We start from the raw sequence: 230,686 nt of genomic DNA, 5'->3' as shown, positions 1-230,686 counted from the left end.
CCCTCACCCTCCCACCGCTGCGCGGCGGGCCCCGCCCTCTCCCTCTGGGAGAGGGTGTCGAGCGGTTTGTGTTCGGGAGACGGTCCGCCGACCCGTCCTCGCAAGTTGAGGCTTGCGAGTTTTGATTTGTACGACATATTGTTTCTATATAGCAATATAGCTTCCCACTATGTGGGAATCTATAGCTAGGGCAGACCGGAAAATCCGGCGCCTCGGGTTGGAAACATAGGGCGGCGCGGCCGCCCGTCAGGAGGGTCTCATGTCGTCATCCAAGCATGGCTTGCGTTCGGGTTGCTCGATCGCGGCGCTGACCCTCGCCAGCGCCTTGTGCGCCACCGCCGCCGGCGCCCAGACCTCAGGCCAGACCACGGCCCAGGCCGCCGCGCCCGACAACACCGTCGAGGAGGTGATCGTCACCGGCTTCCGCGAAAGCCTGCGCAGCGCGCTGAACGTCAAGCGCCAGTCCTCGGGCGTGGTCGACGCCATCAAGGCGGAAGACATCGCCGACTTCCCCGACGCCAACCTGGCCGAGTCGATCCAGCGGGTGCCCGGCGTGTCGATCACCCGCGTGGCCGGCGAAGGGCGCACGATCACCGTGCGCGGCCTGCCGCCCACCTTCACCCGCGTGCGCATCAACGGCATGGAGGCCCAGTCGACCAGCGGCGCCACCACCAGCGACCGCGGCGCGAACCTGGGCCGGGGCTTCGACTTCAACACCTTCGCCTCGGAGCTGTTCAGCGGCATCACGGTGCGCAAGACCGCCCAGGCCGAGGTCATCGAGGGCTCGCTGGGCGCGACCGTCGACCTGGAGACCGCCAAGCCCTTGGACCACAAGGGCCTGACCTTGGTGCTGGGCGCCTCGGCCGGCTACAACGACCTGTCCAAGAACGTCGATCCCAAGTTCACCGCCGTGGTCGGCAACAGCTGGGACACCGCCTGGGGCGAGTTCGGGGCCCAGGCCTCGCTGGCCTACAGCAAGCGCAAGTTCATCGAGGACCAGTGGGGCTCGGGCGGCTGGAACCCGGCCACGGTGGACGGCGGCTTCTGCACCCCCGTCGGCGTCGCCCCGCAGAACCCGGCCACCACCCCCGCCAACGGCACCGACGCCGCCAACTGCGCCACCGGCGTGCCCCGTCCGGCGGCCGGCGACCCCGTCTACGCCCAGGCCAACCGCTCGACCGTGTTCTTCCCGCGCCTGCCGCGCTACGGCCGCTTCCACCACGACCAGGAGCGCACCGGCGCCACCTTGGCCCTGCAATGGAGGCCCAGCGAGCGCACCTCGTTCAGCTTCGACGCCCTGTATTCGGACTACGACGTAAAGCGCGAGGAGAACTGGCTGGAGGGCTTCTCGTTCGCCCGCGCCATCAGCCAGAACGGCAAGCCGCAGACCGCCGTGCGCGAGCTGGTCCTGCGCAACGCCGGGACCAGCCACACCGCCGGCGTCAACATGGGCCAGACGGTCTACGACGTCGACTACGCCCGCTTCGACGGCGTCGACATCCGCTCCGACACCCAGCACGACGAGTTCGAGAACGTCTTCCAGCAGTACACCCTGGCGGGCACGCACGAGCTGACCGACCGCCTGAAGGTCACGGGGCTGCTGGGCTATTCCAAGTCCGACTACGACCAGCCGATGACCACCACGATCATGTACCAGCGCCCGAACGCCGGCATGACCATCGACTTCCGCCAGAACCGCGACCAGCCGATCATCAAGCACGACTTCGACGTCACCGACTCGTCGCTCTACAGCTTCGCCGCGCCGAACGCCGAGGTCCGGCTGAGCCAGATCTACACCACCAACATCTACAAGACCGCCGAGCTGAACCTGGCCTGGGCCTATGACGACGCCCTGACGATCAAGGTCGGCGGCCACTACGACGAGTTCTCGTTCGACACCTCGGCCAAGCAGCGGGCGAACAACTTCCTGGTCCCGACCCTGAGCGCCGCCGAGCTGAAGGCGGTCACCAAGGTGGCGTCCGGCTTCGGCGGCCACGGCATCGACGACGGCGTCTTCCCGACCGCCTGGTCGACCATCGACTACGACAAGTTCGTCGCCAGCCAGAACCTCTACAGCGAGACCGGGATGTACGCCCTGGTGCCCAACTACGGCGGCATCCGGCGCGTCGACGAGAAGGTGGCCTCGGCCTATCTGCAGGCCGACCTGAAGACCGTGATCGGCGGCCTGCCGGTGCGCGGCGACATCGGCTTCCGCATCGCCCAGACCGAGCTGGACTCGCGCGGCTACCAGATCGGCGCGACGCCGGCCCAGGTGACCGCCTCCAACAAGTACCACGACGTCCTGCCGTCGTTTAACGTCGCGGTCGACGCCACGGAAAACCTGATCCTGCGCTTCTCGGCGGCCAAGGTCGTCTCGCGGCCGGACCTCGGCTTCCTGACCCCCGGCGGCAGCCTGAACCTGACCGGCACGCCGTCGATCACCTCGGGCAATCCGGACCTTGAGCCCATCCGGGCGACGACGGTCGACCTGGGCGCGGAGTGGTATTTCGCCCCGGGCGCGCTGCTGGGCGTCGGCGTCTTCTACAAGGACATCGAGACCTACGTTCAGAACCAGTCCCAGCAGATGAGCTTCCGCCAGACGGGCCTGCCGCTGTCGCTGCTGGGTTCGTCGGGCGTGGATCCGGACAACACGCCGATCACCGTGACCCGGCCGCTGAACACCCCGGGCGGCCCGCTCAAGGGCTTCGAGATCAACTACCAGCAGAACTTCACGTTCCTGCCCGGCCTGCTGCGCCACACCGGCGCGCTGATCAACTACACCTATGTCGATTCCCAGATCGACTACTTCCTGGCGGCGGGCGGGGTCACCACCAACGACCTCGTGGGCCTGTCCAAGAACGCCTACAACGCCACGCTCTTCTACGAAGACGACAAGTTCAGCGCCCGGGTCTCGGCCTCGTACCGCGACAAGTCGATCGTCGCCCTGCCGGCCAACAACCCGCTGCAGGACCTGGAAGGCTATGACGAGAACCTGACCTTCGACCTGGCGGCCTCCTACCAGATCAACGAGAAGTTCAAGCTGTCGCTGGAGGGGCTGAACATCCTGGATCGCTTCAATCGGCAGTTCATCGACTCCGACCGCGACAGCACGTTCGTCTACACCCACACCGGGCGGCAGTGGAATCTGGGCCTGCAGTACAAGTTCTAGGCTGGGAGACCCGGAGCGCACGACCGCGCTCCGGGTCCGTCCACGTTCGGCCGCGCGCGCTGCTGCCGGAAACTGGGCCGGACGCCGCTACGTTGATCCCGGAACAATCGTCCCGGAGCCGTCCCCATGCAACTTCATCGCGGTCGCTTGGTCGACCACATCCACCTGCGCACCCAAGACCTTCCGGCCATGAAGCGGTTCTACAAGGCCGTGCTCGAGGCGGTCGGCGTGCCCGTCGTCGAGGGCAGCCACCCCGCCGGCGGCGACTACTTCTTCGCCGACGAGCTGTGGGTCGATGTCGGCGAGCCGGCCACCCACGTGCACCTGGCCTTCCAGGCCTGGGACCAGCAGACCGTCGATCGCTTCCATGCGGCGGCCCTGTCCAACGGTGGGCGCGACAACGGCGCGCCGGGCTTTCGCGAGTACCACCCCGGCTACTATGCCGCCTTCGCCTACGACCCGGACGGCAACAACATCGAGGCGGTGTTCCACGGCCCGGCCGACAAGTCGGCCGACAGCGTGGTGATCACCTGGGACGACGAGGGCTGAACCGCCTCAGTCGTCTTCGGCGGCGGGCTCGACCAGCACCAGGGCGTAGTCCGCCATGCCGCTGTCGCCCGGCTGGTCGACGATCTGCACGGTCACGTCCTGGCCCGGCCGACCGGGATCCACCTTGACCGTGTTGGTCACCAGGCCGTCGACGATGGCGTAGAAGGCGTAGGTGTTGGCCGTGCCCACCTCCAGCCGGTCCCGGGGCTGGACGACCAGCTCCGAGGACAGGATCACCTCGCCGGGCTCGTCGGCCGCATGGGCGTTGATCGTGAACAGCGCCGGGGCGTCGACGGTGTTCAGCAGGGTCATCAGTTCGGGCGCCTCGCCGGGCTCGCTGACCAGCTGGAAGTCGAAGACGTCGCCGATGTGCTCCAGCCGGACGATCAGCCGCCAGCCGGCGTCCGGCAGGCGCAGCGTGCTGGTGGTGTAGGTCTCGCCGCCGAGCACGGCAGAGGCGTTGACCGTATAGGCCTTGATCGGCGGGACGATCACCACCGCGTCGGCGGCGACGGGGATCCGTCCCGAAAGCGCCTGGGTCTTTTCGCCTCCGCCCCGGCTGATCGACAGCTGGGCGGACTGGTCGGTGGAGTTGACGGCGGTGATCTGGGTCATGGCGGTCCCCGAGGTTTCACACCGTCGGATACCACAACCCCGGCAGGCAAATCACGACTTTCGGGACGCCTCGCCCCTAGCGTCCCGCCGCCTCGAACGCCTCGAACTCGCGCTCCAGCCGCCACTGGGCCGTGGCCTTGCGGCTGGCCGCCAGGAACCTGTCGCAGGCCGGGCCGGCCTTGGCGCAGGCGGCCACCGGCGTGCGCGGCGAGGCCCACAGGCTGGGACCGGGCAGGAAGGCGTATTCCAGGCTGGCGCGGGCGGCGGCCTTGAGGTCGGCATAGCCCAGCCCCTGCTCGGTGACGGCGCGCAGGTACTCGTTGGTCAGGTCGATGCGCGAGACGCCCTCGTCGTCGGTGGACAGCACGAACGGCACCCCGGCCTTGCGGTAGAGGGCCAGCGGATGGTCGGCGCCCTTCACGCCCAGGATGACGTCGTTGCTGGTCAGGTTGATCTCGACCGCGATCCGCTCGCGGGCCATGCGGGCCAGCAGCGCCTGGGCGCCGTCCTCGTAGGCGATGTCGACGCCGTGGCCGATGCGGCTGGCCCCGGCGACCTCGACCGCCTCGCGGACGTGGAAGCGCAGGTCGCGCGGCGTGACCAGGCCCAGGGTCAGCTCGCCAGCGTGCAGCGACAGCTTCACGTCCGGATACCTGGCCTTCAGAAACTGGAACATCCGCATGTGCAGGGCGTAGTCGGCCAGCGAGGTCGGGTCGTCCTCGGGCGCGACGATGTTGACGCCCACGAAGCGCGGGTCGGCCTTGGCCAGGGCGAAGGCGGCCACCAGCTGGGCGAACACCACCGACGGCGACTGGATGCGCGTGCCGAACGCCTGGTAGCCCAGCACCACGGCGCAGGGGCCGGTGCGCGGCTTCTGATGCAGGCAGCCCTGGCGGCGGTCGGCCTCGGCTTCGGCGGCGTCGAACTCCTGGCCGGCCTTGGCGGTCATGGCCGGGATGGCGGGCTCCAGAACGGCATAGGCCTTGGCCATGTCGCCGTCCCACGGCGTGTTCCGCGCCAGGTTGACCAGGTCGTACATCGCCGACGGGTTCACCGAGGTCTCGACATAGCTGACGTTGTCGCCGGCCGCGTAGTCGCGGGCCACCGCCAGCAGGGCCGGCAGGTTGCCGTCGGTCGCCGTTCCGAACCGGCCGAAGGTCGAGAAGAACTGGTCGTGGCCGGACGGCAGGGCTCCGTCGGCGCCGGGATTGTAGTTCCGCATCGACAGCGAGTTGATCGCCCGGCCGTAGAGCGCCGGATTGGTCTTGCCCAGGCCCTGGGCCGGGACCTTGCCCGGGGCGTCGCAGGGGCCGGGGGCGATGGCCGGCAGCGGGCCGGTGGTGACGCACAGCCCGCCCTCGCCCGCCCAGGCCAGGAAGTCCTCGGCATAGGCCGCGCCGGACAGGTGGTTGTGCAGGTCGCCGCCCTTGGGCATGCCCCGCAGGAACAGCCGCAGCTGGGCGCGGTCCTTGACGATGGCGTCGAAGCGGGCGGCCGTGCGCGCCTCGGCGGACGGCGCGGCCTTCTGGGCCGGTTGGGCGGACGCCGCGCCCGCGGTCATAAGCAGAGCGGCCACGGCCGCGCCCGCCAGTCGTTTCACGCCGATCATCGTCTCGCCCCGCCCATGTATTCCACTACCCCAGGGTGATCGGCATCGCCCTGCAAATCCAGCCCTCAAGATGTTCATGGCGCGGATTGTCCGCCGGGCTCATCGCCCGCGCTTCAGCGCCCGCCCGATCCTGGCCGACGACGGCCGGCCCGCGACGCCCTTCTTCGGGTTCAGGACGATCACCAGGATCTCGCCGTCGACCTTGACGTCCGCCTTGTCGCCCAGCGCCAGGTTCACGCGCTTCCAGCGAGCCAGCAGGTCGCGCCGGCCCGATCGGTCCATGTCCTCGAACGCCTCGGCCACGACGGCGGCCGCGTCGGCGATCGGCCCGGCCGTCTCTGCGGTGGCGGTGTCGACCAGGGTCACGTTCATCGGATGCTGGGCGGCCCGGGTGGCGCGGTGGCCCGACACGACCAGCGCCCGGAACAGCGCTACGAACGACAGGGTGCGCCGGCCCGAAAGCGGCTCGCCCGGTCCAGCCAGCATCACGGCCTGGCCGTCCGGCGCCTGGCGGGTGAACAGGGTGAGGCCGCCCAGCTTGCTGGCCCTCAGCACGGTGTCGCCAACGTCGTTCTTGAACACCGTGTCGCCGCGCGGCGCGGGATGGCCTTCCAGCAGCCAGACCTCGTCACGGTTCTGGAACCTGAGCAGGGCCTTGGGACCCGTGCGGTCCAGGACAAAGCTGTCGCCGCCCTCGGTCCGGAAGCGTCCGCTGGGCGCGAACATCGGCTTGGCGCGCAGGCCCACCTGGGCCTCCAGCCGCTCCTTGAGGGTCTCGGCCGCGCTCGGCGACGCCGACCCCGACGCCAGCAGCAGCATCGACGCCGCGATCCACCAAGCCTGGTGGCGGCCTGAGCGCCGAGACGTCATCGTGAACGCTGTCCCACGAACCGCGCCCCGGAAAACCCGAGGCGTCATGAGATTGCCCGTCAACCTCGAAGGGCCAAGCTTGGCGCTTCCTCGCGGCGAAAGAATGTCACGCTTCGATCGGGTGTGGCCGGAGCTCCGCTCAGGCCACGGACGACACCGCCGCGCCGGTCTCGGGGGCCACCGACCAGTCGTGCAGCGGCAGGTTCAGCCAGGGCAGCTGGGTGGCGCCGACCGGCTTCTCCAGCAGGTCGGTGACCGCCTGGCCGGTGACGAACGGCGCGTGCTGCTCGATGCAGTGGTTCAGCTCGCGGCGGGTGCGCACGTCGGTGATCCCCTGCCAGACCTGCTTGCGGCGATAGATCGGCGCGTCGCGCATGAAGCGGTTCACCGCCGCCAGCCGGGTCGGCTCGTCCCCCTGGGGCAAGACCAGGGTGACGCTGCTGGCCAGGTCGCCGGGCAGTTCCTCGACCTGGAAGGCCGGATCGGTGACGCGCAGGTCCAGTCGGGAGAAGAACGGATCGAGCGCCCGCTTGACCTGGGACAGGGCCGAGAAGGACGGAGCGCGCGGCGTGTCGTAGATGGCGGCGGCCAGGCGGGCGCGCGAGCCTCGGGGCAGGGCCTCCAGATGCGGCAGCAGCGCGGCCCGAGCCCCGGGCTTGACGATGGTCGAGAAGCTGATCGGGAAGAACATCACCCCGACGGGCACGGCGGCCAGGGCCTCGGCGGCGGCGCCCAGGACCAGGATGTCGTCCTCGGGCCGGTCGACCTCGACGCCAGCCGCCGACAGGCCGAACGCGGAGGAAACCTGGGCCTGTCGCCAGACCGCCATGCTGCCGATGAACACCTGTCGGGGGCCGTGATAGACGCCGCGATAGCCGACCCGGGCCGGCGGACCGGCGCTGGCCTCCAGCGGCGCCAGGGCCGCCAGTTCCTCCATGGTCGGCGCGCCGTGGATCGGTCCGCCCTGGGGCACGACCGAACTGATCTCCGTCGGCGTGATGCGGCAGACGCGCCCGGCGATCGAGCCGTCGTCCTCGCCCGCCAGCAGGGCCTTGAGCTCGGCCGCGTGAAGGCCGGCGAAACGCATGACGTCGGTCTGGTCGCCTTCGAACATCAGCAGGGCGATGTCGCCCTCGCCCTTCTCGCCGAACAGCTTGAACTGCAGGTCGCGGGCCAGGGCCTGCAGCTCGCGGGCGTCCAGCTTGGTGGCGCGCGGGTCGGCCAGGACGAACGAGAACGGGGCCACCAGCCCATAGCGGCGCGGCCACAGCCAGGTGGTCTCCAGATAGGCGCCAGCCACCTTGCCGACCAAACCGGCCATGGTGTCGTTGTCGGCGAACCGCAGTTCGTCGCCCACGAAGACCTTCAAGCACGCGATCGCTGTCATGCGGGCAGGATGCACGGGGAAGGTTAGCGGAATCCGGATGCGCGCGAGGAATTGTCCGCGACCCACTGTCGCGGAGGACGCCGGGCCGAGGTCGCTAGGCGACCTTCAGCGGCAGGCCCTGGGCCGGGGCGGCGCCGATCGGGCTGGCCATCAGGTCGCTGATCGCCGGACCCGAGACGAAGCGCAGGCCGGCGGCGCGGCAGGCTTCCAGTTCGCGGGCGTCGCGCAGGCCGGTCACCCCTTGTCGAACCCCCTTCGCGCGATAGGCGCTCTGGGCCGAGGCGAACTTGGCGATCGCCTCGACGCGGATGCGCAGGTCGTCGTCCGGCAGCGTCAGGGTGATGCTGGTGGCCAGGTCGCCCGGCAGGGTGCCGACCGGGAAGTTCGGCTCGGTGATGTTCAGGTCGATGAAGGCGAAGTGCGGCTGCAGGAACGTGCGGATCTGGTTCAGCAGGCCCAGCGAAGGCTCGCGCGGGGTGTCGTAGATCGTCGCCCCCAGGCGCGCCTGCATGGCCATCGGATAGCGCGACAGCCGGCGCTTGTAGGCCTCTTGCGAGGCTGGGCTGGTCAGGTTCCAGAAGCTGAACGGCACGAACAGCATGCCCGCGTCGCCGGCCTTGGCGAAGGCGGCCTGGGCGTCGTTCAGGCAGTTGAGATCGCGGGACAGTAGGGCGGCGTCCTCGGTGGGACGCGGGCCCAGCAGGTCGGACCGCAGGCCGATCACCGCGCCGACGAACGATTCCGACGGCGGATGATACAGGCCCCACCAGCCGGTGGCGGGCGGGGGCGGCGGCTTGGGCTTGTCGGGCGCCGACGAGGGCTTGGGCTTCGTCGCGGCGGCGGCCGGCGGAGCGGCCGAGGGCKCGGCCAAGGGCGCGGCCGAGGGAGCGGACTGAGCGGCGGCCGGAGCGGGTTCGGCGGCCGGAGTCGCGGCGGGCGCGGCTTCGGCGGCGGGCGCGCTCTGGGCCAGCTCCGTCTGGGCCAAGGCGGCGTGCAGGGCCTCGTCGACCACGGCCTCGCTCGGCGCGCTGGGCACGGCGCGGATCTCTTCGGCGGTGATCACCTGGACGTGGCCGGCCGGACCGGCATAGCCGCGGCCGGCGATCAGGCTGGCCAGCGAGGCCTGGGACAGGCTGGCGAATTGCAGGACGGCGGACTCGTCGCCCTCGAAGGTCAACAGGCAGACCTGGCCGGCTTCGCGGCCGGGGAACAGGCCCGCTTCCAGCTCGACGGCCAGGGTCTGCATCTCGACCGGATCCAGGCTTTCGGCCTTGGTGTCGGCCAGCACGAAGGCCAGGGGCGCGACGGCGCCGTAGCGGCGCGGGGCCTTCCAGCGATGCTTGAGATACAGGTCCGCGGCGGCTTCCACCTGGGACACCGGGATGTTCCGACCCGCCTCGGCGGTCCCGGCGACCAGAATTCTCAAGCACGCAATAGCCGTCATGGAGCCGGAAACTACGCGCGAAAGCTTGGCGAAATCTTTACGAGAACATAGCTAACGCCATCTTTACCTCAAAGATCAGCGTTCTTCGCAAAACCGTGACAATTGGGCGCGGTTTCGCGGTGAAAACATCCCCTTCACCCGCCACGCTCGAACAAGGGCTGGGACTATGAGCCCAGCCCCTAGGCGAACGTCTCCTGCAGGCGGAAGTCCAGGCGCTGCTTGACCCCCGGCCAGTCGGCGTCGGTGATCGAGAACACGGCGGTGTCGCGCACGTGGCCGGTCCAGGTGATCTTGTGGTTGCGCAGCACGCCTTCGCGGTCGGCGCCCAGCTTCTCGATCGCCGCCTGGCTGCGGCTGTTGCGCTCGTCGATCATGAACTCCACCCGGATCGCGCCGGCGTCGAAGGCATGGCCCAGCATCAGGCGCTTGGACTCCGGATTGACCGGGCCCGAACGGGCGTCGGGGTGCAGGAAGGTCGAGCCGACCTCCAGACCCTTATGCAGCTTGCGGATGTTCAGGTAGCTGGAGGTGCCGACCACCTTGTTGTCGCTCAGCCGGCGGATGGCGAAGCCGATCCGCTCGCCGCGCTGGGTCTCGCCCTTCAGCGCGCCCCACCAGTCGGCGAACCCCTCGCCGCAGCCGTTGGTCGACATGATCTCCCAGCTGGCGGGATCGCAGTCGATCGCGCCCTTCAGCTCGGCGCGCAGGTCGCCGGCCATTTCGAGGGTGATCGGTTCCAGCCGGACGTAGCGGCCTTCGAGGGGGTGAATCTGGATGTTCATGGGCGGGACAATGGCCTCGACCGGCGGCGCCGCGCAAGGCGGGTCCGAACGGATTGGCGCCCCTTCTTTCGGCCGTGGTGGTTCTTTGCGCTCGGGAAGACGGCGTCGAGAGTGAAGAGCGGCGCGCGCTGCTGACACATCCCGACACCCCGAATGCGCAAGTTCCGGGCGGCGGCGACGCGCGCGACCGCTTAACGACGACCTGTGGCCGCCCAAGGCCGCGACGCCGAGGGGAGAAGGCCATGATTTCGAACATCCGACGGACCCGCCTGGGGACCGCATCGCTGCTGGCCGGACTGGCCCTGACCGCCCCCGCTCTCGCCGACAACCTCGGCTCGCCGCGCCAGTCGCTGGACGATGCCTGGTGGACTGGACCGATCCTGGCCTCGGGCGCCTCGACCCTGCCCAAGGGCCGGGCCCTGATCGAGCCCTATCTGTACGACGCCAAGCCCTACGGCGTGCTCGACGGCGAGGGCAAGCGCCACGACGTGGCCGATTCCGACACCTTCGGCTCGCTGACCTATCTGCTGTACGGCGTCACCGACACCTTCACCGCCGGCATGATCCCCCGCTTCGGCTACGCCAAGGCCGGCGGCCGCTCAAGTTCGGGCGTCCAGTTGGGCGACCTGACCGTCCAGGGCCAGTACCGCCTGACCCAGTGGAAGGAGGGCGGCCGCACTCCGACCATCTCGCTGATGCTGCAGGAGACCCTGCCCACGGGCCGCTACGACAAGCTGGACGACCGCCCCAACGACGGCTTCGGCAGCGGCGCCTACGCCACCACCCTGGGGGTGAATTCCCAGACCTATTTCTGGACGCCGAACGGCCGGATCCTGCGCACCCGCCTGAACTTCGCCTACACCCGCTCGGGCCATGCCGACGTCGAGGGGGCCAGCGTCTACGGCACGCCAGCCGGCTTCGACGGCCGCGCCAGGCCGGGCGACTCGTTCATTGTCGACCTGGCGTTCGAGTACAGCATCACCCGCCAGTGGGTGGCGGCCATGGACATCGCCTACCAGCGCGACGCCTCGACCACGGTGTCCGGCGTCGACGGGGCGGGCGCGGCCTACGAGCGGCGCTCGCCGGTCAGCCAGGCCCTGATCCTGGCCCCGGCCGTCGAGTACAATTTCAGCCCCGTCCTGGGCGTCATCGCCGGGGCCCGCATCGTCCCGGCCGGCCGCAACACCACCGCCTCGGTGACCCCGGTGATCGCGGTGAACTACGTGCTGTAGCGTCGCCGCATCGGCGGATCAGGGCCAGGCCGCCGTGATCGCGATCCGCTTGCCGACGGGGTCCTCGCCGGTCGCCGTCCGCGCCGACGCCACGAACCGCGGCGTCAGATCCAACAGCGCCTTGCCGAGGGCCTCGCTGGCCTCCCGGGTCTTGTCCCGGTTCTTCGTGCCCTCGACCATGTTGAGCAGCGTGGTTCCGCTCATGCGGACGGGACCCAGGCTGCAGTCGGACAGGGTGTAGGCGCCCGTGATCGAGCACAGGATCGTGGCCTCGGCGGGCGCGTCGGAGGCGTAGGCCCTGGCGATGTCCTCTCGGGTGGGCGCCCTGCGCCACAGCATGTCGCGCGGCGGGATCGCGGCCGGGCGCATCGCGGAACCGTCGGTCGACCAGTCGATCGCCGACTCGACCCAGCGGCCGGCCGTGTCCTCGCCGGTGGCCGCCTTCTTCTCGGGCAGATAGAATTGCATCAGCGCCAGGTGCGCCTCCTCCAGGCCCCGGCCGGCGGGAGAGACGATGCCGGTCTTGCAGGCGGTCAGGCGATAGTCGGCCGTGACCACGCAGTGGATGATCGAGACGCCTTTCTCCCCGGGCTTGAGGGCTCCGGCCGGCAGGGCCGCGCGGATGCGCCGGCGATCGGGCTCATTGGCCCAGCGCATGAAGCCCGCGTGGATCGTCGGCTTGGCGCGAAGCGCCCGAAACGCCGGGTCCTCGCCGGGCGCGTCGACATAGGCCAGAAGCTGGGCCATGGACGCCAGACTCTTGAGCGGCGCCTGTCCCTGACAGACCGCGCCCGCCAGCGCCTTGCTCGCCCCTTCGCCTTCCACCTTTCGGCCCGGCCCCGTCGGCAAAGCCCGAGGCTCCCGCTCCGAGCCGGCATGGGGCCAGCGCGCCGTGGTGACGAGCGCCAGGCTCCCGCCCCGGCAGTCGGCCTGGAAATCGCGATAGGCGAACACCCGTCGGGTCTTGTCGTCGCCCAGGCCCACGACCCACACCGACCGGCCGGTGACCAGGTCGCCGGCGCGCTTGACGGTGGACGGCATGACGAACACCGCGCGCGCGCCCTGCGTCCAGACCAGGTTCTGGAGCAGATAGCGTCCGCTCGCCTCCACGGGCGTATCGGTCATGAACGGGGCTTGCCCGATCGTCAGCATCGCCGGGCGCGCGAACGCTTCGGCCGCGCTCTTGTAGCCAAGCCGCTGGACGGCGTCCTGCAGGACGGCCGCGGGCGAGGCCGATCGGAACGCGCCTGAGGAAATGGTCTCGCCGTCGCACAGGCCGCGCGCGATCAGGTCGACGGCGGGATCCTCGTCGAACGACCAGGCCGACCACGCGGCGGGCGCGCCGCTCGTCGGCTTCAGCGCTATGTCCTCGGGCCTGGACCAGCCCTGCGAAGGCTGGGCGCGACGAAGGCGCCATTCGCAGTCGAGCGCGACCTTGCTCGTGGAGGCGTAGGCGTCGTCGCCGTACTTGTTGCGGGCGACCCGCGCGATCTCGATCTCCAGGGCGCCGTCGACCCGCGTGACGGCGTCCGCTCGCCAATAGCTGACGGCGCGGGCCATCTCGCCGGGCCGGGTCTCGACCAGGCTCCACTCGGCGGCGGCCACGCATGGAACGCCGCATAGGGCGGCGACGATCACCATGGCGATGGTCTTGCGCATTCGTGGATCCCCCTCGTCTCCGCGCCGCTTACGGCCCGTTCAGCCCAAGGTCAACACCGCCCCATTCACGCGTCGGGCGCGAGCCCGACCCGGCGCGCCGGACCTCGGCCAACCCGCTTGCCGTCCGCGTCACTTCGGTGCTAGAAGAGTTTCAAACAAGCGTTTGACAGCACAAGAACGGGACCGGGAAACGCCATGGATTTCGAAATCTCCGCCACCCAGCGCAGCTTCCTCGACCGCGTCACGGCGTTCATGGAAGAGCACATCCGGCCCGCCGTCCCGGTCTACGAGGCCGAGATGAACGTGCTCGGGGCCGAGCGCTGGAAGGTCGTCCAGGTCGTCGAGGAACTCAAGGCCAAGGCCAAGGCCGCCGGCCTGTGGAACTTCTTCATGCCGCCCCACAGCGGCCAGGTCCATGTCGACGACACCTTCCAGTTCGAGGGCGTCCAGCTGACCAATCTCGAATACAGCCTGATCGCCGAACAGCTGGGCAAGATCGGCTTCGCGTCCGAGGTCTTCAACTGCTCGGCGCCCGACACCGGCAACATGGAAGTGTTGATGCGCTACGGCACGCTGGAGCAGAAGGAGCGCTGGCTGCGCCCGCTGATGAACGGCGAGATCCGCAGCGCCTTCCTGATGACCGAGCCGGCGGTGGCCAGCTCCGACGCCACCAACATCGAGACCCGCATCGAGCGCGACGGCGACTTCTACGTGATCAACGGCCGCAAGTGGTGGTCGTCGGGCGTGGGCGATCCGCGCTGCAAGGTCGCCATCGTGATGGGCAAGACCGACCCCGACAACGCCAGCCGCCACCAGCAGCAGAGCCAGATCCTGGTGCCGATGGACGCCCCCGGCATCGAGATCGTCCGCATGCTGCCGGTGTTCGGCTATGACGACGCCCCGCACGGCCACGCCGAGGTCATCCTCAAGGACGTGCGCGTGCCCGTTGAGGAAGGCCTGCTGCTGGGCGAGGGCCGCGGCTTCGAGATCGCCCAGGGGCGCCTGGGCCCCGGCCGCATCCACCACTGCATGCGCACCATCGGCACTGCCGAGGTGGCGCTGGAGAAGATGGTCAAGCGCCTGATGAGCCGGAAGGCCTTCGGCAAGTACATCTCCGACCACTCGGTCTGGGAAGAGCGCGTCGCCGAGGCCCGCATCAACATCGAGATGTGCCGCCTGCTGTGCCTGAAGGCCGCCGACATGATGGACAAGGCCGGCAACAAGTCGGCCCGCCTGGAGATCGCGATGATCAAGGTCGCGGCCCCGCGCCTGGCCCTGAAGATCATCGACGACGCCATCCAGGCCCACGGCGGCGGCGGCGTGACCACCGACTTCGGCCTGGCCAAGGCCTATGCCGGCATCCGCACCCTGCGCCTGGCCGACGGCCCGGACGAGGTGCACGAGCGCACGATCGCCCGCATGGAATACGGCAAGTACGGCGACCTGGCCTACCAGCAGAAGGCCGAGCGCGAGCGGGCCCGGGAAGTGGCCGGGATCCGCTAGGGTCCGCTCTCCGCGCTGAAATGACGAAGGCCTCCCGGATCGCTCCGGGAGGCCTTTTCCTTCCGCGGCTGGACGCCCGTTACTTCGGATAGGCGGACGAAGGTCCCCAGGCCCCGGCCTCGGTCGGATCTGACGCATCGATCGCCGCCACCGTCTGGCCGCCCACCGGGATCATGAAGCCCGGCGCCCGACGCGGAACCGGACTGGCCGCCGGGGCGGCCGGGGTGCGCGGCGCGCCGACCGCCTCGCTGACGCATTGGGCGGTGTCGGTCAGGGCGTGCTGGCCCAGGCAGTAGACGTCCTCGTAGTGCGGACCCGCCACGGCCAGGCACTGGTAGAGGTTCAGCTTGGCCATCTTCATGCAGCCCGCGCTCTTCTCCTCGCTCATGATGTTGTCGAGGTCGCCGACACTGTCGTCGTCGGCCGCGCCCAACAGCGCCAGGGCCGCCAGGGCCGCGGCCCGCACGGTCACCGGCGTGAACACCGCCCCGCCCTCGCCGCCGCCGCCGAAGCCGCCGCCCTCGCGCGGGGCGGTCGCCGCCTGGATCAGCCGGCCGGTGTCGTCCTCTCCGGGATTGAAGAAGGCGGCCGACATCGCCTTGATCCTGGCCAGACGGCCGGCGGTGTCGGAGATCGGGCCCTTGGACCAGTCCTGGCGCTGGACGTCGTAGGCGGCCTTCTTGACCGCGCGGCCGGTGATCCCCAGCGGCGCGGCGCGTTGCAGCAGGGCCGCCTGGGCCCGACCGGCGGCCGCGCCTACGCCCTCGATCTCGATGACGCTTTCGGGATCGTCCCGCAGGCGGGCGACCAGCACCTCGCGCGGGACGTCGCGCGTGGCCCGGCGGACGCCGTCGATGAACGCTTGCTCCTGCAGGGCCGCGATGGCCCCGTAGGCGATCATGCCGGCGTCCAGTTGCTCGGGCTGGTAGGCCCCGCCCTTGGTCAGGGCCTCGGCGACGCCGCCGCCGTTCTCGAACGTCGCCGAAATGGCCACGGCGCCGCGGGTGTAGGTTTCGAAGGCGCTGGCCGCGGCGACGACGTCACGGGCCAGGCTGACGCCGGGCTCACCCCGCTCCTGGCGAGCGACCGCTCCTCCAGCGGCCAGGGTGGCGGACACGGCGACGGCGGCGATGAGCGCGCTCGTCGCCCAAAGGACTGACTGTTTCATCTTGATAGCCCCAGGCTGAACCTCAGCCCCTACTAGACGTCCCTCGCGATTGAACATTCCCGAATATTCTTACCAAATCGAGCTTTATGGTTCATGTATTGGACCATTTTACTGCGCGCTTTTGTCGCGGTAAGGTATTCCACCGGTGATGAATAGGGATTCTACTGAGGAAATGTCGACTACTCGACATTTCTACTCTGGTTAATACAGGCGCAGGGCGCGGCCGGCGTCGCCATCCTCGCGCCCTGACGCGAGGATGACGGGCACGGACGAAGGCGGACTAGTTCCCCGCCGGGACCGGCGAACTCATCGCCGCCACGGCCTGGCCGGCCGTCGGGATCATGAAGCCCGGGACCGGACGCGGCGCCGGCGTCGCCGCCGGAACCGCCGCTCCGCCCGCCGCGCCGGTGACGCACTGGGCGGTGTCGATCAGGGCGTGCTGGCCCAGGCAGAAGACGTCCTCGTAGTGCGGACCGGCCACGGCCAGGCACTGGTAGAGGTTCAGCTTGGCCATCTTCATGCAGAAGCCGCTCTTCGGCTCGTGCATGACCTTGTCCAGCCTGGCGACGTCCTCGTCGCCGGCCGCGCCCAGCACCGCCAGGGCCGCCAGGGCCGAGGCCCGCACGGTCACCGGGGTGAAGGCCGCGCCGCCCTCGCCGCCCCCGCCGAAGCCGCCGCCCTCGCGCGGAGCGGTCGCCGCCTGGATCAGTCGGCCCGCATCCTCGTCGCCGGGGGCGAAGAAGGTCGCCGACATCGCCTTGACCTTGGCCAGGCGGCCGGCGCTGTCGGCGATCGTGGCCTTGGACCAGCCCTGGCGCTGGACGTCGTAGGCCGCCTGCTTGACCGCCTTGCCGGTGACGCCGAGCGGCGCGCCGCGCTTGAGCAGGGCCGCCTGGGCCCGGCCGGCGGCGGCGCCGACGCCGTCGATCTCCAGGACGCTGTCGGGATTGGTTTCCAGGCGCTGGACCAGCACCTCGGCGGGCGTCTCGCGCGCCGCCTGGCGGACGCCGTCGATGAAGGCCTGCTCCTGCAGCGCCGCGATGGCGCCGTAGGCGATCATGCCGGCTTCCAGCTGTTCGGGCTGGTAGGCCGCGCCCTTGGCCAGGGCGTCGGCGACGCCGCCGCCGCTCTCGAACGCCGCCGAGATGGTCCCCGCGCCGCGGGTGTAGGTTTCGAAGGCGCTGGCCGCGGCGACCACGTCGCGGGCCAGGCTGACGCCCGGCGCGCCGCGCTCCTGGCGGGCGACGGCCCCTCCCCCGACAAGAGAGGCGGAGATGGCGACGGCGGCGACCAGCGCGCTCGTCGCCCAGATGACAGGATATTTCATGGTGATGGCCCCAGACCGAACTTGAGGCCTATTGGGCGATCATCGCGGTTGATCACCTTCTAATGTTCATGCCGAATGGCACGTTAAGGTTCGTGTATTGGACCGTTTTGATCGCGCATTTTGTCGCACCTAAGCTTACACACCAGCGGCAATGTCGACTTCACATCACTATTCGTGGAAATGTCGATGAATCGACACTTTCAACGCCAACACTACTTGTCGCGCGAAGATTGCACGCGGGTGGCGACACCCGCGCCCGCCGGCACTCAGACGTTGCTGATGACGACGTCCGAAAACCGCGAGACGTCGCCCCGCCCGGGGTTATGATCGAACGCATGGATCTCGACCCCGACGTTTGCTACCGCGCCATCCAGACCCGCGACGCCCGCTTCGACGGCCGGCTGTTCGTGGCCGTGAAGACGACGGGCATCTACTGCCGGCCGGTGTGTCCGGCGCGCACGCCGCTGCGCCAGAACGTCACCTTCCACGCCAGCGCCGCCTCGGCCCAGGAGGCCGGCTACCGCGCCTGCCTGCGCTGCCGGCCCGAGACCTCGCCGCAGCTGGGGGCCTGGAACGGAGCGTCCAACACGGTGAGCCGCGCCCTGGCCCTGATCGAGGCGGGCGCGCTCGACTCTTCTTGCGAGACTGGGGGCGACGTCGAGACCCTGGCCGAGCGGGTGGGCGTCGGCGGGCGGCAGTTGCGGCGGCTGTTCCTGCAGCATCTGGGGGCGACGCCTGTAGGGGTGGCCCAGACCCGGCGGGTGCTGCTGGCCAAGCAGCTGATCCACGAGACCGACCTGCCGATGGGCGAGGTGGCCCTGGCCGCCGGCTTCGGCAGCGTGCGGCGCTTCAACGAGACCTTCCAGCAGCTCTACGACCGACCGCCCGCCGCCCTGCGCCGGAGGAAGGCGCTCCCCGCGCCGGCCGGAGAAGCCATCTCCCTGACCCTGCGCTACCGCCCGCCCTACGACTGGGACGGCATGCTGGCCTTCCTGGCCATGCGCGCGATCCCCGGCGTCGAGCATGTCGACGGCAACGTCTATCGCCGGGTGATCGCCCTGGACGGCGCGGCCGGGACCATCGCCGTGACGCCGATCGGCGGCGACCGGCTGAACGTGGCGGTGCGCTTCCCCAAGCCCTCGGCCCTGCCGCGCATCCTGGCCCGGGTGCGCGGGGTGTTCGACCTGTCGGCCGACCCGGTCGGTATCGGCGAGGTGCTGTCGCGCGACCCGGACCTGGCGCGGATGGTGGCCCTGCGGCCCGGCCTGCGGGTGCCCGGCGCCTGGGACGGCTTCGAGCTGGCGGTGCGGGCGATCCTGGGCCAGCAGATCACCGTCGTGCAGGCCCGCAAGCTGGCCGGCGACCTGGTCGCCGCGCACGGCGAGCCGCTGGCCGAGACTTCTCCCGGATTGGGGGCGGAGCCGGGCCTGACCCACGCCTTCCCTTCGGCCGAGCGAATGGCCGCCGCCGACCTGTCCGGCATGAAGATGCCCGGCGCCCGCATCCGCTGCCTGTCGGCCATGGCGGCGGCGATCGCGGCCGATCCGAACCTGCTGGCCCCGAACGCCAGCCTGACCGAGATGGTCGCCCGCCTGCGCGCCCTGCCCGGCATCGGCGAATGGACGGCCCAGTACATCGCCATGCGCCAGCTGCGCGAGCCCGACGCCTTCCCGGCCGCCGACGTCGCCCTGATGCGCGCCCTGGCCGACGCCGACGGCGTTCGCCCGACTGCGGAAAAGCTGCTGGCGAGGGCCGAGGCCTGGCGGCCCTGGCGGGCCTACGCCGCCCTGCACCTCTGGGCATCGCTGGCGGACGAGGGCGCGCCGCCGGTCCGGAAGGTCAAGCGTGCGGCCTGAGGTCCTGGCGCTGGACGTCCTGGCCACCCCGATCGGCGAGATCGACGTGGTCACCGACGCGCAAGGACGGCTGCGGGTGCTGGAGTTCCACGACCAGCCCCAGCGCCTGGCCCGGGCCCTGCGCCTGCACCACCGCGGTCAGGCGGTGGAGACCGGCGCGGCGGCCACGGCGGTGCGCGACGGCCTGGCGGCCTATTTCGCCGGCGAGCTGGCGGCGCTCAGGACCGTGCCCTGGACGATTGGCGGCACGGCCTTCCAGCGGCAGGTGTGGAACGCCCTGGTCGAGATCCCGCTGGGCGAGGCGACCAGCTACGCCCGCCTGGCCGAGCGGATCGGCCGCCCCAGCGCCGTGCGCGCCGTCGGCATGGCCAACGGCGCCAACCCGATCGCCGTCGTCGTGCCCTGCCACCGGGTGATCGGAACCGGCGGCGCCCTGACCGGCTACGGCGGCGGGATCGAACGCAAGCGCTGGCTGCTGGCGCACGAGGGCGTCCAGCCCTGATCGGCGCCGTTCGTCGCTTTCCACCGACATTTCGAAGACGCCCTGTCGAAATCGCGCCTCCCGCCGCGTCCTAGGGAGATGACCCCTCAGGAGCGCGCCATGACCATTCCCGTCCTCGAAGCCCGGACCCTGCTGAACGGCCTGGTGATGGGCGAGTCGCCGCGCTGGTGGAACGGGCGGCTGTGGATCTGCGACTGGGGCGCGCGGGAGCTGGTGACGGTCGACATGGCCGGCTGTCGCGAGACGATCGTGCCGGTCGACGCCCTGCCGTTCTGCATCGACCCCCTGCCCGACGGCCGGCTGCTGGTCAGCGCGGCGGGCCAGGTGTCGTACATGGCCCCGCATCGCCAGTTGAAGCCCTATGCCGACCTGTCGAACCTGTCCGACAAGCCCTGGAACGAGATCGTGGTCCACAATCGGGGCCACGCCTACGTCAACAACATCGGTTTCGACTTCCCGCACGGCGAGGTGACCACCGGGATCATCGCCCTGGTCACGCCGAACGGGGCGGCGCGCCAGGTCGCCGACGGGCTCGAGTTTCCCAACGGCATGGCGATCACGCCCGACGGCAAGACCCTGATCGTGGCGGAGTCCTACGGCCAGCGCCTGACCGCCTTCGACATCGCTCCCGACGGCGGCCTGTCGAACCGGCGGGTCTGGGCGGAGGTCGACGGCCATCCGGACGGCGTCTGCCTCGATGCCGAGGGGGCGGTCTGGTACGCCGACGTGCCGGGCCGCTGCTGCGTGCGGGTGGCCCAGGGCGGACGGGTGCTGGCCCGGGTCGAGGCCGATCGCGGCTGCTTCTCCTGCGCCCTGGGCGGGCCGGACGGCACGACCCTGTTCATCGTCGCCGCCGACTGGCGCGGACCGCAGGGCATGGGCGACCCGGCGCGGACCGGCGTGGTGCTGACCGCCCGGGCTCCGGTCGGCGCGGCCGCCCGCGCCTAGCACCGCAAAGCCCCGCGTTGCCTCGCCCCGCGCAGCCCGTAAGATGGGCCGTCCCGCGGAACCCTTGGCGTCATGCAGCTTTCCCTTCCGACCACCACCTCCGTGCGCTGGCTGAGCTGGCTGCGGCGGCGGATCCGGTCCAGCGAGCTGTGGCTGATCGCGGTGGCCATCCTGATCGGCGCCGGGGCCGGAGCCCTGGCGGTGCTGCAGGCCAAGCTGGCCCACGGCCTGCAGGTGCTGCTGTTCGCCATCGAAATGGACGCGCGGCTGAGCGCCCAGAGCGTGATCGCCCCATGGCGGCTGCTGGCCATCCCGATCGGCGGCCTGGTGCTGGGCGTGGCCACCTGGGCCTGGCTGAAATATCGCCCCAAGCCCGCCGTCGACCCGGTCGAGGCCAACGCCCTGCACGGCGGCCACCTGTCGATCCGCGACAGCACCTTCATCTGTGGCCAGACCCTGCTGTCGAACGGGGTCGGCGCCTCGGTCGGACTGGAGGCCGCCTACGCCCAGGCCGGGGCGGCCATCGCCTCGTTCGCCGGCCAGCGGCTGAACCTGCGCCGGGCCGACATGCGCACCCTGGTCGGGGCCGGGGCCGGGGCCGCCATCGCCGCCGCGTTCGGCGCGCCCCTGACCGGGGCCTTCTACGCGTTCGAGATCGTCATCGGGGCCTACACCGTCGCCAACCTGGCGCCCGTGGCCGCCGCCGCGCTGGCCGCGGTGCTGGTGGCCGGACGGATGGGCGGCCTGCCCTATCTGCTGAAGACCTCGACCCCGGCCGTGCAGTCCTGGTTCGACTACGGCCTCTACGCCCTGCTGGGCGTGGTCTGCGCCTTCGCCGGCATCGCCCTGATGCGGCTGGTCGCCTCGGCCGAGGGACTGGTCGGCAAGTCGAAACTGCCCAAGACCTTCCGGCCGATGATCGGCGGCGTGGCCCTGGCGGCCATGGCCCTGATCACCCCCCAGACCCTGTCGGCCGGCCACGGCGCGGTGCACGTCAACCTGACCGCCGACCTTGGCCTGCGGATGCTGCTGATCCTGCTGGCCATGAAGGCCCTGGCCAGCGTGGTGTCGCTGAGCTTCGGCTTCCGGGGCGGCCTGTTCTTCGCCTCGCTGTTCCTGGGGGTGCTGGTGGGCCAGATCTTCGCGGCCCTGACGGTGTTCGTGCCCTGGCTGCCGTCGCTGGACCCGACGGTGGCGGCCCTGGTCGGACTGGGCGCGTTCGGGGTCGCCGTGGTCGGCGGGCCCTTCACCATGTCGTTCCTGGTGCTGGAGGCGACCGGCGACTTCACGGTGGCCGCCGCCGCCCTGGTCGCCTCGCTGATCGCCAGCGCCATCGTGCGCGAGACCTTCGGCTATTCGTTCTCGACCTGGCGGCTGCACCTGCGCGGCGAGACCATCCGCAGCGCCCACGACGTCAGCTGGATGCGCCCCCTGACCGCCGGGCGGATGATGCGCAAGGACGCCAAGACCATCCCCGCCGAGGCCACCCTGGCCGAGTTCCGCCGCCGCTATCCGCTGGGCTCGACCAAGCGGGTGGTGGCCCTGGACGCCACGGGCCGCTACGCCGGCATCGTCCGCACCGCCCTGGCCTACGCCCACCCCGACGACAGCGAGCTGCCCGTGGCCACGCTGGTGCTCTACGCCGACACCGCCCTGTCGCCCGACGAGTCGATCAAGGACGTCATGCGCGCCTTCGACCACACTCAGGCCGACGAACTGGCCGTGGTCGACGCCAACCGCGAGGTGATCGGGATCCTGTCGGAGGCCTACGCCACGCGGCGCTACGCCGAGGAGCTGGACAAGGCGCGGCGCGAGCTGACGGGGGAAGCGGGCTAGCGTCGCGAACCTTCTCCCTTTGGGAGAGGGGTTAAGTAGATCGGGTTGCCGATCAGCAGCAGCCGTCCCTGGGCGTCGCGCAGGTTCAGCCGCACCCAGGTGGCCTTGTCGCCCATCTTCACCGTGAGGGCGCCGGTCGGGCCCACGGTCACCGCAAGCTTGGCGCCGTCGCGGATCACCTCGAGGCCCGACATCTCGCCGCCGGTCAGGGACGCCGTGAAGGCCACCGCCTCGCCCGGCTTGGCGGTCAGGACGCCACCCATCACCGCCTGGCCGGACCTGGCACGGGCGGTCAGGTCCAGCGTGCGGTCCTTGGTCCCGTCCAGGTCGATGAACACCCGCCCGGCGCGGATCCCGGCCAGGATCCCGGCCGTCGACAGCTCTTCGGCATGGACCACCGTGGTCGGGCGACCGACGGCGCCGGGGGTTTCGGGGGGCAGGCCGGCGTCGTGGTTGTCGCTGCCGCCGACGGCGGTGATGCGGTGGCCGGCGTTCAGCTGGGCCTCCCAGAACGGCACGCCGAACAGCGGCCCCTCGGCCCCGCCGCCCTGGGCGCGCTGCGAGCCGCCGTTGGCGACCTCGATCGACTGCACCTGGTCATAGTCCGTGTCCGGAACGGTCCAGCCGCAGCCCATGCACATCTCGCCCGACGGCGAGCTGGGGTGGTTGATCGAGAACACCCCGCCGGCCGCCGCGACGGCGCTCTGCAGCGCCTTGATGGTCGGCACGCTGGGATCGCCCAGGCGGAAGTCGATGAAGGCCGTCGGGCCGAAGACGTTGGCGTGGCCCTGGAAGGTGGTGACCTCGCGGCCGGGGATCAGCAGCAGCTGGTCGAAGGCCGGCTGCAGTTCGGCCATCGCCTCGTAGTGGCTGGTGGTGTTGTGGTCGGTGATGGCGATGAAATCCAGGCCGCGGGCCTTGGCCGCCTCGACGGTGCGATAGACCGGACACGGCGCGCGGACGCCGGACTGCGCCAGGCACGAGCCGTCGCTGTGGGCGGTGTGCATGTGCAGGTCGCCGCGATACCAGCCGGGCGCGGCCTTCAGCGGCGCGGCCGCGAAGCTGGTGGTTGCGGGGCCGCGCTCGAAGGTGATCCTGGCCTCGTAGGCGGCGCTGGAGCCGGGCCGCGCGTTGGGCACGCCCAGCAGCAGGGTCCATCGCCCGGCCGGCAGCGGGCCGGGCAGGTAGCTGGGGGTGGCGTCCTCGGTCGAGAGCGTGAAGCGCTTCTTGTTGCCGCCGCTCCAGCCACGGAACCGCACCGGGTCCAGCAGGCCCAGGTCGACGACGGTCTTCTGGTCGCGGGCGTAGTCGACCTCGACGGTCAGGCGGGTGACGCCGTCGGGCACGTCGAAGGTCACGGGCTTATAGGTCTGGTGGTCGGCGCCCAGCACCTGTCCGGTCAGGACCAGGTCGGGCTTGGCGGTTTGCGCCCAGGCCGGGGCCGCCAGGAAGAGGAAGATCAGCGCCAGCCAACGGACCATTGTTCGGCTCCCTAAAAAGGCGGGCGACCGGTGTAAACCGGCCGCCCTAGTCGAGGGGAATTCAGGGGAAGAAGACTAGAAGCGGTACATCAGCGCCGCGCGGAACGAGCGGCCGAACTCCGGCCGGCCGATGCCGTACAGGGCCCCGGCCTCGCCGCTGATGATCTGGCCGGCGCGCGGGTTGCCCTCGGTCAGGCCCAGCTCGTCGAACAGGTTGTTGCCGTAGGCGTAGACCGTCAGCGCGTCGGTGATGTTGTAGCGGACCGTCGCGTTGACCAGGGTGTAGGCCGGCAGCTTGGAGCTGTTGGCCGCGTCCGAATAACGGTCGTCGTAGCGCTCGACGCTGGCTTCCAGCCGCAGCTTGCTGTCGATCAGGTTCAGGCCCGGGGTCAGGCGGAACGAGGTCTTGGGCACGCGGATCAGCTGGTTGCCCGTGAAGTCGCGGGTGCGGCTGGCCGTGGCCGCCGGCGGCTTGACCTGGCAGGTCGGGTCGGACGCGGCGACCGTGCAGGCCTCCTCGAACTTGTAGTCGCCGAACTCGGGGTTCTGCAGCGTGGCGTTGAAGCGCAGGTCGAACCACGAGACCGGACGCACCACGCCTTCCAGTTCCAGGCCCAGGGTCTTGGTGTCGGTGACGCTGGTCTGGCTGACATAGGCGCCGGTGGTCGGGTTGAACACCAGGCTGCCGAAGCCGAGGTTGTCGTAGGTGGTCTGGAAGGCCGTGGCGTAGAGCTCGATCTTCGGGGTCACCCATTTGAAGCCCAGCTCCGACAAATCCATGGTCTGGACCGTGCCCGTCGAGTTGGTGGCGTTGGTGATGTAGTCGCCCAGCGACGGCAGGCGGAAGGCCGAGGTGAAGCGGCCGAACATGCCCATCTCGTTGTTGAACTTGTAGTCGACGCCGATGGTCCAGCCGGCGTGGTCGAACTTGCGGTCCAGGCGGTCGTAGGCGCCCGTGCCGGCCAGCACGGTGTCGTCGGCCGGGGTCGGCGACTGGCCGAGGTTCTTGGTCGCGGACCGCTCGCTGCGGCCTTCGAACTCGATCTTCTCCCAGCGCACGCCGGCGTCGATGCGCAGCTTGGGCGTGATGCTCCACTCGTCGGTCAGGTAGAGGGCGACGGTGTTGGACTTGCCGTCGCCGTTGGCGAACTCGGCGCCGTAGCGGCTGATGCCGTTCTCGGTGAAGCTGTAGAGCGCCTTCCCGGCGGCGTCGACGGCCACCAGGTCCAGGCGGCGGGCGTTGCTGCGCACGTCCAGCAAGGCGTTGGCCGAATAGCGGTTGAAGGCCTCTTCCACGTGGGCGGTGTAGACGCCGAAGGCCACGTCGTGGCTCTGGTCGCCGAACTGGAACTTGTGGGTGACGCGGGCGTCGTTGATCAGCTCGTCCAGCGGCACCGAGACGTAGCGCAGCGAGCCGTCGATCACGAGACCGTTGCCGTTCTGGCCGGCGCCGGTGGTCTGGAAGACCTGGTCCGGCGTGGTGCTGTAGCGCAGCTGCAGACCGACGGCGCCGGGAATGACCTGGCCCAGGTTGGCGGCGTTGTTGTTGGCCTTCAGGAAGTCGGCCTGCACCTGGGCCATGCGCGCCGTTCCCAGCACCGGGGTGTTGGGGAACAGGCCGATACGCTTGGACTCCGAGGTGCGGTAGCGCAGCGTGTCCGAGAAATGCCAGCCGTCGAAGGGCTCGTACTTGAAGATCGCCGTGGCCTGGGTCAGCTCGACCTCGGTGCCGCGCGTCAGGTCCCAGTCGAACGGACCGGTCGGGCCGCGCAGGGTCAGGTGGGCGGTTTCCGGGCCGGCCAGGGTGCCGGTCAGCGGGTCGAAGCCGGGAGCGGCGCTAGGGTCGCCGGCGGCGTTGAACTTCAGCGGCACGCCCGCGAACAGGATGACGTTGTCGTCCAGGTGCTTCAGGTTGAACTCGATGCTGCCGCGCTCGAACTCGCGACCGGCCTCGACGCGCCACTGATAGCCCTTGTTGGCCGTGAAGCCCGGGTCGCGGATGCCGTCTTCCTCGCGCCAGAAGCCGCCGACCGAGGCGTGCCAGCCGGCCGCCAGCGGGCCGCCGTAGAACAGGTCGACGCGCTTGGTGCCGTAGTCGCTGATCTGGACCTTGGCCAGGCCTTCCGGCGTGTCGCCGCCCTTGCGGGTGATGAAGTTGACCGTGCCGCCGGGGGCGTAGGAGGCGAAGATCGACGAGGGGCCGCCGCGCACCACTTCGATGCGGTCGATGGTCTCGTCCAGGCGGAACGACTGGTCTGCGTTCAGATAGCCCAAGCCGCCGTCATGCTGGATCGGCGCGCCGTCTTCCTGCAGGGCGATGGCCGAATAGCCTTCCTGCGGGATGCCGCGGGCCCGGATGTTGGCGCTGGCCTCGCCGCCCGAGGCCTCGACCCAGAAACCGGGCACGGCCTTCAGCGCGTCGGCCACGCCCATCGGCGAGCGCAGGCGCAGCGACTCGGCGCTCATGGTGGTGACCGCGTAGCTGGTCTCCAGCCGGGTGCGGGCGTCCGAGCCGGCGCGCGAGGTGACGATGATCTCGCCGACCATGTCAGCCGGCGCGTCGGCCAAAGGGGCCGAGCCCTTCTGGCGCAGGGTGATGACCTGGGCGTTGGCCGAGGCGATCTCCAGTTCGCTGCCGTCGATCAGCCGGCGCAGGGCCTCCTCGCGGCCGTAGGCGCCCTTCAGCCCCGCGGTGCGGTGGCGGGCGGCGACGTCGTAGGGGAACATCAGCTGGACGCCGGCCTGGCGCGAGAAGGCGTTCAGGGCGGCGGCGGTGTCGCCGGCCGGAATGTCGAAGGTCACGCGCGCGGCGGCTTGAGCCTGGGCGGCGGCCGGGACGATGGAAACCAGGGCCGTGGTGGCCAGCAATGCGCATGCGCCGATGCGCAGGCCCAAGGTCTTGATCATAGGAGAGCCCCCTTGTCGTTGGATCGCCGTGATCGGCGTCTCGAACGGCAAGACGGGGGAGCGGGGCAAAACCCCTATCGAGATTTAAGAAGAATTCGCGACGGCCCGTCCTCGACGATCCGTACACCGAAGGTCGTGCGCAGGGCGTCCAGGAAGCTGTCGGGGTCGCCGGTCAGGAAGCGGCCGCCCAGGCGCAGGGTCCCGGCCTTGTCGTCGCCGATCACCAGCTTGCGGGTCAGGTAGCGATTGTATTCCTCGACCGCGACCGACAGGGCCTGGCCCTCGAAGACGATCTCGCCGCGCCGCCAGGCCTGGACCGTCTGGACCTCGGCCTCGGGGGTGGCGACCACGTCGATGTGGTTGGCGGTGATCTCCAGCGCCTGGCGGGCGTCGGCCGGTCCGGTGACCTGGGCCTGGGCCGCGCCCGAGGCGGTCCGCACCGCCGCCTGGCCGGCCAGCACGATCAGGTCCAGCCCCGCGGGGCGCAGGCGGGCGTTGAATTGGCCGGCGGCCAATCGGGCCAAACCTTGGGACGTGAACAGCTCGAACGGCCGCAGGCTGTCGTGGACGACCATCAGCGCCGCCTCGCCGCGCGACAGCCACAGCCGCCGCCGCTTGCGGTCGAACCGCCAGAAGACCTCGGTGTCGGTGTTCAGCTCGACCGAGCTGCCGTCGGGCAGGGCCAGGGTCCGGCGCTCGCCCACCCCGGTGACCACGCGGTCGCGCAGCAGCACGTCGCGGCCCAGCCAGGCGCCGCCGACCAGGCTCGCCGCCAGGGCCGCGCCGCCGCCGGCCAGCCAGGTGCGGCGGCTGGGCCTGGGAGTCGTCTGGTCGTCGGCGTCACGCAGGGCGTCGAGGCGCGTCCAGGCGCTGGCCACCTCCGCGAAGGCCGCCGCGCGGCGAGGATCGGCCTCGCGCCAGGCGTCCAGGTCCTGTTCGGAAGCACGACCGGCGTCGAGACGCGCCAGCCACAGCGAGGCCTCGGCGATCAGCGCGTCTCTGTCTTGATCGCCCGGTTGCGCCATGAACTCGATCGTTTCTCGATACTGCGGCCATCGCCCGTGGCCAGGGCCTTGGTCAAGAGCTTGAGGCCCTTCGCAAGGTGTTTCTCGACTGTAGAGACGGACAAGTTCAACCTAACCGCTATCTGTCCAGGCGACAGGCCGTGCATTTTTCGCAAGGTCAGCACTTTTCGGCACTGGACGGGCAGGCGTTCCAGCGCCGCCAGCACCATGTCCAGCTCCTGGCGGGCGCTGGTCACCGCATAGGCGTCCGGCGCCGGGTCGGGCAGAGCGTCCATCTCCAGCACCCCGATCTGACGGATGCCCACCACCTTGGCGCGGCGGAAACGTTCGAAGGCCAGGTTGCGGATGATGGTCATCACGAACCGCTCGGGAGCCTCCAGCCGCCGCCACTCGGCCACGCCCAGCACCTTGGCGTAGGCTTCCTGCACCAGGTCCTCGGCATCGCCCTCGTCGCCGACCAGCTTGCGGGCGTAGGCGCGGTAGTTGCTGGCGTAGGGCAGCACGCTGGCGGCGAACCAGCGGTCGATGTCACGAAGCCAAGCCATGGAAGACGTCCCGCCCCCTCATCGCGCGCCAGGGTCATGAAGCGCTGCACTAACCGCATCGTGTGTCGATTTGCTGACAGGCCGCTTGCGGCCGGCGGGGAGCCCGTCGCGTCGCGAGGCGTTTGAGCACCATCGCAGTTTCGAGGTGGCGTCATGACCAGCAGCTTCAACTTCCGCCGGGACCTGATCACCCGTCCGATCCTGCAATGGGCGCGCGGGGTGATGCCCGCCCTCTCGCAGACCGAGCGCGAGGCGATCGACGCCGGCGACACCTGGTGGGACGCGGCGCTGTTCACCGGCGATCCGGACTGGAACGAACTGCTGGCCTTCCCGGCCGCCAAGCTGCGTCCCGACGAGCAGGCCTTCATCGACGGACCGGTCAACACCCTGTGCGCCATGGTCAACGACTGGCAGATGACCTGGGAGACCCGCGACCTGTCGCCGGAGGCCTGGGCCTATCTGAAGAGCCAGAAGTTCTTCGGCATGATCATCCCCAAGGAATACGGCGGCCTGGGCTTCAGCGCCTACGGCCACGCCGAGATCGTCCGCAAGATCGCCACCCGCTCGGCCTCGGCGGCGGTGACGGCGATGGTCCCCAACTCGCTGGGCCCGGGCGAGCTGATCATGAAGTTCGGCACCCAGGCTCAGCGCGACGAATGGCTGCCGCGCCTGGCCGACGGCCGCGAGGTGCCGGCCTTCGGCCTGACCAGCCCCGAGGCGGGCTCCGACGCCGGCGCCATGGTCGACGAGGGCGTGGTCTGTCGCGGGACCTGGAAGGGCCAGGACGTGCTGGGCATCCGCCTGAACTGGCACAAGCGCTACATCACGCTCGGTCCGGTCTGCACGGTGCTGGGCCTGGCCTTCAAGCTGAAGGATCCGGACCACCTGCTGGGCGGCGTCGAGGACATCGGCATCACCTGCGCCCTGGTGCCCACCGACACGGCCGGGGTCGAGATCGGCCGCCGCCACCTGCCCGCCTTCCAGACGTTCCAGAACGGTCCCAACTGGGGCAAGGACGTCTTCATCCCGATGGACCTGGTGATCGGCGGCGCCGAGCGCGTGGGCCAAGGCTGGATGATGCTGATGACCGCCCTGGCGGCCGGGCGCGGCATTTCGCTGCCGGCCATGTCGGGCGCGGCGGCGGCGTTCAGCGCCATGACCACCGGGGCCTACGCCCGGGTCCGCAGCCAGTTCCACGTGCCGATCGGCAAGTTCGAGGGCGTGCAGGAGCGCCTGGCCCGCATCGCCGGCAACGCCTACCTGCTGGACGGCGCGCGCCGCCTGACCTGCACGGGCCTGGACCTGGGCCACCATCCGTCGGTGATCTCGGCCCTGCTGAAGTCGGGGGCCACCGAGCGGATGCGCGTGGTGATCAACGACGCCATGGACGTGCACGGCGGCAAGGCGGTGATCGAGGGGCCGCGCAACTACATGGGCTCGCAATACCGGGCCATTCCCGTCGGCATCACGGTCGAGGGCGCCAACATCCTGACCCGCAGCCTGATGGTGTTCGGCCAGGGCGCGATCCGGGCCCATCCGTTCATGCTGCAGGAGATCCTGGCCATCGGCGAAGAGGACCGAACCAAGGGCCTGGCCGACTTCGACGCGGTGTTCTGGAAACACGTGGCCCACGCGGTCCGCACGGGCCTGCGGGCCTGGGGCCGCAGTTGGACGAACGGCGCCTTCGCTCCCGCGCCGGACGCCGGCCGCGCCTCCAAGTTCTATCGCCAGATGGGCCGCTACAGCGCCGCCTTCGCCCTGACCTCCGACATCGCCCTGCTGACCCTGGGCGGCGCGCTGAAGCGCAAGGAGATGCTGTCGGGCCGTCTCGGCGACATCCTGGCCGAGCTCTATTTCCTGTCCGGAGCCCTGAAGCGCTGGGAGGACGAGGGCCGCCAGGACGCCGACTTCCCGCTGCTGCAATGGTGCATGGAAACGGGCTTCGCCACCATCGAGCAGCGCTTCGACGAGGTGTTCGCCAACCTGCCCAACGTGCTGGCCGGCTGGCTGCTGCGCGCGGCGATCCTGCCGCTGGGACCGCGCCGCCGAGGGCCGTCGGACAAGGTCACCACCGCCTGCGCCGAGCTGCTGCTGGCGCCGTCCGAGACCCGCGACCGGCTGATCGAGAACGTCTATGTCGGCGGCAAGGACGAGGCGGTCGGCCAGCTGATCGACGCCTTCGAACGCGTGGTCGCCACCCAGCCGATCCACGACCGCCTGCGCGCCCAGAAGATCCGCCAATGGAAGGACGGGGTCGAGGGCGGCTGGGTCACGGCCGACGAGATCGCCGCCCTAGAGGCCGCCGACAAGGCGGTGGCGGCGGTGATCGAGGTCGACGACTTCGCGCATGACGGGTTGGCGATGCGGGCGGCGTCGGAGGCGCGGTTGGCGAAGCGTCCGATCTGGACCGACGGCGTGACGCAACGGCCTGAGCTCGATGTCGAGGAGCAACGGACGTTCGGCGGCGTGACGCTGTAATCTTGAACCCTCTCCCCATGGAGAGGGTTTCCAAATGCAGGCTTGATTTATAATATAATTGCAGCGACCTTCCCGCCGCCTCCTCGACGAGGCGCGTAACGTCGGAAGGAAACGTCATGCGGGGCAAACGCCGCTTCACCCTGGTCGCCATGGCCAGCCTGATCAGCCTCGCCACGGCCCAGGCCGAGTCGACGAAGCCCCCGATCTACCTCGGCGTCGACATCTCCTACGCCAACGAGATGGACGACTGCGGCGCGGTCTACAAATCCGGCGGTACGAGCGTCGACCAGTTCAAGTTCTTCAAGTCGGCCGGCGCCAACGTGGCGCGGATCCGTATCTGGAACGATCCGGACTGGACCAAGTATTCCAACCTGGCCGACGTCAAGCGCAGCATCCGCCGCGCCAAGCAGGCCGGCATGCAGGTGCTGCTCGACTTCCACTATTCCGACGACTGGGCCGACGGCGACAAGCAGATCGCCCCCAAGGCCTGGGCCAAGCTCTCCACGCCTGACCAGGCCAAGGCGCTGTACGCCTTCACCCACGACACGCTGACCGAACTGAACCGCGAGGGCCTCATGCCTGAGCTGGTCCAGGTGGGCAACGAGACCAACGGCGAGATCGTCTCCAGCCTGGCCAGGGCCAAGGAGCCGATCAACTGGGACCGCAACGCCCTGCTGTTCAACGCCGGCATCAAGGCCGTGCGCGACGTCAGCCGCGAGACCGGGACCAAGCCCCGGCTGATGCTGCACATCGCCCAGCCCGAGAACGCCGAGCCCTGGTTCGCCGCCGCGACCAAGGCGGGCGTGACCGACTACGACATCATCGGCCTCAGCTACTACAGCAAGTGGTCCAAGCGCTCGATGGCGCAGCTGGGCCAGACTATCAACCGCCTGCGCAACACCTATGCGGCCGACGTGCTGGTGGTCGAGACGGCCTATCCGTTCACGACGGAGAACGCCGACAGCTCGCCCAACCTGCTGGGCGAGGACTCGCTGATCGCCGGCTATCCGGCCACCCCGGCCGGCCAGGAGAAGTACCTGGTCGACCTGACCCAGCTGGTGCTGAACAACGGCGGCACGGGCGTCTTCTACTGGGAGCCGGCCTGGGTCTCGACCAAGACCTGCGGCACCCGCTGGGGCAAGGGCTCCAACTGGGAGAACGCCGCGGTGTTCGACTACAAGGGCAACGCCCTGGACAGCGCCGAGGGCTGGCTGAAGCACGCCTACATGCTGCCGGTCGAGGTGACGTTCAAGTCCAAGGTCTCGGGCGACACCGCCTTCATCGACGGCGACTTCCTGGGCGGCGTCGGGCCCCGGCCGATGGTCCGGGAGGGCGACGCGTTCGTCTACCGCACGCGCCTGGCGCCCGGAACCTCGGTGACCGTGGCGACGGCAGCTACAGCGACGGCTGTAGCGGATGCTCCGGCCGTGACGGCGACCGTGGGGCAGCGGGCCAGTGTGGTGAAGGTGGGAGAGTAAGCGCCGATCTCGGCCACAACTTCAGATTACGTCAAAGAAGATGGCTTAGTCTGTGAGTTCGAGCGCATGAGGGGCGGCATGAACGAGTTTGTAGGCTTTACTATCCAATGGGCTCCATTGATTGTCACGGCAATGTCCATCGGCTCCTCGTTTGGGTTCTATTTCATATTTGTCCACTTGAATCCGAGATCAGTAAGGTTTTGGCTAACGGTAGATACGCTCTGGGTAGCCTCCAGCGTCATCGCTTTTTTTCTTGTATCCTTATCATTTTCCATGGCGCCGCACACAGACAGGGTCACGGAAATATATAAGGATCTTAACTCGCAGTTTGACGCGGTAATTGACGCCAGATCTGGGTTTCACTTCAATCATTGTTCGCCGCACATGGGCGACAATGTTGATACGTGGGAATTAGATAGAACTCAGGAAAATAGAGACATTTGTAACAAATTTTCAATCAATTCATTGCAGCACGCAAAGGTCAACGACGCTCTATTTGGTCTTACTATCGACCGCCCCGCGATCCCATACACGGGATCCACTACCGTATTTCAGGAATCTGCGAGCTCCATCGCCAGAGATTGGAACAAAATAGAGCTCGCGGTAATGAGATTTGATGGAACCGTAGAGACGTTCAACCGAGCGAGAAAGCCTGCTATTGCCGCACGTAGAGTGGAGTACTTTAGAACGATTTGGTTCTATATCTTTCCGCTAATCGCCGGACTCAGAATTAATCGATCGTTCGCTGAAGCTCGACGGCGCGCCGAGCGCGACAAGCGATCCGAGGATACGACCGAGCTCATTCCTGTGGCTTGACGCCGACTGGCGGCACACTCTTCACCTATACTCCAAGCTCGGATACCAATCCCCGCCGCGCCCCTCCGGCGTCATGTCCAGGAAGTTCCACAGCGGCACCAGGTCCGGAGCGCCGCGCGGATCCTGGCCGGGGTCGGCGCTCTCGCCGGTCATCTCGCCGGACCAGAAGTGGCGGATCGTCCCGCCCTGGCGGGTGAAGACGTTGTAGGCCGGGATCTCGTCGCCGTTCGGCAGCAGGCCGAAATAGTCGCGGGAGTACTTGCCGTTCAGATCGGTGTAGAGCCGCAGGTTCCGCCAGCCGCGCTCCTTCTTGAAGGCGACCAGGCGCTCGATCGGCGAGCGGGCCACCACCGCCAGCGACATCTTCTGGTCGAGGTCGGCGGCGTTGGCGTCCAGCGGTCCCAGCAGCGCCGTGCACATCGGGCAGGGCCGCTCGCGCTGCGGGCCGAACATGAAGCTGTAGACGCCGAGGGTCTGCTTGTCGCGGAACAGGCCGGCGAAGTCGACGGGCCCTTCCTCGCCCTCGAACCGGTAGTCGCCCCGGACCTCGCCGCCCGGCGGCAGGGCGCGGCGCTGCTCGGCCACGCGCTCGAGGTGGCGACGCAGCTCCAGCTCCTCGGCCAGCAGGGCCGTGCGGGCGGCGCGGTATTCGGGGCTCTCGCCCGGAAACCGCACCGGGCTTCGGGCGGCCAGCTCGGCGGCGGGGGTGAGGGTCGTACGGGCGTCCATGGTCGGGTCTCCGTGTCCGGCCACAGCATAACCCGCGAGCGGCCCAAGTGGTCCCCGCGCCACACCAAGACCGTGAATTGACACCGCTATCCATGGCCAGGCTTGTCATGTGTGATTGATATGATAAATAGCGCTTCCTAGCTGGCGCTCGACGTCGGCGGGGAGCGTTCGTCAGAAGCGCATCGGCGCGGCCACCGCGCCCACCTGTATCGGCGGTCTTTCAGCGCCGGCCACACCAGTCCGCATCACAACATGAGCAGCGGTGTCTTAAGAACGCCGCGCCGTCGTCCTTTGGGGGAACCATGATGTCTCACTACAAGCTTCTTTCCGCCGTCAGCGGCCTGGCCCTGATGGCCGCCGCCGGCGCCCACGCGCAAACCGCGCCCGCCCCGGCTTCCGACTCCGCTCAGGTCGACGAAGTCGTCGTCACCGGCGTGCGCAAGAGCCTGCGCGAGGCCCTGGACGTGAAGCGCGGTTCCGACAAGGTCGTCGAAGCCATCTCGGCCAAGGACATCGGCGTCCTGCCCGACGTCACCATCGCCGAATCGATCGCCCGCCTGCCCGGTGTCAACGCCACCCGCGACCGCGGCAACGACAGCCAGGCCGTCGTGCGCGGCCTGGGCGCCCGCCTGGTGCTGGGCCTGGTCAACGGCCGCGAAGTCGCCTCGTCCGAGCCCGACCGCAACGTCCGCTGGGAAATCTACCCCTCGGAAGTCGTCTCGGGCGTCCAGGTCTACAAGTCGCAGTCGGCCGACCTGATCGCCGGCGGCGTGGCCGCGACCATCAACATCGATACGATCGCCCCGCTCGACTACAAGGGCCCGCAATTCGTGCTCCGCGCCGGCCCGGTCTTCTATGACGGCGGCAAGGACATTCCGAACTACGACACCACCGGCTACCGCGCCTCGGGCTCGTGGGTCCACAAGATCAACGACGACCTGGCCTTCGTGCTGGGCCTGACCAGCCAGCGCCAGAAGAACGGCTACGGCTCGTTCACCGGCTGGGGCTACAACGACTCCGCCGCCCGCCCGCCGGCCGGCGCCAGCGACTACAGCAGCGACCTGAACGGCGACGGCAAGCTGGACGCCACCCCGTGGGGCGCCCAGATGTCGGCCAGCCGCATCGACCAGAAGCGCACCGGCGTCTCGGGCGGCCTGCAGTACAAGCCCAGCGACAACTTCGAACTGAAGGCCGACGCCCTCTATTCGAAGATCGAGATCACCGAGGTCCAGGACCAGACGGTCTGGGGCGCCAACAACTGGGGCAACTGGAACCGCGGCGACGGCACCAACCTCGGCTGGAACGACGCCGACTATCACGCGGCCGGCGCCTCGTTCACCCTGGTCAACAACACCGTGGTGGCCGCCACCCTGCCCTTCAGCTCGGTCCAGACCGTGCTGGCCAAGTACTCCGAGGACAAGGACCTGTTCGCCGGCGGCCTGAACGGCAAGTGGACCGGCGACCAGTGGACCGTCGTCGCCGACGCCTCCTACTCCAAGGCCGAGCGGACCAACACCTGGAAGGCCGTGCGTTTCGAGGCCTGGCCGACCTGGACCAGCTTCGACTGGCGCGCCGGCAAGACCCCGACCATCACCACCAGCCAGGACAGCCTCAGCCTCAGCCAGACCGCCGACCTGGCCGGTTCGCATGACGGTCCCGAGCACCTGAACGACGAGCTGAAGGCCGGGACCCTGGACTTCACGCGCGACCTGACGGGCGTGCCGTTCAAGAGCTTCCAGTTCGGCGTCCGGGCTTCGGACCGCACCAAGGACCACACCAGCTTCAGCTTCGCCCCCGCGGCGACCGGCGCGACCATTCCGGCCAACCTGCTGACGGCCTACACGCTGAGCGACGGCGCCAACGTCCCGGCCCTGCTGACCGGCGACATCGACAAGATCGCGGCGGTCGCCTACGCGCCCAACGCCTTCGCCCTGTCGAACGCGACCGAGGAGCTGGGCGAGCGCTGGAGCGTCAACGAGAAGGTCTTCGAAGGCTACGGCAAGCTGAACTTCGCGGCCGACAGCTTCGCCGGCTCGTGGGCCAGCGGCAACGTCGGCGTCCGCGTGGTCCACACCGAGACCAGCAGCGACGGCCAGCAGCAGGACACCGCCGGCGCGTTCAACGCCGTGACGGTGGACAACGACTACACCGACATCCTGCCCTCGGCGAACGCCAAGTTCGACTTTGGCGACGGCAAGGTGTTCCGCCTGGGCCTGGCCAAGGTGATTGCCCGTCCGCCGCTGGACGAGCTGCGCGCCAGCCGCACCCTGGCCAACTGGTCGCCCTGGACGGGCAGCGCCGGCAACCCCACGCTGAAGCCCTTCGAGGCCTGGCAGTTGGACGCCTCGGCCGAATGGTACTTCCGTCCGGAAGCCCTGGTCGCCGCGTCGTACTACTACAAGGACGTCGACTCCTACATCGGCTGGAAGCAGAGCCCGGTCACCTACGGCGGCCAGACCTACACCGTGGCCAGCCCGGCCAACGGCGGCAAGGGCTACATCCAGGGCCTGGAACTGACCTTCCAGACGCCGTTCTTCTTCCTGCCGGGTCCGCTCAGCAAGTTCGGGATCTACTCGAACTACGCCTATGTCGACTCCGACCTGAAGGAGTTCTCGCCGGCCACCAACCCGCTCTCCATGACGGGCCTGGCCGACCACACCGCCACGGTCGACCTGTGGTACGCCAACGGCCCGATCGAAGCGCGCCTGGGCTGGAAGTACCACAGCCCGATGACCGTGATTTACGGCTGGAACGGCTCGGACCTGCAGACCCTGGAGAGCGAGAAGACCCTCGACTTCAGCACGTCCTACACCTTCAACGACCACGTCGCCGTGCGCTTCCAGGTCAACAACCTGACCAACGAAGAGCTGCGGATGTACCGCGACAACGATCCCAACCGGATCGGCCGCTACGACAGCTACGGTCGTCGTTTCCTCGCGGACGTGACCCTGAAGTTCTAACCCTTTCCGCCACCTCCTCGTCCTGCGGGGGTGGCGGCGGCGGTCCCCATCTTTGATTTGGAACCTTTGCTTTCGCAAAGGCTCCGGGCCCGCCAAGCTGGGATTCATCACCCTCCCCGATGATCCTGCGACTGGGGAGGAAGCGCACCGCTTCCTCCCCATTTTTTTGCCTTTCCGCGTGAGGACTCCATGGTCGACTTCAGCCGCCGCCAAGCCCTGGCCGCCACCGCCGCCGCCGCCGCTCTGGCGGCCGCTTCCGCCGCCAGCGCTGCTCCCAAGGGCAAGACGCCCGCCTCGCCCGCGCTCTCGCCCCTGCCCTCCGTCGACCTGGCCCCGCGCGAGCGCCTGTCGCTGGACTTCGACTGGCGCTTCAAGCTGGGCCACGCCCAGGACCCGGCCCGCGACTTCGGCTTCGGGGCCAACCAGCGCACCTTCGCCAAGGCCGGCGCGACCGCCGCCAATTGGCAGGTCAGCCAGCTGTCCGACCCGAAGTTCGACGCCGGCGCCTGGGCGCCCGTCACCCTGCCCCACGACTGGGCGGTCGAGCTGCCCTTCGTCGACAACCCCGCCTACGTCCCGTCCGGCAAGCCCGACGACGAGGACCTGCGCGCCGCCCACGGCTACAAGCCCCTGGGCCGCGAGTTCCCCGACACCAGCGTCGGCTGGTACCGCAAGACCTTCGCCCTGCCCGCCGCCGACGCCGGCAAGCGGCTGTCGATCGAGTTCGACGGCGCCTTCCGCGACGCCCTGGTCATCGTCAACGGCTACATCCTCGAGCGCGAGGACAGCGGCTACAGCCCGTTCCGCGTCGACATCACCGACATCGCCAACATCGGCGAGGAAAACACCCTGGTCGTGCGCGTCGACGCCAGCCTGGGCGAAGGCTGGTTCTACGAGGGCGCGGGCCTCTATCGCCACGTCTGGCTGGTCAAGACCGCCCCGGTCCACGTGCCGCGGTGGGGCGTGTTCGTGCGCGCCAAGCTCGACGGGACCGTCTCCATCGACACCGACCTGGTCAACGAGGGCGACGCCCGGGCCGAGTTCGAACTGTTGCACACCGTGCTGGACGCCGCCGGCAAGCCGGTGCTGACCCCGGCCGCCGCGTCCGGCCGCCTGCCGGCCTGGGAGCGCCAGTCGCTGTCGCTGACCGTGACCCTGCCCAGCCCCCTCCCGTGGACGTTGGAGAACCCGCACCTCTACAGCCTGGTCACCGAGGTGAAGGTCGGCGGGGCGGTCGTGGATCGCCATGTCGCCCGGTTCGGCGTGCGCTCGATCGCCTTCGACGCCGCGAAGGGCTTCCTGCTGAACGGCCAGCCCGTGAAGCTGAAGGGCAGCTGCAACCACCAGGACCACGCCGGGGTCGGCGCGGCCATTCCCGACGCCCTGCAGGTCTGGCGACTGGAGCAGCTGAAGTCGATGGGCAACAACGCCTATCGCGCCGCGCATAACCCGCCCACGCCCGAGCTGCTGGACGCCTGCGACCGCATGGGGATCCTCGTCATCGACGAGACCCGCCGGATGTCCAGCGACCCCACCGCGATGGACGAGCTGGAGCGGCTGGTCCGCCGCGACCGCAACCATCCGTCGGTGATTCTCTGGTCGATCGGCAACGAGGAGCCGCAGCAGGGCACCGCTCGCGGCGCCAAGGTGGCCGCCACCATGAAGCGGCTGGTCAATCGCCTGGACCCGACCCGCCCGGTCATCGCGGCCATGGACTCCGGCTTCGGCGAGGGCATCAGCGCCGTCATCGACGTCCAGGGCTTCAACTATCGCCACGAGAAGATGGACGACTTCCACGCCCGCTTCCCGAACGTGCCGGTGATCGGCACCGAGAGCGCCAGCGTGGTCACCACGCGCGGCGAGTACGTGCGCGACGAGGCCAAGAGCTACGTCCCGGCCTACGACACCGACCACCCCTGGTGGGCGACCACGGCCGAGAAGTGGTGGAGCCACGCGGCCGACCGTCCGTGGGTGGCCGGCGGCTTCATCTGGACCGGCTTCGACTATCGCGGCGAGCCCACGCCCTTCAACCGCTGGCCCAGCATCAGCTCGCACTTCGGCGCGTTCGACACCTGCGGCTTCCCGAAGGACAACTATTACTACTACCGCGCCTGGTGGCGTCCCGAGCCGCTGCTGCACCTGCTGCCGCACTGGAACTGGGAAGGCCGCGAGGGCCAGCCGATCACGGTCTGGGCGCACAGCAACTGCGACAAGGTCGAGCTGTTCCTGAACGGCAAGAGCCAGGGCGTGCGGGATGTCGTGCCCAACCACCACGTCGAGTGGTCGATCCCTTACGCCCCCGGCATGATCGAGGCCCACGGCTACAAGGCCGGCAAGGTCATCCTGCGCGAACGCCGCGAGACGGCTGGACCGCCCGCTGCCCTGCGCCTGACCGCCGACCGCTCGCGCGTGGCCGCCGACGGCCAGGACGTCGCCATCCTCAAGGTGGAAGTGCTGGACGCTAAGGGGCAGCCCGTGCCCCGCGCCGACGATCTCGTGACCTTCGCGGTGACCGGTCCCGGCCAGGTGATCGGCGTCGGCAACGGCAACCCGACCAGTCACGAGAGCGATGTCGCCAGCCAGCGCCAGGCCTTCAATGGCCTGGCCCAGGCGATCGTCCGTACACGACGTGGTCAGGCGGGCGAGCTGCGCATCACGGCGTCCGCGCCGGGGCTGAAGGCGAGCACGGTGAGCGTGACGGCGGGCTAGGACGCCTCGGCGCTCGCGACCCGGTCGAGATTGGCGATCAGACGCGTCAGGAGGTCGACCAGCAGGCCGGCCTCCTCGTCCGTGAAGCCGCGCAGCGCCTCCTGATTGCCCCGCAGCAGCACGGCGACGGCGTCCGGCATGCGCGCTTCGGCGAGCTTCGTCAGGGTGATGCGGCTGCTGCGCCCGTCGGCCGGGTCGGGCGTGCGCTGGATCAGCCCATCGCGCTGCATGCGGGCCAGCATCTGGGCCATCGGCGGCTGCTCGACCTTGGCGAAGCGGGCGAGGTCCCGTTGGGTGCTGGCCTTGCCGTCCCGAAGCGCGACCAGCACCGGCAGGTGCCCGACGCCGAATCCGAGCGGCTTGAGCCGCGCCTCGCTGAGGCGGGCGAACCCGCGCGCCGCCAGGCTGATCAGGTGTCCGGGCGTGGAGAGCACATCCAGGTTCGTCGTCATCTCAGCCCTTGCGTCCGCGACAACTCAGATACATATGCACATATGTATCTGAGTTGTCCTTCAGCGCAACACCCGCGCCCCGCAAGGAGAGACCCGATGGACGACGACGTCAAAATCGTTGAACGCCTCTACGATCGCTTCAACGCGCGGGACATCGACGGCGTGCTGACCGCGCTTACCGACGACGTCGCCTGGGCCAACGGGATGGACGGCGGCCATGTCCATGGCCGCGAGGCCGTGCGCGAATACTGGACGCGCCAGTGGGCCATGGTCAGTCCGCACGTCGAGCCCGTGGGCTTTCACCGCACCGCGGACGGCGCGATCGTCGCGGAGGTCCTGCAGACCGTCCGCGACCTCGAAGGCCGGCCGCTCCAGAGGCAGACGCACGGGCTCAAGGACAAGACGGTCGGACACGTCTTCCGCCTTCGCGACGGCAAGGTGGCGCGCTTCGACATCCAGGACGCCGCCTAGGGCGCAGGCGATCAGTCCAGCGCCTTGAACCGCACCGCCGTCCCGCCGCCGGGGGCCATGTCGAACTCGAGCGAATCCTTGCTGGTCACCACCTTCTTCGACACCGCCAACGCCGTGGTGTTGGTGATGTAGTCCGCGCCCGGACCGTCGGCGTAGATCTGGGCCTCGTAGCGTTTGCCGGGGGCCAGGAAGTCCAGCTTCTGGGTCAGCTTGCGGGCGGTCTCGTCGGTCAGGGCGCCCAGGAACCAGTCCTTGCCGCCGCGCGGCTGACGGGCCACCACGATGTAGTCGCCGATCTCGCCCTGCAGGGTCTTGGAGACCTCCCAGTCGGTGGGCACGTCGCGGATGAACTGGAAGGCGTCGGGGCGGGCCTCGTAGTTCTCCGGCAGGTCGGCCGCCATCTGGATGGGGCTGTACAGCACCACGTACAGGGCCAGCTGCACCGCCAGGGTCGACTGGCCGCGGCGGGTCAGATCGGCCTTGCCGTGCACCACGTCGAAGACCCCCGGCGTGTAGTCCATCGGCCCGGCCAGCATCCGCGTGAACGGCAGGATCACCGTATGCTCGGGCGGGTTGGTCGGATTGCCCCAGGCGTTGAACTCCTGGCCCCGCGCGCCTTCACGGCTCAGCATGTTGGGCCAGGTGCGGCGCAGGCCGGTGTCCTTGACCGGCTCGTGGGCGTCGATCGAGATGTGGTGCTGGGCCGCCACCTGGGCGACGCGCAGGTTGTGGCGGACCATGTACTGGCCGGCGAACCACTGCTTCTCGCCCGCTTGGTCCAGGATCGTGCCGCTATGGCGGACGTAGCCGGTCTTCACCTGCGAGATGCCGACGCTCTCATAGAGCTTCATGGCGTCTTCCAGCTGGGCCTCGTAGTTGGGCACCGCCCCGGCCGTCTCGTTGTGGCCGATCAGCCTGACGCCCTTGGCCTTGCCGTAGTCGGTGATCGCCTTCAGGTCGAAGTCCGGATAGGCCTTGGTGAAGCTGAACTTCTCGCCGTTGCTGATCCAGTCGCCGTCCCAGCCCTCGTTCCAGCCCTCGACCAGCACGCCGTCGAAGCCGTACTTGGCCGCGAAGTCCATGTAGCGCTTGGTGTTGGCGGTGTTGGCGCCGTGCCTGGGACCGCTGCCCCAGGTCGACCGCTCCAGGTGCATCTCCCACCAAATGCCGACGTACTTGCCCGGCTTGATCCACGAGGTGTCGGCGATCCTGCTGGGCTCGTTGAGGTTCAGCTCGAGGCGGCTGTCGGCCAGGGCGCCGGCGGTCTCGCCGATCAGCACCGTACGCCAGGGGGTGGTGAAGGGGCCGGTCTTCTTGGCCAGGGTCCCGTCCTGCCAGGGCATCAGCCGGGCCTTCAGCACGCCCGAGCCGTCGCCGGCCAGCAGCATGCTGGGGAAGTCGACCAGGGCCGCCTCGTGGAAGGACAGGTAGAGGCCCCCCTCTCCCGGTTTGGGCGCATCCGTCCGCTTCAGGGTCAGGGGCGTCTCGGCCAGGGTGATCCGGCGGGCGTCGGTCTGCTTGTAGAGGTACTCGTCGCGCTCCTGGCCCAGGCCCTCGTACCACCAGGCGTCATAGGCGCCGACGGGCTTGAAGGCCGTGCGCTCGTCGGTGACGGCGACGTTCGTACCGGTCGGGATCGCGCCGTAGGCGTAGCGGAAGCCCAGGCCGTCATCGAACAGCCGGAAGGTCACGTCGAAGGTCTTGTTCAGCGCCGTGTCGCCGGCCAGCGAGACGGTCAGGTCCGAATGGTTGTCGCGGATCGTCCGCTGCTCGCCCCAGGGCTGCTCCCAGGTGGTGTCGGACGCGCCGCGCTTGGCCGCCGTCAGGGCGGTGATCCGGGCGGCGGGCTCGCCGGCGAAGGTCAGGCCCAGCGGCGCGGCCGCCAGCACCGGCTTGCCGCCGCGCGACACCTCGTAGAAGGCCCCGCCGTCCTTGGTGAACACGCAGACCTCGATCACCTTGCCCGGCGACTGGGCGCACTCGCGGCCTCCTTCGTTTTGGGCGGCGTGCGCGAAAGCCGGGGCGGCCAGGGCGCTCAGCAGGGCGCCGAACAGGGCCGAGGTTCGCAACATCATCGAACGGTCTCTTTCGTAAGAAGGAAGTGGGGCGTCAGAAGGAAAAAGGGCGTCTCGGCCCCGCAGGCCAGAACCGAGACGCAGGGGAGGACTTGTCCCGTCGCCCGTTCAGGGGCGGCGAAAAGGGGGGATGAGCGGCGCATCAGGAGGTCACCGCCTCGATGAAGCCGTTGGCGGTCAGCCGGCCTGCGCCCGGATCGCCACTGCCCGGCTCCGGGCCGAGAAGCGCCGAGTGCAGCACGTGATTGCGATAGACGATCAGCCGGTTGAACACGCAGTCGGCCTGGCCGATCAGCTCGTAATCGGCCATGTCGCGACCCGCATAGACCGCCGCCCCGACGCCGCGCGCGGCCAGCTGGGCCTGGGCGACGGCGACATAGGTCTGGTGGCGATCGCGGTCGACGCTCTCGAAGCCGGTGGCCTTGTGGCGGAAGAAGCCGGTGCCGCCGTGGTCGCCCCTGCACAGGTAGTGGACCATGGCCAGGCGATGCGGGTCGGGCCCGTCGTGGTGCGGGATCTTCTGGATCGGCTCGGCCTCGCGCACCGGCGTCGTTGCCAGGGCGAAGAAGCCGAAATACTTCAGATAGGCGTCGCTGGAGAGCCCGAACGCCGCCGCGATCGGGCCGCGCAGGGCGGTGACCACGGTGCGGTAGTAGGACTCCGGCAGCGGCGCGTTCAGGCCCGGATAGTGGGTGTGCTTGGGCGCGTAGAACTCGGCCTGCCGGGCGTCGTCGATCATCGCGTCCGGGTCGTCCAGCACGTCGTCGACGATCAGCAGCGGCTGGCGCTCCTGGCCGACGTGCTGAAGCTGGACCCGGATCCGGCGACCGATCCGCAAGGGGGGAACGGCGGCGGCCACGGTCATGCGCCGCCCTTCAGGAAGGCCATCTTCAGCTGGTGCTTGAGGGCGGCGCGGAACGACGGGCTCATCGGCCCCAGCGCGCCTTTCAGGGCGTCCGGGATGTGGGCGGTCGCCTCGCCGTCGTCGGCGAACACATAGGCCTCGAACATCGCCTTCCAGTAGGCGCGCTCGCCGGGCGGCAGGTCCTTGAAGGCCAGAAGCGCGGTCAGGAAGACGTCGTTGGCCCGCTCCAACCCGGCGCCCGCGTCGCCCCACCACCAGTTGACCATGGCGTTGTAGGGCTCGAGCGAGGTGACGTGGTGCCACCAGTATTTCGGCATGAACAGGGTGTCGCCCGGCTCCAACCACGCGACCTGCGCGGCCGCGTAGGCGTCGCGGTAGCGCGGGAAGCGCGCCAGGTCCGGAGCCTCGGGATCGACCAGGGACAGCGGCGGCGGATTGTCCAGCGGGCCGACATAGAGGTTGACCACCTGGGTCGGCGGGAACAGCACGAAGCGGCGGCGGCCGGCGATCACGCAGGCCAGGTTGTGGTCGCGGTCGTTGTGGGTCTGGGTGCGCACGGCCCCGCCGATCCACAGGCGCGGCATGACCCGGGGCGGCAGCAGCGGCGTCGGATTTTGGCGCACGAACTCTGGCATGTGGCTGGCCAGGGGCAGCATCTGGATGGCCACGAACGGCGCGGCTGGATCGCCCAGCAGGCGCTCGATCCGGTCCAGGGTCTCGCCGATCCCGGCCTGGCGCTTGGAGAAGGCGAACTCGCGCAGGTCTGGGCCATAGCCGAAACGGCCGCCGGTCGCGGCGGGGGCTTCCATGACCGGAGCCGGCGCGCCGGTGTCCATGGCCTTCAGATAGGCGTTCAGCGCCGCGGGCCCCTGGCGTCCGGCGGCCATGGCGGGCCAGGCGTCGACCAGACCCTGGATCACCACCGGCCGCTCGGCGCGGACGATGGCCTCGAACTCGGCCGACGACGGCCGCAAGACCGCCGCCACGCGCGGCAGGGCGTCGATGTCGAGAACCTCCCCCTCCGCTGGATTGCTGATCACGCCGCCGCCGTCCATCAGCAGAAGCTTTCCAGATAGAGGTCGTGGGTCGGCTGCTTGAGCACCTGTTCCTTGATGAAGGAGAGGATGCGCCGAAACTCGCCCTTCATGGTCTCGGGCGCGGTGCGGTCGATCATCGGCGCGTGGGTCTCGGGCGTCAGGCCGTGGCCGCTGAACAGGGCCCGCCAGCTGTCGGCGACGAAGGTCTCGTGCTCGGACGGCGGGACCTCGCCGCGCGCCTGGAAGACGGCGATCTTGTGGGCCAGCACCTCGGACGCGACGGCCGCCCGGGCCCGCTCCCAGAACGGCGCCTTGGCGTAGCGGTTGGCGACGTAGTGGGCCGACTGGAAGTCGCGCAGGCGCTCGTAGACCTCCTGCATCGTCGCGTTATAGGCGGCGCGCTCGGCGGCGAATTCGCCGGCCACCGGGAACAGCGACAGCAGGTGCACCAGACCCAGCTGCACGGCCTGCAGCTCGACGCCGTGCACCGGATCGAAGGCGCATGCCGCCTCGCCGACGGCGACGCAGTTGCGGGCCCAGGCCTCGGAGCGGCGGCCGGGATCGCTGACGGAGACCACCGCGTCGGTCAGGGCCTGGCCGGAGATGCGGCCGGCCAGCTCCAGGGCCTGGTCGTCCGTGCACAGATCGCTCGCATAGACCTGCGTCACATGGGTGCGGGCCTGGCTCGGATAGAGGCCCACCCACCCACGCGCCCAGGCCCGGATGTCGGCATAGGGCGGCAGGGCGGCGAAGCGTGGACCCTGGGCGCGCAGCACCCGGTCGGCCGGGAAGTGTTCGCGCCAGCTTTCGCGGGCCACGCCCAGGGCGGTCATCAGCACGCCCTCGCCGCCCGTGGCGTCGACGAACAGATCGCCCCCGACGCAGCGGCCTTCGCCCAGGTCCAGAGCGGCGATCTCGCCGTCCGCGTCCAAGGTCGGCGCTATGGCCAGGGCCTGATGCAGCGTCACGCCCAACCGGCCCGCCAGGGTCTTGAGGCTGGCGGCATAGGCCATGGCCGGCAGGTGGTAGCCGTAGTCGGCGCGGCCGAAGACCTCGGTCTCCTCGTCGGGCAGCAGCACGCGGCCCTGTTTGGCGGCGGCGGCGGTCAGCGAGAACTCGTCCAGCGCCACGTTCAGGCCCAGGCCCCGGGCCTTGAGCCAGAACGGGAAGAAGTCGCGGTTGTCGATCGGCGCGCCATAGGCGCCGTGGGCGTGGAAGAAGGCCGGGGTCGCGCCCGAGACGTCGGCGAAGTTCTGGCCCAGCGAGAAGGCGCCGCGCGTGGCGCGCAGCAGGGCCGCCTCGTCCAGGCCCAGCAGGCCGTGCATGGCCTCCAGCGGCGGCAGGCTGGCGAGGAGGTCGGCCGCGCCCAGGCGGGTGGGCAGCTCGACGGCCGTGACGCTGACCCCGGCCGGACGCAGGGCCTGGCGCAGCACGCAGGCCGACAGCCACAGGGCGGCGTCGCGGCCGACGACGACGATGCTGCCGGGCGCGCCCATCACGCCACCGCCGGGGTCAGAGCCGCCGCCGCGACGTCGCCGGGCGCGTAGCGGGCCAGGAAGTCGGCGTGCGGGGTCATGGTCGCGACATTGCTGTCGATGCGGGTCTTCAGGTCGGCCAGCCGGGCCTCGAGGTCGTCCAGCGGCAGGCTCTCGGCCAGCCGGTCATACGCGCGCGGCGTCAGCCCCTGCCCCTCGAACACCGACAGCCAGCTGTCGCGGGAGAACAGGCCGTACTTGTAGTCCGGCAGGGCGGCGCGGGCCTCGAACAGCTCCATCTTCGCGGCCAGGCTGTCGGGGATCGGCATGGTCCGCACGTGGTCCCACAGCGGCTCGCCGAGCCGGCTGTTGGCGCGGTAGTGCAGGATCAGGAAATCGCGGACCCGGTCGTACTGGATCTCGAACAACCGGTTGAACTCGGCGACCAGCCGGGGGTCCATGCGGTCGCCCGGCCCCGGCGTCGGCATCAGGTTGACCAGGTCGATCACGGCGGCCTGGATCAGGAAGATGCTGGTCGATTCCAGGGGCTCCAGGAAGCCGCTGGCCAGGCCCATGGCCACCACGTTGCCGCTCCAGCCGCGCACCCGGCGGCCGGCCTTGAAGCGCAGCAGCCGGGGCTCGTCCAGCGCCTCGCCGTCCAGCTTGGCCAGCAGGGTCTCACGCGCCTGGTCCTCGCTTAGAAATTCGCTGGAGAACACGTAACCGTTGCCGGTGCGGTGCTGCAGCGGTATGCGCCAGCGCCAGCCGCCGAGGTCGGCGCTGGCCCGGGTGTAGGGCGTCAGGCCGTCGCCGCCGGTCCTGCACGGCACGGCCAGGGCGCGGTCGCAGGGCAGCCACTGGGCCCAGTCCTGCCACGCCACATCCATTTGCCCGCCCAACAGCAGCGAGCGGAAGCCGGTGCAGTCGATGAAAAGATCGCCGGCGATCCGCGCGCCCGACTTCAGGGTCAGGGCCTGGACGTGGCCCGAGGCCGTGTCGCGGGCGATGTCGGCGACCAGGCCTTCCACGCGCTTGACGCCCCGCGCCGTCGACCACCGACGCAGGAAACCGGCATAGAGGCTGGCGTCGAAATGGTAGGCGTAGGCGTAGGTCGAGCGGATCGACTTGTCGTCCTGGTTCGGAAATTCGAAGGCGTTCGCCCGGCACGCGGCCACGGCGTAGGAATAGGCCTGCAAGGGGGCCACCTCCCGCCCTGCAAGGCGGGCGCGCGCCCAGTGGTGCTGGAAGTCGACCCCGTTCCACGGCTCGCCGAACGTGCCGAACGGGTGGATGTAGCGGTCGCCGGGACGGTTCCAGTCGCGGAACTCGATGCCCAGCTTGATCGTGCCCTGGGTCTCGCGCAGGAACTGCGCCTCGTCGATCCCCAGCATGTCGTTGTAGGTCTTGATGTGCGGCAGGGTGGCCTCGCCGACCCCCACCGTGCCGATCTCGTCGGACTCGATCAGGGTGACGTCGTAGGCATTCGGGTCCAGCAGCCGCGCCAGGCCGGCCGCGCACATCCAGCCCGCCGTGCCGCCGCCGACGATGACGACCTTCAGGGCCTCGGCTTTGTCAGTCTGCATGATCGTGGCCTCCCGTTTACGCCGGAGCATACGCCGCCGCGGAACCTCCGCGACGGCGTCGCCCGATCGGGACTAGTACTTGAAGCGGATGCCGAGCTGGACGCGACGGTCGTTGCGGATCCACGACGAGTCGATCTTCACCGGCTTGGCGCCGGGGGTCAGGGCCGAGTCGCCGAAGACCTGCTGCTGGAACACCGTCTTGGTGTCGAGGAGGTTGGAGCCGTCCAGCGACACTTCGATGTTGTTGTTGACCTGATAGCGGATCGAGCCGTCCAGGAAGCCTGTCCCCTTCTGATAGATCGGCAGGCCGATGCAGCAGTCGAGGTTGTTGGTCAGGAACGACGAGCGCCAGCTGTAGGCCAGGCGCATGGCGATCGGGCCTTTTTCGTACAGGCCCACCAGGTTGTAGGAGTCGTCCGAGATGCCGGCCAGGCGGTGGCTGTCCATGACCGCCCCGTTGACCTGCAGGCCGCCGCCGAAGGCCACCGTGCCGCCGGCCGCGTAGCCCGGCTGGGTGGCCAGGTTGGAGTTGTTGATCCCCTCCTGCTTGGTGTGGGTGTAGTTGGCCTGGACGCCCAGGCCGTCCCACGGCGACGGCAGGAAGTCGAAGAAGGTCTGGTAGGCGACCTCGAAGCCCTTCAGTTCGCCGCCGCCGTTGCCGTTGCGCGGGCCGCGGACCAGCACGTTCTGGGTCACGCCGTTGTTGGTGAACGAGCGCAGGAACTCGCCGTAGGCGATGCTGCCGTTCAGCTTCTTGTAGAAGAGGTCGAAGCTGAACGAGCTGCTTTCGTTGAAGTAGTGCTCGAAGGCCAGGTCGAACTGGTCGGCGGTGATCGGCTTCAGCGCGCCGAAGCCGGAGTCGGCGTTGAACTGGAAGTTATAGCCCTTGACGTTGGCCGCCACGTGCGGGGCGTTCGGGTCGGTCCAGATCACGAACGGCGAGTCCGGCGTGGTGTTGAGGGCCGGGCTCTGCACGCCGACGAAGTTGCGCAGCAGGCCGAAGTCGGGCCGCGACATGGCCCGCGAGGCGGCGAAGCGGATGAAGCTCTTGTCGCTCAGGCCGAACCGCACGTTGAAGCTGGGCAGCCAGTTGTCGTGCTTGCCGCTGAAGTCGTTCTCCGCGCCGCCGCCGTTGCTGAAGTTCAGCAGGCTCGGCGTCAGCCAGCACGAGATGTTGGTGACCGAGTTGGGACCCAGCGGCGCCGAGCAGGGCGTGGTCGCGGCCGAGGTGTACCAGGTGCTGGTCGGGAAGGCGACGCCGCCGGAGCTGGTGGTCTTGGTCTGGACGAAGCGCAGGCCGACATTGCCCTGCACGGTGACGCCGTTGAAGATCGTCATGTCGTCGCCGCCGAACCGCAGCATGCCGTAGGCCGCCATGGTCTCTTCCTCGACATCGACCATTTCGGGATCGATGAAGCAGCCCTCGGTGTTGGTCGTGCGCTGGCACAGCGGGGTCCAGGCCATCGGCGAGTTGGTCGTCGCGCCGCTCAGCGCCTTGATCAGCCCGTCGTGGTCGGCCAGCGTGGCCTTGCTCAGGAACACCAGCTCGTTGTTGGGGAACACCTTGCCGTTGTAGAAATTGTCGAGGCTGGCGACGCTCCAGATGCCCGCGCCGTAGCCCTTGAAATCGCCGGCGTGACCGCAGGCGGCGGGATAGGGCTGGGGCGTGGTGTTGTCGATGTTGAAGCCCGGACCGTTGCAGTTCCACGGCGCGGCCACCGGCGACCAGTTGTAGGTCGAGTAGCGGACCTTCTGCTTGCGGTCGGCATAGCGCACACCGACCTTCAGCGAGTTCAGCCAGCCGCCCTCGTTGAACTCGTATTCGCCGTCGGCCCGCAGGGCCAGTTCGGTGGCGTCGTTGTCCTCGTAGTGATCCTGGATGAACGGGATCCAGTAGTTGTGCGGGTTCGACAGGAAGCCCGGCGCGTAGTTGACGTTCGAGCCCGGCTGCAGGGTGATCTGCGGCGTGCCGTCGCCGTTCACCCGGTACTGGGCGTCGGCCATCGTGCGGTTGGCGACCAGGATGTCGTAGTTGTTGGTGTCGGCGTCGATGTACTGGACGTCGAAGCTGGTGTGCAGGCGGTCGCTGACGTCCCACTGCAGGTTGGCCGAGATGTCGCGGGTGCCTTCGGAGTGGTCGAAGTTGCGAGCCTGGTTCTCGATGTAGAGACCCTGGCGCTGGGTGGCGCAGGCCGGGATCCCGCCGCAGTAGTTGACGAAGGGCAGGCCGGGGACCGCCGAGCCGCGGTTGATGTTGTCCTGGGTGCTGGAGCCCCAGTCGCCGGTCGGCTGGGTCAGGATGCCCGAGGTCAGCATGCCGTCCGGGCCGAAGGTGAAGGCCGGCGAGCCCTGGGCCGGGGCGAGGAAGGCCGTGGTCTGCGGCGAATAGGCCGGCGCGGCCCACAGGCCGAACCCGACCACGTTCACGCTGCGCTCGAGCCAGGCGTTCTTGTACTTGGAGTCGTTGTACTGGGCCTTGAAGCGGACGGTGCCGTCGTTGTTCTCGTACTGGAACGCCAGGGCCGTGCCCTTGCGGACCCGGTCATACTCGACCTGCGAGTAGTTGACCTGGTCGGGGATGTAGCGCCAGCCCGAGCCGCCGTAGGGGTTGGCCGTGCAGGGGATCGAGCCGTCGGCGTTGACGATCGCCTTGCCGTTGACGTCGTTCATGCCGGCCGAGCAGAAGGTGCCGATGCGCTGCATCACCACGCCTTCGGTCTGGGTCAGCACGTGCGAATAGGCGTAGTCGGCCATGATGCCGATGCGGCCCATGTCGACGTCCCAGGTCTTGCTGATGATGCCGGAGTACTCGTAGGTGACCTTCTCGGAGCGGTTGCCGTAGTTGGCCTTGCCCGAGAGCGAAATCACCTGGTCCTTGCTGTCGAACGGCAGGCGGGTGCGCAGGTTGACCGTGCCGGCGATGCCGCCCTCGATCATCTCGGCCGTCTGGTTCTTGTAGCTGTCGACGCCGGCCATCAGCTCCGGCGAGATGTCGTTGAAGTTCAGGCCGCGCGCGGCGTCGGCCGAGAAGCTGTCGCGGCCGTTGAACTCGGTGCGCACCTGAGTCAGGCCGCGGATCAGCACCCCGGCCGGCTCGGCCGAGAAGTGCGAGCTGTCGTCGCTGGACTGCAGGCGGGACACCGTGATGCCCGGCACGCGCTGCAGCGCCTCGGCGACCGACTTGTCGGGGAAGGCGCCGATGTCGGTGGCGGTGATCGAGTCGACCACGGTGTCGGCGTTCTTCTTGATTTCCTGCGAGGTCGCCAGCGACTTGCGCACGCCGATGACGACGACTTCGTCGACCACGGCTGCGTCCTTGTCCTGCGCGAAGGCCGGCGCGGCCGCGCCCATGGCGGCGCTCATCGCGGTCAGCGCGACCAGCGAAACGCCGCCGCGCAGAAGCGTCTTACGACCCCCTCGGCTAAGCGTGCGGCTGAAACTGAACTTGCTCATCCCGTTCTCCCTGATTTTCTGCCCGCGCCTTGGTCGCGCGGGGTTTTTTTGATGAAGCCGCGTCCCCCCTCCCGGGAGCGTCGCGGGACCCCTGCAGTCTCGATCCGCCCGCATCCCGGAAGGCGCGTCGGATCGTGGATTTCGCTGAAAGACAGTTGGCGTCGCGCGGCGTGGCCGGCTTCGACACGCTGAGCGTCCGGTCATCCCGACCAGGTCGCTCGCGGGGCGCGCGGCCCCGTCATCCCCTCCCCTCCTCTTCGTCACGGCGTTCGCCGTTGTCCGTCGTCTTCCGCCGCGAACGCCTCACCCCTCGGTATCGGCCCTCGCAAGATTTGCGGCGCCGGGGCTCCGACTGGGGCGTGGATAGGCTCCCGCACCCCGGCCAGTCACTCGACTTGCGCAATCTTGCGTTCTTTTGCGTCGAACGCAATAGCGTTGTTTTGCGAAAAATGCGGCCGTTAGCGGTAACTTTTGGCCTAAATCGTGTGTTGTGGCATTTTTGGAACGGCGCGTTGTTGATTGAAGGCTTGCGGGCGCGGCTTATTTACGCAATTCTTGCGTAGGTTCGAGGACGTCGGGATGCCAGCGATTCCCACAAACCGCGCGCAAGCTTTGCCGTCATGTCCTGCGAGCGGGATCGAACGGCTATTGGGCGGGCGCGGGCTCGGGCGCGCGAGAAGGATCGCGGATGAACAGGGCGCTGACCGCCGCCAGGGCGAAGGCCGCCGCCGCCAGACCCAGGGCCAGGATCGCCTCGCCCTTGAACAGGCGCCCGACCACGGGTCCCAGCACCACGGCGGCGATCAGCTGGGGCAGGACCAGGAACAGGTTATGGATGCCCATGTAGACGCCCATCTTGTGGGGCGGCACGGCGCTGGACAGCATGGCGTAGGGCACCGACAGGATCGACGCCCAGGCGATCCCGATGCCGACGATCGGGATCCACAGCAGGGCCGGGTCGTCGATCATCACGAAGCCCACGAAGCCCAGGGCGCCCATGGCCAGGCACAGGGCGTGGCTGGCCCGCAGGCCGATCCGCGCCGCCAAGGCCGGCAGCGCCAACGCGACCAGGGCGGCCACGCCGTTGTAGCCGGCGAACAGCACCCCCACCCAGTCGGCGCCCTGGTTGTAGGCCGCCGAGGCCGGATCGGTCGCCCCGTAGTGGCGGGCGGTCACGGCGGGCGTGGTGTAGATCCACATGGCGAACAGCCCGAACCAGGTGAAGAACTGCACCACCGCCAGGCGGATCAGCACCGGGGGCATGTGCAGCATGTCCTCGACCACCTCCAGCACGCCCAGCGAGGCGCGGCCCTGGCGCCGCAGCCAGGTGGCGGCCAGCTGGGCGGCGCCGAAGGCGGTGGCGAAACCGGCCAACACATAGATCTCGCGCGCCCAGTCGCTCATGAAGGCCAGGGCGCAGGCCACCAGGCCGGCGATGGTCCACAGCGCCCCGCTCTTCAGCATCAGCGCCGCGCCCTCGACGCTGGGCGTGCGGTGCTCGGGCAGGACGCGGGCGCCGTCGGCCAGGGTCTCGGGCGGATGCTCGCGGGTGGTGAAGACCGTCCACATCACCGCCGCCAGCAGGGTCAGTCCGCCAACGTAGAAGGCGACATGGACCGAGCGCGGCAGTTGGCCGGGCGCGGCTTGGCCCGAGACGCCGAACCAGTGGGTCAGGGCCCAAGGCAGGGCCGAGGCGAACACTGCCCCCGCGCCGATGAAGAACACCTGCATGGCGAAGCCGGTGGTGCGCTGCTCCTCGGGCAGGGTGTCGGCGACGAAGGCCCGGAACGGCTCCATGGCCACGTTGATCGAGGCGCTCAGCACCCACAGCATCAGGCTGGCGGTCAGCACGCTGCCCGCGTTGGGCATCAGGAAGAGCGAGATCGCCGTCAGGATCGAGCCGTAGAACAGATAGGGCCGGCGCCGGCCGAGTCGGCCCCAAGTGCGGTCGCTCAGATGGCCGATGATCGGCTGGACCAGCAGGCCCGTGGCCGGCGCGGCGATCCACAGGATGGCCAGTTCGTTGACGTCCGCGCCCAGCGTCTGGAAGATCCGGCTGGTGTTGACGTTCTGCAGACCCCAGACGATCTGGACCCCGAACAGACCGCAACACATGTTCCAGATCTGCGTGAAAGACAGGCGCGCCTTGGTCATGCGGCGCGGGTCCGGAGCGGCCCGGCGAAGTCCTGGCGCTTGCCTTGCAAATCAATCCCTTCAGTGCGCTAAAGGTGGCGAACGTGGTTTTCTCATTATCTGGACGCAATGGGCAGCGGTAGCAACAACAGCACCACGCTGGACGATCTGGCGAAGCTGTCGGGCGTCTCCGCGTCGACCGTCTCGCGGGCGCTCAACGACCATCCGTCCATCAGCACCCGCACCAAGCAGCGGATCTGGGCGCTGGCCAAGGAGCACGACTATCCGTTCCGCCGCTACATGCCGGCGGGGCCGATCGGGTCGGAGGGCTCGATCGCCATCGTCACGCCGCGCACCCACGGCCGCCCCCTGCCGCTGTCGCACCCGTTCTTCCTGGAGCTGCTGGCCAGCATCGGCGAGGCGGCGCGCGATCGGGGCTGCGACTTCACGGTCAGCCACACCTCGCCCGCCAGCTTCGACGACCTGTTCGCCGCGGCGACCACCAGCCGGGCCAACGGCGTGATCTTCCTGGGCCAGAGCACCCTGCACGAGGCCTTCAACCAGCTGGCGGGGACCGACGCGCGGTTCGCCGTGTGGGGCGCGCAACTGGCCGGCCAGAAGTACTGCTCGATCGGCTCGGACAACCTGCTGGGCGGCCGGCGGGCGACGGCGCACCTCGCGCGCCTGGGCCGCAAGCGCATCGTCTTCCTCGGCGAAACCGAGCCGGAAGCCATGCAGCGTCGCGCCGGCTATGTGGAGGCCCTCAAGGAGAGCGGGCTCGAGGCCGACCCGGCCCTGATCTGCCCGGTCGATTTCGAACTGGAGTCGGCCGAGGCCGCGGTCAACACCCTGGTCCGCCGCAAGGTGGCCTTCGACGCGATCTTCGCCTCCAGCGACCTGATCGCCCTGGGCGCCATCCGCGCCCTGCGCCGGGTGGGCATGCGCGTGCCCGAGGACGTCTCGGTGGTCGGTTACGACGACATGCTGCTGAGCCGGCTCTCCACCCCGGCGCTCAGCACCATCAAGCAGGACACCTACAAGGCCGGCCGCCTGCTGGTGGCCCGCGTCCTGGACGCCGACGGCGACCACCGCCCGGAACGGCTGTCGACGGACCTGATCGTGCGGGAGTCGTGCGGGGCTTAGGATCTCAGCGGCGCGGTCCGACCAGCGCCTCGATCGGAATCGCCTCGCCCATCGCCTTGTACCCTGCCGGCGAGGGATGCAGCTGGTCGCCGGAATCATAGGCCGGCAGCAGCCGCTCGGGATGCTCCGGGTCGCGGGTCACACGATCGAAGTCGATGACCGCGTCGAATACGCCCGAGCTCCGGATCCAGGCGTTCACAGCCTGGCGATCGGCGTCAGCGTCCGCGTCGGAGCGGTAGATCTTGGTGCCCCCGCACGGCAGGATCGTCGCGCCCACCACCCGGATTCCGCGCTCATGCGCCCGGGCGATCAGCTGGCGGTAACCGGCGATCAGCCCCGCCACCACCGCCGCGCGCTTCTCCGGGGTCACCTCGCCCTCGCGCGACAAGCCGCCGATGTCGTTGATCCCTATCAGCAGCACCAGGGTCTTCACACCCGGCTGGGCCAGGACATCGCGATCCAGGCGCGCCAGGGCCGCCTGACCGCTGCCGTCCTTCAACATCTTGTTGCCGCCGATGCCGACGTTCAGCACCGAGACGTCGCGGGTGCGGGGATCGGCCTGCAGCCGCGCGGCCAGCACGTCGGGCCAGCGTTCATAGACATCGACGCCCGCCCCCGAGCCGTCGGTGATCGAGTCGCCCAGGGTCACGACCGCCGCGCCTCCCGACCGCTCTACGTCGACGCCCGCCAATTGCACCCACTGAGTGAAGGTCGCGGCGCCCGCCAGCTCGGGCGCGGCCAACTGGTCGCCGGCGACGACGAAGGCCGTGGTGCGGGCCGAGCGGTGCACGGTCGCCTGGCGCGGAGCCTCGGGCAGACGCAGGCTGACGGCCAGTCGCGCGAGACCCTCGACCGGGAAGGCCACCGGGTCGGACAGCCAGGTCGCGCCGGGCGGGATGGTCACGCCGGCCTGACCGTCGAAGGTCACGGCTCGATCGGTCCCCGCCTCGATCGCCGAGCCGCCCGGAGCGCCCGCCAGCGCCACCCGCGCGCCGTCGATCCGCAGCGGCGCGGTCCCGAAGGTGTTGGCCAGCCGCAGCCTCAAGCGCGGTCCCCCCGCGCCTAGCCTCACCACCTGGCGGATCGTGATCTCGCCCTGAGGCGCGGGCAGGTTGGCCGCATCGGTCGCGACCACCGCCGTCGCCCACGAGCCGGTCCAGCCCGGACGCGGCGCGGCCGCCGCCGGCCAGGCCAGCCCCGCGCACAGCGCCAACCCCAGGAACCGTGCTCCGAACCGTGCCATGACGCCCTCCCAAACATCTCACAAAATGGATTGACGTCACAGAATATGGAATTAGCGTCGCTGGCAAGATCGCGCTGCCCGGCCGCTGACGCCGACGACGACGCGCACAGGGAGAAGCGGCCATGACCACCCCCACACGACGCGACGTGCTGGTGCAAACCACCTTGGCCGGAGCCCTGGCCGGACTGTCGAGCCCGGTCCTGGCCGCGACCCCGGCCAAGGGGGCGCGCGCCCTGCCCCCCACCGACATCCGCTGGATCGACGGCAAGCCGCCGACCCTGAACGCAGGGCAGACCTGGGGCACGCCATGGCCGCAAGGGCTGTACTCCCGCAAGCAGGCCTTCCGCGCCAAGGGCGCGAACGGCGCCGCCGTGGCCCTGCAGACCTGGCCCCTCGCCTACTGGCCCGATGGCTCGTTGAAGTGGACGGCCCACGCGGTCGGCGCGGGCGAGATCGGCGAACGCCTGACGATCGAGCCCGGCAGGTCCGAGGCCGCCGCCGGCGTGCGCGTGACCGAGAGCCCGGCCGCCGTTGAGGTCTCGACCGGCCCGGCGACCTGGCGCTTCCCCCGCGACGGTTCGGCCCTGATCGCCTCGGCGACCCGAAGCGGCCGCGAGGTGCTGCGCAACGTCCGCCTAGTCCTGCAGACCCAGGACGCGCCCGAGATCGACCAGACCCCGGTGGCCCGCAAGACCTTCGAGAGCGCGCTGGACAAGGTGACGGTGGAGCAGTCCGGCCCGGTCCGCGCGGTGATCCGCGTCGAGGGCCGCCACAAGCAGGGGACCCGCGCCTGGGCGCCGTTCATCGTGCGCTTCTACGCCTATGCCGGCGCGGACTCGCTGCGGATGATGCACACCTTCATCTTCGACGGCGACGCGGCCAAGGACTTCGTCTGCGGCCTGGGCGTCACCGCAGACGTTCCGATGGCGGACGAACTGTACGACCGCCACGTCCGCTTCACCGGCCAGGACGAAGGGCTGTGGGCCGAGGCGGTCAAGCCGCTGACCGGCCTGCGCCGCGACGCCGGCAAGGCGTTCCGCGACGCCCAGATCGCCGGCCGCAAGACCCCGCCCGCCGACCAGATGCCCGCCCCCGTCCGCGCGGGCCTGCACCTGATCCCCAACTGGGGCGACTTCCTGCTGTCGCAGCCGACGGCCGACGGCTTCACTATCCGCAAGCGCACCGAGCCGGGCCACGCCTGGATCCACGCCGACGGCGGCCAAAGGGCCAGCGGCGTGGCCTATGTCGGCGGCGCGGCCGGCGGGGCGGCGATCGGCCTGGGCAACTTCTGGCGCGCCCCGCCGACCGCCCTGGAGGTCCGCAACGCGGCCGGCGACGTCGCCCAGTTGACCGCCTGGCTGTGGTCGCCCGACGCCCCGGTGATGGACACCCGCTTCTATCACGACGGCCTGGGCATGGAGACGCACGCCCAGGAGACCGAAGGCCTCAACATCACCTACGAGGACTACGAAAAGAACTGGGGCACGCCCACCGGCGTGGCCCGCACCACCGAGCTGCGGCTGTGGGCGCTGGACACGACGCCGGCCCGCGAGGCCTTCCCGAAGATGGCGCGGTTGAACGACCAGCCGCCCCGCCTGATGGCCACGCCCGAGCGGATCCACGCCGCCAACGTGCTGGGGGCCTGGAGCCTGCCCGACCGCAGCACGCCCCTGAAGGCCCAGATCGAGGACCGCCAGGACCAGCTGCTGAAGTTCTACCTCGGCCAGATCGAGCAGCGCCGCTGGTACGGCTTCTGGGACTACGGCGACTTCATGCACAGCTACGACGTCGACCGCCACGTCTGGCGTTACGACATCGGCGGCTTCGCCTGGGACAATTCCGAGCTGTCGACCGACCTGTGGCTGTGGCTGAGCTATCTGCGCGGCGGCCGGGCCGACGTGTTCCGCATGGCCGAAGCCATGACCCGCCACACCGGCGAGGTCGACGTCTATCACGTGGGGCCCTATCGCGGCCTGGGCACCCGGCACGGCGTGCAGCACTGGGGCGACAGCTCCAAGCAGCCGCGGGTCAGCAACGCCATCTACCGCCGCATCTATTACTACCTGACCGCCGACGAGCGGGTGGGCGACCTGATGCGCGACCTGCTCGACGGCGACGAGGCCCTGACCCGGGTCAATATCGGCCGCAAGCTGCAGAACGACGCCTGGCCCAAGGGCGAGATCCGCGCCTCGTTCGGCACCGACTGGAGCTCGCTGTGCGGCGCCTGGTTCACCGAGTGGGAGCGCACGGGCGACCCGCGCTGGCGGGCCCGGATCGTCGACGGCATGAGGACCATCGCCGCCCTGCAGAAGCAGTGGTTCGCCGGCAGCGCCACCTACGACGTCAAGACCGGCAAGTTCTCCGGCGCGGGCGACAAGCTGGCCGTCAGCCACCTGAACGCGGCGTTCGGCGCCCCCGAGATTCATGTCGAGATGCTGGCCCTGATCCGCGAGCCCGCCTACGACAAGGCTTGGCTGGACTATTGCCGCTGGTACAACGCCCCGCGCGACGAGCAGACGGCCCGGTTCGGCCAGCCGCTGGGCGCCAACGGCCTGCGCCAGGGCCACTCGCGGCTGACCGCCTATGCGGCCTGGCGGCTGGGCGACAAGGCTCTGGCCGAGCGGACCTGGAAGGAGTTCTTCGGCCGCGGCGTGGTCGAGGACCTGAACCTGTCGACCGCCACCAAGCGCTTCGAAGGTCGTGACGTGCTCAACCCCATCGACGAGGCGGCCGGGGTCACCACCAACGGCACGGCGCAATGGGGCCTGGCGGCGATCATGAACCTGGCGCTGGTGCCGGAGGCGCTGGTCGGTGGCGACCAAGTAGGAAGAGGACGTCAGGCGTTGCGCGGCGTGGTCGCCAACGCCGCCACATAGGCCTCCATCAGCCGCACCAGTTCGTCCTCCAGCGCCGCCGGGTCCAGGCCCAGGTCCTTCTCGGCGGCCGCCGCGCGCAGCAGGCCGATGACCGCGTGGGTGAGGACGAAGGCCGACTCGTCGGTCAGGGCGATCTCCAGCCGCGCCTTGCCGGCGATCGAGGCCATGAAGGCCTTGTGGTGATGCATCAGCATCCCGTCCTCGCCCTTCTGGAACAGGGCGTCGAACAGCACCTGGCCGGTGGCGGGGGAACCCTCGAAGCCGCGCATCAGGGCTCGGACGATCGACCGCACGCTGCCCAGCTCCGGCCGCTCGATCACCGTCTCGGCGATGGCGTCGCGCACGCTGACCGCCCGGCGCTGGGCGACGGCGGCCAGGATGTCCTGCTTGCCGCCGAAGTACTGGTAGAGCGTGCCGATGCTGACCCCGGCCCGCTCGGCGATGTGGTTGGTGGTCAGCTTGTCGACGCCGTCGGCCTCGAGAAGTTGAAAGGTCGCGTCGAGGATCGCGTCGATCGTCGATTCCGAACGGGCCTGGCGCGGCGTTCTGCGTTGTCTTTCAGGCACTTGCCACCTTCCCTTCGTCACCCCGCGCCGCCCGTTGGAAGGCGAGTAGGAACGTGAACAACGCTTACATAACCTGATCGGCGACACCAGGATCCGCCTTCCGGCGGGTTCGGCAAACCCCAGGAGCCCGATGAGCCTCTCCATCGACCAGGTTCGCGCCAAAGTGGCGTCGCAGAAGACGCTGCTGCCGGCGCTGTACGGAAACGTCGACTTCGATGCCGTGCCCGAACGCTTCACGCCGGACGCGTCCAGGGCCGTGGTCCGCGACCGCGCCCCGCTGGGCGTGACCGTCACCCAGGACGACCTCGACCGCGTCCAAGCCTACACCATGCTGGGCGACATCGTCGCCGACGCCTATGCCGCCCTGATCCCCAAGTACGGCTTTCGCCGGCTGATCGACATGCTGACCACCGCCTGCGAGCACGGCGTCGAGGCGGTGGCCGACGCGCCGCCCGAACTCCTCGCCTTCATCGCCGACATGGAGGCCACGCCCGACTGGGTCGACATGGACCTGGTGCGCGAGGGGGCGCGGCTGGACCTCAACGCCACGGCCCATTTGGCGCCGTTCGCGATCCGCGGGGCGTTCGTGGCGACCTTCCTGAACAAGTACTCGGCCCTGCCCATGGCCCTGACCGGGACCCTGAGCAGCGACACCGCCGCCCGCCGGGTCAACGAGACGGCGACCTTCTTCGCCACCACCGTCCTGCCCGGGGCGCTGGAGCGGCATGGCGCCGGCTTCAAGGCGGCCGCCATGGTGCGGCTGATGCATTCGATGGTGCGGTTCAACGCCATCCGCTCGGGGCGCTGGGACGTGTCGGTCTACGGCGTGCCGATCCCGCAGGTCGACCAGATGCCGGCCGGCCTGATTCCGGTATTCCTGATGGCCTTCAATATCCTGCGCCAGGGTCGCCGCGACTTCACCCGCGAGGAGCGGGCCAAGGTCGAGCTGGCCCGCTATCGCTGCTTCCTGCTGGGCCTGCCGCAGGACCTGCTGGCCGACACGCCCGAGGGGGTGGTGCGGATCATGACCGCCCGCAACACCACCCTGCGCCAGGGCTTCGACGACGAGACCTGCGGGGCGCTGATCCGCGCCACCCTGGCCGCCTACCTGCCGCCCGACCGCTCGCCCGCCAACCGCCTGCACGACCGCATCGAGCGCCGCTTCGCCAAGGCCTTCTTCCTGCGCCACTTCATGAACGGCGACCGGGCGGCGGCGGCGCGCATGGGAATCTCGGTGGACCCGCTCGACCGGCTGGTGTTCGCGACCGTGGCCCTGGGGGTGATCGCGCGGATGCTGGCCTTCAAGGCGGCGGACAAGGTCCCGGTGCTGCGCGAGGCGGCCGACGCGGTGCTCGTGCGCCGCGTGCGCAAGCTGCTGGCCCGCTACGGCCACGCCGAATACGTCACCGACGCGGCCCAGTATCGCTCGGCCCACCCGGCGCCGGCGGCGGCCTAGGATGCATCCTCCACGGTGCCTTCGCTTCGCATGTTGACTCAGTCAAGATATCGCTTATTTGACTCAGTCAACATGCAAGCTGGAGCCGCCATGATCCCGGAGACGCAAATCGCCGACCTGCGTGCCTTCAACCGGCTGTACACGCGCAAGCTCGGCCTGCTGAACCCCCAGCTGGACGCCAGCCCGTTCTCGCTGACCGAGGCGCGGATCCTCTACGAACTCGCCCACCGGACCGATCCGAGCGCCGCCGAGATCACCCGCGCCCTCGGCCTGGACCCGGCGCAGATGAGCCGCACCCTCAAGCGTTTCGAGGCGCGCGGCCTGGTCGAGACGGCCCAGCATCCCGGCGGGGGCCGCAGCCGGTCGATCCGCCTGACGGCCGCCGGGCGTGAGACCTTCGCCGCGCTGGATCGCAACACCCACGACGCGATCGCCGGCCTGTTGCACGACCTGCCGACGGCCAAGCGCCAGAGCCTGCTCGCGGCCGCCCAGTCCATCCGCCAGGTGTTCGACGAGGCGCCCGCCGGCGCGGTGATCCTGCGCGACCTCCGTCCCGGCGACCTGGGCTGGATCATCCATCGCCAGGCGGTGCTCTACACGCAGGAATACGGCTGGACCCAGGACTACGAGGCCCTGGTGGCGAAGATCCTGGCCGACTTCGTCCAGTCCTTCGATCCGGCGCGCGAGGCCGCGTGGATCGCCGAGATCGACGGCCGCGTGGTGGGTTCGATCTTCCTGGTGCGCGGCGACGCCCCGGAGGTCGGCAAGCTTCGGCTGCTGTATGTCGAGCCCGACACGCGGGGCCGAGGGGTCGGCGCGATGCTGGTCCAGGCCTGCACCGATCGGGCCCGGGCCGTCGGCTATCGCCGGCTGGAGCTGTGGACCAACAGCATCCTGGTCGCCGCGCGGCGGATCTATCAGCGGGCGGGCTTCGTGCTGGTCGACGAGGCGCCGCACCACTCGTTCGGCCACGACCTGGTGGGCCAGACCTGGGCGCTGGACCTGGCCTAGTCCTGCACCCGGTCCACCCGGGCCGCGAAGATGTAGCCCACATGGCGCACCGTGCGGATCAGGTGCGCGCCGCCGTCGACGCGGTCCAGCTTGCTGCGCAGACGGCTGATGGCGACGTTGACCTGCTGGGGCGCGGGCCGCGCGTGGGCGTCGGGCGGACCCTGGCGCAGCTCGTCGCGGGTCAGCACCTGGTTGGGCCTGGCGACCAGGGCCCACAGCACCAGGAACTCGGCGGTCGACAGCGCCATGGGCCGGCCGCGGGGATCGAAAAGCTCCTGGGTCGCGGCGTTCAGCCGCCAGCCGTCGAAGCGGTAGACGGCGGGCGCCTCGCGGGCCGGCTCCTCGGGGCGCGTGTCGTCATGGCGGCGCAGCACCGCCTTGACCCGGGCCAGCAGCTCGCGCGGGCGATAGGGCTTGATCACATAGTCGTCGGCCCCGAGCTCCAGGCCCACCACCACGTCGCATTCCTCGCCCGAGTCCGAGACCATCATGATCGCCGGCGGCGAGGGCAGGCTGAGCAGGCGCGAGCAGACCGACAGACCCGAGGCGTCCGGCAGCATCATGTCCAGCATCACCAGGTTGACCTGGGTCTCGCGCAGGATCTGCTCCATCTCGCGGGCGCTGCCGGCCCCCAGGGTGGTCAGGCCGTAGCCGGCCAGCAGGCCCGTCATGTCGTGGCGGGCCACGGGGTCGCCGTCGAGGATGAGGATGCGCTTTTCCACGGTCAGAACATCGCCCTTCCGCTCAGCCGCATGGTGTACTTGGTCTGCTTGCGCGAGGCCTCGGCGCCGCCTTCCAGGGCGACATAGGACAGGGCCGAGCCGGCGCGCAGCGCGAAGCCCAGGGTCACCGCCCCCTCCTTGTCGTTGGCGGCGGCCAGGGTGAAGGCCGAGCCGCCGGCGAAGCTGGCGATGGTGTCGCCCATCGCCCCGGCCAGGGTCTGACGGTAGCCGACCCGCAGTTCGGGCCGCACCCAGACGTCCTTGCCGTACTGCTTGCCCAGCACCAGGCCGAGGTCGCCGCTGAGATTGTCTGCCTCGCGCTCGGCCACGGTCAGGTCGAAGCCCGCGCCGCCGCCGTGCTCCCTGCGCTCGCCTTCCCACAGCCAGACATAGTCCAACCGGGCCTCGGGGCGCAGATAGACGTCGCCCAGCCGGGCCTCGTAGGCCAGGCCCGCGAAGGCGTTGGCGACCAGGCCGTTCCAGGCGGCGGTGTTGGTCAGGCTGACATCGGCCGTGCCGTCGCCGTCGATGTCGGCGCTGACGAAGCCGCGGTCGCCGTTGAAACGGCTGTAGCCGGCCCCGCCGCCGAGGTTGAACCGCCAGCCGCCGACCGAGCGCCGCCAGTAGAGGCCGGCCTGCAGGATCGAGGCGGTCGTCTTCTCGCCCAGCTTGGCGACCGTATCGTGCTCTTCCAGGCTGACCGCCGCCAGGGTCAGGCCCAGCGCCCCGCCCGCGTCGCCCATCGCCTCGTAGCCGGCCACCATGCCCAGGGCCTGGGTGTCGGACCCTTGCGTGTCGCCGTCCTCGCGGCGGACCAGGGCGTTGATCTCCTGCACCCAGACGCTGTCGGGCCCATAGCGGTCGCCGACATCGGGGCGGTTGGCCGTGGCCGCCGAGATCTGCTGCTGCACGGCCTGCAGGGCCGAGAACAGGCCTTCGCCCTGGCTGGGCAGCATCTGGTCGTACAGGCCGAAGAAGCCGTCCTGTGTGCTCTGGTTCAGGAAGGCGCCGGCGATGTCGGCGTCGTTCGACAGGGCCGCGAACACCGCGTCGTAGGCGCTGGTCTGGCTGCGCGACATCGAGGCCTCGGACGCCGTGCGCCGCCGCACGTCGATATTGATCTCGTTGCCCGTCGCATAGGCGTTGGCGACATACATGTAGGCCACGTGGCCCAGCAGGTCCTGGTCGATGGTCCCGGCGGTCAGGGCGCCGGCCTGGATCACGGTGTAGGTGGTCGGCGTGGTCAGCAGGCTCTTGAAGTTCAGGCCCAGCGAGGCGCCGGCCTCGACCGTGGCGGTGTCGACCACCAGCTTGGTCTGGGTTCCGGCGGTGGGATCGACCGTGAAGATCAGCACGCTGTCGGCGCCCAGGTTCAGGCTGGTGGCCTTGATGGTCTCGGCGTTGGTCAGGCCCAGCGTGCCGTTGCCGATCTTGATGTCCAGCAGGCCGTCGCTGTCGTGCAGGGCGCCGATCATGTAGCCGGTGCCGTCGATGGTAAGCTTGTCGGCCCCGTCGCCGAACCAGACGTCGCCGATCAGGCCGCCGTTGAGGATCGACAGGCTGTCGGCGCCCGAGCCGAGCAGCACCCGGCCGCGGATGATCGGCTCGTCGGCGTCGTCCACGCCGTCGCCGTCGGTATCGGTGTCGGCCACGTCGTCGTCGCCGTCGTCCCCGTCGTTGACGCCGCTCTGGACGATGGTCACGCCGGTGGTGTTCTTCGACACGTCGATGGCCGTCGCCACGCCGGTGACCGTCTCGTTGGCGGCGTCGGTGTCGCTGTCGTCGGTGTCGTACTCGTCGTCGGTGGCCACCACATAGGCGGCGATCGAGCCGGTGTTGGTGATGGTCGTCAGGCCGCCGGTCTCGTCGACGATGGCGTAGGACGAGCCGCCCTCCCCGCCGACCGTGGCGGTGATGGTCCCGGCGTTGGTGATGCTGGTCATGCTGGCGCCGGCGGCGATGCTCACGGCCTTGGCGGTGACGGCTGTGTCGCCCGTGACCGAGGCGGCGATCCCGCCGGTGTTCCACAGGGTGTCTGCCACGGCGCCCGCGTTCAGCTTCAGCCCCACCGCGTCGGCCTCGTAGGCGCTGGCCGAGATCGAGCCGCTCAGCTTGACCCCGCCGGTGATGATCGTGGACTGGCCGGTGTCGCCGCCCAGCTGCAGGCCCGTGGCGCTGATCCCGTCGTGGATGCCCGCCGCCGTGATCGAGCCCTTGATGATCAGGCCATAGGCGTCGTCGCCGGTTCCGACCGCGCCCAAGGTCACGGCCCGGGTGTCCGAACCGATCAGCAGGGCGGGAGCCGAGCCGTAGGCGGTGATCGAGGCCGTGCCCTCGCTGCTGTCGGTGACGCCGTCGGCGTCCTCGTCGTCGGAGGTGTCGTCGTTGGTGTCGGTGGGCGGGGCGTCCAGCAGCACGCCGCCGGCCACGTCGGCCGTGACCTTCACCCCGCCGCCGCCCTGCAGCAGGTCGTCGGCGTCGAGCAGGGCCTCGTCGTCCGGGTCGGAATAGCGCGAGGTGACCCGGTAGCCGGTGGAATAGACCGAACCCTGGATGACGACCGCGCCGCCCACGTCGCCGTCGACCGCCAGGCCGACGCTGCCGGCGCCCACGACGCTGATCGAGCCGGTGCTGGTCAGGCTTCCGCTGATCGTCCCGGTGTTGTGGATCCCGTAACTCCGGTCGCCGACCACGCTGATCGTGCCGGCATGGACCAGCGAGCCCGTCAGGGGCGCCTCCAGGCTGATGCCGGCGGAGTCGTTGCCCTCGATGGTGATCACGCCGGTGGAGTCGTTGGTGATCGTGCCGACGAACGGATCGGTCCCGGTCAGCCGGATTCCGTAGCGGCCCGAGCCCTTGGCGAACGGGCCGTCATAGTCGCCGTCGTCATCGTCGTCGGTGTAGTCGTAGTCCTCGGTCAGGCTAATCGTGAGGCTGTTCAGCAGCGTGCCCGTATGGCCGCCCAGCACCAGCACGCCGATCGAGTCCGAGACGCCGACGCTGGTCAGCGTGCCGTTATTGGTTAGGATGTTGTCGCTGTCCAGGGTGGCGATCGCCCCCGAGGTGGAGAGGGTGATCACCCCGTCGCTGGTGATCTTGACGTCGTCGGCGGCCCCGGAGGCGGCCGTCGAGGTGGCGATCGGCGTGGTGCGGGAACTGCTGGTCACCTGGGTTTCGGCCGCCGCGCCCCCCGCGCAGAGCAGCAGGGGAGCCAGGGCGGCCGAGGCGAGAAGTTTGCGGGACATGAACGGCCTGTAATGTGTGCCGTCCTTGCCTAGAGCGCCGCCATGGCTGGCGAATGACCCCTAAGTATCGGCGTCGATAAGCTCGACCGCTCCAAGCTCGTCGAATGTTTCGAGAGTGTGTCCGCCGATACACGGACCTGTTTCCGAGACCCCTTCGTCAGGTTCGGCGGACGACGGGACAGCTCGGCGCCCCTCCTCAGAGGTACTTGCTCAGGCTCAGCGACGACAGTGTGCTGATCATCGAGAACAGGGCCTCGAGCTGGGTCTGGTACTGGGTCGTCAGGACCGCGGCCTCCGTCAGGTCGGCGCCTTTCAGGTCGGTGACCAGGGCGTCGATGGCGTCGATCTTGGCGGTGTTGCGGTCGGTGATCGTCTCCAGGGCCGAGGCCTGGATGGCGATGGTCTCCTGCAGCGTGCCGACGCCCGTCAGCGCCGTGCCGGACAGGGCGTAGGCGGCGGCGATGGCGTCCGGGTCGCTGGGATTGGCGGCGACCAGGGCGATGGCCCGGGCCAGCTGCTCGAAGGCCGAGGCGCCGGCCGAGACCGACAGCGACACGGTCTGCCCCTCGGAGCTGGCGTAGGTCCGCCCGGCCGATGCGCCCCGGTAGTAGGTCGCGTCCGCCCCGGACGTCGGGTCGTAGTCGGCGGCCGTGAAGTCGACCGGCGCGACGTCGGTCGCCTGGCCCGAGAACAGGTAGGTCCCGCCCTGCTGACTGTTGAGCAGGGCCTGCAGGTCGGTCAGCCAGTCGGCCGCGTACTGGCCGGTGGTGTCGGCGTCCAGGGTCGAGCTGCTCATCATCGAGGCCAGCTGGGTCTTGATGGTGGTGGCCAGGCCGGCGATCTCGCCCACCGCCGAATAGGCCGCCTGGACATAGGCGGCGGCCGACGACGCCGCGGTGTTGTCGGCGGTCAGGCGGGCGGTCTGGTTGGACAGGGTCAGGATGCTGGCGGTGCTGGCGGCCATGCCGCCATAGGTCTGGGACTTCAGGCCCGAGGCCGTCTGGCTCTGCTGGTCGGCCAGCCTGGCCTGGACCTTCAGGCTGGCCGCCGTCATGGCGCTGGTGTGGGCGAAGCTGGAGACGCGGCTCAACATCAGCTGACCATGCTCACCAGGGTGTCGAACAGGTCGCGGGCGATCGAGATCAGCTGGGCGTTGGCCTCGTATTGGGTCTGGTACTGGGTCAGGTTGGCCAGCTCCTCGTCGATGTTCACGGCGGTCAGGTTCTGCAGTCGCGAGGTCGCCGCCTCGCTGGCGGCGGTGGAGGCCTCGCTCTGGCTGGCGGCGGCGGCGATCATGGTGGCCGCGCCGGAGACGAAGCTGGACGCATAGGACGACAGGCTGACGGTCCTGGCCGCCTGGCTTCCCGTCGCCGCGAACGACACCGAGGTCGTCAACAGGCTGGACAGCTTGTCGGCGATCGTGCTGTCGCCCGAGGCCAGGGCCAGGTCGCCGACCGACAGGGTCGCGGTCATCGAGAGGACCGCCGTCGGCAGGCCGCCGGGGTCGCTGGTCAGCTTCGACGACACCCCGATGTCGGCGGCGGTCGAGCCGGTCAGCAGGCCGTTGAAGCCGAACCTCGCCGAGACCCCCGCCCCGTCGTCGGCCAGCGACACGCCGGTGGCGCTCTCGGTGGCGGTGATCGACAGCTTGCCGTCCGAGCCGATGCTGGCCAAGAGACCTGAAACGCCGTTGAGCGCGGTGACTAGGTCGCCGACCGTCGCGTAGCTCGACAGGTCCAGGTCCTGGGTCGAGACGACCTTGCCGCCGGAGTCGGTGACCGCCACCCGTAGGATCCCGGTGGCCGAGAAGGCGTCGGCCGTCGACACCGTACCCGAGCTGGTCAGGCTGCTCGGCGCGGGGACCGAGGTCCCGGCGTTGGTCACGGCGTTGACCTGGGTGATCAGGGTCGAGGCCAGGGCGTCCAGCTTGTCCTGCTCGGCCGGCAGGGTCTGGTCGCGCAGGGTGACAAGCGCCCCCAGCTCGCCGGTGGTCAGGCTGGCGGTGACGTCCTTGCCGTTCAGGGTGATCCCCGAGATCGAGCCCGGATAGGTCGCGGCCGCGCCGAGCTGGCTGGAGGCGGTGTAGCTGAGCGTCGCGGCGGTGGTGCCCAACAGGGCGTCGCCGCCGGTGGTGTAGACCCGCAGCTGGTTGTCGGCGGTGACATAGCTGCTGACCCCCATCAGGCCCGACAAGGTGGTCAGGGCCGCGTCGCGCTGGTCCTCCAGCGAGGTGGTGTCGCCGCCCTGGGCGATGACCGTGGCGATCTGGTCGTTCAGCGAGGCCAGGCTCTTGAGGGTCTGGTTGACCGTGCCGACCGTGGTCTCGATCTGGCTGTTGGCCTGGGTGCGCAGGTCCTGGACTTCGCTCGACAGGCTCTTGATCCCGTCGGCCAGGGCCGAGGCGTCGGACACCAGCTGGGCCTTGCTGGTGGCGTCGGCGCTGGAGGCCAGGGCCGTCAGCGCGGCCCCGAAGGCCGTCATCAGGCTGGAGATGTCGTCGCCGCCGTCGGTCGAGCCCAGGGCCGCGTCATACGACTGCATGTAGCTGTCGGTCACCGCGTCGCCCCCGGCCGCGGCGGCGGTCTTCAGCACCGTCTTGCTCAGATAGCTGTCGGCCACGCGCAGGATCGTGGCGTCCGACAGGGCCACCGTCGTGGTGGTCACCGCGCTGGTGACGGTCTTGCGGGTGTAGGTCAGGTCGTCGGCGTTGGCGACATTGAGGTTGGCCACCGCGATCCGGGTCTGCGAAGCCGTCAGGGCCGAACCCGCCGCGCCGATGATCGAGGACAGCGACATGGCGGTCAGCCTCGCTTCGGCCGGTAGCCGGCGTGCGCCGACAGGCCGCGATTGACCGCCGCGATGCGCTCGCGGCCTTCGCCCATCTCGACCTCCAGCCGCGACAGCCGCGCGGCCAGGGCGGTGCGCACCTCGTGCAGGCTGGACAGCAGCAGCAGCCGGTCCCGGTCGGACGCCGCCGCTAGCCCCTCGGCGACGCCCTGCGCCAGGGCCCGGGCCTCCTCGACGGTGGCGACCATCGGGACCTCGCCCCCCAGCCGGCGGGCGCGTTCGGCGCGCAACCTGAGGCGTTCGATCGTCCCCATCAGCGCACGGCCTGGATCAGGGTGTCGAACATCCCCTTGGTGGTGGTGATCACCTGCGAGGCCGCCGAATAGGCCTGCTGGGCGATGATCATCTTGTTGAACTCGGTGGCGATGTCGGTGGTCGAGCCCTCCAGGGCGCTGGCCACCAGAGTGCCCGAACTGCCGTCGCCCGGCAGGTTGACGTGCACCTGGCCGGCGTTGGTGTTCTCGTCATAGACCGTGCCCGAGACATGGGTCAGGCCGTTGGGGTTGCTGAAGGTGGCGACCGGGATCTGGTAGATCGCCAGGCTGACCCCGTTGTCGAAATTGGCGGTGACCAGGCCGTTGGCGTCGATGGTCACGCCCGACAGCTCGCCGTAGTTGGCGCCGTCCTGCTCGAGGGTCGGGGTGATCGACAGGGTCGAGGAGGTCGAGGCGAACTGAGTCAGGCCGTCGGTGCCGCCGGCCGCGCCCAGGTCCAGGGTGATGGCGCTGTCGGCCGCCCCGGTCGAGAAGCCGGCGATGCTGACCGCCACCGGCGACGGGTCTGTCGAGGCCAGGCTCCCGTCGGTGTTGAAGGTCACCGTCACGGCCGAGGGCGAGACGACGCCCGAGGTGGTCGCGCTGTCCGAGGTCAGGGTCGGGTTGGCCAGGGCCAGCGACCAGGTGTTGTCGCCAGTCTTGGTCCAGGTCTGACCGACGGTGTGGCTGACGCCCAGGGAGTCGATCACCTCCATGCTGGTGGTGAAGGACTGGCCGGTGGTGGCGTCGGCCGGCAGGTTGGCCGCCATGCTGACATTGGCCGTGGCCTTGGCCGTGCCGCCGATCGAGTTGAAGTTGATCGCCTCCAGGTTCGACAGGTCGCTGGCGTTGCTGGCCAGGACGTTGCCGTCGGAGTCGGTGGCCAGGCCCTGGAGGTAGTAACCCTCGCTGTTGACCAGATAGCCGTCGGCGTCGGTCGAGAAGCTGCCGTTGCGGCTGTAGACCAGGTCCGACGAGGTGTCGGCGGGATCGGCCGAGACCACGAAGAAGCCCGAGCCGTCGATGGCGACGTTGGTCGAGGTGGCGGTCGACGAGATCACCCCGCCGACGCTCAGCGCCTGGCTGGACTTGGCCAGCACCGAACTGGTCGACTTGGCCGAGCCTATGGCGCCGGTGACCAGCGACTGGAAGTCGACCTCCTTGGTCTTGTAGGCCGTGGTCGACGAGTTGGCGATGTTCTCGGAGATGGCGGCCAGGGCCAGGCTCTGGGCGGTCAGGCCCGACACCGCGGTCGAGAGGGCGGAGGAAAGGCTCATGACGCGCCCCTAGCTCTGGGCCGAGGCGAGCAGCTGAACCTGGGTCAGCAGCGACGACATGTTGTCGGACATCGTCGACAGCGTCGTGTTCATGTTGATCTGCTGCTCGAGGCCCGAATAGGTCGCCAGCTGGCTGGTGAACTCGGTGGGATCGGTGGGATCCAGCGGGTTCTGGTTGGTCAGCTGGGTCATCAGCAGTTGCAGGAAGTCGGTCGTGCCGAGGGCCAGCGTGCCGGACGACGAACTGGCGGCTGTCGTCGTGGCGGCGCTCGTGGTCGAGGCGATGGTGGTCATCTGAGAACCCTCCGGTGACGCCGGGCGGCGCCGTTCGCAGGGTTCAACGGAGGGGGTCGGGCGGATGGGGCGGTGTTTTTTCGGGGGCGGCCCTGAAACGTCCTTCTCCCCTTGCGGGAGAAGGTGTCGGCGCAGCCGACGGATGAGGGGTCGCACCGCCCTGACCGCCGTTCGCGGTTGATCCGCTTATCAACCCCTCATCCGACCTCGCTCCGCGAGGCCACCTTCTCCCGCAAGGGGAGAAGGAGCGCGGCTCAAAAAAACACCGCCCCATCCGGCGCGGAGGCCTCGTTCAACCCGTGAAGCCTGGCCGCGCAGAACGGCGGGAGGCTTTCCGCTCCGGGTCGTCCGGCAGCGGCCTCTAGCTAGAGAGCCGGATTAGAAAATGCCTGTCATCTCAACCAACACAGCGGCCAACACCGCCCTGCGCTACCTGAACAACAACTCGACCGCGCAGAGTGAATCGTTGGCCAAGCTGTCGAGCGGCTCGCGGATCGTGAGCGCCAAGGACGACGCGTCTGGCCTCGCCATCGCCACGTCCATGAACGCTGACATCACCGTGCTGAACCAAGCCGCCACCAACGTCACCAGCGGCACCTCGGTGCTGAACACGGCCGACGGCGCCCTGTCCAACATCGCCGACATCCTGCAACGGATGAAGTCGCTGACGGCCCAGGCGCAGTCGGGCAGCTCCAGCACCGACGACCTCAGCTACATCAACGCCGAATACACCCAGCTGAAGGACGAAATCGACGACATCGCGTCGACGACCAACTTCAACGGGGTGGACCTGCTGTCCAGCAGCGGTACCTCGGTCGCGACCACCCTGGGGACGGCCGGCGCCGCCGGTACGCTCGACACCGACTACTTCAAGGTGGCGACCGGCAACACCAGCCTGGGCGCGGTCAGCTATCTGGCCGACGGCACGGCGACCACCGTCGAGGTCGGCGACTATGTCGACGATGACGGCGCGCTGCTGCTGAACGCCACGGGCACGGCCAAGGCCACCGCCGAGGACCTGCTGGCGGACTCCGTCAACACGGTCACCTGGACGGCCACGGCAGGAACCGGAACCAGCGCCTACACCAACGGTACGGGGGTCGACTTCTTGGTCGGCACCAGCAGCAGCGACACGATCAGCGTCAAGCTCGAGGCCGCCGACACGGCGTCCCTGGGCATCGACGCGACGTCGATCACCAGCGCCGCCTCGGCGGCCACGGCGATGGACGCGATCGACACCGCCATCACCCAGGTCTCCGAGGCCCGGGCCAATGTCGGCGCCACCCTGTCGCGCTTCGAGTACCGCGGCGACGTGATCTCCACGTCGCTGGAGAACCTGCAGTCGGCCAAGTCGGCGATCTCGGACGTCGATATCGCGTCGGAACAGACCAACTACACCAACGCCTCGACCCTCACCTCGGCCGCCATCGCCGCTCTCGGCAAGGCCAACGAGATGAGCCAGTCGCTGCTGAAGCTGCTGCAGTAGGCCGCCCACAGGCGGGCGCCGGCGCTCCCCGCTCGGCGTCCGTCACCTTGGCGGGAGGGCTCCCTGACCCTCCCGCTTCTTTTCCCCGATCAACCCCGCCAGGTCCGCCATGACCACGACCAGCGCCGTCTCGACCTCCGGCTCGACCAGCTACGTCACCGGCACGGTGTCGGGCCTGGACACCGACGCCATCATCGACGCGGCCGTGGCCCAGAAGACCGCGCGCGCCGACACGATCGACGCCAAGGTCACCGCCAACAAGACAAGGATTTCGTCGTACCAGACCCTGCAGTCGCTGCTGCAGGCGGTGTCGGACTCGATGTCCGACCTGGCCTCGTCGACCTACAGCGCCATCTCGACCAGCACCAACGCCTTCGACGAGAAGCAGGCCTATCTGACCGCCTCGGACGGGGCCGACGCCACCGACATCCTCGCGGTCAGCGCCGACAGCGACGCCGTCGCCTCGTCCTACGAGATCACCGTCACCCAGCTGGCCAAGGCCCAGAAGGTGGCCTCGGCCATGCAGACCTCGTCGACCACGGCCCTGGGCCTGGACGGGGTGATGTCGATCGCCGCCGCCGACGGGACCGCCGTCGACATCACGGTCACCGCGACCATGACCCTGGTCGGCCTGTCGACCGCCATCAACGCCCAGACCTCGACCAGCGGCGTCACCGCCACGGTGATCAGCACCAGCGCCGGGGCGCGGCTGGTGCTGTCGACCAGCGACACGAACCAGGCGATCACCGTCTCGACCACCTCGGGCGACGACGTGGCGCTGGGCATCGGCCTGACGGACTCGACCGGCGCCTTCGCCACCGAACTCCAGGCCGCCCAGCCGTCGATCGTCACCATCGACGGCCTGACCATCGAGAACGACGGCAACGAGCTGACCGACGTCGTGCCGGGCCTGTCGATCTCGCTGCTGCAGACGACCGCCACCGACCAGACCGTCACCCTCGACGTCGAGGCCAACTACGACGACATCAAGACGGCGATCACCAGCTTCATCACCGCCTACAACGCCCTGCGCGACTTCGTGGCCACCAACCAGACGGTGGGCTCGGACGGCACGGTGCCCGAAGACGCGGTGCTGTTCGCCGACAGCCTGCTGCGCGACGCCAACCGCCAGCTGAGCGCGGTGCTGTCGGGCTCGCCGACCTCGGCCTCCGACGACGTCGCCGACCTGGCCGACCTGGGCATCACCTTCGACGCCAACAACCAGCTGGAGCTGTCCAGCGAAACCACCCTGGACGACCTGCTGCTGACCAACCTGTCGGCCGTGGCCAGCTTCTTCGAGACCAGCTTCACCAGCGACAACGCCGGCCTGAAGCTGATGAAGAACAGCACCGCCCAGTCGTTCGACTTCAGCCTGGACGTCACGGCGATCGACGGGGTGATCACCGGCGTTTCGGTGGGCGGCGACGCCAGCCTGTTCACCGTGGCCGGCAGCCTGATCACCGGCGCCAAGGGCACGCTCTACGAGGGCCTGTCCTTCGCACTGTCCCCCGCCACCACCGGCGCGATCGCGATCAAGGTCGAGCAGGGCTTCGCCAACCGGATCACCAGCCTGCTGAACGGCTTCGCCAACACCACCAACGGCGCGATCCAGACGCAGATCGCCAGCCTGGAAGACATCGACACCGACCTGACCAGCAAGTCCGACGACATCCGCACCGACGCCGAGGACTACCGCACCAAGCTGGTCAACAAGTACGCGGCCATGGAGAGCGAGCTCTCGGCCGCCCAGCTTCTCCAAGCCCAGATCAAAGCCATTCTCGGAGCCAGCAGCGATGACGACGACTAACAGAGCCTTGGGCGCATACGCCGCCGCCCGCAGCCTCAACCAGAACCCGCGCGACGTGCTCGCCGCCGTGCACGAGGAGCTGCACCGCGCGATCGCCTCGGCAAAATCGGCCCACGAGGCCAAGGCGCTGGATCAAATGTGCCGTCACGCCGCTCGGGCGACCCAGATCCTGATGGTGCTGTCGACGAGCCTCGATTTTTCGGCCGCCGGACCGGACGGCGCGATGCTGCGCGGCTTTTACCGATCGTTGCTGGAGACGCTGACCGAGGCCACCCGTCGAAGCACTATGTCGCCTTCGTATCAAAAATCACTGGATCTTCTCCAACCGTTTTGCAAATGTCTCAGAGGTAAGGAATGATAATGTCGAGAATTACCATCAAATAACGGCTCGATTTACTAACGTCATTAGTCGAAATGTGGCACGCACTTTGCCAAGTTCATTTTCAGACGCACTCTGATTTGGACTGAGACAATGCCGCATTCGACGAACATTGATCTTGCCGACACCCGTTCCGACGAGGATCTGTTCCTGGCCTGCGCCGGGGACGAGCCCTCGGCCTTCCGGCCGCTGGTCGAGCGCCATCTGCGGATGGTGCGCCGCCTGGCGCTGAACGTGCTGGGCGACCTGCACGAGGCCGAGGATGTCGCCCAGGAGGTGTTCGTCTCGGCGTGGAAGGCGCGGACCGACTGGCGGCCGGAGGCTCGGTTCTCGACCTGGCTGCACCGGATCACGGTCAACAAGGCCATCGATCGCCGCCGCTCGCTGCGCGGCGTCTCGCGGGCCAGCCCCGAGCCGCAGGAGGTTATCAACCGCCTGGCCGAGGCCGACGTCCGCGCCGAGGCGCCGGAGGACGCCCTGGGCCGGCTGGAACGGATCGAACGGGCCAAGGGCCTTCGCCAGGCGCTGGACCGCCTGCCGGAAAGCCAGAACCAGGCCCTGACAATGTTCTATTTCGAGGAGCTGGACGTTGGTAGAATCGCCGACGTCCTGGACTGCTCGGAACAGGCGGTGCGGTCGCTCCTCAAACGGGGGCGGCAGGCGCTGAAGACCAATCTCCAGAGACAGAAGAAGATCTGTAGCCATGGATATCGCCCAGTTCAAAGCCAGCCTCGCCAGCCTGGGGGCCGACCTTGAGCGCTGGCCGCCCGCCGAGGCGCAGGCCGCCGTCGCCCTGCTCGCCGCCTCCGACGAGGCCGTGACCCTGTTCGCCCAGGCCACGTCCGACGACCTGACGGTGTTCGGCGACGACGCGGGGGACCTCGACGCCCTGGTCGACAAGACCCTGGGCCGCGTGGAACGCGGCGGCTAAGCCCGACCGAATGACCCGTCACGCAAGCAGATGAGCAGTAATGTATCCGACAGATACAGTAATGTTTCGGCGTCGATACAAATCTATCTCGTAAAAGACGCCTGAAGACCTGAAAAACGGCCCAACCGCGACTCTTCGCCCATGGCGAAGGTCCCGGCCGCGCCTTATTCTGGGGGTATGCCAGCCGCCATGATCCAGCCCCTGCCCTCCGAAACCGCCACCGTCCTGCTGGTCGAGGACGACGACGTGCTGCGCCAGGAGATGGCCGGCTATCTGGTCGCCCAGGGCTACACCGTGCGCCAGGCCGCCAGCGTGCCCGCCGCTCGCGAGGTGATCGAGACCCGTCCGGTCGACGTGCTGGTGCTGGACGTCAACCTGCCGGGCGAGAACGGCCTGTCGCTGTGCCGCCAGGTGTCAGGGACCGACGGCCCGGCCATCCTGCTGCTCAGCGCCCTGGGCGACCCGGTCGACCGCATCGTCGGGCTCGAGCTGGGCGCCGACGACTACGTGGTCAAGCCGATCCCGCCGCGCGAGCTGCTGGCCCGGGTCAAGGCCCTGCTGCGCCGCCGGGCCGGGGGCAAGGGCCCGCGCAGCGACGTGCGGCTGTTCGCCGGCTTCAAGCTGGACGCCGCCGCCCGCCAGCTGACCGCGCCCAACGGCGTGCTGCTGCTGCTGACCCCGGGCGAGTTCACGATCCTGTCGACCCTGGTCGACCACGCCCGCTCGGTGGTGTCGCGCGACGAGCTGCTGACCATCATCGCCGGCGAGACGGTCGAGAACCTGGGCCGTCGCGTCGACCTGCACATCAGCCGCCTGCGCCGCAAGATCGAGGCCCAGTCCGAGCACCCCCTGATCCGCACCTATCGTGGCATGGGCTACATGCTGGACGCCAAGGTCACGATCGAATGACCGCCCGGGGGGGCCTGTTCAAGCGGTGGCCCAGCCCGCCGATCGCCTTCCAGATCCTGGCCCTGCTGATCGCCGGCCTGGTGGTGGCCCAGACCGTCACCCTGGTCCTGACCGTGCTGCTGCCGCCGGCTCCGGCCATGCACCACACCCTGGCCGACATCGCCGCCGGCCTGCGCGGCGCCGTGCCCGACAACGACAGCGACCGGCCGCTGGTCCGCACGGTCGAGACTCAGCCGCCCAGCCTGCAGAGCCCCGGCTGGGTGGCCTCCGAGCCCGCCCGCGCCGACCTGGCCCGCCTGCTGAACGTGCCGCGCGAGGACGTGCGCCTGCTATTCTACGCGCCGCCGCCGTTCGCCGGGACCGAGAGCCGCCGCCCCGGCCATCCGCCGCTGGCCCTGCTGCTGTTCACCACCTATGCCGAGGCCCAGACCCTGCCGCAGGGACCGGGACCCGGCGGCGGCGGCGGCGTTCGCGTCGGCGTCGGCGGACCGATGGGGCCCATGGGCGGCGCCACGGGTCAGGGGGGCGGCGTCCAGGTCCGCCAGAGCTTCCCGGGATCGCCCGGCGGGACGACGCGCGCCGTCGGTGGACAGCGCGTCTTCCGGTCGGGCGACGCCGGCCCCGGCGGGACCCAGCGAACCTTCAGCTATTCGACGACCGCCGCCGACGCCGGCCGCTCGGCCGACCCGCTGTTCGCCGCGCCGTTCCGCTCGCGGGTGGTGACCCTGCCCGACTCGCTGCGGGGCGTGGCCCAGCCGTCCGCCCCGCTGGACCCGGTCGCCGACGCGGCCGCGCGCGAGCCGACCCTGAAGCGCCCGCCGCCGCCTCAGCCCCTGACCCGTGCCGTGCCCGTCACCGAACCGGTCCAGGCCGCGCCGCATGTCGCCCTGCCCGCGCCTCGGCCCAGCCCGCCCGCGCCGGAGCCCGAGGCCACGACCGGCCGCCCCCTGGCCGCGCCCGTCAACCGCAGCCTGTTCGGCCTGGCCCCGCCGCCGTTCATCGAGGGCGACTTCGTGGCCGCCTTGCGGGTGGGCCCCGACCAGTGGGTGACCCTGCGGCCCCAGCCCGAGGCCTTCCCCAACAACTGGCAGCGCCGGGTGCTGATGTGGTTCGCCCTGTCGCTGGCCGTGGTCGCGCCGCTGGGCTGGATCTTCGCCCGCCGCCTGGCCGCGCCCCTGGCCGGCTTCGCCGCCGCCGCCGAGCAGCTGGGCCGCGACCCCGCCTCGCCAAGTGGATTTGGGGTGATCGTCGCCGACGGACCGGCGGAGATCGGCCGCGCCGCCCGGGCCTTCAACGCCATGCAGGGCCGGCTCAGCCGCTACATCACCGACCGCACGGCGATGATCGGCGCCATCTCGCACGACCTGCGCACGCCCCTGGCCCGCCTGCGCTTCCGCCTGGAGCGCGCCTCGCCCGCCCTGCGCCGCGAGATCGGCCAGGACCTGGACCAGATGGAGGCGATGATCACCTCGGTGCTGGCCTTCATGCGCGAGGACGCCGAGGCCGGGGCCCGCCAGCGGGTCGACCTGCGCTCGCTGCTGGAATGCGTGATCGACGAGGCCGAGGTCACCGGCGCCGACGTGGCCCTGGAGCCGGGCGAGCCGGCCGAGGTCGAGGTCTCGGTCCTGGGCCTGCAACGGGTGTTCGCCAACCTCGTGGACAACGCCGTCAAGTACGGCGACAGCGCCCGGGTGGCCCTGCATCTCGAGGGCGACGAGACGGTGGTCGAGATCCGCGACCGGGGCCCCGGCCTGGAGGCCGGCGAGCTGGAGCGGGTGTTCACCCCGTTCTATCGCGGCGTCGAAGCGCGGACCTCCAGCAAGCAGGGCGTGGGTCTGGGGCTGTCGTCGGCCCGCTCGATCGTCCGGGCGCATGGCGGGGATATCCGGCTGAGCCTGCCCGGCGAAGGGTTGCTGGTGCAGGTGCGGTTGCCGCTGGTGGGGGCCGTGGAGGCGAGGCCGCCGGTGCGGCTGCAGGCGGCGGAGTAGGATAGCGCGGCCAGCACTTGCCCCCTACGGGTCGCTTCGCGACCGTCTTCCCCCACAGGGGGAAGAGGCGCGTCCTCCGCCCCCCATGGGGGCGGACAGACCGCGAAGCGGTCAGGTGGGGGCAAGTCCGGTGTGACCCCACGCGAAAGGCCTAGTGCGCCATCCCCCCATGATCCCCATGCCCGCCGCCCGGCCCATGCGCCTCGGCCGTGCCGCCCAGGCCGTCCGGGATGCCGATCTTGACGTTGGCCATCATGCCCTGGTCCTCGTGGTCAAGGATGTGGCAGTGCAGGACGTACTCGCCGATGTAGCGCTGGTAGCGGGTGCGGGTGATGATGTTGTAGCCGCCCTTGACGAACAGGGTGTCCTTCCACTGGTCGATCACCCCGGCGTAGTCGGGGTCGAAATCCGGCGTGCCCAGGGTCGTCACCGACTTGCCGGCCCTGTTGACCACGCTGACCACCTGGAACGGATTGACGTGGATGTGGAACGGGTGCGAACCGGCCGTCGAGGTCAGCCGCCACTCCTGCACGTCGCCGATATTGGCCGTGCGGTCGATACGCGAGGGCACGTAGGACCCGCTCTCGTCCGGCGGCAGCTTGGGATTGTTGACCTGGAACAGGTTGCGGTCCGGGTCCTTCGGATCGGTCATGATGTTGAAGGCCAGCTCCTGAGGCGGGGCGTTGAGCTCCTCCTTGGCGATCGTCGGATGCCAGACGAATTTCGAGAGCGCCAAGCCGTTCTCGAGGTCGCGGACCACCACGGCCGCGACCCGCTGGTCGGGGATGTTGCGCCCGGCGGCGGCGACCATCAGCTTCCGCAGCGCCTGGTCTGGATCGCCGGCCGGCGCGCCCGGCGCGACCACCGCCACGCCCAGCAGCTTGATCGGCTCGGCCGCCTGCGAAGGGCTGCCCAGGGCGTCGCTGGCCCCGTCAACGATGCAGTAGTTCCCGCCGGTCGGGAAATGGACCACCACGTCGACGCGATAGCCGGGCTGCAGGCGGGCCTCGCTGGTGCGGAACACCTGCGAGCGGGTAAGGCCGTCCAGCGCCACCTCCCACATCGGCAGCGCGGTCCCGGCGCAGTATTTGCGCATGAACTCGGCCTGGCCCGCGGCCGACACCTTGGACCAGTCGGGCGCGCCGGACTTCATCGGGAACAGGCGAAAATTGACGGCCTCGCGCACGCCGCCGTGGATCAGCCGCCAGCGCTCGAACACGCCTGCCCGAAGGCCCTGGATTCCCGGCTGGACCTTACCGTTGATCGAGGTGAAGCGACCGGAATTGGCCCAACTGGTGGAGAAGCTCAGCTGCTGTTCGTAGTCGCGGATCTCGCCGGTCTGGCCCGGATTGCAGATCCAGGGCTGGCCTTTCGGGTTCGGCGATTTCTGGATCTTCCCGTCGCCGTCGAAGCAGGCGTACTGCACCTGCTGGAACATCAGCACCTTGTCGGCGAAGGGCGCGCCCTGGGCGTCCTGCAGCAGCACGTCGATGTCGCCGGGCGTGGTGGCGGTCGGGGCGCGGTCGTCCTTGATGATCAGGGCGCCGGCCATGCCGCTGGACACCTGCAGGGCGGTCGAGCCGTGCTTGTGCGGATGGTACCAGAAGGTGCCGGCCGGGTGGTCGGACGGGACGTTGTATTCATACTCGAAGGTGACGCCCGGATTGATCGAGATCAGCACGTTGTCGCTGTTGCCGGACGGCGAGACCCACAGGCCGTGGGCGTGCAGGTTGGTCTCGTTGAAGCAGTGGGGGATGTTGACCCCCTCCTTCGGCATCACGCACTTCTCGGGCGGCAGGCGCTTGCCGTCCTTGGTCTCGAACAGGTCGTTGGTCAGGCCGATCCGCACCGTCTGGCCCGGGCGCATGGTGATGGTCGGGGCCAGGAAGGGCGTGTTCGGGTCGATCGACGAGCCGTGGTACGAGCGCAGCAGCACCTTGTCCTGGGCCAGGGTCCACGGGTTGTGGACCGTGCCCTCGGTGAACTCGATCGAGAACTTGTAGAGGATGTTCTGGCGCGGATCGACGAAGGTGTCGGCGGCCTGGACCCTCGGCGGCAGCGCCTGGAGCTGGGGTCCGGTGAGCCGAGGCGGTGCCGCCTCGGCTTCCGGCAGGGCGGCGGGCGGGTTGGCGAAGACGTTCTCCAGCGCCTGCTTGGCCGCCTCCTTAGCGGTAGCCTGGGCGAGGCTGGGCGACGGCGCGGCGGCCAGGGACATGGCGGCCAGCGAGACCCCGGCCAGGGCGGCGAAACGCGTGCGGGTCTTCATAATCTGCGACCTCCCGGGGCGGCCCCATCCCGTCCAGCCGCGCGACGCGGATAGACCAAGGATTGAGACTCGTTCAAAAACCACCCATGCGCGAACTATCGCGCATTGGTGGTTGATTGAAAAGGCGCAGCTTGAAGTAGGCAACCGACCTACGGCTTCGGACCTAGGGCTCGACCGACGTTCGAGTGTGGCTCGCTATTTCACCGTCATTCCCGCCCTTGTGGCGGGAATGACGACCGAAAGAGGGAGTTGGGAGGCAATTGAACGGCCCAACTCTGATCGCCAATAGGCTCTAGGACGCCGGGATGCCGCAGTACCGGTCGAGGAAGGCCTGGTGGCCCGGCAGGCCGCCGACGGCGCGGGCGATGTTGCCGCTCAGGTCGGCCAGCGCCCCGCGCAGCTGCTCGGGCTTCATCAGGCGGCCCATCTGGTGATAGCCGGTCGGCCGCAGCCGCTGGCCCAGCATGACCTGCAGCCACGAGTCGACCTGGAACAGCTCGCCCGGGGCCTGGAAGGCCTGGGCGCTTTCGCGGAACAGCTCGATGCGGTGGGCCAGGCTGTCGGGGACGGCCATCGTGCGACAGTGATCCCAGAACGGGCTGTCGGTCCGCTCGGTCAGCTTGTAGTGCAGGATGATGAAGTCGCGGATCTTCTCCAGCTCGTCGACGGCCTGCTGGTTGTAGCGGTCGACCACCGCCTCGCTGACGCCGGTGAACGGGAACAGCTGCATCAGCCGCGTCACGCCGATCATGATCAGGTGGATCGAGGTCGACTCCAGCGGTTCGACGAAGCCGCTGGCCAGGCCCAGGGCGATACAGTTCTTGTGCCAGGTCTTGCGCCGGCGGCCGGTGGCGTAGCGGATCAGCCGCGGCTCGATCAGCCGGTCGCCTTCCAGCGCGCCCAGCAGGGTCTCGCGCGCCTCGTCGTCGCCCATGTAGTCGCTGCAGTAGACCAGGCCGTTGCCGACCCGGTGCTGCAGCGGGATCTTCCACCGCCAGCCCGCCTTGTGGGCGATGGCGCGGGTGTAGGGCACGGCCGGGCCGGTCGACTTGGTCTGCACGGCCAGGGCGCTGTTGGTCGGCAGCCATTGGCCCCAATCCTCGTATCCCGCCTTCAGCGTCTGTTCGATCAGCAGGCCCCGGAAGCCCGTGCAGTCGATGAACAGGTCGCCCTCGACCCGGTCGCCGTTCTCCATGACCAGGGCCTCGATGAAGCCGGTCTCGGCGTTCTGCTGGACGCTGGCGATCTTGCCCTCGATCCGCTTGACGCCCAGGCCCTCGCTCATCCTGCGCAGGAACTGGCCGTAGAGCGTGGCGTCCAGGTGATAGGCGTAGTTCAGCTCGAACCCCTCGCCGACCGAGAACTTGTCGGCCTCGGCCGCCTTCAGCTCGAAGCAGTAGTCGCCCAGCTCGCCGCCGAAGCCCGCCGCCTTCGCCTGCAGCCAGAAATGATGGAAGCTTCCCATCCAGTTCGACTTCCCGACCTGGCCGAACGAGTGGATGTAGCGGTCGCCGATCTCGCCCCAGTTCTCGAACGAGATGCCCAGCTTGAACGTCGCCTGGGTGGCGCGCATGAACGCCGGCTCGTCGATGTCCAGCAGGGCGTTGAAGGTGCGGGCCGTCGGGATGGTCGACTCGCCCACGCCGACCGTGCCGATCTCGTCGGACTCGATCAGGCTGATCTCCAGCAGCGGGCCCAGCTGCTTGGCCAGCGCCGCCGCGGCCATCCAGCCCGCCGTGCCGCCCCCGGCGACGACGACCCTCTTCACGACCTGATCTTGCATGGTGTCCCCTCCGGTCGCCGTGCCTGCCCCTTGGGGCAGGCCCTGTTTAATATTCGAGCGTGGCCGCCGCTGAAACCGCTCACACTTTCAGCTGCCACGCTCTAGCGGTTCAAGCGATTGAGCAGATAAGCCCGCAGTCGCCGGGCCTTGCGGTCGTCCATCGGACCAAGGTCGCCGCGCGCGCCCTCGGGCAGGTGCGCCCCCGCCCGGTCGGCGGGGCCGAAGACGTAGTAGTCGAACAATCGCTTCCAGCCCTGCTTCTCGAAATCGGGCCGGTCGCGCAGGCTGAGCAGGCCGTGCAGCAGGGTGTTCATGGGGGTGTCCATGAAGCCGGGCGCGGCGTTCCACCAGTAGTTTATCAGGACGTTGAACGGCTCCAGCGCCTCGACCTGGTGCCACCACAGGGCGGGGTAGACCAGCACGTCGCCGGGCTCCAGGTCCGCCACCTGGGCGGCGGCCAGGGCGTCCCTGAACCGCGGGAAGCGTATGAGGTCCGGCGCGTCGAAATCGACCATGCTGACCGCCTGGCCGCCCGGCGTCAGGTCCAGCGGGCCCGGATAGAGGTTGTCGATCTGGTCGGGCGGAAACAGCGTGAAGCGGCGCCGGCCGACCATGCAGCAGGCGATGTTGTTGGACATGTCGTAGTGGGCGGCGGCGACCGTGCGGTTGCCGATCCAGATGCTGGCCAGCGGCGTCTCGTCGCCCAGGGCGACCAGGTCCAGGCCCAGGTCGTTCTCGGCCCGCAAGCCCGGCAGATAGGCGTCGATGTCGCTGGAGCCGATATAGAGAGACGGCCCGCCGGCGATCTCGAGCTCCTGCTCGATCCGCTCCAGGAACGCCCGCAGCGGCGTGCGCTCGGTCTGGAAGTTCAGGCGGGTGACGTCCTCGTCGTAGCCGAAGCGGCCCTTGATCTCCGGCGCGCCCGTATAGCCGACGAAGCGCTCGCCGCGATCATGCTCCAGCAGGTAGTCCATCGCCGCGCGGGGCGAGGTCAGGCCCGCCTGCACCAGCGGCCAGTCGCGGGCCATGCCGCGGAAGATCGTCGGCCGCTGCTGGGCCAGGATCTCGTCGAACGGAATCTGGTCCGCCGTCAGGCCCTCGACCACCGGGGTCTTGCGAGCGATGTCGATCATCGGATGTTCGCTCCCTCGATCTGACGGTTCGCGCTCAAGCCCGGGCGCGCTTGCGGTTCTTCAGCTCGACCAACAATCCGACATTGCCCAGGGACGACAAGACCCATTGGGCGGCGGCCAGGAACCCGGACCGATGCAGCGCCTCCAGCGCCGCGCCGTCCAGGCCCGCGAACCGTTCCTGGGAGATCGTGTAGAGGTCGGGCAGGTCGTACTGGGTGTGCTCGTCCAGCTTGATCTCGACATCGACCGGCTCGATCAGGCCGTGGGTCTCGAAGGCCGCGAACATCGCCTTGCTGATCTCCAGCCCGTCATAGATCACGCCCAGCAGGCGGGCGACGTGCTGCAGATAGGGCGAGTTGCCGCCGGCCGGCAGGAACGCCGGTTCGCCTCCGCCCTCGGCCTCCGCCGCGAGCACGCGAGGGTCGTCGAGATCGACGTGGATCATCGGCTCGCCGCCCCCGTCGCGCAGGGCGATCGAGAACGGTCCCCGCTGCTGGATCGCGGGCACGTAGCGGGCGTTCCAGCCGCGCTCTTCGAGGAACAGGTTCTCGTCGCGGTCCAGGCCCAGCAGGGCGACCGACTGGAACGCCCCGTCGGCGTCCTTGCGGAAGAAGATCGGATATTCGCGCTGGATCCCCTCGAACTCGGTGGGGAAGATCAGCACCTGATTGATGGCGTCGCCGAACTCGGGCCCGTGGCCCGTGGCGACGCGCAGGTCGCCGTGATCGACGTTGTTAAGCAGCACTCTGTTGGTCATGTCCGCCTTCCGGCCCCCGAGGCGAAGAGCCGCGAGGTTCGATGTCCGGGTACTCTAGAGAAGAAAGGGCCGCTGCGAACAGCGGCCCTTCCCCCGACCTAGGTCGGGCCCGAAGACCCGACCATGGCTTTCGCCCCCTTAGAACTTGTAGCGCGCTCCGAGCAGGAAGCGGCGGTCCAGTTCCTGCGCGTACCACAGCTCGTTTTCGTCGCGAGCATAGGTGCGCAGGCTCTCGTTCAGCAGGTTGATGCCTTCCAGCGAGATCGCCAGACTTGGCGTCACATCGTAGCTGACGTTGAAGTCGACCTGGGCGAACGGGGCGACGAACACCGGGTTGCGCGAGCCGCCGCGGTTGGTGGCTTGCAGGAACTTGTCGCGCCAGTTGTAGGTCAGCCGCGCCGAGACCCCGTTCTTGTCGTAGATCAGGGTGGCGGCGGCCGTGTCGCTCAGACCCAGCAGGGCGAACTGATCCTGGCCCGGGTCGGAAGCGATGTCGAAGCCGACGTCGCCGCGCACCAGGGTGTAGGCGCCCGAAACCCCGAAGCCGCTTTCACCGAAGAAGTGCTGAACAGCGAATTCGAAGCCGTGGATCTTGCCGGTCTTGTTGTTGATCGGCTGGGCGACCTGGAAGCTGTACAGCGGATCGGCGGCGTTGGGCGACACGTCCGTCGCGGCCAGGACCTGGTCGACGAAGGCTTGGTTGAGGTCGCCGTTCACACCACGATTGGCCTGGAACACGGCCGTGGCGGCCGCGACCGAACCCGTGGTCTGGATCAGCGAGGTCATCGTGAACAGGTTCACGTCGGTCTGGTTGGCGCCGATCGTCGTCAGAGAGGCGCGGGCGTCGCCCGACCGGGTTCCAGCGACGCCGGAGCTGGCGTCACGCAGACCGAACAGGCTCTGGTTGAAGGTGCCCGTGCCCACGAAGTTGTTAACGCGCTTCTCGAAGAAGCCGGCCGAGATATAGCTGCTGGGCTTGTAGTACCACTCGACCGAGACGTCGAAGTTGTCCGAGATCAGCGGCTGCAGTTCCGGGTTGCCGCGCGTGCCCAGGGCGATGGCCCCGTTGGCGATCGGGCGGTTCGGCGCCTGGGCCGAGACCGAGGCGAACAGGTTGCCGTAGTCCGGCCGCGCGATCGTGCGGCTGAACGAGAAGCGCCCCACCACGTCCTCGACCAGGTCCACCTGGAAGTCCAGGGCGGGCAGCAGGTTGGTGTACTTGTTCTTGCCCGAGATGGGCGAGTACGTGGTCGTCGTGTCGACGCGGAAGTCGTTGTCGGCGGTCCAGACGATGGCCTGGGGCGTGCGGATCAGCGACACGGATTCCGACTTGGTTTCCTCGTAGCGCACGCCGGCGACCATGCTGGCCCGGCGACCCGCCAGTTCGCCATTCCAGGTCAGCTGGCCATAGACGCCCCAGACGTCTTCTTCGACGCGGTTGTCGTCCTGGCTGGTGACGCCCACCGCATTGCCGAGCGCGACATAGGGCTTCGACAGGGCGTTGTAGAGGTCGATCGCGTCGGCCCGGAAGGCCACCAGGCCCGCGCCGCTTTGCTTGAGATCGAAGTCGTCGAAGCGGCAGGACATGCAGAATTGCTTGACCAGGCTGCCGGCGTACTGCTGCACGTCGCGCGGGTTCGAGATGCCCCAGCTGCCCAGGTCCTGCTGGGTGTTGATCGCGGCCTGCTTCATCTTCGAGTTGCGGTAGTCGAAGCCGAAGTCGAACTTGCTGCCGTTGTCGTCCAGATCATAGGACGCGTCGGCGCGGAATTCCTTGATCTTCTGGTCCTGGCTCTGGGCCGAGGTCCGCGCCACCTGGCTGCCCAGGTCGCCGATGCTGAGCACGCCGTTGCCGTCGCCGCGCGGCAGGGCGTCGTTGATCGTCACGGCCTGGACCGGGACCTTGCCGCTATAGTCCACCGAGTGCGACGAGATGATCGGCGCGCCGATGCTGACCGAGGTCGAGCTGGTGCCGTTCGGGGCGTCGGGATCGCTCGACGCCTTGGAGACGTGGCCGTCCACGGAGATCTTGAAGCGGTCGTTGACGTCCCAGACACCGTTCAGGCCGAACGACTGCAGCTCGTCCTTGTTGGCGCGATATTGCTGCTCGAAGCCCGTGTCCTTCGTCCCGCTGAGGGTTTCCTGCAGGAAGACGGCGGTGGCGACGGTCGGATTGTTGTCGAAGGTCACCTTGTCGAACGGACGGTTGAACCAGTTGGTCTGGTCGTTGCGGCGTTCGAACGACTTGTTCTGGGCGTACAGGCCGTCGGCGGTGATCAGGATGTTCTCGGTCGGGCGCCATTGCACGGTCGCCTGGCCGTTGATGCGCTCGCGGTTGCCTTGCGAGAAGTGGTAGCGGCTGTCGTTGGGGATCGCCACCAGGGTCGTGCCGCTGGCGGGGCCGTTGGTGATCTGGGTCGCGCCGCCGTTGCGGACGAAGCCGTTGGACGGGTTGAGGAAGTCCGCATAGGTACGGATGTTCCAGTCGTTCGACGTGACGCTGCGGCTGGTGAAGTTGCGCTTCTGATAGCTGCCGAACAGCATGACGCCGAACTTTTCGTCCGCGTCGGTCCAGTTCAGCAGGCCGGAGACTTCCGGGGTGAACTTGGATGCGTCTTCCAGCTTCTCGTCCATGCTGGTGTCGTAGACGGCCTTGGCGCCGATGCTGCCCGAGAGGCCGCTTTCGCGCGCGTCCAACGGACGGCGGGTCTTGACGTTGATCGTCGCGCCGATGCCGCCCGACGGGATGCCCGCGCGGCCGGTCTTGTAGACTTCCAGGGTCGAGACGCCTTCGGAGGCGATGTTCGAGAAGTCGAACGAGCGGCTGGTGCCGGTCTGGAAGTCGGCCGACTGGTCGCCGCCGACGGTGGAGACGTTGGCCGTGGGCATGGTGCGGCCGTTCAGCGTCACCAGGTTGAAGCCGCCGCCGAAGCCGCGGACCGTGACCTGCGAGCCTTCGCCGTTCGAGCGGTCGATCGACACGCCGGGAACGCGTTGCAGCGATTCAGCCAGGTTGGTGTCGGGGAACTTGCCGATGTCTTCGGCCGAGATGGCGTCGACGACGCCGCTGTTGTTGCGCTTGATGTCCATCGCGCGCTCGAGCGAGGCGCGGATGCCGGTGACCACGATCTCATCGACCGTGCTGCTGTCGTTGTTGCTCTGGGCCTGGGCGTGACCGCCGGCGAAGATCGCCATGGACAGCGCTATCAAAGACGCAGAAGTGTTCAGACGACGTAGTCGCTTCATAGCCGTTTCCCCGCACAAGTCGCCCCTACCGAGGGGCTTGGTTTTTTTGTTTCGGCGCCGACAAGGTTGGCCGGCCATTTTTGAGATTCTTATCAAAAATGACCGAATATCGGCGACTGCGTTAGCGGTAACATCAGTCCACGAAAGCGGTCAAGCGACCCAAAAACGATTTTGACAGCGCTGTACCGGCCCATTTCTCATACAAATGACACCAAACCCTGACGAAATAAGCGGATTGCCGCTTTTTTGACGCAAACGCCTTTTTCACAAGGCGTATCGATTGTTGCGGCTCGGACACAGCCCGCCCTCGGCAATCTCCGCGTCAGGCCTGAAATCAAGCTCTACCTTGACGCAGCGGAAACTCGACCGAACGCAAGGTCCCCACCTTCCTGGCGTGGCGCGACGAGAGAAATCCCGTTGACGCAACCTCGAAGAATGTTACCGCTATCTTGGCTTTGAGAGCCGGCGCGCTCTTGTCCGCTTGCTCAATCCGCCCGTGGATCCCTCACGGGGCCGCCATCCTGGATGGCGGCCCCGATTTTTTCGCTTCCACCGCGATGGATCGCTGCCTCCAAAGAAATATGGGACCGGTAACAAAAGTGCGTTGACGCTCGACCCGCGACACGGGAAAGCTGCCGCCGAACCTGGAGACACATCCAGGATGGGAGGAGAGCACCATGGAAGTTCTGTCGCGGTCCCTGGGGGCCGTCGCGCTGGCCGCGAGCCTGATGGTCGGCGCCGCGCCCGCCGCCCTGGCCCAGACGGCCGCCCCGCCCTCCAAGCCGGCGGCCGCCGCTCTCAAGCTCAACGCCAAGGACTATTTCGAGACCCGCGGCCTGAACGTCCTGGTGTTCAGCAACGGCTCCGAGGACCTGTTCAACGACGCCAAGATGAGCGGGGTCGAACTGATCCATCACGGGGTCCGCACCGTCACCAACGGCGACGTGCGGCTGAGCCCCACGCCGGGCCAGTGGGACCCGATGGCCAAGCTGGTCGAGCGCAAGGTCGATACGGCCACCGGCGTGATCACCGCGACCTTGGAGTTCGTCGGCCAGGACTTCCGCTACACGATCCGGGTCGAGCCGCGCGGCGAGGCCTTCACGATCAGCGTCAACCTCGACAAGCCCCTGCCCGCCGCCCTGGAGGGCAAGGCCGGCTTCAATCTCGAGGTCCTGCCCTCGGCCTATTTCCGCAAGACCTTCCTGGCCGACGGCAAGCCGGGAAGCTTCCCGCTGTATCCCAGCGGCCCGATGGCGGCGGCCAGCGGTCCAGAAGGTCGGGCCGAGCCCCTGCCCTTGGTCACGGCCGGCCGCTTCGTTCTGGCCCCGGAGGACCCCGCGCGGCGGATCACGATCAGCGGCGCGACCGGCGCCCCCCTGTCGCTGTACGACGGCCGCAACCAGGCCCAGAACGGTTGGTACGTGCTGCGCGCGCCCATCCCCGCCGGCAAGACGGGCCGGGTGGTCGAGTGGACCGTCTCGGCCAACGCCCTGCCCGACTGGGTCCGTCCGCCGTCGATCGCCCACTCGCAACTGGGCTATGCGCCGGGCCAGAAGAAGGTGGCGATCGTCGAGCGCGATCCGGCCGATCCGCCCAAGGCCCGGGCCAGGCTGCTGCGGGTGAGCGAGACCGGCGCCTTCACCCCGGCGCTGACCGCGCCGCTGGGGGCCTGGACGCCCTGGCTGCGCTACGCCTACGCCCCGTTCGACTTCTCGTCGGTGAAGACCCCGGGCCTTTATGTGATCGAATACGCCGGCCGGCGCACCGCGCCGTTCCGCATCGATCCGGCGCTCTATGACGACGCCTGGCATCCGACCCTGGACGTCTATTTCCCGGTCGCCATGGACCACATGTTCGTCAACGAGGCCTACCGGGTCTGGCACGGCGACAGCCACCGCGACGACGCCCTGCAGGCCCCGCTGAACCACGAGCACATCGACCTCTACCGCCAGGGCCCGACCACCGACACGCCGTTCAAGCCGATGGAGCACATGCCCGGCCTGAACGTCGGCGGCTGGTTCGACGCGGGCGATTTCGACATCCGCACCCAGACTCACTACGCGGTCGTGCGCAGCCTGGTCGACACCTGGGAGCAGTTCCACCTGACCCGCGACGAGACCTCGGTCGACCAGAAGCGGCGGCACGTCGAGATCCACGTCCCCGACGGGACGCCCGACATGCTGCAGCAGATCGAGCACGGCACGCTGCAGCTGCTGGCCCAGCACAAGGCCGTGGGCCACGCGATCCACGGCATCGTCGAGCCGGACGTCGGCCAGTACACCCACCTGGGCGACGCGGTGACCAAGACCGACGGCCTGGTCTATGACGCCGGCCTGGGTCCCGACGAGGTCAAGGGCGGGCGCAGCGGGGCCAAGGACGACCGCTGGGCCTTCACCAGCAAGTCCACCCCGCTGAACTACGGCTCGATCGCCGCCCTGGCGGCGGCCAGCCGGGCCCTGCGCGGCTATCGCGACGCCCTGGCCGACGACTGCCTGGCCACCGCCCAACGGGTCTGGGACGAGGAGCATTCCCACGCCCCCGACCTCTTCCACCACGGCAACACCACCGGCGGCGACATCGTCGACGAGGAGTTCAGCGCCGCCGTCGAGCTGCTGATCGCCACCAAGGACCCGAAATACGCCGCGCGGATCGACGAGCTGTGGCCCAAGGTCCAGGCCCGCTTCATCCAGAACGCCGACCTCGCCGCCCGGGCCGTCCCGTTCATGCCGCCGGCCTTCAAGGCGCGGATGGAGCCGGCGGTGCGGGCCTACAAGGCCGCCAGCGACAAGATCGCCGCCGAGAACCCGTTCGGCGTGCCGATCGCCATGGGCGGCTGGGCCGGCAGCGGCGGGGTGGCCGAGTTCGGCCTGACCCACTGGGCCCTGCACAAGGCCTTCCCGGAGATCATCGACGGCGAGGCGGTGTTCCGTTCGCTGAACTATCTGTACGGGACCCATCCGGGCTCGGACATCTCGATGGTCTCGGCGGTCGGCACGGTGTCGAAGGAAGTGGCCTACGGCAACAACCGCGCCGACTTCAGCTTCATCGCCGGCGGCGTGGTGCCGGGCGAACTGATCGTCAAGCCGGACTTCCCCGAGAACAAGGAGGACTGGCCGTTCTTCTGGGGCGAGAACGAGTACGTGATCAACGTCGGCGCCAGCTACATCCAGCTGGTCAACGCGGCTGCGGCGCTGAGCAAGGAGAAGGGGCGGTAGGGTTTGGCGTCACCCTATCCCCCTATCGACCGTCATCCTCGGACTTGTTCCGAGGATGACGGACGGGGGGAGAGGCGGCGTCTATCCCGCCGTCACCGGATCCATCTGCGCCAACAGCTTGCGCTCCGCTCCGAACCGGTTCGGGACCACGGTGCAGGCCACGTCCAGCACCATCGTCGGCCGTGTCTTCAGGTCGTAGGCCGGCCACGCCGGCTGCCCCGGCGCGCTCGGCTTTCCCGTGCGGGCGAAGTTGGCCCACATGGTGCTGATGTTCTTCGCCGCCGCGAACCGGTCGGCGCGGTCGCCGGCCAGGGTGGTGGGCGAGGCCACGGTGTTGAACACCAGCGGGATGTCGGCCGCGTGCATGGCCCCCAGCTCGATGTCGGTCCCGTCCATCTTGCGGTTCGAGCGATAGGCGATGTTGTAGACATAGACCGGCGCCCGGCCCTGGGCGACCTTGCGCTCGGCGGTGACCACCGAGCCCGCGCCCATCGCGTAGTAGCTGGTGGCCGCGAAATAGAGGTCGCTGGGCGTCGCGCCGGGGCGAGCGGCCCGCAGGGTGTCGATCGCCGCCTGGGTCTTGTCGCCGAGCCTCGCCGACAGCCGCGCCTTCAGCCCCGCCTCGTCCAGCCGGAAGGCCTCGACGTCCTTGGAGGTCCAGGCGAAGAACGCGGACTCCTTGTCCATCCAGCCGATGATCAGCGGCTTGTCGGCGGCGCTGGCCGGGGCGGTCGGGTCGAACGGATGATGCGGCAGCAGGTCGCCGTCGACGATGGGGCCGTACGTGCCGGGGGTCAGCGACTGGATGCCTCGCCAGCCGCCGCTGTCGCTCTTCACCTTGGCGTTCAGCGCCTTCTGGGCGGCCAGGATCTGGGGCGCGGGCACGTCCAGCACCTTGCGCCAATCGGCCGGGGCGATGCCCAGCTGCTCCAGGAACATCCGCGTCGTCTGGGCGGCGACGTCCGGGGTGGTCACCCGCACCACCGGGCCGCTCTGGATAATGGCCTTGGAGAACAGCGGCGCGACCGAGGGCATGGCGTAGAGGCACGAGGTCTTGGCCCCGCCGCCGGACTCGCCGAAGATCGTCACGTTGTTCGGATCGCCGCCGAACGCGGCGATGTTCCGCTGCACCCACTTCAGGGCCAGCACGATGTCGGACAGGCCCTGATTGCCCGAGCCGGCGTATTCGGCCCCGCCCAGTTCGCCCAGATACAGATAACCCAGCACGCCCAGGCGATGGTTGGTGGCGATCACCACCACGTCGTGCTCGCGGGCCAGCATCGCGCCGTCCTGGGCGGTGCTGCCGCCGGAGCCGGTCGTGTAGCCGCCGCCGTGGCTGTAGACCATCACCGGCTTGCCCCCAGAACGCCCAGGGCCGCCGCCGGCCGGAGTCCAGAGGTTCAGCACCAGGCAGTCCTCGCCGGGCGCGGGCTCGTTGACGCCGTAGACCGTGCTGGCGTCCTGCAGCGAGGGCGTGCCGAGCTTGGTGGCGTCCCGCACCCCGCTCCAGGGCGCGGCCGGCTTGGCCGGCTTGAAGCGAGCCGCCCCCGAGACGCTGGCCCCGTACGGCACGCCCTTGTAGGCGTCGACGCCGCCCGACCTCACGCCGCGCAGCCGCCCCTCGGCGACCTGGATCTCCACGGTCTCGGAGGCGGTGTCGGCGGCGCAGGCGACCATCGGGACGGCCAAGGTCCCGATGGTCGCCGCGCCGCTGACCAGCAGGCGGCGGCGATCGATCCCGGCGTCGCGGATGAGGGGGGTCATGAGCAACTCCTGTTTCGATCGCCAAGGCCATCCTGGGCGAGTCTGTGTTTCACCTGGACCCCGACCTTGGTCGGAGGAACCGGGCGCGTAGCCCCGTTATCGGCACATCTTGTCGAGGTCGGCCCCGCCCCAGGCGGGGGCTTGCGGCGGGAGCGGCAGGCCCTTGGCCTTCATGGCGTTCTCGAGCGTGGTCGGCACGTCGGTCGCTTCGGTCTTGAAGTCGGCGGCATAGAACTTGTCGCGCTCGGCCTCCTCCAGGCCGACGAAGGTCACGCCGTTCTCGCGATACATCGCCAGCAGCCGCGGCATCATCCGGGCGTCGAAGGCGCCGGCGTGCATCAGCAGCACGTAGGGGATGTCGCGGCCGTACAGCGTGGCCGACAGGCCGCGTTCGAAGTCCAGGCTGTCCTTGGCGGCCTTCAGGTAGCTGGCCTCAAGCACGGCCACCGCCGCCGCGTCGCCCTTGGCCATGCAGCGGGCGTAGGGCTCGTTCCAGGCGTAGTCGCCGAAGCTCATGGTCACGCTGGCGATCCTGTAGCCTCGCGCCTTCAGCATCTTGCGGACTTCGGCGTGCTTGCCCGGGGTATGCTCGCCCTCGGCCAGGAACGGATAGCGCAGCCAACGCCAGTCCCCGCCGGCCATGTGCTTTTGCAGCAGCGGCTCGTTGCGCACGAGATCGGCTTCCCAGACCTCGACCGGATTGTCGTTCAGATTGATGTGCGACCAGGTGTGGTTGGCCAGCGGATGGCCCGCCGCGCGCCACAGCGACAGCACGCCCACCGAGTCCGGCTCGCGCTCCTCGCCCACGCCGTTGACGAAGCCGTAGACCGGCCCCGTGCCCGCGTCGTGGAAGGCGGCCAGCAGCCGGCCCGCCACGTCGATGCGGCTGACGCCCGGCGGCAGGGCGCTGTGGTTGGGCAGGTCGTCGAAGGTCAGGGCCATCTTCACCGGCGTCGCGGCCTGGGCCGCGCCCGCCGTCGCCACGGCGAAGGCAAGCGGCGCGATCCAGCGCGCCCAAAGCCCCCGGCGTCGCCCGACGCCGTCGATTCCCGCGATCCCCATGCGTCCTCCCAGTTTCATTCCTTGGCGAATGATAACGCTACCATCTATGCCGCCCAACGGCGTCGCCGCAAGGGCGTTCAGGTGATCTCGCCCATCAGCGCGTCCCAGCGCCGCCGCGACAGCTCGGCCCGCTCGGAGGCCGAGGTGGCGGCGCGGACCTGCCGGCGGTACTCGCCCGGGCTGGCCGCGAACGCCTTGCGGAACAGCCGGCCCATGTGGCTCTCCGACTTGAAGCCGCAGACCTGGGCGATGTCGGCCAGCGGGCGCTCGTCGGCCGGATCGCCCAGCGCCGCGCGCAGCCGCACCAGGCGTCGGGCCTGGATCGCGCCGCCGATCCCGCCGTCCGGCTGGAAGATGCGGTAGAGGGTGGCGCGCGACACGCCGGTGGCCTCGCAGATCGCATCGGCCGTCAGGTCGGCCGCCAGATTGGCCTCTATGAAGCGCTTGACCGACTCCCGGCGGGCGAACTCCAGCCGGCGCAGGTCCGCGCCCCGGCTCAACTCGACGCTGCCGGCCGCCACGGTCAGCAGGTCGATGAAGGCCCGCGACACGGCCGGCAGGTCCGCCTCGCCGATCTCGGGCGCGCGGGCGGCCAGCGACTTCATGTAGTCGGCCAGCAGCAAAGCCTTGTCCTGGTCGATGATCCGGCCGTGCAGGCCCCCGGTCGCGCCCAGCGAGGCCTGCAGCACCTCGCGCGAGACGCTGGCGGTGATCAGCCGGGTGGCGGTCGCCCGGTTCCGCATCGGGCGGGTCATGTCCAGCAGGGCGATCTGGCCGGGGGCCACCGCGACGAAGCCGTCGCCGCTGTCGACCTCGAACCTCCCCTCGACGACCGACTGGACCGTGAAGTGGTCGAACTGGTCGCGGCGCACGCGTTCGGCCGAGCGCTCGTGGGCCACGCCGGCCAGGCGGCGGTCGAACAGCAGGATCCCGGCCAGGCGCCAGCCCGTGACCTCGGCGAAGAACGCGCCGTCCAGGCCCGTCACGTCGGCGCCCGAGGCGTAGAGCTCGCGATAGACCTCCAGGCCGGCCCCGTCGGGCTCGGACGCGAACTGCATGAACTGCTCAGCCATCGAGTCCCGTCGTTTCTTTCGAAGATCCCGCCTGGGCGGCGTCGACAGCGCTTACCCAGGCCCGACGGCCGCCCCAGGCTAGCACCGAGGCAGCCAGACCGGCCGCCAGGGTGGTGCAGAACAGCGCCTTGCCCAGTTGGCCGGGTCCGAACACCCGGTCGCTGAGCACGCCGATGACCGGCGGGCCCAGGCCGACGCCGATCAGGGTGGTGGCCGCGAAGAACACGGCGTTCGAGGCCCCGTGGGCGGCGGTCAGCATCGGCTGGTACATGGCCAGGAACACCACCGCCGCCGCGCCGCCGAACACGGTCAGCATGAAGAAGCCGAGGCTCAGCGAAGCCAGGGTCGGGACCAGGCACAGCAGGCCCGCGCCGACCACGCACAGCGCCAGGGCCGCGACGATCACCAGGGCGGGCGGACGTCCGGCGCGGCGGCAGAGGTCGGTCAGGGCCCCGCCGCTCAAGTGGCCCAGGGGCGCGCCGATCAGGACGATCAGGCCGCTGATCAGGCCGCTCTGGGCCGGCGACACGGCCAGCTCGCGCTGCAGCAGGGTGGGCAGCCAGGCGCTGGCCGCCTGGATCAGCACGATGACGCAGCCGGCCGCCAGCAGGTGCGCGCCGAACGTCGCCGGCCGGGCCCGCATCTGCTCCAGGGCCGACAGCATGGAGGGCCGCCGGACCGGGGCCTGGTCCGTCGCCGGGCCCGGCTTGCGGCCGTCGACGGCCAGCAGCCCCGCAGCGGCCAGCAGGTTGGGCAGGACGCTGAGGAAGAACAGCACGCGCCAGGCCTCCAGCCCGGGGAACACCGACCGCACCAGCGGCGAGGCGCTCCAGGCCAGCAGCGCGCCGCCCAGCAGCATCGCCCCGCTGCGCCCCAGGGCCGAGCCGGTGGTGAACACCGAGATCGAGCGGCCGACATCCCGGGCGGGGGTCAGCGCCACGATCAGCGACAGGGCGGCGGGCTGGACCAGAGCCTGGCAGAGACCCAGCATCAGCCGGCACAGGACCAGTTGCTCCCAGGTCCGGGCCAGGCCGAAACCGACGCCGGCCAGGGTCCACAGCAGCAGGCTGCCGGCCAGCACCTTCAGTTGCGGCGCCCGGTCGACCAACTGGCCGAGGGTCAGGGTCGAGGCCACGAAGAACAGCACGAAGGCGGGCCCCTGCAGCAGGCCAAGGGCGGTGTCGCTGAGCAGGAACTGCCGCTTGAGCAGAGGCAGGATCAGGGCCGGCAGGTTGCGGTCGGCCTGCATCAGGAAATGGGTCAGGGCCAGCAGGCCCAGCGGCGCCCCCGTCGTCCATCCCCACCCTGTCGCGCGCGCCGCGCTCGCTTGCGCCATGTCCGCCCCCCGGCTTCCCGCTAGACCGAAAACGGCGCTGGCGCGGCGACGACGAATCGACGCCTGGACGGAAGCTCGACAACAGACTCAGACATACCGACGCTCAACGGTTAATCGCGCCAAAAGGGCAGACGGCGCCCCCATCGTCAACCGATCGGACGCCGTCGCCTAAAAAGGGATTCAGCAGAGACCCGGATCGCCCGGATGGCGAGCGTCAGAACGTGTAGTCGAAGCCGATCCGGAAGAGGTTGCCCCGGGCGTCGGCCTCGGAGCTGAGGGTGGCGTAGCCGCTGCCGACCGTCCCCTGCGACTTGATCGTGCCGAAGTCGGTGTACAGCCATTCCCCGCGCACCGAGGTGTAGTCGCTCAGGGCGTAGGCGCCGCCCAGGCCCGCGATCCAGCCGAACTTGACGTCGGACTCCTCGTTGTTGCCCGTGATCGGCGTGGCGCGGGTGTCGGAGTACTTGGTCGTCAGCTTGATGTCGGAGGCGGCCACCCCGCCCGTGGCGTAGAACAGCCAGGTGTCGGTCGCGAAGCCGATCCGGGGACGCAGGGTCCAGATCCAGTCGGTCTTCATCTTCTGCTCGATCGTGAAGTCGACGGGCGGAGCGATCGCCAGCCCCGAGCGGTATGTCTTCTTGCGGTCCTCGCCGAGGTTGAAATAGCTGATGTCGGTTTCCAGCCCCAGCATCCAGCCGCCCGCCCAGTAGTTGTAGCCGGTCTGGAACCCGCCGGTGAAACCCAACTCGTTGTCGTCGTCTTCCGAGATGGGAGCGTTGATCAGGCCAAGGTCGCCCGGGGGGATGACCGTTCCGCCGGAGCCGGACGCCGCCTTCATGCTCAGGGTGGTGTCGCCCCAGGACGCGCCGATGTTGCCGCCGACATAGAAGCCGTTCCAGGGGCCGTCCTGCGCGGCGGCGGCGCCCGCGCCCAGGCAAACAAAGCCGGCCGCCGCGAGCGCGGCCATGAACTCGAACCTACGCATACTCGTCCTCCAGGGGATTCGATGGAGGACAAGGCTTCCCGGAACATCCGCGCCTCGATATCCGGTGCGGACCTGAGGGCCGGGCGCGCGAGACCCGAGACGGCGCGCGGAGGACCCGCGCGCCGTCCGCCGTCAGTTCAGGACGCGCAGGGTCACCTTGCGGGCGGCCGCCAGTTCCTCGTCCGACGTGCCGGTCGCGTGCTCCTCGCCCCAGGAGACCGTCGACATGTTGTGCAGCGGAATGCCCTGGCTCGACAGGAACCGCCGGGTTTCCAGGGCGCGCTTTTCGCCGAGGATGCGGTTCTTGTCGACGTCGCCGCGCGCGTCGGCGCCGCCGACGATCTCGATGAAGACCCGCTTGTTGTCGGCCTTCAACTTGTCGGCGAAGGCGGTGAGGGTCGCCTTGGCTTCGTCGGAGAGGTCCCACTTGGCGGTCTCGAAGGTGATCGTGTCGCTTTCGCTGACCACCGTGCGGACCAGGTGTCCTTCGGCCAGGGTGTAGGCGGAGTCCGCCTTCTGACCCGCCGCCTGGGCGGTCTTGTCCACCTCGTCGACGTGGCTCGACAACGCCGTGACCTTGGAGTCGAGGGCGTCGACGCGCGCGCTCACGGCCCCCACCTGCTCGTTGACGTAGGACTCGGTGGCGCAGCCGCCCAGGGCCAGCCCGCCGGCGATCGCGACGACGGCCGCGACGCCCGATAGATAACGCCCCATGATGGATCTCCCAGTTTTCTGTCAAACTCAGGGAGGAGTTTGGTCCTGGGAGCGGCAAGACATATCAGGTGTAGACCTGAGCCTAGACATAGCCACACCCGAAGCGCGGCCGATGGACTACTATCACCGGACGTTGGCCTTTTCCCAAGCCCTCACCTTGACCCGGGCGGCGTCGAAAAGACGCTGGTAATTGCCCTTGAGGACTTTCTCGCGCGTCTCGGGCGTCAGCTTGGCCCAGAGCGGCTTGTAGGTCTCGTAGACGGCGAAATACTGCCCGGGCGAACGGGGCGCGACCACGTCGCTGCCGAACAGGAAACGGTCCGGGTATTTGTTGATCAGGGCGGCCGCCTGGGTCGACGCCTCGTCGGACGCCACCAGGTACTTGGCGACCTCGTCCCACGACAGGTCGAACATCACGTTCTTCATGGCCGGGTTGCCGAGGATCTCTTCCAGATAGGCGGCCTCGGACTTCACCGGCTGGATGATCCGCCCCATGCCGGCGTGGGCCCAGATGATCGTGGTGTCGGGATGCCGCGCGTAGAGCGCCGTCAGCTGGTCGAAATATCCGCGGACCTTGGCGTCCTTGGTGAAGGGCCGGACCATGTCGTTGTGCAGCACGACCACCAGCCCGACCTGGCCGGCGAAGTCGAGCAGGCGGTCCAGCGACGGGTCGGTCAGGCTGGCCCCGCCGCCGGCGATCTTGGGCGAGACGAACTCCTTGTGCACCGAGAACTCGCCGATGCCGGTGAACACCCCGGGGAACAGGGTCAGCACCCGCTTCACATGGTCGGCGGCGTACATGTCGGCCGGGTTGAAGCCGGTGATCATCGGATCGACCCGCTTCTGCTGGGCCGGCGTCAGCGCGCGATATTCCAGGGCGATCGCCGCGTCGGTGAACGAGTAGTAGTAGAGCGGCGCGTCGGCCTCGAGATAGTAGGTCGGCGCCACGTCGCCGCTCTCGCGGTACGACCACTCCTGCTGCAGGGGGATGCCGAACAGGGTGGTGCGGCACACCCGGTCGCCCATCAGCTTCAGAACCTCGCCGGCCGACGGACCTTCCTGGATGTAGTTGGTCAGGTGGAAGTGGCTGTCGCTGAACTGGCAGCCCTTCGGAGTCTGCGCCGAGGCGGATCCGGCGCCGAGCGCCAGCACGAAACCCAGGGCGGCGAGCGATCGGCGGGGCATCGGCGACATCCTGCTCTAGAAGGCGAGGGAGAAATCCGAGACGAAGGTGAACCCGTTGCCGCCGACCGGGACGGGATAGGCCGTGTAGCCGACCGGCGAGCGATCGGTGTAGAGGCCCATCACGTTGATCCGCATGTCCCGGCGCTTGAACGGGAAGTAGTTGACGCCGGCGGCGATGTCGTAGGGATCGCCGTACTCGCCGAAGATCTTCGAGCCGGAGAGGTAGACCTGCAGGGTCTTGGGGATCAGCATGGCCGAGGCCTGGAGCTGGAAGCCGGTGTCCTTGAGGTCGGTGACCGGGACGATCCCGCTGACTTTGAAATTGTCGAGCCAGCGCGTGTAGTACTCGAGCTCAAGCGCGTACCCGCCATATTTCACCCCAGCGTTCAGGGCCAGCATCTGGTAGCGCGCCTCGGTGATCCGGCCCGGCGTGTTGAAGGCGTCCACCGCGAACAGCAGGGTGCCGTCGGAGAGCCGCAGCTGGGTGTTCTCGATCGACTCCGTGTTCGGCTGCGACTGCGGCGTCTCGGTGCTGCGCGTGTAGTGGGCGCTGAACAGGGTCGCGACCCTGTCGTGCTTCTCGAAGTCGCCGAAGCCGTTGATCGGGCCGAACTCGCCGGTGCTCGGCATCCAGGTCAGGGCCCCCGACCAGGTGTTGGGCTTGGCGTCGAGCTGGCCGGCGTTGACGCCGAGCGCGCTCAGGTTGTTGGCGATCATCACCCGGTATTCGAGACCCTTGGCGAGCTTGCCGTCGGCCCAGATGCCCTGGGTGTACGACCCCCGGAAGAACTCGTCGGCGATCGGCCGGTTGTCGTTGCGCAGCCAGTACGGGAAGGTCCGGTTGGTCGAGCGCGTCGACGGCACCGACTGGATGCCGAGATAGACCCGCAGGGCCTCGCTGAAGGTCCAGTTCAGGTTGCCGGCCAGCACCACCTGGGCCCCCTGGCCCTGGGCGGTCTGCGAGGTCCAGGCATAGGCGTTGTAGCCGAACCTCGGATCGAACAGCCAGCCGCGGACGGTGATCTGCACCTTGGCGAGCTGGAAGTCCTCGCGTGGCGTGATGGTCTTGGCCCGCCCGAACGAGTCCACGTAGGCCTTATCCAGCCCGTGCTGATTGAGGTAGCGGAGGTAGCTGACCAGGCCGAGGTCCACCTCCCCCATGTCGGAGCGCATCAGGACCAGGCCCTTGCCCGTCTCGAAGCCGCCCCAGCGCTGCGGCGGCGCGGGGGCCTCGACGTTCTGGAGCCGCTGGATCTCCACCGGCGGCGGGACCGCGGGCGCCGGCGGCGCCTCGCCGGCGGCCCAGGACAGCTGGGCCGCGAGGGCGTCGATGCGCCGGGTCCGTTCCGCCTCGGCCGCCTTGGCCGCCTCGCCCTCGGCCTTGAGGGCCTGGAGCTCGCGCTGCATGGCGGCCAGGGTCTCGGCGCTGGCCGCCTGGGGCGGTGTCGGCGCGGTGGAGACAGCGTCCTGAGCCAGGGCCGGCGTTCCCGCGCCGGCCGCCAGGATCAACCCGGCGGCGGCGCAGGCGAGGGGAAACGCCGCGCCGGGCTTGGCCCGACGTCGATCCGTTACGCGTCGCATGAAAACTCCTCGGACCGATCAGGTCGGCTTTACGTCGTAGGGATTGCCGCCCAGGGCTTCGGAGATGTCGATGATCGCCCGCTGGCCCCGAACGCTGTTGCCGGCGGCGTCGAGCGGCGGGGCGAAGGTCCCGATCCCGAACTTGCCCGGCGACACCGCGATCAGTCCGCCGCCCACCCCGCTCTTGGCCGGCAGGCCGGCGTGGAACAGCCACTTGCCGCTGTCGTCGTAGAGGCCGGCGGTGGCCATCACGGCCAGCAGTCGCGCCACGTGCTTGGGATCGATCACCTGCTTCTTGGTGATCGGGTTCTTGCCGCCGTTGGCCAGGGTGGCGGCCATGTTGCCCAGGTCCTTGGCGTTGACCGCGATGGCGCACTGGCGCGTGTAGATGTCGGTGGCCACGGCCGGGTCGCTCTTGAACCGTTCGTAGGCCCACATCAGGGCGCCGATGGCGCGGTTGCGCTGGTTGGTGTCGGCCTCGGACTTGTAGACCTCCTGGTCGACCGACAGCTGGCGGCCGGCGAAGTCGGAATGCAGCGCCAGGATCTTGCGCCACACCTCCTCGGGCGAGCCCTTGACCAGGCCGGTGGTGGCGATGGCGCCGGGATTGACCAGCGGGTTCATCTCCTTGCCGCGATATTGCTCCACCGCGACGATCGAGTTGAACACCTGGCCCGTGGCGTCCACGCCGATGCTGTCTTCGATCAACTGCTCGCCCGACTCCTGGAACACCAGGGCCAGGGTGAAGACCTTGGAGATCGACTGGATCGAGAAGGTCGGCGTGATGTCGCCGGCGGTCGACAGGGCCCCCTGCGGGGTAGCCAGGGCGATGCCGAAATAGTTCGACGGCACCTTGGCCAGGGCGGGGATGTAGTCGGCGTTCTTGCCTTCGTTCAGACCCTTGAACTTCTCGTAGGCGGCTTTGACCGCGGCGTCCGCCGCGGCGGCGCCGCTGGGCTGGGCGAAGGCCGGCGCGGCGGCCAGTCCGGCGCCCCCGGCGAGGCCGAGACCCAGGGCCGCGAGACCTCTGGCGAGGTCCCGACGCGAGGCGTTTTGATGCAACATCGGATTGCCCTCCAGTCGCTGACTATTTGAAATCGTTGCTTGAGAAGCTGTACTTGAAGGACACCTGGATCCGCAGATCGTCGCCCTTGTTGTCGTTGAAGTCCTCGCGCTCGCCCCACAGCAGCTCGGCGCCGACCAGGATCCGCGGATCGGGCGTGTAGAGGACGTTGGCCGAGGCGTACTGCCCCGTCTGGTAGGCGTCCGCCGACTGGAAGTTGGTGTTGTCGACCTTGGTCATGCTCCAGCCGACGGAGCTGCTCCACTGGTCGTTCCAGTAGTGGTCGTAATAGGCGGTCAGGCCCAGCAGCGGCAGCACGTCGCCATACAGCGAGCCGGGCGGCACGGGCGGGGCGCCGACGATCGGCTGCGAGACCCCGGGCTTGGCCTTGGGCCCCATGTCGGTGCCGCCGTCGTTCATGTAGCTGGCGATGCCTTCGCCGTAGACCACGCCCAGATGGACGACGTCCTTCTGACCGGCCTTGATGTTGGACGTCAGGTTCAGGCCCCAGCCCATCTTGTGGGACGAAGGCTCGTTGTCGGGCGCGCCTTTGGTTTCGTAGCCGACGCGGCGCAGTATGCCCGCCAGCTGGACGTGCCCCCAGTCTCCGGCATAGCGGTAGTGCCCGGTCAGGTCGGGCAGTTCCTCGTCGCCCTGGATGTTGGAGCCCAACGTCGGATCGACGATGCGGACGTTGCCCGCGTCGATGTCGTTGCCGGGCTTTTCGACCGCGATCGCGAACTGGCTCTGGCCCGAGGCGAAGGTGTAGCGGATCTGCGGGGTGCGCACGAACACCATGCCCGTCGGTCCCCAGTATTCGATCGTGTTGGGGAAGATGTCGCCGTCCATGAACACGCTGTTGGTCTGGCCGGCCAGCACCGGGCCCCACTGGCCATAGGCGTGGCGAAGGCGGAAGGTTGTCTGGCCCGCGTCGCCGCCGACCCCGAACAGGTCGAACTCGAACTTCACGAACAGAGGCTTGCCGGCGATGTCCTGCTGCGCCTTCACGCCGAACCGGCTCTGCTTGACGCTGATCGAGGTCTGGCCGTTGTCGCCGAAGGTGTCTTCGGTCGTCGGAATCTTCGAGGGCCTCAGAGCGTCGTCCCAGTCCGGGTCGACCCGCATGAAGTCCTGAGTGAAGTCGACCTGCGCGAAGCCGTAGACCTCGAACTTCGGCGCGTCTTGCGCTTGCGCCGCCCCAGCGACGCTCGTGATCGCGGTCGCCAAAAGTAGATGCGGCAGCAGCCGCGCGTACGGAGTTCTCATCGTGTCGCCCCTCTCGTCCTGGACCCGGTGACCGGCGCGCCTATGCCGCGCGTCTCCTGGTCAGGTTAGGAGCCGACCCGCCGGAGAAAGTATCAGGTGGGCGCCTGATACGACCGCAGGTGGATTGCCCGGACGTCCGCCGCCCCCGAGCCGTGTCGCGTCGGGACCGAGGCGGCTCGGGCGTCCACGCCCCGGCGGCTCGGGAATACGCCGGATGGCCGTGGCCCGCGGCCCACCCGACGGTGGCGGCAAACCCGGAGGTTCCCCATGTCCCACGCCCGAACCCTCGCCGCCGCCCGCACGGCGGCCCGCCCCCTGCGCGCCGCCGGAGACCGGGTCTGACCCTGGCCCTGCTCGTCGCGGCGGCGCTCGTCTCGGCCGAGACGCCGGGCGAGACGCCGAGCGAGCCGGCCCCGCAGGCGAGCCCGGCCGCCGCCGGGCAACAGCCGAAAGCGCCCCCGGCGGAGGCCCAGGCGGAAGCGCCCAGCGGTCTGCTGTACGTTCCCCTGAAGCTGCTCTCGGTGCTGGACCAGGACTTCAGCCTGGGGCCGTGGACCTTCCGGGGCTACATCCAGTTCGACGGCGCCGACTATACCCAGGAGCCCGCCGGCCCGCCGGAGACCGACTTCCGGCGCGGCGCGATCGGCAGCGGCGACACCCTGGACGCCCAGGCCCTGACCGACGGCTCCTACCTGCGCAAGGCCCGCCTGGGCGGCGAGGGACAGTGGGGCGAGAACCTGTCCTATCGGGCGATGTTCGACATCGGCGGGCGCGACGAGCAGGGCGAGGCCCGCATCGCCGAGGTCTGGGCCCGCTACAGCCGCTTCGCGCCCTGGGTGCTGATCGTCGGCGCCTATCCACAGCTGGCCAACATGGAGGACGCCACCAGCACCGACGCCAATCCGTTCCTGGAACGGGCGACGGCGGCCAACCTGGCGCGAGGCCTGGGCGGCGGCGACGGCCGGCTGGGGATCACCGTGCGGCGCGCGACCCGGAACTGGATGACCGCCGTCAGCCTGACGGGGCCCGTGTTGCACGAGGACGACGAGACCTCGCCCCGGTCCGCGATCATCGTCCGGACGTCGCGGGCCTTCTATCCGAAAGCGGACTCCAGCGTGCACGTGGGCGGATCGCTGATCTATGTGCTGTCGCCCGGCAAGGCCCAGGACGACCGGATCCGGGGGTTCGGCGTCCGCCTGATGGCCACGCCCGAAGTGCGGGTCGACGACACGCCGCTGCTCGACACCGGCGACATCGTCGCCCACCGCGCCAGGGTGCTGGGCCTGGAGTTCGCGGCCCGACGCCGCAATCTCTACCTGCAGGCCGAAGCCTTCCATTTCGCGGTGGAGCGCGCGTCCGGCGAGACCCCGCGCGACCCGCGGTTCTTCGGCTTCTATGTGGAAGGCAGCTGGATGCTGACCGGCGAGGCGCGTCGCTTCGACCAGACCCGCGCCGTGTTCGGACGGCCCAGGACCAAGCACCCCTTGCGGGCCGGCGGCTGGGGCGCCTGGGAGCTGGCCTTCCGCTACAGCCGCATGGACGCCAACTCGCACGAGGGCCAGGCCGGCGCGCCGACCCCGATCGGCGGGGTCCGGGGCGGCGACCAGGCCATCCTCAGCCTGGCGCTGAACTGGTATCCCTCCGACCGGATTCGCGTGATGCTGAACGCCATGCACGTGCGGGTGGATCGTCTGAACCCCGCCGGCCCCGTCGATCCCGAACCCTTCGGCCCCGCCCCCCTGACGCCGCCGGCCGGCGTGCAGATCGGGCAATCGCTGGATGTGGCGGCCATGCGCGTCCGATACGCTTTCTGAGCGATCGGCTCCTGACGCCCCTACCTCGGGGTGTGCGACGCCGGTCCAAGGGTTTTCCCCGATGGTGGTCCTCGCCGGCATGGCGATGCTTGGCTCAGCAGACCGAGGCCGAAAAAATGGATCGTCGACAGCTTCTTCCGGCGGCGCTTCTGGCGTTCGCCGTCGCCACGGCGACACCCGCCCTGGCCGCCAAGCCGCCCACCACCTGGGACGGCCTGCTCCAGATCAAGACCAAGCGCTTCGACCTAGTCTATCTCGCGCCAGGCGCGACGTTCACCGGCTATACGAAGGTCAAGCTCGACCCCACCGAGGTGTCCTTCGAAAAGAACTGGCGTCGCGACTACAACAGCCAGGGCATCGGCATCTCGCGGGACATCTCCGAAAAGGATCTCCAGAAGGCCGTGACCAAGGGTGTCGCCGCCGCGAGCGAGATCTTCGTCGAGGAGTTCAACAAGGGCGGCTACCAGGTGGTCACCGAGGCGGGCCCCGACGTGCTCTGGCTGCGGACGGGCGTGCTCAACGTCCGCGTCTCGGCGCCGGACACCATGGAGCCCGGCCGCACCTACACCTTCGCCAACGACGCCGGCGAGGCGACCTACTTCATCGAGGTGCGGGACTCGCAGACCGGCGCCCTGCTGGGCCGCGCGGTCGACCGGCGCCTGGCGGGCGACAACACGATCGGCCAGCGCAACCGCGCTACCAACCGCTCGGACTTCCGGCGACTGGTCGAGCGATGGGCCGAGCTGAGCATTCGCGGCCTCAACGAGCTGAAGGCCCGGGCGCCGATCAACGATGCGGGACAGTTCGCGGGGAGCGCGCCGTAACGCTTGTGGCGTAAGGGGCCGCGCGTCGGCGTGGCCCCAGTTTGCTTATCTGTCGGTAGACGCCAACAGAAGGACGTTCGAGATGTCCCAACGGCTCGACCAGACCCTGCCCATGCCTCTATGGCCTGGGCCGATCTTCAGCGGTCGCGACGGTTTCGCGCCGTCCGCCTCCCTCAACGGCCTCGCCTCGTCGGTGACGGCGATCCTGCGCCGCGCAAGGTCGGCCCTGGCGACGTCGGATGCGCGGCCCGTCGAGGTTTCCGTGCTGAAGCCCGCCAGCCGCGCCGCCACCCGGCTGCTGGCCACCGTCTCCAAGGCGCTGGTGCAGGAAACCGCCCTGCTCAACGAGGCCGGCGTGCTGATCGCCGTCAATCCCGCCTGGAGAGCGGCCGCGCGGCGCACGGGCGCTTCTCGTCGGGCCGGACTGAGCGAGCCCTACCTGGACTTCTGCACACGGATCAGTCCCATCCTGGCGCGGCCGGCGTTTCGCCAGGGCGTCCAGGACCTGCTGGCCGGAAAGAGCGCCTCGTTCACCCATCGCTACACGGTGGCGGACAGCGAACCGCCGCGCCGTCGCCACGTGCGGATCACGCCCCTGCCCTTCAGCCCCCGGCCGGTGTTCGTGGCGGTGCACGACGATCTGCCCCTTCCGGCCAAGGGACGTCCCTCGGCGACCCGGGCCCGCGACCTGCTGGCGGCCCAGGAAGAGGAACGCGTGCGCATCGCCATGGAGCTGCACGACTCCACCTGCCAGCACCTGGCGGCGCTCAACCTGTCGCTCGGACGGCTGCGGCCGCTGGTGTGCGGCGACAAGGCCAATGCGGTGCTCGACGACATGTCGATATCGGTCGGCGAGGTGGTCAAGGAGATCCGCGTCCTGTCCTACCTGATCAAGCCAGCCGGGCTGGAGCAGAACGGGCTGGCGCGCGCGGTCCGCGGCTTCGTCGACGGCTTCGGCGCGCGCACCGGCCTGACCGCCAGCTTCCTGACCCGGGGCCCGGTCGACTCGGCCCCGCAGGACGTGCAGCACGCCGCGTACCGCATCGTTCAGGAGGCGCTCTCCAACGTCTACCGGCACGCCGACGCCCAGCATGCCGACGTCGAGCTGGTCAGCGAGGGCGGCGTCCTGACCGTGCGGGTCAGCGACGACGGCAAGGGCGTGGCGGCCCTGATGCGCGGCGAGCCGGCCAACCTGGAGTCCGGGGTCGGCATCGCGGGCATGCGCACCCGGGCGGCCCAGCTGAAGGGACGGGTCGAGGTTTCCTGCCCCGGTCAGGGCACGGTCGTGGTCGTCGCCCTGCCGGTCGGCTCCCGTCTCTCGTCGTCGGCGTCCCGGAACGGCCGACCCCGGCGCCTCCGCTCCCGACGTCAGGGTAATCACGGATCGTCTCGGCCCTCGCCAGGCGCGAGTTTGGATCGTCCGCCCTCCTCCCCCCTGACGGCGGACTAGAAGGTTTTTCAGGCCTTCCTGACTGGCCCCGCATTCGTGCGGGGCCGTTCTTTGATCGGGACCCGGAGAGAGAATGGTCCGCAAGACCGACTCCTATGACAGCGCCGCCGATATCGCGGCCACCGCTTCGGCCAGGGCCAGCCTGATCGAGACGGTGACCGCCGTGGTGCTGTCCGTCGCCGGCCTGATGGCCTCATGGGCCAGCCATCAGGGCGCGATGTGGAACGGCATGCAGACCGTCCATTTCGGCCGCGCGAACTTCGAGCGCGGCGCGGCCTCGCGGGCCAGGTTCGAGGGCGACATGGTCCGCGCCGTGCAGATCGACCTGTTCAGCGACTGGATCGAGGCCAAGAGCCGCGGCAACGAGGCGCTGGCGCAGTTCTACCGCACCCGCATGCCGGCGAACTTCCACCACCAGTTCGAGGCCTGGCTGGCCACCCGTCCGCTGGACAACCCCAAGGCGCCCCCGACCCCGTTCGCCATGGCCGGCTACCAGCCCCCCGGCTTCGCCGAGGCCGATAGGGCCGAGAGGGAGGCGGAGACGCAGTTCGCCCTGGGCGAAGCGGCCAGCCGCACCTCCTACGCCTACAACCGCGCGGGCGTCGTCCTGGCCACGGCCATGTTCTTCGGCGGCATCGGACAGGTGTTCCGCCAGACCTCCGTGCGTTTCACCCTCGCCGCCGTGTCGATCGTCACCTGGCTGATCGGACTGCAGCTGATCCTGACCATCCCGACGGCGTCCCTGGGCCAGTTCTCGCTGGCCAACGCCCTGAAATCGCCGCCGGCGGCCGCGCCAAACCACTAGACCCCATTCTCCGCTCATGCCGGCCTTCGCCGGTATGAGCGGGGAACTAGCGCCTCAAGCCCCCTAGGGCTGAGGCGGCGTCGTGGGGACGGGCGCGGCCGGCGGCGTGCTGGGAACCGGAGCCGTCGAGGGGACCGGCGCCGTGGAGGTCCCACCCTTCTTCGCCTCCGCCGAAGCGGGATCGGGCACGGTGATGTAGACGATCGTGTCGCCCTCGTAGCGCGGCTCCAGATAGTAGCCGTCGCAGCGATAGTAGGAGGCGCCGTAGTACGGATAGCCCCCGCATCCCATCGGCAGCGAGTAATAGGCCGCCCCGTAATAGTAGGGGCTCAGGGCCGCCGCGGTCACGGCGGCGGTGGCGCCGATGACCATGCCGGCCGCGATCGGGTGGTGGAAGTGGTCGTCCCAGCCGCCCCAACCGTCGTCGATGTTGATGTTGGTGTTGTTGTTGATGTTGGTGTTGCGGTCGCCGTCCCCGCGGTTTCCATCGCCGCGATTGCCGTCTCCACGATTGCCGTCCCCCCGGTTTCCATCGCCGCGGTTCCCCCCATCTCCGCGATTGCCGCCGGAGGGCCTGGTGCTGGCCGTGTCCCGGCCGCCCCCGGTGGCGCCCGTGCCGGCGCTGGGTCGCGAGCCGGCGGCTCCCCCGCCAAGGCCGCCGCCCGCGCCGGCTCCGGTGCTGGGACGCGTGCCGGCGGAAGCGCCGCCGCCGAAGCCGCCCCCCGCGCCCGCCCCGGTGCTCGGACGCGAGGCGGAACCGCCGCCGAAACCGCCGCCGCCCGTGGAGGGCCTGCTGGGCTGGGTCGACGGCCGGCTGAAGCTGGACGAGCCGCGGTTATAGCTGGAGCGACTGCCGCCCATCGAAGAGCCGCGGCTGCTGCTGAAGCCGCCGCCTCCGCCCCGGCTCATGCTGCTCATGCCGCCGCCGCGGGCCCCGCCGCCGCGTCCTCCGCCGCCGCCTCGACCGGCGGTGGCCTCGGCGACATAGAGGGCCATCGACGCGAAGACCCCGGCCGATATGGCGATCACATGGAGGATGCGGACTTTCATGGCGTGCTCCCGGTCGGTTCGAGCGTACTCATTCGGATGGACTTGGCCTTGGGGCCGGCGCGATAGGTGAAGGTGTCGGCCGGGAAGGTCGGGTTCAGGGTCCAGGCCAGCCGCGCGACATAGGCGGGCTGTTCGGTCTGGGATCGGTCGACGATCATCAGCTTGCGCGGCAGCGGGCGCTCGCCCTGCTCGATCCACACCGACCAGTCCACCTCGCCCTGGCGGAAGGCGTACTGATTGGTGAGCACGCCGTCGATCGTGGCGGGCCCCACCAGGAAGGCCCCCGTGAGGTCTTCCGACCGCCGGCTCTTGAGTTCGTTCCAGCGGAACAGGTCTTCGAGCGGCAGGGCCAGGCCGTACTCGTCCCACAGCAGGTCCAGCATCTTCAGGGTGGTCGGCGGCGCCGCGACCGTGGAGTAGAATTCATGCTGCGGCGAGAACACCGTGAAGGTCTTGCCGTCGTAGAAGAAGGTCCGCTTCTTCAGGTCGGTGACGACCTCGATGACGAAGCCGTCGGGCTTGCGCACCTTGTAGTGGGCCGTGCCGTCGATCTGCACGCGCTGTCCGGTCTCGGTGACGATGTCCAGGCTGGTCTGGGTCCGAATCTCGAAGGTCTTCAACGTGCCGAGATAGGCGCTCATCCGCTCCAGGGCCTGGCGGGCCTCGGGCTCGACTATCGGCGCCACCAGGTCGGTGTCGGAGGCGGTGGCCGGAGGAGCGGTCGCCGGGGGCGCCGTCTGGGCCGAAGCTAGGGACGGCGCCAGGGATGGGAAGGTCGCGGCCGCGACGCTCAGGACGCAGCAGGCGACGAAGGGCAGTGGTCTCACGAGGGAGTCCTCCTGTTTGGCTTTTCAGACGATGAGGGACGCGGCCCCGGGCCATCGGCGTCCAGGTCCACGATCTCGATCGAGGGCATGCGCCAGGCGCCGGACAGGGCCGCGCCCCGGGGTCCGTAGAGCCGCATGACCAGGCACATCTCGCCGCGTGGCGCCGGCAGCCAGTTGGCCAGGTCGCCTCCGGCCGGCGGCTTGTCGTGGATGATCAGGTCCAGCGCGCCGTCGTCGTCGAGGCTCAGGTCGTTGCGGTTGCCGATCCCGTGGCGCTTGTCCGCCGAGGCCGTCGGCCGGGTGTAGAGCCGCCAGAAGCCGCGCACCGGCGGCAGGGCTTCGGCCTGGAAACGCAGGCGCGAGCAGCGGTCGCCTCGCAACGGCCGGCCATGGCCGTCATGCTCGCAAACCAGGGTCAGCAGCTCCTCGCGCGCGGGCGCGCCGAGGCTGGAATAGGCTCGCCCCGCCTGGGCCAGAGACGCCCCCGACTCGTCATGTTGCGGCACGGCCACCGCGTGCCAGCCGACCCCCCGGGTCTCGGAAATCGCGGCCGTGGCCGCCCGGATCGCCGCCAGGCCGTCCGCGAACCCCAGCTCCAGCGCCTCGGCCATGTCCGACGACCAGTTGGCGGCCGGCGGCGGCCCGTCCAGGTCGCGGCGGAACTGGTCTAGCAGCGGCCGCATCGACCGCTCGAAACTGATCGGCGCTCGATCCAGCACCGCGTCCAGGCGATGGAAGAACACGGCGGGACCCAGCTCGATCACCTGCCGCAGGCTCGAGACGGCCGGCGGCTCAAGGCTGGTGATGTGGCTGGTCTGGTGATCCGGCCGCCGTCCTATCGAGCTCAGGCACTGGTGCCTGGCGATGGCCAGGGTCTCGGGCCGGTCGAGCGGCGAATGGGCGTGGATGCGGCTGACCGCCCAGCAGGCGTCGCTGGGCGCCCGGCGGGCCAGGTGGGTGTGCGGGGTCTCGCCGTTCCAGCGCGGCGGGACCACGGCGACGTCCACGCCCCCGTCGTTGTCGGTGCGGGATCCGAGACTGGCGAACGGCTCGCCGGCGGTGTCGATCAGGGTGAGGTCGAAATGACGCCCATGGGTGTGCGGCAGGTGCAGCACCACGGGCCCGTCGGTCAGGTCGATCCAGGCGCTGGCGATGACGATGCAGGGATCGTCCTCCAGAAGGCCCGGCGCCAGGTCGGCGCTGTCCGGGGGCAGCAGGTGGAACTGCTGCAGCGCCATGGGATGGGCCCGCCGCACGGCGTCGACCAGGAACAGCGGAAAACAGAGCGAAAAGACATTGGCCGCGACCGCGCGGGTCGTGTTCTGGCCTCGCTGCTTGAAAATCTGCTTGGTCACCATACGCCTCCGAACAGTCGGAGTGTTTCGGGATCACGGCAGGGGGGGTATCAGGCCGAACCCGGAGGCGAGGGCGTTCACGACCTAGGCCTGGATCATTTTGTGCTTTATCGCGAAGCGGACGAACGCCGCCGCGGTCCGCACGCCGGCCTTGCGCATGCCCGCCGCCCGATGGCTCTCCACGGTCTTGATGCTGATCGTCAGCTGCCGCGCGATCTCCTTGTTGACCTTGCCCTCGGCGATCAGTTGGGCGACCTCGAGCTCGCGGGTCGTGAAGCTCTCCAACCGCGACTTCTTGCGTTCGTTGAGCGCGGCGTAGAGCAGCAGCTCCGAGACCGGGGACGAGAAGTAGAGCCGGTTGACGTGCAGCGCCGAGATCGCCGCCTCCAGGTTCGCCCCGGTGTCGGACTTCAGCACATAGCCCCGGGCCCCCGCCGCCAGCGCGCTGCTGACGGTCTCGTCGTCGTCATGCATCGTGAACAGCAGGACGCGGATCTTCGGGCATTCCTTCTGCAGGAGCCGGGTCAGGGCGACCCCGTTCAGGATCGGCAGCGACACGTCGAGGATGGCGACGTCGGGCTTTTCCTTCAGCGCCAGCTCCAGGGCCTGCTGGCCGTCGGAAGCTTCGGCGCAGACCATCCAGCCCGGATGGTCCTCGATGACGTTTCGAACGCCACGGCGAACCATGTCGTGGTCGTCGGCAATCAGAATACGCAGCATCACGCCCCTCCCTGTGGACACGCGTCGCGCCCGGCCATGGCCGTGCACGACAGTCGGCAACACAGGGGACAGGCCCGCTCACGCGGTCGCCTTCGCGAAACCATGCCCCTCAACGCCAACCTATGGACCGAGACGAGGGTTTTTCTTGATCGTTCCGCCCCTCCGTCCAAGGGACTTCCCCCCGCCCCAAACAGCCCCAACTGTTTGTTTCGATAGGAACAGCAGACACCCGCGGGCCTTTGGGCGCCATCGGCTAAAACATCCACTTCATCTCAGGCCTTCACCTAAGAGGCGTAGAGGGGACCGAGGCGCATTATGGGTTGAATTGGAGGTTCTCCATGCTCCTGGCCGGTTTGTTCATCGCGTTGCTGACCCCTGGTCTTGCCGAGGCTTCGGCGGGCGACGCCTGGATCTTGCGCTGCCGCATCGACAGCACGACGCAGGCCGAGCGGACCTTCCGCGTCGCGCCCCGGCTGCTGCAGGAATGGAAGCCGGCCGACAAGCAGTACGGGCCCAATCTGTGCGAGGTCTTCAGCTGCACGGCCGATCGCGATCGGCTAGAAGGGATCATGACCTCGGCCTCGCTGATCCTGACGCTGCGCGTCGACCAGACCCGCGGCCAGGGGTCCTGGAAGACGGTCGGCGCCTCGGGCCAGAAGGAGACCAGCGGCCCCTGCAGCGTCGAACGCGAGAAGGCCGGCCAGACGCCGGGGTAGAGGCGGGTCACGCGCCCCGCGTCCTAGCACTTCCATCCGTCCCTCCCGCCCTTGCGGCGGGAAGGACAGTCCCGCCGCGCGGAAGAACGACCAGGCCCCCCTTCGCCATCCACCGGGGCCGTCCTGGGCGCGCGGACCGGTCTAGCGCAGCGTCGCCACCGTCAGGGCGCCGCCCGACTGGACGCCCTGGGGCATCTGCCCCTCGGTCGTCAGGTTGGGCTCGGGATCCCAGTCCAGCGTGAAGTCCGGACCCTCGTTGAGGTGCTTGAGCGACGACGAGCCGCCCTGGTCGTTCGACGGCACCGGCCGGATCGTGAACACCGCGCCGGTGAAGCTCAGGTCGTAGTTCGCCGACAGGGCCAGCGCCCCGCGGGTGATCCCGTAGTCGCCGGGGTTCTCGCCCGCGGCGCGCGCCAGGGCGCCGGTGAAGGCGTCGCCGGCGGCCAGGTCGCCCACCGTGATGCGATAGCTGAAGGTCGGCTCGACCTGACCGAACGCCTTGAACGCGTTGTCGGCGGCGACCGTCACCGACCGTCGCAGGATGTCGGCCAGGGCGGCGCTGACGCCGGTCAGGCTGTAGTTGCCCGCGTCGGCGCCGGCCAGGACGGCGCCGGACGCCGTCACGGTCTTGCCGGTCCCGGCGTTCCTGTCGGCGAAGGCGTAGGCGCCCGAGGCCGTGACCGTCTCGCCGGCCAGCACGCCCGTCAGGCCGATCGACCCGGTGGCGGTCGTCGTGCCGTCATAGGTCTTGTTGTTGGCGGTCAGCGCGCCGGTCAGGCCCTTCTTGGCGATGTCGGCGGTGTCGGTGGCGGTCGAGGCCAGGGTGTAGTTGCCCGCGTCGGCGCCGGCCAGGGTCACGCCCGAGGCGGTGACCGTCTTGCCGGTCCCGGCGTTCTTGTCGGCGAAGGCGTAGGTCCCCGACGCGGTGACGGTGTCGCCGGTCACCACGCCGGTCAGGCTGACCGATCCGGTGGCGGTCGTCGCGCCGTCATAGGTCTTGTCGTTGGCCGCCAGCACGCCGCTCAGGGCCTTGGGATCGATGCGCAGCGAGCCGGGGGTTCCGGCGGCGAAGGCGTAGTTGAGGTCGGAGGTCAGGCCGCTGGTGACGGCGGTCAGGGTGTAGGTCCCGACGTTCTTGCTGGTCGCGCCGTTGATCACCAGCGCGCCGGTCCAGGCGTCGGTGAAGAGGTCGCCGTTGACCAGCCCGGTGACCGTCGCCGAAAGCGACGGGATCGCCCCGTCATAGGTCACGATCTTGCTGTCGGGCGTCACCGTTATGGTCGGCTGGTAGGCGTAGACGAAGCGGTTGCCGTTGTTGACGCCCGCGGTGAAGCCCGAGGCCGCGAAGTCGTAGGCCGTCCCGTAGTAGCTCTTGCCGGACAGGCCGTTGAACGTGTTGCCCGCCGTCGAGCCCTGCGGATCGCCGAACGCCTGGGTGTAGATCAGCCACCGGCCGCCGGCGCTGGCGGCGGTCACCGCGTCGGCCCCGCGGGCGTTGGTGAACACCCCGTCCGAGGCCAGCACCACCGCGTCGCCCGCGCCGTTGGCCCGCACCGTGCCCGTGCCGGCGATGGTCATGCCGCCGTGCGAGGCGATCGACAGGGTGCCCGTGCTCAGCACGGTTCCGCTGACGGTCAGGGCGCGGTTGTCGACCAGCTTGAACAGGCCGCCGGTATTGGTGAAATCGCCCAGCTCGACGATCTCGTTGGCGGCGCGGAAGTTGGCGGCGCCGACCGACGAGCCGGTCAGCTTCTGGGCCAGGATGACGCCGGCCAGGTTCTGGCCGATCGTCCCGTCGGACCGCAGGTCCACCGTTCCGTGTTGGACGTCGACCACGCCCTGCACGATGAAGGCGCTGGTCCCATGATAGGCGAAGCCGTCGTTGGAGACGGTGACCGACAGCAGGTTCGGGATCAGGTTGTCGCCCAGCAGCGTGGCGCCGCTTCTCGCGCTCACGGTCAGCGTATCGGCCTTCAGCGCGCCCTGCTCCTGAACGATGTCGGTGAAGGCCTGCAGGGTGAGCCCGCCGCCGACATCGATAACCCGGCCGGGCGTCCCGTCGCCGAGCCGCACGCCGCCGGCCAGCGACTGCAGGGTCAGCTGGGCGTCGGCGTCGGCCGCGACCAGCCGCATGTCGCCGATCGCGTTGATCCGCGAGGTCGAGCGCGCGGTCAGTTGGTCCACGGTCAGGAGGCCGGTTGGACCGTTGATGGTGACCGCGCCGTTGGTCGAGGTGACGGCGCCGATCGCCAGCGGGCCGTTGACGACCTTGATGTTCACAGCGTTCGACGCCTCGACCGTGGTCAGCTTGGCGTTCGTCGTGTGATCCAGGTTGATGTCGGCGCCGCCCGTCGCGCTGCCGACGGTGACCGTCGTGGACGTGCCGGCGGAGGTGACGAGGTTGGCCGCCGTGATCGCGCCCGGCGTCGCGGCTCCCAGGATGGCGCCGCCGCCCGCCAGGGCGTCGACCACAAGGGTGTTGGCGCCCGTACCGGTCAGGTCCGCCGCGCCCAGGCGGGCCGTGCCGCCGTTCAGGGTCCGGACCTGGACCGACAACGCGGCCATGGAATCCACGTCGATGCCCCCGACGCTGCTGTCCACCCCGGCGAAACTCACGGCGGTGAGCTTGCCCAGATGCCCGCTCTGGGCCGTGACAAGGATATTGCCCGCGTCCACGGTCATGTCGCCGCCGTTGACGACGCCCTGCACGTCGAGGACGATGGTGCCGCCGTAGTGCAGGGTCTTGCCGCTGAAGTCGAAGCCGGCGGCCCGGTCGGTGATGAACCAGGATCCGGTCTGGAGGCCGACCGGCGCCAGGGCGTTGTCCGAGAAATCGCCGCCCGACAGGCTGTAGTTCCCGTCGACGCTGACGCTGGTGGCCACGTCCACCAGGCCGGTTCCACCGTCCAGGAACACCGAGCCGTTGCTCGACGCCGTATCGACGGCGATGGCGTCGGCCGTCACGTCGACTCGGCCGTTGACCAAACCAGCTCCCGCCGAGAGTTGCGCCGCGCCAGTCACCGCGCCGTCCTGGGCGACGATGGTCAGCCGGCGGTCGGCGTGGATGGCGGCGCTCCCCAGGTTCAGGTCGCCCAGGGTGTCGGTGATGGTGACGTCGTGGATGAGGCCGGTGGTGAGGGTGGGAGTCAGCACGTCGCCCAGGAAGTCCTGGGCGGTGACCGTGTAGTCGCCCCCGCCGCTGAAGGCCGCGCTGGTCTCCAACGTGCCCGCCTGCGCATCGAGCGTGATGTTGTAGCCCGCCAGTTCGTCGATCTTCAGGTCGCCGGTCTGCAGGGTGACGGTCGCGTTGTTGAACTCTCCAGAGGCGACCAGGACGATCGGATTGCTGACCGAGTACGCATTGACCACCGCGTCGCCGAACGCGGAATAGACCTGCAGCCCGTCCGGAGCCGGCGAGCAGCCGCAGCCCGAACTGGGACCGGTCAAGGCGTAGTTGGCGTTGGTGATCAGCGCCGCGGTGTCGGCGCCGAAGGTCGCCGTACCGGTGTCCGTGGCCTCGACCAGGATCCCGAGGGCCGCCTCGCCGGCGCGCAGCGTCGCGTCGCCGTCGGCCTGCACGACGATGACGCCGTTGGCGCCGTTGACCTTGGCCAGGTCGACCACGGCGTTGCCCGCCGCCTGCACGGCGACGCCCTGGTCGTCCGCCTCGGCCGAGCCGACGAAGACATTGGCGGTGAACGCCGCGACCGTGACCGCGACGCCGGCATGGGCCGACTGGACGTCGGCGTCGCCGGTGCTCGCCACCACCCCGATGATCCCGTCGGCCTCCAGCGTCCCGACATCGACCGTACCGCCGAGGATCGTCAGGTCGTCGCCGCTGGAAATCAGGGTGGCCGCCGTTCCGTCCACCAAGCCGTTGGCGCCGATCTGGACCGGGCCGTCGCCGTGCACCGAACCCGCGATCGTCACCGTGTCGCCGCCCAGCACCACCTCGTCGTCGCTGTTGACGGAGCCGGTCGAGGTCACGTGCAGCAGTCCATCGCTTTCGATGTCGACCAGACCGGCGCCGTGCACCGCCCCGAGGATCGTCAGGTCGTCGCCACCGCCGCTGTACAGTTCCACGTCGCCGTTGGCCGCCGTGGCCGCGCCGACGGTCAGGGCGCCGTCCAGCGCTTCGACATAGATGTTGCTGGTGTTGGCCGTGATCGTGCCGAACGAGGCCGGTCCGGTGTTGATGGTGACGTCGACGTCCTCGCCTTCCAGGGTGTCGATCGCGGCGCTGGTGTCGAGATAGACCTTGGCGTCGCCGGTGGTCGACCGGACCGTCGCCGTGCCCGTGTTGCCGCCCGTCCGGCTGAAGGTGTTGGCCGTGGTGATGCTCGAAAAGTCGCCCGCGCCCAGGATGGCGTCGCCGCTGCCCGAGACCAGCAGGTTGTGGCCCGCGCCGGTTCCGGTCATCTCCGCGGCGCCCAGGGTCGCGCCGCCGCCCGTGGACGACACGGTGATGAAGCGCCCGGCCGTGGCGGAGCCCAGGTCGATGCTGCCCGCCCCCGTCATGGAGACGTCCAGCGACGCCTGCGCGGCGGTTCCGGTGATCGTGCCCGCCGCGTCGGCGGAGACCTTGCCCAGAGCAACGCCCGTGCCCTCGGTGATCGCCGTGCCGAAATCGATCGAGCCGTTGTTCGCGGTCAGCAGGATGTGAGCATCGTTGCTGGCCCCGACGCCGGTCGATCGCAGCGTCGCGGCGCCGGCCACGACGTCGCCGACGGTCGCGGTGATTTCAAGGTCGTCGCCGGCCGTGGCGCTGGTGACGACGGTGGCGTCGCCCGTGGTGCTGGTGACGAAGAGGTCGCGCGCGGCGTTGCCGCTGGTCAGGCCGGCTGTGACGCCCGCGACGGTCAAGTCTCGGCTCGAGCTGCCCGAGCCGAGGGTCGCGGTGGTGGCGGCGCTGATGATGACGTCGCCCGCCGCCACACCGGTTCCCTGGGTGAGGGCCGAGCCGACGCTGACCGTGCTGCCCGTCGAGCGCGCCAGGACGTGGCCGTCGTCGGCCGCGCCGACGCCGGTGGACCGCAGCGTCGCGGCGCCGGCCGAGACGGCGCCGGTGGTCGCGGTGATCTCGACGTCGTCGCCGGCCGTGGCCGCGGTGGTCACGGTCGCGCCGCCGGTCGTGGCGGTCACGAAGATGTCGCGCGCCGCCGTACCGGTGGTCAGGCTGGCGGTGACGCCGGTCACGATCAGGTCACGGGTGGCCGTGGCCGAGCCGGCGCTGGCGGTCGTCGCCGCCTGGAGGGTGATGTTGCCGGCCTGCGTGCCGGCGCCTTGGGTCTGGAGCGTGTTGGTGGCGGTGACCGAGCCTGTGTCGGAACGCAGGAGGATGTGCGCATCGTCGCTGGCGCCCAGGCCGGTCGACCTCAGGAAGGCGCCGCCGGCCGTGATGTTGCCGTTGGACGCGGTCAGCTCGATGTCGTCGCCCGCGAAGATGCGGTTGGTCACCGTGACCCCGGTATCGCCGGTCAGGATGGCGTCACGCCCCGTGTCGAGGGTGCTCAGGAAGATGAGCGGGGCGGTGAGCAGGGTGTCGCGCGCCGAGTTGCCCAGGGTCAGCGACACCGAGCCGCCGCTGCCGAGGACGATGTCGCCCGAGGTCGTGGTGGTGGCCGAGCCGACCGAGGTGTTGCTGTCCGACGAGACCGTCACGCCTGTCGCGCCCGTGATCGCGCTGACGGTGGCGCCAGGGCCGCCGGCCGTCACCGAGGCCGCGCCGCTGGTGGCCGTGACCTCGCTGGCGGTGATCGAGCCCGAGGTGGTCGAAATGTCCACCGTGGCGCCCGCCGCGACGCCGACGTTCAGGGCGCCGCTGGACGCGCTGAGCAGGACGTTGCCGCTGGAGTCGATCGAGGCGCTGGTCGCCGACGTGATGGAGTTGATCCGGATCAGGGCGTTGGTGGCGGCGCGCAGGTTGGCCAGCGGATCGGCGGCGTCGACGAAGCCGGCGTCCACGATCCCCGTCCCGCGACTGAACAGGAAGCCGCCGCCCGTCATCACCGCGCCCGGCGAGACGATCACGCCCTGCGGCGAGTAGAACCAGATGTTGCCGCCGGCCGAGGCGCCGACCAGGCCCGAGACGGTCCCGCCCGCGTCGATGGCGATCTGGCTGGTCGTCTTGTTCAGGACGATGTCGCTGTTCGCATCGAAGTGGAAGGTCATCGCGTCGGCGCCGCTGACGTGCAGGCTGGCCCAGTTGATCACCGTGCGCGGTGCGTTCAGGTCGATGTCCAGGTCATTGGCGGTCGGCGCTGTGATCGCCGGCTGCGAACCGCCCATGGAGACCGTGATGTTGGCCGCCGACGGGATGCCCGGCAGGGTCTGGGCCAGGGCCGGCTGGGCCAGCATCGTCGCCACGCCGCAGAGGGCCGAGGCCGCCAGCAGGCTGGTCCGGCGCGCGGGGCCGGTGCGGGAAGGGATCGGGCGGGTCGGCGGCGAGGTCATGGGGGACGCTCCGGAACTTTCAGCAGGCTAGAACAGGGCGGCGGACAGGGAGATCAGGACGCGCGACGACGGCTCGTCGCCCACGCCGTACGGACTGTCGAACGGCTTGGCCCAGGTCAGGTCGAAGGCAACCCGCGAGGTGATCTGGGCGCGGACGCCGACCCCGGCCGAGGACAGGTCCAGCTCGTTCGCGCCGAAGCCGATGTTCTTCAGCTCGGCCGCGTCATAGAAGGCGTAGGGCCGCCAGGCGGCGCGGCCTCCGGCCAAGGGCAGCGGCACGGTGCTGATTTCGACCGAGGCCGAGGCGGCGCGGTCGGCGGAGGCGACCGAGGGGTCGTAGCCACGGCCGATCGTCAGGTTGCCGACCCCGTATTCCTCGTAGGACAGCAGCGGATCGTCGGTGTGCTGCCAGGCGACTTTCAGCTTGCCGATCATCGGTCCCGCGCGGCCGCCGATCTCGCCCTCGGCCCGGATCACCGTGGCGTCCGGCACGCCCAGGAAGCGCGAGGCGGTGAACTCGCCATAGCGGCTGGCGCCCAGGCTGTGCACGCCCTGGCGCACCTCAACCACGCCGGTCAGGGCCACCGAATTGGCCGCCAGGCTGGCCGGGGCGTAGTGGCCGTCCAGGCGGAGGAAGAACACCCGCAGCTTGTCGTCGGTCAGCACGGCCGCGCCGCCGCCGAACTCGACCTTCTGGTCGATCCAGTCCAGCCCGACCCCGATGTTGAGGTTGTAGCGGCGGTGGCGCATCAGCGGATAGGTCAGGCGGACGCCGCCGGCGAACGACTCGCCCTCCAGGTCCAACGGCTTGAGCACGTCGCCCGGCTTGGTCCAGGCCCACGAGCCGGAGAAGTCGGCCGCCAGGCCGTCCCCGCCGATGAAGAAGCGCTCGACCACCTGGACGACCTGCTGCTCGTCGCTGGACAGCGTGCCATAGCCGATGATCGAGGTGCGCTCGCCCAGGGGGGTGAAGCCGTTGAGGTCCAGCCGCGCCAGGGTCAGGTCGCGGCCGACGGTCTTGGAGCCGTAGTTCTGGGCCACGACCGAGCCGTCGACGGCGTCGCGCGACACGGTGATGTCCAGGTCCAGCGCGCCCGGGCCGGCGAGCGAGGGCTTGAGCACCGACTGGATGCGCGCGCCGGGCACGTCGGAGGCCAGCAGCAGGTAGCGCTGGGCGACGTCCAGGTCGAACGGCGCCATGCCGCGCAGATGGTCGAGGAAGCGCACGACCTGCTTCTGGGCCGGGCCGGCGTCGCCGTGATAGTTCACCGAGGCGATCCGCGCCTCGACCACCGTCAGGGTCAGCTTGCCCTCGGCGATCCGCTGCTCGGGAATGACCACGCTGGCCAGCACGCCGCGCCGCAGATACAGCGCCGCGGCCCGGTCGCGGATGTCGCAGACCACGCTCAGCGGCGCCTCGCGGCCGATGAACTCGGCATAGGTCGAGGCCAGGGCCTGGTCCGACAGCGCCAGGGCTCCAGACGTCGCGCCGTGGAACTCGACCGCCTTCAGGGTGACCTTGATGGGACTATCGCGGAAGGCGCAGGGCCCGGCCTCGACGCCCTTGAACAGGTCGCCGCGCGGCGCGGCCGCGATCGGGGCGGCGCGCGCTGGGTCCAATTCCTGGCGCGAGGGCAGGGCCACCTGGGCCGCCGCCGGGGTCGCGGCGAGCAGGGCTACGCCCAGACACGCCATTGCGCTCGCGCCCATGACGGCGCGACGCATCCTGAACAAAACTCGCAACAGCCCCTCCGGCCACCCAGCGTGGCGCCGCCCATTTTCGCGGCACTATGCCGCAAATCTTAACCGGATAACAGTGATCGCGGAACGATCCACCCGAAGACGCGCTCACGCGACGCCGTAATCATGGCCTTCCCGGGCGGTCGGGCGTTGTAGGACCAGCCGGGTCGAGGGGGAAACCTTCAGAGGACCATGCCCTCAAGCCGCCGGGTGGATGACCCCTACCGATCGTGAGGCTCCTATTCCGCCGCCTGGCGCGGCTCGGCCGCCGGCTTGACGACGGGCAGCGCCAGGACCAGGCACGCGCCCCGCTCGCTCGGGGCCCAGACGATGGTCGCGCCGATCGCCTCGGCGCGGCGCAGCTGGTTGGCCAGGCCGCGGCCGCCGTTCGACGGCGCGGCCGGGTCGAAGCCGGCGCCGTCGTCGCGCACCCGGATCTCCACGCGGTCGCCTTCGGTGGTCACGGAGACCCGGATCTCGCCCGCTCCCGAATGCTTGAGGATGTTGGCGAAGGCCTCCTGCAGGATGCGCAGGATGTGCAGGGCGTGGCGCTGGTCCAGCCACTCCAGCGGCGGCACGTCGTCGGCGTTCCAGATCAGCTTGACCCCGCTGGCCTCCAGCCTCGGCTGCAGCCGGAACCGCAGGGTGGCCAGCAGCAGCAGCAGGTCGGTCTCGACCGGCTCCATCGAGTCGATGGTCAGCTTCAGGTCGTCGATGCAGCCGCGCAGCACCCCGACCAGATCGAGCTTGGCCGCCCGTCCGTTCTCGACCACGCGCAGCGCGCCGACCAGGGTCGAGCCCAGGCCGTCGTGCATGTCCTGCATCAGCCGCTGGCGCTCCTGGTGCAGCAGTTCGCGGTGCTCGACCTCGCGCAACCGCGCGTGGCTGTCGGTCAGTTCGGCCTCGCGTTGGGCCAGGCGCCGGGCGAGGTCGGCCTTGGCCAGGGTCGCCGTCTCCAGCGCCTCGATGTAGCGGCGGAACATGATGTACCAGAAGACGATGGTGATCCCGACGCCGGCGAAGTTGGTCAGGAACACGCTCTCGATGTTGACCAGGTTCTGCTGCAGGCCCCAGTCGTAGGCGCCGGCCCCGATGGCCAGCAGGCTCCAGGCCGACAGCAGCATGGCGAAGGTCGAGCCGGCCCGCACCGACTGCCGCATCCCGTTCACCGACACCACCAGGCCGACGATCAGGATGTTGATGTAGACCAGGGACGAGATCAGCGTCGCGTCCAGCAGGCCCGGCAGGGTGGCCAGGGTCCAGCCGGCCCCGTTGGCGACGATCGCCCAGGTCAGGCGCGGCTGGCGCACGCCGTGGAGCTGGGCCGCGAACAGGTGCAGCACGATCATCATCCAGTAGAGCGAATTGACCGTGATCCAGCCGAACCAGGCGTCGGAGACCATCAGCGGCTGCAGGCCGACGAAGGTGTGCAGCATGCGCAGGAAGCAGACCACCGACATCAGGAAGAACAGCAGGTAGATCGGCTCGCCCCGCCGGCTGAACCAGACGAACAGGGCGAAGACCCCGGTGGCCAGGAACGAGGCGGCCGAGAAGGCCGGCAGTCTCACCTGGAAGGTGTCGCGCAGGTCGTAGCGCGGCGCCAGCTGGCGATGCGTCCCGATCCAGACCGACGAGAACGCCCCGCCGATGCCGCGCACGTGCTGCAGCCGCAGGTCCAGGGTGCGCGGCGGATGCGAGCTGGTGGTGTGCGGCAGGGCGATCCAGATCGGCTGGTTCGAGCCGTTCCATTGCAGGTTGGCGTGCGACTGGTAGACCAGCGCGCCATCGGCGTAGACGGCCAGCGAGCCGTCCGACTTCCAGCGCGGGATGTAGAGGTAGAGCTGCTCGCCGTCGTCGGCCAGGGCCGGGACCTCCAGGCTGTACCAGCTCACCTGGGTGGCGATGCGCTGGGGCGAGGGATCGGTGCTGGGCAGCCAGGCCGGGGCCGGGGCGTAGGGCAGCCGCACCACCGCGGCCCCGTCGCGCGGAACGGCTCCCGCGCTGGTCGCCGGGGGCGGCTGGTAGCCGGTGGTGTCGTACCGGACGAGGCTGGCCGAGCCGATCCGCTCGCCGCCGCCGGCCATCGAGATCGCCAGGGCCAGGACGACGAGGATGGCCGCCGCCGCCGCGAAGCCGAGCCAGGACGGCCACCGCGCGAAGGGCGGCGCGGCGCCGGAGGCGACCTCGGACGAGGCGGGACTAGAGGAGCCCATGGGCCCGCGCCTCGAACACCGCCTCGGTCTTCGAGCGGACCTCCAGCTTGGTGTAGATGCGCCGCACGAAGGTCAGCACCGTATTGCGCGAGACGTTCATCAGCTCGGCGATCTCGTCGAACGAGAAGCCCCGGGTGATCAGCTGCAGGGTCTCCTGCTCGCGCTCCGACAGGCTGGGCGCGGCGGCCTTGTCGGCGGCCGCCGCGTCGTCGGTCGAGACCGGCTTCTCGTCGGGCCGAAAGCGCATCAGCACCTGGCGGGCGATGCGCGGGCTGATCGGACTGCCGCCGCCGTGCAGCACACGGATGTCCTCGGGGATGGCCGGCAACGCGCTGTCCTTGAGCAGGTAGCCGCTGGCGCCGGCCTCGATCGAGGCGATCACGTGCCGCTCGTCGGCGAAGGTGGTCGAGACCATGATGGCGCAGTCGGGCCACAGGGCGTGGGCTTCGCGGATGACGTCGATGCCCGAGCCGTCGGGCAGGCCCAGGTCCACGACCAGCACGTCGGCCGCCGGCCCCTGCAACAGGATCCGCGCCTGGGCCACGGTGGCCGCCACGCCGATCACCGAAAGATCCGACGCGGCGCCCACCGCCGCGCGGAAGGCGTCCTGAAAGGCCACGTCGTCCTCGACCAGGACGATGGCCAAGGGAGTCGGATGGGGCGTCGCCTCGGTCGTCATGTCCCTCCCCTGCGCGCGTCGACCGGAAAACCCGATCCCATAAGGATTCGCAGAGCTCGCGCGAGTTGACGTCATCATATCTTGCGACAGGCCGAACGTTGCTCTCCGAGCGTCGACGAGGCAACTAGGCGTTGCTTGGGTCATCGAGACGAACCTTCGCGAAAGACGCGGGGAGCAAGCAAGAACGCCGGGGGGCCCGCGGGGGGCGAGGGACGAGGGACGCCAGGTCGGCGTCGTCCGGCTGGGGGCCGGACGGCGACCAGCTCAGGCGTCCCTCGTCGAGCCCCACCGCCTCCTCCCGCCGAGTGCGCCGCGATCCTGGTGGGCGGCCTTGAGAGCCACCACGGCCAAAAAAAGAAATCTCGTCAGGGAGGGCGGCATGCCCAATTTCAACACGACTCTCGAAATCTGCGCGATCGATTCCCGGGCCGGCAACATCTTCGGCTCCGGCGTGAACTGCATCACCGGCGGCGTGGTGTCCGGGGCCAACTGCGTCGGGAACATCGTCAAGCTGGCGCCGCAACAGCGCAACCAGGACAATCTCAACGTCAAGGTCGTCAAGAGCAGCTCGGACTTCTCCGATTTCCTGAACGCCGGCGGCGCCGTGTCGGCCTCGGGCCTGAGCTGGTCGGCCACGGCCTCGGTGGCCTTCGCCAGCGCGAACGCCTCGACCGACACCTCGATGTCGTACATGGCGCTGCGCGACGTTCGCACCGCCGACATCTATCTCGACATCACCAAGGCCACGATCTCGGCTGACGCCCTGGCCTTGCTGGGCGGTCCCAACGGCCCGACCAACTTCATCAACCGGTATGGCACCCATTGCGTGATCGGGGTTTCGTACGGCGGCTCGTTCGCCGGCTACATCCGCCTGGACACCCACTCGGCCAGCCACAAGGAATCGATCTCGGCCTCGATGTCGGCGTCGGCCTCGGGCTTTGGGATCAAGGGCTCCGTCAACGCCGACTTCAGCACCGGCCTGAGCTCGATCGTCGGATACTATGACCTGACCTCCAACTCCAGTCTGGTCGGGGCCTCCCCCGGCGCCGGCTTCAGCCGCACCGACCCGGACGGCATGCTCGGCGCCGCCCAGGCCATCATCCTGAGCGACAGCGGGATCCCGGACGTCAAGGGCGCGCCCGTCTCCTTCATCTGCGTCACCTGGGACCAGTTCTCGCAGATCCAGCAGAAGCTGAACGACATCGGCCAGCCCAACGCGCTCAGCCTCGGCTCGGCGCTGAACGCCCTGAGCCAGTTGTCGGCGGAATACGCGGCGCTGAGCTATATCATCGGCACCTGCCGCAGCATGATCACCAACGGCGAGTTCGCCATCCCCGCCCAACGCGGTCTGGCCGGTCGACTGATCAGCGCCGCCACCGCGGGTCAGGCCACGATCCAGAGCCAGAGCCTGGCCCAGCTGCAGGCGATGTCCTCCGGCGTGCCGCAGAGCCTGCTGATTTCCGGCGGGTTGAACGACCAGGTGCAGGCGCTGACGCACAATTCGCTGCGGATCAACGTGGCCTGGTACACAGACGAGGCCTTCGTCAACTGGGGCCAGCACAGCAGGGTGGTCAACGTGCCGATGAGCACCATGCCCAGCATCATCTCGGTCGATCACAAGGACGGGGTCGCCAACCTCTATGTCCACGTGGGCAGCGACCCGCAGGGCGACTACCTGGTCACGCGCTGGTACTGGAACGACGACTATCTGTTCGACAGCGCGCGCATCGACATCGGCGGCGACACCATCAACACGACCGTCGCCAGGGCGCAGTGGACCGGCGCGGCCTGGAACAACATCTCGGCCAACCTGGTCGACCAGGCCTGAATCCAAATCGTCCGAATACGGACGGATCACCGTGGAGGACGCCCTGACCGGCGCCCTCCACGGCTTCCGTTTCCATCACGCCAGCCGGAACTTCGGCGGCGGCAGGCTCAGGCGGGTGTCGGCCACCGCCTCGCCGCGGAAGAACCGCACCAGCAGAGCCTGCACGTCGGGATGGGCCTCGAAGACGTTGTGGCCGGCGTTCTCGACGATCACCCGCGACTTGCGCTGGAACTGGGCCGCCACCTCGTCCTGCTCGGCCAGCGGCGTGCGGCCGTCCAGCGTGCCCGCGACCAGCAGGGCGGGATGGTCGATGCGGATCGAGGTCCGGAAACCTTCGCCCAGGTCGGCGCCCGGGACGGCGCCCAGCAGCTGCGGCATCGGGAAGTTCAGCGCCTCGCCCAGCACGGCGGTCTTCGCCTCGCGCCGGATCAGGGCCAGGCGGCCCGGCGAGATGCCGGACGCCAGGTCCGTGGCCTCGGGCATGCCGGTCACGCCCAGCAGGTCGGCCACATCGCCCAGGAACGGCGCCAGCACGTCGGTCCGTCCCCCATCGAGGGCCAGGTACAGGCCCGGCAGCATGGACAGGGTGTTGGGGTTGGCGATCAGCCCGCCCGCCAGCAGCTGGACGCAGAAGCCGCCCATTCGGATCTCGCCCGGCGCGCCCTTCAGCGTGACCTTCGTCACGGCCGGCCGCGCCTCCAGATTGGCGTGCACGCGGCGCATCAGGGCCGGCAGGTCCGGCACGGCGGCGCGGACGGCCGGGTCGGCGGCCAGCAGGTCGTCCACCTGGCGCAGAAGCGCGTCGATCCGGGCCGGGCGCTTCACCGTCTGGTCCTGGCCCTCCAGGCTGGCCAGGGCCACGCGGTTCACCCTGTCGCCGTGGCGCTTGAGCACGCTGAGCGCCAGGTGCGAGCCGTAGCTGATGCCCCAGAGGTCGATCTTCTCCGCGCCCAGGTGGCGTCGCAGGTCGTCGATGTCGTCGGCGTTCTGCTCTGTGTTGTAGCCGGTCATGGCCACGCCGGCCTTGGTCCAGTCGACCCAGGCTTTCTGGAACTCGTCGCGGAAATACGACGTCAGCCCGGCTTCCGTGAACACCGGCGGCGGGCGCGTCGAGGCCGGCCGCGCCGGGATGCTCCTGGACAGGCCCGTGCCGCGCTGGTCGAAGGCGATGACGTCGGCCACTTCGCGCAACGCCATGAAGATCGGGAAGCGGGGTCCGGTCGCCGCCCCCGTTCCCTCGCCACCCGGACCGCCAGCCAGGTAGACGATCGGCGGACCGGGCTTGGCCGCCGTCGAGGCGAAGCGGACATAGCCCAGCCGGATCTTCCGCGAGCCGGGATCGCGCCGATCCTCCGGGACCTCGAAGAAGCCCCGCTCGGCGTCGGTCTCCTGGCCCTTCCGGTCCTTGAAGCGGAAAGGGCCCGCCTGGGTCGGAGCGGTGGGGGCCTGGCAAAACGCCAGGGCGGGAAGAGCCAGGCCCGGAAGAACCAGGCCGGCGGCGGAGAGCAGGGCGCGGCGATTGAGCGAGATGTGGGTCATGCCGACAGCTGAGCCGTCGGCGGGGCCGTCCGCCACGCCGCTTCGGTCAATGGCGCCCCATCATCGGCGAATGGCGGCGCATCTCGGCGAGCGGCGCCTTAGAGTGGGGCCATGTTCCGAACCCTGCTTCTCGGCCTGCTCCTGGCCGGCCTGACGACCCTGGCCCACGCCCACGACATGCGATGGCAGACCTGCCGCGGCGCGGCCGGGCCGGACGGCCCTGTGCTCAGCGACTGCCGTCCGATCCAGGATTTCGTCGATCCCCAGGGTCGTGAGCTCTGGATCCGCTCCATGATCGCCGTCCCGAGCGACACCCAGCCGCGCGCGCTCTATGTGGCGGGCGTCGCCTCGTCGGAGGTCTGGCTCAACGGCAAGCCCCTGGGCGTCAACGGCCGCCCCGGCGCCACGGCCCGGGAAGAGACCCCCGGGCGCTACCAGGCGGTCTTCCCGATCCGCGAGACCGCCTGGCGGCCCGGCGCGAACACCCTGGTGCTGCACCTGTCGTCCTTCCACGGCGGCCTGCGGTTCGCCCGCCCGATGAGCGCGATCGTCGTCCTGCCCCATCCCTATCCGTCGCGCATCGCGCTGCTGGCGGTCACCTTCGTGACGGCCGGCGCCCTGCTGGCGGCGGCGTTCGGCTTCGGTGTCATCCACGCCATGCGCCGCACCGGGTCCAGCCTGCTGCTGGCCGCCATGGCCGGGGTCGCGGCCCTGCAGGCCATCGTCGAGACCCTGCGGACGATGTTCGACTACCCCTATCCCCTGCACGCCTGGCGGATGAGCGCGATCTGGCTGCTGGCGGCCGCCTTCGCGGTCCTGCTGGTCAGCTATGTGGCAACCCGGTTCCTGCCCAGGGCGCGCGGCCTGATGATCGGCCTGACCCTGGGCGTGGTCGGCGCCACGGCCCTGCTTCCGGGCTTCGACTTCAAGACAGTCTGGGCGCTGATCCTGGGGGTGGCGCTGGCCGCCCTGCCGGCCGCGGCCGGCGTGTGGGACAAGCGACCCGGCGCGCGGCTGACCCTGGCCTATCTGGCGCTGTTCCTGGTGCTGGCCCTGGGCTTCCCCGAATGGCTGGCCGACTTCTCCTACTTCCTGCTTGCCGCCGGCCTGGTGCTGCCGCTGCTGGTGGTCGAGATGGTGCGGCTGGGCCGCGACGACCGGGGCCGCGAGGCCGCCCTGACCCGCGCCGCCAGCCGCCCCGACCGCCTGACCGTGGCCTCGGCGCGCGGCGTCGAGCTGGCGCCCCTCGCCGAGATCCTGGCCGTGGTGGGCGCCGACGACTATGTCGAGCTGCGAATGGCGGGCGGCCGCAGCCTGCTGCACGCCGCGCGCCTAGACGGTCTGACGACCCAGCTACCGGCGAACTTCCTGCGCATCCACCGCTCGGTGATCGCCAATCTGGACCACGTGCAGCGGCTGGAGCGCGACGGCGACCGCTGGCGGCTGCACCTGAGCGAGGGCGCGCCCCTGCCCGTCAGCCGCTCCCGCCAGCCCGCCCTGCGCGAGGCCCTGGACGCGCCTCCTCCCGTGGAGACGGTTCAGACCGGCCTGAACCGGAAGGTCCATTCCCCCGGCACGACCCCGTAGCCGGCCACATCGCCTCGCCGACCGAGCCAACGCGCGCCCGGGGGCGGACGGGTCAGCCGCGCGCCGCCGTTCGGGAGCCAGACCTCGCCGTCGCATGCGCCCGGAATGGCGACGTCCAGCGTGACCGCGCCGTCGGACTCGCGACGCCAGCGCGAACCGATCTCGCCGCGCGGCGTGACCAGGCGGGCTCCCGCCCGGGTCAGCCCGTCGGGCACGACGGGACGCACCTGGACGCGCGCATAGCCCGGCGCGGCAGGCCGGATGCCCGCCAGGCCCTCGTAGAACCAACTGCTGATCGAGGCGAAGTAGTGGTGGTTCCATGAGCGGGAGCCCAGGCCCCAGCCCTCGGGCATGCTGCGGATGTCGTTCTTCAGCCAGAAGCCCCAGCTGGGCTCGTCGGTGCGGGTCACGACCTTCCAGACCACCTCGCCATGGCCATGGTCGCTGAGCAGGCGCGGCAGGTAGCGCAGGGCGTAGACCCCGACGTCCAGCTTGTAGCCCTTGGCGGCGATGTCGGCGGCCAGGCCGTCCATCACCGCCTGGGCCTGTCCGTCCGGGACCAGGCCCAGCGCCACGGGCAGCACGTTCATGGTCTGGGCGTAGGGCGCGGGCTTGCCGCCCTCGGCCGGCGCGACATAGCGCCTGGCCGCCGCGTCCCAGTAGCGGCCGTTGTAGGCGGCGCGAACCTTGGCCGCGAGCTCGGCCTGGCCGGTCGCCTTGAGCATGTGGAAGGCGAAGGCGGTCGAGGTGGAGTCGACGGGCCCCGTCGGCCCGGCGGCGGCGTATTCGCCCAGGCCGTGGTCGTAGCGATAGTCCGGCGCCTTCAGGAAACCCGCCGTGTAGTCGGCCAGGCGCTTCTGCATCTCGCGCAACCGGGTCCCGATCCGGTCGTCGCCGAACCGCAGGGCCAGCTCCTCGGGCAGGATGAAGGCGGCGGCGTCCCAGGCCGGGGTCGGGCCCCAGATGTAGTTCCAGCCCGGCGAGTTCTCGAACCCGTAGAACGGCGTAGACGGCACGATCTCGGGCAGCTCGCCGCTGGGGGCCTGGGCGTCGACGAAATCGCCCAGCCATTTCTCCCAGGTGCCCACGACGTCGAAATTGATCGCCGCCGCGGCCGAGGAGGCCTGGGCGTCGCCCGTCCAGCCGTTCTTCTCCAGGCTGGGCGTGTCGGTCTGGGCGGCGTGCAGGTTGTTCAGCAGGCCCTGGCGGGCGGCGTCGTGGATCTGGTTGACCAGGTCGTCGCCGCAGTCGAAGACGCCGTTCGAGGTCACCGCCGAATGGATCTCGACGGCGACCACGGCATCGGCGGCGGGCGGTCCTTCCAGCCCCGTGACCTGCACATAGCGGAAGCCGCCATAGCCGAATGCCGGCCGCCAGGTCTCGCGTCCTGTCCCGGCCAGGGTGTAGCGATAGGTCATCAGCTGGGCGTCGATCAGCCCGCTGGCGACCTGGATCGCGCCGTCCTTGCGCAGCTTCTCGGCCAGCACCATCGACACTGTCCGCCCGGCGGGACCGGTGGTGTTCAGCTCCGGCGCGCCCGTGCGGATACGGCCGAAATCGAACAGCCAGACGCCGGGCTTCACCTCTTTCACCGACACGGCCGCATGGCGCGCGACCGGCGCGATCGGCTCGTGGACGGCGGCGACCAGGCGTCCGGCCGGCCCCTTCGCCGTCAGGGCGAGGTCCCAGCCGCGGTCGTCGAAGCCATCGACGCGCCAGCCTACGGGCTCGCGTCGGGCGTCACGCCGCTCGCCGGCATAGATCGAGTCCCACAGGCAGGGACCGTCCAGGGTCCGCCAGGTCCCGTCGCTGACCAGCACCTGGGTCGAGCCGTCGGCCAGCGCGATCTCCAGCCGCGCCTTCAGCGCCGGCTCGGCGGTCCAGGGCGCCTTGTGGAAGTACCATTCGTTGGGCTCGGTCACACCGTACCAGCCGCGTCCCAGCTCGGCCGCCAGCACGTTGTCGCCCGCCTTCAGCAGGTCGGTGACGTCGTGGGTCTGGTAGAGCACGCGCTTGTCGTAGGCCGTCCAGCCGGTGGCCAAGGCGCCGGCCCCGACCTGCCGGCCGTTGAGGCTGAGCGCCGCCCAGCCGCCGGCGGCGGTGTAGAGCCGCGCGCGGACGATCGTCCCGTTCACGACGAAGGCCCGTCGCAGCAAGGGCGCGGGATGGGCCAGGGGCGCGACGATGTCCTTGCCCGGCACGCCGGACGCGATCACCAGGCCCTGGTCGCCGACGTCGCCGCCGGTGAAGGGATTGTCGCCGTCCGGGAACGTGCTGGCGAAGCCCGGCCGATCCGGCGCCTTCAGCTCGACGGCGTGGATCGTCGCGGCCTCGGCCTCCGGGGCCAGGAAGCCGAAGGTCCCCTCGCCTTGGGTCGCGTCGTCCAGCGTCCCGACCGGCGCGCCGTCCAGGGCGAAGCGCAGCGACGTCCCCTTGGCCTCGATCGTCAGGCGACGACGTCGGCCGCCCAGCGGGACGAGCGTGGGCGGCAAGGGCCAGACCTGCAGACGCTTCAGCTTGACCGCCGGACTGGATCCGCCGGGATATTGCCGCACTTGCAGCATCAGCGACGGCGCGCCGTCCACCTCGCCGACGCGCAGCATATAGGCCTCGCCATAGGTCTTGCCCTCGGGGCGGGCCCGGAACAGCACGTCGAAGAACCGGCCCTTCAGGGTGAAGTCGATCGTCAGGGTCTGGTCGGCCCAGCCCTTGGGCGGCGCTGTGTGACGTCCGATCCAGGTCGCGTCACCCCAGTCCTTCGGCGAAAGCAGCCCCATCTCGAAGGCGGCGGGCGCGCTCCAAGGACCGGGCCGGCCGGACGCGTCCCACAGGCGGACGCGCCAGACGCGGCGGTCGCGCGCCGCCAGGGTCGGTCCAGCATAGGCGGCTTCGACCGTGTGGACGCCGGCGACCTTGCCGCTGTCCCAGGTCGTCCGGCCGGCCAGCAGATCGGCTTGGGAGGCCGCCACCTGCACGCGCCAGGCGCTCTGGCCGGCGACCGGCGGCCGCCACATCAGCCGGGGATGCGGCTCGTCCAGACCGATGGGCTCGACCGCGTATTCGGCGCGCGGGTGAACTGGCGACGCGGCCACAGAGGGCGCGGCCAGACTCTTGTCCGCCGCCAGCCAGCCGGCCAGGGCCGCCGCCCCGCCCAGGGCGCCGCGTCGCGTCGTGCCGGTCATCGGCGGATCAGTTCGCGGCGGGCGCGGCCGGGGTCGCGGGCGCCGGCACCTTGGCCAAGGCGTCGCCCAAGGCCTTCAGGCCCTCTTCGTCGAGATTGGCCTGGGGGAAGGCGGCCAGTTGGCGCGGGGTGAAGTTCTTGATCACCTGGGCGGTGTTGGCCTGCTCCTCGGGCGTGGCCTCGGGCTGGCCGGCCGCCTCGCCGCGCTTGCGGAAGAACTCGCCGAACACGGTGCGGGCGTTGGGATCGGCGAAGATGTCGGCGATCTTGGTGTCGAGGGTGAAGTAGGGTTGGGCCGCCGCGGCCTGCCGCGCGAGGGCCGCGCTGGGCGCCACGCCGCACAGGGCCATCGCCATCATGCCCGMCGCCAGGGCCGTCATCGTCGTCCGCGCCATCGCGTCATCTCCCCTATGCCTTGCGTCCGTCCTACTCGGCGGCGCTGGTTATCGACGATCACGTTATGCAGATGCATAACGAAAGTCGAGGGGTCTCAGCGCACCATGATCGCCACCAGCGCGTCGGCGTGGTCCTCGATCACCTTCGGATCGGAGGGGTCCAGGCCCCACACCCGCCGGACTTCGGGCGCCAGGGTGTAGAAGAGCTGGGCCGCGCCCACGAAGATGTAGACCGAGGCCGCCACCGAGACTTTGGGCAGGATGCCTTCCTTCTGGCACAGCACGATGAAGCGCTCGGCGGCGTTGCGGGTCTCGACGATGAACTCGTCGGCCGCCCAGCGAAATCGCTCGCTGTCGCGCACGCTCTCCTGGACCATCAGGCGGGCGTGTTCGGGATGACGCGCCGAATAGAGCACCACCGAGCGGATCACGGCCTTGGCGAAATCGCGATACGAGCCATGGGCCGGGTCGCCGGGCGCCGGCAGCTGCAGCTCCTCGGCCTGGCGCTTGAACAGGAAGCTGACGGCGGCGCGCCACAGGGCGTCCTTGTTGTCGAAATGATACTTGATCAGCGCATGGTGGACGCCGGCCTTGGCGGCGATCTCCCGCGTCGACGCGCCCTCGAAGCCTTGCTCGGAGAAGATCTCCAGGGCCGCCTGGAGGATGCTGGCCTGGGTGGCCGCCTTCTGGCGCGCGCGAATGTTCAAGACGGAATCCTCGTGGAATCGGGTTCGACGCAACCTGCGCGCGGGGGCGTGAGACTAGCAATAGTCGCACGGGAATGGAAATTGGCTCACCAATCGGTGAATCAGTCTCGACATTTCATTATACAACTGCATAACGTAACATATGGGACGGACCGAGAGAGTCCGAGGGAAACGCCGATGCTCGACTTGCGCCCGAAATCCACCCTGACCCGCCGCGTCGCGCCCGTGCTGGCCGTGGCGATCAGCCTGGCGGCCTGCGGGGCCAAGAGCCAGACACCGGCGCCGACCGCGCCCCTGGCGCCCGTCGAGGCGACGGTGGCGAGCGGCGGTCTGCGCGGCTACCTCGAGAACGATGTGCGGATCTTCAAGGGCGTGCCCTACGCCCAGCCCCCTGTCGGCCCGCTGCGCTGGCGGCCGCCGCAACCGGCCCAGGCCTGGGCCGGCGCGCGCGACGCCCAGGTCTTCGGGTCCGACTGCATGCAGAACCGGGTGGGCTGGGACGACACCCAGACCAAGCTGCCGGTCAGCGAGGATTGCCTGACGCTGAACGTCTGGACGCCCGCCAGCGCCACGAAGGCCCCGGTGATGGTGTGGATCCACGGCGGCGGCTACGTGATGGGTTCGGGCAGCCAGCCGGTGTTCGACGGCGCGGCCCTGGCCCGGCGCGGCGTCGTGGTCGTGACCTTCAACTACCGCCTGGGCCGCTTCGGCTTCTTCGCCCACCCGGCCATCGACGCCGAGCATCCCGACGAGCCCAAGGCCAACTACGCCTTCATGGACCAGGTGGCCGCCCTGGCCTGGGTCAAGGCCAACATCGCCGCCCTCGGGGGCGATCCCAGCCGCGTGACGATCTTCGGCCAGTCGGCCGGCGGCGGCTCGGTCGGCCAGCTGATGCTGATCCCCGAAGCGAAGGGCCTGTTCCGGCAGGCCATCGTCCAGTCGGGCGGCGGCCGCGACGTCTGGCCGTTCCTGGCGACCGACCGGCCGGGCAAGGTCTCGGCCGAGAGCATCGGCGTCGCCTTCGCCGACAAGGCCGGCGTGAAGGGCGCGGACGCCGCGGCCCTGCGCGCCCTGCCCGCCGCCAAGCTGCTGGGCAAGCTGGACCTGCTGAACGGAGAGGAGGCCACCTTCTCCGGACCGGTGGTCGACGGCCGCCTGGTGACCGGCTCGGCCGTCGAAGGCTTCGGCGCCGGCAAACAGGCCAAGATCCCGCTGCTGATCGGCGCCGCCAGCGACGAGCTGGGCATCATTCCGAGCTTCCTGAAGGGCATGTTCGCCGGCCGGCTGATCGGCCAGCTGGGCCTGCCCGAGGATCGGCTGCTGGCCGTCTACGGCGACAAGTCGGCGATGAACGCCGACCTGCCCAGCGACGCGACCTTCGTCGAGCCCGCCCACGCCCTGGCGACCCGCGCCGCCAAGTCCGGCCAGCCCGTCTGGACCTACAGCTTCGGCTACGTGGCCGAGGCCAAGCGCAAGGACTGGCGGGGCGCGCCGCACTCCAGCGACCTCGGCTACGTCTTCGACACCCTGGGCAAGCTGAAGGATCCGCCCTCGCCCGCCGACCAGGCGACGGCGACGCGCTGGGCCGACACTTGGGCGACCTTCGCCAAGACCGGCGATCCCGGCTGGCCCCGATACGACCCGGCGACCGACCAACGCATGACGGTGGCCAACGACGGCGCGGCCTTGAAGCCGACGCCGGACCGCATCCGCGCCCTGGGAGCCCTGAGGGACGACCAGGCCGGACGCTGAACAGACAACAAGAAAGAGGGGAAACAATGATCAGGTTGAAGACAGTGCTGGCCGTGGGCGTCTCGCTCACCGCCCTGGCGGCCGGCCAGGCCATGGCCCAGGAGACCAAGTCCGACGACGTGATGATGATCACCGAAGTGGTCGTCACCGCCCAGAAGCGCGAGGAAAAGCTGCAGGACGTGCCGGTGGCCGTCAGCGTGGTCGGCGAGACCGAACTGCAGCGCCGCAACATCGGCAACATCGACCAGCTGAAGCTGGTGGTGCCCAGCTTCGAGGCCACCTCGTTCGGCGTGTCGGTGCGCGGCGTGGGCACCTCGACCTTCTCGACCTCGATCGAGCCCACGGTCTCGACCGTGCTGGACGGCGTCGTGCTGGGCCGGCCCGAAATGGCGCTGGGCAGCTTCTACGACGTGGCCCGGGTCGAGATCCTGCGCGGTCCGCAAGGCATGCTGTTCGGCAAGAACGCCTCGGCGGGCCTGGTCAGCATCACCACCAACGCGCCCAAGATCGGCCGGCTGGAGGCCATCGGCAACTTCAACCTCGGCGAGGACGGCTACAACAAGTCCGACGCCACCGTGAACCTGCCGCTGGGCGACAAGGCGGCCCTGCGGGTCGGCGGCTTCGTCAACAAGCTGGACGGGGTGCTGAACAACAAGTTCGACGGTCGCCGCTTCAACGGCAACGACGAATGGGGCGGCCGCGCCAAGCTGCTGTGGCGGCCCAGCGACACCGTCGACGTGCTGATCACCGCCGACTACGCCAAGCAGGACCAGTCGCTCACCTGGTCGCCCTACGCGGTCAATCCGGTCGGCGCCCTGGCCTTCGTCTATGCCGGCTGCGGCGTGAAGGCCTCGCCCGAGAACACCGACCTCTGCATCGATGGCCCGCAGTACAAGGACCGCGAGAACTACGGCTTCGCGGCCCAGGTCGACTGGAGCCTGCCGGGCGGCCAGACCCTGACCTCGATCACCGCCGGCCGGCGCGACTTCGACTTCAGCAACGGCGACTCCGACAGCCTGCCGATCAACATCCTCAACGACAACATCTCCAACCAGGACCTGCGCCAGGTCAGCCAGGAACTGCGCCTGGCCTCGCCGACGGGCGGCAAGCTGGAATACGTGGCCGGCCTCTACTACTACCGCCAGAAGACCAACCAGGTGACCGACCAGACCGGCACCTTCGGGGTCTTCCCAGCCCCGGTGGTCAACTCCACGATCAACAGCCTGGTTGACGCCGCCAGCTACGCCGCCTTCGGCCAGGCCCACTATCAGCTGAACGACAAGCTGGCGCTGATCGCCGGCGCTCGATTGACCCACGACAAGGTCAGCCTGGACTTCCACCAGTTCACCCGCCCTGGCTATTTCGGGATCAACCCCACCGTCACCTTCGACGACACGGCCAAGGAGACCAATGTCTCCTGGCGGCTGGGGACCCAGTACCAGTTCGCCGAGCGGACCATGGGCTACGCGACGATCTCGCGCGGCTACAAGGGCCCGGGCTTCAACCAGACCGGCGTCAGCAACGCCACGACCAGCCAGGAGGTCGGCCCCGAGATCCCGACCAGCTACGAGCTGGGCGTGAAGACCACCCTGCTGGGCGGATTGGCCGTGCTGAACCTGGCGGCCTTCAGCACCAAGTTCGAGGACTATCAGGCCCAGACCGTCGACTTCACCCTGACCCCGCCCGCGTTCCGCACGATCAACGCCGGCGACTTGAAGACCAAGGGGATCGAGGCCGACCTGACGGCGATCCTCGCGCCCGGCCTGATGGTCACCGCCGCGGCGGCCTATATCGACGCCCGCTACGGCGACTTCGCGCCGATCTCGTGCGACCCGCTGGTGACGCCGACGGGTTGCGTGCTGATCGCGCCCGGCCTCTACGGCTACGACGCCTCCGGCCAGCGGCTGAGCGGGGTGTCCAAATGGAAGGCCAGCTTCGCGGCGATCTACGAACGTCCTATCGGCCACGGCCTGGCGTTCAACGCCTCGGCCGACTACGGCTGGCGCGACCGCTACAGCGCCTCGGCCACCGGCGATCCCGCCACCCAGATCGACAGCTACGGGATCCTGGGCGCCACCATCGGGATCGGGTCCGAGAACGACCGCTGGAAGCTGGCGGTGTGGGGCAAGAACCTGACCGACAAGCGCTATCCCAGCGCCCTGTTCGGCACGCCGTTTGGCGGCAAGGGCGACTACAGCCAGGTGCTGACCGGCGACGCCTTCCGCCGCTACGGCGTCACCCTGAACCTGCGCTACTGACGAAAGCGGGGTCGGCCTGGGGTCTTGCAAGCCAGGCCGACCTCGAAACGCCGAGGCCCGAGGCTTCGCGTTCGCTGACCGGAGGGGGAAATCCCCTCCGGTCTTTTTTCGTTTCGGAGCCTAGGGAGCGGGAGCCCTAGGCCCCCTCCACCACGATCTCGAGCGGCCCGGCCTCGACGGCCCAGACCCGCACCGTCTGCGCCGCGCGGTCGTGGGTCCAGCGGGCCCCGGCTTGCGAGACGCTGACCCGCACGCCGTCCGGGAAGCGGACTTCGGGGACATAGATCTCGGTCGGCGCCGCGATGGCGGGATCGGCCTCCACCCCCAGCTCGAAGCGCCCGTCGGCATAGGCCATCGTGCTGATCACGCCCTGGGTCAGCGGCGCGTAGGGCCGGCAGAAGCCCAGCAGGCCGCGCGCCCCCGCGTCGGGATCGTTGCGCCCCGGATCGCCGGCCTGGTCGGGCGAGAAGATCGACAGGTCCTCCTGGTTCCAGCCGTCGCCGATCCGCAGATCGTTGCGGTTGCTGGCCGTGTAGTTCCACTGGGTGGACGACAGCTGCAGGGCGTCCAGGGCGTCGTACATCAGCGCCAATGCCTGGGCGTGGGCGGTCCACACGCCCTCGCCGCGCTCGCCGCGCGCCCAGGCCTCGAAGGCCTCGCCGTCGTTCAGGTCATAGGGAATGCCGAACTCGCCGATCAGGGTCGGCGCGCCGTCCTGGCCGAACCGCGTGCCCAGCCAGCCGATATAGGCCATCTGGTTGAAGTAGCGGGCGCGCAGGGCGTCGGCGTCCTGGTCGGGGTCGAACCGCTTCTTGCGCAGGATGTCGATGTCGTACCAGTGGGTGGCGTTGACGCTGCGCTCGGGCATGGCGTCGGGGAACATCCGGCCGGTGCCGACCAGGTACGGGCAGAGCTCGGCGAACAGCAGCCAGTCGGGCCGCACGGCGCGGATCGTCTGCGCCACCCGGGCGAAGAACGGCGCCATGCACTGGTTCTCGTGATCGATGGGCGCGCCGTCGCGCAGGCGGAAGAAGTCCTCGTCCAGCACCTGGTCGCCCGCGTCATCGAACCGCCAGGCGCCGGCCCGTTCGAACGGATCGGGGCCGTCGTCCAGCCAGATCGAGGCGCCCGCCAGATTGGCCGGCTCCTCGTCGATGACCCGCAGCACGCCGCGCTCGTCGCTCCAGCCCAGGCGCGCGATCGACACCGTGCGTCCGCGCGCGGCCCGCAGGCCGTCCAGCGGGGTCCAGGCCCGGCCCGGCCAGATCGGCAGGGGATCGGCCGGGGTCGCCTGGAGGCGCGGCGTGCTCATCGGCAGGCCGACCCAGCCCAGGCCGGGCTCGTTGAAGCTGTCGAAGCCCACGACGTTGTCGAGGTGGGCCACGCGCCGGGCCACGGCCGTCATCGCGCCCAGATAGTGCTCCTGCAGGAAGCGCTGGACGTTGCGGCCCTCGACCGTCCAGTCGGGCGTCAGGATCTCGCCGGCGAAGAAGGCGGTCCAGGCGATCCCGTTGGCGGCCAGGCGATAGTTGCCGGCCCAGCTCATCATCGGATAGCGGTCTTCCTGCCGCGCCTCCTCGCTGGCGTAGTCGTAGCGATGCTGCATGACGTGGGCGGCGTCGGCGGCGTCGAACCGCGTGAAGTCCAGGCCCAGCGCCTCGAACACCCAGCCCGGCGCGCCGTCACCGCCGCTCATCCGGCTCCAGACGTCCTGGTGGAAGTCGACGAACACGAACAGGCCATGGGCCCGGGCCCGTTCGACCACGGCGGCGAAGTAGTCGAGATAGTCTTCGTCATACTGGCCAGGCCCGGCGTGCTCGACCGCCTCCCAGGTGGTCAGCAGGCGCAGGGTGTTGAAACCCCAGCGCGCGATGCGGCCCAGGTGCTGGTCGGCCTCCTCCAGGGGGAACGGCCGACCGACGAAGCTGACCGTGCGATGGTCGGAGAAATCGCTGGGCCGGTCGGTGCCGCCGTCGGGCCAGGGCACCTTGCAGTCGCCCCCCAGATTGACCCCGCGGAGGATGGCGTGCCGCCCGTACGCATCGACGAACCGGCTTCCACGAACATCGATCAGCGGCTTTGACATTCCATTCCCCCAGAGGCATTGTGATTTCGTTATACAACTGGTGAATAAACGGGGCGCGCCGATTGGTCCAGCCCCGACGAGGAAACGGGGAAGAGATGCCAAGCTTGACGCAGGGCGACGCGCCCAGGCTGACGGCCGTCCGCAAGGCGGCGATCGGGGTCGGTGATTTCGGGTTCAACCTGTATTGGCAGACGGCCGGGCTCTACCTGCTGTTCTTCTATACGGACGCCCTGGACCTGCCGGCCGCCACGGCCGGCTTCATCTACATGGCGGCCCTGATCTGGGACGCGGCGCTGGACCCGATCCTGGGCGCGCTGGTCGACCGCACCCGCTCGCGCATGGGCCGCTATCGTCCGTACCTGCTGCTGGGCGCGGCGCCGCTGGCCCTGGGCTTCATGGCCCTGTTCGTCGGTCCCGCCGCCCCGACCGCCGGCGCGATCGCCTTCGCGGCGGTCACCCACATCCTGTTCCGCACCCTCTACGCCGTGGTCTCGATCCCCTATGCGGCCCTGTTCGCCCGCATCACCCAGGACAGCACCCAGCGGGGCGACATGGCGGGCGTGCGGATGGTGTTCGGCACCCTGGCGGCGATCGCCGTCGCGGCCCTGACCCTGCCGCTGGCCCAGGCCCTGTCGACGCCCGAGGCGCCGCGTCGCGGCTGGCTGATCGTCGCCGCCGTCTACGGCGCGATCTCGGCCCTGTGCCTGCTGGCCGTGGCCTGGGCCGCGCGCGGCCTGGACGTCGCCGACGAGGCGCCGCCCGCCCCGCGCCCGGTGCGCGACGTCGTCCGCAGCCTGTTGGCCAACCGCGCCCTGCTGCTGGTGCTGGGCGCGGTCGTGCTCAGCGCCTTCTCGGGCACGATGTTCTCCAAGAACCTGCTCTACTATTTCAAATACGTGGTCGGCGACGCCAAGCTGGGCAGCGCGGCCCTGGCCGTGGGCGCCCTGACCGCGGCGATCTGCGTGCCCGCCTTCGCGGTGATCGTGCGGCTGGTGGGCAAGCGCGCCGCCTGGCTGATCGGCGCGGTTCCGGGCCTCGCGGGCCTGATCCTCTGGCACTTCGCCGACGGCCAGGGCGTGACCCTGCTGCTGGCCGCCGTGGTGCTGCAGGCCATGGGCCTGGCGTCCTACATCGTCTGCTTCTGGGGCATGCTGCCCGACACCGTCGAGTACGGCGAATGGCGCACGGGCGTGCGCACCGAGTCCCTGGTGTTCGGCCTGCTGGTCCTGGGCCAGAAGGCCGCCCTGGGCCTGGGCGCGGGCTTCCTGGGCATCGCCCTGACCCACGTCGGCTACGTGCCCAACGCGCCGCAAAGCCCCGAGACCCTGGCCGGCATCAAGGCGATGATGTTCTGGATCCCGCTGGTCGGCGGCCTGACCTCGGCGGGCCTGATCGCCTTCTATCCGATCACCCGGGCGTCGCACGAGAAGATGGTGGCCGAGATCGCCGCCCGCTCGGCCGACGCGCCCGTCGCCCCCACCAAGATTTCCCTGCAAGAAACGGTGATCCAATGAGCTCCGCCGCCGTCGCCTCGATCGCTTCCCTCGCCGCCCTCGGCGCGGCCATGCTCGCCGGCCAGGCCCAGGCCGCCACCTCCTGCGACGACCTGGCCAAGGTGAAGATCCCCGGCGCGACCATCACCGCCGTCAAGGCGATCCCGGTCGGCGGCCTGCAGGAGATCGAGGTCTTCGGCATCCCGCCGCTGCCCAGCGCCGCCGCCTATTGCCGGGTCAACGCCACCCTGGCGCCCACCGCGTCCTCGTCGATCAAGGTCGAGGTCTGGCTGCCGCCCGAAGGCAGCTGGAACGGCAAGTTCATGGCCACCGGCAACGGCGGCTACGGCGGCACGCTGGGCGGTCCGCGCCTGGCCATGCGCCCGGCGGTCAAGGCCGGCTACGCGACGGCCGGCACCGACATGGGCCACACCGAGGACGGGGCCGGCGGCGACGCCAACTGGGCGCTGAACCAGCCCGAGAAGATCGTCGACTGGGGCCACCGCGCCAATCACGAGACCGCCGTCTTCGCCAAGGCCCTGATCGCCGCCCACTACGGCAAGGCTCCCAAGCGCGCCTATTTCTCCGGCTGTTCCGACGGCGGCCGCGAGGCGCTGATGGAGGCCCAGCGCTATCCCGGCGACTTCGACGGCATCGTCGCCGGCGCGCCGGCCGCGCCCTGGACCCGGCTGATGGGCAGCTTCGCCTGGTCGTGGAAGGCCGTGCACGAACGCGCCGAAAGCCGTCTCACCGAGACCAACCTGGCGATCGTCCAGAAGGCGGTCCTGGCCCAGTGCGACAAGCTGGACGGCGTCGCCGACGGGGTCATCGAGGACCCGCGCCAGTGCCGCTTCGATCCGGCCGTCGTCGAGTGCAAGGACGGCAAGACCGGCGACTGCCTGACCCCGCCCCAGGTCGACGGCCTGCGCAAGCTGTACCAGGGCCCGCGCGGCGCCGGCGGCAAGGCGATCTTCCCCGGCTATCCGGCCGGCGGCGAGGCCGTGCCCAACGCCTGGCCGCTGTGGATCAGCGGCGAGAAGGCCCAGCACCCGTCCTTCGCCCGCTCGTTCTTCGCCAATTTCGTCTATTCGGACACCGGCTGGCAGCTGGCCCAGTTGAACCTGGATCGCGACCTGAAGGCGGCCAGGCGCCTGGCCCCGACCGTCGCCTCCGACAACCCCGACCTGTCGGCCTTCAAGGCCAAGGGCGGCAAGCTGATCCTCTATCACGGCTGGGCCGACGCGGCGATCACGCCCTATTCGACGATCCAGTACTATGACGCCGTCCGCGCCAAGATGGGCGTCAAGTCGGCCGACGGCTTCTCGCGCCTGTTCATGGTCCCGGGCATGTCGCACTGCTTCGGCGGTCCGGGCCCCGACACCTTCGACATGCTGGCCACGCTGGACGGCTGGGTCGAAGGCGGCGCGGCGCCGGACGTGGTCATCGCGGCCAAGACCGACAACGACTATGCCGGCCTGCTGGGCTTCCCGGCCAAGACCCTCAAGACCCGCCCCCTCTGCGCCTATCCGAAGACGGCCCAGTGGGACGGCAAGGGCTCGACCGATCAAGCCGCGAGCTTCAGCTGCAAGAAGCCCGCGTCCTAGCCGTCGACCACTCTCCCCGCGCGGCGGAGGAGCCTCGAACCGGCTCCTCCGCCGAACCGGCCGGACGTCCTTGGACGTGCCGGATCACCGGCCGGGGATCCGCTCGTAGACGATCAGTCGCGTCCCCCGCAGCGGCACGACCTTCACAGGCCTGTAGGCCCGCCGAAGCTCGGTCCTGACGATGGCCACGACCTCGAAGTTGAAGTCGCGCGCGGCCGGCTCGTGGTCGACGATCACGCTGGGCCGTCCGGCCAGGATCCGCCGCACCTCCGCGGCCTGGTCGACGCCGATCGCGCCGTTTTCCCGCAGCAGGTTCAGGTGGCCCGCGAAGGGGTAGCGCGTGGGCAGGCAGGACCCGGTCAGGTGGTACAGCAGCGGATCGCCGTTCCAGACGTAGAGGCACCCGGTCAGGCGGGGACGGATCGCCTCGACCATGGCCGTCATTTCCGCCTGGCCGCCCCGCTTGAGGTGCATCTTGCGGACCACCGCCACATTGGCGACCGCGCCGGACAGCAGCATCAGCGTCGCCGCGACCAGGCCCAGCCGATAGGGGCGATAGAGGAACAGCGGCGCGCAGGCCACGGCCAGCGGCGCGAAGAGCGGCAGGGCGTAGTGATCGAAATAGGTGCCGAACGCCAGGTAGCCGAGGACCGCCGCGGCCAGCCAGGCCAGGGCGAACTTCATGGTCGACGGCCCGCGCGGGAAGGCCCGCCACGACGCCAGCAGCGTCGCCAGGACCACCGCGAACACCGGGATGTGCAGCAGCTTCCAGGCCTTGGCCAGGCGTCGCGCCAGTTCCTGCGGCGGCGCGCCCGAGCGATCGCCGATCGACAGGAAGTTGGCGTAGATGAAGGCGTCGGCCTGGCCGATCCAGGCGTACCAGTAGAAGGCGGCCAGGGTCGGCGCCAGGGCGACGGCGATCCAGATCGCCGCGTCCACCGCCAGGCGGCCCGGCCGGCGGCTGACCCTCCATGAGGCCCACATCAGCGCCAAGCCGAGGAAGACGCCCTCGAACACGGCCGTGTACTTGACCTGCATCGCCAGACCGATCAGGCCCATGGCCAGGGCGCCCTTGCGCCGGATCTGTTCGGCCGAGACGCCGCCGGGCGTCACGGCGGTCAAGGTCGCCAGGGCCGCCCCCGCGACGAACAGGTTGTAGAAGACCGGCGCCTGCCCGCCGGATCCGCCGACCAGGCCGAGCAGCAGCAGATAGATCACGCCGGCGATCGTCGCGGCCTTCAGCCCGGCCATCGGCGCGGCCATCCGGGCGACGATCAGGGCCGTGCCGGCGGCGAACAGGGTGGCGACGACCTGGTACTGGACGATCCCGTCGCCCCCCAGCAGCCGGATCGCGGCGAACAGCACGAACAGGCCAACGGGCTTGCGGTCCCAGATGTCCACATAGGGAACGGCCCCGTGCAGCATGCGGTCGCCGACCAGCAGGTAGAAGTTCTCGTCGACATGGATCAGCGGATTGCCGAACTGCGCGCACCGGATGGCGAAGGCGGCCAGCAGCAGGATCAGGCCCACGACCGCCCAGCGCCGGCGGCCGTGGAGCGCCGACAATCGTTTCAGCAGCGACCCGCTCATCGGATGGTCCTCCCCGCCCAGGTCGCGAGGATCGTTCCGGCCTTGCGCACCGCCTTGGCCGGCCGCCAGGTCAGGCGCTGCACGGCGCGATAGTTCCAGAACGCGCCCGCCAACGCGCCGGCCGCTCCGGCCGCGAACCAGGGAACGTCCAGCGCATGCAGCCCCGCGCCGACCGCCTCGCTGACGGCGGCCCCGCCCAGGCAGGCGACGTAGAAGCTCGCCAGGCCTTGCCAGAGGGCGCGGCCGTGCAGGCGGCGATCCCGGAACGTCAGGCCGTTGTTGAGCATGAAGTTCCAGTTCATCGCCAGGAAGATGGCCGCGCTCTGGCCCAGCCAGAACGGAACGCCCAGCGCCCGTCCGGTGCTCAGGGTCGTCAGGTGGACCAGCAGGCCCGTCAGGCCCACGAACAGGAACTGGGTCATGCGCGCCGACAGGGCCCCGCCCGTCCGCTTCTCGACCAGCAGCGCCAGCAGATCGAAGACGACCCGCAGGTCCAGCTTCGATACGCCGCCGACGCGGGCCCGCAAGGCGGTCGGGACCTGCAGCAGCTTCGGCCGACGACGGTCCGAGGCGACGACGTCGATCAGGATCTTGAAGCCCAGGCCCGACAGGCGCGGCCGGACGGTCTCGTACCAGGCCCGGGTCATCAGGAAGCAGCCGCTCAACGGGTCGGCCAGGCGCAGGCCCAGCAGCAGGCTCGAGACCTCGACGCCCGCACGGCTGCCCCAGTGGCGAAGGCCGGTCAGCCCGGACCCGCCGTTGTCCAGGTAGCGGCTGGCCACCACGACGTCGGCGGGCGCCTGGGACAGGCGGTCCAGCATCCGCCGGATCAGCCGGGGATCATGCTGGCCGTCGCCGTCCATGACCGCCAGGGTCTGGCCCCGCGCCGCGTCCCAGCCCGCGATCGCCGCCGAGGCCAGACCGCCGGCGCCGTGGCGGCGGATCAGGCGAACCGCGGGTCCCCCCCGGGCGCGGTCGAGGACGACCTGGGCCGTGGCGTCGTCGATGGAGTCGTCGACGACGATGATCTCGTGCGGGATCCCCGCCAGGTCGGCGATCACGTCGTCGAGCACCCCGCCGATCGCCTCGTGCTCATCGAGGGTGCAGATGACCACCGACACCCTTGGAAGGGGCTGAGGCGTCGTCATGGGAACATCGCGGCGCGGCGCGGCGAGCGCGCCAGATATGGAGCGTGGGAACATGGATGGGGTCCGGGTTGCGGTCGGCTGAGCCGGCGCCTGAGAAGTGAAGCCCAGGCCTGATCGGTGGACGGACCGAGCGCCTCGCGAGGGCGCGCGGCCCCTGGGGCGGCGTCACCCAAACCCTATGTCACATAGTTTTCACTTGTCTAGTTATTACTATACATCCGACGCTGCATCGTCGCATCGGGCATGCGCCAGGCGGCGATCACTCAGCCGATGATGTCGGTCCAGCCCGACCAGCTCTCGCCGGGGGCGATCAGGCAGGGGTCGAATCCGTGGTCGACCGGCGCGGGATCGGCCGGCGCGGCGTGGCCTTGGGGCCCGATCAGCACGTAGCCGTCGACATGCCCGTTGCCGTCGAGATCGACCTCGACCTTCTGGCCGCCGCGGGCGTCCGGAGGCGTGTCGACGTGTTCGTTCGACGGCGGCACGGCGACGACCTCGCCCTTGGCGGTCACCAGGCGGTCGCCTTCGCGGGCGCTGTAGTCGAGGATCGTGCCCAGCAGGGTGTCGGCGTGGTCCATCACCTTGGGCGCGCTGATCACGAAGGTGTCGGCCCCGCTGCCGCCGGAGGCGAGGGCCTGGGACGTCAGCACGATCCAGTCGTCGCCCGCTCCGCCGTCGAGGATGTCGGCCCCCCCGCCGCCGATCAGCACGTCGTCGCCGTCGCCGCCGACCAGGTGCTCGGCCTCGGCCCCGCCGACCAGGACGTCGTCGCCGTCGCCGCCGCGGATCTGCACCAGCAACGCCGCCTTCCCGTCCACGTGGATGTTCTCATGGATCGCCTGCCCGTCGGCCTGCGAGACCTGGGCGACCTGGACAGGCGCGGCGGCCTCGGCGATGGCGGGGTGCGAAACGGAAGGCGACGGATCGTCCCTGTCGGCCGGCGCGGGCGCGAGCGCCGCGAAGACCGGCGCCGACCGTCCGTCCGGATCGTCGACGCCGGATCCGTGCGCCGGGGCGTGGCCCGCCGCCTCGGCCTCGATCGGCGCCAGGTGCTTGGTCGGCCCCTTCGTCGCGTCCGCGATCGGCGTGTCGGCGATCGGCCAGGCGACGCCGTCCATGCCCTGGGCCTGGTGGTGGCGCAGCGCCTCCTCCAGCAGGGCCGCGACGGCCACGAGGATCATCATGTCCACGCCGCTCTGCAGCCTGGCGAACGGCACCACCACGCCCTGGCGTTCCGGCTCGGGCCTCAGCCATCGTCCGAGCGCTTCGCGCAGGTTGTCGCCGCGCGAGACGACCTCCTCGCCGGCCACGTGCACGAGGAACTTGTCGGCCAGACGGGCGACGTGGACCAGGACCTCGCCCTCGCCGTTCATCACCGCGCACCACGGCGCGCCGTCGTCGGTGGCGCCGAACACCACCTCCAGGTCGCCGCCGCCTGGAAAATGCTCGGTCAGGGCCTGGAGCCGGCCGCGCTCGGCCGTGGTCCATTGGCCGCTGTCGCGGATCCATTCGGCCAGGGAAAGGATGGTGCCCACGTCAGGAAACTCGCGGCGGCCTAGGCCTGCGCCTGGCTGGCCGGGGCGGCGTTCCCGAACAACAGCCGGTGCAGCTCGGGCTCATAATAGGCCAGCAGCGTCCTGGCGAACTCCGCCTCGTCCAGGCGCAGCGCCTTGGCCCAGGCGGCCTGGGTCTCGATCGGCAAGCGGCCGACCCCGCTCTCCACCTGCGAGACGAAGGTGTAGTAGCGCAGCCCGACCTCGTCGGAGAGCTGAGCCTGGGTCAGGCCCGCGCGCTCCCGCGCGGCCTTGAGCCAGCGCCCCGCCTCTTGCCGCAGGACCTTGGTCTGCGCGGCCTTGGCGGCGTCGGGAGCGGATCGTGACATGCGGCATCCTGATGATCTGGCGGCGCCGAACAGGCTGGCGCCACGCCGACAACAGTAATTATGCAATGCTTTATCACGCAATGCCAGCGGGCGGGTGCGCCGGGGACGTCCGAAAGAGAGCGCTCTTGACTTCAGTTATAACTAGATGCGATAGAATGCATCTCGCCGCCGGATCACTGATCCAGGATCACCGATGATCAAGCGTCCCCCCGACTGATCGCAGGTTGATCCGGCGGCGTCCCTCGAGGACCGCCACGCTGGTCCTCGTTCCCCCGGCAAACCTCACCCGCCATCATCGCCGACCAGGGCCTGGGCGTAGTGGTGGCGTTCGATGATCGGCCGGCAGAACCGCAGGACGCCGTCGATTACCGCGGGCTCGGCCAGGATGGCCCTGAACCAGGCGTTGGCGTCCGCCGTGTTGGCGTGGACCAGCGTGATCCGGTAGCTGTGCTTGCCGGTCACGGCCGCCGCGAGGGACACGTGGACGTCGCCCGCCAGCCTGGCCTCCAGCCGGCGCAGGTCGTCGGCGTCCATCAGACGCGTGCGCAGGTCGACGATGGAGTGGCAGGCGTTTTCGGGCAGCCTGACGCGGTCCACCAGCTTGAGCATCCCATTGCGCCTGACACGCATGAGGAGTCGGAAGGCGGTCGTCTGCGAGACGTCGAACAGCCGCGCCAGCTCCAGCGTCGTGGGCAGGGGCCGGCCCTCCAGCCGGGCCATGATCTGCAGGTCCGCCTCGAAGCTGTCGCCTCCGGCCGCGAGGCCGCGGGACGGTTTCAGCGATCCGGGTCTGAGCTGGTTCACGGGCGCCTCGCCTGGTCTTCAGACGGACGCCCTCGCCCTTCCGCGACAGCGTGACCTAAGCCCAGGCCCATACCGATGGCAATCGAAATTCTCTAATCAGAGAATTTAATCTCGAACAGAGAATTGGCCGGCGTCCTACGGCTGCGCGGCCTTCGGCGTGAACAGCAGGTCTTGGTAGTCCCAGCTGAAGTCGGCGATCGGCGAGACCGGCTTCATGGTCACCCGCTCGACGCCGCCGTCGGCGTTCAGGCCGAAGGTGACGTAGGCCGGCTCCAGGGTCTTGTCGTCGAAGCGGGTGACGAAGCTGTCGTACTGCCAGTGCTCGAGCTTGCCGGCCATGCGCGGCGTCGACTTGAAGTCGATGCGCAGGCCGTCGGCGCCTTGCGTCACCGCGATGTCGCCGTACCAGGGATCGCTGTAGGTCCCGGCGTATTTCGCGGTCGGCAGGGAGGGGCCGACGCCGGCCGGCTTGGCCTGGGCGCCGCCCAGGCTCTTCAGCGCCCCGGCGACCAGTTGCTTCTTGTAGGCGATGTAGCGCTCGGTCCACGGCTCGGGCTTGAGACCCAGATAGTGGTCCAGCAGTTCGAACATCAGGCCGCGCGGCAGCTCGCCGTCCTCGCTGTTCAGCTCGATCGAGAAGCCGACATTGCGGTCGGGGATCAGCACCACCACGGTCTTGAAGCCGAACACCGCGCCGCTGTGCCAGACGATCTGGGTCCCGCGGTAGTCCTGGATGTCCCAGCCCAGGGCGTAGGCCGAGAAGGTCGGCTTGGTGACCTCCATGCCCGGCGGGACCCTGTCGATCGGCTGGATCACCTCGGGCCGCCACATGGCCTCATGCTGGGCCTCGCTGAACAGGCGCTTGCCGCCGGGCAGCGCGCCATGGGCCAGCTGCAGCTTGAGCCACTTGGCCATGTCGTTGGCGCTGACCGCCATGCCGCCGGCCGGGGCGGCGCTGGTCGCCAGTTCCTCGCGCTCGTCGAGCACCTCCTGGTCGCCCGCTCCGCGCAGGCCGCCGTTCATGCGGGCGTGCGGCTGGGCGCGGTTGGCGAAGTCGAAGCGGCGGCCGTCCGTCGTGGCGGTCGCCATGCCGGCCGGCGCGAAGACGTGCTCGCGGACGTAGTCCTCCCAGGTCTGGCCGCTGACCGCCTCGATCAGTTGGCCGGCCACCATGTAGAGGATGTTGTCATAGGCGTAGCCGCTGCGGAAACTGGTCGCGGGCTTGAGGTAGCGCAGGCGGCGCACGGCCTCGGCGCGCGGAATGTTGCTGCGGGGCACGAACAGCAGGTCGCCCTGCCCCAGGCCCAGGCCGCTGCGGTGGACCAGCAGGTCGCGCACGGTCATCTCGCGCGTCACCCACGGATCGTACATCTGGAAGCCCGGCAGTCGGTCGGCGACCTTGTCGTCCCAGGACAGCTTGCCGGCGTCGACCAGGGTGGCCAGGGCCGCCGTGGTGACGGCCTTGCCCGTCGAACCGGTCATGAACAGGGTGTCGGCGTCGACCTTCTCGGGGCTTCCTTGCCTGCGCACGCCCCAGCCCCTGGCCAGCACCGTCTGGCCCTCGTCGACGATGGTGATCGACAGGCCCGGCGCGCCGACCTTCTGGCGCAGCTGCTCGACATGGGCGTCGAAGCCCCTGGGCGGCTGGACGACGGGACCGGCCGCCAGGGGCGCTGCCTGGAGGGCGGCGGCGAGGACGAGGCTGATCATGGGACCTCCGTTTGGAAGGCGGGACGCCGGACGAGACGAAACAGCCCCAACGTCGCCAGCGGAACGACGTAGAGCGCGATCAGGGCGTAGGCCAGCAGGCGATAGCCGCCGGCGATCAGGCCGACCAGCCCGACCCGCTCGGCCAGCAGCATGCAGAAGACCAGCAGGCCCAGCGCGCAGAGCGCCCGGGCCCGAACGCCGAACGTGCGTCCCAGCCGCGCCTGGAAGGCCACGGCGACGCGCTCGTTGATGGCGTGCACCGCGCCCGTGCCGCTTTCCAGCAGGGCCGCGAAGACCATCAGCTGGAACAGCAGGCGGAAGACCGGCAGGTCCAGCTTGGCCAGCAGCACGTCCGACGGCAGGGCCGCTGCGCCGACCTCCGGCGCGTAGGCGCACATGCAGACGAAGAAGACGAAGGCCGGGATCATGGCCAGCGGCCCGGCGATCAGGCCCGCGGTGACGGCGTCGCGGTCGCTGAGCAGGTGGCGGGTCACCGGCAGGATGATCACCGCCCCGATGATGTTGTAGCCGGCATAGGTGGTCCCGCCGATCAGGGCGTCCGCCCCGACCTGGACCGGAACGGCGAAGGCCGCGGCGATGTCGTGGCCGAACGCGCCCAGGGCCAGCACCAGGAAGAGGGCGTAGACGCCGTAGAGCAGGATCGACACCCAGGCGAACAGTTGCTCGACCAGCCTGTTGCCGAAGGCGACGAAGACGGTGACGCCCAGCAGCAGGGCCAGCATGCCGGCGAACCTGGGCGCGCCGAACAACGCGTGGCCGATCTCGCCCGCCGCCGCGCCGAACACGGCCAGCACCACGACCACGAAGAAGGCGTAGGCCAGTTCGAACGCGATCCATCCCCGCCCCAGCAGGGCCTTAAAGAAGCTGCGATAGTCCCGCGCCCCGGTCGCCCGCGCGAACAGGAAGGTCAGGACGCACATGCCGCTCCAGATCAGCGTCGCCAGGGTCAGGCCGACGAGGCCGCCCCAGGGTCCGGAGGGCAGGAAGAACTCGGCGATCTCACGGCCCGTGGCGTAGCCGCCGCCGATCACGGCCGCCTTGAAGGCCAGTCCCGGAAGCAGCCAGCGGCTGAACCGACCGGGCGTCTTGACGGTCATGCGAGGCAGGCGTCCAGCAGGCGCTCGAACGCCGGCCCGCCGCGCAGGGGGTCGGCGGTCGGGAGGCCCAGGCGCGCGGCCGTCGCCTCGATCTCGGCCAGGGCCGCCTCGGGCGACAGCTTGCCGGTGTTGAGGCTGATCCCCGCGCAACGGATGTGCGGGCTGGTCACCCGTCCCAGGGCGATGGTCGCCGAGATCACCGCCTCGATCGAAGGAATGGCGTGGCCGGCATGGCCGAGGATCTCGGTCCGCCCCGGCTCGTGGCAGACGACGAAGGCGTCAGGCTGGCTGCCTTGCAGCAGGCCCACCGACACCGCGCCATAGGCCGGGTGCAGCAGCGAGCCCTGCCCCTCGATCACGTCGATGTGGCTCCGCGCGGCGGCCGGGCTCAGCATCTCGGCGGCGCCGGCCACGAAGTCGGAGACCACCGCGTCGATCGGCATGCCCGCGCCGGCGATCATGATCCCCGTCTGGCCCGTGGCGCGGAAGTCGACGTCCAGGCCTCGGCCCTTCAGCGCCCGGGCGATCGCCAGGGCCGCGTACTTCTTTCCCAGGGCGCAGTCGGTGCCGACGGTCAGGATGCGGTGTCCCGAGCGTGGCTTGCCCGAGCCGACCGGGATGCCCGGCGGCGGGGTGCGCACGTCGATCAACCGCCGCCCGGTCCGCTCCGCGGCCGCCTTCAGCTGGGGGATGTCCGACAGCCGCGCGTGCAGGCCCGAGACGATGTCCAGCCCGGCCTCCAGCGCTTCGACCAGGCCCCCGATCCAGGCCGGCGGGATGATCCCGCCGGCGTTGGCGACGCCGATCACCAGGCCGCGCGCGCCCATGGCCGCCGCCTGGGCGGGGGTCATGGCCGGCAAGCCGGTGCTGACCCGCGCGCCGGGCAGCGCGAACTCGCCGACGCAGCGCTCGCCCACCCAGTCGCGCAGGCCGAACGCGGTCTTGGCGTAGCCGGCCTCGACCGTATCGCCAAGGAACAGCAGGTACGGCGACGGCAGGCCGCCGATCTCCCCCGAAGCTTCGTCACGCGGGGCCCTGGCGATGGCGCTCATGCGATCAGAAGCCTGCGGTCAGGCTGACGCCGATGGTGCGCGGCCGGGTCACGCCCGTGCCGATCGCCCCGCCCGGATAGATCGGCAGGCCGTTGGCGGTCACCGCGCTGGTCGAGGTCTTGCCCTCGGCGTCGGTCAGGTTCTTGACGTAGGCCTCCAGGTCGACCCGGCCGAAACTGATCCCCGCGCGCAGGTCGACCACCTCGTAGGAGTCCAGTTTGCGCTGGGCGCCGTTGGCGGCGCGATAGTCGGCGTCGAAACTGCCGCTCTGCTTGCCCATCACCCGCAACGAGGCGCCGACATAGGCCTCCTTGTCGCCGATCGACCAGCTGTAGTCGCCGTTGAAGCCCAGGCTGATCTTTGGCGTGAACGGCAGTTGGTCGCCCTTCTTGCCGCCGACCAGGTCGCTGGTGTCGCCGGACAGCTTGGCGTCGGTATAGGCGCCGTTGGCCGACACCGTCAGGCCGGACGCCAGGCGCGCGGTGGCGCTGAACTCGACCCCGTCGCTGTCGGCGTCGGCGCCGTTGGCGTTGATGCCGAAATTGTTGACCACCGTCAGCAGCTGAATGCCCTTCCAGTCGATGTGGTAGACGGCTAGGTCCAGGCTGAAGCGGCGATCGGCGCTCTCGCCCTTGAAGCCCGCCTCGTAGCTGGTGACCTTGTCCGGCGCGAAGCTGGTCGGGGTGTCCGCCGGGGCGTTGGGCGGCAGCACGTTCGGGCCGCCGGGCCGGTAGCCGTTGGCGATCCGGCCATAGATAGAGCGGCGGTCGTCCAGCTTGAACTTCGGCGCCACCGAATAGGTGAAGACGTTGTCCGATGACCTCAGGTCGCTGTTGATCGGAATGCCGCCGGCCAGCACGCCGTCGGCCTCCTGGCTGGCGGTCTGCTTGTTGTGGCTGTAGCGGCCGCCGACGTCGATGTCGAAGCGCTCGCCCAGGTGCAGGGTGCCGTTGGCGAAGCCGGCATATTCCTTGTAGCGCGAGTTCAGGTTCAGTTCGGCCAGCAGCGGCAGGCCCGAGAGCTGGGTCAGCGTGCCCGGCGTCACGGCCACGTATTCCTGGAAGATCAGGCCCTTCTCGTCGGTGTAGTAGCCGCCGACCAGCCATTCGAACGGCGCGCCCTCGTTCGAGGCCAGGCGCACCTCCTGGGTGTATTTCCGGTTGTTGGTCTTCTGGCCCAGATAGAGCTCGTTGGCCGGGCCGAACACCGCTTCGATCAGGCCGCTCAGATTGGTCGTCGCGTCGTCCCGCTTGGTCTGGTTCAGTTCAGTGTAGCTGCTGGACGAGGTCAGGGTCGCGAAGCCCAGGTCGTAGTTGAACAGGCCGTTGTAGACTCGGTAGTCGATGTCCGAGAACGACGGCACGAACTGCGACAGGGTCGGCGCGCCGTACAGGGTCTTCAAGGTGTCGGGATCGCTCTCGGCGACGGTCGAGCCGTCGGCCTTGATGTCCTGCAGCATGGCGGTCAGGCGCAGGTCGAAGACCTCGTTCGGCTTGTACAGCAGCGAGACGCGGCCGCCATAGACTTCAGTGTCGTTGATGTCCTTCTCGACGTCCGAGCCGGCGGTGCCGATCGAGTCGATGAAGCCGTTTTCCTTGCGGTAGAAGCCCGAGCCGCGCACGGCCACCGTCGGGCTCAGCGGGATATTGACCATCGCCGTGGTCCGATACGACAGGCCTCCGCCCTTGGTGTCCTCGACCGAAACGCGGCCCCGGGCGCTATAGCCGTCGGTGTCGGGCGTGTTGGTCACGAACTTCAGCAGGCCGCCCATCGAGCTGGCCCCGTACAGCGTGCCCTGCGGCCCGCGCAGCACCTCGATGCGGGCCACGTCGAAGGTGTCGAAGTCGCCGGCCAGCACCGCGCCGTTGACCAGGGCGCTGCTCGAGCCGAACGGCGTCTCGTCCATGTAGATGGCCACGGTCGAGGCCACGCCGCCGGTGTTGACGCCGCGCATGACCAGACGCCCCTCCCCCGGCCCGCTCTGGGTGAGCTGCAGGCCGGGTACGAGCTTCAGGTAGTCGGTGAAGTTGGTGGCCTGCTGGGTTTCCAGCGTCTCGCCCGAGACCACCGAGATGGCCTGGGGAATGTCGATCAGGGTCTGCTCGCGCTTCTGCGCGGTGACGACGATCTCCTCGATGATCGACGCGTTCTGCTTGGGCTCCTCGGCCGCGAAGGCCGGAGCCTGGGCCAACAGCGTCCCGATGGCGCTGGAGATCAGTAGGGCCGCACGATTGATTTTCATCCCATTCCCCCTTGTTGAAGCGCCCCCGCCGGCGCTGGAGTCCGCTCGGATGTTCCCGTGCTCGACCCCGGTCATTACGTAAATTTAATCCTGATCAGGACACTTTTATCCCAATTAGAGAATTGTCAACGGCAATCGCGCGGTCAGGCGGACGGTTCGCCCGCCTCGACGCGGCGCGCCCAAGGATCGATCAGTCGCAGGAGGATCGCGGCGATGACGGCCAGTTCGGCCAGCAGCGCGAAATAGGCCGTGTGGGACATCCGGCCCCATAGAGTCCCCACCAGGCCCGCGCTGAGGCTGCCGGCGAAGATGGTCAGATACCAGGCCGCCACGGTCGTAGCCCCGAATCCGGGCGGGGCCAGGCGCGCGAACAGGCCCAGGCCCGTGGGCAGGATGAAGAGCTCGCCGAAGGTGTAGACCCCGAAGAACGCCACCAGCCACAGCCAGTGCGCCTTGCCGCCGCTGAAGGCGTCGACGGCGCAGAGCATCAGGTAGGCGCCGGCCACGATCAGAGCCCCGGTCGACATCCGCAGGGCCGGCGAGGTGTCGCGTCCGGCGTCGGCCCGCGACTTCCAACTCGCCAGCAGCATCGGCGTCATGGCCATGACCAGCAGCGGATTGAGCGACTGGAACCAGGTCATCGGCACGGTCCAGGATCCCAGCGCCCGGTCAACGCCCGCGTCGGCCCACAGGGCCACCGTGTTGCCGGCCTGCTCGTAGGCGCCGCGGAAGACGGTGACCGACAGGGCGACGGCGGCCAGGACCAGGACGGTGGGCAGACCCATCCGTCCGCGCGCGGCCAGCGACGCCGACGGCGTTGGCGCGGCCCGCGCCCTTCCCTGCTCGGCCGGCAGGTAGCGTTGCCCCCAGAGATAGATCACAAGGCCGGCCAGCATGCCGATCCCGGCCGCCGCGAAGCCGACGTGCCAGCCGAACACCTCGCCCAGCGTGCCGCAGATCAGCGGCGCCAGGAAGCCGCCGATGTTGATGCCCAGATAGTAGACGTTGTAGGCCCAGCCGCGCCGGGGATCGCCCTCCGCGTAGAGGTCGTTGATCTGGCTGGGCAGGGTGGGCAGGAACAGGCCGTTGCCCAGGGCGATCGTGGCCAGGGCCACATAGAGCAGGTCCTCGAAGCCCATCATGAAATGGCCGGCGGCCATCACGCTGGCGCCGATGATGATCGCCCGGCGCTTGCCCAGCAGCCGGTCGGCGATCACCCCGCCGACGATGGGGGTGAAATAGGCGCAGGCCGTGTAGGTCCCGTAGATCAGGGACGCCGTCCCCTGGGCCACCAGCAGTTGCTTGGTCATGTAGTAGACCAGCAGGGCCCGCATGCCGAAGTAGGAGAACTGCTCCCACATGTTCGTCAGGAACAGCACGGTCAGGCCGCGCGGCTGACCGAACCAGGGCGGGGCGTCCAGCGCCGTCCGGCTCATGCGGCGGCCGCCGCGGCGGGGCCGCCCCAGACGCCGTCGTCGGCCCAGACGGTCCCGTCGCGATAGACCACGCTGGGAGGCCGGTCCTTGGCCAGGAAGGTCGGGCCGTCCAGATCGACCAGATCGCAGACCTGGCCCAGCACGAAGCCCGGCCCCGTCGCCAGGCTGGTGCCGACCATGGTGCCGACCATGACGCCCAGGCCCAGCCGCCGCGCCTTGGCGGCCATCAGCAGGCCCTCGGTCAAGCCGCCGCACTTGTCGAGCTTGATATTGATCACCTGGAAGCGCCCGACCGCCGCCGCCACGTCGGGCAGCGACACCACGCTCTCGTCGCCCGCGATCGGCACGGCGCTGGCGAAGCCTTCCAGTTCGGCCTCGCAGCCGCGCTTGAGCGGCTGTTCGAGCAGCGAGACGCGCTCCTCGACCAGCGTGGCGACCAGGTCGTCCAGCTGGGCGCGGACGAAGCCCTGGTTGCCGTCGACGCCCAGCCAGGCGTCGGGCCGCGCGGCCCGGATCGCCCGCACCCGCGCCTGGTCCAGCGACAGGTCGCCGGTCAGCTTGATCTTGATCGACCTGGCCTGGGCGTAGCCGACCGCGCCCTGGGCCATCGCCTCGGGCGTGTCCGCGCCCAGGGTGAAGGTCGTGCGCAGCGGCCGGGGCGCGTCCAGCCCCGCCAGCCGCCAGACCGGCTGGCCGGTCCGGGCGGCCTCCAGCTCCCACAGGGCGCAGTCGACCGCGTTGCGGGCGCCGCCCGGCGGCAGGATGAACCGCAGGGCCTCGCGCGTCGGCCCCGCCTCGATCGCCGCGCGGACAGCCTCGATCTGCGCCCGCATGCCATCGGCGGTCTCGCCCAGGAAGAAGACCCCGGACGCTTCACCTCGCCCTTTCGCGCGTCCGTCCGCCAACGTCACGACGATGATGTCGCAACTGTCGAACACATGGCCGGCGATGCGAAAGGGCTGGGCCAGCCGCAGCGTTTCGCTGGCGATGTCCAGGGTCAGCGGGCCCATCAGTAGGCCACCCTCATGGCCAGCAGCCCGAAGGTGAAGGCGACGTAGAACAGCAGCAGCACGGCCAGGACCATCAGGACGCTCCAGGCCTTGCGAGGCCAACGCCGTCCGTCCGTCCAGGTCAGCCAGAGGTTCCACGCGGTGGCCGCCAGAGCCAGCGGCAGCAGCACCCAGCCCAGGGCCTGCAAGGTCCACATCAGCCAGTCCAGGCCGCCGGCCAGGGCGGCCGGGCTGGACATCAGCTGCGCCAGGCCGACGCCCCAGCCGATGAACAGGCCCAGCAGCAGCCCCAGGCTGGCGCGGGCGGCCCGGGAGGCCGTCAGCGCCTTGCCGGAAATGTCGGCCTCGGCCTTGTAGCGGCGACGCACCAGGGCGACGACCGGCCAGTAGAGGAAGCTGAGCGCCAGCACGCCGAGGCTGGCGATCAGGGCCGGCAACAGCCAGGCGCTGGACCGGGCGGCCGGCGCGCGGTCGAACACCATGAACGGCGAACCGAAATCCCAGCTCCAGCGCACGGGCTTGCCGTCGACGACCTGGGCGGCCAGGCGGTCGTGGCCGCCGACCTCGCGCCAGACATAGGGCGCGATCTCGACCCATTCGCGCGGACGGCCGTTCGGCGCCGTCAGGCTGGCGACCAGCAGCGTGCCGTTGGGACCGACCGTCACCTTGGTCTGCTCCAGCATGTAGAACAGCGACAGGAAGTTGCTGTCGGCCCGACGGCTGACCCACCAGACGCCGCTCATCAGCTTGGCGTGCTCGGCGGCGGTCTTGGCGTCGACCTTGCCGTCCGGTCCGCCGGCATAGGGGAAGTAGCGATCCGAGAAGTCGCGGAACACCGCGGTGCGCAACACGCCCGCCGCGCCCTCGCGGCCGCCGCTGTTGACCGACAGGTACAGGCCGACGCCGTCGTCCATGTAGAGGTGCAGCGACGAGTGGAAGCCCTCGGTGTCGCCCAGGTGGCCGATCACGGTCTTGCCGTTGATCGAGGTCTGGAAGAAGCCCAGCTCCATGCGGTCCAGCGGCGGGATCAGCGAGCGCGGATCGACGTGGTCCAGCGGGCTGTCGTGCATGGTCTTGGCCGTGGCCGCCGACAGGATGCGCGCGCCGTCCAGCTCGCCGCCCTGCAGCTGGGCGATCATGAAGCGGCCCATGTCCGTGCCCGTCGACGAGGCGGCGCCGGCCGGGGCCGGACCGACGATCTCGAAGCCGCTCGAGGGCTTGCCGGGCTTGGAGTAGCCGATGGCCGCCTGGCCGGCCAGGTTCGCGGGCAGCGGCTGGCGGAACGTGGTGTTCGGCATCTTCAACGGGCCGATGACGTGGCGGTCGAGATAGTCGTTGAACTTCTCGCCCGACACGCGCTCGACGACGTAGGCGGCCAGGGCCGTGCCGTAGTTCGAATAGGCCGGCGTCGTGCCCGCGTCGAAGATCCGCTTGGGCACGTTGTGCTTGACGTAGTCGCCCAGCGTCGGCTCGGGACGGTCGTAGAAGATGATGCCCTTGGCCACTTCCTCGAAGCCGGCCGTATGGGTCATCAGCTGGCGCAGGGTGACGGGCTTGCCGTGGCGCGGCGGAATCTTGAAGTCGAGATAGACATTGACGTCCTTGTCCAGGTCCAGCTTGCCGGCCTCGACCTGCTGCATCACGGCCGTCCAGGTGAACAGCTTCGAGATAGAGCCCGGGCGGAACAGGGTCTTGTCCGGATCGACCGGGGTGCGCTTGTCGCGATCGGCGTAGCCGAAGCCGCGCGTGGTCAGGATCTGGCCGTCCTTGACCACCGTGACCACCGCGCCGGGGATGTCGCCCGTGCGCAGGGCGTAGGGCATGTATCCGTCGAGCCAGAGATCGACATCGGCCTTGGTCAGGGCCGGCGTCGCCGACGGGACGGACGGCGCGACCGTCATGGACCCCGCCGCCTTGACGGCCGGCGGCGTCGCCGTCTCCTGACGCGTCTGGCCCTGGGCGGAGCCCAGCCCCGCCAGCAGCGCGAACACCGCGACAGCGGCCCCCTTGATCGCTCGCATTCCTTGACTCCCCTCGGCCAATGGCAGGATTGCTCCCACACGGCCCAGCCGATAAATTGGGAAGCAACCATCCTGATCAGGACAATTGCTATCCTGATTAGAGAATTCGTCAACAGCCATGAGGAGTCGCGGCGCGTGCCTGCAAACCCCCACACGCTTGGAACCCTGCTTCGTGGCCTGAGAGATCGTGAGGGTTTGACGCTCAAGCAGATGAGCGAGAAGAGCGGCATCCCCGTCTCGACGCTCTCCAAGGTCGAGCACGACCGCCTGACCCTGACCTATGACAAGCTGCACCAACTGGCTCAGCGCCTGGGCATGCGCATGTCGGAACTGTTCGCCGAGGACGCGGCCAGCCCGCCCCAGGCGGTCACCGCCCGTCGCAGCCTGGGCGAGGTCGAGCGCGCCGTGCGCGTCGAGACCCCGAACTACGACTACTACTACCTGCACACCGAACTGCGCGGGAAACGGATGATCCCGGTGATCACCAAGATCCGCGCCAAGAGCGCCGAGCAGTTCGGCGATCTCGTCCGCCACGCCGGCGAGGAATACATCTACGTGCTGAAGGGCCGGATCGTCGTGAACACCGAGTTCTACGACCCCGTGATCCTGGACCAGGGCCAGTCGATCTATCTCGACTCCAGCATGGGCCACGCCTACCTGGCGGCCGAAGGCTGCGACGAAGCCGAGGTCCTGGGCGTGATGTCCAGCGAAGACGAAGAACTGATGAAGGCCCTGCTGGATATCCACGAGGACCAGAAGCAGATCCACCTGTCGCGCGCCTGATCGCGGATGGACCATCAGAAACCCTGATAAGGCTTCTTAGGATAAGTCTATTGATTCAGTAGGAATTAAGCGCCCTTCTCTGGGAGGAAGGGCGCTCGCGCCGCAACGGTTCACGGAACGGCGCCGCCCATGCCCTCGACGGTCACCCCCAGAAATTCTCAGCCGCCCCGCGAGGTCGCACCGTGAGCGGCGCCGCTTTGCGGGTGACCGAAGCGCCGCCCGCCCTGCCCGATCTCGACACGGTCCTGCCCGGCCTGACCGCCGCCTTCGCCGCCACGGCCGGCCGACATGACCGCGAGGCCAGCTTCCCGACCGCCAATTTCGCGGCCCTGCGCGACGCCGGCCTGCTGGCCCTGACCGCGCCGCGCCGCCTGGGCGGGCTGGAAGCCGACCTCCCCACGGCCCTGAAGGTGGTCTCCGCCGTCGCCCGGGGCGAGCCGGCCACGGCCCTGGTGCTGGTCATGCAGTACCTGTTCCACGCCTCGGTCGAGGGCCGCTCCGGCTGGCCCGAGCACCTGAAGCAGCGGGTGATCGGCGAGGCGATCACCGACGGCGCCCTGATCAACGCCCTGCGGGTCGAGCCGGATCTCGGCACGCCCGCGCGCGGCGGCCTGCCCGCCACCATCGCCCGCCGCACGCCCGAGGGCTGGCGGATCAGCGGCCGCAAGATCTACTCCACCGGCTCCACCGCCCTGACCTGGTTCGTGGTCTGGGCCCGCTCGGACGATCCCGAACCCCTGGTCGGCGGCTGGCTGGTCCGCGCCGACACGCCAGGCGTGGTCATCGAGGAGACCTGGGACCACCTGGGCCTGCGCGCCAGCGCCAGCCACGACGTGATCTTCGAGGACGTGCTGGTTCCGCTGGACCACGCCCTGGACCCGCAGCCGGTCGGCGCCCCGCCGCCCTATCCGGCGACCTTCGCGGCCTGGTCGGCGGTGCTGACGGCGGCGATCTACGACGCCGTGGCCCGGGCGGCGCGCGACTGGCTGGTCGAGTTCCTGGCCAACCGCAAGCCGGCCAATCTGGGCGCGGCGCTGTCCACCCTGCCGCGCTTCCAGGAGGCGGTCGGCGACATCGACGGCTTGCTGCTCTCCAACCGCGTCCTGCTGGACACCGCCGCGCGCGGCGAGGTCGGCGGGGTCGAGGCGGGCCTGGTCAAGCACCTGGTCACCGAGAACGCCATCAGCGTGGTCGAGAAGGCCCTGAAGCTGACCGGCAACCCCGGCCTGACCCGGCACAACGACCTGGAGCGCCATCACCGCGACGTGCTGTGCGGCCGCGTCCACACCCCGCAGTCCGACGTCGTGCTGACCGGCGCCGGCAAGGCCGCCTTCGCCGCGCATGAGGCCGCCAAGTGAGCCGCCTGATCGTCGCCAGCCAACTGCCCGAGCTGTTCAACAGCGTCTTCGCCCAGCACGCCGGCGACGCCGAGATCATCGCGGTGCCGCCGGGCCTGCACGCACCCCTGCCCGCCGAGGCCAAGGTCCTGGTCGCCGCCCCGTTCCGCAAGGCGGGCGGCGTGCTGCCCGCCAAGGCCCCGGCCGGCTGGCCCTATGACCTCAAGTGGGTGCAGTTGGTCTCGGTCGGCATCGACTTCTATCCCGACTGGCTGTTCGACGGCCCGGTGGTGACCTCGGCGCGCGGCTCTTCGGCCGTGGCGTTGGCCGAGTTCGCCCTGGCCGCCATCCTGGCCGAGGCCAAGCGCCTTCCCGACATCTGGATCGACAAGGCCGAGCGCTGGTCGCCGTCGCCGCTGAAACTGATCTTCGGCACGACCCTGGGCCTGGTCGGCTTCGGGGCGATCGGCGAGGCCCTGGCCCCGCGCGCCCAGGCCCTGGGCCTGGACGTCATCGCCACCCGCCGCTCGGACAAGCCGATCCCGACCCCGGGCGTCGAGCGCGTCGCCGACCTGAAGACCCTGTTCGCCCGCAGCGACCATGTCGTGCTGGCCGCCCCCGCCACGCCGGAGACCCAGCGCCTGATCGGCCGCGAAGTGCTGGCCGCCGCCAAGCCGGGCCTGCACCTGATCAACATCGCCCGCGGCGCCCTGATCGACGACGAGGCCCTGCTGGAGGCGCTGGACGACGGCCGCGTGGCCCGCGCCAGCCTCGACGTCACCCATCCCGAGCCGCTGACCGAGGGCCACCCGTTCTACAGCCACCCCAAGGTCCGGCTGTCGCCGCACACCTCGGTCCACACACCCGACACCCGCATCAACCTGGCGACCCGCTTCGCCGAGAACCTCGCCCGCTTCCGGTCCGGCGCGCCCCTGGCCGACGTCGTCGACCTGTCGCGCGGCTACTGAAGGACATCGCCATGACCGCCATCAGCCCGGCCCGGGCTTTCACCTCCCAGGGTCCGCACCCCGCCAAGATCGAGACCGTGCTGCCGGAGTTCGGCTCCAAGGTCCTGCCGGTCCAGCCGACCCACGAGCAGGAGCGGCTGTATCGCAAGCAGCGGCTGGCCGCCTCGTATCGCCTGTTCGGCCGCTACGGCTTCGACATGGGCGGGGCCGGCCACATCACCGCCCGCGACCCGGAGCTGACCGACCACTTCTGGGTCAATCCGTTCGGCGTCCACTTCTCGCGGATCAAGGTCTCGGACCTGATGCTGGTCAGCCATGCCGGCGAGATCGTCCAGCCGCCGGCCAAGGTCCCCGCCCGGCTGAACCGCGCCGCCTTCGCCATCCATTCCCAACTGCACGAGGCGCGGCCCGACGTGGTCGCCGCCGCCCATTCGCACTCGCTGTACGGCAAGGCCTGGTCGGCCCTGGGCCGGCTGCTGGCCCCCCTGACCCAGGACTCGGCGGCCTTCTACGACGACCACGCCCTGTTCGAGGAATTCTCGGGCGTGGTGCTGGACGCCAGCGAGGGTCAGAAGATCGCCAAGGCCCTGGGGCCGAAGAAGGCCGTGATCCTGCAAAACCACGGCATCCTGACCGTCGGCCAATCGGTCGAGGCCGCCGTCTGGCGCTACCTGGCGCTGGAGAACGCCTGCCAGACCCAACTGCTGGCCGAGGCCGCCGGCCAGACCAAGCCGATGCCGCCCGAGGTCGCCAAGCACACCGCCGGCCAGGTCGGCAGCGAGGCCGGCGGCTTCTGGGCCTTCCAGCCCTACTGGGACGTGGTCACCGAAGAAGAGCCGGACCTGTTCGACTGATGATCCTTTCCCGACGCCACCTCCTCGCCGGCGGTTTCCCAGTCGCCGGCTTGGCCGTCGCCGGCCTCTCGACGCTGGCCGCCTGCTCGCCCGGCAAGACCGCCAGGCCCGGTTCGCTTGAAGACCTGACGCTGCGCGCGGCCACCTATCGCGGCAATCTGGACGCCTTCTTCCAGGAGGCCGGCGTCGCCGACACGCCCTACAAGGTCGCCAAGTCGCAGTTCGCCGGCGGCAACCTGATCGCCGAGGCCATCAACGCCGGGGCCCTGGATGTCGGCGGCATGAGCGAGATCCCGCCGATCTTCGTGGCCGGCGCGCCCGGCAACCAGGTCCGCATCGTGGCCGTGCTGCAGGGCGACGTGAACAATCAGGTGGTGCTGGTCCCCAAGGACAGCCGGGCCCAGACCTTCGCCGATCTGAAGGGCAAGCGGATCGGCTATGTGAAGGCCACCACCTCGCACTACATCCTGCTGCGCCTGCTGGATGAAGCCGGCCTGAAATGGACGGACATCAAGCCGATCGCCCTGTCGCCGCAGGACGGGCTGGCGGCGTTTTCGAGCGGCGCGGTCGACGCCTGGGTGATCTATGGCGTCGTCGTCCAGCAGGCCCGTCAGGCCGGAGCGCGGGTGCTGCGCACGGCCCTGGGCATCCTGTCGGGCAATTATCTGGTCGCCGCTTCCAAGGCGGCCCTGGACGATCCCCTCAAGCGCCAGGCGGTGGGCGACTATCTGGGCCGCTATGCCAAGGTGGCCGAATGGGCCAACGCCGACGACGCGCGGTGGGCCCAGGCCCGAAGCGTCGCCACCGGCGTTCCCGCCGAGCTGTATCTGCGCGAGTTCAAGGAGCGCAGCAGCCCGACCAGGCTGCTGAGGATCAGCGACGCCGCCATCGCTTCGCAGCAGGGCGTCGCCGACGCCTTCACGGCAGCCGGCCTGATTCCCGGCAAGGTCGACGTTCGCCCCCTGTGGGACGACCGCCTGAGCAGTGTTCTTCCCAAGGGGTAGAAATACTCAATCAGTATATTTGAGATCACGATATGAGCGAACCTCTAAGCTTATAGATTTTATATGGATTGAGGCGCAACAAGTCTTCGACACTTATCCTCGACAACAAGAACGGGGATAATCATGTCGCTACGCTATATCTCGCTGTACTGGATTTCCGGAACCTCCGCCCTGGCGCTGGCGGCCGCCGCTCAGGCCGCGACGCCGGCGTCGCCCGCCGTCGCCGAGCCCGACGCCAACGCCGCCCCGGCCGTCGAGCAGGTGGTCGTCACCGCCGAGCGCCGGGCCACCGACCTGCAGAAGACCGCCATCGCCATCTCGGCCTTCAGCCAGCAGGTCCTGGCCGACCGCAAGGTCGACAGCATCCGCGACCTGTCCGGCCAGATCCCCAATCTCAGCATCAGCCGGGTCACGATCAGCCACACCACCCAGACCTACGCCCTGCGCGGCGTGGGCGAGAGCGATCCGATCCAGGAGCCGGTGCTGGCGGTCTATGTCGACGACGTCTACATCCCGCGCCAGATCGGCTCGATGGTCGAGTTCAACGACCTGGAGCGGGTGGAGGTGCTGCGCGGCCCGCAGGGCACGCTGTACGGCCGCAACTCCAGCGCCGGGGCCCTGCGGATCATCACCCGCGACCCGGGCGACGCCTTCCGCGCCAAGGCCGAGGTCGGTCTGGGAAACTACGGCGCGGTCGACGTGCGCGGCCTGATCGAGGGGCCGCTGGTCGAGGGCAAGCTGGCCGGCAGCCTGTCCTACATCCATCACAGCCGCGACGGAGTCACCTTCGACCCAACCCTGAACCACGACGTCAACCGCATCGACCTGGACGCCTACCGCGCCAAGCTGCGCTGGACGCCGACCGATCGCTGGGACGTGCTGTTGACGGTCAACGCCCTGAAGGACCGCAGCGACAGCCGCAGCTATGTGCCGGTCATCCAGCCGAACGGCGCGCACCGCACCGACCGCTCCTATTCGGAAGTCGAGCCGAAGCAGGATCTGGACCAGATCAGCGGCGCCCTGCGCGTGCAGTACGAGCTGAACGACAATCTGAAACTGAAGTCCGTCACCTCGTACGGCGGCTTCAACCTCAACCCCGTCTACTACGACAATGACGGCCAGGCGGCGCTGATCCAGAAGAACCTGATCCACTACAACGACCAGTACGTCACCCAGGAAGTCCAGCTGAACGGCGACTACGGCAAGGTGACCTTCACCAGCGGCCTGTTCTATCTGCACGAACGGTTCTTCGTGCAGCGCGACGGCTACAGCCGCCGCAACGCCCTGCCCACCGACCCCGTGGCCACGCCCGGCAACTACGGCTTCGCCCGCGCCCACAACATCACCAACACCGACGCCTACGCGGTCTTCGGCGAGGCCAGCTATGCGCTGAACGATCGCCTCAGCGTCACCGGCGGCCTGCGCTGGACCAACGAGGAGAAGGAGTTCACCTTCGACAACAAGGTCCTGAACCTGCAGGGCCAGGTGGTGGGCCAGTCGATCGCCGGCCAGGCCGACAAGATCTTCTCGGCCGTCACGCCCAAGCTGTCGGCCCAGTTCCAGTGGACGCCGGACGTCCTGCAGTACGTGACCTGGTCCAAGGGCTTCAAGTCGGGCGGCTTCGACAACCGCGCCACGCGGCTGGACCTGGCCACCCGCCCCTTCGCCCCCGAGAACGTCGACGCCTACGAGACGGGCTTGAAGACAGAGCTGTTCGACCACCGCGCGCGGGTGAACCTGGCGGTGTTCTACAACGACTACCAGGACCTGCAGGTCAGCTACAGCGACCCCGCCTATCCGGGCAATTCGGTGCGGTCGAACGCCGGCAAGGCCCACACCTACGGCGTGGAGCTGGAGACCGACATCCGCGCCACCGAACGCCTGAGCCTCCAGGCCTCGGCCGGCTACCTGTTCGCGGTCTACGACAAGTACCGGAACGCCGGCGGGATCGGGGTGAACGCCGACGGCCACCGGCTGCTGAACTCGCCGCGCTGGAGCCTGTCGGGCGCGATCACCTACGATGTTCCCATCGAAATCCCCGGCGAACTGCGCGTCGGGCTGAACGCCCAGTTCCAGACCAAGACCTATTTCAACGCCCTGCAGCGCCCGCAGGACGAGGCCCCGGCCCAGACCTTCCTCAACGGCGTGGTCACCTGGCAGACCCCGGACCCGCGCTGGAGCGTGGTGCTGTCGGGCCGCAACCTGCTGGAGTCCGACGAACCGGTCAGCGTCACCTACACGCCGGCCACGGGGGTCTACTACAAGAACTACCCGGACCCGCGGACCTGGCTGGTCACGCTGAAATACGCGCTGTGATCCGCCGAGCGTGAGCGGGCCGCCTCCCCGGGCTGCGCAAAGCTGCCCGGGGAGGGCGTCGCGCAAGCCGGCGAATACGATGAAGGCGCTCTTCCCCTCGGCGGCGGAACCTTAGCTTTAGCCGAACCTTCTATCGCCATGATCGATCTCAACAGCGCCAGCATCCACGATATCGCCAACGCCGGGATCGAGCCCGCGGTCGCCCGCGAAATGGTGTTCTGGGGCCCCTTCCGGACCTGGGAAGATCTCCTTTGGATCCAGGGCGTCGACGACGCGATCCTGGATCGACTGAGAACGGAATTCGAGATTGGCCGGGGCGCCGACGCAAACTGGACCATGCCAAAGCCGTTCACACTTTCCGCGGCCAGCACAGCCCACTGAGAAGGCCTGATTTCGGCGCTCGTGGAGCACCCGCGATCGGCGGCGGGCGGCTTGCACGGCCAGGGCCCTTGCCTCGACAGCGGGGGGCATCCGACGAAAGTTTCATCAAGTTATTGTCGGCGAAATTCGTCGATTGGACGGCTTGATCTCGTAGATTTTGCTCGGATGTCGCCCGTAAAAACCCCTTCCTGACGGCGTCAAAAAGCTAGAAAATATCGAATTTTTACTGCGAATTATTTTGAAGGCGCGCCGAGATTCACGCCTTTTTACTCTATAAAATTCGATCTTTTGCGCGACTTGAAGCCATCGCTGCTGTACTTCGGCCTGACAGTTCACGCTAGCGACGACGCCATGACCCAACAGATCAAGACGACAGCCGAACACCTCCAAAAGGCGCCGAGCGGCATCGCCGGCCTGGACGAGATCACCTTCGGCGGTCTGCCCAAGGGCCGCCCGACCCTGATCGCCGGCGCCGCGGGCTGCGGCAAGACGCTCTTTGCCCTGACCTTCCTCGTCAAGGGCGCGACCGCCTATGACGAGCCAGGCGTCTTCATGACCTTCGAGGAACGCGCCGACGATCTGGTGCAGAACGTCAGCTCCCTTGGCTATGACCTGCCAAGGCTGATCGCCGAGAAGAAGCTGGTCATCGACTATGTGCGTGTCGAGCGCAGCGAGATCGAGCATAGCGGCGAATACGACCTGGAAGGCCTGTTCGTCAGGCTCGGACACGCCATCGACAAGATCGGGGCGAAACGCGTTGTCCTGGACACGCTGGAAGCGCTGTTTTCCGGCCTGGGCGACGGTCCCGTGCTCCGCGCGGAGCTTCGCCGGCTCTTCCAGTGGCTCAAGGATCGCGGCGTCACCGCGGTGATCACTGCCGAGCGCGGCTCCGAAGGCCAGCTCACCCGCCACGGCCTGGAGGAGTACGTCTCCGACTGCGTGATCGCGCTCGACAACCGGGTCGAGGAACAGATCACCACGCGGCGCCTGCGGGTCATGAAGTATCGGGGTTCGGCCCACGGCACCAACGAGTACCCGTTCCTCATCGACAAGKGCGGCATCAGCGTGCTGCCGGTGACCTCGGCCGGCCTCTCGCATTCGATCTCCGACGAGGTTGTTTCCAGCGGGATCGGCGGCATCGACGCCATGCTGGGCGTGGGCGGCTACTATCGCGGCTCGAGCGTGCTGCTGTCGGGTCCCTCGGGGACCGGCAAGACCACCTTCGGATCCAACTTCGTCAACGCCGCCTGCCTGGCGGGACAGCGGGCGATCTATTTCTCCTTCGAGGAATCTCCCGAGCAGATCGTGCGAAACATGCGCTCCGTCGGCCTGGACCTGGGTTCGCACGTGGCCGCCGGCCTGCTGCGCTTCGAGTCGTCCCGGCCCAGCCTCTTTGGCCTCGAGATGCACCTGGTGCTGATGATCCGCCAGATCGACGCCTTCAACCCGGCGGTCGTCGTCGTCGATCCGATCTCCGCGTTCCGGGGCTCCGAAAGCGAGATCCACGCCACGCTGCTGAGGTTGGTGGACTACCTCAAGGTCAAGGGCATCACGGTGGTCTTCAACAACCTGGTCAACGGCGAGCAGGACGACCGCAACGAACAAAGCCTGTCCTCGCTGATGGACGTCTGGATCGGCCTGCACGACCTGGAAGCCAACGGCGAACGCAACCGCGGCCTGTTCGTGCTCAAGGCGCGCGGCATGAGCCACTCTAATCAGATCCGCGAGTATCACTTGAGCTCCGACGGCGTCACCCTGATGGAACCCTATATCGGACCCCATGGTGTGCTGACCGGCAGCGCCCGCATCGTCCAGGAGGCGCAGGAAGAGGCCGCCGCCCTCGAACGCCGGGACGAGGTCAATCGTCGCCAGCGCGAATTCGCCGAGAAGAGGAGCGCCGCCGAACGCCAGATCACCGAAACCCGCGAGGCGCTCCAGCGCGAGGAAGTCGAACTGCTTGCGTTGGACACGGTCGATGAGCGCAAGGAGCAGACCCTGACCGCCAGCCGGTCGGCGGCGGCCACCCGCCGCGGGGCGACGACATGACCTCGCCCACGACGCCGGACGCGCCGGGTGAAGGAGACGCCGAGGTTCCGGACGGCGGCGTCTTCCATTTCCGGCTCTATGTCGCCGGCCAGACGCCCAAGTCGCTCGCGGCGATCAGGAACCTGACCCTGCTCTGCGACACCCACTTGCCGGGCCGCCACAAGATCGAGGTGCTCGACCTGGCCGAGAATCCCGAACTCGCGGCCCAGGACCAGATCATCGCCATCCCCACCCTGGTGCGCAGCCTGCCCCCGCCGCTCAAGCGCATGATCGGCACGCTGGCCGATCCCGAGAAGTTCCTTATCGGACTCGACTACAGCAGGCCCGCGTCATGACCCGCCCGGACAACAACACCCCTGCTTCCAGGCACGTTCTGAGGCTCTACGTCACCGGTTCGACGCAACGGTCCACCCGGGCGATCGCCAACCTGCGGCGAGTGCTGGAAAGCGAACTGCCCGACCGCTACGACCTGGAAGTCGTCGACATGTACGAAAACCCGGAGGCGGCGAGCGAGCATCAGATCCTCGCCGCGCCGACCCTGATCAAGCTGCAGCCGGAACCCGTGCAACGGATGATCGGCGACCTTTCCGACACCGACCGCGTGCTGCGCGGCCTTGGCCTGCCGGCGAAAGGCGGCCTTGACGATGGATCAAAGTAGTCCCCGCTCCGCGCCCATGTCGCTTGCCTCCGAGGTTCTGGACCTTCGGCTGCAACTGGCCGAGGCGCTCGAGACGCTGGAGGCGATCCGCAACGGCGAAGTGGACGCCGTGGTGGTGGGGGGACCCGACAACCGAAAGGTCTACACGCTCGAAACGGCCGACCGGTCCTACCGGCTTCTGATCGAGCAGATGACCGAAGGCGCCCTGATGGTCAGCCGGGACGGCGCATTGCTGTACGGCAATCGCGCCTTGGCCGAGATGCTGGGCGCCGAGCCCAGCGCCCTGATCGCCACGGGCCTTCGACCGTTCGTCAGGCCGGAGTCGCTGGCCGACCTGCAACGCCTGCTCGGAGAGGGCGGCAAGGCCGAACTGGCCCTGCGGCGCGCGGCCACCGCCGAGACCTTCATCGCTCAGCTGTCCCTGACCCAGATGGACCCGCCGGACGGCCCGTTTCTCTGCGGCGTGCTCACCGACCTGACCGCGACCTACGCGCAAGCCAGGGAAGTGGCCGAAGCCAAATCCGCGCTGGCGGTCGAAGCGGCGCACCGTGAAAGCGACGAACGCTACCGCCTGATCCTCGAAGGCGTGCGCGACTACGCGATCATGGCCACCGATCTTGATCAGACCGTGACGATCTGGAACGCCGGCGCCCAGCAGATCCTGGGCTGGCAGGCGACCGAACTGATCGGGCGGGCCTTCCCCCCGATCTGGACCCAGGCGGACAAGGCCCTCCAGGCCGACGACCGGGAGCGCGCGCGCTGCCTGCAAGACGGCCGGACCGAAGAAGAGCGCTGGCACGTGCGCAAGGATGGAACGGCCTTTTGGTCCCACACCCTGATGACGCCGCTTCGCCGCGACGACGGTCAGCTGATCGGCTTCCTGAAAATCCTTCGCGACCGCACCGAGCAGCGCGCCGCGGACGAGAAGCAAAGCCTGCTGATCAACGAGCTGAACCACCGGGTCAAGAATACGCTGGCCACGGTTCAATCCATCGCGGCCCAAACCCTGCGCTCCGCGGCGAGCGTTGACGACGCCCGGGCCGCGCTGGAAGAGCGCCTCATCGCCCTGTCGCTCGCCCATGACGTCCTGACCCGCGAAAGTTGGGAAGGGGCGGAAATGCGCGAAATCGTCACGTTGGCCATATCGCCCTATGTGGGCGCGGACGCGTCTCGCATCGTCACGGGCGGTCCCGAGGTCCGCCTGGAGCCGACCATGGCGCTGGCCATGGCGATGGCCTTGCAGGAGCTGGCAACCAACGCGGTGAAGTATGGCGCGCTTTCGACGCCGACGGGCCGGCTCAGCATCCTTTGGACCCTGGAGGCCGGGGTCATCCGCCTCGAATGGGAGGAAAAGGACGGCCCGATCGTGGCTCCGCCCCTGCACCGCGGCTTTGGATCCCGCCTTATCGAACGCAGCCTCTCGGCCGCCCTGGGCGGCGACGCCGCGATCGACTTCGCCCCCAGCGGCGTCATCTGCGTGATAACCGCCGTCATCGCGCCCGTGGCGGCTTCCTCGCGCGAGCTCAGCATCGTCGGCTGACGCCGCGTCGGCGGGCTAATCGTCTTCGGACGGCGCCCCCGCGCTGGAAGGTTCGCCCGGGCGTGAGGGTTGCTCATCCTCCAGCCCTTCGGTTTGCGCGGACTCGTCTCCGAGACGCTCCCAAAGTTGCGCCATCCGCAGGTATTGGTCGCGCAACACGGGCGATTGGGCCGCCAGCAAATTCATCTTCGTCGCCTGACGGCGACAATCCTCGGCGGTGCGCATGCGCTAGCAACGCGTGCCCTGGGGTTTGGCCCGGCGTCGCCGAAAATATAAGTGCTTCAGAAAAATCCGCCGGACGTCAGGGCGCGATCCAGACGAGTTTCAAGACGGGAGGCGTTTCGAGAAACTCGCCGGCAAGCAGCCGCCATTCCAGGGCGTCGACCTCATACTGCCTGCGCTTCAAGGAATCTAAGGCGGCGGCGGCGAGCCGTTCACATTCATCCGCCCGCCGGCGCCTGTAGGTTCGCGAGAACATGGCGCGACTATGTCATGAGTCCGACATTACTGCCTGGCAATTCGACTTCATCCGCGAGTTCGCGCGACGGCAAGACTGCGGCGCCTTCCCGTCTCGGTCGCGCGTCCATCGTCCAACGCCTCTGCCCGTCGAAGAAACCTTGGCTTTAGCTCGGGGTTATCTTCCAGCGGGTCGGCCTAAGGACGACCGCCACAGGGTCGGGAGACCCGTTGCGAGGAGCGTGCATGCCGGTCGATCTCATCCCGCCAACGACAGAGCCCCGTGTCGCCACAGGCGTGCCCGGCCTGGACGAGATTCTTGGCGGCGGCCTGACCCGCGATCGCATCTACCTGGTCGAGGGCACGCCAGGCTCGGGCAAGACGACCTTGGCCTTGCAGTTCCTGCTCAAGGGGCGCGAGCTGGGCGAGAGCGGCCTCTACATCACCCTGTCGGAAACCGAGACCGAACTTAAGGCCGCCGCCGCCAGCCACGGCTGGTCGCTGGACGGCGTCGACTTGTTCGAGCTGGTCAGCGAGGAAGGCCTGGATCCCGACAGCGAACAATCGGTCCTGCACCCGTCCGACGTCGAACTCGGCGAAACGACCCGCGGCGTGATGCGACAGGTCGAGGCGACCAAGCCGATGCGGGTCGTGTTCGACAGTCTGTCGGAAATGCGTCTCCTGGCCCAGAACCCCCTGCGCCACCGCCGGCAAATCCTGGCGCTCAAGCATTTCTTCTCGACCCGCAAGTGCACGGTGCTGCTGCTGGACGACCAGACCGCCGAGGACGGCGACTTGCAGCTGCACAGCATCGCCCATGGCGTGATCAGCCTGCAGCGCAGCCCCCAGGAATACGGCTCCCAGCGCCGCCGGCTGGAAATCGTCAAGATGCGCGGCATCAAGTACCGCGGCGGCTTCCACGATTTCGAACTCGACACCGGCGGGATCACGGTCTTCGAGCGGCTGGTGGCGGCCCGTCATCACGCGGAGTTCACTCACGAGATCGTTTCGACCGGATCGGCCGAACTGGACGCCTTGATCGGCGGCGGCCTGTCGCGCGGCACCAACACCCTGATCAGCGGCCCCTCCGGCGTGGGCAAGACCACCACGGCGGTGCGGTGCGTGCTCAGCGCGCTCGAACGCGGCGAGAAGGTCGCCTACTACCTGTTCGACGAGGGCCTGCCGACCCTGCTGGCGCGGTCCAGGGCCCTGGGCATGGAGCTGCAGCCCTTCCTCGACAACGGCCAGCTGACGATCCGGGCGATCGACCCGGCCGAACTGTCGCCGGGCGAGTTCGCCTGCCACGTCCGGGATGCGGTCGAGAAGGGCCGCGCGGCCCAGATCGTGATCGACAGCCTCAACGCCTATCTGCAAGCCATGCCCGGTCAGAAGTTCCTGCTTCTGCAGATGCACGAGTTGCTGACCTATCTGAACCAGCAAGGCGTCGTCACCCTGCTCATCCTGGGTCAGCACGGCTTCATCGGCGAGGTCCGCAGCGACATCGACCTCAGCTATCTCAGCGACAGCATCCTGCTGTTTCGGTTCTTCGAGGCCGCGGGGTCGGTGCGCACGGCGATCTCGGCGGTCAAGAGCCGCACCACCGAACACGAAAAGACCATTCGGGAGATCCGACTGACCAGCGCCGGCATCGAGGTCGGCGAGGCGCTGACCGATTTCCAGGGCGTCATGTCGGGCCTGCCCTCCTATGAAGGCAAGGTCGCCATGCTCGGCGCAGCGGAGCCCGGCGCGAATGGATGAGCGCATCCTGATCCTGGCCCCCCGGGGGCGGGACGCGCCGGTGATCGCTGAAACCCTGACCTCTACCGGCTACCGCGTCCTGATTTGCCCGGACCTGTCGACCCTGACCGAGGCCCTCGCTCAAAACGCCGGGGCCGCGATCCTCACCGAGGAGGCGCTGGCGCAGGATGCGACCGAAACCCTGACCGCCTGGCTCGCGGCTCAGCCGTCCTGGTCGGATTTTCCGTTCATCGTGCTGGTCACCAAGCAGCCGGGCAAACGCGCTCAGGTCGACGCCGAGCGGCTGCGGGCGATCGGCAACGTCGTGCTGCTGGAGCGCCCCATCAACGCCGAAACGCTGGTCAGCGCGGCGGCCTCGGCCGTGCGGGCCCGGCAACGGCAATACCGGGCGCGCGATCACCTCGCCGACCAGATCAAGGCCGAAGAGCAGCTGCGCTTCGCGCTCGACGCGGGTCATCTGGGCGCGTGGGAGCTCGAGCTTGGAAGCCACGTGCTTTCCGCCTCGCCCATGGCCAAGGCGCATTTCGGCCGCGCGCCGGAGCAGACCCTTACGCTGGCCGATGTCGAGGCGGCGGTGCATCCCGACGACGCTGCACGACGCTCGGCGGACTTGGATGCCGCCCTCAGCCAAGGCGGGGACTACAACGTAGAGTACCGGGTGATTTGGCCCGACGAAAGCGTCCACTGGCTGCAGGTTCGCGGGCGGCTGAATTCGGACAAGCCGGGCGCGCCGCGACGGATGTCGGGCGTGACGCTGGACATCACCGAGCGAAAGGCGGCGGAAGCCGCGTTGTTGGCGATGAACGAGACGCTGGAGCGCCGCATCAGTGAAAGCGTCCATGAACTGCAACGCTCCAACGAGCGTCTGCTCAACGAGATCGGCGAGCGAGAGCAGGCCCAGGCGGCGCTCGTGCAGGCCCAGAAAATGGACGCGATCGGCCAGCTGACGGGCGGCATCGCCCACGACTTCAACAACCTCCTGACCGCCATCGTCGGCAATATCGACATGATCGAGCGGCGCAGCGACGACCCACGCATTCAGCGCATGGCGGCCAACGCCAGGGAGGGCGTGGAGCGGGCCACCAAGCTGACCGCCCAGCTTCTGGCCTTCTCGCGAAGCCAGCAGCTGGACCTGCAGGCCGTCGAGGTCGACGCCTTGATCGACGGCATGGGCGATCTGCTGGCCAGGACCCTGGGCCACACGGTGGAGATCAGGACCGATCTGCGAGCGGGCTCGGCCCGAGCCAACGCCGATCCCAACCAGCTGGAATTGGCGATCCTCAACCTGGCGATCAACGCCCGCGACGCCATGAGCAACGGCGGGACCGTCACGGTCTCGAGCCGCCTGGCCGAGGATTGGCACGAGGGGTTGCAGCCGGGACGCCACGTGGTCATCGCCGTCAGCGACACCGGCCACGGCATCCCCGCGGAGCTGCTGCAGAAGGTGCTGGACCCGTTCTTCACCACCAAGGGCGTGGGCAAGGGCACCGGCCTGGGCCTCAGTCAGGTCTATGGCATCGCCACCCAGTCGGGCGGCACGGTGCGCATCGACAGCACCGTCGGCGAAGGCACCACGATCGAGATCTGGCTGCCGGTCAGCGACGCGGCCGAACGCCTGCATGCGAGCGAAATCCCGACCGGCGAAACGCCCCTGAGCCACGGCGAACGGATTCTCGTGGTCGACGACGACGCCGGCGTGCGCAGGTTCATCGTCCAGTGCCTGCGATCGCTCGGATACGCGGTGACCGAGGCGTCGGGCGGCCAGGCCGGCCTTGATCGGATCGCCACCGACCGGCCGGACCTGATGGTGGTCGACTTCGCGATGCCGGGCGTCAACGGCGCCCAGGTCGCGGCCCAGGCTCGGGAGGCGTCGCCCGCCCTGGCCGTGCTGCTGGTCACGGGCTACGCCGACGCCAAAGCGATCAAGGACCTCGTCAAGTCAGAGGCCGTGCTGCGCAAGCCCTTCAAGGTCAGCGATCTGGCCATCGCGGTGCGTCGCGCCCTGGAGGAAGCCGGCCCCCCGGCGCTTCTTCCGCACCAAGCTCGCTGAACGTCAGGCGTCGGCGCCCATTCTCGCCAGAATGAGTCGAAGGGCCGCCCTTCGTCGCGACCTATGACGGGGCCAAGGCCTCCGCGGCGAAGTTGAAGTTGCTACTTCGGCGTCACGTCCACCGTGGTCCCCAACGCAAAGGCGCCGCGCCGTTCGTCCCACCCCTGGCCCTTCGCGCGGTCGTCGGCGTTGGCCAGGCGGATGGCGAAGCGGGGATCGTCCTTGAGGCGCGGTCCAGCGTCCGGGAGGGCCAGCCAGACTTCCTGCGCGCCCGACACGTCGTTGGGCAGGGTGACCGTCAGCGTTTCGCTCGTGTCCGCTCCCGGCAGCCACCGGCGCGGATCGGCGCCCCGCGCCGGCAGCCGGCGAACCGCGCCCGACGCGCGGTCGCGCAGCAGGATCTCCACCGGCCGGGGATTGTAGAGCCGGGCCCAGCCCGAGTTGCGAAACACGAGCGAGACCGAAAACACGCCGCCCGGGGCGATCGCGGCGGGATGGCTGACCTTGACCAGGGCGAAGCGGTAACCCATCCGGCGGCGCACCTCGTCGATACACCCCTGCTTGCGCCACTTGTCATGGAACAGGCGGCGGTAATAGCCGTCGTTCAGATAGGTCAGGTTATAGCGCGCGCCCTCGCCCAGGATGTCGGCGCAGGCCGTGCGCGGCCGAGGATCGGGATCGTCGGCCGGATTGCAGGTCTCCCCGCCGAAGGGCGCCAGGTCGCCCTGCGCGTCGGCATATCGCCGCTCACGCTCGCGCGGGTCCGCTGCTTCGTCATAGGTGCCGACATCGGTGTCGCTCGCCAGGAAGCAGTCGTTGTGAAACCCGATGCGGAACGAGCCGTCCAGCGCCGCGTCCAGGCCCGGCAGTTTGGGCGTCCAGGCCTGGATGTAGGGCGGATAGCGGAACTGGACGAAGCGCGTGACGGGCGTCGCATCCAGCAGGGCGTCCTTGATCCGGGTCCGGCTCGCGGGCGTGGTGAGGTCGTTTGACGAGGTGTGCCATTCACCCCATGCGCCGATGAAGCCCGCCTGCATGAAGGCGATCACATCCTCATTGCGCTGGAGCAGCGGCTTGAGTTGCGTCAGGTGCGCCAGCACCCGAGCCAGGGACGCGTCCCGCGCGTCGCGGTACTGGGTCTCCCCGCGTGGATAGTTGTAGGTCGCGCGGACGATCAGCTTGACGCCGCCCTGGCGCGCCGTCTCGAACGCGGCGTCGATCCGGTCGAGAAACGCCGCCGGCAGGTCGCTGTCGCGATAGGGTTCGAGGTTGATCCGCGCATAGATCAGCCGATCGCCCTTGGCGTAGGTCCGCGCCACGAACGCCGCGCCCAGGGCGTCGAGATCGGTGTCGGCCGCCTGGTAGAAGCCCCGCTCGGGGTTGGCGAGATCGGCTTCGGTGAAGCGAAAATCGGCGACCGCGACGGCGGCGGGCGAGCTCGGCCCAGCCTCGGCCCGGGCCTGGGCTTGAGGGACTCCGGCCAGCAGGAAGGCGGCCGACAGCAACGCCGACCGCGCAAGGCTGAGCCGTTCCTTCGCCTTGGGCGATGAGGGCAAGACGCCACCTGTTTGATGTGTACTGGAAAGAATCCGCCGCCGGCCGCCCTGATGGGCGAGACCGGCGGCGGCGCGCTTTAGAAGCGGTAGCTCAGGCCCAGCTTGTAGCTGGCGCCGTAGCGGTAGTAGCCCTGCGGCAGCATCGGATTGCCGTTGATGCTGTAGGTGTTGGCCTCGTCCAGCAGGTTCTGGCCTTCGATCGAGATGTCCATCTTCTCGGTGATCTTGTACGACGCGTGGGCCGTGACCCAGGTGATCGGATCGGCTTGTTCGTTGTAGCCCTCGCCGAGCACGTTGACCGCCGTGGCGAAGCCGTCGGTGTGGTCTGCCGAGACGCTGAGCGACACCGGGCCGTGCTCATAGAAGACGCCCAGCGAATAGACTGACGGCGCGATGCCTTCGAGCGGGCGCTCCTGGTCGCCGACATAGCTCTTGGCCCAGTTGCGCGTGTACTGCGCGCGCACGCCAAAGCCGTTGTCCAGGAAGTGCTGCAGGCCGACCTCGATGCCCTTCACCTTGGCGTAGTCGCCATTGATCGGACGGCTGATGTTGAACAGCTGGTTGCCCGGCACAGTGGGGTCCGGGTTTGGCACGCCGATATCCTGGCCTGGCTCCCAGCTCGTGGTGATCTGGTCCTTGATGCGCTTCTGGAACACCGCGAAGTTGAAGATCGAGTTGGGCCGGAAATAGTACTCCAGCGACAGATCGAACTGCTTGGCCGAATAGGGCTTCAGATCCGCGTTGCCGCTGTAGATCTGGGTGAACTCGCCCCATGACACGCTTTCGGTGGTGCTGCTCGGCGCCAGGGTCTCGACCGACGGACGGGCCATGGTCTTGGCCGCCCCGAAGCGCAGGCGCAGCTCCTCGGTGATGCGGTAGTTGAGGTTCAGCGACGGCAGCACGTAGGTGTAGTCGTTCTTCTGCTCGACGGTCGTCGGTTCGTCATAGACGGCCGTATAGTTGAAGGCGCCGTTCTGGATGATCTCCAGGATTTTCGCGTCCCAGGCCTGGGCGTTGGTCGTGGTGTGCACGACGCGCAGGCCGACGTTGCCGCTCCAGCGTTCGGCCTCCAGGTTGGCCTGCGCGAAGCCGGACCAAGTCTCCTCGCCCACGCGGTAGCTGCTCAGCGGGTTCCACTTGGGCGCCGCGGCGGAATAGTCATAGACGCCGCCGCCCGGCCGCGGCGTGCCGTCATAGGCCGCCAAGGCCTTCTGATAGCTGGCGACATCGAAGGCCAGGAAGGTGCGCGGGAACTCCGCGTCGACCTTGTTCATGAAGTTGGGCAGGCTGAAATTGTTCGAAATGACGTTGCCTTGAAGGGCGCCGACATTGATCGCGTAGTTGCCGGAATAGTAGTCGGCCCCGCCCGTCAGCGCGTTGTTGACCAGGTCGCGCGACTTGGTGCGGTCGGTGTAGTTGACCCCGAACTGCACGTTGTCGAGCCAGCCGCGCTTGGTGTCCCACTTTCCCTTGAACGAAGCGCCGGTGATCTTGTCGTCGATGTTGTCGCCGGCGAGCGAGAAGTAGTGGGTGTTGAAGTCGGAGTCGCCGAACTCGCCGTTGGCCAGGCCGCTGGCCAGGTCGCGGCCGTCATCGAAGTCGACCGTGACGTTCGGCACGCGCGCGCCCGTCAGCGAGATGTGGGCCGTGTTGGCCTGGTTCATCCGCAGAACGACATAGCTGTCCTGCCCGCCGGAATGGCGCTTGGAGGTCGAACGGTAGACGTCGCCGACGATGGTCAGGTTGTCCGACACGTTCCATTCGGCGTTGGCGCCGTAGAGCTGCGTCTCGACGACGCGGTAGGACGTCTGATTGAGCAACTCGGGATTGAGCCGCATTTCCGGATCGGGATTGTCCATGTCGAAGCTGGTGACGATGCCGTCCTTGATCACCATGTTCGACCAGCGACCCGGCGCATAGAGCGGGTAGAAGGACTGCTGGTAGCCGACCTGCGGGGAATCCAGCTTGGTCGCCAGCCCGTCCACGACCAGTTTGAACGTGTCGGACGGCCGCCATTCCAGCTTGCCCGTGAAGGCGGTGCGCTTCTTCTTTTCCAGGATCGAGCCGACGCGGAACTGGCCCGGGCCGATCAGGCCGTATTCTTCGGGGTCCAGCACGCCGTTGTTGTTCGGGTCGATGGCGCCGCCCCAGGTATTGCCCCACAGCCAGCTTTCGTCGGTCGGGTCCGCGTTGCGGCTCCAGCCGCCGTCGTTGCCGGCCACGTCGGTGCGGTCGTCGCGCTTCTCGAGCACCACGCCGAGAAGGATGCCGAGCGTGTCGCCGGCGAAGGTGTTGCTGTACACGGCCGACAGCTTGCGGCCGTCCATCTCCGACATCTGGTTGCGATCGCCCTCGAGGCGCACGATGCCCTGTTGGCCGAGCTTGTCGAAGGGGCTGGCCGAACGCAGGTTGATCAAGCCGCCGATGGCGCCCTCGGTGTTGGCCGCCTCGGCGCCCTTGATCACGTCGGCGCCGCTGATGACGTCGGACGGCAGCACGTCGTAGGCGAAGTCACGGCCCGCGCCGTCGGTGGCCAGGATGCGTCCGTTGAAGGTCGACAGCGTATATTCGGGACCCAGGCCCCGGACGCTGACCTTCTGGCCCTCGCCGCCGGCGGTGCGCGAAATCGAGACCCCGGTGATGTGGCTGAGGGAGTCGGCGACGTTGTCGTCCGGGAACATGCCCAGTTCGAGGGCGCTGATCGAGTCCTGGACCGTGGTGGCGTCGCGCTTCAGCTTGACGGCCTTGGCCACGCTGGCGCGCACGCCGACAACGACGACTTCCTCGACCGTATCGTCATCAGGGGCGTTGGCGGGGACCTGCGCGATCGCCGCGCTTGCGGTGAGCAGGGCAGCAATGCCTGCGCCGGCCATGATGGCCCCCCGGTGTGATGGACGACGTGCCATAGCGAACCCCTTTTCCTCGCTTGATCGGACGCAAATTCCGAAGTTTCGGTTTGCACCTTATTTATATTACAAAAGGTAACAATGGTTTCGATGTTGTGTCAAACCGCTACTTAACGAAAGCGCGCTTCGGAAGCATATTCGTTGCATAAATGTCGAAATTTTCGCCAGAGCTTCTCTTAAGTCCTTGTATTGCCTTGGAATCGCGCACCGCCCCCGCGGCCGCCAAACGCCCTTTCGATCAAGTGGTAGCGTGAACATCGGTTGCGGTCAGGCGCGCCCACAGCGCCGGCGCGGCGAAATCGGGCACGGTGAGGTCGGCGCCGAGGCCAAGCCCCGCCTTTCGCGACGCTCCGGTGACCTCGACTGTGAACACGCCCGCCGCCAGGGCGGCGGTCACGCCGGGCTCGGAATCCTCGAAGGCCATGGCGTTTTCCGCGGCGACACCCAGCCGCTGGAGGGCCTCCAGATAGGGCAGCGGATCAGGCTTGGCGCGTGGCAGGTCCTCGCCCAGCACCAGGGTGTCGAAGCTGTCGGCGAGGCCGAGAACCTTCAGCGTATGCTCGACATTGGCCCGGGGACCGTTGGTGACCAGCGCGCAGGCCACGCCCCTCGCTTTCGCCCAGTCGATCAACCGCGCAAGGCCGGGCATCGGCGTCATCCGCGGCGTCAGGCGGCGATAGAGCGCCTCCTTCTCGTCGGCCAGACGCCGGCGCTCGTCTTTGGAGAGGCCGGGGAAGAAGTGCGCGAAGATGGCGTCGTTCGACTGACCCGACACGTGCCGGTGAAAGTCCTCGTCGCTCATGCCCACGCCTCGGGCCGCGAAGGTGTCGACCATGGCCTGGCGGTGGATCGCGTCGGTGTCGCTCAGCGTACCGTCCATGTCGAACAGCAAGGCCTCGAGCCGCGCGAACGGGAAATGACCCGCGGGAAAACGCAAGGTTCCGAAACCGGTATCGTCAGGCATTGATCGGCAATCTCACGGCCTGGCCGCTGAGGCGCGCCGCATAGAGGGCCGCGCCGATGGCGGGGTTGAAGCGCGGCGTGATCAGGCGGTAATCGGGCGAATAGAGCGACAGCTGCTGGCGGAAGGGTTGGAGGATGAGCTCGCCGCCCTGAAACACCCCGCCCGAATAGGACAGGTTCACCGTCTCGCCGGGTTGATATCGCAGCCGCTTGCGGATCGCCTCGACGATCGCCGCCAACTCCCGGCCGGCCTCGGTGAAGATGCGGCGCGCGACCTCGTCGCCTTGCGCCGCCGCTCGCGCGACCAGGCGCGACAGGGCGGCGATGCGGTCACGCTGGGGCGCGGACTTGGCGTAGACGTAGGCGCAGATGTCGAGATCGCTTTGCAGCTCCAGCTCGCGCGTCAGCAGATCATGCAGCGGTCCGCGCGGCAGGCGCCCGTCGGCCATCCGCGAAAAGGCGTTGAGCCCCTGCGCGGCGATCCAGTAGGCCGAGCCCTCGTCGGAGAACACCTCGCCCCATCCGCCGCCCCGCGCCGACAGGCCTTGGCGCTCGCCATAGCCGATCGAGCCCGTGCCCGCGACGATGTTGATGCCGTCCTCGCCGCCGAGCGAGCCCGCCCAGCCGCAGATCATGTCGTTGCCGCACGCGTAGCGATGATGACCGAGCACCGCCTCGGGGATCACGTCGAGGAAGGGCTGGACCTGCGAGTCCTCGCCGTGAGCGGGCAATCCGAAGAAGGCGAAGATCACGTCGTCGGGCGAGGCGCCGGCCTTGTCGAGCACGGCGCGAACGCCGTCATGCAGCAAGGCGTGCAGGGCCTCGAAACCGACCTGGATATGGTAGCTGGACCCGCCTTCGTGGCGGGCCAGTTCGCGCCCGCCGGCGTCGGTCAGGACAAAGGCGGTCTTGGTGCCGCCGCCGTCCACGCCCAAAAAACATCCTGCGGACAGGTTCGCCTGGTCCATCGTCAGCTCAGCTCGTGGATGCGCACGCCTTGGACGACGCGATTGACCGTGCCGGAGGTGTTGGGATTGTCCGGCGTCAGTCCCAGGCGCAGAGACTCGAAGAAGGCGAAGATCTGCGGCGCCACGATATAGGGGAACAGCAGTTCAGCGTCGTCCGCCGTCTCCAGGCCCAGCACGCTCAACTCGTCGCTCTTGGCCAGCCCCACCCCGTCCTGGGCCGTGATGGCGATGACGCGGGCGGCGTCGTTGTCGCGCTGCAGCTCGCCGAGAAGATCCACGTCGTAGCTGCGCGTATAGGCGTTGTTGGAGAAGAAGACGACGATCAGGGTGCGGTTGTTGACGATGGTCTTGGGACCATGCCGGAAGCCGAGCGGTGAATCGAACATCGTCACCAGGGCGCCGTTGGTCAGCTCCAGGAGCTTGAGCCCCGACTCCCGCGCCAGGCCCTGGAAGATGTGGCTGCCCAAATAGACCACGCGCTCATAGCCTTCGCCGGCCGCGGCTTGCATGACGGGGGCGCAGGTGTCGATCACCTGCTGGGTGGCGCGCGCGATGGCATCGATCCGCGCGTCCATCGGCGCGATGCCGCTGAACACCGCCAGGGCCGCGTAGGTCATGCACGAGAAGCTCGACGTCATCGCGAAGCTTCGATCGTGGGTCGGTTCTGGCAGCTGCACGATGAGGCCTCGCGACCTTTGCGCGTAAGCCGCCAGGGCGCCCTCGGCGTTGCAGGTGATGACCAGGTGATGCAGCGTCTTGACGAGGCGGTCGGCCAGCTCGACCGCCGCCACGCTCTCGGGGCTGTTGCCGGAACGCCCGAAGGAGACCAGCACGGTCGGCGTGTCGGTTTCGAAATAGAGCTGCGGGGCGCAGACCAGGTCCGTCGTCGGGATGGCCTCGACCCGGCGGCCCAGACGCGTGGACAGGACCGGCGCCAGGCATTCGCCGATGAAGGCCGACGTGCCCGCGCCGGTCAGGATGACGCGCAGCGACGGCAAGGCCAGAAGCGGCTTGAGAAAGGCCTCGATCTCGGCCCGGCGCGCCATCAGCAGAGCCTGGGTCTCGCGCAGCATGGCGGGTTGCTGCGCGATCTCGCGCGCGGTCCAAAGACCGCCCAGCTGGTCCAGCGCGGACTCCGTGAGGCCCAGATGGGTGACGTCAGGCATAAGCAAACTCCGGCTCAACGGTGGAGGCCGCGCGATAGGCGTCCAGCGTCGCGCCGATATGGGCGATCACCAGATTGGCCGGACTGGGCGTCAGGTCAGTATTGCGGACGGCCGCATAGGCGTCCGGCATGTACTGGCTGATCAGCGCCAGGGGCGGGCGATTGTCGGTAAGGTTGGCGAACATCACCTCCTGGGCCGCGGTGATCTGCGGGTCGGGCCAGTAGTAGCGTATCCGGTCAGAGAGACTGTACTGCAGGTCGAACTGAAGGTCCGCGCCGGTGGCGTGATAATATTTGCCCCAGTTGCGCGGATCGGCCTTCATGCGCTCGATGGCGATATGGCGGAAGCGCGAGGCGCGGTCTTCGCCGATCCATTCGCGCTCGATGGCGTCCAGGGCCCAGAAGGCCTCGCGCAGCGCGAAGGTGACGCCGGGCCCAACCTTGAGGATGGCGAAATGGTCCTCGACCAGGGCCTTGAGCGCCTTGGGCGTCTGGTAGTCCGTCGAATGGGCTTCGAAGACGATGTGGGGCTGATCGTCGAGCGCGCGGCTCAGCGCGACGGCCTTGGCCCGGTCGTAGTCGATGACCTTGTGATGGTCGAACTCGACGCCCGGCTGCACCACGGCGGCGATGACGCGCGGCCACGCCTGCGACAGGCCTTCCGCCGCGAAGATGGCGCGGTGAGCCTCGATCGTGGCGAGCGCGGCCTGCGGCGTCGTCACCTCAAGCTCGGGCAAGTCCTCGGCCGCGCCGCCCGGCACGGGCACCTCGGTCCCGATGACATAGACGCAGGGCTCGCCGCCCACGCGCCGTTGCGTGGCTTCGGCGATGCCGATCAGACGCGCGGCGCGGCGGGCGACGGTGTCCTCGGGCAGCGGCGTCGGATCGTCGGCGCACGACATGGAGCAGTCGGCGTGGATCTTGCGGAAGCCGGCGGCCACGTACTGTTCGATCAGCACCTCGGCCTTGCCCATGGCCTCCTCGGCGCCAAGGCCGGTCCACGGATTGGGACCCAGGTGGTCGCCGCCCAGCAGGATGCGCTCGCGCGGCAGGCCGACCTTGTCGGCGATGGCGTGGACGAAGTCGCGGAACATGTCCGGCGTCATCCCCGTATAGCCGCCGTCCTGATTGACCTGGTTGCAGGTGGCTTCGATCAGCACCACGTCGACGCCGGCCCGCAGCGCATGGACGAAGGTCGCCTCGATCACCAACGGATGGGCCGAGCAGACCGAATATATGCCGCACGCCTGACCGGACTTATGCCGGGCGACCAGATCGAGCATCGCCTTCATAGGGAATCCTTCGGTGAACAGACGCCAACCTAACGCAACCCCAACCACAACGCAATGAAAGCAATGAAAACGAAACATACATATTTCGTTTCAACCCGCACTCCGCCCGCCTGATAAAAAATGAGCGGCCGCTGCAGGCAACGACCGCCCCAAGGGGGGAGGTGCGGCGCGTCCTAGGACAGGGCCAGGAGCGCCGAGGCTATGACGGCCAAAGCCAGGCCGATCATCTTGAGCTCGCCGGGCATCACCCCGGCGATGAGAAGCGAAATCACCGCGGTCACCAACGGTCCGCCGGCGTTGGTGAGCGGCGCGACCACGATCGCCTTGCCGTATCGGAAGGCATAGACCAGGGCCAAGGCGCCGACGGCGTTGAGCACCTGGATGCCGGCCGCCAGCCACGGCCCGTCCCAGCCCCAGTTGATCGGCTTGGAGAAGTCGGTCATGCCCAGCGCCACCGGCGCCACCAGCAGGCCGCTGACCATCATGTAGAAGAAGATGCTCTCGGCGCTCATGCGCGCATTGGCCAGCTTCATGAAGTAGGCCTGCACGCCCCAGCAGAGCATGATGACCAGGGCCAGCGGGAACCAGGTCGAGCCTTGCGCGAACGAGAAGCCCTGCGGCGAAAAGTCGAACAACGGCAAGGCGATCAGCGCCAGCACCACCCCCAGCGCGCCGAGCTTGGTCGTGCGCTCCTTGAGCAGGACGAAGGACATCAGGATGGTGACGAGGGGCGACAACGAGATGATCGGGAAGATCAGATAGGCCGGCCCCTTGGAGACGGCGTAGAACAGGATCATCTGGCCGCCGGCCCCGGTCAGGCCGATCAGAAGGCCGTAGAAGATCGACTTCGGGTCGCGGTCCAGCTTCCACTTTTCGCGCTGCATGACGATCACCGCCGGCACGATCATCGTGACGGCCCAGACGCAATAGACCAGCGTTTCGGGAAAGCCGCGCTGGGCCGAGATGCTGGCGAACGCGCCCCACACGCCCCACAGGGCGACGGTCAGCAGCGCGAACAGCAGCCAGCGCCGGGGCGCGACAACGGGCTCGGTGGGTTCAGTGGGCGCGGCTACGGAAGCGTCGGTCATGCGCGGCCGCCTTTCAGGGGGACGGCTTCGATCAGCAGGAACTTCTCGAACTTGGCGGGGATGCGGGCGGTCTTGGCGGTCACTGTGCCCAGATCCTTGTTGTTGTAGTAGTCGGTCAGGCGGTAGGCGCCGTCGCCCAGGCCGCGCAGCTCGACCTGTCCATCCCATTGCGGGGCGTAGAAGGCGTAGTAGAGCCGGCCGCCTTTCTCGATCGCATGGGCCTCGGGCTTGTCGAAGCCGATGTCGTAGAGCTCGCCCCGGTACTGGCCCTTGGGCAGCATCTTGGCGTTGTAGAGGTCGGCCCACTTGCGCCACACCGCCTCGCGCTCGGGCGTCAGGCGGAAGTTGGCGTCCTTGCCCCGGCCCTCGCCCGGCCAGGTGAACTTGGTCGAGATGACCGCGCCGATCCCGACCGTGGAGGCGAAGTCATTGCCCCCGTCGCTCAGCTCCACATGATCGCCGGCATAGGCCGCGTCACGCCCCATCAGGGCCTTCAGCGACTTGCCCTTCAGGCGCACCTGCCAGGACGACAGCGGATCCGAGGCCGGGACCTGGTTGGTGTAGGGCAGGTTGTGGAAGGCGTAGGACGTGCCGCAGGGGCAGAACTCGACGACGGCGTTCGGATTGACCTCGCGCGCGGTGTCGTAGACCAGCTTCCAGAAGTCCTGGAGCTTCTCGACGGACTCTTCCGGGCGCGCATGGTTGTGGGCCGGATTGTAGCAGGGGGCGACGCCGTTCATGTGCTGGCCGTCGAGCTTCAGGCCCTCATAGCCCCACTCGCCGATGATCTTCCGCACCAGCTTCTGCGTGTAGTCCCGTGTCGGCTGATAGGCGGGGCACAGATAGAAAGCGTTCCACCAGGTGACGTTCTGGACCGCGCCGTCGGCGTCCAGCAGCAGCATGTCGGTGTGGTCGTGCAGCAGGTCCGAGCCAGGATCGACAGCCAGGGGCGCCAGCCACAGCTTGGGCTTGAGGCCCGCCGCGCGGATCGCCTTGACGAAGGACACCATCTCCGCCTCGGTGCGGAACTTGCGCGGGTCCAGCGCCCAGTCGCCCTCGTTGGTCTGCCAACCGTCGTCGAGCACGGCCCATTTGAAGCCCAACTCCTTGACCTTGCTGTAAGTCCCCTCGATCTCGGCGACGGTGAAGTTGCGGTCATAGCCCCAGGCGCACCAGATGGCCTCGTACGAGCCCTCCGGCGCCTTGGGGGCCGCGAGGCCGCGGTCGGCCATGACCCGGCGGTAGGCGTCGAGCGTGGCGTAGTAGTCGCGCTGGTGGACGGCGACGAAGGCGTCGAGCGAGACCAGGACGTCGCCGGACTTCAGCGTCACCGCCCTCGCCTCCTCCAGCGCCACCGACGCGCCGCTGGACGAGGCGACGATCGGCAGCGAGACCAGCTTCGGCGTCAGTTCGATATGCCCGACGGCGATGCCGGCGTCCGGCCGCCAGACATCGGCGACCGGCGTGCCGGACCCGTAGTCGGAGGCGTTCATGCCCATGAAGTTGGGCTGGTCGAAGCCGTCCTTCACCGGTTGCACCCAGTCGCGGCGGTCGGAATGGGTCGAGCCCGACCACGACCAGAAGCCCGCGCCCGACGACTTCAGCACGTGCGCGCCGATCCGGTGGCGCTCGACCTCGAGCGGCTGGCCGCCCGTGTGCCGCCACGTGACCGTCATCAGCGGGAAGCCCGGATAGCGCTCGTAGAAGGTCAGGCTGACGGTCTTCTCCAGCCCCTCGGCCGAGACGCCGCGCACGGTGTGGCGCACGCCCCTGCCGTGGACGTCGCTGACGGGCGCCTGGCGGTGCTCGGCGAAGGTGAAGCGGTCGATCGCCCGGTCGCCCTTGAGAATCACCGTTTCGGATGGCCCGAAGTCGGTCAGGGGCGTGGCCTGTCCGGCCAGGTTGGAAATCAGCCGGCTGTTCAGGGCGGCGTCGAACTCGATCGTCAGGGCCGCATCGCCCGCGCGGGCCACCGGCACCGCAGCCCAGGCCCGGCTGGCGCCGAGCGCCCCGGTGGCCAGAACGGTCCCGCCGAAGAGGGCCAGCATGCCGCGCCTGTTCACAAGCGGTTTCGTGATCACGGGCAGCCCCCTCGATGCGTACAAAAATGATCTTGCATAGGTCATTTTTAAAAGGCAAACAAAAACACATACAACCGAAACAACAAGTTTCGATTTCGTTGTTTTAGGGTGCGTTTCAGAAAGACGGAGGCGGCCATGCGGCTCGACAGGCGTTTGCTACTCACCCTCGCAGCGCCCTTGGCGCTGTTGGCCTGCGCGCCGCGATCGGCTCAACCCGCGCCTGAAGCCGCGACCTACAGCGTCGCCGATTTCGCCCGCGTACGGAAGTTCGACGCCCACGTCCACGTCAACGCCAAGGACCCGGCGTTCCTCGACCAGGCGGCGGCCGACAACTTCGAGCTCCTGTCGATCAATGTCGACTATCCGGCTTTCCCGCCGATCGCTCTCCAGGCCGACGCCGCCCATCACTTCACGAAGATCGATCCGAAACGCTTCCACTACGCCGCCACCTTCACGATGAAGGGCTTTGGGACCGACGGCTGGGCGCAGAAGGCCAACGCCTATCTCGATTCCGAATTCAAGCAGGGCGCCTTGGCGGTCAAGGTCTGGAAGAACATCGGCATGGTCGAGCGCGACGCCGCCGGCCAGCTGATCTTCATCGACGACAAGGGCCTGGATCCGGTCTTCGATCACCTGGCGGCCAAGGGCGTGCCGCTGATCGCCCACCAGGGCGAGCCGTACAACTGCTGGCTGCCGCTCGATCAGATGACGACCAAGAACGACAAGACCTATTTCAGCGAGCACCCGGAATACCACATGTATCTCCACCCGGAGATGCCGCGCTACGAGACGCTGATGGCCAAGCGCGACGCCATGGTCGCCAAGCACCCGGACCTGCATTTCGTCGGCGCGCACATGGCCAGCCTGGAATGGAACGTGGACGAGGCGGCGAAATTCCTGGACGCCCATCCGAACGCGGTGATCGAAACCGCCGCCCGCATGGCCCAGATCCAATACCAGTCGGTTCGCGACTACGCGAAGGTGCGCGCCTTCTTCATCAAGTATCAGGACCGCATCCTCTACGGCACCGACCTGACGCTCAATCCCGGCGACGACGCCCAGGGCTTCAAGAAGGTCGCGCACGACTACTGGACGTCGGACTGGACCTATCTGGCCACCGGCGAGACCCAGCGCGTCGACGACATCGACGCCGATGCGCGAGGCCTGGCCCTGCCCAAGTCGGTGATCGACAAGATCTATTACGGCAACGCCCAACGCGAGTTCCTCGCCAAGCGCCAGCACTGATCACGAGGGGCTCCATGACCGTCCGCTTCCTGCTGGCTTCGGCCGCCGTCGCCGGCCTTCTGGCCCTGTCCGCGCCCGCCGTCGCCCAGGTCGCAGATCCTCTGGCCGCCACGGGCAAGTGGTCCATTCCCGAGCGGTCCCAGGCGCGCACGCCGCCCATGGGCTGGAATTCGTGGAACGCCTTCCGCACCGAGGTCGACGAGGCCAAGGTCGTGGGCGCGGCCAAGGTCCTGGTCGACAGCGGCCTGTCCAAGCTGGGCTACACCTATGTCAACATCGACGACGGCTGGTGGCTCAAGCGCCGCCAGTCGGACGGGCGCCTGGAGATCCGCACGGCGATCTTCCCGTCGGCCAAGGTCAAGGGCAAGGACACCAGCTTCCGCCCCTACACCGACGCCCTGCACAAGATGGGCCTGAAGGCCGGCATCTATACCGACATCGGCCGCAACGCCTGCTCGCAGGCCTACGACCTGCACTCGCCCAACCTGCCCGAGGGCACGACGGCCGAACGCGAGGTCGGGCTTCAGGGCCACGTCGATCAGGACATCGCCCTCTATTTCAAGGACTGGGGCTTCGACTACATCAAGGTCGACGCCTGCGGCATCAACGTCTACGGCCCCGAGACCGACATCGTGCGCGAGCACGCCTACAGGGCGCAGCCGCCGCTGATCGACCAGGCGACCATCAACCGCACCGACGTGCCGGCCGTGAAGGCCCGGTACGCCGAGGTGGCCCAGGCGCTGAAAACCTACAATCCCGACGGCGACTACATCCTGGCGATCTGCAACTGGGGCTCGGCCGACGTCAGGTCCTGGGGCAAGGACGTGGGCCACATGTGGCGCACCAGCGGCGACATCACACCGACCTGGACGCGCATGCTGCACAATTTCGACAGCGCCTCGACCCGCGCGCTCTACGCCAAGCCGGGCGCGTGGAACGATCCGGACATCCTGTTCATCGGCCATGGCGAGTTCGACCAGAACCACCTGACCGAGGCGCGCTCGCACTTCGCGCTGTGGGCCATGATCAACGCGCCGCTCCTGATCAGCTACGACCTGCGCCAGGCGCCGCAAAGCCTGATGGACATCTGGGGCAACGGCGACATCGTGCGGCTCAACCAGGATCCGGGCGGCCACCAGGGCGTGATCGCCTACGCCTCCGACGACGTGCAGATCATCGTCAAGACCCTGGCCAACGGCAAGAAGGCCGTGGCCCTGTTCAACCGGGGCCTGGGCAAGACCGACGTGACCCTCACGGCCGCGCAGCTGAAGTTCGCGGGCGACGCGCCGGTCCAGCTCAGGGACCTGTGGGCCAAGGCCGCGCCGACCGCGTTCACCGGCGAGACCAGCTTCACGCTGGAGCCGCGTCAGACCCTGGTCTTCGAGGCTTCGGGCAAGCGGCAGCTCGAGGACGGCGTCTATCTGTCGGAAATTCCGGGCGACGTGAACGTGGCGGTCGACGGCGTGATCGCGCCCGAGCCCGATCCGGTCGTGCACCGCATGCGCAACGCCTGGGGCGAGACCCGCGGCTCGGGCGAGCGCCCGACCTATGCCGGCTGGGGCGGCGCCCAGGCCGACGCAACGCCTTATGACCAGGCCCTGCGCATCGACGGCCAGGGCTTCGACACCGGCATCGGGGTGCTGGCCAATTCCCGCATCGAGGTGCGCAACAGCGGCCATGCCCGCTTCGAAGCCCGGGTCGGCGTGGACGACTCCACGCGCAACACCAAGGACAAGGTGCGCTTCGCCGTCTACGGCGACGGCAAGCTGCTGACCCAAAGCCCGCCCATGGGCCTGGGCGAGGCTTCGCGCCCGCTCACCGCCGACATCAAGGGCGTGCGCATCGTCGAGATCGTCGCCCGATCGGAAACCGCGACCAGCGACCTGCCGCTTGTCGTCACCTGGGGGGACGCGGCCCTGCGCCGCTGAGGCGTCAGGCCTTGTAGAGGCTGATCCCGAGACGCTCCGCGGCCTGGTCGATATAGTCCGGCGCGGCGGCGTCGGTGATCAGGATGTCCAGGTCGCCGACATCGATGATCCGGTGCAGGCAGACCTTGCCGAACTTGGACGCGTCGGTGACCGCGATGACCTCGCGCGCCGTCTCGACCATCTTGCGGTTCAGTTGCGCCTCGGCTTCGTGGTGCGTGGTGATGCCGCGCTCGACGTCGAAGCCGTCGACGCCCAGGAACAGCTTGTCCAGCAACAGGTCGTCCAGCGCCGCGACGGTCTGGGCGCCGTAGAAGGCCATGTTGCGGCGGCGCAGTTCGCCGCCCAGCATGACGATCTTGATCTTTCGCTTCTGGTTGAGCACGCCCAGGACATCGAAATCGTTCGTGACGACGGTGATGTCTTCCTCGTCCGGCAGGAAGCGGGCGATCTGCAAGGTCGTCGTGCCGGAATCAAGCATGATGGAGTCGCCGGCCTTGACCATTCCGGCGGCCAGCTTGCCGATCCGTTCCTTCTCCTCGGTGTGGCTGACACGCTTGGTCTCGATCGCCGGCTCGGCGCCGGCGTTGACCACTTCGGACGAGATGGCGCCGCCGTAGGCGCGCGTCGCCACGCCGCGTTCCTCGAGGTAGTGCAAGTCCTTGCGGATGGTCTGCATCGACACGCCGAAAAGTTCGGACAGAGGCGTGACCTGAACGCTGCCGCGGCTGCGGAGCATGGCCGTGATTTCGCGGCGGCGTTCAGACGTATCGCGCATCACCTTCACGGAGCCATCCGCCATAAACCGCATCTCCTTCACCGAACCGCGACCGCGGTACGGTTTCGGTATAGCGCGCAATAGCTTGCTTTCTAAGCACTTCGTCGTCAACGGAAGGACAAATATACCGGTCGCGACCTCGTCACGGCGAGGCCTTGTCCCTGCGAGTTTCGCTTTCAGGCGCAAACGAAGGTCGACATGGCGGCGACGTCCCTGTCGGGCGCGCGCTTTCCGAGAACCTGGAGTTCCGCCGCCGGCCGAAGCCGCCGACTTCGGAAGCTGACTTTCCCCGCCAACTCTAGCCGAAGCTGAAACCCCTTCGACCAAATAACTTATGGTTGCTGCGACCACGAATCTCGTGTGTTCTGATGGTTCCGGGGGGAAACATGAAACCAGAGAGACGCTTAGCTCGCATCGGCGCGCTTTTCATCAAGAGCGCCGAGGCGCAGCTATTTGCGTCTAGAGTCGTGAAATACGCCCTTGTGGCGTGGGCTCGCTGCTTGCTGGTTCGTGTCAGTTCCTGGACGACCCCACCAGCGGCGTCGCCTGGAACAAGGTCTTCGGCATCATCGGCGTCATCATGGCCTTCGTCGGCGGCGTCTGGACAATGCGATCCGAAGTCTACGCCCCCAAGGCGCTCGAGGAGGCGCGGCGCGCTGTCGAAGAAGGCCAAGCGGCCTCTCTGCAAGCCGACAAGATCCGAAGGCAGCTCGAAAGCACATTCGAAAGCCTGCGGGGCGCGGCCCGCCAAGGGCGCGAACTCCTCGCCCTTGCGCGGACCTCCATCGAGATCGCTGAACGACTGAATATGTCACCGATGAGCCATGAGGACAGGCTCAGAAAATTCCTCGAGTCCGCCGAAAGGGTGTTGCTGGCCGCAATGCGCGTGACGGGCGGGGAGCGGTGGACCATTTCGATCTACGTGCCCAACGGACAGCAGTTGGTTCGAATTGCCGCGACCTGCGCCGATCGGCCAGACGCCAAAAACAAAGGCCGCCCTTGGATGGTCGGCCAGGGCTTTGTGGGGGCCGCATTTCAAAGCAACCGGGAAATCGTACTGGGCAATGCTCAGACGCCTGACATCATAGCTATCCTGAATGTGCCTGAGCCAAATCGGTCGGTCGCCGATGCGTCGCGATATCGCTCCGTCGCGGCGATCCCTGTTCGTGTCGGGGAAATTAAAGATCCCCCGTGGGGCGTCGTGATTGCAACGAGCAACGTTCAAGGACGCTTTGACGTCGTGCAGGGATCGGGCTCTCTGAGCGCCGACGCGGTTCGCATCTTCGGACTTGCGGTTGCATTGATCGCATCGTGCGGCCATATGGCGAGCGACGATATTTCTGCCGCGGCTGCGCCAAAGCCGCAATCTGGGCGCAAGCCTGGAACACGTGGCGGCAAGACAACTCGACCTTAACGGTTGCTAGATAGAGGAGTAGTGTGGAAATGCCGTTCGACGTGGAGCACCTGCCGGTGTCGGAGATCGAGAAGATCGACCGCGAACTTGAAGCCGCCATCGAGCGTGCGGTCGACGGCGAGGTGGGCGGCGACATCGGCCTGATCGCCGATCTGAACAGCCTGCGCGTTGACCTCAGCGAGCCTCCCGAGTTTGCTGCGATGGAGCGCCTGCTGGCCGCGCTCTAGAGCTCGCGCCGATCAATCAATCACTGAACGATGCGGCCCAGGCGACCTTATGCCGCCGGCGCTTGCCGATTCGCATCAGGGTCCTCACGCGGTCGGCAGCGCTTCAAAGGTGTCGGCGGGCCGCGTCACGCCGGACCGAGCGTTTCGAGCCGACATCCTGTAGAGATGAAGTCGGAACTTCGCGCCTTATTTAATATTTTCAATGAGTTAATGTCGGGCCAACCTAACAGCGGCGCACCGCCCCGTTGAATTCAAAGGGTCGGCGCAATTCGCCAACTTAACGCCCCAACCTAAGAGCGGCGCAATCGCGCCGCCGCCCACCTAACAACGCCGCAACAGGGAGCTTTAGGAGCGGCTTCGCTCCAATGCGACGATAGGGCTAGTTGGGCTTGTCAAACCGAAGCAGCACCCAGCGCAAGGCGAAGCAGAAGAAACCGGCCGCGATAAACCCGCCCGCTACCTGCGCCCAGTTGCCAAGGAGTTCAGTGATCATGAGGTGAAATTACCACCTTCTCTGTCGGGCGAAAATACTCGCGCGAACCTGTTTCCAGGGGCGCTGAGAGATCCAAGGCTTGCGTCTTGAGAGCGGCCCGGTCCACCACACCAGGCGCTCACAGATCTGCGCTGCATGAGATAGATTCAGCCAACGCGGCCTTTGCAGCTGAGAGGATCCGACTGATCGTCGGGTCGCTGACTCTGTACAGGCGCGCCATCTGCGCGGCTGTCTTACGGCCCGACAGCACGTTCTCGACCACGTCACCGCGTTGGACCGGCGACAGCTTTGGCCGTCGCCCACCGATGCGCCCGGCGGCCCGCGCCTCGGCCAAACCGGCCATGGTGCGTTCGCGGATCATCGCCCGTTCAAACTCGGCAAAGCTGCCGACCATCTGCATCATCATCCGCCCGGCCGGCGTGGTGGTATCGATGGCCTCGGTCAGCGACCGGAAGTCGGCTCCTGCCGCCTCGACCTTGTCGAGGATGTGCAGCAGATCCTTCAACGACCGCGACAGGCGGTCGAGCTTCCAGACCACGACGACGTCGCCGGGCCGCAGATGGTCAAGCATCCGGTGCAGGTGAGGGCGGTCCCAACGCCCGCCTTTGTAGCGACCGGATGAGAATGTCACCCCCGTGCCAGTTAGGCATGTCACCCTTCCAGCGTGTTGTCTGGAGGGCCTGGGATGGCGGTTCGGAGCATGAGCGACAAGGAACTGGCGCGGCTGGAGGTGCTGCGCGATCTCGATAGTCAGCGACTGACAGCGGCCGCCGCCGCCCAGCTCCTGGGCGTCAGTCGAAGGCAGACGCTGCGGCTGCTCAAGGCGCTGCGGACCTGCGGCGTCGAGGGTCTGATCTCCAAGCAGCGCGGCCGGCCGAGCAACCGGCGCAAGCCCGACGACGTGCGCGCCACGGCGCTGGCGCTCATCGGCCAGCGCTACGCGGACTTTGGTCCTACGCTGGCCGCCGAGAAGCTACGCGAGCTGCACGGCATCAGCCTGGGCCGCGAGACGGTCCGCGCCTGGATGATCGCCGCCGGCTTCTGGCAGGAGCGCAAGAAGCGCCGCCGCAAGATCCACCAACCGCGCTACCGGCGCGACTGCGTCGGCGAGCTGATCCAGATCGACGGCAGCGAGCACCGCTGGTTCGAGGATCGCGGCCCGATGTGCACGCTGCTGGTCTATATCGACGACGCCACCAGCCGGCTGATGCACCTGCGGTTCGTCGAGACGGAATCGACCTTCGCCTACTTCGCCGCGACCCAGGGCTACCTGGAGAGCCACGGCAAGCCGGTGGCGTTCTACAGCGACAAGCACTCGGTGTTCCGGGTCGCCAAGGTCGGCGTCACCGGCGACGGGATGACCCAGTTCGGCCGCGCCCTGCACGCGCTGAACATCGAGATCATCTGCGCCAACACCAGCCAGGCCAAGGGCCGCGTCGAGCGCGCCAACAAGACGCTGCAGGACCGGCTGGTCAAGGAGATGCGCCTGGCCGGCGTCAGCACCCTGGAGGCCGGCAACGCCTTCCTCCCGGTGTTCCTGACCGACTACAACGCCCGCTTCGCCAAGCCGCCGGCCAACGCCAAGGACCTGCACCGGCCGATGGGCCCGCGCGACCGGCTGGAAGACGCCTTCAGCTGGCAGGTCGAGCGTACGCTGTCGCAGTCGTTGACCCTGCAATACGACAAGGTGCTGTTCATCCTGGACCCGACCGAGGCGGCCCAGGCGGCGATCGGCAAGCGGGTCACGGTGGCCGACTACCCCGACGGGCGCCTGGTGATCAGCTACCAGGGAAGCCCCCTCTCCTACCGGACCTTCGACAAGATCCGGAAGGTCACGCGCTCAAAGAGCAGCGAGCCGCCCTGCCCCAGGCCGACCAGTCCCTTTCAAAAACCCATTGCCATACGATTCACGAGCGAAAGAGGTTTGCGGAAGACGCCAGCCCTTTGCCAAGGCGTCAGCGTCGAGCCTTGAGCAATCGGCCGATTGTGAAAGCCCGTCAGAGCCTCGCCCGCCTGCGGCGCGCTCGGTAGCAAGAGCAGCGAGCGGCCAGGTCCGCGCTGCGGTCGCCGGCCGGGCTCTGCGCGGTGTGAGGGCTCCGCGCCCGCCCGCCGCCCGCCCCACACCTCATCGGAGGTGGACATCTCTATCTGGCGCAAGCGAGGACATTTCTGTTCGGGCTGGACAACTAGCATCAGTTGACGACTGGCTCGAACCCCGCGCTGGCGCTAGACAGCCAAGACGGGCAAGGCCAAGCTTGTCGCTTCTGTGGGGCTTGCTTGTGTTGGACGCTCAGTCGCCGATCGGTAAATTTCTCGCGTTCTGCAGCTTAGCGACTGCCGGGTGCTTTGGGGTTAGCGCGCTGGCTAACGGCGCCTTCTTTTGGATAAGCTGGAAGATCAGCTATTTCAGGATCGCCAATCCGGGCGATGTGGTCATGGGCGGCTTTGCTCTCTTGGTCCATTTCCTTTGGATCTTTCTAGCTGCTTCTCTCTTTCTCAGCCTCTGCAGATCTGCCGCCCAGCAAGGCGTGGCTATGCTTGGCGTGCTGGATCAGCGCCGCCTTTCGATCCGGGAGCTCATGGCCGAAGCGGCGGAAGAGCGCCGATTTGGCTTCTGGATGGCGGTATTTATCTCCTTGTTCCTCGCCTTACCGGTAGCATTATGGGGAAGGGCCGCGTGGGATCGATCCATCTGGGCGTTGCTGAAAGAACCTATCGAGCAGCCAATGATCTATCGAACGGGCCTACGGGTCGCTGCGGAAAGCACCCCTATCTCAGGATGCAGTAAGGCCGATATCCTCTGGATGGGATCGAGCTCCGCGGTGCTGAAGTGCGAGCAAGGCATGCGCGTTATTCATAAGCTGGACGCGCTAGTGACCGAGCCCGTGGGCGACGCAACGCAATAGCGCGACAACCATCATTCATCCCACGACCGTCACCCTAGTTCAGCCGGCTCCAAAGGATGGGTGTGCGACCCATCAGCGGGCCCAAGAGCCGCCTACCTCCGCGCGGCCTCCAACTTCGATTGAAAGCGGACATCAGGCCCGTCGAACTGAACGGTCAGGGCGCGCCAACTGCTGCCTTTGAGCCAGCTCCGGGACCAACATTCGCCGACTAGATCCGCGCAAGGCGCAGCGCGATTGGCGTCTCTCAGCACGACCCAGCCAGCGCTCCAAAATCCTGAATACGGTGGGTTTGGTCGGGGTTCATTCAGTGGAGTGAGCACCGTGACCTATAGCCACCCGATGAGAGAGTCCGACCGGATATCAGCAGCCTCAGGCGACGGGCAGCTCGCGCCAATAGCAGACGTTGGCTTCGCTTCAGATTCCGGACGTTGAATCGACAGACTCAAATGGGATGCGCCCCCGCATCAGACATGTTGTCTGCGCGACTAGCATCGGCGTTGACGGACGCGTCCCTGATCGTCCACCTAAGGCGCCTGAGGGACCATCGTTATACGGCCAGGAGGGGCGATGCGGTTTCGTGGATTTTGGGCTCCGTTGCTGATGGCCCTGGGGCTGGCCCTGACGGCCGGCGAGGCCGCCGCGCAGACGTCGCGAGACAAGGTTCTCTACCTGGCCTGCTATATGTTCACCCCCGGCGGCGACGGAACAGCTATCGCTTTCATTCCCCACACGACGACGGCCGGCGTGCTGGGCCGCATATATCCGGAAAGCAGGCTGACCGATTCGGGCGTCATCGCCGCCCGCGGCTATCGCACCTCACGATGCGCGTCGTTCGACACGGCCGAACAGGCCGAGGCCTGGTACCGGGCGAGCGGCTATCTTATCCTCAACAAGTTCGGCTACCCCAAGGGCTTTTGGCCGGATGCGCCGGCTCCAGCGCCGCCGTCGGGCGATATCGCGGGCATGGGCGCCGCCAAGGGGTCGGCGAAGACCGCCCCGCCGCCGACCGCGCCTTCCAAGGCGCCCGCGCAGATCAGCAAGCCCGCCCTGACGATCAAGACCGACACCAGCCTGCGCGACGCCGGCAAGGTCTGGGACGAGCAGGTGAAGAAGACCCTGGCCGAGGAGGCCAAAAAGAAGGTCGAAACCGCCGCCAAGACCGCTCAGGCCAACGCCAAGGCCAAGGCCGATGCGGAGGCCTTCTTCAAGGAGCGTCGCAAGCAGGGGCGCGCCCAATGAGCCGTCTCGTCTTCTTCGCGGCCGCCGCAACCGCCACCATCGCCGTCGCGAGCGCCGCCCAGGCCCAGGTCCTGACCGTCGCCCTGAAACCGATGGCCGCAGCGCCCGTGGAGCAGCAGGCGACCACGGTGCTGAAGGGCGGCGCGATCTGCATCAAGCAAGCCCTCACGACGGGCTCCGAGACGCGCCGCGCCTTCACGACCGGCGACAGCGACACGCGCCTGCGCGAGGAGCTGACAAAGACTGGAGTGGTGGTGAGTTCGTCCGGCTCGGCATCCGTCGAGGTGTCTGGGGTCGCTCGCGTGTCGCTGGTGGATGTCTGCCTGCCCATGATCGGCTTCGCCAACACCGACACCATCAGCGGCCAAGTCGAGGTCGCGGTGGAATGGACACTGACCGACCGTGCGACCGGGGCCGAGATCGGGCGGCTATCCACCCGCGAGACCGTGGAGCGCAAGGGCGCTTCGGGCGGGCTAGCCGGCATGGTCGCCGAGGCCTTCGCCGCCAACGCCCGGACGCTGGCGGCCAACCCGGCGCTGCGGGCGGCGGCGGCCCGGCCGCCGCTGGCGACGGCGAAGCTCGATGCGGTTGAGCCGCGCGACCCTGCCGTGCGCCCCATCGCCCCCTGGCGCAAGACGACGGCGAAGACCCCCCACGTGATCACCGCGCCGCAGATCGTCGAAAGCGATCTCGACATGCTCGACAACGGCGACAGCCTGAACCAGACCGAATTCTTCGCCGTCCCACTTGAGGCGGGCGAGACGCTGCGGCTTGAGATTCTGGAGGCCTCTAAGAGGATCGTTCTTCTCGTCGCCAATTCCAAAAATCGCTACGTCGCCGCAGCCGACCAGAGAAACCCCGAGCGTCAACTCTCTATGACGTCCAAGGAAGCGGGGACCTATGTCGTCAGCGTCTGGTCGAAGGGCGATCCGCCGGCCACGCCCTATCGGCTGAAGATCGACACCGATCGCCGGCCTTACGTCAAATGGGAGCCGCCGCGCCCGTCGCCGCCTCCCGCCAAGCTCATGACGGTCGAGGCGCCTGTGCCGACCAAGCCCGCCGCGCCCGTGACAAAGCCCGCGCCCAAGCCTGCGCCTCCGACCCTGCCTAAGTTCACCCCGCCGCCGGGCGTGCTGCCCGCCGAGGTCGGCAAGTCCGTCGCGCGGCCGGCCGGCAAGGTCGGGGCAGCCGTGGATCTCTTCGCCTTCATTGGCGAATCCGGCTCGGTGCTGCAGGTCAGCGCCGGCGCGCCCGGGGCCGGCGGCCACGCCATCACCCTCTATACGCCCGAGGGCAGCGAGATGCTGCAGGCCGACGGCGTCGACCTGACCAAGCTCAGCGCGGTCTTGCCCAAGGACGGAATCTATCTGCTGGCGGTCGGCCGTCAGAACGCGGCCAAGCCCTACAAGCTGACCCTGGCGGCAGAGTCGCCGGATCTCTTCCAGTGGAGCTTCCGCAATGCGGCCGGCTACAACGTCTATGACGCCAAGGGCGCCATTTCCTTTTCCACCTGCTGGACGGCGCCGGGCTCGACCCTGCAATACAAGTTCGCCAATGGCCTCACGGGTACGCTCACCGTCCAGCGCGGTGGGGCCGGTCGGTGGGAGCTCGCCGGTCAACCGGCCAGGCCCTTCACCACCCAGCTGGCGGCCGGCGTCTTCGTGCGAACCTACGAGCACGGCGCCGCCACGCCGGACTCCTGGGCCCTGGACGCGCCAGATTCTGACACCGGCGCCTATCGTGGTTATCTCTGCCGATGAGTGAGATGGCTCTGCCACAGCGGTGGCTAAAATGCGGGGTCCAACGCGCGCTAAGCTGCGCATGCGCCACTAGCGGACCTTGGGGCAGCTCCAGGAACACGACCTTCGCAGGGTTTTGCATGGAATGATCGCCCGTCGCTGACATGCTGCTTGAGGCGTGTAACCTACAAGTCGATTGCCTCGGACATCTCGAGCGCGTCGTCGACCTCGATGCCAAGATATCGAACCGTACTCTCCAGCTTCCGGTGCCCGAGGAGAAGTTGGCAGGCCCGCAGGTTGCCCGTTTTCTTATAGATCAGCGCGACCTTCGTTCGTCTCAGGCTATGCGTTCCATAAGCCCGCGGCTCAAGCTCGATCATCGACACCCACTTACCGACAAGTCGGGCGTACTGTCGGGTGCTGACGTGCCCGCCCGGTCGGCTGCGGCTGGGAAACAGCCAGTCGTCGTATCGTCGGCCGCGAAGTTTGATCCAGGTGGCCAGAGCATCGCGCGTCGGCTCCGTGATCTCGAAGGGAACGGGCTGACCCGTTTTCTGCTGGATGATCGTCGCACGCGCTCGGATTAACCCGCCGGGCGCCACGTCGCTGACGCGCAACTTCACGAGGTCACACCCTCTAAGCTTGGCGTCGATCGCGCAGTTGAACATCGCCAGGTCGCGCACTCGCCCGTTAGCTTTCAGCTGCTGGCGAATTCCCCAGATGTGCTTTGGTTTGAATGGCGGCTTGGGGCCGATGATGCGGGCAGTATTCCAAGGCCGCTTAGGCGGAAGGAAGAGGTCAAATTGAGCCATGTTCGCCTCCTGCGAATTGGCCACATCCCTCGCCTCATTCTACCACGTTCAGCCCGGTACATTCAGGCGCCGCGGAGCGGCCTATAACGCTCATCCGGTTTCCGGACATTAGCTCGCCGACGACAACGGCGATCTACGACCCTAGACGGACGTTGGCGTCCATGACGTGAATTGACGGCCTTTTGACTCGTTGCCGCCTTTGAAGGGCCGCGTGCCGGCACGCTCTAAGCCCATGCTATGCAAATCAGCGCGTCTGCCGTTGGCCGCCAATGGGGGGAGACGAACCGCGCTTTCCCCGCCGCTCAGGAAGGCGTTATTCCAGGCGGCCGAAATCCACAACCTCACAAGCCATAACCTGGAGGAATAGCGGCGGCCCGATAGCTGTATTTCACCGGCCTTAGAAATCGCGCCACAGTTGCGTGAGGGTCGAGGTGTCGCCGTCCAAGAGTTTCAGGTCATCGGTTCATGGTTGGCAGGGGCGGCGATGGCGGCTTACGGGCCCCCGCCAACACCCCGGGAAGATAGACCCTTCTGTCGCCGCATGCAGGACAGCGACGCGGCGAGGTCGAGACAAGTTCGGAGGACGATGCATGCACGGACTTCTGGGGGGCTTTGGCCCAGGCAACGGCGTCAGGGCGCAAGCGACCATGAGCAGCCTGAGCGACGATATGAAGCCTCGCGGCCGGGCTGGAACCATCAGGCCGGCGGAAACCGCGTCCTTCCAGGAGCGATCCCTCCCGACGCGGCCCTCGCATGTCGCGGCCGGATCGCCGGACATCGTCCTGCTGGACGACGGCGGGCGGATCGTGGAGGTCAACGAGGCCTGGCGGAACACCTTCGCTGTCCAGGATGTCGCCCTGCGCGACGCGGGGATTGGCGCCCTCTACGTCGATGCGATTTGCGGCCTCCTGCCTGACCTCGACCGTCCGGCGCTCGAGTTCAGCCTGCGGCGCCTGCTGTCGGGCGACGCCGAAGACGTCCGACGCACCTATGCCCAATGGACCGTCCGCGGCTTGTGCTGGCGTCAGATGCGGATCACGCCGCTCTCGGTCGGCGCGAACGGCCGTTTCCTGGCGATCCATGACGATTTGACGGAGATGGTCAGGATGCAGGAAGCGCTCCGGGCGACCTCCGAGGAGCTGCTCACCGCCAGGGACGACGAGCGTCAGCGCATCGCCGTCGAACTGCACGACTCCACGAGCCAGAATCTGGTCGCCGCCGGCTTTGGCCTGGCGCGCTTGCGACGGGCCGTATGCCTGGGCGATTTGGCCGCGATCATCGACACTGTCGAGACGTCGCTGAACGAAGCCCTCAAGGAGACGCGGACCCTTTCCTACCTGATCGAGCCGCGCGACCTTGGGCCGGACGGCCTGTCGGCCAGCGTGCGCCAGTTCGTGGAGGGCTTTGCCAGGCGGACCGGACTAAAGGTCGTGCTGGAGGCGGACCGGGTGGTCGATTGCATTCCTCCACCGCTGCGGCACACCGCGCTGCGGATCATTCAGGAAGCCCTGCTGAACGCTCATCGGCATGCGCAGGCGCGCTGTGTGTCGGTCGAGCTTGGCGTCGTCAACGGCCGGCTCACGGTGTCCGTCGCGGACGATGGCCGCGGCATGGGATCGGGTCAGGGCGATCCGGTTCTTGGCGTGGGCATCCCCGGCATGCAGGCCCGCGTCCGACAGTTCTCCGGCCATTTGACGATCTCGAGCGATGAGTCCGGGACCAGCATCGTGGCCACGCTTCCGCTGGCGTGAAGCCGCGCGTCCGCGGCCGGCTCAGCCGCGCAGATCCTGCCGCTCTCGCTGGATCGCCTCGCCCAGTTCGACGGCGTAGCTCGTGATCTTGGCCAGGATGGGCGAGAAGCTTGCGGCCTGGGTCGTGTAGCAGCCGTAGCCCTGCACAGCCGTCCACGCGACGTCCAGCCGCACCAGCGTCCCGGCGCGAATGGCTTCCTGGACAAAGAAGGATGGGGTGATCAGTGCCGCATGCCCCGCCAGTACGAGCGGCATGAGGGCGTCGAAGTCGTTGGCCGTGTAGGAGTCCAGACCGCCCGAATCCGCCGCCTGCCCCAGGAACGTCGAGGCCGTATAGGCCGGAGAGCTCGGCCCCGCACAGGGGAACTCCGCGAGGCGCTCGATAGAGATGGAGCGCTCGGTCGCGAGCGGATGGGTGGGGGACGCGACGAACACCACCTCGGCCTGCATCGTTTCGACATAGGCCAGGGCGCTATTGGACGCGTCTGTGGGGCAAAGCACCAGGTCGAGCTCGCGCGTCTGAACCAGCGGAAGCAGGCGGTTGCCGGCGCCGAGTTCGATCTGCAGGCGTAGATGGGGGTGGGTCTCGACTATCTTCAGCAGCAGCCGGGGCAGCAGCGTATCCTTCAGCAGGGTTCCCACCCCGATCCGAACGGCGCCCGCGTCGCCCCCGGCGACCAGGGCGGCGTCGCGCGCCAGGTTCCGGGTCGCGGCCATCACCCGCTCGGCGCGATCGGCGATCATCTCGCCCATCGGCGTGAGCTCCGAACCCGTCGAGGTGCGTGTGAAGATGGTCAGGCGCAGCTCGTTCTCGAGCTTGGCCACGCTCTTCGAAAGCGCCGGCTGCGCCATGTTCAACGCCTCGGCCGCTCTGGCGAAGCTGCCGTGATCGCGAATGGCGAGTATCTGCCGGAGGTGGCGGATGTCCATGTGTACAGCTAAGGCCAATCTGGGGGATAGTCATGCTCTTCGGAGCACTCGACTGCGACAAGGGCGGTAATGATCGCAATCCCGGACGACGTGCAGCAGATCAGCCCCGATTGGTTACGCGCGTCGGTTCAGCCGCCCGATGTCGCGACCTTCTCGAACTTGGCTTCCATCAGAGCCGAACGCCTTGGCGAGGGCGTCGGCATGGCGACCGACCTCCATCGGCTTCACCTCGGCTACACACCGGGCGCGACGTCAGGCCCAGCGACACTCGTCGCGAAGATGCCCTCCAAGGTCCCCGAAGTCCTGCAGATCGCCCGTGCCTGGGGCCTCTACGAGCGCGAGGTGACGTTCTACCGCGACATCTCCTCAGTCGTCGGCCTACGCGTTCCGAAAGCGTACGTGACGCAATTTGATCCGGAGACCCACCGCTTCGCATTGGTCATGGAAGACCTTTCGCCGGCCGCCGACGGCGACCAGATTACCGGCCTGTCCCTTGAGCGCGCCCGGCTAGCCCTGGACGCGCTAGCCGATTTGCACGCCCGATGGTGGAACCGGCCCGAGCTGGCGGCCCTGGAAGCTTCCATCCAACCGTTCGGCGAAGGCCCTTGGGCGGGGACCGGCCCCCGACTCGCCGCCGCTTGGCCTGCCTTCAAGCCATTCCTCGCCGGTCGGGCGTCGCCGACCCTGATCCGTGTCGGCGAGCGGATGGCCCCGACCATCGAGCGCTTGATGATCGATGTCGCCAAGCCTCCGCGAACGCTCTGCCACGGCGATTTCCGCGCCGATAACCTGATGTTCGCTGACAGCCCCGACGGTGCGACTCTTGCGACGATCGACTGGCAGGTCGCCCTCCAGGCTCGCGGCGCCGTCGACGTCAGCCAGTTGCTCTCAATCAGCGTCACCACGGACCTGCGTCGCGCTCACGAGCCGGCCCTGCTGCGCGGATACTACGACAGGTTCCTAGCCGGCGGCGTGGAGGACTATGGCTACGACGCGTTCTTCGAAGACTATCGCCGGGGGCTCCTTGTCGTTTTCTTCTATGTGATCCAGTCGGGCAGCGCGAATGACCTGACCCACCATCGGGCCGAGGCCCTGTTCGACAGCGCGGTCCGGCGGCTGGACGCCGTGGTTCAGGACCACGGTCTGGAGGCGCTCGTCGACTAACGACCGGCCCGCCCCATTTCCTAGGTTTCGTCGAACCGGCCGCTGACCGCGCCCCATTCATCGCGAAGCTGACAGCCGATCACGCGGGCCTGCTCACGTATCTCCCGAACGATGGGGGAATGGCTGGCGCCGCGCGTGGTCACGACGTGGTACTTCTGATCGTACCGCTGCTCCAAATCCAACACCACGACCTCGCCGGTCTGCAGATAGGGTCGCACGACGAACGACGGCGCGAAGAGAGCAAGGTCCCCGCGCATGACCAGGGGCAGGAGCAAGTCGTAGTGGCTGGCCGTGTAGATTCCGAGGTTTTCGTTTTCGAACCCCAGGTTCTTGGCGTTGCTGGAATTTGGCGATAGCGCGCCGCCGCACTTGAATTCCGACAGGCGTTCGATGGAGATGCCCCGTTCCTTCGCCAGCGGATGCGAAGGGCTGGCCACGAACACGGAGGCCGCTTCAAGGACGGCTTCGGAGACATAAGCCGTCTCCGACGGGTCCGGCGGCTGAGCGACAAACACGACGTCCAGCTCGCGCGCTTCGAGTTGCGGCAGCAGACGGGCCGCGGGGGCGACCTCGGCGTGGATCCTGAGATTGGGATGTCGGCTGACGACCCATTCCAGCAGCGGCGTCGCGAACGCGGTCCAGATCGACGACGAGAATCCGATCCGCACGATCCCCGTCTCGCCACCCGCCAGCAGAGCGGCGTCACGCGCCAGATTCCGGGTTTCGGCAATCACCGCGTCGGCCCTGTCGACGATCAGCTCGCCGATCGGAGTCAGATTGGTCCCTTTGGCCGTGCGGTCGAAAAGCTTGAGCTTCAAGCTGTCCTCGAGACGGGCGACGCTCTTCGACAGGTTGGGCTGGGACACGCCCATGGCCTTGGCCGCCTTGGCGAAGCTGCCGTACTTGCGAATGGCGATCACCTGCTTCAGGTGTCGGATGTCCATAGCCCACGCCCCGCTGGCCTTTGGCAGTCCGTCGCCGCCACTGGCGTTCGCGGATGATATACGGATTTTCCCGCAAGACACGGGTCCGCAGCCCACCCTTCGCCGCCGATCTATAGGTCTGCATAGCAGGCTGGGTGGCGCCAGGAGCGGACCTTGGGGTCGCTCCAGGAAGCTGACCTTCATTTGCTCGCTTCAGGATTCGCCTCGCCGTCCTGGAAAGCCGCTTTCGTTCAAGCCAGCGGCGCTTGATCATGGCTCCCTTGAACGCTTTCGAAGCTGAAGGAGAACCCAATGAAGATCGTCAGAACCGGTTCGGCCGCGTGGAGCGGCGGGATCAAGGACGGCAAGGGATCGATCTCGACCGAGAGCGGCGCTCTGCAAGCCTACCCCTACGGTTTTGCCAGCCGGTTCGAGGGGCAGCCCGGCTCCAACCCCGAAGAGCTGATCGCCGCAGCCCACTCGGCCTGCTTCACCATGGCCCTGTCGCTGGTCCTCGGCGAGGCGGGGTTACGCGCCGAGCAGATGGACACCTCCGCCAGGGTTACGCTCGAGCAAATCGATGGCGGCTATGCGATCACGGCCTCGCACCTCACCCTCAAGGCCAGGATCCCCGGTGCGGATCAGGAGACTTTCGAGAAGCTGGCCGCGGGCGCAAAGGCCAACTGCCCGGTCTCCAAGCTTCTGAAGGCCGAGATCACCCTGGACGCGGCGTTGGTCGACTAAGGACCCGCGCCCGCGTCGGAGCGTCTGCGATGAGGGATTGTTCGTGAGCCGATACAGCTTCCTGGATCTCGCCACCTCGGCGAGCGTGAGATCGGCCCAGGCAGAAATGGGCGTTGACCATCTGTGGACGCCCGGGGAAGTCGATCGACAGTTTGAGGCGCTCACCGAGAACGAAGAGGCCTTCATCGCCGCGCGCGACAGTTTCTACATGGCCAGCGTCTCGCAAAACGGCTGGCCCTACGTTCAGTATCGCGGCGGACCGACCGGCTTCCTGAAGGTCATCGACGAGACCACGCTGGCCTTCGCGGACTTCCGCGGCAACCGCCAGTACATCAGCGTCGGCAATCTGGACGCCAACGACCGCGTGGCCCTGATCTTGGTCGACTATCCCCGGCGGGCCAGGCTCAAGATTCTGGCTCGTGCCGAGCGCCTCGCGCTTGATGCCGATCCCGCGCTCCTGGAGAAGGTCGTCGATCCCAGCTATCGCGCCAGGCCGGAGCGGATCTTTCGACTGCGTCTGGCGGCCTTCGACTGGAACTGTCCTCAGCACATCGTTCCGCGGTTCACTGAAGCTGAAATCGCCCGAGCGGTCGAACCGCTGCACGAGAAGCTTGAGGCGCTGGAGGTCGAGAACCGCGCGTTGCGGGAGAGCCTTGACCAGACCCAGCGCTGAGCGCGTAGGAGGGTCGCCCTGGTCGAGGCGCCCCTCCTACGCCGCTAGACGGCGGCCTTGGCCGCGGCCTGCGCCGTTTGGAAGCTTTCCATGACCGCCGCGTAATTTGGCGCCGCCAAGCCATAGAGCTTGGCAAGCTCCGCGGCCTCGGGGCGCGCCCAGGTGCGATGCATCTCGCTGAGCAGCGCGTTGGTCGATGTCGGCTTGACCCCGCCCTGCACGAAACGGGCTAAGCTCGTGCGCGAGGCCATTTCGCTGGGATCGCCGGAGGCGTCGACCACAGCGTAGACCTCGTAACCGGCCGCACACGCGTCCAGGGCGGGGAACATTACACAGACGCTGGTCCAGACGCCGGCCATGATCAGGGTCTTGCGGCCGGTGGCTTGCACCTGGGCGACAAAGTCACCGTTGTCCCAGGCGTTCACCTCGCCCTTCCGCGGCACATAGACGGCGTGCGGCGCCAGCTCATGGATTTCGGGCATCAGCGGGCCATTCGAGCCGGTGGGTTCGGAGGCGGTCGTGATCACCGGGATGTCCAGCAGGCTCGCCAGTCTGGCGATCATCTGGACATTGCGCCGAAGGTCCGCCACGGGGATGTCCTTGACGGTCTGGAACAGGCCCGACTGGTGGTCCAACAACAGGATCACCGCATCGGCGGGGTCCAGAAGCGCAGCGCCGCCGCCGGTGGGCAAGACGCTCGATTTTTGCTTCGGCGACGTCGTCATCGGATTTCCTCAAGATTTTCCGCGCACGGATCGGCGCCGCTGAGGGGCGCTCTGTGCTAGAGGATAATATTTCATCCGAACCGTCAAAGCGAGTAAAGCGTCGTAAATTCTCGTGAAAACACAATGAAAAGAAAAATTATATCAGTTCACATGATCCAGAGATAAAATCTCTCATCCTCTTTTTGGGAAGATAGTGCACATGATGACCAATATTTACCACACATAACCCTCGCAGTGGTCTTCAATGGACTATCCATCAGCCAACGCCCGCTCGGGCTCGGCTGCACGATGGAGACCACAATGAAGCGCGCCCTAGTTGGAATGATCGCGGCCTTGGCCACCTCCGCGGCCACCGGCGCGGCCCTCGCCGCCGAGAAGCCGGTTTCGATCGTGCTCGTGCACGGCGCCTTCGTCGATGCGTCGGGCTGGCGTCCGGTCTACGAGCTTCTGTCGAACAAGGGCTACCAAGTCCTCATTGTCCAGAACCCGACGATCACCCTGGAGGGCGACGCCACGGCGACCCGGGAAGCCATTGCCCAAGCCCGGCACCCAGTGATCCTCGTCGGCCATTCCTACGGCGGCGCGGTGATCACCGAGGCCGGCGTCGACCCCAAGGTCAAGAGCCTGGTCTATCTTGCCGCCTTCGCGCCCGACGCCGGCGAGTCCGTGCTGCAACTGGCCAGCACGCCGGTTCCAGGCGCGCCGCCCGCGCCCCTGCTGCCGCCCAAGGACGGCTTCATCCAGATCGATCCCGCGAAGTTCGCGGCGGCCTTCGCCGCCGACGTCGACCCGGCGATCACCCGCTTCATGGCCGCCTCCCAGGTTCCGTGGGGGCTCGGCGCCGTGGGGGCAAAGATCAGCGCGCCGGCCTGGAAGGCCAAGCCCAGCTACTATCTGCTGACGACCCAAGATCTGATGATCCCGCCCGCCGCCCAGCGCGCCATGGCGGTGCGGGCCAGGGCCACGCTCGTCGAAACGACCAGCAGCCACGCGGTGATGCTCTCCAAGCCCGGCTACGTGGCCGACTTTATCGCGATGGCGGCCGACGCAAGCCGGTAGTGGCGCCGCCCGCCGATCTCGGCGCGCCCAAGAGCGCGGCGAGGCCCCTCACCCCCCGAAAACCCCAACCCCGAAAAACCGAGGAGACCCTATGACTCGACTGCTCACGTCCCTGGCGCTCGCCGTCGTCACCCTGACGGCCGCGCCCCACGCCCTGGCCGCCCCGGCCCAAAAGGCCGCGGTCACGCGCCCCGCACCCCCGGTGATCCACTACCGAACGACCACGATCGACGGCGTGAAGGTGTTCTATCGCGAAGCCGGTCCGGCCGACGGTCCGGTGGTGCTGCTGCTGCACGGCTTTCCCACGTCGTCGCACATGTTCCGCAACCTGATCCCGCTGCTGGCCGACAAGTACCGGGTCATCGCTCCGGACTATCCGGGCTACGGTCAGAGCGACGCGCCTGACCCGGCCAAGTTCGCCTATACTTTCGCCAACCAAGCCGACATCGTCGACAAGCTGGCGACCCAGCTGGGCGCCAAGCGCTACACCCTCTACGTCATGGATTACGGCGCCCCAATCGGCTACCGCCTGGCGCTGAAGCATCCCGAACGGGTCAGCGGCCTGATCGTCCAGAACGGCAACGCCTATGACGAGGGCCTGCAGTCGCCGTTCTGGGATCCGATCAAGGTCTACTGGAAGGATCGCTCGCAGAAGAACCGCGACGCCCTGAATAACCTGGTCACGCCGGACATCACCAAGTTCCAGTACACCGACGGCATGGGCGACGTGGCGCGGATCAGCCCCGACAACTGGGTCCACGACCAGGCGCTGCTCGATCGGCCGGGCAACCGCGACATCCAGCTGGACATGCTCGGAGACTACGGCTCCAACGTGCCGTTCTATCCGGACTTCCAGAAGTTCTTCCGCGATCGTCAGCCGCCGACACTGATCGTATGGGGCAAGAACGATAAGATCTTCCCCGAGGAAGGCGCTCACCCCTATCTGCGCGACCTGCCCAAGGCTGAGATCCACATCCTCGACAGCGGCCACTTCGCGCTGGAGGACCGCCTCGACGTCATGGCGCCGCTGATCCACGACTTCCTGGACCGCAAGGTCGTCAAATAGGCTTGGTGGCTAAGCGTTCGATGTCCGCGAGGCTCACCGCGTCGCGGACATCATACGTTGGGGCTGGGCGAAAACGCCCTCGATCCACACCTCGTCACGGGCGGTCAGCTCAATGCACAGAATGCGGCGCGGCGTCGCCGATGCCGCGCCCACCTCCGCCTCGCCGGGCATGTCGATAACCACGGAGCGCATCGCCTGGGTCAACAACGCGACGATATCTTGGAAGCGACCTTCCAGCGGCCCGACAGCTGCGTGTCGGGCCTCGTCGACCAGCGCTTGGCGCCCCATGCTCGCCAGCGCCGTCGACGCGTCGCGACACTCGACAGGCGCGATAAACCGATAGCCTCGACCGTTCACGGTGGCGATGTACCGGGCCAGGCCGGCGTCGTCGTCGAGCGCACGGCGCAAGGCGGCGATATGGACCTTGAGATTTCCCTCAACGACCGTGGTGCTGGGCCAGGCCTCTTCGAGCAGTTCGCGCTTGCTGAGCACTTCGCCGGGACGCTGAACGAAGGCGGTCAGCAGATCCAGGGCCCGGCACCCGATGCGAACGGCCTGGCCGTTTTTCAGCAGTAGTTGGCGCCGCGGGATGAAGAGATATTCGCCGAAAGCGAAGCTGGGAGCGTGGGTCATGAGCACGCGGCTCCGTTCGGCAGATCCACGCCGCCCGCATCGCGGCGGTGGCGAATTGATTTCCAAAGGTTCAACAAGCCACCCTCCTCTGATTGTGCATCGAGGCTAGGGTGTCGTGTCGGACGGGTTCAATTCGTCCATGGTCGCGCTTCTCTCTCCGTAGGACGCGTCCTGCTCGACGTTCGTCTAGCTGGGCCTAGCGCCTTGCATCACCTTGGCCGCTCTGGCGCCTTGGCACGACGTGTCGACGCGAACCCGCAGCGCGCGCCATCGTGCTGACGACCAATCACTTTCCGCCCTAACCTATCGTCGAGTACGGCTAGACCTTGGTTGAGATGGAACGCGAACTTCGATTTCGTTAGGTTGAACTGCGTGGGAGAGACAGGCCAGGGCTCCTTTGCGGCGCCCTCGCACGTCATGCCCCAGATCACCGAAAGATCAGACTCTGGAACAGCTCCATCGCGACATCGAGCGCCTGAGCCATCTGCCCGAAACCTGGAAGGGACTTGATCCCACTTCCATCGCGGAAAGCGTGCTCGACACCTTGCTCGACATGCTCGCCCTGGATTTCGTGGGCCTGCGATTCAACGACACCACGCACGTCTTCCTGCGCGTGGCTCCAGCGTTCGGCGAGACATGCCAGCCTGAAGACATCCGCGCCGCCTTGGAAAGCGGATCCGCCATCGAGACGTCCGGGGCCAGGCAGACGATCGGCGGCGAGGCGATGTCGGTCGTCCAATGCCCGTTGGGCGGAAACGCCAGCATTGGTGTGATCCTGGCCGGCGCGCGCCGCGCCGCCTTCCCGGATCGGATGGAGCTTTCGAAGCTCAAGCTCGCCGCGTCACAGGCCGGCCTGGCGTGCCGCGAGATGCGTGAACTGAGCGACCGGCGGCCGCCCGCGGACTTTCGCGACAAGCCCCTTTCCGAGGCGGCCTTGGCGGAAAGCGAATGGCGGCTTCATCTGACCATCAACACCATCCCGACCATGGCCTGGTCGACGACGGCGGACGGACTGATCGACTTCTGTAATCAGAATTTCGTCGACTATGTCGGATGGACGGCCGAGGAGATCGGCGGCCAGGGCTTCTGGCCGATCTTCCACCCAGACGACACCGCTCACCTGCTGGCTTCGTGGCAGGAGATCATGGCCACCAAGCGTCCCCGCGATGTCGAGGGCCGCATCCGGCGCGCCGATGGCGAGTACCGCTGGTTCGTGCTGCGGCAGAACCCGCTGTTCGACGCGGATGGCAACGTCATCAAGTGGTACGGAGCGGGTACGGACATCGAGGATCGCAAGCGCGCCGAGACAGCGCTCAAGGAGACCCAGGCCGCCCTGCTAGCGAGCGAGCAGAACCTCAACCTGATCATCAATTCGCTGCCGGTCCTGGTCTGGTCCGCACGGCCCGACGGCAGCGCCGATTTCATCAATCAAAGCTGGCGTGAGTACGCCGGAGAACCGGCCGACAAGATCCTGGAATGGGGCTTCCTGGATCTCTATCACCCCGACGACGTGGCGGGCATGGTCGAGATCTGGACACGGGATCTGGCCCACAGCGACCAGACCTCGCTGAAGGGGCGCATCCGTGGCGCCGACGGCCAGTACCGCTGGTTCTATTTCGCGGGCCGTAAGCTCACCGACGCCAACGGCGTCGTGCGATGGTTCGGCTGCAACATCGACATCGAGGATCTGCAGCGGGCTGAGGACGCGCTGCGGGCCAGCGAGGCGGCCCTGCGCGAGAGCGAGCGGGCGCTGAGCCTGATGCTCGACACTATCCCCGGCATGGCTTGGTCGACCACGGCCGAAGGCTACGCCGACATGTTCAACAAGCAGTTCATCGATTTTATCGGGCTGCCCGCTGAAGAGCTGGCGGGAACGGGGTTCCTGGCGCAGTTCCATCCCGACGACGTCGACCGAATGGTGGCCGAATGGCAGGTCATGATGGCCTCCAAGGCCGGCGGCGACATCGAGGGCCGGTCACGTCGGGCCGATGGCGAGTATCGCTGGCTGATCTGCCGCTGCAGCCCTTTGCTGAACGCCGACGGAGAGGTCGTACGCTGGTATGGCGTCAACCTAGACATTGAGGATCGCAAATGCGCCGAKGCCGCGGTGGTGGCGAGCGAGCGCAATGTCAGCCTTATCCTGGATTCGCTTCCGGTCCTGATCTGGTCCGCCCAAGCCGGCGGCAGCGCCGACTTCGTGAACCAGAGGTACTTGGACTTCGTCGGTCTTCCCGCCGAAGAGGTCCTGGACTTCGGCTTCGCCAACGTGATCCACCCCGACGACGTGGACAGCTTGATGGAGGCCTGGCTCCAGGCTCAAGACAAGGACACCTCGCTCGCACAGGCTCGGATCCGGCGGTTCGACGGAGAGTATCGATGGTTCTATTTCGCCGGCCAGAAGTTTGCCGACGCGAACGGAACCGTTCGGTGGTTCGGGGTCGATCTGGATATCGAGGACCTCAAGCGCACCGAGGAGGCCCTCAAGGCCAGCGAGGCGGCGCTACGGCAAAGCGAGCAGGCGCTAAGCCTTACGATCAGCACCATCCCCGCCATGGTCTGGTCGACAAGACCCGATGGCATGCTGGATTCGTGGAACCAACCCTTCCTGGATTTTGCGGGCGTCGCCTTCGAGGAGATCGAGGGCGAAGGCTACTATCGGCTTTTTCATCCCGAAGACGTGGAGCATCTGCGCTCCGTCTGGGACGAGATCGTCGTTTCAAAGCGGCCTAGGGAGGCGGAAGGCCGCATGAGGGGCCGCGATGGCGAATACAGGTGGTTCACACTTCGCCAAAGCCCGCTGTTGGACAACGATGGAAACGTTCTCAAATGGTACGGCATCGTTGTCGATATTGAGGACAGAAAGCGAGCAGAGGAGGCTTTGCGCGCCAGCGAGGCCGCGCTTCGGGGCAACGAGCGCCGGCTTGAGCACATCATCAATGCGGTCCCCGGCCTTGTCTGGTCGGCCGACGCGGACGGCGCCATCACGTTCCTGAGCCAGCAGTATCTCGATTACATCGGCCAGGGGGCCGAGCCGGCGCTGTCCGGCGGATGGATGAGCGCGATCCATCCCGAAGACGTCGCGGGACTGCTTGGCGCATGGGAGTCCGCCATGGCCCGGGGTGTCGCGAACGAGCACGAGGCACGCCTACGGAGGGCGGACGGCAGCTATCACTGGATGCTCTTTCGAGCGAGCCCCTCCTTCGACGACGCAGGACAGCTCACCGAATGGTTTGGCGTCAATATCGACATCGAAGACAGGAAGGATGCGCAGGACGCGCTGCGCGACAGCGAGGCGGCGCTCCGCGACAGCGAGCGCCATCTGCAACAGATCCTCTCGTCGATCCCCGGCTTGACGTGGTCGTCCGACGGGAACGGAGCTACGACATTCTGGAGCCAGCAGTACCTCGACTACGCGGGCGCGCAGCTCGAAGACGTCCTGGGTTATGGCTTCGCCAACTACATACATCCCGATGACCGAGACCCGATCATGGAGTTGTGGGGCCAGATCATCGCCGCTGGAACGCCTGGAGAAGCCGAGCTGCGCCTGCTGCGGGCGGACGGCCAATATCGCTGGTTCCTGATCCGGGCGTGCCCGTTCTTCGACAGCGCCGGCAACCTCACACAATGGTTCGGCGTCAATGTCGACATCGAAAACCGCAAACGGGCGGAGGAGAACCTCCGGCAAAGCCAGAATGGACTGGCCCATATGACGCGGATGACGACCATGGGTGAACTCGCGGTGTCGATCGCCCACGAGGTCAATCAGCCATTGATGGCGGTCGTCACCAATGCCGGGGCGTGCTTGCGCTGGCTGAACGCAGATGCGCCGGATCTCGCCATGGCGCGTCAGGCCGCCGAACGCATCGTGCGCGATGGGCATCGGGCGGGCGACATCATCACCAGCCTGCGTAATCTGGCGCGCAAATCCGCGCCGCGTTTGGACCGGGTGCGCCTGGACGAGGTCATTCCCGTAGTGCTTGACCTGCTGCAGGGCGAATTCAGGCGCCACGGCGTTGTCGCAAAAGCTCAGCTTGGCGATTTCGGCATCGCCATCCGAGGCGATAGCACCCAGTTGCAGCAGGTCGTGCTGAATCTGGTCATGAACGCCGTCGAGGCTATGGCTGCCGCAGCCGAGAGCCCGCGAAGCCTGACCGTGCGCGCCGAGATCCGCGACGGCGACGCGATGGTGACGGTCACGGACACAGGACCGGGTCTGGTGACCGATGACCCCGAACGCCTATTCGAGGCCTTCTTCAGCACCAAGGCCGAGGGGATCGGCATGGGACTTTCAATCTGCCGCTCGATCATCGAAGCCCACGGGGGCAGGATCTGGGCGTGCAACAACGGGTCGCGTGGCAGCGTGTTCAGTTTCACCCTGCCCTTGGCGGAAGGATACGGCGTTGATGTTTCCAACGGCTAAGGACGGCGAGGGCGAGCGCGTCGTCGCCGTCATCGACGACGATGAAAGCGTTCGCGAAGCCCTGCGCGGCCTCTTCCAATCCGTGGGGCTGGTGACCGAAATCTACGGGTCCGTGCAGGGGTTTCTGGATTCCGGCCAGATGGAACGGGCAGGTTGCATCGTTCTGGACATTCGGCTGCCGGGTCGCAGCGGTCTGGAGTTCCAGGAAGCTCTGGCCAGAAGCGGCGCACCCCAGTCGGTCGTACTGATCAGCGGCCATGTCGACGTCCAGATGGCGGTTCGGGCGATGAAGGCCGGCGCGGTGGACGTGCTGACCAAGCCAGTGCGCGAACAGGATCTTCTGGAGGCCGTGAACAGGGCCTTGGCCTCGGACCGGCAACGCCGGGAAGAGGCCAAGGGCGACCAGGTGCTCCGCGCCCGTCACCAGACCCTTTCCGAACGTGAGCGGCAGGTTTTCGCCTTGGTGGCGGCCGGCTTGCTGAACAAGCAGGTCGCCGACCGCGTCGCGATCACCGAAGCCACGGTGAAGCTTCACCGCAGCCAGGTCATGAAGAAAATGGGGGCAGAGTCCTTAGCCGATCTGGTGCGGATGGCCGATCGGCTGGCCAGGGCCGAGGCAAGCCCGCAGCTCTGAGCCCGTGGTCTCGCCGGCGAGGCCTCACGCCTCGTTCATGAAGCCGCGCAGCAGGGCGTTATACTGCCCCGGCTTCTCGTTCATCGTCAGGTGCGAGCATCCGGTCATCACCGCCAGGCGCGCCTTGCCAGCGATCCCGTCGCGAAGGGTCTCGTGGCAATCGAGAGTGATCTCGTCGAATTCGCCGGTGGTGATCAGCGTCTTCTGGGTGATCGCCTTGAGGTCTCTACGACGATCCCAGTCCTTGATCTTGCCGACGATGGTGAACTCGTTGGGACCGTTGAGCACGCGATAGGCCGGCGACTTCGAAAGCGCCTCCAGCGTCGCCAGCACCTCCCGGCTAGGCGGAACCCGCAGGACGAAGGTGTCGTAGAACTTCTGGACGAGCTCGGCATATTCGGGCGTGGCTGTCTTGCCCGCCTTTTCCAGGGCGTGGATCTTGTCGCTCCAGCCCTCAGGCATGGTGGCGAACAGTCGATCAAAACCAGCCATGACCTGCGGAATGCTGGCCATGGCGCCGCTCAGGATCAGGCGGTCGACGCCCCTGCCCCGCCCTTGGCAAAGATACTCGATGGCCAGCAACGCACCCCACGAGTGGCCGAGCAGAACCACCCGGTCCAGACCCAGGGCCGCGCGCACGGCGTCCAATTCATCGACCGAGCGCTGGATCGAGTAGACGCTATCGTCTCCCGGCGCGTCCGCCCGGCCGCAGCCCAATTGATCGTAAAAGATCACCGGACGTTCGTCGGCCAGGGCCTGTAGCGGCAGCAGATAATTGTGCGACGATCCGGGACCGCCGTGCAGCGTCAGCAACGGCGTCTTGCCGCCCGATCCGAACTTTCGCCAAAAGATCCTACCGCCGGGCACGGTGGCGTAGCCCTCGGTCTGGAGCGCGGCGGAGAAGGCGGCGGCCGAAGTCGCCATGGCGGCGCCCAACATTTTAGCGCCCGATCGCAAGGCGCGCCGACGGGTCCAGTTGCTGGTGGTCATGGTCGATACTCCGGAAGATGACTGAAGGGGCTCCCCGCGCCTGAACAGCGTCTAGCGCGTGCGCGCCGGCGCCACGAGAAAGCGAAATGAAGCTCAAGATTTCCAGGAAGGGGCCTGCCGTCCGCGCCGCCCGGGCGGCCGGCTAGGCCGACAATCGACTCCCGGCGGCTTGGCGCCGCCACCGTCCCGGTGTGCACCCCATGAGATTGCCGAACGTCCGCGTAAAGTGCGCCTGATCGGCAAAGCCGCAGGCCAAGGCTATCTCACAAAGCTTGCCGGCGCCGCCGACCAAGAGGCCGCGCGCGCGTTCGACGCGCCGAGCCGCCACGAATCTGGAGAATGTGACGCCAAAGGACTGGCGAAACCGTCTGGAGAAGTAGCCAGGGCTGAGACGAGCATGAGCCGCCGCCGCCCTCGGCGACATCGCGCCGTGCAGGTCCGCGTCGACATAGTCACGGACCCGTTTGACCTGCCATGGGAGCAGACCTGCCCAGCGCTCGTTTTGCGCGCTCGCCGGCGGGTCTTGCCTGATCTGCCGGCCACGGCCGTCGCCGAAGACATCCACGCCCGAATTGAGGCGCGCGCGGGCGGTTGGCATGAAAGTCATCAGGCCCGGAGGGCGCGCGGGCATGCTCGCTGGGCGCATTGTTGAAAGGCTTTGGGCATACTGCATGGGTCGTCTCCACCATGATGATTTCACCCGGCAGCCTAGGAGAGACGCGCAAAGTCGTGTCGTTAAGCGCAGTAAAGCCCCGTCAAGTTTGATATTCGGCGGCCTCGCTGCAGGTTTCGCCTCGACCATGCCAGTGAAGACGGTTCGACTTGGTCATGCTGTTCGACCCGTGGCTTAAGCCGTCGTCAAAAGCGGTACTGCATGATCGCCATCACGAAGTCGCCGTCGCGACCGCCGGCGGCCTTGAACGCAGCGGTGGCCAAGACGGCGGCGAGAGCGATCGCGATCGGGTTCATGACCGCTCGCCCCGGACGGCGTGAAGGACCGCCAGCACCGCCACCACGACAACACCCATCGCAAGGCTCCAGGCGCCGGCGACCAGCACCCCGACCGCGCCGCCCATGGCGCCGAGCGCGAAGGCGGCGACCGGCGGCCAGGTCTTGCGGATCCGCGCCTTCAGCGCCTCGTCCGGGCGGCCGCGGGCGATGGCGAGATCGACCAGGTCGATAGCGATCTGGGTGACGTTGCCGGTCATCATGGTGGTCGGCGCCAGATGGGCGAAGACGACACGCGCGCCGACGTTCTGCACCGCCATGGCGACCACCCCCGTCAATCCGGCCAGCATGACCGGCGGCGCGTTGGCGCTGGCGGCGGGCAGCGCCCACACGGTCAGCAGCATAAAGGCCAGCAGCAGAGCCGCCTGCAGGGCCAGGACCAGAACCTCGCAAGGCTGGCCTCGGGTGTTGCGCCAGCGGATCAGCGCATAGGTGGCGGCCACCGCGCCGATGAACACCGGCAGGGCCAGAAGCTTGGTGGCGAGCCCGCCGGCGTCGCCCGCCAGACCCACGCCCAGCATGACGATATTGCCGGTGGCGTGTGCGACGAACAGACCGAACAACAAAACGAAGCCGATCACGTCGACATAGCCCCCGACGAAGGCCATGCCCACACCGGTCAAACCGGCAAGGTGGGTCTCCTTGGTCAGGAACGGGCGCGGGCTCATGCGACACGCTCCTTCTCGATGAAAGCCGCCGCCAGCATGAAGCCGCCGATCAGGCCGATGTGCTCCAGGAAGGTGTTCAGGGCGTGGAAGCGCTCGGCCGGGTCTTCAACCGTCCAATAGGGATGGGCGATCAGGGTGGCCAAGCCGGTGAAGACGCCCAGGGCGCCGGCCGCTAGCCAGCCCAGCCGACCCAGGATCAGCAGAACCGAGCCGCCCAGCTGGACGATGATCGTCAAGGCCACGACCAGACCGGCGGGCTTGAGGCCGAAATGGGCGGCCTCGCCCAGCGCATCGGGCAGATGGGTCAACTTGTAGAGGCCGGCGAACCAATAGGGCGTGGTGAGGACGGCGCGCGCGATGGGTCCAAAGGCCGGGCCGCGCAGCAGGGCGGCGATGGGTTGGGGCGTGGTCATGATCACACCGCCCAGCAGCCGCAGCCCATGGCGCCCCAGAACGAGCGCGCATCGGCGGCCGGGGCTTGCCGGGTATAGGCCGACGCGTGGTCGTGGCCGTGGACATTGCAGCCGCTGGCGCAGCCGCAGGCCGAGGCCAGGGCGCGGGCGTGACCGCGCGAGCGCTCCTGGTAGCCGCCGAAGGTGCGCACCGGCGACCAGTCGGGCATCGGCGGCGGCAGGCTGGGCGCCAGCTTGTCATACTCGCCCTGGCCATGGACCACCTTGCCGCCCAGCAGGGTCAGGACCGCCGACAGGTGCGGGATCTCCTCCTCGGGCACGGTCATGTAGTCGTCGGCCAGCACCGCCAAGTCCGCCAGTTGGCCAACGGCGATCTGGCCCTTCTTGCCTTCCTCGTTGGAGAACCAGGTGTTGGCCGTGGTCCACAGGCGCAAGGCCTCCTCGCGGTCCAGGCGGTTGGCCAGAGGATAGAGGTGCGTGCCGCCCACCGTCTTGCCGGTCACCAGCCAGTTCAAGGAGACCCAAGGATTATAGCTGGCCACGCGGGTGGCATCGGTGCCGGCCCCCACCGGGACGCCGGCCTTCAGCATCTTGTTGATCGGCGGCGTCGCCTCGGCGGCCTTGGCCCCATAGCGGTCGATGAAGTACTCGCCTTGGAAGGCCATGCGGTGCTGCACGGCGATGCCGCCGCCCAGGGCCGCGATGCGGTCAATGTTGCGGTCGCTGATGGTCTCGGCGTGGTCGAAGAACCAGTGCAGCCCGTCGAAGGGCATGTCCTTGTTGACCTTCTCGTAGACGTCCAGCGCCCGATCGATGGTCTGGTCGTAGGTGGCGTGCAGCCGCCAGGGCCAACGGTTCTCGACCAGATGGCGGATCACCGGCTCCAGGTCTGTTTCCATATTGGCCGGCATCTCAGGCCGCTCGACGCGGAAGTCCTCGAAGTCGGCGGCGCTGTAGACCAGCATCTCGCCCGCGCCGTTGTGGCGGTACTTGTCGTCGCCCTGGCCCGGCTTGACCTGCTTGGACCACGACTGGAAGTCCGACAACTCGGCCTTCGGCTTCTGGGTGAAGAGGTTGTAGCTGATGCGCAGGGTCAGCTGGTCGTCGGCGTGCAGCTTTTCGACGATCTCGTAGTCGTCGGGATAGTTCTGAAAACCGCCGCCCGCGTCGATCACGCCGGTCACGCCCAGGCGGTTCATCTCGCGCATGAAGTGGCGGGTGGAGTTGAGCTGGTATTCCGGCGGGAGCTTGGGGCCCTTGGCCAGGGTGGCGTAGAGGATGGTCGCGTTGGGCTGGGCCAGCAGCAGGCCGGTGGGCTCGCCCGAGGCGTCACGCTGGATCTCGCCGCCGGGCGGGTTGGGCGTGTCCTTGGTGTAGCCGACGGCGCGCAGGGCGGCGCGGTTGAGCAGGGCGCGGTCGTAGAGATGCAGGATGAACACCGGCGTCTCGGGGGCGGCGGCGTTGATCTCGTCCAGGGTCGGCAGGCGCTTCTCGACGAACTGGTGCTCGGTGAAGCCGCCGACCACGCGCACCCACTGCGGGGGCGGCGTGTTGGCCGCCTGCTTCTTCAGCATGGCCATGGCGTCGGCCAGGGTCGGCACGCCGTCCCAGCGCAGCTCCATGTTGTAGTTCAGCCCGCCGCGGATGATGTGCATGTGGCTGTCGATCAGGCCCGGGATCACCCGCCGACCCTTCAGGTCGATGATCGTCGGGTTCGGGCCGGCGGCGGCGCGGACCTCGCCTTCCTCGCCGACGGCGGCGAACTTGCCATCCCGGACCAGGGCGGCCTCGGCGCGCGGATTGCTGCGATCAAGGGTCGTGAACTTGCCGTTGATGAGGAGCAGATCGGACATGGGACGCCTTTCAGCGAAAGCAGAACTGGAAAGAAAGGCCGCGCCGAGGGCGATGGCTTGGCGACGGTCGAGCGGGCTCATGCCGGGTTCTTCGGCGGCTGCGGTTCTGGGCCGGCCGCGGCGATGCCTTGAGGACCCAGAACTCGACCCGCGCATTCGGAGGTCTTGAGGTAGGCGACGACCGGCGCCTTGGTCACCAGCCGCTTGACGATCGGAACGGCCTGCTCGCCCAGCAACATGCCGAGCAGCCCCAGCAGCGCGATGGCCGGCGGCGCGGGCGAGCGAACATTGAGCAGGGAATAGATCACGCCTACGAGCAGCCCGGCGCCGAGCGAGAGGAGGTAGGGTTTCATGACGGGGCTCCAAAACGAGGGCGGCTTGGCGCCGCCCCCATCGCTATCGGGTCAGGCGGCGGCCGCGTCTTGTTCAGAAGCGTTGAACATCGTCTTGGCGTAGGTGATGCCAAGGCCGTAGGCGCCGCCCCGTTCACGGGCGATCCCGGTGGTCAGGTCGTAGGTCTCGCCGCGCGCCCAGTCGCGCTGCAGCTCCAGCAGATATTGCAGCGACGTGATCGGCTGGGCGCCGGCCTGGATCATGCGCGAGACCGCGCGCTCATGCGCCTCGGTGGAGACATCGCCGCTGGCGTCGGTGATCACATAGACCTCGAAGCCCTGGTCCAGAGCCGAGAGCGCGGGACCGACGATGCAGACCGAGGTCCACAGGCCGGCCAAGACGATCCGCGACTTGCCGATGGCGTTGACCTCGGCGATCACCGCCTCGTCCTCCCAGGTGTTCATCGACGTGCGATCCAGCAGGACCTTGCCCGGGAAAGGCGCGGTGACCTCAGAGAACATCGGCCCGGAGAAGCTTTTCTCGGCGACGGTGGTCAGGATGGTCGAAACGCCGAAACCGGCCGCGGCGCTTGCGACCAGACCGGCGTTGTTGCGCAGCTCCGTCGCCGAAATCGACTTGGTCGCGAAGGCCATCTGCGACTGGTAGTCGATCATGATCAGGGTGTGGTCGGCGGCGTTCAGCAGGCGAGCGCCCGGGGTCGCAGTGGCTTGGGTCATGGCTGGGTCCTTCGATGCTTGGAGGACCGCTCCCCGGCCGCCCCGTTGTTTTGACAAGGACACTTTGACCGCGAGGCATCGCCACATAAATGGAAAGTATCGAAATCTATCGTTTCTAAATTCTCACCCAATGAAGCGCCGCGGCAGCCACGAGACGGCTGAACCGTTCACAGCGCGGCGTTCTTTTTTTATCAGAATCTCAAGCCGCAGTCGGCTGCGCCACGTCGGTCCAAGGCACGCCCATCTCAAAGGGTGCATGCACGCGAGGAAAGCCGACGTCGCCCAAGTCGGCTTACAGCCGGCGGAGGTCGGTAGAGGGCGCGAAACGCCCTCTACCGCATTGTTTTAGGTCAGAGCGCCGCCGTCGACATTCAGGATCGTCCCGGTGATATGACGCGCGGCGGGCGAGGCCAGGAACGCGACCGCGGCGGCCACATCCTCAGGCTTGCCGTAGCGGCCAAGCGGCATCAGCGAGCGCTGGAAATCGGAGAACTCACCGTCGGCTGGGTTCATGTCGGTGTCGGTCGAGCCCGGTTGCACCAGGTTCACGGTGATGTCGCGCGGACCAAGTTCACGGGCGAGGCCCCGGTTGAACGACTGCAGCGCTGACTTGGTCATGTAATAGGCCGAGCCCGCATCGCCCACGATGCGGTCGGCGCCCGCCGAGCCGATGGTGATGACGCGACCGCCGGCCTTCAGGTGTGGAATCGCCGCCTGGGCCGCGAAGATCGGCGAGCGCACGTTCACCGCCAGCAAGGCGTCGACGTCCTCCTGGCTGATCTCGGCGAAGGGCGCGTACCGGGCGATGGCGGCGTTGTTGACCAGAATATCGAGACCGCCGAGCGCGGCGACCGCCGCTTCCACCGACTGCTTCACCGCCGCGACGTCGGCGCTGTCAGCCTTGATGGCGACGGCTTTGCGGCCCTTGGCCTCTATGCGCCTCACGACGTCCGCAGCCTTATCGGCGGCGCGTTCGTAGGTGATCGCGACGTCCGCCCCCTGTTCGGACAGTTCCAGGGCGATTGCGGCCCCGATGCCTCGGGAAGCGCCCGTCACCAGGGCGCGCTTGCCAGCCAAATTCGTCATGTCGGTCCGGAGTCCATTTCTAGAGTGATCGATACACAAATAGTGGGAAGGTTGCCGGGCCGGTTCAAGGGACTTATCTAGCGATCGATGCAGAATTCAGGACGAGATCCGGAAAGCGGTGCAATGTCCGGGCGGGGGCGCGGTCGACCGCGTGCGTTCGACCGCGAGGCAGCGCTGGCGCAGGCGACGCGGCTGTTCTGGGAGAAGGGCTATGAGGCCACGTCCATCTCCGACCTGATCGCAGCGATGGGGATCGGTGCGCCCAGCCTTTACGCGGCGTTCGGCTCGAAGGAAGCGCTGTATGGCGCAGCGCTCGACTATTACCGTCGGACTTACGACGAGATGGGCTGGGGCGGGTTTCGGGCCGGCGCAACGGCGCGCGAGGCCGTGGCGGCGTGGCTGCTGGACTCCGCCGCCGCTTTGACCGGTTCGCTGTGCGACATGCCCCGGGGCTGCATGGTGACTTTGTCGATGGTCGGCGACGAAGACCACGCTGGTCTGGGCGAGACGGTTCGCGCGGCGCGCCTCGGCAGCCTTGAGCGGCTCAAGGCGCGATTGAGCCAAGGTGTCGCGGACGGCGAGCTTCAGGCCGGAACCGACGTTCACGCCCTCGCCCGCTTTGTTCAGACCGTCCAGAGCGGGATGTCGATCCTGGCGCGGGACGGAGCGACGCGGGAGGAGCTGGAGACCGTGGCCCGGGTCGCAATGCTGAGCTTCCCCGCGCGCGAAGACCAAAACTCGTAAGCGTCGATGGCGCGTAAGGCGCGACTAGCGCCAGGAGCAGACATTAGGAGCGCTCCAGGAACCGGACCTTACGGTCAGCGCCTAGAAGCAGACCTTCCCAAGGTCGCCTAAGAGTCAGGTTTCCCCGTTCCCGGCGGCGGTCTCGCGCCCGACCTCGCAACTGCCCGGAAGCGACCTTCCGAAGGTCAGTGATGAGTCAGGATCGCCCCCTAGTGCCGGGAGCACAGAATGGGCTCCACGAGCCCGCGTTCGTAGAAGCCTTGGCCAAAAGCACCGCCCGAAGCCCGGTTCTGCAAACTTTGCCATACATCGACGGGTTTTAGCCCGAGCCTGGCCGCGATTTCACGTGTGCTAATCAATTCGCGACCAAGAGCCTCAACATCGGAACGCACGTAGTGGGTCGGCCGCCCTTTGGCATTAACCGGCTCCAGCATCTTGCAGGACCTAAGCCAGGTGATGTCCTGCGCAGTACAGTTGAGATGCAACGCGGTTTCGCCAGGGGAGAGGTGAGGACGCCAATGTTCGCCTAAGTCGCCGTCTTGAAAATCAAAAGGGGTGCGGGCGAAAGGCCCACCCATTATCAACCGTCGCGCTGTTATCGGATGAATGCAGTGTTCGACAAGTTTGGTGTCCAAGTGCGTTCTACGCACACCTCCTGGTAAATCGCCGTTGAGGGCGGCTTGAATTATTCGCGCCCACGGCTTTTCACGACCGCCGACACCCTGCATCACGCGCGATAGCGGCACCCAATTACTCTCCTCTTGCTCGTCTAAGAAACTTGGCCAGCGCATATTCAACAGACTGTAGGCACTGTCGCGCTCAAGTTGGCGATCCCGGAAAAGGTGGGACACCGCTAGATCCTCCTTTAAATGCAACAGGCCGGTCGCCAATAATTGCTCTGCGGCAATTTGCGGAAGTCCCGACTCTGAGCAGAAGTTTTTCCAACCAATTCTCTCTCGAATGCGGATATCGAGGTCCACCACGCTGTTTCGTGGTATCGCGGAATGTTCTCGTATTTCGCCTCCACCATCCTTCATTGCAGGAAGCAAACCAGCGTCAATCAGCGCCCTAACACCTGAGCGCTCGACCTTAAGAAGTCTGGCGGCGGCGCTGATGGTTAGCCAAATCGATTCCGTGGAAGGCCGGTGAGGCGACCTAATCCGAGCATGCCCATACTCAAGGATTCTTCTAACTTCTCGAGCAACAGCGGTCTGTGGCGTGTACTGAGCTACCAGCTGCATCTGAGACCGAAATTTATGCCAAGTCTCCTTATCGAGTTGTTGGAGATCCCAAACTGATCGGGGGAAATCGAGCACGAACCTACAGGCGCTGGCCAAGTCAGCGAGATTCGAGGCTTTGCCGGCCTGTTTGGATCTAGAAAGGCCCCGCATAGGTTTGACGAGGGCGCTGACAAGCTCGTATGCCTCGGTCGCGCCCTCGAGTACAAACGCGGGTGGAATTTCACGAAGGGAACGAGAAACCCGCTCTTCGTCCTCAACGAACAGGTCAGCCAGCCAAGCCAGCGCCCGGCGATCTTTTCTCGGGACCACCTGTCGGTCGGCTTCTGAAACGCTGGCTCCACAGAAGCCGCAAAGATGGAGAGAGTTCGCCGAGCACCAGGTCAATCGCCGACCACACCACGGCCGCGGGCATCGATCGACCAGCAGCTCCCAGCTCTCGGGACAGAAGCCAAGATTGCGCACCATCCACAACGCCTGGTCTGCGCCACTCGGGACGAACATTCGCGGCAAACGTCGGTGTGAGCTGAAAATCATGCTGGGTCTAAGCCAGACGCCGCCCAACCGCCGCCGCCCACCTGAAAGCGGCTCAGCTCCCCATAAGCGATGAACGTCTGCCAACGACAACCCAAGCACTTCCGCCAAAAGTGGAACGTCTTCAGCCAGACGACCGAGGCAATCTCCCTTCAAGTGAAGGTTTACGCCCAAGTCGCTAAGGATGGGCGACGGACTCGGAAGGTAGTTGTGCTCTGCGCTTCGAACCAGGAAGCCAAGCAGGGTTTCACCGGGCTCGGGCGAAAGGGGGAAGAGCAAGCTCTTCCCCACCATCGAGCGCACTCCGTGTGGAGCGATGCCGCCGTCAGGCATTTAGCAACTCCGTGAACGGGTTACGCTTGGCAAAGTCTTGCTCGATGGCCCAAGCATCGACCGCCCAAGCGATGTCCGACGGTTCTAAGAGGGTCGCCTCGCGCCTGATGGCTCGTTCAAGAGCGATTTGGAACAGACGAGAGACACGACCGACAACGCCGGCCGAAACTTCGAATAGTCCCGGCAGCAAACCGGCCTCGCTGAAGTTTGAGCCCTCCGGCAAGATGCCCTGATCGACCACCACCCGTTCCAGCCTCGCGACAAAGCCGGCAAACAGTGCCCGGTCGCTTCCGCTTTCAGGACTCAGAGGGTGCAGTTTACAGGGCGGGAGCAAGCGACCGTTGAGCTGCAGGTTTCGCTTGAACATGCCTTCGGCCTCTTCTGTGCCGAGAAACACCATCGGCACGACGCCTGCGTCGAGCATCCCCTTCAGGGTATCGGTAACGTCGTTTTTGATGCCGTTTCGATAGTTGAGGTGCTGGATCTCGTCGACAATCAGGAGTTCGGTCCCAAACCGCTCGAAGCACGCGAAGACCCTTCTCTTAAGCGTCAACTCGTTCCCATGAGGAGCGTAAGGATCCCCGAAGCGATCGAGGATCGACATCATCAGTTTCTTGGGCGTCGTTCCCCGCTCGAGATTCACCTTGAGGATCGGGATGAAAGTCGAAGTTCTCGGCCGCCGCGTTTCAACCTGGGCCATATAGGCTTCGGCGGCCGTACTTTTCCCAGAGCCCGTGACGGCCAGGACTCGCAAGCCCATTTGAGGTTGGCCGCGAGTACGCACACCCAACTGTTGCAGGTAGTCGCAGCGGTCATGTATCGCGACATGCGGCGGGTAGGGGAAAAAGACCGATTTGAACCGGGCCATCTTGTCGGCGACCTGACTGTTGAGATCCGACGCAGTTCGGTGGAGGGGTGCCAAGTCGGAAGAATCAAAGCGCATCATTGGAAGCTCTCCCAATCGCCGCCGTCCGCCACACCGGGCGACCAATCGACGGCCACCGCTACGGAAGCCCCCTTGGATGATGCCTTTTCGACCTTCCTCCGCCTCTGACCTCGTGCCGGTCTTACGGGTTTAGCGTGGTCGTCAGCCCGCTCAGGGGCCAGCGGTGCCGTAGGAATGGTCGGCGCCATCCCGTCGTGGCGAGGCTGGGCATATGCGACGCGGAGATGACCGCTGGCGATCTGCTCGATGCGAGGTGACGAAAGCAGACGCGCCAACTTCGCCTTATCGCGGGCGATCGCTTTCGCGGATGACGCGCCTTCGATCTGGCTACGGAGGGCCAGCCTGCGCTCACGCCGATCATCCTCATCAACGCAGACAACCTCGCGCTCCCATTCCTGGATGCGCTCGTGCCGCCATTTTGAGAGCCCGCCGGCATAGTCTGGGTCTGTGCAGGGCAGGGTCTCAAACGTGCCAGCCACTCGATTCCAGATATGCACCTCGCCGAGGTTAGCGGGATTGTACTTCACCGTGACTTTGGCTGTTGCAGACCCTTCGCGACGTCGCCGCGACGGCTCTCGTCCCGCCAACTGCTCAAGCAGCGGCCCGACTAACGCAGGTGCATGATACTGAAGTCCGAAGAGAGAAATGCCTGATCTCGAAAGTGTTCGGTCAGTGTGAGCGCCAACCATCTTTTCGAGCAGCCGATCGTCACCGATTACCTGCACGCCGCCTTGGGCGCGAACGCCCTTCGTCCAGACGTTCAACGGGGTGTCCCCCAGGGTTCTGTGGAGCTCTTGGTGATAGACCGCGACGGCGGAGGCGAGCAGCGCTTCGGCTTGGTCAAGCGTCAGCACTGCGTCCTTCCTCGGATCCAGCTCCCAAGCGCGCATTTGCGCTATTGGGAAGGTTCCACCGGGCAACCTCTGGTGCAGCAAGGTGTTGAGGGTGCCGAAGAACCGCTCGACTATGGCTTTGTAGGTCGGAGATTTCACCGGCGCCCATCGAATGCTGGTGCCCACATCCGTCATCGCGGACTCAAACGATGTGCCGATGAACTCCCAGCCATTGTCGACGACGATCTCGTCAAGCTTGCCGTAGATGTCGACCAACTGCGCATTGGCTGCGACGCCGCTCAGCATTTGAATTTTTGGTCGGTTGGCGCGTTTGATGCATTCGGTGATGGAATAGAGCGACGGGGGTTCGAAGCTCAGCACCCAACCGACAACACATCTGGAGTAGACGTCGATCAGGACCGTCAGCCAGGGGCGTCCAAGCAACCGCCAGCCATCCACGTCGACCACAACGAAGAAATCGGCCCTCGTGTGATCCATCGCACCCAGCAACAAAGGGCGATGCGCAACTAGCCCCGTTCCGCAGGCCTTGAAGCGATTGTTGGCCTCCTTGAGTCCATATTTTGCCGCGACGGTGTCGAAGCACTCCGTGAAGCGAACGTGCTTTCTGAAGGTCTCCGAGGATGGAAGTGGAACGGCCGGCAATTTCCGCTCCGCCAGCCATCTGTTGATCTCGATCAGGCGCCATTTAAGAAAATCGAAGGCACCGCGGACAGTCAGCGCCGCGCTTGACCAGTAGGTCATGGCAGTCCTGTGGAGCCGTCGGTGAACGAAGGTTGGCAGCCTCTTCGCGCGGGGAACCCGCCCCGACATGGACACCATCGCCTTCAAGGACCGTGCATCAATACATCCACGCTCCTTCAGCCATCGGCGAACGGTCGTTGGGGAGGGCGGGCGGTGTTCCGACAGTTGCCGAGGCTTTGCCGCCCAAATGGACGCCAGCGCTCGCCGGATGCCGTCGTCGCTGCGCGAATAGGCTGGGATCCTATCGAGCGATTTCAGTACGATCTGCCGAACAAGCGCTCTCGGGTCCTTCTCCATAATCGCGTCGAAATCGTCTTCCCGCGCCTGGGCGATTTGCTGCGCGGTCGTTGTCGCCACCGCGGAGTCGAGACGTCGCACAGCGCCGATCGCAAACTGCTCCTTCAACCAGTCAACGGTCGGCGAAACCGCCTCGCCGTTGTCGAGCGGGATTTGGAAGGGCGCGCCTGAACGTTCGCTCCTGAAATAGAGGAAGCCACCACCCATGGCTTGTTCGAAGTAGTGGCGCTCGCCGCCAAGCTCCCAGAGGTCGCCGACGTTCAATTGGATATTGATCATTGGGATTCCTCCGCCCGGTCGCGGCTTTGGGCGACCCGTTCGACAGGGGTTTGGGGAGTAAGGGGCTTGGAGAGGTCCAGGCGCACAATCCGCCCGACCATCATGGCTTTGAGCTTGGCCGCACCGACCAGCGGTCCGCCGATCAGCTCGGTCAGCCGGCCAACAGGACTGGGACCGTGGCGGTCGAGATGATCGACCACGCAGAAAACGTCGGTTTCGTTATAGTCAGTGAGCTTCCAGGACTGCACGTCCAGAATGTTCGCGTATCGAAGCTCGGGTTCGAACAAGCTCTGCTTTAGAACGATCCGAAACCGCCAGCCAACCTGCTCGCAGATCGCGCGCACGCACAGGAGCTTGAGCTGATAGTCGAGATCTCTCAGTGCTCGACGATCGTTTTTGACTTCGATGAGCTCGATCGCACCGCAGGACAACTGCCTTACGCAGTCGACGATGTAAGCGCGCGGCCGATCTCCCACGGTAAATTCCAAGCGGAAGGGCTGGGCGCGAAAGTCGAGGACGTTGGTGTCGACCTCGCTATGCATGAAGAACGCGCGTTCATTCATGCTCTCGTAGGGCAATGCTCGGCCGGCCTTCCGGCTGGCGTAGACGCCCGTAACTTGATGTCGCCGACCGGTGACAACTGTCCGGATAGGCGCGCCGGACTCAGTGAGCACCAGGGTCGCCAAGGCCGTAAGGCATTTCCAGCACCGTGGTTTTTTGCATTCGCAAACAGTCCTGAGCAAAGCGTCGTCAAGCGTGGTTCGTCGCTGCGGCGAGGCCGAGCGGTAGCGCCGACGGAAGTGATCCATCGTGATCTCCTTCGATTTCAATGCGGGTGAAATCAGCCCAAGCACCAGGGTTCTGCGTCGCAGGGCGCGCAGTTGACTTGTTGGCTCGATGCGGGGAAGATCAGCTATCGCGCCACACGATAGGATTGAGCTTCAATCCCGAAACCGAGCCCAGACCCCACGGTCTCGGGCTTGTTTTCGTTCTGAGCTAAGTCTCAGATTTTAATGCGCTTTAAGGTGGCCACATCAGTCGAGCTCCTTCTCTGAGAAGCGGCGATCGCAGTCCAACTCGCCGTTAATGGCGAGGGATTCGGCCGTTTCTGCTGGAGCGATTTTCGCAAGTTGTTATTGCGGAGTCCCAAGTATTATTTTTTGGGAATACGCAAACATAGACCACCCGGGCTCGACCCCGTAAGTGACACCCCATGGGGTGTCGCCCCCAATACTACAACAACTCAAATATGAAATCAATTCAATGCCTAACGCTGTCTTTATAGCTGCGCGAGCGGCCGACGTCCGCGACACCGCGCATGAGCGCAGATGCCTTCCCATCCTAGCGATGGCTATTGGGCCGAGCAGCTAGCGCTGACGACCTACGGGGTCATCTGTCATGCGGACCGCGGATGGCACCAAAGGGGTGCGTGTGCGCCACTCTTAGCTGGGATTGCGCCAGTTCTAACTGGTTTCGACAGTTAAATGGCGGCCCGGAAGGGACTCGAACCCCTGACCTTCGCTTTAGGAAAGCGCTGCTCTATCCTGCTGAGCTACCGGGCCGCGTTGCGCGGGCTTCGGGTCCATAGCGCAAGTTTCCGGGCGTGCGAACCCCGGGGCGGAAAAGCGGCGCCGGGGGGCGTCAAAGGGGAACGGGCATGGGTCTGCTGCGGCCGTTGAAGACGCTCTATGTCCAGGTGCTGATCGGCATCGCCCTGGGGGTGCTGGTCGGGGCGCTGTGGCCCGACGTCGGGGTGGCGCTGAAGCCCCTGGGCGATGCGTTCATCAAGCTGGTCAAGCTGGTGATCGCCCCGGTGATCTTCCTGACCGTGGCCAGCGGCATCGCCCACATGGGCGACATCAAGGCGTTCGGGCGGGTCGGGGTGAAGGCCCTGGTCTATTTCGAGGTGGTCTCGACCCTGGCGCTGCTGGTCGGGCTGATCGTCGGCCACATCCTGCAGCCAGGCCGCGGCTTCAACATCGACCCCGCGCACCTGGATCCCAAGATCGCCGCCGGCTACCTGGAGAAGGCCCATCACGGCGAGGGGCTGGTCCCCTACCTGCTGCACCTGATCCCCGACACCTTCTTCGGGGCGTTCGCCGAGGGCAACCTGCTGCAGGTGCTGCTGATCGCCATCCTGACCGGCTTCGCCTGCACGCGCATGGGCCCGTTCGGCGACCGGGCGGCGGCGGCGATGAGCGACATGGCCAAGCTGTTCTTCGGGATCATCCACGTGGTGGTCAAGCTGGCGCCGCTGGGCGCGTTCGGGGCCATGGGCTTCACGATCGGCAAGTACGGCGTGGCCAGCCTGATCCAGCTGGGCGCCCTGGTGGCCACCTTCTACGTCACCGCCCTGATCTTCGTGCTGGTGGTGCTGGGGGCGATCGCCTGGGCCAGCGGCTTCTCGATCCTGAAGTTCCTGGCCTATATCCGCGAGGAGCTGCTGATCGTGCTGGGCACCAGCTCGTCGGAAAGCGCCCTGCCCCAGCTGATCGAGAAGCTGGAGCGCCTGGGCGCCAGGAAGTCCGTCGTCGGCCTGGTGGTGCCCACCGGCTACAGCTTCAACCTCGACGGCACCAACATCTACATGACCCTGGCCACCCTGTTCCTGGCCCAGGCCACCAACACCCATCTCAGCTTCATGCAGATGGCCGCCCTGCTGGGCGTGGCCATGCTGACCTCCAAGGGGGCCAGCGGGGTGACGGGGGCGGGCTTCATCACCCTGGCCGCCACCCTGGCCGTGGTCCCCGACATCCCCATCGCCGCCCTGGCCGTGCTGGTCGGGATCGACCGGTTCATGAGCGAGTGCCGGGCCCTGACCAACTTCGTCGGCAACGGCGTGGCCACGCTGGTGGTGGCCAAGTGGGAGGGCGCGCTGGACAGCGACCGATTGTCGCGGGAGTTGACCCGGGGTCCCAACGCCACGCGCCTTGAAGTCATTGAGGATCTTCCCGCCAACTGAGCGGCGCGCGCCGTCCGGGCGTTCCGGATGGCCGCGCGCGCCGCGCGCCGAGCACCCGCCTCCACCTTGTCGCGCCCCCCCTCGCTGGTAGGCTGGCGAAGGGACACGTGTATCGGGAATTCCAAGATTGCTTAACGTCGCGAACGCGGAACGTTCGGAACAGGCTGACCACGCCGCCCTGATCACACTGGTCGAGACGATCGAGGCGTTGTCGGCCACGCGGACGATCGAGGAGGTCGCCGCGGTCGTGCGCTCGGCCGCCCGGCGCATCTCCGGGGCCGACGGCGTGTGCTTCGTGCTGCGCGACGGCGACCTGTGCTGGTACCTGGACGAGGACGCCATCGGCCCGATGTGGAAGGGCCAGCGCTTCCCGATGAGCGCCTGCATCTCCGGCTGGGCCATGCTGCACGGCCAGACGGTGGTGATCCCCGACATCTACGCCGACGACCGCATCCCGCACGACGCCTACCGCCCGACCTTCGTCAAAAGCCTGGTGATCACGCCGGTGCGCGCCAAGGACCCGATCGCCGCGATCGGCGCCTACTGGGCGGTCGGCCAGACGCCCTCGGCCGACACGGTGATCAGGCTGGAGACCATGGCCCGGGCCACGGCGGCGGCGATCGAGAACGCCAACCTCTACGCCTCGCTGAACGAGGCCCTGGACCGCCGCACCTTCCTGCTGCGCGAGCTGGACCACCGGGTGAAGAACACCCTGGCCTCGGTGCAGTCGATCGCCCGCCAGACCCTGCGCAACGCCCCCTCGCCCGCGGACTTCGCCGACTCGTTCGAGTCGCGGCTGATGGGCCTGTCGCGGGCCCACGAACTGCTGACCCGCCAGGGCTGGGGCCGCACCGACCTGCGCGACGTGCTGGAGGCGGCGCTGGAGCCGTTCGGCGGCCTGGCCGATCCGCGCTTCACCGCCCGCGGCCCGGCCATCGCCCTGACCCCGGAGACGGCGGTGGCGATGCACATGACCCTGCACGAGCTGATGGTCAACGCCGCCAAGCACGGGGCGCTGACGGCGATCAGCGGCCAGGTCACCGTGGTCTGGCGGGTGGAGGACGTGCACGGCGTGCCCAGCCTGGCCCTGGAATGGGTCGAGCGCGGCGGTCCCCCGGTGTTCGCGCCCAAGCGCCAGGGCTTCGGGACCCGCCTGCTGGAGCGCGGCGTGGCCCGCGACCTGGCCGGCGAGGCCAAGCTGACCTACCAGCCCAAGGGCCTGACCTACCTCCTGCGCGTGCCGTTGTCGGACCGGATCGTCGCGGGCCCCGTCACGAGGACGTCCGCATGACCGCCGCCCTGAATTCTCCCCAGAACGCTCCCCGCATCATGATCGTCGAGGACGAGGCCCTGGTGGCCCTGATGGTCGAGGACCTGCTGACCGACTTCGGCTGCCAGATCTCCGGCTCGTTCGGCGCGGTCGACGACGCCCTGGCCTATCTGAAGGACGCGGCCGCGCCGCCGCCGGCGCTGGACGGGGCGGTGCTGGACGTCAATATCGGCGGGACGATGGTCTTCCCGGTCGCCGAACGGCTGCGGGCGGCCGGCATCCCGTTCGTGTTCGCCACCGGCTACGGCGCCCTGCCCAGGCCCGGGTTCGAGGGGATCACGGTGCTGAACAAGCCGATCAATCCAGACCTGCTGAAGGACGCGGTCGAGGCGTTCGGCAAGGCGGCCTAGATCCTTCCCCCGCAGCGGAAGGACGGCGCTTAGTCCGCCCCCTCCGCCTTGAACGGATTGAAGAACAGCCCTTCCACCGGCAGGTCGAACAGCGCGGCCAGGCGGAAGGCCAGCGGCAGGGACGGGTCGTACTTGTCGGCCTCGATGGCGTTGATCGTCTGGCGGGAGGCGTCCGCCCGATCCGCCAGTTCGCCCTGGCTCCAGCCGCGGGCCACGCGCTCCTCGCGCAGGCGGTTCTTC

General features: G+C 68.3%; 171 protein-coding genes, 1 tRNA gene and 1 pseudogene (3 of these 173 cut by a window edge). 71 read left to right on the top strand and 102 right to left on the bottom strand.

What is annotated here, in order from left to right:
• The 3 genes and pseudogenes from AC1DMQ_RS01125 to AC1DMQ_RS01115 form a co-directional block, all read left to right on the top strand.
• Nucleotides 1-55: pseudogene (locus AC1DMQ_RS01125) on the top strand (hypothetical protein); its annotated part reaches 32 nt to the left of the window's first position; the annotation flags it as partial.
• A gap of 204 nt (nucleotides 56-259) precedes the next feature.
• Nucleotides 260-3,169 (top strand): TonB-dependent receptor, encoded by a 2,910-nt coding sequence (locus tag AC1DMQ_RS01120; protein WP_477031709.1) that lies wholly within the window; start codon nucleotides 260-262, stop codon nucleotides 3,167-3,169.
• Nucleotides 3,170-3,295: 126 nt separating this feature from the next.
• Nucleotides 3,296-3,718 (top strand): VOC family protein, encoded by a 423-nt coding sequence (locus AC1DMQ_RS01115; protein ID WP_477031708.1) that lies wholly within the window; start codon nucleotides 3,296-3,298, stop codon nucleotides 3,716-3,718.
• Between the two features lie 6 nt (nucleotides 3,719-3,724).
• On the opposite strand, the gene AC1DMQ_RS01110 is transcribed toward AC1DMQ_RS01115, so the two are convergent.
• From AC1DMQ_RS01110 to AC1DMQ_RS01085, 6 genes are all read right to left on the bottom strand, one after another.
• The gene (locus tag AC1DMQ_RS01110) at nucleotides 3,725-4,333 is read right to left on the bottom strand and encodes a hypothetical protein (RefSeq protein ID WP_477031707.1); all 609 of its coding nucleotides are present in this window, start codon (nucleotides 4,331-4,333) and stop codon (nucleotides 3,725-3,727) included.
• A gap of 76 nt (nucleotides 4,334-4,409) precedes the next feature.
• The gene (locus tag AC1DMQ_RS01105) at nucleotides 4,410-5,942 is read right to left on the bottom strand and encodes an adenosine deaminase family protein (protein WP_477031706.1); all 1,533 of its coding nucleotides are present in this window, start codon (nucleotides 5,940-5,942) and stop codon (nucleotides 4,410-4,412) included.
• Nucleotides 5,943-6,041: 99 nt separating this feature from the next.
• On the bottom strand, nucleotides 6,042-6,812 hold the full coding sequence (locus AC1DMQ_RS01100; RefSeq protein WP_477031705.1) for a DUF4908 domain-containing protein: 771 nt from the start codon (nucleotides 6,810-6,812) through the stop codon (nucleotides 6,042-6,044).
• 139 nt (nucleotides 6,813-6,951) lie between these two features.
• Complete coding sequence (locus AC1DMQ_RS01095) at nucleotides 6,952-8,181, bottom strand: hypothetical protein (RefSeq protein ID WP_477031704.1); 1,230 nt, start codon at nucleotides 8,179-8,181, stop codon at nucleotides 6,952-6,954.
• A 112-nt stretch (nucleotides 8,182-8,293) separates the two neighbouring features.
• The gene (locus tag AC1DMQ_RS01090) at nucleotides 8,294-9,625 is read right to left on the bottom strand and encodes a hypothetical protein (RefSeq protein WP_477031703.1); all 1,332 of its coding nucleotides are present in this window, start codon (nucleotides 9,623-9,625) and stop codon (nucleotides 8,294-8,296) included.
• Nucleotides 9,626-9,822: 197 nt separating this feature from the next.
• Nucleotides 9,823-10,425: a GNAT family N-acetyltransferase gene (locus AC1DMQ_RS01085; protein ID WP_477031702.1), complete on the bottom strand. Its 603-nt coding sequence runs from the start codon at nucleotides 10,423-10,425 to the stop codon at nucleotides 9,823-9,825.
• 242 nt (nucleotides 10,426-10,667) lie between these two features.
• On the opposite strand from AC1DMQ_RS01085, the gene AC1DMQ_RS01080 reads away from it, so the two are divergent.
• Nucleotides 10,668-11,657, top strand: coding sequence for a transporter (locus tag AC1DMQ_RS01080; protein WP_477031701.1), 990 nt, complete (start codon nucleotides 10,668-10,670; stop codon nucleotides 11,655-11,657).
• Nucleotides 11,658-11,675: 18 nt separating this feature from the next.
• On the opposite strand, the gene AC1DMQ_RS01075 is transcribed toward AC1DMQ_RS01080, so the two are convergent.
• Nucleotides 11,676-13,316: a hypothetical protein gene (locus tag AC1DMQ_RS01075; protein ID WP_477031700.1), complete on the bottom strand. Its 1,641-nt coding sequence runs from the start codon at nucleotides 13,314-13,316 to the stop codon at nucleotides 11,676-11,678.
• A gap of 195 nt (nucleotides 13,317-13,511) precedes the next feature.
• Here AC1DMQ_RS01075 and AC1DMQ_RS01070 point away from each other — a divergent pair, with 195 nt between their 5' ends.
• On the top strand, nucleotides 13,512-14,819 hold the full coding sequence (locus AC1DMQ_RS01070; protein WP_477031699.1) for an acyl-CoA dehydrogenase family protein: 1,308 nt from the start codon (nucleotides 13,512-13,514) through the stop codon (nucleotides 14,817-14,819).
• A gap of 79 nt (nucleotides 14,820-14,898) precedes the next feature.
• On the opposite strand, the gene AC1DMQ_RS01065 is transcribed toward AC1DMQ_RS01070, so the two are convergent.
• Together AC1DMQ_RS01065 and AC1DMQ_RS01060 are read right to left on the bottom strand one after the other, a co-directional pair.
• Complete coding sequence (locus tag AC1DMQ_RS01065; RefSeq protein ID WP_477031698.1) at nucleotides 14,899-15,987, bottom strand: hypothetical protein; 1,089 nt, start codon at nucleotides 15,985-15,987, stop codon at nucleotides 14,899-14,901.
• Nucleotides 15,988-16,267: 280 nt separating this feature from the next.
• A complete protein-coding gene (locus tag AC1DMQ_RS01060; protein WP_477031697.1) occupies nucleotides 16,268-17,314 on the bottom strand; it encodes a hypothetical protein in 1,047 nt (348 codons plus the stop codon).
• A 335-nt stretch (nucleotides 17,315-17,649) separates the two neighbouring features.
• Here AC1DMQ_RS01060 and AC1DMQ_RS01055 point away from each other — a divergent pair, with 335 nt between their 5' ends.
• The 4 genes from AC1DMQ_RS01055 (at nucleotide 17,650) to AC1DMQ_RS01040 (ending at nucleotide 22,456) form a co-directional block, all read left to right on the top strand.
• A complete protein-coding gene (locus AC1DMQ_RS01055) occupies nucleotides 17,650-19,170 on the top strand; it encodes an AlkA N-terminal domain-containing protein (RefSeq protein ID WP_477031696.1) in 1,521 nt (506 codons plus the stop codon).
• The gene (locus AC1DMQ_RS01050) at nucleotides 19,160-19,672 is read left to right on the top strand and encodes a methylated-DNA--[protein]-cysteine S-methyltransferase (protein ID WP_477031695.1); all 513 of its coding nucleotides are present in this window, start codon (nucleotides 19,160-19,162) and stop codon (nucleotides 19,670-19,672) included. The genes AC1DMQ_RS01055 and AC1DMQ_RS01050 overlap by 11 nt, the downstream gene beginning before the upstream one ends.
• A 99-nt stretch (nucleotides 19,673-19,771) precedes the next feature.
• Nucleotides 19,772-20,620 (top strand): SMP-30/gluconolactonase/LRE family protein, encoded by an 849-nt coding sequence (locus AC1DMQ_RS01045; RefSeq protein ID WP_477031694.1) that lies wholly within the window; start codon nucleotides 19,772-19,774, stop codon nucleotides 20,618-20,620.
• A gap of 72 nt (nucleotides 20,621-20,692) precedes the next feature.
• The gene (locus tag AC1DMQ_RS01040) at nucleotides 20,693-22,456 is read left to right on the top strand and encodes a chloride channel protein (protein WP_477031693.1); all 1,764 of its coding nucleotides are present in this window, start codon (nucleotides 20,693-20,695) and stop codon (nucleotides 22,454-22,456) included.
• Here the strand turns inward: AC1DMQ_RS01040 and AC1DMQ_RS01035 are convergent.
• From AC1DMQ_RS01035 to AC1DMQ_RS01020, 4 genes are all read right to left on the bottom strand, one after another.
• Nucleotides 22,453-23,937: a CehA/McbA family metallohydrolase gene (locus AC1DMQ_RS01035; RefSeq protein WP_477031692.1), complete on the bottom strand. Its 1,485-nt coding sequence runs from the start codon at nucleotides 23,935-23,937 to the stop codon at nucleotides 22,453-22,455. The genes AC1DMQ_RS01040 and AC1DMQ_RS01035 overlap by 4 nt on opposite strands.
• 75 nt (nucleotides 23,938-24,012) lie before the next feature.
• On the bottom strand, nucleotides 24,013-26,844 hold the full coding sequence (locus AC1DMQ_RS01030) for a TonB-dependent receptor (RefSeq protein WP_477031691.1): 2,832 nt from the start codon (nucleotides 26,842-26,844) through the stop codon (nucleotides 24,013-24,015).
• Nucleotides 26,845-26,918: 74 nt separating this feature from the next.
• Nucleotides 26,919-27,869 carry a FecR family protein gene (locus AC1DMQ_RS01025; RefSeq protein WP_477031690.1) on the bottom strand — a complete coding sequence of 317 codons (951 nt, stop codon included), beginning with the start codon at nucleotides 27,867-27,869 and terminating at the stop codon, nucleotides 26,919-26,921.
• The gene (locus AC1DMQ_RS01020) at nucleotides 27,833-28,414 is read right to left on the bottom strand and encodes an RNA polymerase sigma factor (RefSeq protein WP_477031689.1); all 582 of its coding nucleotides are present in this window, start codon (nucleotides 28,412-28,414) and stop codon (nucleotides 27,833-27,835) included. Before AC1DMQ_RS01020 ends, AC1DMQ_RS01025 begins: the two co-directional genes overlap by 37 nt.
• Nucleotides 28,415-28,567: 153 nt before the next feature.
• Between AC1DMQ_RS01020 and AC1DMQ_RS01015 the strand changes: the two genes are divergently transcribed.
• The 3 genes from AC1DMQ_RS01015 (at nucleotide 28,568) to AC1DMQ_RS01005 (ending at nucleotide 33,186) form a co-directional block, all read left to right on the top strand.
• Nucleotides 28,568-30,892, top strand: a complete 2,325-nt coding sequence (locus AC1DMQ_RS01015; protein WP_477031688.1) for an acyl-CoA dehydrogenase — start codon at nucleotides 28,568-28,570, stop codon at nucleotides 30,890-30,892.
• A gap of 116 nt (nucleotides 30,893-31,008) precedes the next feature.
• Complete coding sequence (locus AC1DMQ_RS01010) at nucleotides 31,009-32,370, top strand: glycoside hydrolase family 53 protein (protein WP_477031687.1); 1,362 nt, start codon at nucleotides 31,009-31,011, stop codon at nucleotides 32,368-32,370.
• Between the two features lie 78 nt (nucleotides 32,371-32,448).
• Complete coding sequence (locus tag AC1DMQ_RS01005; RefSeq protein ID WP_477031686.1) at nucleotides 32,449-33,186, top strand: hypothetical protein; 738 nt, start codon at nucleotides 32,449-32,451, stop codon at nucleotides 33,184-33,186.
• 21 nt (nucleotides 33,187-33,207) lie between these two features.
• On the opposite strand, the gene AC1DMQ_RS01000 is transcribed toward AC1DMQ_RS01005, so the two are convergent.
• The gene (locus AC1DMQ_RS01000; RefSeq protein WP_477031685.1) at nucleotides 33,208-33,915 is read right to left on the bottom strand and encodes a DUF899 family protein; all 708 of its coding nucleotides are present in this window, start codon (nucleotides 33,913-33,915) and stop codon (nucleotides 33,208-33,210) included.
• A 305-nt stretch (nucleotides 33,916-34,220) separates the two neighbouring features.
• Between AC1DMQ_RS01000 and AC1DMQ_RS00995 the strand changes: the two genes are divergently transcribed.
• Both AC1DMQ_RS00995 and galA read left to right on the top strand, forming a co-directional pair.
• Complete coding sequence (locus tag AC1DMQ_RS00995; protein WP_477031684.1) at nucleotides 34,221-36,875, top strand: TonB-dependent receptor; 2,655 nt, start codon at nucleotides 34,221-34,223, stop codon at nucleotides 36,873-36,875.
• Between the two features lie 189 nt (nucleotides 36,876-37,064).
• Nucleotides 37,065-39,584 carry a beta-galactosidase GalA gene (gene galA, locus AC1DMQ_RS00990; RefSeq protein ID WP_477031683.1) on the top strand — a complete coding sequence of 840 codons (2,520 nt, stop codon included), beginning with the start codon at nucleotides 37,065-37,067 and terminating at the stop codon, nucleotides 39,582-39,584.
• Here the strand turns inward: galA and AC1DMQ_RS00985 are convergent.
• The gene (locus tag AC1DMQ_RS00985; protein WP_477031682.1) at nucleotides 39,581-40,036 is read right to left on the bottom strand and encodes a MarR family winged helix-turn-helix transcriptional regulator; all 456 of its coding nucleotides are present in this window, start codon (nucleotides 40,034-40,036) and stop codon (nucleotides 39,581-39,583) included. The two genes, galA and AC1DMQ_RS00985, sit on opposite strands and share 4 nt — an antisense overlap.
• 96 nt (nucleotides 40,037-40,132) lie before the next feature.
• Between AC1DMQ_RS00985 and AC1DMQ_RS00980 the strand changes: the two genes are divergently transcribed.
• Nucleotides 40,133-40,507: a nuclear transport factor 2 family protein gene (locus AC1DMQ_RS00980; RefSeq protein WP_477031681.1), complete on the top strand. Its 375-nt coding sequence runs from the start codon at nucleotides 40,133-40,135 to the stop codon at nucleotides 40,505-40,507.
• An 11-nt stretch (nucleotides 40,508-40,518) separates the two neighbouring features.
• On the opposite strand, the gene AC1DMQ_RS00975 is transcribed toward AC1DMQ_RS00980, so the two are convergent.
• The 7 genes from AC1DMQ_RS00975 to AC1DMQ_RS00945 form a co-directional block, all read right to left on the bottom strand.
• Nucleotides 40,519-42,582 carry a glycoside hydrolase family 97 protein gene (locus AC1DMQ_RS00975; protein ID WP_477031680.1) on the bottom strand — a complete coding sequence of 688 codons (2,064 nt, stop codon included), beginning with the start codon at nucleotides 42,580-42,582 and terminating at the stop codon, nucleotides 40,519-40,521.
• Nucleotides 42,583-42,724: 142 nt separating this feature from the next.
• Nucleotides 42,725-43,447 carry a DUF6445 family protein gene (locus tag AC1DMQ_RS00970; RefSeq protein ID WP_477031679.1) on the bottom strand — a complete coding sequence of 241 codons (723 nt, stop codon included), beginning with the start codon at nucleotides 43,445-43,447 and terminating at the stop codon, nucleotides 42,725-42,727.
• Nucleotides 43,444-44,502 carry a cupin-like domain-containing protein gene (locus AC1DMQ_RS00965; RefSeq protein ID WP_477031678.1) on the bottom strand — a complete coding sequence of 353 codons (1,059 nt, stop codon included), beginning with the start codon at nucleotides 44,500-44,502 and terminating at the stop codon, nucleotides 43,444-43,446. The genes AC1DMQ_RS00970 and AC1DMQ_RS00965 overlap by 4 nt, the downstream gene beginning before the upstream one ends.
• Complete coding sequence (locus tag AC1DMQ_RS00960; protein WP_477031677.1) at nucleotides 44,502-45,980, bottom strand: tryptophan 7-halogenase; 1,479 nt, start codon at nucleotides 45,978-45,980, stop codon at nucleotides 44,502-44,504. Before AC1DMQ_RS00960 ends, AC1DMQ_RS00965 begins: the two co-directional genes overlap by 1 nt.
• Nucleotides 45,980-47,542 carry a tryptophan halogenase family protein gene (locus AC1DMQ_RS00955; RefSeq protein WP_477031676.1) on the bottom strand — a complete coding sequence of 521 codons (1,563 nt, stop codon included), beginning with the start codon at nucleotides 47,540-47,542 and terminating at the stop codon, nucleotides 45,980-45,982. The genes AC1DMQ_RS00960 and AC1DMQ_RS00955 overlap by 1 nt, the downstream gene beginning before the upstream one ends.
• A gap of 72 nt (nucleotides 47,543-47,614) precedes the next feature.
• Complete coding sequence (locus tag AC1DMQ_RS00950) at nucleotides 47,615-50,995, bottom strand: TonB-dependent receptor (RefSeq protein WP_477031675.1); 3,381 nt, start codon at nucleotides 50,993-50,995, stop codon at nucleotides 47,615-47,617.
• A gap of 645 nt (nucleotides 50,996-51,640) precedes the next feature.
• Nucleotides 51,641-53,149 (bottom strand): MFS transporter, encoded by a 1,509-nt coding sequence (locus AC1DMQ_RS00945; protein ID WP_477031674.1) that lies wholly within the window; start codon nucleotides 53,147-53,149, stop codon nucleotides 51,641-51,643.
• A 108-nt stretch (nucleotides 53,150-53,257) separates the two neighbouring features.
• Here AC1DMQ_RS00945 and AC1DMQ_RS00940 point away from each other — a divergent pair, with 108 nt between their 5' ends.
• Nucleotides 53,258-54,271 carry a LacI family DNA-binding transcriptional regulator gene (locus AC1DMQ_RS00940; RefSeq protein WP_477031673.1) on the top strand — a complete coding sequence of 338 codons (1,014 nt, stop codon included), beginning with the start codon at nucleotides 53,258-53,260 and terminating at the stop codon, nucleotides 54,269-54,271.
• 4 nt (nucleotides 54,272-54,275) lie between these two features.
• Here AC1DMQ_RS00940 and AC1DMQ_RS00935 read toward each other — a convergent pair whose 3' ends face one another.
• Nucleotides 54,276-55,514: an SGNH/GDSL hydrolase family protein gene (locus AC1DMQ_RS00935; protein ID WP_477031672.1), complete on the bottom strand. Its 1,239-nt coding sequence runs from the start codon at nucleotides 55,512-55,514 to the stop codon at nucleotides 54,276-54,278.
• Between the two features lie 122 nt (nucleotides 55,515-55,636).
• On the opposite strand from AC1DMQ_RS00935, the gene AC1DMQ_RS00930 reads away from it, so the two are divergent.
• Complete coding sequence (locus AC1DMQ_RS00930) at nucleotides 55,637-58,390, top strand: exo-rhamnogalacturonan lyase family protein (RefSeq protein WP_477031671.1); 2,754 nt, start codon at nucleotides 55,637-55,639, stop codon at nucleotides 58,388-58,390.
• On the opposite strand, the gene AC1DMQ_RS00925 is transcribed toward AC1DMQ_RS00930, so the two are convergent.
• The gene (locus tag AC1DMQ_RS00925; RefSeq protein WP_477031670.1) at nucleotides 58,351-58,956 is read right to left on the bottom strand and encodes a TetR/AcrR family transcriptional regulator; all 606 of its coding nucleotides are present in this window, start codon (nucleotides 58,954-58,956) and stop codon (nucleotides 58,351-58,353) included. The genes AC1DMQ_RS00930 and AC1DMQ_RS00925 overlap by 40 nt on opposite strands.
• Nucleotides 58,957-59,086: 130 nt before the next feature.
• On the opposite strand from AC1DMQ_RS00925, the gene AC1DMQ_RS00920 reads away from it, so the two are divergent.
• Complete coding sequence (locus AC1DMQ_RS00920; protein ID WP_477031669.1) at nucleotides 59,087-60,412, top strand: oxygenase MpaB family protein; 1,326 nt, start codon at nucleotides 59,087-59,089, stop codon at nucleotides 60,410-60,412.
• 90 nt (nucleotides 60,413-60,502) lie between these two features.
• Nucleotides 60,503-61,423 (top strand): bifunctional helix-turn-helix transcriptional regulator/GNAT family N-acetyltransferase, encoded by a 921-nt coding sequence (locus tag AC1DMQ_RS00915; RefSeq protein WP_477031668.1) that lies wholly within the window; start codon nucleotides 60,503-60,505, stop codon nucleotides 61,421-61,423.
• On the opposite strand, the gene AC1DMQ_RS00910 is transcribed toward AC1DMQ_RS00915, so the two are convergent.
• From AC1DMQ_RS00910 to AC1DMQ_RS00880, 7 genes are all read right to left on the bottom strand, one after another.
• Nucleotides 61,420-62,145: a response regulator gene (locus AC1DMQ_RS00910; RefSeq protein WP_477031667.1), complete on the bottom strand. Its 726-nt coding sequence runs from the start codon at nucleotides 62,143-62,145 to the stop codon at nucleotides 61,420-61,422. The two genes, AC1DMQ_RS00915 and AC1DMQ_RS00910, sit on opposite strands and share 4 nt — an antisense overlap.
• A 2-nt stretch (nucleotides 62,146-62,147) precedes the next feature.
• Nucleotides 62,148-65,390, bottom strand: coding sequence for an autotransporter outer membrane beta-barrel domain-containing protein (locus AC1DMQ_RS00905; RefSeq protein WP_477031666.1), 3,243 nt, complete (start codon nucleotides 65,388-65,390; stop codon nucleotides 62,148-62,150).
• Nucleotides 65,391-65,586: 196 nt separating this feature from the next.
• On the bottom strand, nucleotides 65,587-66,483 hold the full coding sequence (locus tag AC1DMQ_RS00900; protein WP_477031665.1) for a flagellin: 897 nt from the start codon (nucleotides 66,481-66,483) through the stop codon (nucleotides 65,587-65,589).
• Nucleotides 66,483-68,186, bottom strand: coding sequence for a flagellar hook-associated protein FlgK (gene flgK / locus AC1DMQ_RS00895; protein WP_477031664.1), 1,704 nt, complete (start codon nucleotides 68,184-68,186; stop codon nucleotides 66,483-66,485). The genes AC1DMQ_RS00900 and flgK overlap by 1 nt, the downstream gene beginning before the upstream one ends.
• Nucleotides 68,187-68,191: 5 nt before the next feature.
• Entirely contained in the window at nucleotides 68,192-68,491 is a 300-nt protein-coding gene (locus AC1DMQ_RS00890; RefSeq protein ID WP_477031663.1) for a hypothetical protein, read from the bottom strand.
• A complete protein-coding gene (gene flgE / locus AC1DMQ_RS00885; RefSeq protein ID WP_477031662.1) occupies nucleotides 68,491-69,768 on the bottom strand; it encodes a flagellar hook protein FlgE in 1,278 nt (425 codons plus the stop codon). Before flgE ends, AC1DMQ_RS00890 begins: the two co-directional genes overlap by 1 nt.
• 9 nt (nucleotides 69,769-69,777) lie before the next feature.
• Nucleotides 69,778-70,062: a flagellar hook capping FlgD N-terminal domain-containing protein gene (locus AC1DMQ_RS00880; protein WP_477031661.1), complete on the bottom strand. Its 285-nt coding sequence runs from the start codon at nucleotides 70,060-70,062 to the stop codon at nucleotides 69,778-69,780.
• Nucleotides 70,063-70,447: 385 nt separating this feature from the next.
• Between AC1DMQ_RS00880 and AC1DMQ_RS00875 the strand changes: the two genes are divergently transcribed.
• The 7 genes from AC1DMQ_RS00875 (at nucleotide 70,448) to AC1DMQ_RS00845 (ending at nucleotide 77,562) form a co-directional block, all read left to right on the top strand.
• Nucleotides 70,448-71,548 carry a flagellin N-terminal helical domain-containing protein gene (locus AC1DMQ_RS00875; protein ID WP_477031660.1) on the top strand — a complete coding sequence of 367 codons (1,101 nt, stop codon included), beginning with the start codon at nucleotides 70,448-70,450 and terminating at the stop codon, nucleotides 71,546-71,548.
• Between the two features lie 109 nt (nucleotides 71,549-71,657).
• Complete coding sequence (gene fliD / locus AC1DMQ_RS00870) at nucleotides 71,658-73,355, top strand: flagellar filament capping protein FliD (RefSeq protein WP_477031659.1); 1,698 nt, start codon at nucleotides 71,658-71,660, stop codon at nucleotides 73,353-73,355.
• Nucleotides 73,342-73,713 (top strand): flagellar protein FliS, encoded by a 372-nt coding sequence (locus tag AC1DMQ_RS00865; protein WP_477031658.1) that lies wholly within the window; start codon nucleotides 73,342-73,344, stop codon nucleotides 73,711-73,713. The genes fliD and AC1DMQ_RS00865 overlap by 14 nt, the downstream gene beginning before the upstream one ends.
• 114 nt (nucleotides 73,714-73,827) lie before the next feature.
• On the top strand, nucleotides 73,828-74,490 hold the full coding sequence (locus tag AC1DMQ_RS00860; protein WP_477031657.1) for an RNA polymerase sigma factor: 663 nt from the start codon (nucleotides 73,828-73,830) through the stop codon (nucleotides 74,488-74,490).
• Nucleotides 74,438-74,665 (top strand): hypothetical protein, encoded by a 228-nt coding sequence (locus tag AC1DMQ_RS00855; protein ID WP_477031656.1) that lies wholly within the window; start codon nucleotides 74,438-74,440, stop codon nucleotides 74,663-74,665. Before AC1DMQ_RS00860 ends, AC1DMQ_RS00855 begins: the two co-directional genes overlap by 53 nt.
• 189 nt (nucleotides 74,666-74,854) lie before the next feature.
• Nucleotides 74,855-75,574, top strand: a complete 720-nt coding sequence (locus AC1DMQ_RS00850) for a response regulator (protein ID WP_477031655.1) — start codon at nucleotides 74,855-74,857, stop codon at nucleotides 75,572-75,574.
• Nucleotides 75,571-77,562: a sensor histidine kinase gene (locus AC1DMQ_RS00845; RefSeq protein ID WP_477031654.1), complete on the top strand. Its 1,992-nt coding sequence runs from the start codon at nucleotides 75,571-75,573 to the stop codon at nucleotides 77,560-77,562. The genes AC1DMQ_RS00850 and AC1DMQ_RS00845 overlap by 4 nt, the downstream gene beginning before the upstream one ends.
• A gap of 151 nt (nucleotides 77,563-77,713) precedes the next feature.
• Here the strand turns inward: AC1DMQ_RS00845 and AC1DMQ_RS00840 are convergent, their stop codons facing one another.
• From AC1DMQ_RS00840 to AC1DMQ_RS00820, 5 genes are all read right to left on the bottom strand, one after another.
• The gene (locus tag AC1DMQ_RS00840) at nucleotides 77,714-79,828 is read right to left on the bottom strand and encodes a multicopper oxidase family protein (protein ID WP_477031653.1); all 2,115 of its coding nucleotides are present in this window, start codon (nucleotides 79,826-79,828) and stop codon (nucleotides 77,714-77,716) included.
• 292 nt (nucleotides 79,829-80,120) lie between these two features.
• Complete coding sequence (locus tag AC1DMQ_RS00835; protein ID WP_477031652.1) at nucleotides 80,121-81,611, bottom strand: tryptophan halogenase family protein; 1,491 nt, start codon at nucleotides 81,609-81,611, stop codon at nucleotides 80,121-80,123.
• Nucleotides 81,612-81,712: 101 nt separating this feature from the next.
• Nucleotides 81,713-82,744 carry a cupin-like domain-containing protein gene (locus AC1DMQ_RS00830; RefSeq protein WP_477031651.1) on the bottom strand — a complete coding sequence of 344 codons (1,032 nt, stop codon included), beginning with the start codon at nucleotides 82,742-82,744 and terminating at the stop codon, nucleotides 81,713-81,715.
• A gap of 34 nt (nucleotides 82,745-82,778) precedes the next feature.
• Entirely contained in the window at nucleotides 82,779-83,501 is a 723-nt protein-coding gene (locus AC1DMQ_RS00825) for a SapC family protein (protein ID WP_477031650.1), read from the bottom strand.
• A 138-nt stretch (nucleotides 83,502-83,639) separates the two neighbouring features.
• Nucleotides 83,640-86,747, bottom strand: a complete 3,108-nt coding sequence (locus AC1DMQ_RS00820; RefSeq protein ID WP_477031649.1) for a TonB-dependent receptor — start codon at nucleotides 86,745-86,747, stop codon at nucleotides 83,640-83,642.
• Between the two features lie 677 nt (nucleotides 86,748-87,424).
• Between AC1DMQ_RS00820 and AC1DMQ_RS00815 the strand changes: the two genes are divergently transcribed.
• Entirely contained in the window at nucleotides 87,425-89,962 is a 2,538-nt protein-coding gene (locus tag AC1DMQ_RS00815) for a glycoside hydrolase family 9 protein (RefSeq protein ID WP_477031648.1), read from the top strand.
• Between the two features lie 81 nt (nucleotides 89,963-90,043).
• Here AC1DMQ_RS00815 and AC1DMQ_RS00810 read toward each other — a convergent pair whose 3' ends face one another.
• The 10 genes from AC1DMQ_RS00810 to AC1DMQ_RS00765 form a co-directional block, all read right to left on the bottom strand.
• Nucleotides 90,044-91,726, bottom strand: coding sequence for a carboxylesterase/lipase family protein (locus AC1DMQ_RS00810; RefSeq protein ID WP_477031647.1), 1,683 nt, complete (start codon nucleotides 91,724-91,726; stop codon nucleotides 90,044-90,046).
• A 96-nt stretch (nucleotides 91,727-91,822) separates the two neighbouring features.
• Entirely contained in the window at nucleotides 91,823-92,788 is a 966-nt protein-coding gene (locus AC1DMQ_RS00805; RefSeq protein WP_477031646.1) for a polysaccharide deacetylase family protein, read from the bottom strand.
• Nucleotides 92,789-92,865: 77 nt separating this feature from the next.
• On the bottom strand, nucleotides 92,866-93,861 hold the full coding sequence (locus AC1DMQ_RS00800) for a helix-turn-helix domain-containing protein (protein WP_477031645.1): 996 nt from the start codon (nucleotides 93,859-93,861) through the stop codon (nucleotides 92,866-92,868).
• On the bottom strand, nucleotides 93,854-95,197 hold the full coding sequence (locus tag AC1DMQ_RS00795) for an MFS transporter (RefSeq protein WP_477031644.1): 1,344 nt from the start codon (nucleotides 95,195-95,197) through the stop codon (nucleotides 93,854-93,856). Before AC1DMQ_RS00795 ends, AC1DMQ_RS00800 begins: the two co-directional genes overlap by 8 nt.
• Nucleotides 95,198-95,411: 214 nt before the next feature.
• Nucleotides 95,412-96,182: an outer membrane protein gene (locus AC1DMQ_RS00790; RefSeq protein WP_477031643.1), complete on the bottom strand. Its 771-nt coding sequence runs from the start codon at nucleotides 96,180-96,182 to the stop codon at nucleotides 95,412-95,414.
• A 132-nt stretch (nucleotides 96,183-96,314) separates the two neighbouring features.
• Nucleotides 96,315-96,896, bottom strand: coding sequence for an OmpA family protein (locus AC1DMQ_RS00785; RefSeq protein WP_477031642.1), 582 nt, complete (start codon nucleotides 96,894-96,896; stop codon nucleotides 96,315-96,317).
• A 123-nt stretch (nucleotides 96,897-97,019) separates the two neighbouring features.
• Nucleotides 97,020-98,081 (bottom strand): amidohydrolase family protein, encoded by a 1,062-nt coding sequence (locus AC1DMQ_RS00780; RefSeq protein ID WP_477031641.1) that lies wholly within the window; start codon nucleotides 98,079-98,081, stop codon nucleotides 97,020-97,022.
• A gap of 15 nt (nucleotides 98,082-98,096) precedes the next feature.
• Nucleotides 98,097-99,662, bottom strand: a complete 1,566-nt coding sequence (locus AC1DMQ_RS00775) for a hypothetical protein (protein ID WP_477031640.1) — start codon at nucleotides 99,660-99,662, stop codon at nucleotides 98,097-98,099.
• Nucleotides 99,663-99,680: 18 nt separating this feature from the next.
• Complete coding sequence (gene glsA / locus AC1DMQ_RS00770; RefSeq protein WP_477031639.1) at nucleotides 99,681-100,727, bottom strand: glutaminase A; 1,047 nt, start codon at nucleotides 100,725-100,727, stop codon at nucleotides 99,681-99,683.
• A gap of 22 nt (nucleotides 100,728-100,749) precedes the next feature.
• Nucleotides 100,750-101,991 (bottom strand): DcaP family trimeric outer membrane transporter, encoded by a 1,242-nt coding sequence (locus AC1DMQ_RS00765; RefSeq protein ID WP_477031638.1) that lies wholly within the window; start codon nucleotides 101,989-101,991, stop codon nucleotides 100,750-100,752.
• Nucleotides 101,992-102,143: 152 nt separating this feature from the next.
• On the opposite strand from AC1DMQ_RS00765, the gene AC1DMQ_RS00760 reads away from it, so the two are divergent.
• From AC1DMQ_RS00760 to AC1DMQ_RS00745, 4 genes are all read left to right on the top strand, one after another.
• A complete protein-coding gene (locus AC1DMQ_RS00760) occupies nucleotides 102,144-103,805 on the top strand; it encodes an OprO/OprP family phosphate-selective porin (protein ID WP_477031637.1) in 1,662 nt (553 codons plus the stop codon).
• A 116-nt stretch (nucleotides 103,806-103,921) separates the two neighbouring features.
• Nucleotides 103,922-104,629: a DUF3313 family protein gene (locus AC1DMQ_RS00755; protein WP_477031636.1), complete on the top strand. Its 708-nt coding sequence runs from the start codon at nucleotides 103,922-103,924 to the stop codon at nucleotides 104,627-104,629.
• 82 nt (nucleotides 104,630-104,711) lie between these two features.
• Nucleotides 104,712-106,079: a sensor histidine kinase gene (locus AC1DMQ_RS00750; RefSeq protein WP_477031635.1), complete on the top strand. Its 1,368-nt coding sequence runs from the start codon at nucleotides 104,712-104,714 to the stop codon at nucleotides 106,077-106,079.
• A 73-nt stretch (nucleotides 106,080-106,152) separates the two neighbouring features.
• Complete coding sequence (locus AC1DMQ_RS00745) at nucleotides 106,153-106,884, top strand: hypothetical protein (RefSeq protein ID WP_477031634.1); 732 nt, start codon at nucleotides 106,153-106,155, stop codon at nucleotides 106,882-106,884.
• 63 nt (nucleotides 106,885-106,947) lie between these two features.
• Here AC1DMQ_RS00745 and AC1DMQ_RS00740 read toward each other — a convergent pair whose 3' ends face one another.
• The 4 genes from AC1DMQ_RS00740 to AC1DMQ_RS00725 form a co-directional block, all read right to left on the bottom strand.
• On the bottom strand, nucleotides 106,948-107,934 hold the full coding sequence (locus AC1DMQ_RS00740) for a hypothetical protein (protein ID WP_477031633.1): 987 nt from the start codon (nucleotides 107,932-107,934) through the stop codon (nucleotides 106,948-106,950).
• The gene (locus AC1DMQ_RS00735; protein ID WP_477031632.1) at nucleotides 107,931-108,761 is read right to left on the bottom strand and encodes a DUF2092 domain-containing protein; all 831 of its coding nucleotides are present in this window, start codon (nucleotides 108,759-108,761) and stop codon (nucleotides 107,931-107,933) included. The genes AC1DMQ_RS00740 and AC1DMQ_RS00735 overlap by 4 nt, the downstream gene beginning before the upstream one ends.
• Nucleotides 108,758-110,116, bottom strand: a complete 1,359-nt coding sequence (locus tag AC1DMQ_RS00730; RefSeq protein WP_477031631.1) for a DUF1254 domain-containing protein — start codon at nucleotides 110,114-110,116, stop codon at nucleotides 108,758-108,760. Before AC1DMQ_RS00730 ends, AC1DMQ_RS00735 begins: the two co-directional genes overlap by 4 nt.
• 84 nt (nucleotides 110,117-110,200) lie before the next feature.
• Complete coding sequence (locus tag AC1DMQ_RS00725; RefSeq protein ID WP_477031630.1) at nucleotides 110,201-110,836, bottom strand: response regulator; 636 nt, start codon at nucleotides 110,834-110,836, stop codon at nucleotides 110,201-110,203.
• Between the two features lie 338 nt (nucleotides 110,837-111,174).
• Between AC1DMQ_RS00725 and AC1DMQ_RS00720 the strand changes: the two genes are divergently transcribed.
• Nucleotides 111,175-111,552, top strand: a complete 378-nt coding sequence (locus AC1DMQ_RS00720) for a hypothetical protein (RefSeq protein WP_477031629.1) — start codon at nucleotides 111,175-111,177, stop codon at nucleotides 111,550-111,552.
• A gap of 141 nt (nucleotides 111,553-111,693) precedes the next feature.
• Here AC1DMQ_RS00720 and AC1DMQ_RS00715 read toward each other — a convergent pair whose 3' ends face one another.
• The 4 genes from AC1DMQ_RS00715 to AC1DMQ_RS00700 all read right to left on the bottom strand — a co-directional run bounded on the left by AC1DMQ_RS00715 (nucleotide 111,694) and on the right by AC1DMQ_RS00700 (nucleotide 122,637).
• Entirely contained in the window at nucleotides 111,694-118,005 is a 6,312-nt protein-coding gene (locus tag AC1DMQ_RS00715; protein WP_477031628.1) for a YDG domain-containing protein, read from the bottom strand.
• A 27-nt stretch (nucleotides 118,006-118,032) separates the two neighbouring features.
• Complete coding sequence (locus tag AC1DMQ_RS00710; protein ID WP_477031627.1) at nucleotides 118,033-119,715, bottom strand: ShlB/FhaC/HecB family hemolysin secretion/activation protein; 1,683 nt, start codon at nucleotides 119,713-119,715, stop codon at nucleotides 118,033-118,035.
• A gap of 269 nt (nucleotides 119,716-119,984) precedes the next feature.
• The gene (locus AC1DMQ_RS00705; RefSeq protein ID WP_477031626.1) at nucleotides 119,985-121,958 is read right to left on the bottom strand and encodes a sensor histidine kinase; all 1,974 of its coding nucleotides are present in this window, start codon (nucleotides 121,956-121,958) and stop codon (nucleotides 119,985-119,987) included.
• Nucleotides 121,945-122,637: a response regulator gene (locus AC1DMQ_RS00700; RefSeq protein WP_477031625.1), complete on the bottom strand. Its 693-nt coding sequence runs from the start codon at nucleotides 122,635-122,637 to the stop codon at nucleotides 121,945-121,947. Before AC1DMQ_RS00700 ends, AC1DMQ_RS00705 begins: the two co-directional genes overlap by 14 nt.
• Nucleotides 122,638-123,016: 379 nt before the next feature.
• Here AC1DMQ_RS00700 and AC1DMQ_RS00695 point away from each other — a divergent pair, with 379 nt between their 5' ends.
• On the top strand, nucleotides 123,017-124,465 hold the full coding sequence (locus AC1DMQ_RS00695) for an MAC/perforin domain-containing protein (RefSeq protein WP_477031624.1): 1,449 nt from the start codon (nucleotides 123,017-123,019) through the stop codon (nucleotides 124,463-124,465).
• Between the two features lie 75 nt (nucleotides 124,466-124,540).
• Here AC1DMQ_RS00695 and AC1DMQ_RS00690 read toward each other — a convergent pair whose 3' ends face one another.
• Nucleotides 124,541-126,004: an alpha/beta hydrolase gene (locus tag AC1DMQ_RS00690; protein ID WP_477031933.1), complete on the bottom strand. Its 1,464-nt coding sequence runs from the start codon at nucleotides 126,002-126,004 to the stop codon at nucleotides 124,541-124,543.
• Nucleotides 126,005-126,115: 111 nt separating this feature from the next.
• On the opposite strand from AC1DMQ_RS00690, the gene AC1DMQ_RS00685 reads away from it, so the two are divergent.
• A complete protein-coding gene (locus AC1DMQ_RS00685) occupies nucleotides 126,116-127,591 on the top strand; it encodes a LytR/AlgR family response regulator transcription factor (RefSeq protein ID WP_477031623.1) in 1,476 nt (491 codons plus the stop codon).
• Here the strand turns inward: AC1DMQ_RS00685 and AC1DMQ_RS00680 are convergent.
• From AC1DMQ_RS00680 to AC1DMQ_RS00670, 3 genes are all read right to left on the bottom strand, one after another.
• The gene (locus AC1DMQ_RS00680; RefSeq protein WP_477031622.1) at nucleotides 127,543-130,773 is read right to left on the bottom strand and encodes a family 78 glycoside hydrolase catalytic domain; all 3,231 of its coding nucleotides are present in this window, start codon (nucleotides 130,771-130,773) and stop codon (nucleotides 127,543-127,545) included. The genes AC1DMQ_RS00685 and AC1DMQ_RS00680 overlap by 49 nt on opposite strands.
• 7 nt (nucleotides 130,774-130,780) lie before the next feature.
• Nucleotides 130,781-131,167, bottom strand: coding sequence for a hypothetical protein (locus AC1DMQ_RS00675; protein WP_477031621.1), 387 nt, complete (start codon nucleotides 131,165-131,167; stop codon nucleotides 130,781-130,783).
• Between the two features lie 95 nt (nucleotides 131,168-131,262).
• Nucleotides 131,263-131,874, bottom strand: coding sequence for a TetR/AcrR family transcriptional regulator (locus AC1DMQ_RS00670; RefSeq protein WP_477031620.1), 612 nt, complete (start codon nucleotides 131,872-131,874; stop codon nucleotides 131,263-131,265).
• Nucleotides 131,875-132,051: 177 nt separating this feature from the next.
• Between AC1DMQ_RS00670 and AC1DMQ_RS00665 the strand changes: the two genes are divergently transcribed.
• The gene (locus tag AC1DMQ_RS00665) at nucleotides 132,052-133,626 is read left to right on the top strand and encodes a carboxylesterase/lipase family protein (RefSeq protein ID WP_477031619.1); all 1,575 of its coding nucleotides are present in this window, start codon (nucleotides 132,052-132,054) and stop codon (nucleotides 133,624-133,626) included.
• A 26-nt stretch (nucleotides 133,627-133,652) separates the two neighbouring features.
• Nucleotides 133,653-135,884: a TonB-dependent receptor gene (locus AC1DMQ_RS00660; RefSeq protein WP_477031618.1), complete on the top strand. Its 2,232-nt coding sequence runs from the start codon at nucleotides 133,653-133,655 to the stop codon at nucleotides 135,882-135,884.
• A 136-nt stretch (nucleotides 135,885-136,020) separates the two neighbouring features.
• Here AC1DMQ_RS00660 and AC1DMQ_RS00655 read toward each other — a convergent pair whose 3' ends face one another.
• Nucleotides 136,021-137,970: a cellulase family glycosylhydrolase gene (locus AC1DMQ_RS00655; RefSeq protein ID WP_477031617.1), complete on the bottom strand. Its 1,950-nt coding sequence runs from the start codon at nucleotides 137,968-137,970 to the stop codon at nucleotides 136,021-136,023.
• A gap of 95 nt (nucleotides 137,971-138,065) precedes the next feature.
• On the opposite strand from AC1DMQ_RS00655, the gene AC1DMQ_RS00650 reads away from it, so the two are divergent.
• Together AC1DMQ_RS00650 and AC1DMQ_RS00645 are read left to right on the top strand one after the other, a co-directional pair.
• Nucleotides 138,066-139,484, top strand: coding sequence for an MFS transporter (locus AC1DMQ_RS00650; protein WP_477031616.1), 1,419 nt, complete (start codon nucleotides 138,066-138,068; stop codon nucleotides 139,482-139,484).
• Nucleotides 139,481-141,067 carry a tannase/feruloyl esterase family alpha/beta hydrolase gene (locus AC1DMQ_RS00645; RefSeq protein ID WP_477031615.1) on the top strand — a complete coding sequence of 529 codons (1,587 nt, stop codon included), beginning with the start codon at nucleotides 139,481-139,483 and terminating at the stop codon, nucleotides 141,065-141,067. The genes AC1DMQ_RS00650 and AC1DMQ_RS00645 overlap by 4 nt, the downstream gene beginning before the upstream one ends.
• An 84-nt stretch (nucleotides 141,068-141,151) precedes the next feature.
• Here AC1DMQ_RS00645 and AC1DMQ_RS00640 read toward each other — a convergent pair whose 3' ends face one another.
• From AC1DMQ_RS00640 to AC1DMQ_RS00585, 12 genes are all read right to left on the bottom strand, one after another.
• The gene (locus tag AC1DMQ_RS00640) at nucleotides 141,152-142,657 is read right to left on the bottom strand and encodes an ArnT family glycosyltransferase (RefSeq protein ID WP_477031614.1); all 1,506 of its coding nucleotides are present in this window, start codon (nucleotides 142,655-142,657) and stop codon (nucleotides 141,152-141,154) included.
• Complete coding sequence (locus tag AC1DMQ_RS00635; RefSeq protein WP_477031613.1) at nucleotides 142,654-143,805, bottom strand: glycosyltransferase; 1,152 nt, start codon at nucleotides 143,803-143,805, stop codon at nucleotides 142,654-142,656. The genes AC1DMQ_RS00640 and AC1DMQ_RS00635 overlap by 4 nt, the downstream gene beginning before the upstream one ends.
• 263 nt (nucleotides 143,806-144,068) lie before the next feature.
• Complete coding sequence (locus AC1DMQ_RS00630) at nucleotides 144,069-145,340, bottom strand: hypothetical protein (protein ID WP_477031612.1); 1,272 nt, start codon at nucleotides 145,338-145,340, stop codon at nucleotides 144,069-144,071.
• Between the two features lie 20 nt (nucleotides 145,341-145,360).
• Nucleotides 145,361-145,687: a helix-turn-helix domain-containing protein gene (locus AC1DMQ_RS00625; protein WP_477031611.1), complete on the bottom strand. Its 327-nt coding sequence runs from the start codon at nucleotides 145,685-145,687 to the stop codon at nucleotides 145,361-145,363.
• 282 nt (nucleotides 145,688-145,969) lie between these two features.
• Nucleotides 145,970-146,491, bottom strand: coding sequence for a hypothetical protein (locus AC1DMQ_RS00620; protein ID WP_477031610.1), 522 nt, complete (start codon nucleotides 146,489-146,491; stop codon nucleotides 145,970-145,972).
• A gap of 135 nt (nucleotides 146,492-146,626) precedes the next feature.
• Nucleotides 146,627-148,201 (bottom strand): serine hydrolase, encoded by a 1,575-nt coding sequence (locus AC1DMQ_RS00615; protein ID WP_477031609.1) that lies wholly within the window; start codon nucleotides 148,199-148,201, stop codon nucleotides 146,627-146,629.
• Nucleotides 148,198-149,319, bottom strand: a complete 1,122-nt coding sequence (locus AC1DMQ_RS00610; protein ID WP_477031608.1) for a YkvI family membrane protein — start codon at nucleotides 149,317-149,319, stop codon at nucleotides 148,198-148,200. Before AC1DMQ_RS00610 ends, AC1DMQ_RS00615 begins: the two co-directional genes overlap by 4 nt.
• A complete protein-coding gene (locus AC1DMQ_RS00605) occupies nucleotides 149,316-150,371 on the bottom strand; it encodes an N-acetyltransferase DgcN family protein (protein ID WP_477031607.1) in 1,056 nt (351 codons plus the stop codon). The genes AC1DMQ_RS00610 and AC1DMQ_RS00605 overlap by 4 nt, the downstream gene beginning before the upstream one ends.
• A gap of 4 nt (nucleotides 150,372-150,375) precedes the next feature.
• Entirely contained in the window at nucleotides 150,376-152,613 is a 2,238-nt protein-coding gene (locus tag AC1DMQ_RS00600) for a TonB-dependent receptor (RefSeq protein WP_477031606.1), read from the bottom strand.
• Between the two features lie 143 nt (nucleotides 152,614-152,756).
• A complete protein-coding gene (locus AC1DMQ_RS00595; RefSeq protein ID WP_477031605.1) occupies nucleotides 152,757-154,049 on the bottom strand; it encodes a peptide MFS transporter in 1,293 nt (430 codons plus the stop codon).
• Nucleotides 154,046-155,059, bottom strand: a complete 1,014-nt coding sequence (locus tag AC1DMQ_RS00590; RefSeq protein ID WP_477031604.1) for a dipeptide epimerase — start codon at nucleotides 155,057-155,059, stop codon at nucleotides 154,046-154,048. The genes AC1DMQ_RS00595 and AC1DMQ_RS00590 overlap by 4 nt, the downstream gene beginning before the upstream one ends.
• Complete coding sequence (locus tag AC1DMQ_RS00585; protein ID WP_477031603.1) at nucleotides 155,059-157,080, bottom strand: serine hydrolase domain-containing protein; 2,022 nt, start codon at nucleotides 157,078-157,080, stop codon at nucleotides 155,059-155,061. The genes AC1DMQ_RS00590 and AC1DMQ_RS00585 overlap by 1 nt, the downstream gene beginning before the upstream one ends.
• Nucleotides 157,081-157,215: 135 nt before the next feature.
• Between AC1DMQ_RS00585 and AC1DMQ_RS00580 the strand changes: the two genes are divergently transcribed.
• The 11 genes from AC1DMQ_RS00580 (at nucleotide 157,216) to AC1DMQ_RS00530 (ending at nucleotide 168,967) form a co-directional block, all read left to right on the top strand.
• Nucleotides 157,216-157,863, top strand: a complete 648-nt coding sequence (locus AC1DMQ_RS00580) for a helix-turn-helix domain-containing protein (RefSeq protein WP_477031602.1) — start codon at nucleotides 157,216-157,218, stop codon at nucleotides 157,861-157,863.
• 182 nt (nucleotides 157,864-158,045) lie between these two features.
• A complete protein-coding gene (locus AC1DMQ_RS00575) occupies nucleotides 158,046-159,221 on the top strand; it encodes an acyl-CoA dehydrogenase family protein (RefSeq protein WP_477031601.1) in 1,176 nt (391 codons plus the stop codon).
• Complete coding sequence (locus AC1DMQ_RS00570) at nucleotides 159,218-160,168, top strand: D-isomer specific 2-hydroxyacid dehydrogenase family protein (protein WP_477031600.1); 951 nt, start codon at nucleotides 159,218-159,220, stop codon at nucleotides 160,166-160,168. The genes AC1DMQ_RS00575 and AC1DMQ_RS00570 overlap by 4 nt, the downstream gene beginning before the upstream one ends.
• Before the next feature lie 11 nt (nucleotides 160,169-160,179).
• Complete coding sequence (locus AC1DMQ_RS00565; protein ID WP_477031599.1) at nucleotides 160,180-161,022, top strand: class II aldolase/adducin family protein; 843 nt, start codon at nucleotides 160,180-160,182, stop codon at nucleotides 161,020-161,022.
• Nucleotides 161,022-162,026, top strand: coding sequence for an ABC transporter substrate-binding protein (locus tag AC1DMQ_RS00560; protein WP_477031598.1), 1,005 nt, complete (start codon nucleotides 161,022-161,024; stop codon nucleotides 162,024-162,026). The genes AC1DMQ_RS00565 and AC1DMQ_RS00560 overlap by 1 nt, the downstream gene beginning before the upstream one ends.
• A gap of 123 nt (nucleotides 162,027-162,149) precedes the next feature.
• Complete coding sequence (locus tag AC1DMQ_RS00555; protein WP_477031597.1) at nucleotides 162,150-164,342, top strand: TonB-dependent receptor; 2,193 nt, start codon at nucleotides 162,150-162,152, stop codon at nucleotides 164,340-164,342.
• A gap of 138 nt (nucleotides 164,343-164,480) precedes the next feature.
• On the top strand, nucleotides 164,481-164,723 hold the full coding sequence (locus AC1DMQ_RS00550; RefSeq protein WP_477031596.1) for a ComEA family DNA-binding protein: 243 nt from the start codon (nucleotides 164,481-164,483) through the stop codon (nucleotides 164,721-164,723).
• A gap of 351 nt (nucleotides 164,724-165,074) precedes the next feature.
• Nucleotides 165,075-166,769 carry a circadian clock protein KaiC gene (kaiC, locus tag AC1DMQ_RS00545; protein ID WP_477031595.1) on the top strand — a complete coding sequence of 565 codons (1,695 nt, stop codon included), beginning with the start codon at nucleotides 165,075-165,077 and terminating at the stop codon, nucleotides 166,767-166,769.
• Nucleotides 166,766-167,104 carry a circadian clock KaiB family protein gene (locus AC1DMQ_RS00540; protein WP_477031594.1) on the top strand — a complete coding sequence of 113 codons (339 nt, stop codon included), beginning with the start codon at nucleotides 166,766-166,768 and terminating at the stop codon, nucleotides 167,102-167,104. The genes kaiC and AC1DMQ_RS00540 overlap by 4 nt, the downstream gene beginning before the upstream one ends.
• Complete coding sequence (locus AC1DMQ_RS00535) at nucleotides 167,101-167,427, top strand: circadian clock KaiB family protein (protein WP_477031593.1); 327 nt, start codon at nucleotides 167,101-167,103, stop codon at nucleotides 167,425-167,427. The genes AC1DMQ_RS00540 and AC1DMQ_RS00535 overlap by 4 nt, the downstream gene beginning before the upstream one ends.
• Before the next feature lie 16 nt (nucleotides 167,428-167,443).
• Nucleotides 167,444-168,967: a sensor histidine kinase gene (locus AC1DMQ_RS00530; protein WP_477031592.1), complete on the top strand. Its 1,524-nt coding sequence runs from the start codon at nucleotides 167,444-167,446 to the stop codon at nucleotides 168,965-168,967.
• 15 nt (nucleotides 168,968-168,982) lie between these two features.
• Here the strand turns inward: AC1DMQ_RS00530 and AC1DMQ_RS00525 are convergent, their stop codons facing one another.
• A complete protein-coding gene (locus tag AC1DMQ_RS00525) occupies nucleotides 168,983-169,192 on the bottom strand; it encodes a hypothetical protein (protein ID WP_477031591.1) in 210 nt (69 codons plus the stop codon).
• A gap of 477 nt (nucleotides 169,193-169,669) precedes the next feature.
• Between AC1DMQ_RS00525 and AC1DMQ_RS00520 the strand changes: the two genes are divergently transcribed.
• Both AC1DMQ_RS00520 and AC1DMQ_RS00515 read left to right on the top strand, forming a co-directional pair.
• Nucleotides 169,670-171,181, top strand: a complete 1,512-nt coding sequence (locus AC1DMQ_RS00520; protein ID WP_477031590.1) for an ATPase domain-containing protein — start codon at nucleotides 169,670-169,672, stop codon at nucleotides 171,179-171,181.
• On the top strand, nucleotides 171,174-173,231 hold the full coding sequence (locus AC1DMQ_RS00515; RefSeq protein WP_477031589.1) for an ATP-binding protein: 2,058 nt from the start codon (nucleotides 171,174-171,176) through the stop codon (nucleotides 173,229-173,231). Before AC1DMQ_RS00520 ends, AC1DMQ_RS00515 begins: the two co-directional genes overlap by 8 nt.
• Before the next feature lie 101 nt (nucleotides 173,232-173,332).
• Here the strand turns inward: AC1DMQ_RS00515 and AC1DMQ_RS00510 are convergent, their stop codons facing one another.
• From AC1DMQ_RS00510 to AC1DMQ_RS00475, 8 genes are all read right to left on the bottom strand, one after another.
• Nucleotides 173,333-174,787, bottom strand: coding sequence for a DUF4832 domain-containing protein (locus tag AC1DMQ_RS00510; RefSeq protein WP_477031588.1), 1,455 nt, complete (start codon nucleotides 174,785-174,787; stop codon nucleotides 173,333-173,335).
• Between the two features lie 77 nt (nucleotides 174,788-174,864).
• Nucleotides 174,865-177,660, bottom strand: coding sequence for a TonB-dependent receptor (locus tag AC1DMQ_RS00505; protein WP_477031587.1), 2,796 nt, complete (start codon nucleotides 177,658-177,660; stop codon nucleotides 174,865-174,867).
• Between the two features lie 271 nt (nucleotides 177,661-177,931).
• On the bottom strand, nucleotides 177,932-178,630 hold the full coding sequence (locus tag AC1DMQ_RS00500) for an HAD family hydrolase (RefSeq protein ID WP_477031586.1): 699 nt from the start codon (nucleotides 178,628-178,630) through the stop codon (nucleotides 177,932-177,934).
• A 19-nt stretch (nucleotides 178,631-178,649) separates the two neighbouring features.
• On the bottom strand, nucleotides 178,650-179,624 hold the full coding sequence (locus AC1DMQ_RS00495) for an N-acetylglucosamine kinase (RefSeq protein ID WP_477031585.1): 975 nt from the start codon (nucleotides 179,622-179,624) through the stop codon (nucleotides 178,650-178,652).
• A gap of 2 nt (nucleotides 179,625-179,626) precedes the next feature.
• Entirely contained in the window at nucleotides 179,627-180,790 is a 1,164-nt protein-coding gene (locus tag AC1DMQ_RS00490; RefSeq protein ID WP_477031584.1) for an SIS domain-containing protein, read from the bottom strand.
• Complete coding sequence (locus AC1DMQ_RS00485) at nucleotides 180,783-182,081, bottom strand: D-tagatose-bisphosphate aldolase, class II, non-catalytic subunit (RefSeq protein ID WP_477031583.1); 1,299 nt, start codon at nucleotides 182,079-182,081, stop codon at nucleotides 180,783-180,785. Before AC1DMQ_RS00485 ends, AC1DMQ_RS00490 begins: the two co-directional genes overlap by 8 nt.
• Before the next feature lie 173 nt (nucleotides 182,082-182,254).
• Entirely contained in the window at nucleotides 182,255-183,169 is a 915-nt protein-coding gene (locus AC1DMQ_RS00480; protein ID WP_477031582.1) for an EamA family transporter, read from the bottom strand.
• The gene (locus AC1DMQ_RS00475) at nucleotides 183,166-185,217 is read right to left on the bottom strand and encodes a glycoside hydrolase family 36 protein (protein ID WP_477031581.1); all 2,052 of its coding nucleotides are present in this window, start codon (nucleotides 185,215-185,217) and stop codon (nucleotides 183,166-183,168) included. Before AC1DMQ_RS00475 ends, AC1DMQ_RS00480 begins: the two co-directional genes overlap by 4 nt.
• 168 nt (nucleotides 185,218-185,385) lie before the next feature.
• Here AC1DMQ_RS00475 and AC1DMQ_RS00470 point away from each other — a divergent pair, with 168 nt between their 5' ends.
• Nucleotides 185,386-186,495 (top strand): amidohydrolase family protein, encoded by a 1,110-nt coding sequence (locus AC1DMQ_RS00470; protein ID WP_477031580.1) that lies wholly within the window; start codon nucleotides 185,386-185,388, stop codon nucleotides 186,493-186,495.
• Nucleotides 186,496-186,509: 14 nt separating this feature from the next.
• Entirely contained in the window at nucleotides 186,510-188,423 is a 1,914-nt protein-coding gene (locus AC1DMQ_RS00465) for an NPCBM/NEW2 domain-containing protein (RefSeq protein WP_477031579.1), read from the top strand.
• 4 nt (nucleotides 188,424-188,427) lie between these two features.
• Here the strand turns inward: AC1DMQ_RS00465 and agaR are convergent, their stop codons facing one another.
• Nucleotides 188,428-189,222, bottom strand: a complete 795-nt coding sequence (gene agaR, locus AC1DMQ_RS00460; protein ID WP_477031578.1) for a transcriptional repressor AgaR — start codon at nucleotides 189,220-189,222, stop codon at nucleotides 188,428-188,430.
• 463 nt (nucleotides 189,223-189,685) lie between these two features.
• On the opposite strand from agaR, the gene AC1DMQ_RS00455 reads away from it, so the two are divergent.
• Together AC1DMQ_RS00455 and AC1DMQ_RS00450 are read left to right on the top strand one after the other, a co-directional pair.
• Entirely contained in the window at nucleotides 189,686-190,612 is a 927-nt protein-coding gene (locus AC1DMQ_RS00455) for a GAF domain-containing protein (RefSeq protein ID WP_477031577.1), read from the top strand.
• 29 nt (nucleotides 190,613-190,641) lie between these two features.
• Complete coding sequence (locus AC1DMQ_RS00450; protein WP_477031576.1) at nucleotides 190,642-190,839, top strand: hypothetical protein; 198 nt, start codon at nucleotides 190,642-190,644, stop codon at nucleotides 190,837-190,839.
• A 611-nt stretch (nucleotides 190,840-191,450) separates the two neighbouring features.
• On the opposite strand, the gene AC1DMQ_RS00445 is transcribed toward AC1DMQ_RS00450, so the two are convergent.
• Complete coding sequence (locus AC1DMQ_RS00445) at nucleotides 191,451-191,963, bottom strand: recombinase family protein (RefSeq protein ID WP_477031575.1); 513 nt, start codon at nucleotides 191,961-191,963, stop codon at nucleotides 191,451-191,453.
• Nucleotides 191,964-192,017: 54 nt separating this feature from the next.
• Here AC1DMQ_RS00445 and AC1DMQ_RS00440 point away from each other — a divergent pair, with 54 nt between their 5' ends.
• From AC1DMQ_RS00440 to AC1DMQ_RS00425, 4 genes are all read left to right on the top strand, one after another.
• Complete coding sequence (locus AC1DMQ_RS00440; RefSeq protein WP_477031574.1) at nucleotides 192,018-193,304, top strand: ISNCY family transposase; 1,287 nt, start codon at nucleotides 192,018-192,020, stop codon at nucleotides 193,302-193,304.
• Nucleotides 193,305-193,587: 283 nt separating this feature from the next.
• Complete coding sequence (locus AC1DMQ_RS00435; RefSeq protein ID WP_477031573.1) at nucleotides 193,588-194,238, top strand: hypothetical protein; 651 nt, start codon at nucleotides 193,588-193,590, stop codon at nucleotides 194,236-194,238.
• Nucleotides 194,239-194,805: 567 nt separating this feature from the next.
• Nucleotides 194,806-195,477, top strand: coding sequence for a hypothetical protein (locus tag AC1DMQ_RS00430; protein WP_477031572.1), 672 nt, complete (start codon nucleotides 194,806-194,808; stop codon nucleotides 195,475-195,477).
• Complete coding sequence (locus AC1DMQ_RS00425) at nucleotides 195,474-197,237, top strand: hypothetical protein (RefSeq protein WP_477031571.1); 1,764 nt, start codon at nucleotides 195,474-195,476, stop codon at nucleotides 197,235-197,237. Before AC1DMQ_RS00430 ends, AC1DMQ_RS00425 begins: the two co-directional genes overlap by 4 nt.
• 164 nt (nucleotides 197,238-197,401) lie before the next feature.
• Here AC1DMQ_RS00425 and AC1DMQ_RS00420 read toward each other — a convergent pair whose 3' ends face one another.
• Nucleotides 197,402-198,028, bottom strand: a complete 627-nt coding sequence (locus AC1DMQ_RS00420) for a site-specific integrase (protein WP_477031570.1) — start codon at nucleotides 198,026-198,028, stop codon at nucleotides 197,402-197,404.
• A gap of 647 nt (nucleotides 198,029-198,675) precedes the next feature.
• Here AC1DMQ_RS00420 and AC1DMQ_RS00415 point away from each other — a divergent pair.
• Nucleotides 198,676-199,779, top strand: a complete 1,104-nt coding sequence (locus AC1DMQ_RS00415; RefSeq protein ID WP_477031569.1) for a PAS domain-containing sensor histidine kinase — start codon at nucleotides 198,676-198,678, stop codon at nucleotides 199,777-199,779.
• A gap of 21 nt (nucleotides 199,780-199,800) precedes the next feature.
• Here AC1DMQ_RS00415 and AC1DMQ_RS00410 read toward each other — a convergent pair whose 3' ends face one another.
• Nucleotides 199,801-200,709 (bottom strand): LysR family transcriptional regulator, encoded by a 909-nt coding sequence (locus AC1DMQ_RS00410; RefSeq protein ID WP_477031568.1) that lies wholly within the window; start codon nucleotides 200,707-200,709, stop codon nucleotides 199,801-199,803.
• Between the two features lie 69 nt (nucleotides 200,710-200,778).
• On the opposite strand from AC1DMQ_RS00410, the gene AC1DMQ_RS00405 reads away from it, so the two are divergent.
• Nucleotides 200,779-201,873, top strand: coding sequence for an oxidoreductase family protein (locus AC1DMQ_RS00405; protein ID WP_477031567.1), 1,095 nt, complete (start codon nucleotides 200,779-200,781; stop codon nucleotides 201,871-201,873).
• A 20-nt stretch (nucleotides 201,874-201,893) separates the two neighbouring features.
• On the opposite strand, the gene AC1DMQ_RS00400 is transcribed toward AC1DMQ_RS00405, so the two are convergent.
• The gene (locus tag AC1DMQ_RS00400; RefSeq protein WP_477031566.1) at nucleotides 201,894-202,817 is read right to left on the bottom strand and encodes a LysR family transcriptional regulator; all 924 of its coding nucleotides are present in this window, start codon (nucleotides 202,815-202,817) and stop codon (nucleotides 201,894-201,896) included.
• Between the two features lie 291 nt (nucleotides 202,818-203,108).
• Here AC1DMQ_RS00400 and AC1DMQ_RS00395 point away from each other — a divergent pair, with 291 nt between their 5' ends.
• Both AC1DMQ_RS00395 and AC1DMQ_RS00390 read left to right on the top strand, forming a co-directional pair.
• Nucleotides 203,109-203,540, top strand: a complete 432-nt coding sequence (locus AC1DMQ_RS00395; protein ID WP_477031565.1) for an OsmC family protein — start codon at nucleotides 203,109-203,111, stop codon at nucleotides 203,538-203,540.
• 43 nt (nucleotides 203,541-203,583) lie between these two features.
• Complete coding sequence (locus AC1DMQ_RS00390) at nucleotides 203,584-204,213, top strand: pyridoxamine 5'-phosphate oxidase family protein (protein WP_477031564.1); 630 nt, start codon at nucleotides 203,584-203,586, stop codon at nucleotides 204,211-204,213.
• A gap of 44 nt (nucleotides 204,214-204,257) precedes the next feature.
• Here AC1DMQ_RS00390 and AC1DMQ_RS00385 read toward each other — a convergent pair whose 3' ends face one another.
• Nucleotides 204,258-204,938: an isochorismatase family protein gene (locus AC1DMQ_RS00385; protein ID WP_477031563.1), complete on the bottom strand. Its 681-nt coding sequence runs from the start codon at nucleotides 204,936-204,938 to the stop codon at nucleotides 204,258-204,260.
• 300 nt (nucleotides 204,939-205,238) lie between these two features.
• On the opposite strand from AC1DMQ_RS00385, the gene AC1DMQ_RS00380 reads away from it, so the two are divergent.
• Both AC1DMQ_RS00380 and AC1DMQ_RS00375 read left to right on the top strand, forming a co-directional pair.
• On the top strand, nucleotides 205,239-205,997 hold the full coding sequence (locus AC1DMQ_RS00380; RefSeq protein ID WP_477031562.1) for an alpha/beta hydrolase: 759 nt from the start codon (nucleotides 205,239-205,241) through the stop codon (nucleotides 205,995-205,997).
• Between the two features lie 91 nt (nucleotides 205,998-206,088).
• Nucleotides 206,089-207,063 (top strand): alpha/beta fold hydrolase, encoded by a 975-nt coding sequence (locus tag AC1DMQ_RS00375; RefSeq protein WP_477031561.1) that lies wholly within the window; start codon nucleotides 206,089-206,091, stop codon nucleotides 207,061-207,063.
• Nucleotides 207,064-207,096: 33 nt separating this feature from the next.
• On the opposite strand, the gene AC1DMQ_RS00370 is transcribed toward AC1DMQ_RS00375, so the two are convergent.
• Nucleotides 207,097-207,696 (bottom strand): winged helix-turn-helix domain-containing protein, encoded by a 600-nt coding sequence (locus AC1DMQ_RS00370; protein WP_477031560.1) that lies wholly within the window; start codon nucleotides 207,694-207,696, stop codon nucleotides 207,097-207,099.
• A gap of 532 nt (nucleotides 207,697-208,228) precedes the next feature.
• Between AC1DMQ_RS00370 and AC1DMQ_RS00365 the strand changes: the two genes are divergently transcribed.
• Both AC1DMQ_RS00365 and AC1DMQ_RS00360 read left to right on the top strand, forming a co-directional pair.
• On the top strand, nucleotides 208,229-212,116 hold the full coding sequence (locus AC1DMQ_RS00365) for a PAS domain S-box protein (RefSeq protein ID WP_477031559.1): 3,888 nt from the start codon (nucleotides 208,229-208,231) through the stop codon (nucleotides 212,114-212,116).
• Complete coding sequence (locus AC1DMQ_RS00360; protein WP_477031558.1) at nucleotides 212,100-212,750, top strand: response regulator transcription factor; 651 nt, start codon at nucleotides 212,100-212,102, stop codon at nucleotides 212,748-212,750. The genes AC1DMQ_RS00365 and AC1DMQ_RS00360 overlap by 17 nt, the downstream gene beginning before the upstream one ends.
• Before the next feature lie 24 nt (nucleotides 212,751-212,774).
• On the opposite strand, the gene AC1DMQ_RS00355 is transcribed toward AC1DMQ_RS00360, so the two are convergent.
• The 8 genes from AC1DMQ_RS00355 to AC1DMQ_RS00320 all read right to left on the bottom strand — a co-directional run bounded on the left by AC1DMQ_RS00355 (nucleotide 212,775) and on the right by AC1DMQ_RS00320 (nucleotide 219,838).
• The gene (locus AC1DMQ_RS00355) at nucleotides 212,775-213,674 is read right to left on the bottom strand and encodes a proline iminopeptidase-family hydrolase (protein ID WP_477031557.1); all 900 of its coding nucleotides are present in this window, start codon (nucleotides 213,672-213,674) and stop codon (nucleotides 212,775-212,777) included.
• A gap of 208 nt (nucleotides 213,675-213,882) precedes the next feature.
• Complete coding sequence (locus AC1DMQ_RS00350; protein WP_477031556.1) at nucleotides 213,883-214,413, bottom strand: helix-turn-helix domain-containing protein; 531 nt, start codon at nucleotides 214,411-214,413, stop codon at nucleotides 213,883-213,885.
• Between the two features lie 292 nt (nucleotides 214,414-214,705).
• Nucleotides 214,706-215,416 carry a YoaK family protein gene (locus AC1DMQ_RS00345; RefSeq protein ID WP_477031555.1) on the bottom strand — a complete coding sequence of 237 codons (711 nt, stop codon included), beginning with the start codon at nucleotides 215,414-215,416 and terminating at the stop codon, nucleotides 214,706-214,708.
• Nucleotides 215,413-215,829: a DoxX family protein gene (locus tag AC1DMQ_RS00340; RefSeq protein WP_477031554.1), complete on the bottom strand. Its 417-nt coding sequence runs from the start codon at nucleotides 215,827-215,829 to the stop codon at nucleotides 215,413-215,415. The genes AC1DMQ_RS00345 and AC1DMQ_RS00340 overlap by 4 nt, the downstream gene beginning before the upstream one ends.
• A gap of 2 nt (nucleotides 215,830-215,831) precedes the next feature.
• Nucleotides 215,832-217,682 (bottom strand): amidohydrolase, encoded by a 1,851-nt coding sequence (locus tag AC1DMQ_RS00335; protein ID WP_477031553.1) that lies wholly within the window; start codon nucleotides 217,680-217,682, stop codon nucleotides 215,832-215,834.
• Between the two features lie 77 nt (nucleotides 217,683-217,759).
• The gene (locus tag AC1DMQ_RS00330) at nucleotides 217,760-218,035 is read right to left on the bottom strand and encodes a DUF1427 family protein (RefSeq protein WP_477031552.1); all 276 of its coding nucleotides are present in this window, start codon (nucleotides 218,033-218,035) and stop codon (nucleotides 217,760-217,762) included.
• A gap of 51 nt (nucleotides 218,036-218,086) precedes the next feature.
• A complete protein-coding gene (locus tag AC1DMQ_RS00325) occupies nucleotides 218,087-218,752 on the bottom strand; it encodes a hydrolase (RefSeq protein WP_477031551.1) in 666 nt (221 codons plus the stop codon).
• A gap of 345 nt (nucleotides 218,753-219,097) precedes the next feature.
• Nucleotides 219,098-219,838, bottom strand: coding sequence for an SDR family NAD(P)-dependent oxidoreductase (locus AC1DMQ_RS00320; RefSeq protein WP_477031550.1), 741 nt, complete (start codon nucleotides 219,836-219,838; stop codon nucleotides 219,098-219,100).
• 87 nt (nucleotides 219,839-219,925) lie between these two features.
• On the opposite strand from AC1DMQ_RS00320, the gene AC1DMQ_RS00315 reads away from it, so the two are divergent.
• Complete coding sequence (locus AC1DMQ_RS00315; protein ID WP_477031549.1) at nucleotides 219,926-220,582, top strand: TetR/AcrR family transcriptional regulator; 657 nt, start codon at nucleotides 219,926-219,928, stop codon at nucleotides 220,580-220,582.
• A 209-nt stretch (nucleotides 220,583-220,791) separates the two neighbouring features.
• On the opposite strand, the gene AC1DMQ_RS00310 is transcribed toward AC1DMQ_RS00315, so the two are convergent.
• The 5 genes from AC1DMQ_RS00310 to AC1DMQ_RS00290 form a co-directional block, all read right to left on the bottom strand.
• A complete protein-coding gene (locus AC1DMQ_RS00310; protein ID WP_477031548.1) occupies nucleotides 220,792-222,687 on the bottom strand; it encodes a helix-turn-helix domain-containing protein in 1,896 nt (631 codons plus the stop codon).
• Nucleotides 222,680-223,633: a TniB family NTP-binding protein gene (locus AC1DMQ_RS00305; protein WP_477031547.1), complete on the bottom strand. Its 954-nt coding sequence runs from the start codon at nucleotides 223,631-223,633 to the stop codon at nucleotides 222,680-222,682. Before AC1DMQ_RS00305 ends, AC1DMQ_RS00310 begins: the two co-directional genes overlap by 8 nt.
• Nucleotides 223,630-225,804: a transposase gene (locus AC1DMQ_RS00300; protein ID WP_477031546.1), complete on the bottom strand. Its 2,175-nt coding sequence runs from the start codon at nucleotides 225,802-225,804 to the stop codon at nucleotides 223,630-223,632. Before AC1DMQ_RS00300 ends, AC1DMQ_RS00305 begins: the two co-directional genes overlap by 4 nt.
• Nucleotides 225,801-226,613: a TnsA endonuclease N-terminal domain-containing protein gene (locus AC1DMQ_RS00295; RefSeq protein WP_477031545.1), complete on the bottom strand. Its 813-nt coding sequence runs from the start codon at nucleotides 226,611-226,613 to the stop codon at nucleotides 225,801-225,803. The genes AC1DMQ_RS00300 and AC1DMQ_RS00295 overlap by 4 nt, the downstream gene beginning before the upstream one ends.
• A 676-nt stretch (nucleotides 226,614-227,289) precedes the next feature.
• Nucleotides 227,290-227,366 (bottom strand) — tRNA-Arg (locus AC1DMQ_RS00290).
• 113 nt (nucleotides 227,367-227,479) lie between these two features.
• Between AC1DMQ_RS00290 and AC1DMQ_RS00285 the strand changes: the two genes are divergently transcribed.
• The 3 genes from AC1DMQ_RS00285 to AC1DMQ_RS00275 all read left to right on the top strand — a co-directional run bounded on the left by AC1DMQ_RS00285 (nucleotide 227,480) and on the right by AC1DMQ_RS00275 (nucleotide 230,446).
• A complete protein-coding gene (locus tag AC1DMQ_RS00285) occupies nucleotides 227,480-228,766 on the top strand; it encodes a dicarboxylate/amino acid:cation symporter (protein WP_477031932.1) in 1,287 nt (428 codons plus the stop codon).
• 127 nt (nucleotides 228,767-228,893) lie between these two features.
• Nucleotides 228,894-230,057: a sensor histidine kinase gene (locus AC1DMQ_RS00280; RefSeq protein WP_477031544.1), complete on the top strand. Its 1,164-nt coding sequence runs from the start codon at nucleotides 228,894-228,896 to the stop codon at nucleotides 230,055-230,057.
• The gene (locus tag AC1DMQ_RS00275; RefSeq protein WP_477031543.1) at nucleotides 230,054-230,446 is read left to right on the top strand and encodes a response regulator; all 393 of its coding nucleotides are present in this window, start codon (nucleotides 230,054-230,056) and stop codon (nucleotides 230,444-230,446) included. Before AC1DMQ_RS00280 ends, AC1DMQ_RS00275 begins: the two co-directional genes overlap by 4 nt.
• Nucleotides 230,447-230,475: 29 nt before the next feature.
• Here AC1DMQ_RS00275 and AC1DMQ_RS00270 read toward each other — a convergent pair whose 3' ends face one another.
• Nucleotides 230,476-230,686, bottom strand: the 3' portion of a protein-coding gene (locus AC1DMQ_RS00270) for a helix-turn-helix transcriptional regulator (protein ID WP_477031542.1). The gene runs 2 nt beyond the window's last position; only the last 211 of its 213 coding nucleotides appear in the window; only part of the start codon is in view: it crosses the right edge, with 1 base visible at nucleotide 230,686; the stop codon is at nucleotides 230,476-230,478.
• Nucleotides 230,685-230,686, bottom strand: partial view of a hypothetical protein gene (locus AC1DMQ_RS00265; protein ID WP_477031541.1) — a 2-nt sliver only. Its footprint extends 400 nt past the window's final position; a 2-nt sliver of its 402-nt coding sequence is all that appears in the window; its start codon lies beyond the right edge, outside the window — the gene reads right to left on this strand; its stop codon straddles the right edge of the window (only 2 of its three bases are visible, at nucleotides 230,685-230,686). Before AC1DMQ_RS00265 ends, AC1DMQ_RS00270 begins: the two co-directional genes overlap by 4 nt.

The organism is Caulobacter sp. 05L422 (assembly GCF_056397765.1).
The sequence above is the reverse complement of the archived record's forward strand: the minus strand, read 5'-3'. Positions and strand labels throughout refer to the sequence as shown.

Excerpts from the sequence above, each read along its gene's own strand:
- AC1DMQ_RS01120 (WP_477031709.1), top strand. The coding sequence starts at position 260 with ATGTCGTCATCCAAGCATGGCTTGCGTTCGGGTTGCTCGATCGCGGCG.
- AC1DMQ_RS01115 (WP_477031708.1), top strand. The coding sequence starts at position 3,296 with ATGCAACTTCATCGCGGTCGCTTGGTCGACCACATCCACCTGCGCACC.
- AC1DMQ_RS01110 (WP_477031707.1), bottom strand. The coding sequence starts at position 4,333 with ATGACCCAGATCACCGCCGTCAACTCCACCGACCAGTCCGCCCAGCTG.
- AC1DMQ_RS01105 (WP_477031706.1), bottom strand. The coding sequence starts at position 5,942 with ATGATCGGCGTGAAACGACTGGCGGGCGCGGCCGTGGCCGCTCTGCTT.
- AC1DMQ_RS01100 (WP_477031705.1), bottom strand. The coding sequence starts at position 6,812 with ATGACGTCTCGGCGCTCAGGCCGCCACCAGGCTTGGTGGATCGCGGCG.
- AC1DMQ_RS01085 (WP_477031702.1), bottom strand. The coding sequence starts at position 10,425 with ATGAACATCCAGATTCACCCCCTCGAAGGCCGCTACGTCCGGCTGGAA.
- AC1DMQ_RS01080 (WP_477031701.1), top strand. The coding sequence starts at position 10,668 with ATGATTTCGAACATCCGACGGACCCGCCTGGGGACCGCATCGCTGCTG.
- AC1DMQ_RS01075 (WP_477031700.1), bottom strand. The coding sequence starts at position 13,316 with ATGCGCAAGACCATCGCCATGGTGATCGTCGCCGCCCTATGCGGCGTT.
- AC1DMQ_RS01070 (WP_477031699.1), top strand. The coding sequence starts at position 13,512 with ATGGATTTCGAAATCTCCGCCACCCAGCGCAGCTTCCTCGACCGCGTC.
- AC1DMQ_RS01065 (WP_477031698.1), bottom strand. The coding sequence starts at position 15,987 with ATGAAACAGTCAGTCCTTTGGGCGACGAGCGCGCTCATCGCCGCCGTC.
- AC1DMQ_RS01060 (WP_477031697.1), bottom strand. The coding sequence starts at position 17,314 with ATGAAATATCCTGTCATCTGGGCGACGAGCGCGCTGGTCGCCGCCGTC.
- AC1DMQ_RS01055 (WP_477031696.1), top strand. The coding sequence starts at position 17,650 with ATGGATCTCGACCCCGACGTTTGCTACCGCGCCATCCAGACCCGCGAC.
- AC1DMQ_RS01045 (WP_477031694.1), top strand. The coding sequence starts at position 19,772 with ATGACCATTCCCGTCCTCGAAGCCCGGACCCTGCTGAACGGCCTGGTG.
- AC1DMQ_RS01040 (WP_477031693.1), top strand. The coding sequence starts at position 20,693 with ATGCAGCTTTCCCTTCCGACCACCACCTCCGTGCGCTGGCTGAGCTGG.
- AC1DMQ_RS01035 (WP_477031692.1), bottom strand. The coding sequence starts at position 23,937 with ATGGTCCGTTGGCTGGCGCTGATCTTCCTCTTCCTGGCGGCCCCGGCC.
- AC1DMQ_RS01030 (WP_477031691.1), bottom strand. The coding sequence starts at position 26,844 with ATGATCAAGACCTTGGGCCTGCGCATCGGCGCATGCGCATTGCTGGCC.
- AC1DMQ_RS01025 (WP_477031690.1), bottom strand. The coding sequence starts at position 27,869 with ATGGCGCAACCGGGCGATCAAGACAGAGACGCGCTGATCGCCGAGGCC.
- AC1DMQ_RS01020 (WP_477031689.1), bottom strand. The coding sequence starts at position 28,414 with ATGGCTTGGCTTCGTGACATCGACCGCTGGTTCGCCGCCAGCGTGCTG.
- AC1DMQ_RS01015 (WP_477031688.1), top strand. The coding sequence starts at position 28,568 with ATGACCAGCAGCTTCAACTTCCGCCGGGACCTGATCACCCGTCCGATC.
- AC1DMQ_RS01010 (WP_477031687.1), top strand. The coding sequence starts at position 31,009 with ATGCGGGGCAAACGCCGCTTCACCCTGGTCGCCATGGCCAGCCTGATC.
- AC1DMQ_RS01005 (WP_477031686.1), top strand. The coding sequence starts at position 32,449 with ATGAACGAGTTTGTAGGCTTTACTATCCAATGGGCTCCATTGATTGTC.
- AC1DMQ_RS01000 (WP_477031685.1), bottom strand. The coding sequence starts at position 33,915 with ATGGACGCCCGTACGACCCTCACCCCCGCCGCCGAGCTGGCCGCCCGA.
- AC1DMQ_RS00995 (WP_477031684.1), top strand. The coding sequence starts at position 34,221 with ATGTCTCACTACAAGCTTCTTTCCGCCGTCAGCGGCCTGGCCCTGATG.
- galA (WP_477031683.1), top strand. The coding sequence starts at position 37,065 with ATGGTCGACTTCAGCCGCCGCCAAGCCCTGGCCGCCACCGCCGCCGCC.
- AC1DMQ_RS00985 (WP_477031682.1), bottom strand. The coding sequence starts at position 40,036 with ATGACGACGAACCTGGATGTGCTCTCCACGCCCGGACACCTGATCAGC.
- AC1DMQ_RS00980 (WP_477031681.1), top strand. The coding sequence starts at position 40,133 with ATGGACGACGACGTCAAAATCGTTGAACGCCTCTACGATCGCTTCAAC.
- AC1DMQ_RS00975 (WP_477031680.1), bottom strand. The coding sequence starts at position 42,582 with ATGATGTTGCGAACCTCGGCCCTGTTCGGCGCCCTGCTGAGCGCCCTG.
- AC1DMQ_RS00970 (WP_477031679.1), bottom strand. The coding sequence starts at position 43,447 with ATGACCGTGGCCGCCGCCGTTCCCCCCTTGCGGATCGGTCGCCGGATC.
- AC1DMQ_RS00965 (WP_477031678.1), bottom strand. The coding sequence starts at position 44,502 with ATGGACGGCGGCGGCGTGATCAGCAATCCAGCGGAGGGGGAGGTTCTC.
- AC1DMQ_RS00960 (WP_477031677.1), bottom strand. The coding sequence starts at position 45,980 with ATGGGCGCGCCCGGCAGCATCGTCGTCGTCGGCCGCGACGCCGCCCTG.
- AC1DMQ_RS00955 (WP_477031676.1), bottom strand. The coding sequence starts at position 47,542 with ATGCAGACTGACAAAGCCGAGGCCCTGAAGGTCGTCATCGTCGGCGGC.
- AC1DMQ_RS00950 (WP_477031675.1), bottom strand. The coding sequence starts at position 50,995 with ATGAGCAAGTTCAGTTTCAGCCGCACGCTTAGCCGAGGGGGTCGTAAG.
- AC1DMQ_RS00945 (WP_477031674.1), bottom strand. The coding sequence starts at position 53,149 with ATGACCAAGGCGCGCCTGTCTTTCACGCAGATCTGGAACATGTGTTGC.
- AC1DMQ_RS00940 (WP_477031673.1), top strand. The coding sequence starts at position 53,258 with ATGGGCAGCGGTAGCAACAACAGCACCACGCTGGACGATCTGGCGAAG.
- AC1DMQ_RS00935 (WP_477031672.1), bottom strand. The coding sequence starts at position 55,514 with ATGGCACGGTTCGGAGCACGGTTCCTGGGGTTGGCGCTGTGCGCGGGG.
- AC1DMQ_RS00930 (WP_477031671.1), top strand. The coding sequence starts at position 55,637 with ATGACCACCCCCACACGACGCGACGTGCTGGTGCAAACCACCTTGGCC.
- AC1DMQ_RS00920 (WP_477031669.1), top strand. The coding sequence starts at position 59,087 with ATGAGCCTCTCCATCGACCAGGTTCGCGCCAAAGTGGCGTCGCAGAAG.
- AC1DMQ_RS00915 (WP_477031668.1), top strand. The coding sequence starts at position 60,503 with ATGATCCCGGAGACGCAAATCGCCGACCTGCGTGCCTTCAACCGGCTG.
- AC1DMQ_RS00905 (WP_477031666.1), bottom strand. The coding sequence starts at position 65,390 with ATGTCCCGCAAACTTCTCGCCTCGGCCGCCCTGGCTCCCCTGCTGCTC.
- AC1DMQ_RS00900 (WP_477031665.1), bottom strand. The coding sequence starts at position 66,483 with ATGTTGAGCCGCGTCTCCAGCTTCGCCCACACCAGCGCCATGACGGCG.
- flgK (WP_477031664.1), bottom strand. The coding sequence starts at position 68,186 with ATGTCGCTGTCCTCGATCATCGGCGCGGCGGGTTCGGCCCTGACGGCT.
- AC1DMQ_RS00890 (WP_477031663.1), bottom strand. The coding sequence starts at position 68,491 with ATGGGGACGATCGAACGCCTCAGGTTGCGCGCCGAACGCGCCCGCCGG.
- flgE (WP_477031662.1), bottom strand. The coding sequence starts at position 69,768 with ATGAGCCTTTCCTCCGCCCTCTCGACCGCGGTGTCGGGCCTGACCGCC.
- AC1DMQ_RS00880 (WP_477031661.1), bottom strand. The coding sequence starts at position 70,062 with ATGACCACCATCGCCTCGACCACGAGCGCCGCCACGACGACAGCCGCC.
- AC1DMQ_RS00875 (WP_477031660.1), top strand. The coding sequence starts at position 70,448 with ATGCCTGTCATCTCAACCAACACAGCGGCCAACACCGCCCTGCGCTAC.
- fliD (WP_477031659.1), top strand. The coding sequence starts at position 71,658 with ATGACCACGACCAGCGCCGTCTCGACCTCCGGCTCGACCAGCTACGTC.
- AC1DMQ_RS00865 (WP_477031658.1), top strand. The coding sequence starts at position 73,342 with ATGACGACGACTAACAGAGCCTTGGGCGCATACGCCGCCGCCCGCAGC.
- AC1DMQ_RS00860 (WP_477031657.1), top strand. The coding sequence starts at position 73,828 with ATGCCGCATTCGACGAACATTGATCTTGCCGACACCCGTTCCGACGAG.
- AC1DMQ_RS00855 (WP_477031656.1), top strand. The coding sequence starts at position 74,438 with ATGGATATCGCCCAGTTCAAAGCCAGCCTCGCCAGCCTGGGGGCCGAC.
- AC1DMQ_RS00850 (WP_477031655.1), top strand. The coding sequence starts at position 74,855 with ATGATCCAGCCCCTGCCCTCCGAAACCGCCACCGTCCTGCTGGTCGAG.
- AC1DMQ_RS00845 (WP_477031654.1), top strand. The coding sequence starts at position 75,571 with ATGACCGCCCGGGGGGGCCTGTTCAAGCGGTGGCCCAGCCCGCCGATC.
- AC1DMQ_RS00840 (WP_477031653.1), bottom strand. The coding sequence starts at position 79,828 with ATGAAGACCCGCACGCGTTTCGCCGCCCTGGCCGGGGTCTCGCTGGCC.
- AC1DMQ_RS00835 (WP_477031652.1), bottom strand. The coding sequence starts at position 81,611 with ATGCAAGATCAGGTCGTGAAGAGGGTCGTCGTCGCCGGGGGCGGCACG.
- AC1DMQ_RS00830 (WP_477031651.1), bottom strand. The coding sequence starts at position 82,744 with ATGATCGACATCGCTCGCAAGACCCCGGTGGTCGAGGGCCTGACGGCG.
- AC1DMQ_RS00825 (WP_477031650.1), bottom strand. The coding sequence starts at position 83,501 with ATGACCAACAGAGTGCTGCTTAACAACGTCGATCACGGCGACCTGCGC.
- AC1DMQ_RS00820 (WP_477031649.1), bottom strand. The coding sequence starts at position 86,747 with ATGAAGCGACTACGTCGTCTGAACACTTCTGCGTCTTTGATAGCGCTG.
- AC1DMQ_RS00815 (WP_477031648.1), top strand. The coding sequence starts at position 87,425 with ATGGAAGTTCTGTCGCGGTCCCTGGGGGCCGTCGCGCTGGCCGCGAGC.
- AC1DMQ_RS00810 (WP_477031647.1), bottom strand. The coding sequence starts at position 91,726 with ATGACCCCCCTCATCCGCGACGCCGGGATCGATCGCCGCCGCCTGCTG.
- AC1DMQ_RS00805 (WP_477031646.1), bottom strand. The coding sequence starts at position 92,788 with ATGGGGATCGCGGGAATCGACGGCGTCGGGCGACGCCGGGGGCTTTGG.
- AC1DMQ_RS00800 (WP_477031645.1), bottom strand. The coding sequence starts at position 93,861 with ATGGCTGAGCAGTTCATGCAGTTCGCGTCCGAGCCCGACGGGGCCGGC.
- AC1DMQ_RS00795 (WP_477031644.1), bottom strand. The coding sequence starts at position 95,197 with ATGGCGCAAGCGAGCGCGGCGCGCGCGACAGGGTGGGGATGGACGACG.
- AC1DMQ_RS00790 (WP_477031643.1), bottom strand. The coding sequence starts at position 96,182 with ATGCGTAGGTTCGAGTTCATGGCCGCGCTCGCGGCGGCCGGCTTTGTT.
- AC1DMQ_RS00785 (WP_477031642.1), bottom strand. The coding sequence starts at position 96,896 with ATGGGGCGTTATCTATCGGGCGTCGCGGCCGTCGTCGCGATCGCCGGC.
- AC1DMQ_RS00780 (WP_477031641.1), bottom strand. The coding sequence starts at position 98,081 with ATGCCCCGCCGATCGCTCGCCGCCCTGGGTTTCGTGCTGGCGCTCGGC.
- AC1DMQ_RS00775 (WP_477031640.1), bottom strand. The coding sequence starts at position 99,662 with ATGCGACGCGTAACGGATCGACGTCGGGCCAAGCCCGGCGCGGCGTTT.
- glsA (WP_477031639.1), bottom strand. The coding sequence starts at position 100,727 with ATGTTGCATCAAAACGCCTCGCGTCGGGACCTCGCCAGAGGTCTCGCG.
- AC1DMQ_RS00765 (WP_477031638.1), bottom strand. The coding sequence starts at position 101,991 with ATGAGAACTCCGTACGCGCGGCTGCTGCCGCATCTACTTTTGGCGACC.
- AC1DMQ_RS00755 (WP_477031636.1), top strand. The coding sequence starts at position 103,922 with ATGGATCGTCGACAGCTTCTTCCGGCGGCGCTTCTGGCGTTCGCCGTC.
- AC1DMQ_RS00750 (WP_477031635.1), top strand. The coding sequence starts at position 104,712 with ATGTCCCAACGGCTCGACCAGACCCTGCCCATGCCTCTATGGCCTGGG.
- AC1DMQ_RS00745 (WP_477031634.1), top strand. The coding sequence starts at position 106,153 with ATGGTCCGCAAGACCGACTCCTATGACAGCGCCGCCGATATCGCGGCC.
- AC1DMQ_RS00740 (WP_477031633.1), bottom strand. The coding sequence starts at position 107,934 with ATGAAAGTCCGCATCCTCCATGTGATCGCCATATCGGCCGGGGTCTTC.
- AC1DMQ_RS00725 (WP_477031630.1), bottom strand. The coding sequence starts at position 110,836 with ATGCTGCGTATTCTGATTGCCGACGACCACGACATGGTTCGCCGTGGC.
- AC1DMQ_RS00720 (WP_477031629.1), top strand. The coding sequence starts at position 111,175 with ATGCTCCTGGCCGGTTTGTTCATCGCGTTGCTGACCCCTGGTCTTGCC.
- AC1DMQ_RS00715 (WP_477031628.1), bottom strand. The coding sequence starts at position 118,005 with ATGACCTCGCCGCCGACCCGCCCGATCCCTTCCCGCACCGGCCCCGCG.
- AC1DMQ_RS00710 (WP_477031627.1), bottom strand. The coding sequence starts at position 119,715 with ATGGGCGCGAGCGCAATGGCGTGTCTGGGCGTAGCCCTGCTCGCCGCG.
- AC1DMQ_RS00705 (WP_477031626.1), bottom strand. The coding sequence starts at position 121,958 with ATGGGCTCCTCTAGTCCCGCCTCGTCCGAGGTCGCCTCCGGCGCCGCG.
- AC1DMQ_RS00700 (WP_477031625.1), bottom strand. The coding sequence starts at position 122,637 with ATGACGACCGAGGCGACGCCCCATCCGACTCCCTTGGCCATCGTCCTG.
- AC1DMQ_RS00695 (WP_477031624.1), top strand. The coding sequence starts at position 123,017 with ATGCCCAATTTCAACACGACTCTCGAAATCTGCGCGATCGATTCCCGG.
- AC1DMQ_RS00690 (WP_477031933.1), bottom strand. The coding sequence starts at position 126,004 with ATGACCCACATCTCGCTCAATCGCCGCGCCCTGCTCTCCGCCGCCGGC.
- AC1DMQ_RS00685 (WP_477031623.1), top strand. The coding sequence starts at position 126,116 with ATGTTCCGAACCCTGCTTCTCGGCCTGCTCCTGGCCGGCCTGACGACC.
- AC1DMQ_RS00680 (WP_477031622.1), bottom strand. The coding sequence starts at position 130,773 with ATGACCGGCACGACGCGACGCGGCGCCCTGGGCGGGGCGGCGGCCCTG.
- AC1DMQ_RS00665 (WP_477031619.1), top strand. The coding sequence starts at position 132,052 with ATGCTCGACTTGCGCCCGAAATCCACCCTGACCCGCCGCGTCGCGCCC.
- AC1DMQ_RS00660 (WP_477031618.1), top strand. The coding sequence starts at position 133,653 with ATGATCAGGTTGAAGACAGTGCTGGCCGTGGGCGTCTCGCTCACCGCC.
- AC1DMQ_RS00655 (WP_477031617.1), bottom strand. The coding sequence starts at position 137,970 with ATGTCAAAGCCGCTGATCGATGTTCGTGGAAGCCGGTTCGTCGATGCG.
- AC1DMQ_RS00650 (WP_477031616.1), top strand. The coding sequence starts at position 138,066 with ATGCCAAGCTTGACGCAGGGCGACGCGCCCAGGCTGACGGCCGTCCGC.
- AC1DMQ_RS00645 (WP_477031615.1), top strand. The coding sequence starts at position 139,481 with ATGAGCTCCGCCGCCGTCGCCTCGATCGCTTCCCTCGCCGCCCTCGGC.
- AC1DMQ_RS00640 (WP_477031614.1), bottom strand. The coding sequence starts at position 142,657 with ATGAGCGGGTCGCTGCTGAAACGATTGTCGGCGCTCCACGGCCGCCGG.
- AC1DMQ_RS00635 (WP_477031613.1), bottom strand. The coding sequence starts at position 143,805 with ATGACGACGCCTCAGCCCCTTCCAAGGGTGTCGGTGGTCATCTGCACC.
- AC1DMQ_RS00625 (WP_477031611.1), bottom strand. The coding sequence starts at position 145,687 with ATGTCACGATCCGCTCCCGACGCCGCCAAGGCCGCGCAGACCAAGGTC.
- AC1DMQ_RS00615 (WP_477031609.1), bottom strand. The coding sequence starts at position 148,201 with ATGATCAGCCTCGTCCTCGCCGCCGCCCTCCAGGCAGCGCCCCTGGCG.
- AC1DMQ_RS00610 (WP_477031608.1), bottom strand. The coding sequence starts at position 149,319 with ATGACCGTCAAGACGCCCGGTCGGTTCAGCCGCTGGCTGCTTCCGGGA.
- AC1DMQ_RS00605 (WP_477031607.1), bottom strand. The coding sequence starts at position 150,371 with ATGAGCGCCATCGCCAGGGCCCCGCGTGACGAAGCTTCGGGGGAGATC.
- AC1DMQ_RS00600 (WP_477031606.1), bottom strand. The coding sequence starts at position 152,613 with ATGAAAATCAATCGTGCGGCCCTACTGATCTCCAGCGCCATCGGGACG.
- AC1DMQ_RS00595 (WP_477031605.1), bottom strand. The coding sequence starts at position 154,049 with ATGAGCCGGACGGCGCTGGACGCCCCGCCCTGGTTCGGTCAGCCGCGC.
- AC1DMQ_RS00590 (WP_477031604.1), bottom strand. The coding sequence starts at position 155,059 with ATGGGCCCGCTGACCCTGGACATCGCCAGCGAAACGCTGCGGCTGGCC.
- AC1DMQ_RS00585 (WP_477031603.1), bottom strand. The coding sequence starts at position 157,080 with ATGCGAGCGATCAAGGGGGCCGCTGTCGCGGTGTTCGCGCTGCTGGCG.
- AC1DMQ_RS00565 (WP_477031599.1), top strand. The coding sequence starts at position 160,180 with ATGACCGCCATCAGCCCGGCCCGGGCTTTCACCTCCCAGGGTCCGCAC.
- AC1DMQ_RS00560 (WP_477031598.1), top strand. The coding sequence starts at position 161,022 with ATGATCCTTTCCCGACGCCACCTCCTCGCCGGCGGTTTCCCAGTCGCC.
- AC1DMQ_RS00555 (WP_477031597.1), top strand. The coding sequence starts at position 162,150 with ATGTCGCTACGCTATATCTCGCTGTACTGGATTTCCGGAACCTCCGCC.
- AC1DMQ_RS00550 (WP_477031596.1), top strand. The coding sequence starts at position 164,481 with ATGATCGATCTCAACAGCGCCAGCATCCACGATATCGCCAACGCCGGG.
- AC1DMQ_RS00540 (WP_477031594.1), top strand. The coding sequence starts at position 166,766 with ATGACCTCGCCCACGACGCCGGACGCGCCGGGTGAAGGAGACGCCGAG.
- AC1DMQ_RS00535 (WP_477031593.1), top strand. The coding sequence starts at position 167,101 with ATGACCCGCCCGGACAACAACACCCCTGCTTCCAGGCACGTTCTGAGG.
- AC1DMQ_RS00530 (WP_477031592.1), top strand. The coding sequence starts at position 167,444 with ATGTCGCTTGCCTCCGAGGTTCTGGACCTTCGGCTGCAACTGGCCGAG.
- AC1DMQ_RS00525 (WP_477031591.1), bottom strand. The coding sequence starts at position 169,192 with ATGCGCACCGCCGAGGATTGTCGCCGTCAGGCGACGAAGATGAATTTG.
- AC1DMQ_RS00520 (WP_477031590.1), top strand. The coding sequence starts at position 169,670 with ATGCCGGTCGATCTCATCCCGCCAACGACAGAGCCCCGTGTCGCCACA.
- AC1DMQ_RS00515 (WP_477031589.1), top strand. The coding sequence starts at position 171,174 with ATGGATGAGCGCATCCTGATCCTGGCCCCCCGGGGGCGGGACGCGCCG.
- AC1DMQ_RS00505 (WP_477031587.1), bottom strand. The coding sequence starts at position 177,660 with ATGGCCGGCGCAGGCATTGCTGCCCTGCTCACCGCAAGCGCGGCGATC.
- AC1DMQ_RS00495 (WP_477031585.1), bottom strand. The coding sequence starts at position 179,624 with ATGGACCAGGCGAACCTGTCCGCAGGATGTTTTTTGGGCGTGGACGGC.
- AC1DMQ_RS00490 (WP_477031584.1), bottom strand. The coding sequence starts at position 180,790 with ATGCCTGACGTCACCCATCTGGGCCTCACGGAGTCCGCGCTGGACCAG.
- AC1DMQ_RS00485 (WP_477031583.1), bottom strand. The coding sequence starts at position 182,081 with ATGAAGGCGATGCTCGATCTGGTCGCCCGGCATAAGTCCGGTCAGGCG.
- AC1DMQ_RS00480 (WP_477031582.1), bottom strand. The coding sequence starts at position 183,169 with ATGACCGACGCTTCCGTAGCCGCGCCCACTGAACCCACCGAGCCCGTT.
- AC1DMQ_RS00475 (WP_477031581.1), bottom strand. The coding sequence starts at position 185,217 with ATGCTGGCCCTCTTCGGCGGGACCGTTCTGGCCACCGGGGCGCTCGGC.
- AC1DMQ_RS00470 (WP_477031580.1), top strand. The coding sequence starts at position 185,386 with ATGCGGCTCGACAGGCGTTTGCTACTCACCCTCGCAGCGCCCTTGGCG.
- AC1DMQ_RS00465 (WP_477031579.1), top strand. The coding sequence starts at position 186,510 with ATGACCGTCCGCTTCCTGCTGGCTTCGGCCGCCGTCGCCGGCCTTCTG.
- agaR (WP_477031578.1), bottom strand. The coding sequence starts at position 189,222 with ATGGCGGATGGCTCCGTGAAGGTGATGCGCGATACGTCTGAACGCCGC.
- AC1DMQ_RS00450 (WP_477031576.1), top strand. The coding sequence starts at position 190,642 with ATGCCGTTCGACGTGGAGCACCTGCCGGTGTCGGAGATCGAGAAGATC.
- AC1DMQ_RS00440 (WP_477031574.1), top strand. The coding sequence starts at position 192,018 with ATGGCGGTTCGGAGCATGAGCGACAAGGAACTGGCGCGGCTGGAGGTG.
- AC1DMQ_RS00430 (WP_477031572.1), top strand. The coding sequence starts at position 194,806 with ATGCGGTTTCGTGGATTTTGGGCTCCGTTGCTGATGGCCCTGGGGCTG.
- AC1DMQ_RS00425 (WP_477031571.1), top strand. The coding sequence starts at position 195,474 with ATGAGCCGTCTCGTCTTCTTCGCGGCCGCCGCAACCGCCACCATCGCC.
- AC1DMQ_RS00420 (WP_477031570.1), bottom strand. The coding sequence starts at position 198,028 with ATGGCTCAATTTGACCTCTTCCTTCCGCCTAAGCGGCCTTGGAATACT.
- AC1DMQ_RS00415 (WP_477031569.1), top strand. The coding sequence starts at position 198,676 with ATGAGCAGCCTGAGCGACGATATGAAGCCTCGCGGCCGGGCTGGAACC.
- AC1DMQ_RS00410 (WP_477031568.1), bottom strand. The coding sequence starts at position 200,709 with ATGGACATCCGCCACCTCCGGCAGATACTCGCCATTCGCGATCACGGC.
- AC1DMQ_RS00405 (WP_477031567.1), top strand. The coding sequence starts at position 200,779 with ATGATCGCAATCCCGGACGACGTGCAGCAGATCAGCCCCGATTGGTTA.
- AC1DMQ_RS00400 (WP_477031566.1), bottom strand. The coding sequence starts at position 202,817 with ATGGACATCCGACACCTGAAGCAGGTGATCGCCATTCGCAAGTACGGC.
- AC1DMQ_RS00395 (WP_477031565.1), top strand. The coding sequence starts at position 203,109 with ATGAAGATCGTCAGAACCGGTTCGGCCGCGTGGAGCGGCGGGATCAAG.
- AC1DMQ_RS00385 (WP_477031563.1), bottom strand. The coding sequence starts at position 204,938 with ATGACGACGTCGCCGAAGCAAAAATCGAGCGTCTTGCCCACCGGCGGC.
- AC1DMQ_RS00380 (WP_477031562.1), top strand. The coding sequence starts at position 205,239 with ATGAAGCGCGCCCTAGTTGGAATGATCGCGGCCTTGGCCACCTCCGCG.
- AC1DMQ_RS00375 (WP_477031561.1), top strand. The coding sequence starts at position 206,089 with ATGACTCGACTGCTCACGTCCCTGGCGCTCGCCGTCGTCACCCTGACG.
- AC1DMQ_RS00370 (WP_477031560.1), bottom strand. The coding sequence starts at position 207,696 with ATGACCCACGCTCCCAGCTTCGCTTTCGGCGAATATCTCTTCATCCCG.
- AC1DMQ_RS00360 (WP_477031558.1), top strand. The coding sequence starts at position 212,100 with ATGTTTCCAACGGCTAAGGACGGCGAGGGCGAGCGCGTCGTCGCCGTC.
- AC1DMQ_RS00355 (WP_477031557.1), bottom strand. The coding sequence starts at position 213,674 with ATGGCGACTTCGGCCGCCGCCTTCTCCGCCGCGCTCCAGACCGAGGGC.
- AC1DMQ_RS00350 (WP_477031556.1), bottom strand. The coding sequence starts at position 214,413 with ATGCAGTATGCCCAAAGCCTTTCAACAATGCGCCCAGCGAGCATGCCC.
- AC1DMQ_RS00345 (WP_477031555.1), bottom strand. The coding sequence starts at position 215,416 with ATGAGCCCGCGCCCGTTCCTGACCAAGGAGACCCACCTTGCCGGTTTG.
- AC1DMQ_RS00340 (WP_477031554.1), bottom strand. The coding sequence starts at position 215,829 with ATGACCACGCCCCAACCCATCGCCGCCCTGCTGCGCGGCCCGGCCTTT.
- AC1DMQ_RS00335 (WP_477031553.1), bottom strand. The coding sequence starts at position 217,682 with ATGTCCGATCTGCTCCTCATCAACGGCAAGTTCACGACCCTTGATCGC.
- AC1DMQ_RS00330 (WP_477031552.1), bottom strand. The coding sequence starts at position 218,035 with ATGAAACCCTACCTCCTCTCGCTCGGCGCCGGGCTGCTCGTAGGCGTG.
- AC1DMQ_RS00325 (WP_477031551.1), bottom strand. The coding sequence starts at position 218,752 with ATGACCCAAGCCACTGCGACCCCGGGCGCTCGCCTGCTGAACGCCGCC.
- AC1DMQ_RS00320 (WP_477031550.1), bottom strand. The coding sequence starts at position 219,838 with ATGACGAATTTGGCTGGCAAGCGCGCCCTGGTGACGGGCGCTTCCCGA.
- AC1DMQ_RS00315 (WP_477031549.1), top strand. The coding sequence starts at position 219,926 with ATGCAGAATTCAGGACGAGATCCGGAAAGCGGTGCAATGTCCGGGCGG.
- AC1DMQ_RS00310 (WP_477031548.1), bottom strand. The coding sequence starts at position 222,687 with ATGCCTGACGGCGGCATCGCTCCACACGGAGTGCGCTCGATGGTGGGG.
- AC1DMQ_RS00305 (WP_477031547.1), bottom strand. The coding sequence starts at position 223,633 with ATGATGCGCTTTGATTCTTCCGACTTGGCACCCCTCCACCGAACTGCG.
- AC1DMQ_RS00300 (WP_477031546.1), bottom strand. The coding sequence starts at position 225,804 with ATGATCAATATCCAATTGAACGTCGGCGACCTCTGGGAGCTTGGCGGC.
- AC1DMQ_RS00295 (WP_477031545.1), bottom strand. The coding sequence starts at position 226,613 with ATGGATCACTTCCGTCGGCGCTACCGCTCGGCCTCGCCGCAGCGACGA.
- AC1DMQ_RS00275 (WP_477031543.1), top strand. The coding sequence starts at position 230,054 with ATGACCGCCGCCCTGAATTCTCCCCAGAACGCTCCCCGCATCATGATC.